The sequence below is a fragment of the Microbacterium sp. P5_B6 genome (genome assembly GCF_056400345.1).
The window spans coordinates 1-230,686 of the sequence record NZ_JBFULL010000002.1 but is presented as its reverse complement, the minus strand read 5'-3'; the positions used below and the strand labels follow the sequence as shown (position 1 = coordinate 230,686).

The window sequence follows — 230,686 nt, the reverse complement described above, 5'->3', positions numbered from 1 at the left end:
TGTCCTCCGGATGCCTCGCTGCCCTCGCCGTTCACCTCTACCCAGAAGTTGCCGATGACTCACCTGATCGCCCTCGCCCTCGCCCTCGCCGATGAGCGTGTACGGCTGACGCGCTCGGGTCCCGGCTGCCACCCGGAAAGCGGCGCCATGCGCCGGCATCCGGCCCCCGACATGAGCCGCGTGGGGCGGCTCAGATGAAAGGAACAGCATGAAGCACACATGGAGGGCGCTCACCGGCGTCGCGGTCGCCGCGGCGCTGCTGACAGCGCCACTCGTGGCAGCGCCGGCGGCATTCGGAGCGACGAACGCTCTGCATGCCGCTGCCGCAACGGCCGCGGTCGACGACAACAAGAAGGTGGTGGTCTGCAAGTACGTCGTCACCCCCGGTGACGATGAGCTGCTGCAGACGGGCAACAACCCGATCGTGGTGAGCAAGAACACGCTCGGAAAGGAGTTCGCGGGCGTCTTCCCGTTCGCCTTCGCCGACGGCCAGGGCACCTCGGTCGCGATCGGCTGGGATGGCGCGGGCCTCGATATCTCGAACTGCCCCGGCGCCCCCGAGGAAGTGGAGGTCGCTGCCCCTGACTACACGCCCCCGACCTGTGATGCTGCCGGCGTTCTTGTCTACCCCGTGACCGCGGCCTACAGCTGGACGGTCACCTCGAACGAGGGCATGACGTATCTCGATGCAGTAGCCAAGGATGACTTCACGCTGACCGGAACGACTCACTTCGGGCCCTACGCGCTGACGCAGCTCGCGCCAACCGATCCGCGCTGCCTCGAAGTCGTGCCGTTGCCGGCGCTCTTCGACACCGGTCCTGTCCTGGCGACGTGCGACGAAGACGGTGCACTGCCTGTGCTGCCTGAGCTGGAGAACGTGACTCTCGCCTGGAATCGCGTGTTCGACGGCCCGGGCACCTACGTGCTGACCGCGACCGCGGTGGAGGGCTACACGTTCCCCGACGGCACGATCCAGAAGCAGCGTGACTTCGTCGTCGCCCCGGCCACCGGCGTCTACCAGTCCGAGGACCCGGAGGCCGACTGCTACCTGGAGGCCGAACCGGTCGCCGTCGTCCTCGCCACCCCGGAGATCAACGACCCCTGTGGCGTCGAGAACGACTTCGCGGATCTGCCCGAGGACACCACCGGGGTGACCTACTTCTGGCTCGATGAAGAGGACGACACCGAACTCGACGTCATCGCCGAGATCGCTCCGGGCTACTTCGTGGACGGAGAGCCCGAGGGCTGGGTCGCTATCGGGGAAGGCGGGGCCTACCTGTACGAGCAGGCCGACTTCACCGACGTGGCGTGCCCGGTCGTTCCGACCGTTGACCAGCCCGCACCGCCGGCCACCACACCGACCGGGAGCCTCGCCGTCACCGGCGGCCTCGTCGGCTGGGGTCCGCTCGGGGCAGGCATCGCTCTGCTGCTCGCGGGCGTGCTCGCCCTGATCTGGCGTCGCGTTCGCGCCTGATAGAGCACCAGCGTGGGGGCGGGGCTTCGGCCTCGCCCCCACTGCTTTCGACACCTACCGGCGGGGCTGATCCAGCCCGATCCGGATGCGGGTGCGCTTGCGTTCGATGATGATGAAGGCCATCCCGATGAGCCAGAGCGGCACCTGCATCAGGAATGCGATCCGAAACGCCTCGAGTGAGTAGGTGGACGGCGTCCCCGCTCCCTGGAGGTCGAGTGCGACGCCGATGAGGTAGATGGCGATCAGACCCGCCAGGAACCCGCCGCTGTTCGTGATTCCCGTTGCCGTGCTGAGACGGTGGCTGGGATTGTGCGTGCGGGCGTGGTCGAAGGCGATCATGGATGCCGGGCCCCCCGTCGAAAGGGCGATGGCCAGCGCGTAGAGCAGCCAGAGCGGGGCGGGTCCCGGCCACGCGATCACGACGATCCACACCAGCATCTGGAGCGCCACGGTCGGCAGCACGAGTGCGCGCGAGCGCATGTGCGGCAGACGGGTCGACAGCGCGCCCACGACTGGGCCGATGGCGATGCCCGAGAGCACCAGCGTCGTGGTGATGGCCGCGGCTTGCGTCCGCGTGAGCCCTTCGCCTTCCGTGAGGAACGGTATTCCCCACAGCATGATGAACGCCGTACCGGCGAACGGCGTGGTGAAGTGCGACCAGAACGCCAGTCGCGTGCCCGGGTGCGACCACGCGGCCCGGATGCCGACCCGATTGTCGATCGCGGATGTGACCACCCTGATCGCACCGGTGTCCGTGTCGACGGATACGTCCGACGTGCGGTCGGGAGGATGGTTGCGGATCACGCCGAACACCAGGACCGTGAACAGCAGACCCAGCCCTGCGAGACTTCCGAATGCGATCGACCACGTCGTCGCGTGCAGGAGCGCGGCGAGCGGAATGATCGCGATGATCTGACCCAGCTGCCCGAAGATCCCCGTGAGCTGAACCATCACGGGTGCCCGCTGGGCGGGGAACCAGGTCGAGATCAGGCGGAGCACGCCCGGGAACACCGCCGCGTCTCCCGCTCCCAGCAGCATGCGGGCGACGATCGCGATGCCCACGTTCGGCGAGAAGGCCATCACCAGCTGGCCGATCGCCATGAGCAGCATCCCGACCGCCATGATGGGTCGCGACCCGAACCGGTCGAGCAGCACTCCCACGGGAATCTGCATGAACCCGTAGACGCCGAGCTGCATCACCGCGAACAGCGACAGGGTCGAGGCATCGACCTGGAATCGGTCGGCGGTATCCACTCCCACCGCCGCCAGCGACGTGCGGTTGGTGACCGCGAGCACATACCCGGCGACGCCGACTCCCCAGATCAGCCATGCACGCCATGACGGCATGGCGCGCAGGGGAAGTGTCACGGTGATCCGACGTCGAGGGGCGGGGCTGCGTCCAGGCTATCCGTCCTGGAGAGGACCGTCTTGACCATGTGCCCGGAGAGCGGCCCGCGCGGATGCGGACCATCTGTCGCCCGGTATCAGCGCCTGGCTTCCCGCACCGCCTCGGCCACGAGGTTCGCGCTCGTGACGTCGTGGCCGCTCGCACCGCCGCCTGGGCCGGACGGAGCATCTGCTCCTGAGCGTTCACGCGCGGAGAGATGCACGGCGTCCACGCCGGCGGCGAAGAGGGCCGGGATATCCGCGGCGGTCACGCCTCCCCCTGCCATGACCTCGATTCGTCCGGCCGAAGCCGCGGCGAACTCCGAAAGGAGAGCGATGCCGTCGATGCTGCGGGGGGCGCCCCCCGACGTGAGCACGCGATCCACCCCCTCCTCGATCAGAGCGTCGAACACCGCTCGCGGATCGGCGCTCGCGTCGATCGCGCGATGGAAGACGATGGTCGCGCCGCCGGCGGCATCCCTCCAGCGGCGCATCGTGTCGCGATCGAGCAGACCGTCGTGGGTGAGTGCACCGACCACAACCCCCCCGGCGGCGCGCTCCACGCAGGCGCGGATATCCGCCTCGACGACAGCGACCTCCTCGGGGGAGTACACGAAGCCACCGGCGCGAGGACGGACGAGGACGTTCACGAGCAGCGGGTCCACCGCGGCGAGTGCCGACTCGAGGATGCCGAGCGATGGAGTGAGCCCTCCGGCTTCCAGCGCCTGGCACAGTTCGAGCCTGGCGGCCCCGGCGTCGAGCGCAGCACGCGCACCTGCGGCATCCTGAACCGCGATCTCGACGGCGGGGCCTCCCACGGTCACTTCGAGAATTCGATCTGCGCGTTCTCGTTGTTGAGCACGATCACCGGCGTGATCGCCGGATGTCCGGCCGCGGTGATCTTCTGGAGGTCGAACTCCACCAGTCGGGTTCCCGCGGTGACGCGGTCTCCCTTTGCCACCAGTGTGCGGAACCCGTCACCCTTCATCTGGACCGTATCGATACCGACGTGGATGAGCAGTTCCGTCCCGTCGTCGAGCACCAGCGCGATGGCATGGCTCGTTTCGAAGATGGCACCCACGGTGCAGTCGGCGGGCGCCACGATGGTGTTGCCGGTGGGTTCGATGGCGACACCAGGCCCCATGATCTGCTCTGCGAAGGTGGGGTCCGGAACGGAGCTCAGCGGCACCACTCTGCCCTCGACGGGCTGACGGAGCATGAGCGTGGTCCGAGTCATCGTCGCGGTGGCCGTCTCTGTGACCTGCGCGCGCTCTGGTTCGACGGTGTCCATGACGACCTCGCCCGACATCACGCGCTCCATCGCATCCTTCACGAACTGCACGTTCGTGCCGTAGATCACCTGCACGGAGTGGCCGCCTGTCTTCATCGTGCCCGCCGCGCCTGCGCGCTTGAGGGCGACGTCGTCGACCTGCGACACATCGGCGATCTCCATGCGCAGCCGTGTCGCGCAGTTGTCGAGGTCGGTGATGTTCGCCTTGCCGCCCAGCGCATCGATGAAGCGCACCGCGGTCATGTTGTAGGCGTCGTCCTTCGAGTGCGTGTCGTACTCCGTACCCTCACCGAGGATGTCGTCGTCCTCGCGACCAGGGGTCTTGAGGTTGAACCGCTTGATGAAGAAGTAGAAGACGCCGAAGTAGACGAAGAACCAGAAGACGCCCATGATCGGGATGATCCAGGGGTTCTGCGCCATCGGATTCTGCCAGTTGAGGACGAGGTCGACGAAGCCGGCCGAGAATCCGAAGCCCATCCTCACCGGGAGTATCTGACTGATCGCCATCGAGATGCCCGTGAACAGCGCGTGCACGAGGTACAGCACCGGTGCGAGGAACATGAACGAGAACTCGAGCGGCTCAGTCACGCCGACGAAGAACGACGAGACGGCGCCGGCGAAGAGGATGCCGTACGCGAGCTTCTTCCGCGTGGTCTTCGCGGTGAGATACATCGCGAGCGCAGCGCCCGGGAGACCGAACATCATGATCGGGAAGTAGCCGGTCATGTACTGACCCGTCACGCCGTACGTGCCTTCGCCCGAGAGGAAGTTGTTGAGGTCGTTGATGCCGGCGACATCGAACCAGAACACCGAGTTGAGCGCGTGGTGCAGGCCAACCGGGATCAGCAGCCGGTTCAGGAAGCCGTAGATGCCGGTGCCGAAGGGGCCGAGTGTGACGATGAACTCGCCGAAGGTGACCAGTCCGCCGTACACCCACGGCCAGATGAAGTAGAGCCCGATGGCGACGACGAGCGAGATACCGGCCGTGACGATCGCCACAGAGCGCTTGCCCGAGAAGAACGACAGCGCATCCGGCAGCTTGGTGTCCTTGAAGCGGTTGTAGCAGAACGCGCCGATCAGACCGCAGATGATGCCGATGAAGACGTTCTGCACCTTGAGGAAGGCCGGGTCGACCTCGTTCACGTCGGCGATTCCGGTGTAGAGGGCGACGGTCTCGGGCTTCAGCAGCGTGGTCACCACGAGCCACGACACGAGGCCCGCCAAGGCCGAGGTGCCATCGGACTTTCGCGCCATTCCGATCGCGATGCCGACGGCGAACAGCAGTGCCATGTTGTCGAGCAGCGCTCCGCCGGCGGCGCCGAGGAACGCCGAGAAGATGTTGGGGCTCGCGCCGCCGTCGCTGATCCACCAGCTGATGCCGGACAGGATCGCCGCGACCGGCAGCACGGCGACCGGAAGCATGATCGACTTGCCGAGTCGTTGAAGGAATTGCATGCTGTTTCTCCTCCTTGAGAAAGCGGGCGTCAGAGCCCTTGCCAGGCCGGCTTGTTGTCGTAGGCGTATCGGTAGTAGTCCAGGTGCTGCAACCTCGATGCCGCGGCCTCGTCGACGACCACGGTCACGTGCGGATGCAGCTGGATCGCGGAGCCGGGAAGCGATGAGGTGACGGGACCCTCGACGGCGCCGGCGACGGCATCCGCCTTCCCCTCACCGAACGCGAGCAGCACGAGGTGCCGGGCACGCAGGATGGTGCCCAGGCCCTGGGTGACGCAGTGCATCGGGACTTGGTCGATCGAATCGAAGAAGCGCGCGTTATCGCTCCGGGTCTGGGCGGTCAGGGTCTTCACGCGGGTCTGAGATGCGAAGGACGAGCCCGGCTCGTTGAATCCGATGTGGCCGCCGGTGCCGATGCCGAGGATCTGCAGCTCCACCCCGCCGGCATCGCGGATCGCGGCTTCGTAATCGTCACCGGCGTGTTCGATCCCCTCAGGAGAGCCGTTCGGGGTGTGGATCAGCTCGGGGGTGAGGCCGAGGGGCTCCACCACCTCACGCGTGATCACGTTGCGGTAGGTCTCCGGATGCCGAGGGTCGAGGCCCACATACTCGTCCAGCGCGAATCCCCGCACCCGCGAGACATCGACCCCTTGCAGGCGCGATGGGAGCGCCTCGTACACGGGGGTGGGTGTCGAGCCTGTCGCGAGCCCGAGTACCACGTCGGGCTGACGACGGATGAGGGCGGCGATCTCGTCGGCGACCAGGGCGCCGGCAGCCGCCTTGGAGTCCACGACCACGATCTCAGCCAACGAGCACCTCGTCTCTGCGGCGTCAGAGCCGCGATCGGCCCCCACGTTAGTGGCTTCCTCGCTCGCGCACCACCACCTGATCCGGGTGGGTCGCGTCAGCGCACGCGACGGCCTTGCGCGAGCTCGACGAGCGGCGACATCACGTCGCCGGCGCGCAGGCCGTTGTGCTCGTGCTCGCCGGTGATCCAGGGCCTCACTCCGGGCAGGAGAGCCGCCGTCTCCATGGCGAACTCGAAGGGCACGAAGACGTCGTTGACGTAGACGGCGCTCGCGCCGCGCGCACCGGATGCCGCGATCGCCGCTTCGTCACAGCGCCGCGGTGACTCGTCGTCAGCCAGCGAGCGCGACACTCGCCCGGGCGACAGCCCCGGCACGGCGCCTTCAGTCATCGATGGGCGACAGCAGCGCGGCAGCGAGCTCCGGGCTGAGTCCAGGGACGTCCTCCACGGGCACGGCAAGCGCCTGGAGCGTTCGACTGAAGTAGTTCCGGATGCCCGCGGCGAGCGCGATGTCGACGATCTGCCGGTCGGTGAAGCCGTTGTCGCGCAGTGACTGAGAGTCGCTGTCGGTCATCGCCGCGGCATCCGTCGACAGCTTCTCGGCGAAGCGCATGACGGCGACATCCGCTTCACTCAAGTCCGCCGTCTCGTAGTCCCTCGCAACCCGTTCGAGCTGCTCTTCGGTGAGGGCGTTCGCGCGAAGCGTCTTGCGCCCATGTGCGAGCAGGCAGTGCGGTGAGGGGATCACACGTGCGGCAGCGAGGGTGGCGAGCTCGAAGGTGCGCACGCCGATCGAAGGCACGATCGCGCGGACGAGGGCTTCGAACGCCTGATGCGCCTCCGGATTCATCGCCATCATCTGGGTGTGGCTGAAGACGAATCCGTTGTCGCGCAGATCGCTCTCGTACATCACGGCGGCGTGACCTTCCGCTTCATCGAGGGTGGGCGGGATGACGATCATGATGGCCCCCTTAGCCGGCCGGCAGATGGAGTCGGCCTCTTGATGTCCAGCGTGGCACGCGTCCCGTCGTCTATTCCTCCCGCAGCAGCGCGGCACTCATCATCCGCGTCGTCATCACGACGTACGCCTCCACGTCCCAACCGGCGTACGACACCAGGCGTTCGTAGAACTCCGCCGAGAAGATGAGCAGCACATCCCGAGCCTGCTCGACGGGCAGATCGGGTCGCAGATGGCCCCCGGCCTCCAGGGCCCGGGCATTGTGCAGCATCCGCTCGCCCCGGCCCTTCTCGATCTCGGCCAGAAGACCCGCCGCCTCGGGATCGACCTGGGCCGCCGACCGAACGAGTGCCAGTACCCGGCTGCCACGGGGAGCAACCTCCAGACCGAGGCGCAGCCAGCCCTCGATGATGGCGCGTCCGCTGTGCGCGGTTGTCGACAGGACATCGGCCCGCTCTTCAGCGTGGTCTGGTCCCGTGCCCGCGAGTGCGTCATGCCAGATCGCTCGGACGAGTCCGGCCTTGCCGCCGAAGGACTTGTAGATCATCTCCGACGACACCCCGGCCTGGGTGGCGACGGCGTCCACCGTGGTCCGCGCGAACCCCTGTGCCTGGAACAGCGCGGCCGCCTCTTCCACGACGCGCGCCCGGCGTTCGCCCGCCTGCCTTCGGCGGTCGGTCGTGTCGTAGGTCCTCCTCTTGACAGGCCGGTCGGACACGAGGATTCTCCTTATCAGATACAGCTCACTGTATCGAATAACTGAGGTTACGGCATCCGATCGGAAAGGCACGGACGATGGTCACCGAAGCTGCACCGGAGCGCTCCCCGGCTGAGGTCGTGCAGAGCCTGCACCGCGCCACCAACCGCCACGATCTCGACGGGATCGTCGCCCACTTCGCGCGCGATTATGCGCTCGAGGATCCGACGCGGCCGGATCGCAGCTTCCGCGGCTCGGATCAGGTGCGCCGCAACTGGACGGGCATCCTCGCAGGCATGCCTGATCTCGTGCTCGAGGAACGAGGGCTGGTGGTGGATGGGCCCATGGCGTGGACCGAGATCGCGCTCCGCGGGCACGGAGCCGACGGGTCTGAGCGGGTGCTGCGGGGCGTGATGATCTTCCGTGTCGTCGCCGGCCTCATCGAAAGGGGCACGTTCTACCTCGCACCGGTCGTCCGAGACGGCATCGACGCCGATGCGGCCGTCCGGACCGTCGGTTCGCCACCCCGCTCATGATCCTCGTCGTCGGCGGAACCGGTCGCCTCGGGCGACTCGTGGTCGGGCAACTCGCCGCGCGGCACACGGTGCGCGTGCTCGCACGACACGCGATGGCCTCCGCTCACCTCCTGCCGGCAACGGTGGAGCTCGTCGATGGCGACATCCGGGATCCCGCCACGGTCATCGCGGCTGCGCAGGGCGCCTCATGCATCGTGATCGCCTCTCACGGTGTCGAGAGCCGTGAGCCCAAGGGCCTGAGGACGGTCGACGAGCTCGGCAGCCGGGCCGTCGCCGCTGCCGCTCGACAAGCAGGCTGCGCCGTCGTGCTGGTGTCGATCGTCGGCGCCGCGTCGGATGCCGCCCTGCCGCTTGCTCGCTCGAAGTGGGGGGCCGAGAACGTGATCCGGGAGTCTGGAGCTCGGTACACGATCGTGCGGGCCTCTGCGTTCGCGCAGACCTGGGCGATGATCCTCACACAATCCGCCGGCCGTTCGGGTCGGCCGGCCATCATCGGCTCCGGTGCTGCGCTTCATCGGTTCGTCGATGTGAGGGATGTCGCGGCCGTCGTCGCGCGAGCTGCCACCGACGAGTCGCTTCGAGGGCGGATGCTTGAGGTGCGGGGACCGGCAGAGCTGAGCATCTCCCACCTCGCCGCGATGGTCCAGCAGGCCAATTCATGGAGCGGACCGCCGCGCCACGTTCCGCTGCCGTTGGCCCGGATGGTCGCGCTGTGCCTCTCGCCGTTCCGCGCCGACCTCGCCCGGATGGCCTCGATTGCCATCTCGATGAACCATCCGGAGCCCGTCGACGCCCGCGGCGGGGATGTGCCGTCGTGGCTCGTGGCGCGAGCGATCAGCTCCGAGACGATAGGCGGGGGATCAGCGGTACTTCCCTCGCACGCGCGCACGGCGGCACCGACTCACCGGTCGGCAGACCGGCGGGCCTAGACGTACGCTGCCCCGCGTCTCAAACGGCGCGAAACCCCGTCAGTGCCCGCGGAGGTCTCAACCACCATGGAGAATGCGGGTCAGACGTTGAACCTGAACTCGACGACATCCCCGTCCTGCATGACGTACTCCTTGCCCTCGAGACGCGCCTTGCCGCGGTGACGCGCTTCGAGGACGGAGCCGGCATCCACCAGGTCGTGGAACGAGATGACCTCGGCCTTGATGAAGCCCTTCTCGAAGTCCGTGTGGATCACGCCGGCCGCCTGCGGGGCCTTCCAGCCCTTGCCGATCGTCCACGCGCGCGCCTCTTTCGGGCCGGCCGTCAGGTAGGTCTGAAGCCCGAGCGTGTCGAAGCCGATGCGGGCGAGCTGGTTGAGGCCTGACTCCTCCTGTCCGGTTGACGCGAGCAGCTCCGCGGCGTCCTCCGGATCCAGGTCGATGAGCTCCGACTCGATCTTGGCGTCGAGGAACACGGCGTGAGCCGGAGCGACGAGAGCCTCGAGAGCATCCTTGGCAGCAGCATCCGTCAACACCGCCTCATCCACGTTGAAGACGTAGATGTAGGGCTTCGCGGTCAGGAGGCCGAGCTCCTTGATCGCCGCCAGATCGATACCGGAGTGCGACAGCAGGATGCCGCGCTCCAGCGCGTCCTTCGCGGCGACCGCCGCATCGAGCACCGAGGCATCCGATCGCTTGGTCTTGACTTCCTTCTCGATGCGCGGGATCGCCTTCTCGAGGGTCTGGAGGTCGGCGAGCTGCAGTTCGGCGTTGATCGTCTCGAGGTCGTTCTTCGGGTTCACGCCGCCCTCGACGTGGACGACGTCGTCGTCGGTGAACCCACGCACGACCTGCGCAATGGCGTCCGCCTCACGGATGTTGGCGAGGAACTGGTTGCCGAGACCCTCCCCTTCGGAGGCGCCGCGCACGATGCCGGCGATGTCGACGAACGACACGGTCGCGGGCAGAATGCGCTCCGAGTGGAAGACCTCCGCGAGCTTCTCGAGACGCGGATCCGGAAGGCTCACGACCCCGACGTTCGGCTCGATCGTCGCGAACGGGTAGTTCGCCGCGAGGACGTCGTTCTTGGTCAGCGCATTGAACAGGGTGGACTTGCCGACGTTGGGCAGGCCGACGATGCCGATAGTGAGAGCCACGGGCATCCATCCTAGTTCGGGACGGATGCCGCTCCCGGGCGGCGAGCACTCTCAGGGCGCTCCGGGTCGACAGCTCGCCGATGGAGCGGATGCCCGGGGCCATCGCGATCGTCGGCCCCGGGGCGCTGTGACCCCGGGGCCGAATCCTCACGCGAGCCGCGTCATCCGCCGACAGCCGTCAACGCGTTCACCTGCCCGCGTCCGTTGAACCCGTTCGAACCGAGCCCACCCTGGCACACCTGGGGTGCATCATTGTCGAGCGCCGGGAAGAGGTCGTACACCGACATGTCGGTGGGGCAGCCGATGGGGTCGGCCTGCTGCTGCAGCAGGGCCGCCACCTTCTGCGGGCTGGTGACGCCGGTGCTCGCAATGAGAGCGGCGACACCCGCGGCATGCGGCGAGGCCATCGAGGTGCCCTGCGCCCAGCAGTATCCCGGCTCACCGGCGAGCGGCACGGCACACGGCAGGGTCACCGGCCAGGTCGAGAGCACACGGCCGTTGCCGGTCGCCGCCGGGATCTGGAAGCGTCGGTCGCCACCCGGAGCGACGACGTCGGTCACCCCGACGCCGTAGCTCGAGTAGTAGGACTTGAAGCCCAGGCTGCCGTTCGCGCTGACACCGATGACACCGGGGACCTCGACCGGGACGACAGCGCACGCGTTGGAGATCTCACGCGTCACGGCGGTCGTGTTGTCGGGGCTGGTGATGTCCTGGGTCGGGTGCGCGAGGTCATCGGACTGGTTGCCCATGGCGGCCACGACGACGACGCCCTGCTTCTGCGCGAACGCGATGGCTCGGCGCTCGGCCTCCCAGATCGACCGCTGCTCGGGGTCGTTCTTGCAGTTGAAGAGCCACGGATCCGCGAAATAGCTGTTGTTCGTCACCTGGATGCCGTGCGTTGCCGCCCACATGAAGGAGCAGACAACGGCCTCGGGGTAGAAGAACCCGTCCGCGTCGCCCGCCTTGATTCCGGCGACCTTCACGCCAGGTGCCACGCCCACAATGCCTGCGCCCGTGTCGGCCGCGGCGATCGAGCCGGCGGTGTGCGTGCCGTGGCCGTTGTCATCCATCCAGGCGGCCGGGTCGGGGTTGGGCACGCCGCCCACGCACGACGCGCTGCGACTGAAGTCGACGTTCGGCGCGAGGTTGGGGTGGGACCAGTCCAGGCCGGTGTCGATGTCGCCGACGACGACGCTCGCGCTGCCGGGGTTGATCGCGTGCGCCTCGGGCGCGCCGATCTGATCCATGTCCCACTGCAGGCCGGTGAGGTCGTTGGTCGTGTAGGCGTCGATGGCGCTGATGGAAGCTGCGGCATCCGTCTCTTCATCCAACTGCACGCCGAGACCGGCGGTGGCGGCGGCACCCGAGACGCTGCTGTCGAGCGCCCGCAGAGCCGACCCGAAGCCGGCGCGGTCGGAGCGGACGACCGCGACCCCGATCTGCGGGAATGTGCTGACGACCGTGCCGCCGGCAGTCGCGACGGCGCCGAGCGACGACGACGAGATGCTCGTGCCCTTGTAGAGCACGAGATAGGTCTGCTGACCGGTCGACACCGCTGTCGGCGCTGCTGCGACCGCTGCCGTCTGCGCGGCCATGGCGGGCGGCCCCGCCAGACACAGTCCCGCGACGAGCAATGCGCCGAGCGGCGCGATAAGTCTCTTCAGAGTTGGCATGAGTGGATGCTCCATCCTGACTTCGGCGCAGCCTCGCACGATCGCGCAGCACCACGCCGTGTTCCTGCCTCGGCATCATCGCCGAGGCGCGACCGACCCGGGGTCGCCGGTTCGGGTCCGCGCTGATGACGCTAGTCCCGGGCCCTATCCACAACAAGAGGGTGCGGGACGGACGTCCGGACACGAGCTCGGCGAGACAGGACGACGCCGTGCGTGACGGATGCCTCGTCGCCTCGGCGCGCCTTCGATCAGGTCGGCGGAGGCCGGGTGAGGCTGGCGAAGTGCCCCTCGACTTCACCGCGATCGACTTCGAGACCGCGAACTCGAGCAGCGCATCGGCCTGTGCCGTCGGTCTCGCCCGGGTCCGCGACGGGGTCGTCGTTCAGACCGCGGGATGGCTCATTCAGCCGCCCGCCGGCCACGATCGATTCTTCGATGTCAACACCCGCATCCACGGCATCCGGCAAGAGGATGTCCGCGACGCCAAAGGGTGGAGCGCGCAGTTCGATGAGCTCGCGGCCTTCATCGGAGACGACGTGCTCGTCGCGCACAATGCCGGCTTCGACGTCAGCGTGCTGCGCCGCGCGTGCGAAGCAACCGACGACATCTGTCCGTCGTACCGCTACGTGTGCAGCCTCCAGGTGGCACGCCGCGTCTACCAGCTCGACTCCTACCGGCTTCCCTCGGTGGCTGCGGTCGCCGGCTTCATGGACTTCGCGCACCACGACGCCGCCGCGGATGCGCTCGCGTGCGCCCACATCATGATCGACGTGGGCATGCGCACGGGAGCGAGAGACATCTACGGGGTCATGCACTCTGTCGGCCTCCGCATCTCTCAGATCCCCGCGCCTGTGCAGGCGCCCGCACCCATGCTCGATCTCGCGGAGTTCTCGGCCGCGTTCTAACGTTCCGCGCACGAGGCATCCTGGCCCCCATCGATAACACGCGCGTGGGATGCCGCGCCCCGGCAATGTCGGAGGTTCGCGAGATGCTTCTCACATGGATGCACTGCTCGCGCCGACGCTCGTTCTCATCGGCCTCGCCGTCGGTGTCCTCGCGGGCTGGTTCGCGGGGCTCGCGCGCGGCGCCAATCGCACGAACGAGGAGCGCGGAGAGCTCCGCTCCCGCGTCGCCGCGGCGGAGGCGGCACGTGCCGGTGCGCAGGCTCAGCTCGACCATCAGCAGCTGCTCTATCGCGAGCTGGCCGCCCAGACGCGGCACGATCAAGCGACCCGAGAAGAGCGAGAGCGCCGCGAGCAGGCCGTGCTGCGCGCCCTCGCACCGGTGAGCGAATCCCTGCAGGCCATGCAGCTCAAGGTCGACACCCTCGAGCGCGACCGGCAGGAGCAGTTCGGCACCCTCGCCGAGCAGCTCAGGCACTCACACGAGGCCGGTGAATCGCTGCGTGCCACGACCGAATCCCTCGCCAGCGCCTTGCGCTCCGGGAGCACCCGCGGCGTCTGGGGCGAGACCCAGCTGCGCCGCGTCGTCGAGGCTGCGGGACTGACCCGCTACGTGGACTTCGAGACGCAGACCTCCATCACGACGGATGCCGGAGCCGGCCGCCCCGACATGGTCATCCGACTTCCCGGCGACAAAGCTCTCGCCGTTGACGCGAAGGTGCCGCTCGACGCCTACCTCGAGGCGAGTGCGATCCCGTTGACGGCCCAGGGCAGCGAAGGGGCCCGACGAAAGACCCTGCTCGAGAAGCATGTGAAGGCTGTGCGGTCCCACATCGATGCCCTCGCGAAGAAGACGTACTGGGCGGGGCTCTCGTCGAGTCCCGAGTTCGTCGTCTGCTTCGTGCCGAGCGAATCGCTTCTCGCCGCTGCGCTCGAAGAGGATCCGTCACTCCTCGACTACGCCTTCGGCAAGCGTGTCGCTCTGGCCTCCCCCGTCAACCTGTGGGCAGTCCTCAAGACCGTGGCCTACACCTGGACGCAGCAGGACGTCTCGCAAGAAGCACGTGCGCTCTTCGAACTCGGCAACCAGCTCTACGAGCGACTCGGCAGCCTCGCCGGGCACGCAGACGACCTGCGCCGAGCCATCGAACGCACGGTCGACAGCTACAACAAGTTCGCCGGTTCGCTCGAGTCCCGGGTGCTCGTCAGCGCGCGCAAGTTCCCGGGCATCGATGCGACCAAGCTGGACTCCCTGACGACGCCGCCCGTCATCGAGCGTGCGCCTCGCCGACTGACGGCGCCCGAACTGCTGGATGGCGTCAGCACAGACCGGGCCCCGGCCGTTCCCGCGGGAGCGCTGCCGTCGACCGGCTCGGCCGCGCTCGCAGCCTCGGGAGCGGAGGCCATGGCCGAACAAGCGACCGCCCGCATCGACGCGGAACCGGCTTTGATTGCCGACCTCGGCGAGCTGCGGGGACGCATCGCGCCGCGCGAATGACTCACGCCAGAGCGGTACGACGGAGAATCAAGCCCCGCCGGGAACCAGGCTCATGAGAGCGATCACACCGGCGGAGACGAGCACGAAAGCGCCGATCATCCACCACGCCGAGATCTGGTGACCCTCGTCGCGACGTACGCGGAAGAAGACGTCGGGACGCCGGGCCGGATCCGCGGCATGCGCCATCGCGGTCTGTCGGGCGGCATTGTGGATCGCCGCATTCTGCAGAACGGCCTGTGCGCCGGTCTGAGGACCCGTGCTCTGCGCGGTCATCCGCATCCCCTCGGCTCCGGTTCCGCGCCCGACTGGACGCATCGCCATTCTGCCAGAGACCGGCCCTCTGCGCCCGAAGGACAACCGCCCGCCGCCAAACCGGTACAATACGGCCCGACGACCGCCGACCACCCGATGGCCGGTCGGGCGAGCCGTTCGGACGCGGTCAGAAGATCAGAGCCACTTCGACGTCAAGTGCTCCGAGGTGATCCTGCGCAGCGTGCCCGACGCGCCGCGGAGAACGACGCTTTCGGTGTAGACGAAGTCGCCTTCGCGACGCACGCCGGCGACGAGCTCGCCGTTGGTGACGCCCGTCGCGACGAAGATCGTGTTCTTGCCCTTCACCAGCTCATCGGCCTCGTAGACATAGCCGTCGAGCTTGAGGCCTGCGTCGATCCCGCGCTGCTTCTCGTCGTCATCCCGCGGCCAGAGGCGGCCCTGGATGTGTCCGCCGAGGGCCTTGATGGCGCACGCCGTCACGATCCCCTCCGGGCTGCCGCCGACCCCGACGCACATGTCGGTGCGGGCGTTGTGACGTGCGGCGTTGATGCCGCCGGCGACATCGCCGTCCGACATCAGCCGCGTGCCGGCGCCCGCGTCGCGGATGTCCTGGATGAGCTGCGCGTGGCGCGGGCGGTTCAGCACCGAGACGACGAGTTCATCGACACGCTTGCCGAGCGCCTTCGCGAGGCGGTTGATGTTCTCGGCGATCGGCAGCTCGATGTCGACGACGCCGACGCCGGCCGGTCCGGTCACGATCTTGTCCATGTAGAACACGGAGGAGGCGTCGAGCATCGTCCCGCGATCCGACACCGCGATGACCGACAGCGCGTTGTTGCGCCCTTCGGCGGTCAGGGTGGTGCCGTCGATCGGGTCGACGGCGATATCGCACTGCGGGCCTCGGCCGTTGCCGACCGACTCGCCGTTGAAGAGCATGGGGGCGTCGTCCTTCTCGCCCTCGCCGATCACGATCACCCCGTCGAAGTTCACCGTGGTGAGGAACGCGCGCATCGCGTCGACCGCTGCGCCGTCGGCGAGCTCCTTCTGACCCCGACCGATGAACGGCACGGCGCGAATCGAGGCCGCCTCCGTCGCCCGCACGAGTTCGAGCGCGAGGTTGCGATCGGGATGCAGAGGGCTCATGTCTTCCGTAAGGCTCACCATGTCGTCAGCCTAGCCGCGGCCTTGGCGGAGTCCGGGGTATTTCTGTGACGCCGGCCTGAAGGATTCACGATTCTTTCACCAGCGCGAAGAGTCGCGAGGCCCGCCCCGGAGACGAGCTGAGGCATCCCCCGTCAGACACCCCTTCGCTAGAGTGGCCCTGAACGTCCCCGAACAAGGAGCTCGAAATGCCCGTCGCAACCCCAGAGCAGTACGCCGACATGCTGGACCGCGCGAAGGCGGGCGGATTCGCCTACCCCGCGATCAACGCCGCGAGCTCGCAGTCGGTGAACGCCGTCCTGCAGGGTCTCACCGAGGCCGGTTCGGACGGCATCATCCAGGTCACCACGGGCGGTGCCGACTACTTCGCCGGCCACACGGTCAAGGCCCGCGCGACGGGCGCGCTCGCGTTCGCGAAGTACGTGACGGAGGTCGCGAAGAGCTACCCGATCACGGTCGCCCTGCACACCGACCACTGCCCCAAGCCGGCGCTCGAGGACTTCGTCCTCCCCCTCATCGCCGCCTCGGAGGAAGAGGTCAAGGCGGGCCGCAACCCGATCTTCCAGTCCCACATGTGGGACGGCTCCGCCGTGCCCCTCGACGAGAACATCGAGATCGCCCAACAACTGCTCCCCCGCCTCAAGGCGATCAACGCGATCCTCGAGGTCGAGATCGGCGTCGTCGGCGGCGAGGAGGACGGCGTCAAGCACGAAGGCTCGAACGAGGCCCTGTACACGACCGTGGCGGACGTCACGAAGGCCGTGGAAGGCCTGGGGCTGGGCGACAACGGCCGCTGGATCGCGGCCCTCACCTTCGGCAATGTGCACGGCGTCTACAAGCCCGGCAACGTGAAGCTGCGCCCCGAGCTGCTCGGCGAGATCCAGGAGGGCATCGCAGCGAAGTTCGGCACCGGCGAGAAGCCCCTCGACCTGGTCTTCCACGGCGGCAGCGGCTCCACCGACGAAGAGATCGCGACAGCCGTCTCGAACGGCGTCATCAAGATGAACATCGACACCGACACCCAGTACGCGTTCACGCGCTCGGTCGCGGGCTTCATGTTCCAGAACTACGACGGCGTCCTCAAGGTCGACGGCGAGGTCGGCAACAAGAAGGCCTACGACCCGCGCGCCTGGGGCAAGGTCGCCGAGTCGGCGATGGCGGCGCGTGTCGCCGAAGCCACGCGGCAGCTCGGCTCCGCGGGCAAATCGCAGAGCTGACGAACCCGCAGGACGCAGAGCAGAGCACGACGACACCGGATGCCCCGGCCCACCGCGGGCCGGGGCATCCGCTGTCTCATCGCATCAGCGCTCGTCCAGGTCGTAGCTCATCAGCACGGTCCCGCTCATCGATCGGATCTCGACACTGCTGATGTCGTCGACGGCCAGGGCGGTCCCGGCCGACAGCCGGGCCGCCGACCCGGGTCCTGCGCGCCAGGTTGACACCGTCGATGTCTCCCCCGCCGCGTCCACCACCGCGAGGGCGTACGTCCAGCTGACATCCGGATCGGCGTCCGGTGCGGCGGGGTACCGGCAGTCGAGCTCTATGCGCGTCCCCCAGTCCACCGACGTGAGCCGCACGCTCGCCTCCAGCGGGATCTCGACGACGCTCTGGAGCGCGAACGACTCCGCGGCGGGACGCACGAACGACGACACCGCGAACGGCACGGCCACCGCCGCGATGATGAGCACGGCAGCGGCGACGAACGCGACGACACGCCTGCGGCGACGGCGCAGCGCCCGCTCCCTCGCGAACGAGAGGATCTCGACCGGACGGCTCACGTCGTCCTCCGCGCCCCCTGCTTCAGCGACCTCCGCGTCGATGCGCTCGGCATCCTCGGGAGTCAGTCGCGAGAGCAGGCCGACGGCCGGCGAGAGCTCGGCGACGGCCCGCCGGCATTCGGCGCAGTCAGCCAGGTGCTCCTCGAACTCACGGCGCTCCGCCGGTGGCAGAGCACCGACGACATACGCGGCATCCCACTGGGCGAAGCGGGGGTGTTCGGGGTTCATCGGGTGACCCCCCTTTCCTGAAGCGCGAGGCGCAGCGCGCGCAGTCCGTAGTGCAGCCGGGACTTGACGGTGCCGTCCGGGATGCCGAGTTCAGCCGCCGTCTGGGCGATGCTGAGTCCGCGGTAGTACGCCTTGACGATGACCGCTCGATGCTCTGCAGTGAGCGAGGCGAGGGCTTCCCGGATGATGATGGCGTCGAAGAGCGCATCCGTGTCGTCTCCCGTCGCCCGTTCCGGAAGCTCGTCGACCGTCCGCTCGTGACGGCGGCGCGCGCTGCGCGCCTCGTCGATGACGATGTGCCGGGCCACGGTGAACATCCAGGCTCGCGTGGTCGACGGCTCCTGCTCGAGGATTCTCGGCGAGCGCCAGGCGCGCAGGAGTGTCTCCTGCACGACGTCGTCTGCACCGGCGCGATCGCCGGTGAGACGCACGACGTAGCGCCAGATGGGCGCCGCGTGCGCGTCATAGAGCGCCACGAGACGCGCTTCCTGGTCGATCGACACCGCAGACCTCCTCGCAGAGAGCACGATCCGGCGCGCGGAATGGTTCAGACCTGTCGGCCGCGCGGAGCAGAAGACAGCTCCGGTGCCTCGAGTATCCCCCGCGCGGGTCAGGAGAGCGTGGTGGAGTACTCCATGAAGGCAGGATCACCGAGAAGCGGGATGGCGAGGCAAACGTACACGACGATGTACGTGAGGATGGCGCCGACCACCGGGATCCACCATGAGATGCGACCGGCGCGCAGACTGCGCCACGCGAGGAGCGCCGTCAGCACGAAGCCCGTGATGAGTGCGACCGCGGCGATCGGCCCCCACAGCTGCGCGGATTCGACATTGGTGAATTCACCCGGGACGCCGAGCAGGGAGAACGCCTGATTCGCGAGCCCCACGAGATCGAAGTACGTCACGGCGGTGATGATCACGTTGAGTGCGCCGAGGGCCAGGAGGGCGAGCGTCACGGCCCGGTCGACCCCCCGCCCCGGAGTCATCCCCGAGACCGGCGCAGCGACCGGTGCTCCCCCCGAAGGCGCCGGGTGGGCCTGACCACCCTCGGCGGCCTGTCCGGTCTCGAGCGCCCAGGTCACATCAGGCTGCTGAATGCGAGCGCGCTGCTCCTCGGGCGTGGCGTACTCGCCGTACTGCGGGCGGGGGCGCTCCTCGGGTGCACTGGGGGTGCTCACGAGCGGCTCCGTCCGCCGAGCGCACGGTCGTCGCGTCGGCCCTCGACATCCTGCCGCAGCTCCTTGGGGAGCGAGAACATGAGGTCCTCCTCAGCCGTCCGCACCTCGTGCACGTTGCGGTAACCGGCGCCGGCGAGCTCTTCGAGCACCTCCTGCACGAGCACATCGGGCACCGAGGCGCCGCTCGTCACGCCGATGGTGGAGATGCCGTCGAGCCACTCCTGCTTGACCTCGTCGGCGTAGTCGACCCGGTACGCGGCCTTCGCGCCGTACTCGAGCGCCACTTCGACCAGACGCACGCTGTTCGACGAGTTGGCGGAGCCGACGACGATGACGAGCTCGGCATCCTTCGCGACCTTCTTGATGGCCACCTGACGGTTCTGGGTGGCGTAGCAGATGTCGTCCGAAGGCGGATCCTGCAGCTGCGGGAAACGCAGGCGCAGCCGCCGCACCGTCTCCATCGTCTCGTCGACCGACAGGGTCGTCTGCGACAGCCAGACGACCTTCGACGGGTCGCGCACCACGACCGTGTCGGCCTCTTCGGGCGAGCCGACGATGGTGACGTGCTCGGGCGCCTCACCTGCAGTGCCCTCGACCTCTTCGTGCCCCACGTGGCCGATGAGCAGGATCTCGTAGTCGTCGCGCGCGAAGCGCACCGCCTCGCGGTGCACCTTGGTCACGAGCGGGCAGGTCGCGTCGATCGCCTGCAGACCTCGATCGGATGCCGCAGCCACCACGGCAGGAGAGACCCCGTGCGCGCTGAAGACGACGTTGGCGCCCTCGGGAACCTCGTCGACCTCCTCCACGAAGATCGCGCCGGCCGCCTCGAGCTCGGTCACCACGTGGATGTTGTGCACGATCTGCTTGCGCACGTACACCGGAGCGCCGAAGCGCTCGAGCGCCTTCTCGACGGCAACGACCGCGCGGTCGACACCGGCGCAGTACCCGCGCGGCGAGGCCAGCAGCACCTGCTTCTGTCCGTCCACCGGGATATCCTTGAGGCGCTCACGCCGTCGCGGAACCCGCGGCATAGGCATGCGGACCGCGGGTGCTGCAGAAGCCGAACTCACCCCTCGAGTCTACGGCGGCGCACAACAGCCACAGGGCGTCCGCCCGAGGGAAGGACCCCATGAGTTATTTCCAGGCCGAGGTCGTGCCCGGGGAGCCACCGCCCGCGGAGTCCGTCCACCCCCGCGAGTCCAGTCCTCAGGCGCCGACATCCGTGGCGCGGCTCAATGAGACGATCCGCGGCTTCATCGAGAAGTGGGGCTCGGTCTGGGTCGAGGGCGAGATCACCTCATGGGACAGGCGCGGCGGCAACGTCTACGGCAAGCTCAAGGACCTCGGCTCCGAGGCGCTGATCTCCTTCCGCCTGTGGTCCACCGCCCTGCAGCGGGTGCCCGCCGATCTCAAGGTGGGCGACCACGTGATCGCCTGCGTCAAGGCCGACTACTTCGTCAAGCAGGGAGCGTTCAGCTTCTCCGTGTCATCGATGCGCCACGTCGGCCTCGGCGATCAGCTCGAGCGGATGGAGCGCCTGCGCGCCCAGCTTCGTGCCGAGGGGCTGTTCGACCCGGCGCGCAAGAAGCCGCTGCCCTTCCTCCCGCACGTCGTCGGACTGATCACCGGAGAGAACTCGGATGCCGAGAAGGACGTGCACCGCAACGCCGAGCTGCGGTGGCCGCGGGTGCGCTTCCACACGAAGCACGTCGCGGTGCAGGGCGACCGCTGCGTGCCGGAGGTGATCGCGGCTCTCAAGGCCCTCGACGCCGACCCGGACGTCGACGTCATCGTCGTCGCGCGCGGCGGCGGAGACCCGCAGACGCTCCTCGGGTTCAGCGACGAACGGCTCGTCCGTGCGGTCGCGGCGGCGTCCACTCCCGTCGTCAGTGCGATCGGGCACGAGAACGACCACCCGATCCTCGACGATGTCGCGGATCTCCGCGCATCGACCCCCACGGACGCGGCCAAGCGCGTCGTGCCGGACGTCGCCGAGCAGCGCGCCACCGTCGCACAGCTGCGCTCCCGCCTGACGACGCGCCTCACCCATCGGCTGCAGAACGACATCGCGCACCTCGAGCAGGTCCGCTCGCGCCCCGCGCTGCGCTCCCCCGAGACCATGATCGAGTCGCGCAGCCATCACCTCTGGCTGCAGGTCGCCCGAGGACGCGAGGTGATCGAGCGCCGGCTCGAGACCCAGGGCCGGGCGATGGCCGAACTGCGCGCGTCGCTTCGCGCGCTGTCGCCGGCCTCGACCCTGGCGCGCGGCTACGCCATCGCCCACCTGCCCGACGGAGTGATCGTGCGGGATGCCGAGCAGGCGCCGCCTGGAGCGGGAGTCGTCGTCACCGTCGCCAGAGGATCGTTCGGCGCGCGTTCCGAAGGCGAGATCGCCGAGTCCCCCCAGTCCCTCGAGGTCGAGGCACCGGCCACGACGCCCGACCCCGCCGAATTAGGATGGAAGGCATGACCGTGTCGAGCGAAGACCGCCCCGACGTCGCGTCTCTGTCGTTCGAGCAGGCCCGGGACGAGCTCATGCGCGTCGTCGCCGAGCTGGAGCAGGGGTCGCCGACTCTCGAGCACTCGCTCACGCTGTGGGAGCGAGGCGAGGCGCTGGCCGAGCGCTGCGAGGAGTGGCTGCTGGGGGCCAAGCGCCGACTCGAGGAGGCTCGTCCGGCGTCGGAGAGCACGGACGGCGGAGCCGCGTGATGGCGAGAGGCCCGCGGGTGGTCGCCGAACTCGGCCGTCCCGAGACCGCCCAGGAGACGGCGGATCGCAAGGCCGAGTTCTCGCGCGCCTATCGCGCCAGCCAGAACACCCGCAATCTCGTGGCGGCGCTGCTGGTCACCCTCGCCGTCGTCATCGTCATCGTCTTCGCCGTTCCCCGCGGATCGCTCCCCGAGCGCGAGCCCATCGACGTCTCGGCGGTCGCGGCGGACGTCTCGGCATCCGAGGGCAGAACCGTGATCGACCCGGCCGTCCCCGAGGAGTGGCTCGCGAACTCTGCAGGCATCGAAGGCGACTCGGTGCGGGCGTGGACGATCGTCTACCTGCCGGACGAGGCATCCGGCTTCCTGCGCGTCGCGCAGGGGTTCGACGCGGATCCCGCCTGGGCGACGCGCGCGCTCAACGGTGCCGATTCGGACGGCACCGTCACCATCGACGGGATCGTGTGGGATGTGTACGACATTCCCGATCCTTCGCGCGCCGGCAACGTCTCGTTCGCCATGAGCACGCAGGCCGGCAGTGACACCGTGATGGTCTACGGCTCTGCGGATGAGAAGACCGCGAAGGTCGCGGCGGCGGCTCTGGCCGACCAGCTGCGTGAGATCGCCGAGGAGGAACGATGACCGACGGTCCCACCCCTGGGAAGGTCTGGAACGAGATGATGCGCGGCAATGACCGCTTCGTCTCGGGTGAGCCCATTCATCCTCGCCAGGATGTCGAGCGGCGTCATGAGCTCGCGGGCGGGCAGAAGCCCCGTGCCGCGCTCTTCGGCTGCTCGGACTCACGCCTCGCAGCCGAGATCATCTTCGACAAGGGTCTCGGCGACCTGTTCGTGGTGCGCAACGCCGGGCAGGTGACCTCCGCCTCGGTCATCGGCAGTCTTGAATACGCGGTGGCCGTGCTCGAAGTGCCGCTCATCGTGGTGCTCGCCCACGACGAGTGCGGGGCCGTGCGCGCCGCGATCGACAGCACCCAGCCGGAGGCGCCTCTCCTGCCGCCCAACATCTGGCTTCAGATCGCGCCGATCGTCACCGCGGTGCGCCGCGTGATCGGGGTGGAGGGCCCCCTCGACATCGACCCGGAGTCGGTCGGACGGGAGCACCTGAACAACACCGTGGCGGACCTGCTGCAGGCATCGGAGCTCATCAGCGATGCCGTCGCCGAGGGCCGCGTCGCCCTGGTCGGCGCGAACTACCGCCTTGACGAGGGCACCGTCGTGCCCTCGATCACGGTCGGCGTCATCGATGACGCGGCCTGAACCTACCCTGACCCTTCGGAGGACGAAGAAGTGACCGAGACCGATTACCGCATCGAGCACGACACCATGGGCGAGGTGCGCGTTCCGAGGAACGCTCTGTATGCCGCCCAGACACAGCGCGCGGTCGAGAACTTCCCCATTTCGGGGGACCCGCTCGACCCGGCGCAGATCGTCGCGCTCGCACGGATCAAGAAGGCCGCGGCGCTGGCGAACAAGGAACTCGGCACGCTCGACGGCACGATCGCCGACGCCATCGCCCGTGCGGCCGACCAGGTCATCGCCGGCGGCCATGTCGACCAGTTCCCGATCGACGTCTATCAGACCGGCAGCGGCACCTCCTCGAACATGAACATGAATGAGGTGCTTGCGACGCTCGCGACGCAGGATCTCGGCCAGACGGTGCACCCCAACGATCACGTCAATGCGTCGCAGTCCTCGAACGACGTCTTCCCGACCTCCGTGCACATCGCCGTGACGCAGGATCTGATCGACGGGCTCATCCCGGCACTCGACCACCTCGCCGTCGCCCTCGAGACCAAGTCCGAGGAGTGGAAGTCCGTCGTCAAGTCGGGGCGCACGCACCTCATGGACGCGACCCCGGTGACCCTCGGGCAGGAGTTCGGCGGCTATGCCCGCCAGGTGCGTCTGGGGATCGAGCGCGTCCAGGCGGTGATCCCCCGCGTCGCCGAGGTCCCGCTCGGCGGCACGGCCGTCGGCACGGGCATCAACACGCCGCTCGGCTTCCCGCAGAAGGTCATCGAACTCATCGTGGCCGACACCGAGCTCCCGATCACCGAGGCGAAGGACCACTTCGAGGCCCAGGCCAACCGCGACGGCCTGGTGGAGGCATCCGGAGCCCTGCGCACGATCGCGGTCTCGCTCACGAAGATCAACAACGACCTGCGCTGGATGGGTTCGGGGCCGAACACGGGTCTCGGCGAGCTGCACATCCCCGATCTGCAGCCGGGTTCATCGATCATGCCCGGCAAGGTCAACCCCGTGATCCCCGAGGCGACCCTGATGGTGTGCGCGCGGGTCATCGGCAACGACGCGACGATCGCCTGGGCAGGCGCCTCCGGATCCTTCGAGCTGAACGTCGCCATCCCGGTCATGGGAACGGCGCTGCTCGAGTCGATCCGGCTGCTCGCGAACGCCTCGCGCCTGCTCGCCGACAAGACGATCGAGGGCTTGGAAGCCGACGTCGACCGCGCCGCGGCGTACGCCGGCATGTCGCCCTCGATCGTGACACCGCTCAACAAGCTCATCGGGTACGAAGCGGCCGCGAAGATCGCAAAGCACTCGGTGGCCAAGGGCATCACCGTCCGCGAGGCGGTGCTCGACCTCGGCTATGTCGAGCGCGGAGAGCTGACCGTCGAACAGCTGGACGAGAAGCTCGATCTGCTCTCGATGACGCACCCTGGCTGATCAGGCGCCCGAACGCGTATCGCGGCGGTCGGCGCGGGGCGATAATCGGGGCATGACGCGTTCGCCCCGACCGATCTCGGCGCGCGCCCGCATCTTGGGAGCAATCCTGGCGGTCGCGTGCATCGGTCTGGCGATCGTGGGAAGCGTGACCTTCCTCGTGCAGCGAGAACGCGTCATCCATGATGTGGACGATCGGCTGCGCGCGCAGGTGCGGATGCTGCAGTCGGTGGCCGGCACGGCAGCCGAGGACCCGGATGCCGACACCAGCACAACTCCGACCGCCGTCGAGGGACTCGACCGGAAGGACTTCTCGACAGTCCAGGAGTACCTCCACGCCGCGGTGGCGCTGCTCGTCACGGGCCGCAACGAGTCATCGCTGGCGGTGATCGACGGGACGCCGCGCTACCGTCCCGAGACGCTGTCGGGCTTCGACATATCGCGGGAGTCGGCGCTGATCGAACGCGCGGTCGCTGAGGCCGAGGCGAAGGATGGAACCGTCATCGGCACCGCGGCGACCGAGCGCGGCGCGCTGCGGTACATCGCGATCCCGGTCGAGGTGGAGGGCGACCCGCACGCCGGCCTGTACATCAGGGCGGTGGATCTGCAGTCCGAACTCGCGCCCGTGACGGCCGCCGTCGCGACGTACTGGATCGCCGCGGTCGCCATGGTCGTCGCAATCGCGATCGTGGGCTGGTTCGTGGCCGGTCGCCTGCTCTCGCCCATCCGGGACATCCGCGATGCCGCGGACTCGATCACGATCACGGATCTTTCGCCCCGGCTCCCGGAGCAGGGAAACAACGACATCTCCGACCTCACCCGCACCGTGAACTCCATGCTCGATCGACTGGAAGGCTCGGTGGACGTGCAGCGTCAGCTGCTCGATGACGTGCGCCACGAGCTCAAGACGCCCATCACGATCATCCGCGGCCACCTCGAGATGATGGACCCGTCGGATGTGGAAGACGTCGAGAGCACACGCGAGATCGGCATCGCCGAGCTCGACCGGATGACTCGCCTCGTCGACGACATCGACCTGCTCGCCACCGTCGAGGGCGAGCAGTTCGCCGTGGGCGACGTCGAGCTGTCGAGCCTCACGGCCCGGGTCGGCGAGCTGGTCACAGCCATCCCCGGTCACGAGTGGAGCGTGCAGGCGCAGGCGATCGGCGTCATCCGCGCGGACCATGACCGGCTGCTGCAGGCCTGGCTGCAGCTCGCCGACAACGCCGCGAAGTACACGCCGGAGGGCTCCCCCATCGAGATCGGAAGCGCGCTGGACGACGAGGATGCTCGACTCTGGGTGCTCGACCATGGGCCTGGCATTCCGCCCGCGGCCCGGCACCGGATCTTCCGGCGGTTCGACCGTGCGCAGGGCAAGCGGACGGTCGGCGGCTCAGGGCTCGGTCTGGCCATCGTCGATGCCATCACCAAAGCTCACGGGGGCCGCTGCGTGGTCACCGACACCCCGGGTGGCGGAGCCACCTTCACGATCCACCTTCCCCTTCCATCGTCGGCACTCCCCCAGCCCGTCCGGGCGGGCGATGTCGTACTCCAACGAGAGGCGGCCGGATGACCCGCATCCTGATCGCAGAGGACGAGCCGCGAATCGCCGCATTCGTGCGCCGGGGCCTCGAGGCCGCGGGTTACGTGACGACGATCTCAGAAGACGGCGCCGAAGCGCTCGATCGAGCTCTGCGACCCGATGTCGACCTCGTGCTGCTGGACGTCGGACTTCCAACCATCGACGGCTTCGAGGTGCTGCGGGAACTCCGCGACCGGGGCAGCGTCGTGCCGGTCATCATGCTCACCGCGCGCTCCAGCACCCGAGACACCGTCGAGGGACTGGATGCCGGAGCCAACGACTACATGTCGAAGCCGTTCACCTTCGACGAGCTGCTCGCGCGGGTCCGATCGCGTCTGCGCGAGAGCCCTCAACCCGCGTCGACGTCGCTCGTTCATGGCGACGTGGTGCTCGACATCCTCGGGCGGCGCGCCACTGTCGCGGATCGAGAAGTGGAGCTCTCGGCGCGGGAGTTCGCGCTCGCGGAGCAGTTCTTGCGCAATCCGGGCCACGTGCTCAGCCGCGAGCAGCTGCTCAGCCGCGTGTGGGGACTCGACTTCGACCCCGGCTCGAACGTCGTCGACGTCTATGTCAGGTACCTGCGCGGCAAGCTCGGGCAGCACCACATCGCGACCGTACGGGGCTCGGGCTACCGCTGGGAGTGATCCGGGCAGCGACTTCCTGACAGCGCTTCGGGCAGAGAGAAGCCCCCGGCGCTGGGGGACGCCGGGGGCTGGGAAGGGGTCGGAGCTGGGGGACTCCGGCCCGCGTCAATCGCCTCGTGGGGGCTTCGGCGATTGCGTCTTATTCACGCCGGACCAATATCGTCCGCTCTCGTGGCCCGCGTTCGCGGGAGTCTTGTTCTGGGCGGAACCGATGAGCGATTCCGTTCCCGAGCCTGCCACTGCCTTGCCCTGCAGCATCTCGATCCAGTGTTCGATGCGCTGCTCGGCCCAGCCCTGCGCGACGGCCCAGGCGCGCAGCCGATCCCATGAACCGCTGCGGACCGCCTCGTCCTGGATCTGCTCCTTCGAGAAACCCAGATAGTCGGGGGCGGCCGGTGCCGGGGCGACAGGGGCACCGGGAACCTCGGCCGCGGGAGCAGCCGGCGCCGAGACGTCACGCGGCTCAGGGGCGGGCACGACCTCTGCCGATGTCGACGGCGCGGGCACCGAGTTCTCTGCTGCGCCGGCCCCGGGCGCAGACGCGCGTGGGGTGGGGGTCGTGCCGGCCGACGATGGGCTCACGCGGATGGTGGCGAGACCGGCGGCGACGCCGGGCGCATCGGCGAGGGCGGCGCTGTTGCTCAAGGTGACGGCACACGCGACGGCGACGAAGGTCGCGCCGACGATGAATCCGCCTGCGGCGAATCCCGTGCGTGCGTCCATTCGTCACTCCCGTATCGAATGCCCCCAGTGGCAGACGCAGAGCATTCGGCCCTGCATCCCTTCAATGGTGGCATCCGAGAGTGAGAGGACGGCGAGAAAGGCATGAGACTCTTCTCATCTTGACACTCGTCCGGGGCTCACACCGAGGGTGCAGAGGGGCCGGGATGCGGCATCCCGGCCCCTCTGATCAGCATCAGGTCAGGCGAGCTCGCTGGCCTCCAGCAGGTCGGTCACCAGCGCCGCGATGGCCGAGCGCTCGGAGCGCACGAGGGTCACGTGGCCGAAGAGCGAGTGGTCCTTGAGCGTCTCGATCACCGAGGCGATGCCGTCGTGACGACCCACGCGCAGGTTGTCGCGCTGACCGACATCGTGCGTGAGGACGACCCTCGAGTTCTGGCCGATCCGGCTCAGGACCGTGAGGAGCACGTTGCGCTCGAGCGACTGCGCCTCGTCGACGATCACGAACGCGTCGTGCAGCGAGCGTCCCCGGATGTGCGTGAGCGGTAGGACCTCGAGCAGCCCTCGCTCGATCACCTCTTCGATGACATTGCCTGAGACGACCGAGCCGAGCGTGTCGAATACGGCCTGTCCCCAGGGGTTCATCTTCTCCTGCGCGTCGCCGGGAAGGTATCCGAGCTCCTGACCGCCGACGGCGAAGAGCGGGCGAAAGACGATGATCCGCTTCTGCTGCTGACGCTCCAAGACGGCCTCGAGGCCCGCGCACAGCGCCAGGGCGGACTTTCCGGTGCCGGCGCGCCCTCCGAGCGAGACGATCCCGACATCCGGGTCCATGAGGAGGTCGATCGCGATGCGCTGCTCGGCGGAGCGGCCGTGGAGGCCGAAGACGTCCCGGTCGCCGCGGACAAGGCGGTACGACTCCTCACCGGTGACGCGTCCGAGGGCCGACCCGCGCTCCGAGTGGATGATGAGGCCCGTGTTGATCGGCAGGCCGATCACGCCTTCGCTGAGCGCGACCTCGCTCTCGTAGAGGTCGCTCAGCTCGTCGCCCGACACGTCGAGCGTGGCGATGCCGGTCCACCCGGAGTCGATAGCCTGCTCGGCGAGGTACTCCTCGGCAGTGATGCCGAGAGACGCCGCCTTGACGCGCATCGGCAGGTCCTTGGAGACGACCACCACTTCCTGCTCATCATGCGCCAGGTGCAGCGCGACGGCGAGGATGCGGCTGTCGTTGTCGCCGAGGCGCATGCCGGAGGGCAGCACCGTGGGGTCGGTGTTGTTCAGTTCGACGCGCAGAGTGCCGCCCTCGCCGACGGGGACGGGGAAGTCCAGGCGTCCGTGCTCGATGCGCAGCTCATCGAGGTGACGCAGTGCCTGACGGGCGAAGTACCCGATCTCGGGGTCATGCCGCTTCCCCTCGAGCTCGGTGATCACGACGACCGGGATCACGACGTTGTGCTCGGCGAAGCGGAAGAAGGCCCGCGGATCGCTCAGCAGCACCGAGGTGTCCAGCACGTATGTGCAGAGCACCTCCCCCACTGCATCGGCCTCGAGAGCCGTCTCGCGGTGCTGCCTGTGTGGTGCTCGTGTGGTCACAACCCACTCCCGCCCCGGGCTGTTCGCCCGGCAGTCAGCGAGTCGACCAGGGTCACGAGTCGCAATCCGAAAGGCCGACTCGAACAGGCTCCTTGCCCGTTGGCTCGACGCTACGTCCGTCGTGTTACGCAGCCGCGGCAGACACGCTGGATTGCTGTTACAGGTTGGTGAACAACGGAACGCGGAGATGACGGATGCTGTCCCGATCCGCACACGGTCAGTGAACCTGAGCTGTCACCACACCCGGGTCGATGAGAATGCCGCGAGCGCATCGCCGAACAGACGCAGGGAATCCGCTCCCGTGCCCACGTGCGGCGCCACCCGCACCAGGTCGGACCGCACCGTGACCGTGAGGCCGTGATTGGCCAGTGATGCGGCGAGGGGTGCGGCATCCGGCGGCGCCGGAGCCAGCGCGACGATCCCTGCACGCCTTTCAGGGTCGCGCGGAGTCACCACCGGGATGTCATAGCGGTCGGCGAAGAACATGACGTCACCGGACCGTGCCACCAATTCGCTCTCGATCGACTCGATTCCCGCCTCGAGGACATCGCGCACCCCCGTTGCGAGGCGCGCGAACGCGAGATGATCCGGGCCCGACACGCTGAACGCCTGCGCCGACGGCGCCGGTGGGGGCACGGCATCCACCGGCAGATCCCCTTCCACCCCCGCGAAGCCCGACAGCACGGGGGCGATCCGCTCGAGCGCGCGCTCGCTGAACCACGAGAACCCCGTACCGCGGCCGGCGCGCAGCCACTTGTAGCCGTTGCCGCAGACGACGTCGGCGGCGGACCAGTCGGCATCCACCGCGCCGATCCCCTGGACTCCGTCGACGATGAGGAGCCGATCGCCGATGACGTCGCGAAGGGCGCCGAGGTCTGCCCGGTACCCGGTACGGAAGTCGACGAAGCTCAGCGCGACCGCCTCGGTGTCGTCCGTGAGCGCTTCACGGACCGCCTCGGGGGTCACGAAGCCTCCGGGCGCCTCGAGCCATTGGACCCGAAGGCGGTCGGATGCGGTCTCAGCGCGGGAGGCCGCGACGGTGATGCTGGGGAACTCGGCGCGCGAGACCATCAGGCCACCGGAGAGGCCGTAGATCGCCTGCATGAGCCCGTACGTCGTCGACGGCTGCAGCACCACCTGCTCGGCATCGGTCCGGAGCAGCTGAGCCAGCAGATCGCGAGCCTCACGTGCGTGATCGGCGACGAGGTCGAGGCTCGACGGCCTGCCGGAGCCGAGCAGCTCGGCGTCGGCGTGGACCTCTGCCCGCACATTCGGCGACAGGGGGCCGAAGGCCGCCCAGTCGAGATACCCGGGTTCGCCGTCGAATGAGGTGAGGAAGGACTCCCAATCGGTCACATCGCCATTCTGGCATGCAGGCGATCACGCCGTGGCGCGGCGGATTCCAGGCGTGATCAGCCGCCGAAGCGCCGTTCCCGGGTGGTGAAGTCCCGGATCGCGCGGAGGAAGTCGACCTCGCGCAGGTCGGGACCGAGCGCCTCGACGAAGTAGAACTCGCTGTGCGCGCTCTGCCACAGCAGGAAGTCGCTCAGGCGCTGCTCGCCTGAGGTGCGGATCACGAGGTCGGGGTCGGGAAGGCCGCCCGTGTAGAGGTGCTCGCCGATCTGCTCCGGCGTCAGGCTGGCCGCGAGCTCCTCGAGCGAGCCACCCTCCTCGTCGTGCTTCATGATGATGCTCCGCACGGCATCCACGATCTCGCCACGGCCTCCGTAGCCGACCGCGAGGTTGACGTGGAGCCCGGACTTCTCGCGGGTGCGCGCTTCGGCATCCGCCAGCACGCGCGCGAGCTCCGGCGGCAGGATGTCGGCACGGCCCACGTGCTGCACGCGCCAGTCCTTCTCGTGCGAGAGCTCGTCGGCGAGCTCGGCGATGATCTCGATGAGATCGGCCAGCTCTCGCGAATCGCGCTTGCGGAGGTTGTCGTTGGAGAGCAGGTAGAGCGAGACGACACGGACTCCGATGTCGTCGCACCAGCGGAGGAACTCGCGCATCTTGGCTGCGCCGGCACGGTGCCCGTGTGCCGCGGTGTCGTATCCCAGCTGCCGGGCCCATCGGCGGTTGCCGTCGATCATCATGGCGATGTGGTGTGGGGCGGCGTCACGATCGATGCGACGACGGAGCCGGTTGATGTAGAGCCGATAGAGGGGCCCTCTGCCCTCGTTCGACGCCGTCACACGCCTACCGTACAACGCCGTCTCCCCGTGCACCGATGTCCCCGGTCGAAGCGGGGCTCGCGGCCGGTCGCGTGCGTGCCGCTCCGGGTATGCGCCGAGTCGTAGGCTTCTCGAGTGAACCGCAAACCCGAGGATTCCGCCATGGACGACGTGGACGACGTCGAGGACGACGGCGCCGAGATGCCGCAGCTCCCGCTCCTCGAAGCGGGAGAGGCCAGTGCCGCCGTCGAGCTCAAGCCATCGTGGCGCGGCTGGATCCACGCCGGGACGTTCCCTGTCGCTCTCGTGGCCGGCATCGTCCTCATCGCCGTCGCTCAGGGACCTGCGGCGAAATGGTCCTGCGCGGTGTTCGTGGCGACGTCGCTGCTGCTCTTCGGCAACTCAGCGCTCTATCACCTCTTCAACTGGAAGCCGAAGACCAAGGCCGTCTTCAAGCGGATCGACCACGCGAACATCCTGCTCCTGATCGCCGGCACCTACACGCCGATCTCGGTGCTCGGCCTTCCGCCGCAGCAGGCGGTGACGATCCTCTCGATCGTCTGGGGCGGCGCCATCCTCGGCATCCTGTTCCGCGTCTTCTGGATCGACGCCCCGCGCTGGCTCTACGTCGCCCTCTACCTCGCACTCGGCTGGGCGGCGGTCATGTACATGCCCGCACTGATCGAGGCCAATTGGGTCATGGTGATCCTCGTGGCGATCGGCGGCATCCTGTACACGATCGGCGCCGTGATCTACGCGATGAAGCGGCCCAACCCGTGGCCCGGCCACTTCGGGTTCCACGAGATCTTCCACGTCTGCACGGTGCTCGCCTTCCTCTGCCACTGGACGGCGTGCCTGCTGATCGCGATCGACCCGATCTACCCCTGATCGCGCGGGGTCTCCCCCGGAGCGGTGGGAGCGTCGTCAGGCCCCTCGCCTCGGGCCGCGGCCTCTTCTGCGTCGAGCATCTCGTCGATCTCGGACCGGATGCGCGCACGGCGGATGCGGCGCATCATGTCCCACACCAGGAGGATCACGGCGACCGCGAGGAAGGCGATCGCGACGAATCCCCACGGACCCGGGGTCACCAGATTCGGGTCGACCGCCGGGGTCGGAGTGGGAGTCGCGGTGGATGCCGCGCGGGAGAGTGCCGCGAGCGCAGCGTGCATCGGGATTCCTCGTTCCGGGAACGTCTAGCCTGGAGGTCCAGCCTAATTCGCCCGACGGGACCCGCATGACGACGCAGCAGATGCTCGACGAGCGCTACGGCCGCGTGCGTCGGCGCGGCACCCGATGGGCAGTCGTCATCGCCTCCCTCATCGGCGCGCTGGCGATCGGCGCATTCGCATGGATGATCGTGGCGAACTCGCTCAACACGGTGGAGGCGGACGCGACCGGCTTCCACGTGGTCGATGCGCGCACCGTGGTCGTCGAATTCCAGCTGAGCGCCCCTCCCGGATCGGCAGTCGCCTGCGCGCTCGAGGCGCAGGATGTCCAGCACGGCGTCGTCGGCTGGAAGGTCGTCGAGATCGCCGCCGGCGAGACGCACGCGCGGGCATTCCGAGAGACTGTGCCGACGGTCGGCGAAGCCACGACCGGTTTTGTCAACTCCTGCTGGGTGACGTAGTCTGGCACGCACTGAATCGCAGACGCCCTGGCGGGAGCCGGGGCGTCTCGGCTTATCGCCACTCTCTGCATCACCACTCGCAGTATCAGCACTCGCCATACCAGCACTTTTTCAGCACTTTGAAGAGGAGAACGACGTGTCCAGCGACGCCCCCGTCACGTTCCTGACGCAGGATGCCTACGACCGTCTCACCGCGGAGCTCGAGCACCTCTCGACCACGGGCCGGGAGGAGATCGCGAAGCGCATCGAGGCCGCCCGCGAAGAGGGCGACCTCAAGGAGAACGGCGGCTATCACGCCGCCAAGGATGAGCAGGGCAAGCAGGAGGCCCGCATCCGCACGCTCAAGGGTCTGCTGAAGGATGCCAAGGTCGGAGTGGCGCCGGAGAGCACGGGCGTCGTCGAGCCCGGTGTCGTCGTCACGGCGCTCGTCGCCGGCGGCGAAGAGGTCTTCCTTCTCGGCAGCCGCGAGATCGCGGCCAACTCCGAGCTCGACGTCTACAGCGAAGCGTCGCCCCTCGGCAGCTCCATCATCGGCCTGCGCGAAGGCGAGAAGACGTCCTACACCGCACCCAACGGACGCTCGATCACGGTCGAGATCGTGAAGGTCGAGACGTACGCGGGGCAGTGAGCTCTCGCGCCGTGCTCCTCTAGTCCGCCACCACCGTCGGCAGGAAGCCCGCCTCCTCCAGCGTCGCGATGACGTGGGCGCGGTGCTCCTCGCCGCGCGTCTCGACGCTGAGCTGCAGGATCACCTCGCTGATCTGCAGGCCCTGGCCGTGACGGGTGTGGAGCACCTCGGTGACGTTGGCGCCCGCCTGTGCGAGCAGGTCTGACACCCGGGCGAGCTGGCCGGGGCGGTCTGGCAGCGGAATCCGCAGCGTCATGTACCGACCGGATGCCGCAAGCCCGTGCGCCACGACCCGCTGAAGCAGCAGCGGGTCGATGTTGCCGCCCGAGAGGACCGAGATCACGGGCCCGCTCGCCCGCACCTTGCCCGCCAGGATCGCGGCGACCCCCACGGCGCCCGCAGGCTCGACCACCTGCTTGGCGCGCTCGAGGAGCACGAGCAGAGCGCGCGCCATGTCGTCCTCGGTGACGGTCACGACCTCGTCGACGAGTTCCCGGATGATCTCGAACGGGATAGCCCCGGGCCGCGCGACCGCGATGCCGTCGGCGATCGTCGGACGGGTGAGGACGTCGACGGGATGCCCGACCTCGAGAGAACTCGGATAGGCGGCCGAATTCTCTGCCTGCACGCCGATGATGCGCACCGTGCGGCCATCGAGCGCCGCACGTGCCTTGATCGCGGCTGCGACGCCGGCGATGAGCCCTCCGCCGCCGATGCCGAGGACGACGGTGTCGACCTCGGGCAGATCGCGGTAGAGCTCGAGTCCGAGCGTCCCCTGGCCCACGATCACGTCGCGGTGGTCGAAGGGATGGATGAAGACGGCGCCCGTACGCTCCGCGAACTCCGCTGCCAGTCGCAGCGGCGTTTCGACGGTCGCCCCTTCGAGCACGACATCCGCTCCGTATCCGCGCGTCGCGAGGAGCTTGGGCACCGGAACGCCGAGCGGCATGAAGATGGTCGCCGGGATCCCGAGCGCCTGCGCCGCGAGCGCGACGCCCTGCGCGTGGTTGCCGGCGGAGGCCGCCACCACTCCGCGGGCGCGCTCCTCGGCGGTGAGCCGCGACAGCCGATAGGCCGCGCCGCGGATCTTGAACGATCCCGTCCGCTGCAGGTTCTCGAGCTTCAGGTACACCGGCACGTCGAGCAGCTCCGAGAGGAAGAGCGACTTGTCGAGCGGCGTCGTCGAGATGACGCCGTTCAGAACGGCTGCGGCATCCTCGAATTCGGCGAGTCCCGGCACAGTGGCGGACAGTGTCATGCACGACTCCTTCTGGGGCGCGGGACCGTGTCCCAGATCAGGTCACCGTGCGGGCTCTGTCCCGTCTCCCATGACCGCGAGCTGAGATACACCGCGACGACATTGATGAACGCGGCGATGGGCACCGCGAAGAGGGCTCCGGGGATGCCGGCGATCATGGCGCCACCCGCGACGACGAGGACGACCGCGAGCGGGTGCACCTTGACGGCGGATCCCATCAGCAGCGGCTGGAGGACGTGTCCTTCGAGCTGCTGGACGCCGAGGACCACGATGAGCATCCAGAACGCCGTCCACGGCCCGTTGTACACCAGGGCGAGGAAGACCGCGAGGGTGCCCGAGATCACGGCGCCGACGATGGGGATGAAGGCGCCGAGGAAGACGAGCACCGCGACCGGGATCGCGAGCGGCACGCCGAGCAGAAAGGCGCCGAGCCCGATCCCGGTCGCGTCGATCGTCGCGACGAGCAGCTGCGTCCGCGCGTAGTCGACGACCGTCACCCAGCCGGCGCGGCCGGCGCCGTCCACCGCGAGACGTGAGCGCTTGGGGAACAGGCGCGTCGTCCAGCGCCAGATGCCGGCGCCGTCCGCCAGGAGGCAGAGCAGGATGAAGAACGCGAGCACCGCACCCGTGGCGACGTGGCCGACGGTCGTGCCGATCGCGAGGGCGCCGGACAGCAGAAGCTCGGCCTGCTGCTGGATGAAGGTCCAACCCTGCGACAGGAGGTCGTCGATCTGGGCGGCGGTGAGATCGAGGGGCCCGTCCATGAGGTACTGGCGGAACTGCTGTGCCGCCGCCACAGAGCGCTCCTGGACGTCAGACCACTCGCGGCTCACCTGCCACACGACAAGCCACACGAGGCCGGCGATGATGGCGATCGCGCCGACCGCGCTGGCGACGGTGGCCAGCCACCTCGGCACGCGGTGATTCACCATCCATCGGAAGGCCGGCCACAGGAGCGCGGTGATGAGAGTCGCGACGAGAAGGGGGATGACGAGGAGCTTGAGCTGAATCACGAGCCAGACGCCGACGCCGAGAGCAGCCGCGATCACGAGCAGGCGCCACGCGTACGCGGTGGCAACGCGGAGTCCTCGTGGCAGCCCGTCGGTCACGTCGTTGACGACGATTCTCCGGCGATCCCTGAGCGCGTCGAACACGGAGCCAGGGGGCTTTTCGTCGGAGCCGCTCATCCGGCCAGTCTAGGGCTCGGGCCCTCCGGGCCCGGCCCGCGGGGGTGTCGCACCCCGTCGTTAGGCTGGCCCGGTGAAGCAGACCTTGAGCCGTGCCGAGGCGCGCCGGATCGCACTGGCCGCCCAGGGTTTCGGCAGACCGCGTCCCTCGTCGGCGGGGACGCGTCAGCTCAATTCCGCCATCGCCCGCATGGGGACGCTGCAGATCGACTCGGTCAACGTGTTCGCCCGCTCGCACTACATGCCGCTGTTCTCACGCGTCGGCGCCTACGACACCGCCGCCCTGGATCGGCTGCTCTTCGCCCGTCGCGCGCCCTACGTCGAGTACTGGGCCCACGTCGCCTCATTCATCGCCGCCGAGGACTGGGCACTGTTCCGCTTCCGCATGGACGACATGCGTGCTCGCTACAGCGAGAGGGCAGACAGCTGGTACGCCTCGAACCGCGAGATCGTCGAATGGGTGCGGGCCGAGCTCGCCGCACGCGGTCCACTGCGCCCCGCTGAGATCGAGCACGACGCGAAGCAGGATCGCCGCGGGCCCTGGTGGGATTGGGACGTCGTCAAGAATGCGCTCGAGTACCTCTGGCTCTTCGGCGAGGTGGCCATCGCAGGACGCCGCGGGTTCGAGCGACGCTATGGGCTGGCCGAGCAGGTGATTCCTGCGGAGGTGCTGGCCGCACCTGTCGATCGAGACGACGCCGTGCGCGAGCTGGTGCGCCGGGCTGCCGTCGCATACGGCGTCGCGACGGCCGCCGACCTCGCCGATTACTGGCGCATCCGGGATCGGCCCCGCATCATGGCCGCGATCGCCGACCTCGAAGCCGGTGGCGAGCTGGAGGCCGTCGAGGTGAAGGGCTGGACGAGCGCCGGACGGCCGGCACGGGCCTGGGTGCACCGCGATGCGGCGCTCCCCCGCCGCGTCGACGCCGCCGCGATCCTCACGCCGTTCGATCCGGTCGTCTGGTTCCGCGATCGCGCGGAGCGGCTCTTCGATTTCGAGTACCGCATCGAGATCTACACTCCCGCGCCCAAGCGCCGCTTCGGGTACTACTCCCTGCCTGTCCTCGTCGGCGACGACCTGGTCGGGCGGGTCGACCTCAAGGCCGACCGGGCGGCATCGACCCTCTTCGTGCAGTCGGCGTGGTGGGAGCACGGGAGGCCGGAGGATGCCGCTCCCCGCCTCGCCGACGAACTTCGCCTCGCGGCCCGCTGGCAGGGCCTCGGCGACATCTCGATCTCCCAGTGGGGTGATGCGACCGACGATCTCGCCGCTGTGATGCCCGCGGCCCGTCGACATGCGGCCGGCCCCGGTGAGCCTGTTTCGCTCAGCGCCGATGAACCCGACGAGCCTGATGATCTTGTCGCGGCCGGGTGAGGGCCCGTCAGCTCAGAACTGAACGCGCGGGGGCTCCGAGATCGCGGCGCCGTCGACCACTTCGAAGAACTCGCTCTCGCTGAACCCGAGGTTGCGTGCGAAGAGGTTGTTGGGGAAGACCTTGATCTTGGTGTTGAGTTCGCGGACGCCGCCGTTGTAGAACCGGCGAGATGCCTGCACCTTGTCTTCGGTGTCGACGATCGACTGCTGCAGCTGGAGGAAGTTCTGGCTCGCCTGCAGGGCGGGATACGCCTCAGCAACCGCGAACAGCGATTTCAGCGCCTGCTGCATGTGGCCTTCTGCAACCCCCGCTTCCGCGGGACCTGTCGCCGAGAGCGTCTCGGCACGAGCGCGCGTGACGTTCTCGAACACCGCCTTCTCATGGGCGGCATAGCCCTTGACGGTCTCTATGAGGTTCGGAAGCAGATCGGCTCTGCGCTTGAGCTGCACGGTGATGTCGCTCCACGCCTCGTCTACGCGGACGTTCAGCGCCACGAGCGAGTTGTACGTCGCCCACAGGTAGATGCCCACGACGAGGACCAGTGCCACGACGATGATGACAGGGATCAGCCACTCCCACATAGGCGCAATCCTAACCGTCCCGGCGCTCACTTCCCTGATCGCCCGGTCTACTCCCAGCGCTACGACCCCAGCACCCGCGCGAGATAGTCGTTCTGGAACCGGCGATCGGGGTCGAGCCTGTCGCGCAGCGCGACGAAATCGTCGAAACGCGCGTAGCGCTCGCGCAGGATCGAGGCATCCAGTGTGTGCATCTTGCCCCAGTGCGGACGCCCGCCGAACGAGAGCATGATCTGCTCGACCGCCTCGAAGTACTCGGCGGGGTTCTCGCGCCAATAGCGATGCACGGCGATGTACCCGGATGCCCGGCCGTACGCGGTCGACATCCACAGGTCGTCCGCCGCGGCGAAGCGCACCTCGACCGGGAACGAGATCTTCCAGCCGCGCTCGTCGATGAGCGCCCGCATCGCCTCGAAGGCCGGACGGACGTTCTCAGCCGGAAGCGCGTACTCCATCTCCTTGAACCGCACGTCTCGGTTCTGGGTGAAGACGCCCGTGGAGATGTCGGTGTACTCACGATTTCCGGTGAGCTGGACGGCCAACCGGTTGACGGCGGGGACGATGCCGGGGAGCGCCTTGCCCGTCGCGCACACGGCACGGTACACACCATTGGCAAGCAGCTCCTCATCGATCCACCTGCCGACCCGAGGCAGCGGGTGTCGCGGGGCGTCGCCGGGCAGGCGAGTGTTCGTCTTGGTGAGGGCGAGGTCCGTGTGCGGGAACCAGTAGAACTCGAAGTGGTCGGCGCTCGTCGAGCGTTCATCGAGGTCGTCCAGCACGTCCGTGAGCTTCTCCGCGCGGTCGACGGCGTGCATCACGAAGGCGGGCACGCACTGCAGGGTGACATCCACGAGGACGCCGAGCGCCCCGAGACCCGGTGCGACAGCGGGGAGGAGCGCGGTGTTCTGCGTCTCGTCGATGGTCAGGAGGTCACCGGATGCTGTCACCAGCGTCGCGCCCACGACCTGGGTGGCGATGCCGCCGAATCGGGCCCCCGTGCCGTGCGTGCCGGTGGAGATGGCGCCCGAGATCGACTGGCGGTCGATGTCGCCGAGGTTCTGCATCGCCAGCCCGTACGGGGCGAGCATCTTCGGCACCTCGTGCAGACGTGTACCCGCGAGCAGTCGCACCCTCCTGCGTTCACGGTCGACCTCGACGAGGCCGCTCAGGTCGTCGAGCTCGAGCAGCACGTCGGGGGCCACGGCGATGCCGCTGAAGCTGTGTCCGGCCCCGATCGGCTTCACGCGCATGCCCGAGCGCCCCGCCGCCTCGAGGGAGCGCTGAACCGCCTCGACTGACGCAGGCCTCTCGACGAGGCGAGGACGTACGGCTTCGGAACGTCCCCAGTTCTGCCACGTGCCGCCCATGCGTGTCACAGGAACGTCTTCCCTTCGCCTCGATACGTCGGCGTCTCGCCGACCAGCCGGTCGCCCTCGACCAGCAGGAACCTGTCGACGCGCTCTGAGAGCTCCCCGCTCTTGGAATGCCGGAACCAGACACGGTCCCCCACGCGCAGCGCCCGTGCGGCGTCACCGCGCAGCGGGGTCTGCACCTCCCCCGCGCCTTCGCGCGGCATGGTCGAAAGGCCCTGGGGCCAGACAGGCGCCGGCTGCCGCGAGGCGAGCGGCGGGCCCGAGGCGATCCAGCCTCCACCGAGGACGGTGGCGATATCGCGCGTCGGCCGCCGAACGACCTCAAGCGAGAAGGCCGCCGCGGGGGCCGGATCGAATGCGCGGTAGCCGTCGAACAGGTGACCGGCCAGCAGCCCGCTTCCCGCGGTGAGCTCGGTGACGGAGCGATCGGATCCTGTCAGCTCCAGCGATCCCGTCCCACCGCCATTGACGAACTCGAGCGGCGCGATCCGCGTGACAGCGTCGACGATGGCGCCGCGCCGCTGGAGCAGCTCGTCGCCGGAGCGGCGCTGCATCCAGCGGATGAGAGCATCTCCCGAACCCGTTGCGTCGCCCTGCCCGGCGATCTGCGCCTCGTACATCATCAGCCCGACGAGGCGGAAGCCGGGCCGATCGGCGATGAGGCGCGCGAGATTCGCGACCTCTGCCGGCTCATGGACGGGCGACCGGAAGACCCCGATGTGTCCGAGGCCCGGCGCACGCCAGGACGCGTCGGCGTCGATCGCGACGCGCAGCTCAGCGCGCCGTGTGGGCGGAACGAGGGCGTCCACGAGGTCGAGCTGCGCGATGTCGTCGACCATGAGGGTCACCCGAGTGGCGGCAGCCTCGTCGCCTGCAAGCCGACGGAGTGCGGCGCGGTCGGCGCTGGGGTAGCCGACGACCACATCGTCGTGCGTCTCGGCGAGCCAGAGGGCCTCGGGAAGCGTGAATGCCAGGATGCCGCTGTAGCCGGGAAGCGCCAGCGTCGCATCGATGATCTCGCGGATGCGGACCGACTTGCTCGCGACGCGGATCGGCACGCCACCGGAACGGACGGCCATGTCGAGGGCGTTGTAGCGCAGCGCTGCCAGGTTCACGGCGGCGACGGGTCCGGAGACGTCGGCGACGGCGGTGGTCATGGCCGGCCAGTATGCGGCGGGCCTGGTCCATGGCAGGGCCTGGGACGGTTCGGGTGCCGCCAGCAGGTCGAGGGTCATCGGGGCTTCCTCTCACGCGCATCTTCGGCACGCACGCCGTACAGCCTAGAACCCAGGCCGCCGTGAATCCGCCCGGAATGGGTGGAGGAACGGGCCTTCGTCACGCGTCCTCACCCGGTGAGTACGAGGAACGCAGTCGCACGGATGATGACACTGCGTGTCGCCGGGGCCGACGGCCATCGAATGTGTACCCCCGCCGGGACTCGAACCCGGACTGAAGCGATTTTAAGTCGCCTGCCTCTGCCATTGGGCTACGGGGGCGGCGTCGCCTCGGGGGCGACCGCCAAACGAACCGATCAGCGGGCGGCGACGACCTTCTCGGTTGACTCGCTCGCGGGGGCAGGCTTGGTGTCGACGGCCGGCGTCGCCGGCTGCTGCGGGCGCGGACGCGCGGCGAACTCCTCGAACACGTAGCGGGGGTTCTGCACGGTCTGCAGGTTCACGAGGTCGCGGCCGAGCCAGAAGTTGTTCCACCAGCCCCACAGCACGCGGAACTTGCGCTCGAAGGAAGGCATGGCCATGCCGTGATAGCCCCGGTGAGCGAACCAGGCGATGAGGCCCTTGAGCGCGATGTTGCCGGACTGGAAGGCGCCCGTGTAAAGGCCGATGCTCGCCACGGCGCCGAGGTTCTTGTGGTTGTACTCGCGCGGCAGCTCGCCACGCAGCACGGCCACCAGGTTCTTTGCGAGCAGCTTGGCCTGACGGACAGCGTGCTGAGCGTTCGGAACGCAGTAGCCGCCGACGCCGCCGCCCGACAGGTCGGGGACGGCCGAGACGTCGCCGGCCGCCCAGGCGCCCTCGACGATCTCTTCTGCACTGCCGACGCGCAGGTCGGCGCGGGTGCGGATGCGCCCGCGCTCCTCGACGGGAAGGTCGCCGCCGCGCACGACGGTGGGGTTCGCCATGACGCCCGCGGTCCAGATGATCAGATCGCTGGGTATCACCTCGCCGGTCGACAGCTCGATGTTGCCGTCGATCGCGCCCGTGACCTGGGTCTCGAGGTGGACGAACGCGCCGCGCTTGGCGAGGTTCGACAGCACCCACTCGCTGGTCTTGAGCGACACCTCGGGCATGATCCGGCCCATGGCCTCGATCAGGTGGAAGTGGGTGTCTTCGAAGGTGACCTCGGGGTAGCTCTTCACCAGCGACGAGGCGAGCGAGCGAAGCTCACCGAAGACCTCGATGCCCGCGAAGCCGCCGCCCACGACGACGACCGTCAGCAGGCGGTCCCGCTCCGGGCCGGGAGGAAGCGTGGCCGCGCGGTCGAAGTTCGACATGAGGCGGTCGCGGATGGCGACCGCTTCCTCGATCGTCTTCAGGCCGATCGCGTTGTCGGCGATGCCCGGGATGGGGAACGTGCGCGACACGGCTCCCGCCGTCACCACGATCTGGTCGTACTCGAACTCGTACGGGTCGCCGAGCTCAGGAGTGATCGTGGCGACCTTGCCGGCGTGGTTGATGCCGGTGACCTTCGCCGTCACCACCTTGGTGCGCTTGAGGTGGCGGCGGAGGGCCACCACGGAGTGCCGGGCCTCGATCGACCCGGCCGCAACCTCGGGGAGGAACGGCTGATACGTCATGTACGGAAGCGGGTCGACGATCGTGACCTCTGCCTCACCCTTGCGGAGATGCTTCTCGAGCTTCCACGCCGTGTAGAAGCCGGCGTAGCCGCCGCCGACGATCAGGATCTTGGGCACGGTGCTGTTGGCGGTGCTGGACACAGTCGGAGGAACTCCTCAAAAGTTCAACGGCTCGGCAAGCCGGACGAGCGGGCCGATCGGATGCGTCGGACAGCAGCAGTGACGCCGAGCGCCACCAGTATAGCCAACCCCGTGACCGCCCCGAGCGGCAGCGTCCCGTAAAGAAGGGTGTCGGTCGACGGCAGCAGCGCCGAGGAGGGCTGGGTCGCGGCATCCGCTCTCGGAAGCGGCTGGATGGCTACGGGTGCCACGGTCGGGGCGGGTGCGGCATCCGCGTCGGCCCTGCGGTAGAGGCGGATCCACTCCTCGAGGCTGCCCATCGGGTTCTCGGAGACCAGTGGCACGGACGAGGAGACGGCGGCGGCAGCATCCACCAGTCCGTAGCCGTAGAGCGGGTCGGGCGTGGCAGTGGCGGCCGCTGAGGGATGCGCCGTGCGGATGATGCGGTTGATGACGTTCTCGGCGTCGAGTTCGGGATGGGCCGAGCGCACGAGCGCCGCGATCCCCGCGACGATGGGTGCGGCGCCGCTCGTGCCGTTCCAGAGGACCAGCGCACCGTCAGCTGAGACGCCGACGAGGTCCTCGCTGGGCGCCGAGACCCCGATGGTGATCCCCTGGGTGGAGGCTTCGAGACTTGCGCGTCCCTGGGGGTCGACTCCCGCGACAGTGAGGACGCCCGGGATGGTGGCGGGAGCGCCGACGCGGGTCGTGCCGCTCCCCCGGTTGCCCGCGGCGACCACCACCACCACGTCATGATCGAAGGCGTAGAGGAAGGCGTCGTCCCAGCTCTCGTCCCAGTCGGGTGTGTTCGTCGTCAGCGACAGGTTGATGACGTCGGCGCCGTTGTCGACGGCCCACCGGATGGCGTCGGCGATCTGGTCGGTGAAGGGTCTGGCCGCGCCCGCCCCGAAGCCCACCGACACCGCGAGGAGATCGGCCTCCGGTGCCACTCCGATCATCCCGGCTCCTGGGCCGGTGCCGCGCGCCGCGGCGAGAGAGGCCACCCAGCTGCCGTGGTTCGCATCGACGGCGCCGACCGGGGTGCGTCCGTCGGGCGAGCCCTGGCCCGAGACGTCGGTTCCGGCGACGACCGCGCCCTTGAACTCGGTCGGCTCGCGTCCGATCCCCGTGTCGATGATGGCTATACGCACGCCGGAACCCCGGGTGGTCTGCCACGCGCTGCGGATGCCGTACTCGTCGAGCCAGTACTCCGCGGAGCGGACGGGATCCTCGGCCGACTGCTGGAGCACGGATGCCGAGACCGCCGCGACGGAGGGTTGCGCGTCGGTCCCCCTGCCGGCGGGCGCGCCTCCGGGAGCACCCGCGAGGATGCCCAGCAGAGCGACGACAAGCGACGCGCCGACGAGCCGCTTCACCTCGCGGTCCCCGGCTCCGCGCAGACGCACCGCTCGGGCGACCAGTTCGACATGGACAGCGCGCGATCGCCGATGGGATTCACGCCCGGGCCTGCCGCCAGAGCATGAGCGGCGAGGGCGTGCAGGCACTTGACCCGGGTGGGCATGCCGCCTGCGGAGATCCCCTCGATCTCGGGAACCTCGCCGAAGTGCGCCCGATCGCGGAGGTAGGCCTCATGAGCGGCGGCGTAGGCGGCGGCCACGTCTTCCTCGTCGGCGAGCGCGTCGCCGAGCTCGCGCATGACGTGGTCCGCCTCGAGAGTCGACATGGCGGCGGTCGCCGCCGGATGCGAGAGGTAGTAGAAGGTCGGGAAGGGCGTGCCGTCCGGAAGGCGCGGCAGCGTGGCCGCAACGGTCGGGTTGCCGCACACGCACCGCGCAGCGATGCCCACGACGCCTCGCGCCGGGCGTCCCAGCTGAGCGCGGAGTACCGCCAGATCGGCGTCGCTGACGGGCGGGAAGGGCGGCGTGGTCACCCGGAAAGGCTACCGCCGGTCGCTGGGACGGGGCTGGATCAGCCGGCCGCCGGCGACTCATCGGGTGACTGCCCGGGCGATCGGCTCGGAGACTCGTCCGGCACGCCGATCGACGGCGCCCGCACCATCTGGGCGAGGCCCGCCTCGGTGACCGAGCGCACCACTTGCGACATCCAGTCGGTGCGCGTCTCCTGGACGTCATCGCTCACCGGAGCCTCCTCCTGCGGCACCTGTGCCGCCGGAAGGTCGTCCACCACGAGGTACGGGACCTCGCCGGGCTTGACGTAGTACAGGCGCTCGCGCGCCTGCGTCATGATGTACGCCGGATCGTTCCAGCGCTCGCGCTGGGCCTCGAGGTCCTCGACCTGATCCTGGGTGACCTCGACGGCCGCGACCAGCGCTGCGATCTGCTGCCGCTGGTCGACGTAGGTGCCGATGGTCGGCACCAGCACGAAGGCCGCGAGCACGACGAGGCCGAGCATGATGACCATGAAGCCTGAGAGCCGGATGCCGCCCAGCCACGCACGCACGTCGACCTGTCCGGCGGCGCGGCGCGGAGGGCGTGGGGCGCGCTCGGCGCGGGGTGGTCGCACCGGCCGGCGCGCATGAGAAGGGGGAGCCGTTCCATCCGTCACGGCTCCCCCTCTCTTGCACGCTGCTACGCAGCGTGGTGGTCGAACATCTGATCAGCCCTTGAAGCGCGGGAAGGCCCGGCGGCCGATGAACTCAGCCGCGTCGCCCAGCTCTTCCTCGATGCGCAGAAGCTGATTGTATTTCGCGACGCGCTCGCTTCGAGCGGGCGCGCCGCTCTTGATCTGACCCGAGTTGACGGCGACGACCAGGTCGGCGATGGTCGTGTCTTCGGTCTCGCCGGAACGGTGCGAGAACATCGTGGTGTAGCCGGCACGGTGCGCGACATCGACAGCGTCCAGGGTCTCGGAGAGCGTGCCGATCTGGTTGACCTTCACCAGCAGAGAATTCCCGACACCCAACTCGATGCCCTTGCTCAGGCGCGCGGGGTTGGTGACGAAGAGATCGTCGCCGACGATCTGGATCTTGCCGCCGAGCTTCTCGGTGAGGTGCTTCCAGTCGTCCCACGAGTCCTCGTCGAGCGGGTCCTCGATCGTGACGATCGGGTACGCATCGACGAGCTCCACGTAGTAGTCCGTCAGCTGCTCCGCCGACCAGTCCTTGTTGTCGAACCGGTACACACCGTCGTTGTAGAACTCGGTCGCCGCGACGTCCATGCCCAGTGCGATGTCGGTGCCAACGGTGAAGCCGGCCTTCTCGATCGCCTTGACGAGGAAGTCGAGCCCCTCGCGGTTGCTCTTGAGGTCGGGTGCGAAACCGCCCTCGTCGCCCAGGCCGGTCGAGTAGCCCGCCGCCTTGAGCTCGCTGTGAAGCACGTGGTATGTCTGCGCGCCCCATCGAAGGGCCTCGGCGAAGCTCGACGCTCCGATCGGCGCGAGGAAGAACTCCTGGCAGTCGATGCCGTTGTCGGCATGCGATCCGCCGTTGATCACGTTGAAGAGCGGGATCGGCAGGATGTGGGCGTTGGGGCCGCCGAGGTAGCGGAACAGCGGCAGATCAGCCGAGTCGGCCGCCGCCTTCGCGACGGCGAGCGAGACGCCGAGGATGGCGTTCGCGCCCACGCGCGACTTGTTCTCGGTGCCGTCGGTCTCGATCAGGATCTCGTCGACGATGCGCTGCTCGCTCGCCTCGACACCCTCGATCGCCGGGCCGAGCTCGTCGATGACCGACGTGACGGCCTTGAGCACGCCCTTGCCGCCGTAGCGGGACTTGTCGCCGTCGCGGAGCTCGTACGCTTCGAACGCGCCGGTGGATGCGCCCGAAGGAACGGCAGCGCGCTGAACGGTTCCGTCGTCGAGGAGCACCTCCACTTCGACCGTCGGGTTGCCGCGCGAGTCGAGGATTTCGCGAGCGTTGACTGCCTCGATAAGTGCCACTGAGGACTCCTTGTTTCGTGGAGGGGGCGGATCACGGAGCGTCGTCGGTCCGTTTGCGAGTCTAGTGATGAGCGCTGTCACACAACCAGCGCGATGGCCACTCCGTCCCAGCCCTTCGCGTCGAGAGTCTGGATCGCGGTGGCGTCGAACCGGGGATCGCGGCCGAGGAGCTCGAGACCGCGCTGGGTCCCGATGACCTGCGGGTCGACCGTCGCAGGGTCGGCCACACGTCCTCCGCGACCGACGTTGTCGACCACCACGACCGTGCCGGGCCGGCCGAGCGTGGCCGCCCAGTCCAGGTAGATGGCATTGGACTCTTTGTCGGCATCGATGAAGACGAGGTCGAACGGCGGCTCGTCGACGAGCGTCGGCAGCACCTCCGCCGCCCGGCCGATGCGCACTTCGACCTTGTCGCCGACTCCGGCTCGATCGAGGTTCGCCCGAGCCACTTCGGCGTTCCGGGGCTCCGCTTCGATCGAGACGACCGTTCCGTCATCCGGGATGCCGCGCGCAAGCCAGATCGTCGAGTAGGCGCCGAGCGTCCCGATCTCGAGCACCCGGCGCGCACCGGACATCCGTGCGAGCAGGTGGAGCAGCTTGCCGTTGACCGGCGCCACCTCGATCGCCGGCAGCCCCGCCACCCGCTGCTCCGCGACGGCTGCGTCCAGCGTGGGATCGGGCTCGATGAGAGTCGCGGCGAAGTACGCGTCGACGCGTTTCCACGCATCGGGTGTCGGGTCGACCATGGCTTCAGCCAACCGGGGCTCGTTGCGCTCGTCAAGACCGGTCGCTCCCCGGCGCGTCGAAATGCGCGGGGCGGCGGAGTCAGCCCGCGCTGGCGCGCTGCCGTGCGCGCTCGGCGAGCGCCTCCAGCAGTGCGGCGCCCGTAGCGGCGTCGTCGACGGTCACCACGAAGCGCCGGCCGCTCTCTCGCCGCACCTCGATCGCCTGGCCGGTGCGCATCACGATGCCGAATCTGCCGGGGACGAGACGGATGCCCCAGCCGCCGAACTCGCCGACCGGGTTCACCTGCACCGCGGCGACGCCGGTGACCTGTGCGAGCGGCACACGGAAGCGGGGCAGCCCGAGGACGGACCGCGCCTCCAGTCCGGACTCATCGACCCGGACGTGGAACGCGAGGGTGGTCGCAGACAGGACGACCATCACGGCGGCGACACCCGCGAGGAGCCACACCGTGGCGGCGGGCGCCCCGGAGAGGTACCCCACGACCGCCGCCACGACGACGGCGAGGGTGGCGAGGACGATGCCGACGCCGGCACCTCGGCCGATCGAGGTCGTGCGCATCCACACCGCGCGCTCGCCGGGACGAAGCGAGAGCGGCTCGGCCCGAAGGGCAGTCGGCTCGGACTGAGCGACATGCGGCTGGATGAACCACCCGCCCACTCCCCCGATCGCGCCCGCCAGGAGCCCCGCGAGGAGTGCCGGCCACACGGTCGGCGCCGCCGCCGCGTCGCTCAGACCCGCCTGCATGAGAAGCGACCAGGTGAGCAGCACGGCAGTGAACGCACTCAGCCCGAGAGCCGTCGCGCCCATGAAGCGATAGGTCGGCCCGGCGTCGCCGCGGCGCAGCCCCGGAAGGCTCGCGAGAGAGAGCAGAAGGGGCAGAGCGCCTGCGGTGAGCAGCGTCATCAGCGGGTAGAGCCAGGGTGAGGCGAACCCGTCAGCGATCCCCTGAGCGTTCCAGTGCACGGCCACCGGATCGGGAGACTGCGGCAGGGCGACGAGCTGCAGGACGATGGCGATCAACGTGATGACGGCCGGCAAAACGACCGAGACGAGGACGAAACGACGAAGAGCGGGTGAACGATCAGCGGCCATCAGCGGTCTCCTTGACGAGTGAGGCGAGGGTTTCGGAGGACAGTCCCAGGCGATGAGCCTTCTCCGCGAGCGCGACGATGTCGTCGTGCAAGTCGGCGAGAGGGGACGCGGCATCCGTCACCGTCGCCCCCCTTCCGCGGCGCATGTCGACGAGACCCTCATCGCGCAGCTCCTGATAGGCGCGCAGGACGGTGTGCAGGTTGACGCCCAGTGCCGCTGCCACACCGCGCGCGGCGGGGAGGCGATCGCCGGGGCGGAGCCGGCGGGCCGCCAGGTCGGCGCGGACCGACGCTGCGATCTGCGCGAAGATCGCAGAATCGCTCTGCGGGTCGAGTCGGATGAGCACGGAATGATTCTATAACAAGTAGAACACTTTCGGCGGTCCACTCCGGGCGAGGCATCGCGGCAACGGTCGCTAGGTTCGAAGGGTGACACTCGCACGCCGGCTCGGCCTCGGTGACGCCGTCTTCATCGGGCTGGGCTCCATGATCGGTGCCGGCGTCTTCTCGGTGTGGGGCCCCGCGGCAGCCGCGGCCGGGACGGGACTGCTCGTCGGGCTGGTCATCGCGGCGATCGTCGCCTTCGGCAATGCGACGTCATCGGCGCAGCTCGCCGCCGTGCACCCCACCTCGGGCGGCACCTACGCGTACGGACGCGCAGAGCTCGGACCCTGGTGGGGATTCGTCGCCGGATGGGGCTTCGTGATCGGGAAGACCGCGAGCTGCGCCGCGATGGCCCTCACCTTCGCGGCCTACGCGGCTCCGGCGGGCTGGGAGCGCGCGGTCGCGATTGCCGCGGTCGCGGCGCTCGTGGCGGTGAACTGGTTCGGAGTCACCCGCACCGCACAGCTCACGCGAATCGTCGTCGTCGTCGTACTGCTGACGCTCGCCATCGCGGTGGCTGCGGCCGGTGCGGCTCCGGACGCGGTGGGGTGGCTGGCGCCGGCACACCTGTCGTCCGGCGGGTGGTACGGCATCCTGCAGTCGGCGGGGCTGCTGTTCTTCGCGTTCGCCGGCTACGCGCGGATCGCCACGATGGGCGAGGAGGTCCGGGATCCGGCTCGGACGATCCCCCGTGCGATCCTCCTCGCCTTCCTCGGCGCACTGCTCGTCTACGCCGCGGTCTCGTTCGCGGTGCTCTCGACGCTCGGCCCCGAGGCGACGGCCGGCTCCGCCGAGCCGGTCGCCGACGTGGTGGCGGCATCCGGGTGGGCCTGGGCGGAGCCCGTCGTGCGCATCGGCGCCGCGGCGGCCTCGCTGGGGGCGCTTCTCGCCCTCATCGCCGGCGTCGGACGCACGTCCTTCGCGATGGCCCGGGAGGGGGATCTGCCGCGCTTCCTGGCCGCGGTGCATCCGCGCTGGCATGTCCCGCATCGCGCCGAGGTGACGCTGGGCATCGTGGTGATCGTCCTCGTCGCGCTGATCGACCTGCGGGGCGCGATCGGCTTCTCCTCGTTCGGGGTGCTGGTCTATTACCTGATCGCGAATGCGGCGGCGTTGCGCCAGCGCGCCGAGGTTCGGCGGTATCCGCGCGCGCTCCCGATCGTTGGCGGCGTCGGATGCGTCGTCCTGTGCGCGACCCTCCCCTGGTCGAGCGCTCTCGCGGGCGCCGGGATGCTGGCACTCGGAGTCATCTACCGGATCGTCGTGCTTCGCGTCAGGAGAGCTGCTTGAGCTCCAGGCCCTCGCGGGTGGCACCGGCGGAAACGGTCGCGAATGCGGTGTAGCCGTCGGCCGCCGCACGCTCCAGGAGCGCCTTGAGGTTCTTCGTGCGCTGCTCGAGGCGAACTCGTGATCCCTCGGCCAGCAGCCCGGACTTCAGGGCCAGCAGTTCGCTGACCGGCACATCGCGGTCGTGCACGAGGACCACGGATGCCGCGCTCCCGCGCTCTTCCGCCTCGACGAGGTCGACGATCCGCTCGAAGCCGATCGAGAATCCCACGGCCGGAACCTCCTGGCCGAGGAAGCGGCCGATCATGCCGTCGTAGCGGCCTCCCCCGCCGAGCGAATACGCGACGGAGGGGTGAGCGAGCTCGAAGATCGTGCCGGTGTAGTAGCCCATGCCGCGCACGAGGAACGGGTCGAACAGCAGCGGCACATCGATCGCCCCGCGCGACGCGGCGACGGCCTCGCCGATGCCCACGAGGTGCGCGACGACTTCCTCGGGCGCCCCTTCCGGCAGCGCCTTGCGGATCTGACGCTCGCCGAACGGGTTGTACTCGAGCGTGACCGGGCGGACGAGGAACGCCGCGAAGGCGTCGACCGCGGTGGGAGTCGCTCCTCTGTCGCGCAGCTCGGCCGCCACCCCGTCGGGGCCGATCTTGTCGAGCTTGTCGATCGTGATGAGGACGCTCGGACGCTCATCGGCGGTGAATCCGAAGCTGTCCAGCATCCAGTCCAGCGCCCGACGGTCGTTGATGCGCACGGCGCCGCCCTCGAGGCCGAGCGCGTCCACGGTGTCGAGCGTCGCGGCGATGAGCTCCGCCTCCGCGCGGGCGGAAGCATCCCCGATGATGTCGATGTCGCACTGCACGAACTGGCGGTAGCGGCCCTTCTGCGGGCGCTCCGCACGCCACACGGGCGCGATCTGAATCGAGCGGAAGACGCTCGGCAGCTCGGCGCGGTGCGTCGCGTAGAACCGGGCCAGCGGAACCGTCAGGTCGTAGCGCAGTCCCAGGTCGGTCAGCGCCGACTGATCCTCGGCCGCCCCACGGACCGCGTCGGCGTCGAGCCCGCGCTTGAGGATGTTGAAGGCGAGCTTCTCGTTGTCGCCGCCGATGCCGGCGTGCAGCCGCTCGTACTCCTCGACGACCGGAGTCTCGATCTCGTCGAAGCCGTGGGCGCGGTAGCGCTCGCGGATGACGGAGAGCACCCGCTCGCGGCGGGCTTTGTCGGCGGGGAGGAAGTCGCGCATGCCGCGCGGCGGATTGACGGAGGGCACGCTCCATTCTTTCAGGTCGCCGAGGACCCGCCCTCAGCCGTCCGGATGCCGCGCTCGAGCAGGCGCAGGCGCTCCCGGAGCGCGCGCTCGGCGTCCCAGCCGTTGGTGCGCGCGAGCGCGACGAGGGCGAGAAGCGCGTCGCCGAGTGCCGCCTCGGTCGTAGGGACCGTCTCCGCACCGCCGGCTTCGGAGCGGGTGACCGGCTCGACGCCGACGGCTCCCGCCTTGCCGACGAGCTTCTGGGCGAGCGCGAGTGACGGCATCCGGTGCGACACCCCGTCGAGCACGCTCGTCCGGGCCTGCTTCTCGGCGGCCTTCGCCGCGTTCCAGTGCACCAGCACCTCTTCGGGGGTGGTCGCGACAGCGCCGGCGAAGACGTGCGGATGCCGTCGCACCATCTTGTCGGTGAGTCCGCGGGCGACATCGTCGATGTCGAACGGGTCGTCCGGGTCGCGCGAGGCGATCTCGGCGTGGAACAGGACCTGCCAGAGCAGGTCGCCGAGCTCTTCGCGCAGATCGTCTCGCGTGCCGTCCTCGACGGCATCCATCAGCTCTGCACTCTCTTCGACGAGATACGGGACGAGGGCCCGGTGATCGATCTGCTGCGTCCAGACGCAGCGATCACGCACGGTCCGCATCGTGTCAGCGGCGTCCCGGAGCGGATCGGTCATGACGACACGCCCTCCTCGACCGCAGTGCCGGCCCGGCGATGGTGGCGCACCCGGACGGCGACGAGGACCACGGCGAGCGCGGCCGAGATGAGCGATCCCGACAGCACGCCGAGGATCGCCTCGTCGCGGACGAGCGGCTGCGTCGCGAAGGCGAGGTTGGCCAGCAGGAGCGAGACCGTGAATCCGATGCCGCCGAGCGCACCGATCGCCGTCAGGTCGCCCAATGCCAGGGTGGGCTGGCCACCGGACCGTGCGAAGATCCGCTGGCCGAGCCACCCCGCACCGGTGATGCCGATCAGCTTCCCGACCGGGAGCGCCAGCAGGATGCCCCAGAAGACCGGGGAGAGACCGTCGCCGGCGGAGGGGATCACCACGAGCGCCGCGGTGAACGCGAACAGCGGAAGGATGACGGCGTTCACCCAGGGCTCCATCGCGTGACGCGTGACGAGCGCGGGCGTCTGAGCCATCGCGAGACCGAGGAGGACACCGGCGATCGTCGCGTGCACGCCCGACAGCAGGATGAACGCCCACGTGGCGACGGCCAGCACGACCAGCGCGGCGATGATCCAGGGCCGAGCTCGGAAGTGGAGGAGCCTGCTCAGGATGCCGAACACCGCCGTCGTCACGAGGCCCGCCGCCAGCATCCCGTAGTCGAGGTCCGTGGCGAACAGCACCGCGATGAAGACGATTCCGACGACATCGTCGATGATCGCGAGCGCCAGCAGGAAGATGCGGATGCCGGAAGGAAGACCGCGGCCGAACACGGCGAGGACGCCGAGCGCGAAGGCGATGTCGGTCGCGGTGGGGATGGGCCAGCCCTCCTGCAACCCGCTCCCCGCGGTGATCAGCAGGTAGACGGCGATGGGCACGACCACACCGCCTGCGGCGGCGAGGGCAGGGACCGCCGCCGTGCGCGCGCTTCGCAGTTCTCCCCGGGTGAGCTCGAACTGCAGTTCCACCGAGACGATGAAGAAGAACAGCACGAGCAGTCCGTCAGACACCCAGTGCGTGAGCGACAGGTCGATCCCGGTGCCCGGGACGACGACGTGGGTGTGCGCGAACTCGATCACCTCATGCCCCGCGGGTGAGTTGGCGACGATCAGACCCGCCGCCGCAGCGATGAGCAGAAGGAGCGCCGGGAACCGGGCAGAGCGCAGCAGCTTCACAGAACCTCCGAGGGCATCGCACTCCATCCTGCCGTGTCACACGACACGAGGGGGAAACACCGCGGCGTTACCGTTGAACCCATGCCCGAACTCACCAGGACCGAGGCCATCGATCTCGTCGGACGCTTCGAAGCCGGCCAGGAGATCCCCGAGAGGATGCGCGGCGACGTGCGCCGCTTGGGAGGTCTCCTCGGACGCGTGCTTCGCGAGAGCGGCTCCCCCGGCCTCTTCGACGACGTCGAGGCGCTCCGCGCCGCTACCATCCAGGCCTACACCGACGAGACGCCGGAGGCGTTCGAGCGGGCCGCTCGCATCGCCGACTCCTTCACCGTGGAGCGCGCGGACGAAGTCGCCCGAGCGTTCACGGTGTACTTCCACCTGATCAACCTCATCGAGGAGCACCAGCGCGTGCGGGTGCTCCGCGAGCGCGACGGCCGCCCCGAGAAGGAGAGCGCCGCCGACTCGGTCGCTGCCGCCTTCGTCATGCTCGCGACCGAGGTCGGGGACGACACGGCGCTCAAGCGCCTGCAGGCGCTGCGCTTCCATCCGGTCTTCACCGCGCACCCCACCGAGGCCCGCCGCAGTGCGGTCTCGCGCAGCATCCGTCGCCTGGCGAACCTTCTCGACGAGTACGACACCGCCCTGCGCAACGGAGCCGACGAGCGCCGCACCGAGCGCCGCATGGTCGAGGAGATCGACACCCTGTGGCGCACGGCGCCCCTGCGGGCCGAGAAGCCGTCCCCCACCGATGAGGTCCGCTCGATCATGGAGGTGTTCGACGAGACCCTGTACACCGCGATCCCGCACGTGTACCGGCGCCTGGACGACGCGCTGCAGGGTCCTGCGGCAGGCTCCCGCGCGCCGATCGTGCGCCCGTTCGTGCGGGTCGGATCCTGGGTGGGCGGCGACCGCGACGGCAACCCGTTCGTCACGGCCTCCACTACGCGCAAGGCTGCCGCGATCGCGAGCGAGCACATCCTCATCGGTCTCGAGCGCACCGCGAGCCGCATCGGGCGCACGCTCACGCTGGATGCCGCCACCACTCCCCCGAGCCCGGCGCTCCTCGCGCTGCTCGACGCGCTCGTGCACCCCGACCAGGCCGCGGCGGCCGAGATCGCGAAGCGGTCTCCGAACGAGCCGCACCGCCGCGCGATGCTGCTCATCACGCGCAAGATCGCCGCGACGCGCTCCGCAGACCCCTCGATCCCGTACGCGCGCGCCGAGGACCTGCTCGCCGACCTCCGGACCGTGCAGGAATCGCTCGCCCAGGCGCCGGCGCCTCGCCAGGCGTACGGGCACCTCCAGCAGCTGATCTGGCAGGTGGAGACGTTCGGCTTCCACCTCACCGAACTCGAAGTGCGGCAGCACTCGGCCGTGCACGCGAAGGCGCTCGCCGACCTCGAAGCCGGTGGGCCGCGCAACGAGCAGACCCTCGAGGTCCTCGAGGTGTTCCGCAGCATCGTCGCGATCCAGCAGAAGCTGGGGCCGCGCGCGGCCGGCCGCTACATCGTGTCGTTCACGCGATCCGCCGACGACCTGGTCGCCGTCCACCGTCTCGCCGCGTACGCCGCCGAGGGCGGCGCACCCGCCCCTGTGCTGGATGTCATCCCGCTCTTCGAGACGTTCGCCGACCTGCAGGCCGCGCCGAGGATCCTCGCGGAGGCGATCGAGCACCCGGAGTTCCGTCAGCGCCTCGAGCAGACCGGGCGACGGTTCGAGGTGATGCTCGGCTACTCCGACTCGTCCAAGGACGTGGGCCCCGTGGCCGCCACCCTGGCCCTCTATGAGGCGCAAGCCGCCATCGCGGCATGGGCCACCGAGAACGAGATCGAGCTCACGCTGTTCCACGGTCGAGGCGGAGCGCTCGGTCGAGGCGGCGGTCCCGCCAACACGGCCGTGCTCGCCCAAGCCCCGCAGTCGGTCGACGGACGCTTCAAGCTGACCGAGCAGGGCGAGGTGATCTTCGCCCGCTACGGCGACCCCGCGATCGCGATGCGCCACATCGACCAGGTCGCCGCGGCGGTGCTGCTGGCATCCGCGCCTTCGAACGAGCGGCGCAATCACGACGCGGCGTCCCGATACGCGGAGGCGGCGGCGGTGATGGATGCGGCATCCCGCGAGCGGTTCTTCTCGCTGGTGAAGGCCCCCGGATTCGCACCCTGGTTCGCGCAGGTCACGCCCATGGAGGAGATCGGCCTGCTCGCGCTCGGATCGCGACCCGCGCGCCGCGGGCTGTCGGTCGAGTCACTCGAGGACCTCCGGGCGATCCCGTGGGTGTTCGCGTGGAGCCAGGCGCGCATCAACCTCGCGGGCTGGTTCGGTCTCGGCTCGGCCCTCGAGGCCGTGGGCGACGAAGAGCTCGCCCGCCGCGCGTACGACGAGTGGCCGCTGTTCCGCACCATGATCGACAACGTCGCGATGAGCCTCGCGAAGGCGGACGCCCGCATTGCGCGCCGCTACCTCGATCTCGGCGACCGCGAGGACCTCGCGGCCATCGTGATGGACGAGCTCGCCCTGACCCACTCCTGGGTGACCCGCGTGGCAGGCGGCGGCGAGCTGCTCGAGAACCGTCCGGTCCTGCAGCGTGCGGTGAAGCTCCGCAGCCCGTACGTCGACGCGCTCTCGTTCTTGCAGCTGCGCGCACTGCGCGGACTCCGAGATGCGGCGGCGAGCGGTGCACCGGCGGATCCCGACCTGCAGCGGCTTCTGCTCCTGTCCGTCAGCGGGGTCGCGGCCGGCCTGCAGAACACCGGGTGACACGCGAGTCGCTCCGCGTCCTGTCGTGACCCCGGCGTACCGTGGGCCGCATGGTCAGGACGTGGAGTGATGGCGCCGCCGGTGCGGTGGCCGTGGAGACGTGTCCCGTCTGCGCCTCGCTGCAGGTGCGGACGGTCGAGCCGGACTGGTTCGTCGTGGAGCTTGATCGCGGCGACGAGCTGCGCGGGGCCGAGGTCGCCTTCGAGGTGGAATTCCGCTGTCAGGACTGCGGTTCGCGCTGGAACTGACGGATGCCGTCACTCCAGGCGGCGGTCCTGGGCATGACGTGAGAGTCCCCTGCCGTAGCGCTCGGTGAGCTGCACCATGAGGTCTGGCGTGTCGCGGTCGAGCCCGAACACGTAGCCCGGGAAGTCGAGCTCGTGCTGCGCGGCCCAGATCTCTTCGTGCCGGTCGGGTGAGAGCAGCTGCACCGGGTCGCCGACCGCCACCCATCCGATCGGGACGACCGTCTCGGGCGCGAGGACCGTCCGGAGATGGACGACCGCGTTGATGCGCACTTCGCTGCGCCGGCCGATCTTCGCACCGTTGAACACGCGGGTTCCGGTGGCGAGGAAGACCTCGTCGGAGACCGTCGCGCCGCTCACACTCGCCATGGGGCCGACCAGGACGTGGTCGCCGATATGCACCGGGTTCGCGCTCGTCGCGCGGATGAGCGCGTTCTCCATGACGATCACGTTCTCGCCGAGCGTGATGACTCCACCCTCGGCGGTGATGACGGCGCCGTGCAGGATCTGGCACCCTGGCCCGATCACGACATCGCCGCTGATGACGGCGGTCGGCGCGACGACGGCTTGGGGATGGACGCGGGGACTGGCCCCGAGGTGCTCGAATCTCACGGCTGCTCCCTCGAATCAGCGCCAGCGTAGCGCGGGGAGGGCTCGCCGGCACGAGCCCTCACGCTGCGGGCTGCGGGGCCTGCTCCTTGATCGGCCACAGCTGATCGAGCAGCTGGGCCACCCACTCGACGAGGCCGGCATCCGGGATCCGCTCACCGTCGGCCGTCGGGAGCGGGACGACCACCGCCTCGCCGCCCGACATGAGCTTGGCTTTCGGGTAGAGGCGCTGGAGGCGCACGCGCATCGAATCGGGCAGGTTGGCGGGCGCGATCCGAAGATTCGGTCCCATCGCCACCACGTCGGACAGCCCCGCCTGGGCGGCGCGGCGGCGCAGCCGGGCCACGGCGAGGAGCCCTTCGACGTCGGCGGGCGGCTCGCCGTACCGATCCTGAAGCTCCTCGGTCACCAGATCCAGCGCATCGTCCTTCGCGGTTGCGGAAGCTGCCGCAGAGAGCTTCTGGTAGGCCTCGAGGCGCAGCCGTTCGCTGTCGATGTAATGCTCGGGGATGCGCGCCTGCACAGGCAGCTCGAGCCGCAGCTCGGTCTGGTCCTCGACCTCGTCGCCGCGGAACGCCGACACCGCCTCGCCGATCATGCGCAGGTAGAGGTCGAACCCGACACCGGCGATATGACCCGCCTGCTCCGCGCCGAGCAGGTTTCCCGCGCCGCGCAGCTCGAGGTCCTTCAGCGCGACCTGCATGCCGCTGCCGAGGTCGTTGTTGACCGCGATGGTCTCGAGCCGGTCCGCCGCCGTCTCGGAGAGGGGCTTCTGCTCGTCGTAGAGGAAGTAGGCATAGGCGCGCTCGCGCGCACGCCCGACGCGCCCGCGCAGCTGATGCAGCTGGGACAGTCCGTACTTGTCGGCCCGGTCGATGATGATCGTGTTCGCATTGGAGATGTCGAGGCCGGTCTCGACGATCGTCGTGCACACCAGCACGTCCGAGCGACGCTCCCAGAACGCGTCCACGACCTCTTCCAGCGCGTGCTCGCCCATCTGGCCGTGCGCGACCGCGATGCGCGCCTCGGGCACGAGCTCGGCGAGGTCGGCCGCCACCCGCTGGATCGACTGGACCCGATTGTGGACGAAGAACACCTGGCCCTCGCGGAGCAGCTCCCGGCGGATCGCCGCGGCGATCTGCTTGTCGTTGCGAGGCCCCACGTACGACAGGATCGGGTGCCGATCCTCGGGCGGCGTCTGCAGCGTCGACATCTCGCGGATGCCGGTCACCGCCATCTCGAGCGTGCGCGGGATCGGGGTGGCGCTCATCGCCAGGATGTCGACGTTGGTCTTGAGCTTCTTCAGCTGGTCCTTGTGCTCGACGCCGAACCGCTGCTCCTCGTCGATGATCATGAGCCCGAGGTCTTTGAACAGGACCTTCTCGGTGAGGATGCGGTGCGTCCCGATCACCATGTCGACCGTGCCGTCGGTGATGCCGGCCAGCACTTCGCGCGCCTGCTTGTCGGTCTGGAAGCGCGACAGCGCCTTGACCTTCACGGGGAAGCCCGCGAAGCGCTCGGTGAACGTCTCGAGATGCTGCTTGACGAGGAGGGTCGTCGGGACCAGCATCGCCACCTGCTTGCCGTCCTGGATCGCCTTGAACGCGGCGCGTACGGCGACCTCGGTCTTGCCGAATCCGACGTCGCCCGACAGGAGCCGGTCCATCGGGATCGGCTTCTCCATGTCGGCCTTGATCTCGTCGATGGTCTGAAGCTGGTCAGGCGTCTCGGCGAACGGGAACGCCTCTTCGAGCTCGCGCTGCCAGGGCGTGTCGGGGCCGAAGGCGTAGCCCTTCGCCGCCATGCGCGCCGAGTAGAGCTTCACGAGCTCGACCGCGATGTCACGTACCGCCCTGCGGGCCTTCCCCTTGGCCTGAGCCCAGTCGCTGCCGCCCATCTTCGAGAGAGTCGGCGCCTCGCCGCCGACGTACTTCGACAGCAGGTCGAGCTGATCGGTCGGGACGTAGAGCTTGTCGCCGGGGTATCCCCGCTTGGACGGCGCGTACTCGAGGACCAGGTACTCCCGGATGCTCTTCACGGCGTTGCGCCCGCCGCTGGACACCTCGCGCTGAGTCAGCTCGATGAACCGGCCGATGCCGTGCGTGGCGTGGACGACGAGATCGCCCGTCTTCAGCTGGAGGGGGTCGACGACGTTCTTGCGACGAGACGCGAGCTTCTTGACGACCCGCTGGTCGCCGCCGATGGTCCGTCCGTAGAACTCGGACTCGGTGAGCACGGCGAGCTTGGCGTCGGGAACCTCGAAGCCACGCTCGAGCAGGGCGGCGACGACGTGTGCCACGCCGGCTTCGGGAGCCTCGGGCACGGCGTCGACCCGGCGCGCCGCGATCCCCCGCTCGGCCAGCACGTCACGCGACCGCTCCACGAGCCCCGCTCCGGATGCGGCGATCACCACGCGCCAGCCGTCGGCGAGGAGCTGAGCGACGTGGGCGGTCGCGCCGTCGACGTTGCCCTGGAAGGCGGGCACCGCTGTTCCCGGCACGCGGATGGCCGCCGACCGCTGGAGGGCGACATCGATGTCGTCGAGAAGCCCCTCGGCCGCGGCATCCGCTGCTCCGGAATCGAAGCCCGAGAGGGTCCACCAGACGGCGCCACGCTCGGCGGCCACTTCACGGAGGCGGGGCAGCGTCAGGAAGTCCCCGGCCCCGAGGTCGATGGGTGCGCTGGCACCGGAGGTCGCCGCGCTCCATGCGGCCTCGAGGAACTCCCGGTTCGTGTCGCCCAGCGTGATGGCGCGCGTCACCGAGCGCTCCGGATCGGCGAGAGCGACCGCCGAGCCCTCGGGAAGGTAGTCCACGATCGTGACGAGCTCGTCGACCAGCGCGGGAAGGAGCGATTCCATGCCTTCGACCGGGATGCCCTCGGCCATCTTCTCGAGCATGCCGCGAAGACCGGGGAACTCGTCCTTGAGCTGCCGGGCGCGACCGCGCACGGCGTCCGTGAGAAGGAGCTCGCGACTGGGCGCGAGGACCACGTCTGCGACGTCGCCCGGCAGAGACCGCTGATCGGCCACCGAGAAGGCACGGATCTGGTCGACCTCGTCGCCGAAGAATTCGACGCGGAACGGGTGATCGGCGACCGGCGGGAAGACATCGAGGATGCCGCCGCGGAGCGCGAACTCTCCGCGACGCGAGACCATGTCGACACGGTGGTAGGCAAGCTCGACGAGCCTCATGGCCACCTCGGCGAGGTCGAATCCTCGGGCGCCCACGGACAGATCGATGGGGGCGACGTCGGCGAGGCCCGCGGCGAGGGGCTGCAGGGCGCCGCGCACCGACGACGTCACGATGAGCGGCGTCGCACCCGACCAGGCGGCGATGCGACGCAGGACCTCGAGTCGGCGGCCTACCGTCTCGGGGCTCGGGCTCAATCGCTCGTGCGGCAGCGTCTCCCACGCAGGGAAGTGCATGATCTCCGCATCCGGCACCAGCGCCTGCAGCGCCGTGCCCAGGGACTCGGCGCGGCGCCCGGTCGGGGCGATCGCGAAGATCGCCGGCGGCCGGCTCGCGGCACGCCGTCGGTCGAGCAAGGCGGCGAGAAGCGGGGCGTCGAGCCCGTCGGAGAGCGAGAAGTCTGCATCGACGGATGCCGCGGCCACGGCATCCCGGAACGATTCAGCCTGCTCGAGGGCGCGCACGATCCCGGGAACTGTCACCGGAAGAGTCTACGGTCGGTGGCCGACACCGGATGGGTGGGGGCCGCTCCTAGGATGAGTCCGTGAGCGACCTTGTCCCGCCGGGCTCTCCGGTGCCGCCCCCCGAAGGGCAGGTGCCCGCATCCGATCCCCCGCCGCTGCCCCCGTACTCGGCCGCGGAGGCTGCCGCGCGTGCCGAGGGGATTCCCGCCGCACAGCCCTCGGCGTATCCGCCTGCCGGCCCCTACCCGTCCCCCAGCGCGTACCCGTCACCCAGCGCGTACCCGTCACCCAGCGCGTACCCGTCACCCAGCGCGTATCCGGGCTATCCGGTCTCCCCCGCACAGGCGCATCCCGGACCCTACGCCGCTCCCTATTCCGCGCCCGCCGGATCACCGACCAGCGTCGCGCAGCCCGCGTACGGAGGTCCGCTGGCGGCTCCCGGGAAGGGCAAGGCGCTCGGCGTGGTGGCGCTGGTGGCGGGCATCGTCGCTCTCGTCGTGCCGACCATCGCGGTCGCGATCGCCGCGTACCAGATCGGGCTCGGCGCGGCGAGGAGGATCGCGGCGGCACCGATGAGCACCGACTTCGACTGGAGCGTGCTCTCGCCGGTGCGCGACTGGGTCCTGCTCGGCGAGACGGCGTTCTGGGTGGGCACGGTCCTGGGGCTGTGGGCGCTCGCCCAGGGGATCGTCGCGCTCGTGACCAACCGCGGTCGCGGCGCGGGCATCGGCGCCGTCGTCCTCGCGGGGACCGCGCCGATCGCCTTCGCGATCGCCGTCAGCGTCTTCCTCGCGATGGGCATCGCCGCGGGCGCCGGCCTGGCCGGCTGAACCGCCCCCAGGGGTCCACGCTCAGCGCGGCGCGTGGTGCTTCTGCTGCGCCGCGACGAGACCTTCGCCGATGAGCTGCTCGACCGCGTCGGCGGCGTCGGAGATCAGGATGCCGAGGTTCGGCCGCTCTGCCGCACCGAACGGGTCGAGCACCCAGTCCGCCGGATCCTGGCGCCCGACCGGCCGGCCGATGCCCACCCGCACTCGCGGGAAGTCCGCCGTGCCGAGAGCCTTCGCGACGTCGCGGACGCCGTTGTGGCCGCCGTGTCCGCCGCCGACCTTGAGCTTGATCGTGTCGAACGGGATGTCGAGCTCATCGTGGACGACGACGACCCGATCGGGCTCGATGCCATAGAACTTCGCGAGCCCCGCCACCGGTCCTCCCGAGACGTTCATGAACGAGTTCGGCTTGGCGAGGATCATCTTGGCGCCGCCCGGGCGCAGCCACGTCTCCACGGTGCGGGCGTTCGCCTTGTGCTGCTTGAACGACTCGCGACGCCGGGCCGCGAGTTCGTCGACGACGAGCTGTCCGACGTTGTGCCGCGTCAGCTCGTAGCGGGGCCCCGGATTTCCGAGCCCCACGACCAGCCACGTGTCCGCCATGCGATCCATCCTCCCCAACCCAGGTGCGAGCCTGCGCACCCCGCACCGAAAGCGACGAGGGGGCGCGGCATCCGCACCCCCTCGTCGTCTGAACAGCTGTTACTCGGACGCCTCAGCGGTGTCGGAGTCGGCGGACTGCTCCGACGCGGCGGCGCCATCGGCAGCCTCGATCTCGTCGGCGGCGGCGCTGGAGGGCACCGCGATCGCGACGATGAGCAGGTCGCCTTCGGCGGCAAGGGTCGCGCCCGCGGGCAGCTTCAGGTCGGCGGCGGTGATGTGCGTGCCGTCCTCGAGGCCCTCGACGTCGAGCTCGATGTTCTGCGGGATGTGGGTCGCCTCGACCTCGAGCGAAACGCTCGTCGCGTCGAGGTTCGCGATGGCGTCACCGGCGGGCTCGCCCACGATGAGGATCGGGACGTCGACCTGGATCTTCTCGCCCTTCTTGACCACGAGCAGATCGATGTGCTCGATGATCTGGTGCACGGGGTCCTTCTGGACGTCCTTGACCAGCGTCAGCTGCTGCTTGCCGTCGAGCTCGAGCTCGAGCACCGCGTTGGCGCGGCGGATGAGCAGCGAGACCTGGTGGCCCGGCAGTGCGACGTGGACGGGGGTCGTGCCGTGGCCGTAGATGACGGCGGGGATCTTGCCGGCGGCGCGCAGGCGACGGGCGAAGCCCTTGCCGAAGTTCTCGCGGGGTTCGGCGTGGACCTTGGTGTCGGTCTCGGTGACCATGTTGTTCTCCTTGCGGGCTCGCGGGCCCGTTCGTCTGCAGGCGCGGGGCCTGGCGTATGGGGTCTGGATTCGACTCGAACGCGAGCGCGTGAGGAAAGCCGTGAGCCTTGATCACCGCGTCGATCACGGATGCCGCAGCCGGTGTCAGCCGGCGCGAGGCATCCCTCGCCGAAGTTCAACTGTTGAGTCTACCAGGGGGGCGGCGCAGCCGCTGACGAGCGTCAGCGAGTCCTCGCGGGGATCTCCCCGCGATCAAAACAGGGAGGGGGCGGCGCAGCCGCTGACTGGGGGCGCGAGGAGTAACCCCGCTACGATGAAGACCTCACCCATCCCGCACGGAGGACTCCATGGATTACGGCTTCGCTTCCCACATCGTGCTGTGGCTCATCGGCGCCATGGCCGCAATCGGGGCCGTCGCAACTGTGCTGGCGATGTGGTCGATGGGGCGTGCGGCGTACCGCAAGCAGTAGGCCCCGGGGCCGGATGTTCCGACCTCTTCGCGTCCTCACATCTCCGCGTCTCGCTCGGTGAAGGCCCGGCCCCTCGCACGTAACACCGGTGCGCCAGACTCTAGGCTGGAATTCAACCCCTGCGAGATCCATCCAAGGAGCACGTGTGTCCCAGACGCCCTCGAACGCCGACCCCGCCGCCCAGACCAAGGTCTCCACGGACCGCGACGACGCACCGGCCGGAGCGACTGTCGCGCACGAAGGCGCACCTGCTCCCGAAGAGGTCGAGCGCCCCGCTCCCACTCCGACCGGGCCCGACGGCGTCCCGCAGCCGACGGCGAACATCGGAGTCGTCGGCCTCGCGGTGATGGGCTCGAACCTCGCTCGCAACCTCGCGAGCCGCGAGGGCAACTCGGTCGCCGTGTTCAACCGCAGCCGCGCCAAGACGGACGAGCTCCTGGCCGAGCATCCTGAGGCCGAGTTCGTGCCCGCGTTCTCGTACGAGGAGTTCGCCGAGCGTCTCAGCAAGCCGCGGACGGCCGTGATCATGGTCAAGGCGGGTGGACCGACGGATGCCGTCATCGACTCGCTCCTGGAGGTGTTCGAGCCGGGCGACATCATCGTCGACGGCGGCAACGCGCTGTTCACCGACACGATCCGTCGCGAGAAGGCTGTCCGCGAGACGGGCGTGAACTTCGTCGGCATGGGCGTCTCGGGCGGCGAGGAGGGCGCGCTGAACGGCCCCTCCCTCATGCCGGGCGGCCCTGACGAGTCGTGGGTGACCCTCGGCCCGATCCTGCGCTCGATCGCCGCGGTCGCCGAGGGCGAGCCGTGCGTCACCCACATCGGACACGATGGCGCCGGCCACTTCGTCAAGATGGTGCACAACGGCATCGAGTACGCCGACATGCAGCTCATCGCCGAGGCGTACGACCTGATCCGCCGGGGCACGGGGAAGACCCCCGCCGAGATCGCCGACGTGTTCACCGAGTGGAACAGCGGCGAGCTCGAGTCCTACCTCATCGAGATCACCGCCGAGGTCCTGCGCCAGATCGACGCCGAGACCGGAAAGCCGCTCGTCGACGTCATCCTCGACCAGGCCGGCGCCAAGGGCACCGGCGCATGGACGGTGCAGACCGCCCTCGATCTGGGCGTTCCCGTGTCGGGCATCGCCGAGGCGACCTTCGCCCGCTCGCTGTCGAGCCACCCCGAGCAGCGCGAGATCTCGGGCGGCCTTCCGGGGCCGGCCGAAGGCCTCTCGGTCGATGACGCCGACGCGTTCATCGAGGACGTCCGCCTCGCCCTGTTCGCGTCGAAGATCGTCGCCTATTCGCAGGGCTTCGACGAGATCCGCGCAGGCGCCGCACAGTACGACTGGACGATCGACCTCGGAGCGGTATCGAAGATCTGGCGCGCGGGCTGCATCATCCGCGCCCAGTTCCTCAACCGCATCGCCGACGCCTACGCCGCCGAGGCCGACCTCGCGGTGATGCTCACCGCCCCGTACTTCGTCGAGGCGCTCGAGCGCGCTCAGGGTGCGTGGCGCAGGATCGTGTCGTCGGCCGCCGGTGCCGGCATCCCGGCCCCCGCGTTCTCGTCTTCACTCGCGTACTACGACGGACTGCGTGCCGAACGCCTGCCCGCGGCTCTCATCCAGGGGCAGCGCGACTTCTTCGGCGCGCACACCTACAAGCGCATCGACAAGGCCGGCACCTTCCACACGCTGTGGTCGGGCGACCGCACCGAGATCGAAGCCGAAGACACGCACTGACACGGGTTCGCCGCCCGACGGGCCGCTCACCGCGACCCGTCAGGCGGGAACCACATTGTGGTTGCGCGAGAACAGGTTGTGCGGGTCCCACCGCGCCTTCACGGCCGCGAGCCGCGCCATCGTCTCGGGGGTGTACATCTTGCTCGCGAGCGCGGGGTCGGTCGTCGTCGTGAAGTTGCCGTAGACCCCGGCGCCCCGCGCCTCGATCGCATCCCACGATGTCTGAAGGCGCTGCCGCTCGCTGTCATCGATGAGACCGGGAATGTCGAACCCGCCGGCCATGACGAACCAGGTCGCCCCGCGGGCGGGGAACGGGCTCGCGTCCGCTGCCACGTCGCCATAGGCACCGCCCAGTGAGCGCAGGAAGAGGACGGATGCCTCGCTCGCCTCGCGGAACGCCGCCAGGGCGTCGATGAAGCCGTCGTCGAGGACCTCGACGAGCGTGTTGCCGCCGATGAACCCCGGGAGCACCTGGCCCGGCTCTGGAGCGGGGGCATCGAGAAGGATGTCGGGGTACTCGCGCACGCCGAGCTCGCGCTCCGTGACGCCGTCGAGAGCGAGGAGAGGTGCGAGCGCGGCCCGCAGAGCGGCCGCGTCGTCGCCGGCCCAGCACGCGCCGATCGTCGCGCCGGCCGGGGCGCTCGGATCCATCGCGGGCACGTCGAGGTAGGTCACCGTGAGCTCACGCGGGGCGACGGCCAGGACATCACGCAGCACGCTCAGCACGGGACGGGCGTCACCCGTGACGCCGAGCTCGGCGAACACGACGCCGGGGAGGGGGTGGGCCCGGAAGTCGAAGCGCGTCACGACGCCGAAGTTGCCGCCTCCGCCGCGAAGCGCCCAGAACAGCTCAGGGTGCGACGACGGAGACACCTCGATCACTTCGCTCGCGGCGGTGACGAGCTGCGCTCCGATCAGCTGGTCGGCGGCCAGGCCCCAGGCCCGGACCATCCAGCCGATCCCGCCGCCGAGGGTCAGCCCTCCGACGCCGACGGATGCCGTATCGCCCGAGCTGATGCCGAGGCCTGCCTCGGCGAGGACGTGCGCGACATCACCCCACACCGCACCCCCGCCGACGCGGACGAGGGCGCCGCCATCCGGATCGGCGATGATCTCGACGGCGTCGAGGGCCGAGAGGTCGAGCAGGACCCCGTCATCGAGCGTGCACCACGCGCTGTGTCCTCCGCCGCGCACGACGAGGTCGCGCCGGGCCGCGGCCGAGAACCGGACCGCCTCGGAGACATCGTCGACATTCGACACTCTGACGATCACTTCGGGGCGGCCGGTGCCGGCGTGCGACGTGCGCGCGGCATCCCACCCCTCGTCTTGGGCCGCGAGGACCGCGCCGGACACAGCCGTTCGAAGGGGTGCGAGTTCCATACCGGCACGCTAGCGACCGGCACCGACATCCTGAAGGCCCGGACGCTCAGAGCCAGCCGCGGCCCTTGAACACGAAGAAGAGGCTCACGCTCGTCGCCACCATGAGGCCGAGAGCCATCGGATATCCGAAACGCCAGTCGAGCTCAGGCATATATGTGAAGTTCATGCCGTAGATCGTTCCGACCAGGGTCGGCGCGAAGAGGATCGCCGCCCATGACGACACCTTCTTGACCTGGTCGTTCTGCGTGATGCTGAACTCCGTCATCCGGCGCATGGCCTCGTTGTTGGCCTGCTCCACGAGCGTCGAGTGCACTTCGAGCGCCGAAGCGAGCGTCTGACGGAAGGCACCCACCCGGTCCGTCACCTGCCGCGCCGAGTCCTCCACTTCGTGGAAGGGCAGAGTCGTCGAGGCGTCCCCCGCGTGGACGAGCTCCGCCTGGACGCGCGCGAGCATCTCGGGCAGCGGTGAGGTCGCGTGCTGCAGGTCGATGACCTCGCGCTCGAGCTTGAAGATGCGCCGTGTGACGCCCTCGTCGTGCGAGAAGATCTCGTCCTCGATCTCGTCGATGTCGTTCTCGACGCCGGCGAGCACCGGCCGGTACTCGAGCAGGACGTGCTCGAGCATCGCCCACAGCACCGCCAGCGTGCCCTTCGCGAGGATCTCGGGGTGGTGCTCGAGCTTCGCCCGGACCACCTCGTCATCGATGTGATCGTCGCTGTCCACAGTCAGCACGTAGTCGGGTCCGACGAAGAGATCGACTTCGGCGCACTCGACCGTCTCCCGATCGTCGAAGTAGCGCGCCGGCTGCAGGACCACGAACAGGAGGTCCTCGTAGCGCTCGAGCTTGCTGCGCTGGTGTCCCTTCAGGCTGTCCCGGACCGCGAGCGGGTGCAGCTTCAGGAGCGCGGCGAGGCTCTGCAGCTCTTCCGGCTTCGGGCGGCTGAGCGAGATCCAGGCGATGCCGCCCTGTGCCCGTGCCTCTCGGACGGCGTCGACCGGCTCCAGGCGTCCTCCCACCCGCGTGCCGCCGACGTACACACCCGAGTCGATCACCGCCATGGAGCCCACCCTACGGCCGGGGCCGCGGCCATCCGCGCACGGGCGCGCCTCTGCGGACGCCCGTGCGCGGATGGGCCGTCAGCCGTGGGTGATGTCGCTCACGGAGCCCTGGTCGAGCCGCAGTCGGCGCCGCGCACGGCGGGCCACGGCTGAGTCGTGGGTCACGACGATCAGCGTCAGCCCCTCCGCATTCAGCGCCTCGAGCAGCGAGAGGATCTCATCGCGCATGCTCTCGTCGAGGTTTCCGGTGGGCTCGTCGGCAAGCAGCACGCGGGGTCGCTTGACGATCGCCCGAGCGATCGCGACGCGCTGCTGCTGACCGCCCGACAGCTCGCCCGGACGATGGTCGGCACGATCGGCGAGCCCCACGTGGGTCAGCGCCTCGGTGACGCGCAGCGTCCGCTCTGGCTTCGAGAGGCCGAGCGGCTCGAGCGCCATGTCGACGTTCTCATGCGCGGTGAGGGTGGGAATCAGGTTGAAGCCCTGGAAGACGAATCCGATCTCCTCCGCGCGCAGCCGCCCGAGCTCGGCGTTCGAGGCGGTCGCGGCATCCGTCTCGCCCAGCACGACCGAACCCGTCGAGGGCCGGTCGAGCGCTCCGAGCAGCTGGAGCAGGGTCGACTTGCCACCCCCGGTCGGCCCCTGGATCGTGACGAAGTCGCCCGTCGCGATCTCGAGGTCGACGCCGGCCAGAGCCCTCACGACGCGCTCCTTCTGGTGGTAGGTGCGCGTCACTCCGGAAAGCCGGTAGAGCGGCGGGATGCTGGGCTGCTCCGCGTTTTCCGCGGAGGTGTCGATCATGGTCATCTCTTCGTCTCCTGTCGTTGCGATGCGCGTGTCCTGCGTGTGGTCCATGGCTGCCTCATCCCACCGACCGCAGTGCTTCGGCGGGGCTCAGCCGGGCGGCGCGCCAGCCGCCGAACGCGCCGGCGATCAGCCCGCCGGCGATGGCGAGGCCCACCGCTGCGACGATCACCCACGCCGTGAGGGGCGCGGTCAGGACGATGTCGGTCGTCGTCGACGAGAGCTCCTGCATGAAGCCGGGGCCTCCTCCGCCCGGTCCGCCGCCGAACGACTCCTGCGCGGACGGCGCTGCCGAGATCGTGGGCTGGATGATGTTGATCGCCCACACCCCGGCGAGCCCGACGACGAGGCCGATCGCGCCGCCGATCAGGCCCTGCACCACCGACTCGCCTGCGACCTGCCCGACGACCCGGCCGTTCGACCAGCCGATCGCCTTGAGGGTGCCGAACTCCCGGGTGCGCCGGGAGACGCCCGAGATCGTGAAGAGCACCGCGAGCGCGACCGCGACGGCGAGCACGATGATCGAAAGCCATGTGCCGAGGTTGGTGATCAGGGCCGTCGAGCTGGAGAGCGAACCGGAGACAGTGGAGGCGAGCTCGGACTGCGAGCTGACCGTGGCGTCGGGAAGCTCCTGCTGGATGGCCGATTGAACGGCGCCGATCTGGTCGGCGGACTCGGCCTGCACGTACACCGTTGAGACGACATCGCCGGCGCCGGAGAGGTCCTGTGCCACATCGAGCGGGATGTAGACGTTGGACGCGGTGTCGGCCGAGCTTCCGGTCGACGAGACGACGCCGACGACCTCCATGTCGGTGCCTCCGACGTCGATGGTGCCGCCGACGGAGAGGCTCGCCGTCGCGGCGTAGGTGGCATCGACCACGGCGACGGCCTGACCGGCGTCGTCGCTGCTGAGGGCGCGCCCGTCGGTCACCTCCACCGAGGCGAGCGGTCCTACCGATGCCTGGTCGGGATCCACGCCCAGCACGGTGAAGGAGTCGACATCGAACGATCCGCCGCCGAAGCCGCCGCGAGCCCCGTCTTGCGGCGCCTCCCCCTGCGCGGTGCCGCCCTGCTGCTCGGCGGCGGGCGGCTGCGGCAGCTCACCGGAGAAGGTGGAGTTGGTGAGGCTGAGGGCACCGGATGCCGCGGCCACGCCGTCCACACCTGCGACCGTGTCGACGGTGGAGGTCTCGAGGGTGCCGCGGCGGAAGTCGGCCATCAGGCGCGACTGGCTGAGCGCAGTGGTGCCGTCGTCGGCGGTCTGGCCGGCATCCTGATCGAAGTCGAACTGCGGGCCTCCGCCCTGGCCCGGCTCGACGGCGGCTCCGGTCACCGTGAGGTCGGTGCCGACGCCGTAGACGGACTCGAGGGCCTGCGCCTGCGCGTCGCGAACGCCGGCCGACAGGGCGTTGACGATGATCACGAGGGCGATGGCGATCGCGAGCCCGGTCGCGACGATGATCGTCTGCTTCTTGCGGCCGGACAGCTCCCGCCGCAGATAGGTCCAGTACATGGGTCTCCTCTCGACCGGGCAAGGGAGCCGGTCGTCGGGGATCAAGCTAGGGACCCCGTTCATGCGCGCGTTCTGGGAAGGCTATGGAAGACATATGGGCGGCAGCCCGCCCAAGCGGACGGCCCACGAGACGGGTTAACAGCCGACGCATAGGATGGCGCATAGGAGTCGCATAGGAAAGCGGCTCAGGATGGCGGCATGACCGTGACAGCCCCTTCTCCTGCTCTGCACCGACCCGACGGTGCGCCGCTGCGTGTGCTCGTCGTCGATGACGAGCAGATGCTCACCGATCTGCTCTCGATGGCCCTGCGCATGGAGGGCTGGGAGGTCCGCGCCGCCGCGTCCGGCTTCCAGGCGCTGCAGGCCGCGCGGGAGTTCGATCCGGACGCCGTCGTGCTCGATGTCATGATGCCCGACCTCGACGGCATGGCCGTGCTCCAGCGACTGCGGCACTCGGGCAACGACGTGCCCGTGCTCTTCCTCACCGCGAAGGACGGGGTGAGCGATCGGGTCGCGGGTCTCACCGCCGGCGGCGACGACTACGTCACCAAGCCGTTCAGCCTCGAAGAGGTCGTCGCCCGCCTGCGCGGGCTGATGCGGCGCGCAGGCACCGCCATGGCGAACGACGCCGAGCCGATCCTGCGCGTCGCCGACCTCTCGCTCAACGAGGACAGCCACGAGGTCGAGCGTGCCGGCCAGCAGATCGAGCTGACCGCGACCGAGTTCGAACTGCTGCGGTACCTGATGCGCAACCAGCGCCGGGTCGTATCGAAGGCGCAGATCCTCGACCGCGTGTGGAACTACGACTTCGGCGGTCGCTCCTCGGTGGTGGAGCTCTACATCTCGTACCTGCGCAAGAAGATCGACCAGGGCAGGGAGCCGCTCATCCACACCGTGCGCGGGGTCGGGTACATGATCAAAGCCCCGCAGTGATGACACCGGATGCCGTGACCCCGCCTGTGGACGAGGGCGAGGCTCCTCGCACCCCACGGCGGCGCCGCACCTGGAGCCTGCAGACGCGGCTCATGGTGACGATCACCGCGATCGTCGGACTCATCCTCATCGGCATCGCCGTCGCGATCAGCGCGTTCCTCGGGCAGATCCTGCAGGAGAACCTCAACGCGAGGGTCCGTGAGACCGCGAACGTGACAGCATCCGCTCTCCTTCGCATGCAGGGTCCCCCCGGCGCGACGCAGGAGGTGACGGCGCAGGACGTGCTGGCGGAGGGGCGTCAGCAGGAGGGCGTGCTGCTCGTGCTGAGCCCTGCGTCGGGACCCGCCACCGGCGCCGTGGTCGCCTCCGAGAACGAGGTCGAGGAGCTCACTGAGGCGCAGGTGGACGACGTCGCCGATGCGGTCACTCATGCCGGCTACGCCTCCGTCACCGTCGAGAGTCTGGGCGAGTACCGCGTGTACGCGTACCAGATGCAGAACTACGTCGTCGTGGTCGGCCTGCCGCTCAGCGAGGTGCAGCAGACGATCACCCAGATCATCACGGCGGTGCTGCTGGTGACCGCCGCCGGACTGGTGCTGCTGGGTGTGGCGATCGCGCTCGTGGTGCGCGCCGGACTCGCCCCGCTGAGGGCTGTCGCCGACACGGCCACGCGCGTCGCCTCGCTGCCGATGTCGGAGGGCGCCGTCTCGATCGACGAGCGCGTTCCCGACGACCAGGCCGACGACCGCACCGAGATCGGGCGGGTGGGCCACGCCCTCAACACGCTGCTCGATCACGTCGACGCGTCACTGGACGAACGGCAGCGCAACGAGGAGCGGATGCGGCGCTTCGTCGCCGATGCCAGCCACGAGCTGCGCACTCCCCTGGCCTCCATCCGCGGCTATTCGGAGCTCTCCCTCAAGTCCCTGCGTCAGGCGGAGGCGTCCGGCATGCCGATGGAGGGAACCATCGACACGACGGGCGAATCGCTCCAGCGCATCCAGGCGCAGTCGCTGCGCATGACGACCCTCGTCGAGGATCTGCTGCTGCTCGCCCGCCTGGACGAGGGGCAGGAGCTCGTCTACAGCTCGGTCGACCTCACACGGCTCGCGATCGAGGCGGTCGCTGACGCCCGGCCGGCGGGCCCCGACCATGTCTGGAAGCTCGACGTCGGCGAAGATCCCGTGGTCATCGCGGGCGACGACAGCCGGCTGCACCAGGTCGCCGCGAACCTCCTCGCCAACGCCCGCACCCATACCCCGGCCGGGACGACGGTGACGGTCACCGTGTCACGCGAGGGCCGGGATGCCGTCCTGCGGGTGCACGACGACGGGCCGGGGGTGGATCCGGCCCTCCGGAACGAGCTGTTCGAGCGCTTCTCACGCGCGGATCGGTCACGCGCGCGCAAGACCGGCGGCACCGGACTCGGGCTCTCGATAGCGAAAGCCATCGTATCGGCGCACGGAGGGACGATCACGGCGGAGAGCGCACCCGGCGATACGACGTTCGAGGTCCGGCTGCCGGGGCGGCCCGCCGACCCGGCCTGAGACCGCGCCCTGGTCGATCCGTCGAGGCAGGGCGTTCTGCCGAGGCCGGGCGGCGCGAAGCCCCGTCTCGACAGGATCCCCTGCCTCGCCGACAGAGGGGCCTCAGTAGCCGGAGAACGCGTCCGTGGTGATCGAGCGGGCTTTCTCGAGCGCGGGGGCGAGCTCTGCGATGAGCCCGGCCGCACCCGAGATGTACGCGTGGCGCGCGGCGATGTCGGGGACGACCTGCAGCAGCCCCTCCGCGTCCAATCGCACCCCGCGCGCCCACTTCCAGTGCGACGGCAGGTCGCGGGGACGGTCACGCGTGAAGACCACCACCCGCACCCCCGTCGCTTCGAGCTCGTCGCGGTAGACGAGCTCGGACGCCTCGGACGCCACGTACACGAGCACCACATCACGGTCCACTGCCGCGAGCCGCTCATGGCGCAGCTGCGAGACGAACGGCGTGATGCCGATGCCGGCCGCCACCATCAGCACGGGGCTGGAGGTGCGCTTCGGGAGGAGGAAGTCTCCCCAGACACCCGTCACGGCGAGGACGGCACCCGGGGACACCTCCGCAAGCGCCTTCTTGTATGAGGACTGCGGCTTGGCGCCGGAAGCCCCGGTTTCGCGGAACGCGACGGTGAGTTCGGGCAGATCCTCGGGCGCGGAGGCGATGCTGAATTCGCGTCGCGTGCCGCGGGCATCCGGATGCCGGTGGGGCACCTCGAGCTCGAGGTACTGGCCGGGGAGGAAGGCGAGACGGCTGTGCGTGCGGAAGGTGAGCTGCCGGACCGTCGGAGTCAGGTCGATGCGTGAGACGAGCGACAGCCGCACGGCCGAGCGCAGCGAGAAGGCGAAGACGAACGCGACCGCGTTGCCGACGAGCAGGGCACGCTCCTGGCCCAGAGTGATGTCGCCGACCGGGATCGGCCAGCCCGCCAGGACGCCGACGATCGCCGCGATCGTCAGCTGCTGCCAGCGGCGAGGCGGCATGGTGAGCGGCTCGGACAGCATGAAGGCGCCGAGGAAGAGGAAGGGTGAGGACCACAGCACCTGCCAGAAGACCTCGGAGACCGGGAAGTCGGTTCCGAGTGCCTGGTACTGGGCCGAGACTCGGAGGACGGCGACGGTGACCGAGACCACGAGGAACACCGCGACGATCCGCACCTTCTCGGTGCGCAGCAGCACGAGCAGTCCGAGCACCACGACCGGAGCGGCCAGCACCGGAGTCCCGATCCACCAGGACGACGAGCCGAGCTCTGGCCACCAGACGCTCAGCACGGTGAGCACCGTGGCGCCCACGGCCGCCGGGTTGAAGATATGGCGGCCGCGCCACGCGAGCAGGTACTTCGAGAGGGAGGCCACGATCCCGGCGATCGCGATTCCGGCCAGTGCCGCCAGGTCGAGGGTCGGGCGCAGGACGAAGAGCAGGATGTGCGCGGTGATGAGCGATGACTCGATCCGCCATGGGAGTCCGACGATCCGCTGAGCGGCGGCATCCGTCACGGAGCAGACCGCCGAGAGCACCACGAGCGTCACCACGAGCTCGAGCGCCGTCGGCGCGATCATGCCGGTGAACGAGACGAGGAGCGCGATGACCGCGAGCGCGGCGAGGCACAGGTAGACGAGGCGATACATCGAGACACGCCCGAGCACCGCGAAGACACGGTTCCAGAGCGACGTGAGGGGTCCGATCACCCGAACAACTCTGCCCTACTGCCGGGCGACCACTCGACCCGGCCGTCCGTGGTCATCCGCACCCACTCGACACCGCGCTCGTGGGCGAGGCGCGGTCCGCCGTCGAAGAAGAGCGCGGTCGCGAGCGCATCGGCCACCATCGCGGTCGGGGCCACCGCCCACGTGGCTGCGATGGTGCAGACCGGCTCCCCGGTGCGGGCGTCCAGCACGTGGTGCAGGCCGTCGCCCCATGCACGCCGGTTGGTCGCCGACGCGCAGAGCGCGGCATCCGCCACCTCGATGACCCCGATCGCACGGCGGGAGTCGTACGGATGCTCGAGGCCGACGCGCTGCGGCTCGCCTCTGGCGGCGAGATCGCCCCCGGCATCGACGACGACGTCGTCGGGGGCCCAGGGCGAGAGCGCCTCGATGACGAGGTCGACCAGGCGCCCCTTGCCGAGCGCGCCCACATCGATCACCGCGGCCTCGGCGAGGGTCAGTCGGGTGGCGGACCACGTGAGGATGTCGCGCCAGCCTGCGGGTGCGGCTGACGCGCCGTGATCGACGAGCGAGTAGCGCGCGTCGTACCCGCGGCGGGCGAGGGCCGCGCCGACGAGCGGATTGACCGCGCCGTCGGTGGCCGCGGAGAGCTCTGCGTACAGGCCGAGCATGTCGGCGGCGTCCGGCGGAGCGGGGACCGAGCCCCCTGCACGGGCGAGCCCCGACACGACCGAGTCGTCCCGGAACCGAGACCACTCCCGGTCGAACGCGTCGATGCGCGCGGCCGCCGATGCTCGTGCCGCCGCGGGGAGCGCCTGCGGCGTCTCGATCTCCCACGCCGTCCCGATGGCCTCGAATCGCCAGGACGAGCGTGAGCCGTCGCTCACGGCATTCAGCCCGCGGCCTGGGACTTGATGTCTTCGATCGCCTTGTTGAAGCCGCCGCTTGTGAGCGAGGAGCCCGCGACGCGGCTCACCGAGATGTCGTCGATGTCCTGGCCGACGACGGCGTCGGAGATGCCGCCGATGAACTTGCCCTGATACTCCTCGGACTCCCGTGCCTGCGGGTCGCCCGATACCTCGACAGCGGTGATGACATCGCTCTCGAGCGTGACGGTGACCGAGATCGTCTCCACCGACTCCGGCGTCGCATACGACCCCTCGGCCGTGTAGGTGCCATCCGTGTAGCTCGGCGCCTGGTCGGCGCCTCCGCCGGCGGCATCAGCACCGGATGCCGCGCAGCCGGAGAGCGCGACCGCCCCGATGACGCCCGCTGCTGCGGCTCCGACACGAACGGTGCGGGGTACGGCGGTGCTGCGGATCATTCAGGCTCCTTCGGCGGCGCTTCTCGGCGGGGTCTCCTGCCACGCTAGAGGACACGAGCCAGGTGCCCGTCCGGTTCACGCTATGAAGACCCTTTGAATGCGCGTGAATGCACGTGGATTGCGTTCGTCGCGGACCGAATGGCTCAGCGACGGCGGAATACTCCCTTCAGGATCTCCACGGCGAAGAAGATCACGACGGACAGGACGATCGGGAGGATCCACGACTGCGCGGCGAGCGGCTGCGACTCGAAGAGCGTGTTCATGACCGGGACATACGTGAAGAGCAGCTGAAGCACCACGAGCGCCGCCGCCGAGATCCAGATCATGCGATTGCCGCGGAAGACGTCGATTGTGACGCTCGAGCGTGACATGAAGCGGCAGTTCAGGAGGTACGCGAGCTGCCCGAGGGCCAGCATGAGCACAGCCTCGGTGCGTGCGTAGCTGACGTCGACCCCGGTGGCAGCGACCCCGTAGAAGACGCCCATGGCGGCGCCGCCGATGAGGAACGAGACGATGAGCACGAACAGGAGCTCGCGTCCGTTGATGATCGGACCGCCGCTCGGCCGAGGAGGCCGCTTCATGATGCCGCGCTCCGCGGGTTCGTACGCGAGCGCGAGAGACAGCGTGACCGCCGTGACCATGTTGACCCACAGCACCTGCACCGAAGTCAGGGGCAGCGTGAGGCCGAACACCACCGCGATGAGGATGATGAGCGACTGACCGCCGTTGGTCGGAAGCAGGAAGACGACCGACTTCCGCAGGTTGTCGTAGATGCGGCGACCCTCGGCGATGGCGCTGCGGATCGTGGCGAAGTTGTCGTCGGCGAGCACGACCTCCGCGGCTTCCTTGGTCGCCTCGGTGCCTTTGATGCCCATCGCGATGCCGACGTTCGCCCGCGTCAGCGCGGGGGCGTCGTTGACCCCGTCACCGGTCATGGCCACCACTTCGTCGTGCGACTGAAGCGCGCGGACGATCCGGATCTTGTGCTCTGGGCTCGTCCGGGCGTAGATGTCGACATCCCGCACCACTTCTTTGAGCTGCTCCTGGCTGAGTGCCTCGAGCTCGGCTCCCGTCAGGATGCGCACCTCCTCGCCGGCCACGAGCCCCATCTCGCGGCCGATCGCGAGCGCTGTGCCGGCGTGGTCGCCGGTGATCATCTTGACCTTGATGCCGGCGGTGTGGCAGTCGGCGATCGCGTCGATCGCCTCGGGACGCGGCGGGTCGACGATCCCCCAGACCCCAAGGAACTCGAGGTCGCGGAGGTCTTCGACGGCGACCTCGTCGGTGCTCGAGCGCACCGGCTTGCGGGCGGCGGCGAGGACGCGGAGGCCCTGCGAGCTCAGCTCATCGATGACCGCCTCCCAGCGGACGATATCGAGCGGCTCGGCCCCGGAAGCACCGCGCTGGACACGCGACCGCTCGAGCAGCCGGTCGGGGGCGCCCTTGACGAGGATCGCCCGGGACCCGTCGGCGCCCTCGTCGAGGGTCGCCATGAACTTGTTCGCCGAGTCGAAGGGGACGACGCCGACGCGACGCGAACCGCCCGAGTCCAGACGTCCCTTCAGGGCGACGACCTTGAGAGCGCCTTCTGTCGGCTCGCCGACGAGCGACCACCGACCGCCTTCGTCCTGCACGATGTGCGCATCGTTGCAGAGCATGGCGACGGCGAGGATCGCGGTCAGATCACCGCCGGGGGTGGCGCCTCCCTCGGGGACGATCTCGCCCTTCGGGTCGTAGCCGAGCCCCGTCACGTCGTAGGTGGAGAGCGGCGTCACGATCCGGCGGACGGTCATCTCATTCTTCGTCAGCGTGCCGGTCTTGTCGGAGCACACGGTCGTCACCGAGCCGAGCGCCTCGACGGCGGGGAGCTTGCGTGTGATGGCGTTCTGCCGGGCCATCTGCTGCACGCCGAGGGCCAGCGTGATCGTCACGAGGGCCGGCAGCCCTTCCGGGATGGCGGCGACCGCGAACCCGATGGCGGCCGAGATCAGCTCGTCGAACGGCATCTGGTGCAGGAACCTGCCGATGAGCATCATCGCGGCGGCCATCGCCAGGATGACGATCGTGAGCACCCGGCCGAAGTCGTCGAGCTGCCGAGTGAGGGGGGTGGCGAGCTCGCCCGCCTCGTCGGCGAGCGTCTGGATCTTGCCGATCTCGGTCGTGGAGCCGGTCGAGGTCACGATGCCCCGACCCTGCCCCGCCGAGACAAACGTTCCCGAGAAGGCCATCGAGGTGCGGTCGCCCACACCGGCGTCGGCGGCGACGGGATCGGTCACCTTCGACGAAGGCACCGACTCGCCCGTCAGGGCGGACTCGTCCACCCGAAGCTGGAACGCCTGCAGCAGGCGCACGTCCGCCGGCACCTTGTCGCCGGGCATGAGCCGGATGACATCGCCCGGCACGAGCTCGGCCGCCGGCACCGTTGCCCAGGCTCCGTCGCGGCGCACGCTCGCATCGGCCGACAGCATCCCGCGGATTCCGGCGAGAGCCTTCTCGGCCCGGCCCTCCTGGATGTAGCCGATCGTGGAGTTGATGATCGCCACGGCCATGATGACCCAGAAGTCCAGCCAGTCGCCCATGAGCGCCTTGATGACCGCGGCGGCGATGAGGATGTAGATCAGGGTGTCGTTGAAGTGCGCCAGGAAGCGCAGGATCGCGGGCTTCCGCTGCGGCTCGGGCAGTTCGTTGCGCCCCACCAGCGCGAGGCGGGCGCCGGCGTCGTCGGATGTCAGTCCCTTGCGGTCAGCGCCGAGCTCGCGGACGACCTCATCGACGTCGAGCGCGAACGGCCGGGCGACGACCAGCTGCGCCTCGGTGATCTCAGATGCCATGGCGATCCCTTCGACAGGGTCAGGCTATGGCACCTCGACACGTTCCCCGGCGATGATCCCGGCTCGTCACGCGAGTCGGGCGGCGGGCTCGCTCAGGCCGCCCCGTCGAACATGCTCGTGACCGATCCGTCTTCGAAGACCTCGTGGATCGCGCGGGCGAGGAGTGGTGCGATCGGAAGGATCGTCAGCTTCTCGAACCGCTTCTCGGGCGGAAGCGGGATCGTGTCGGTCACCACCACCTCGTCGATCGCGTCGCTCTGGAGGCGAGCCGCGGCCGGGTCGCTGAAGATCGGGTGGGTCGCGGCGACGATGACCTTGACGGCACCGTTCGCCTTGAGGGCCTCGGCTGCCTTCACGATCGTTCCGCCGGTGTCGATCATGTCGTCGACGAGCAGGCACACGCGGCCTTCGACCTGGCCGACGATCTCGTTGACCGTCACCTGATTCGCCACGTTCGGGTCGCGGCGCTTGTGGATGATCGCCAGCGGCGCACCCAGGCTGTCCGACCAGGTGTCTGCGACGCGGACCCGGCCGGTGTCGGGCGAGACCACGGTGAGGAGCGCGCGATCCTCTTGGCTCAGCGTGCGCTCGAAGTACTCCAGCAGCACCGGCTTGGCGAAGAGGTGGTCGACGGGGCCATCGAAGAAGCCCTGGATCTGCGCGGCGTGAAGGTCGACGCTCATCACCCGGTCCGCTCCGGCGGTCTTCAGGAGATCGGCGACCAGGCGGGCGCTGATCGGCTCTCGGCCGCGGCCCTTCTTGTCCTGCCGGGAGTACGGGTAGTACGGGGCCACGACGGTGATGCGCTTCGCGGACGCGCGCTTCGCCGCATCCAGCATGATCAGCGTCTCCATCAGCCACTCGTTGACCGGAGGGCCGAAGGTCTGGATCAGGAAGAAGTCGCAGCCGCGGATCGACACCTCGAAGCGGGTGAGGATCTCGCCGGACGCGAAGGTGCGGTACTCGGTGGGGACGAGTTCGGTGCCGAGCGCTTCTACGACTTCTTCCGAGAGGCCCGGATGAGATCGGCCGGTGGCGACGACCAGGCGCTTCTTGGTCTTGGCGACGAGTCCCGGCGCGATGTCATTGCCGCGGTCGAGCTCAATCGTCTTCGTCTTGCGACCCATCGTCCGCCTTCTGTGCGGACCGGACGCGGGCGGCAGCCTCGGCCGCTCCCGTTCCCGGTCGGTTCTTCTCGACCCACCCCTCGACAATGCGCTGAGGAGCGACGCTCAATGCCAGCGCACCGGCCGGGACGTCGTCTCGGATGACCGCCCCGGCGCCGGTCTTGGCACCGTCTCCGATCCTAACGGGCGCGACGAAGACGTTGTGCGAGCCCGAGTGCACCTCATCGCCGATCTCGGTGCGGTGCTTGGCGATGTCGTCGTAGTTGGCGGTGATCGCGCCGGCGCCGAGATTGACGCGCCGACCGATGGTCGTATCGCCGATGTACGACAGGTGGGGAACCTTGCTGCCCTCGCCGATCGTCGAGTTCTTGGTCTCGACGAAGGTGCCGATCTTGCCCCTCGCGGCCAGAACCGTGCCGGGACGCAGGTAGGCGAACGGCCCGACGCTCGCGTGGGCCCCGATGACGGCCAGCGTGGCATCGGCGCGGGTGACGACAGCACCCTCCCCCACCTCGCAGTCCACCAGGCTCGTGTCGGGCCCGACGGTGGCGCCGGAGTCGACGACGGTGGCGCGAAGGATGTGCGTGTTCGGCAGGACGGTGACGTCGGGGGCGAGCGTCGCGGTGACGTCGATCCACGTCGTCGCCGGGTCGAGGATCGTCGCACCCTCGAGCTGCCAGCGCCGCACGGTGCGGGCGTTCAGGATCCGGGCGGCCTCGGCCAGCTGCACCCTGTCGTTGACGCCCAGTGCGGCTGCGGCATCCGGAGCCGTCGAGACGGCCATCGGCAGGCTCGCCGCGTGAAGGAGCCCCACGACGTCGGTGAGGTACTTCTCGCCCTGCGCGTTGGCCGTGCCGACCCGGGCAAGATGGGTGCGCAGCGACGCGGCTCGGAAGACATAGACCCCGACGTTGATCTCGGAGACGGATGCCTCGTCCTCGGTCGCATCCTTCTGCTCGACGATGCGCTCAAGGTCTCCCGCGGAGCCGCGGATGATGCGGCCGTAGCCGGTCGCGTCGTCCACCCTGGCACTCATGACGGTCACGGCGGCACCGGAGCCCCGATGCCGCGAGACGAGCGTCGAGAGGGCGTCGTGGTCGAGCAGAGGCACATCGCCGCTGAGCACCAGCACGTCGCCGTCGAACGACTCGAGCTGGGCGAGCGCGATCTCGACCGCGCGCCCGGTGCCGGGGATCTCGTCCTGGTCGATCACATCCGCTTCGGGGGCATCCGCGAGAACGGCGTCGGCGACGAGATCGCGCTCGTGCCGCACGACGACGAGGATCCGGGCCGGCGCGAGGCCCTGGGCCGTGGCCAGCACATGGCCGACGAGCGACCGCCCGCCGATGCGATGCAGCACCTTGGGCAGCGACGACTTCATGCGCGTGCCCTGCCCGGCGGCGAGGACGATGACGGCGAGCGACGGATCCGCGACGGTGTCTGACATGCTCCGCCGCCAGGACTCGAACCTAGACCTAACAGCTCCAAAGGCTGTCGTGCTGCCATTACACCACGGCGGACCGGCCGAGCCCTGCGGGACGACCCCGTCCAGTCTGCCATGGAGGACGGCCACCCGTTCGGGCCCTCCCTCGCTTCCGGACCGTCGCCGTGAGCGTGGAGAAGCGCGCCCGAGGTCGGCGGCGCCGGGGCGCGCCCTCGATAATGGAGGGATGGCTCAAGAGGCGGACGAGGTCGATCGCATCGTCGAGGCGTGGACCGCACAGCGCCCCGACCTCGACTTCTCACCCCTCGGCGTGCTCTCCCGGGTCGACCGCCTCTCGCGGCATCTCGACCGCGCGCGGCGGGATGCGTTCCGGCGCAGCGAGCTCGAGCCCTGGGAGTGGGATGTCCTCTCGGCCCTCCGGCGCGCCGGCGAGCCGTTCCAGCTCAGCCCCAAGCAGCTCCTGCAGCAGACGCTGGTCTCGAGCGGCACGATGACCAACCGCATCGACCGGCTGGTCGGCCGGCGGCTGGTGCGACGTGAGAACGACCCGGACGACGGGCGCAGCATCCTGGTCACCCTCACCGAAGACGGGCGGGTGCGAGTGGATGCCGCCATCACGCGTCTGGTGGACGCCGAGGCGGTCCTGCTCGCAGCACTCCCCCGGGGCGACCGGGAACGGCTCGCTTCGCTCCTGCGCAAGCTGAGCCTCGGCTTCGATGTGAGCGAGGACGCCTGATGGCCCATCTTCTCGGTGCAGAGGCCCTGCACCTCGAGTTCCCCACGAAGGTCGTCTTCGACTCCGTGTCTCTCGGCGTCGACGAAGGCGACCGCATCGGGATCGTCGGACGCAACGGCGACGGCAAGTCGAGCCTGCTCGCCATGCTCGCCGGACGTCTCGAGCCCAATGCCGGACGCGTCACGCTGCGCGGAGGCGTCCGCGTCGGCGTCCTCGACCAGGGCGACACGCTCGATGACAGCCTGACCATTCGCGAGGCCGTCGTCAGAGACACCCCCGACCACGAGTGGGCGGGCGATGCGCGGGTGCGCGATGTCATCGCCGGGCTCCTCACGGATCTCGACTGGGACGGGTCGGTGGCCCCGCTGTCGGGAGGCCAGCGCCGCCGCGTGGCCCTCGCCCGCCTGCTGACCGGCGACTGGGACGTCCTCGCGCTCGACGAGCCGACCAACCACCTCGACGTCGAAGGCATCGCCTGGCTCGCCGAGCACCTGAAGCGGCGCTGGTCGCGGTCCTCCGGCGCTCTGCTCGTCGTCACGCACGACCGGTGGTTCCTCGACGAGGTCTGCACGGCGACGTGGGAGGTCCACGACGGCCTGGTCGAGCCCTTCGAGGGCGGATACGCCGCGTACATCCTGCAGCGGGTCGAACGCGACAGGCAGTCGGCCACGATCGAGGCCCGGCGCCAGAACCTCGCGCGCAAGGAGCTGGCCTGGCTGAGGCGCGGCGCCCCCGCGCGGACCTCCAAGCCGAAGTTCCGCATCGACGCCGCCAACGAGCTCATCGCCGATGTGCCCGAGATCCGCGACCGGATCGCGCTGCAGTCACTCGCGGTCTCGCGCCTCGGCAAGGACGTCGTGGATCTGCTCGACGTCTCGGTGACCTACGACCCCGCCGATCCGCCCGTGCTCCGCGACATCGAGTGGCGCCTCGCACCCGGCGAGCGCACCGGCATCCTGGGCGTGAACGGCGCCGGCAAGTCGACCCTCCTGGGGCTGATCTCGGGCACGATCGAGCCCACGTCCGGGCGCGTCAAGCGCGGAAAGACCGTCCAGGTGGCGACGCTCACGCAGCGCATCGACAACCTGGAGCCGCACCTCGCAGACCCGGTGCGCGTCGTGATCGCGGGGCTGCGCACGAGCTACGTCTTCGGGGCGGGCTCGAAGTCCCAGGAGCTCACGCCGGGCCAGCTGCTCGAACGGCTGGGCTTCGAGAGCGCGCAGCTCTCGACCCCGGTGAAGGACCTCTCGGGCGGTCAGCAGCGCCGCCTGCAGCTGCTGCTCATCCTCCTCGAGCAGCCGAACGTGCTGATCCTCGACGAGCCGACGAACGACCTCGACACCGACATGCTGGCGGCGCTCGAAGACCTGCTCGACTCCTGGCCGGGAACGCTCATCGTCGTCTCGCACGACCGGTACTTCATCGAGCGCGTCACCGACCAGCAGTACGCGATCTTCGACGGGCACCTGCGGCACCTGCCGGGAGGTCTGGAGGAGTACCTCCGGCTCCGCACTGCGCAGCAGTCGAAAGCGGATGCCGCTCCCCCACGCGCTTCATCCTCGAAGGGGCCGGCATCCGGCTCCGCAGCCCCGGCGCTGTCGGGAGCCGAGCGCCGCACCGCCGAGAAGGAGCTGTCGGCCATCGACCGGAGGCTCGGGCGGCTGCAGTCCGAACTGGACGCCGTCGATGTCAAGCTGGCCGACAGTCACGACGACTACTCCGAGCTGCTCGCCCTGCAGGAGCGCCGCAGGACGGCGAGCGCCGAGGTCGCCGGGCTCGAGGAGCGCTGGCTCGAGCTGAGCGAGACGCTGGAGAGCTGACCCGCGGGCTTTCCGCGGGGTTCCTCAGTCCCTCAGTACCAGAAGCTCAGTCGCGCCGGCTCGAACCAGGAGAAGATCCGCGCGGCGGCTGCGGCATCCGTCGACTGCACGCGCCCTGCTGCGGCGAGAGCCGTGAGCGACACGGAACCGAGATAGACCGCAGAGAGATCCGCGACGCCGAGGCGGACGGCGGGGACGCCGTCGGGAACCACCTCGCCCTGCCACGTCTCGACCGACCCCGCACCACTCTCGCCCACCGTGAGGATCCAGCGGCCGGCAGCGAACCCGAGATCATCGGTCACCTCGAGCGCCACGGCGCCGGGTGACGCATAACGGCGCGCCTGCAGCGCGGCGGGCACGTCGAGGATGCGCACCCACTGGTGGTCGCCCACCCACAGCCTTGCGGCGCGTCGATCCGCGATCATCCACAGCACCGGCTCCTGCACCGACATGACCGGTGCCTCGAGCTCGCCGACGAGGTCGAGCTCGAGGAGGTACCGCCACAGTGCGGCATAGGCATCGGGCGTCTCGGCGATGAGCCTGTCGATCCGCACCTTCGACCTCGCGAAGTCGTCATGGTTCTCGCGGTACGAGTACAGCGCGACGCCCCGCTCTGCCCCGGAGGCATCGGCGTACCGGACTGCCCGCAGCCGCTCGGGGTGCTCTGCATCCGGCCGCGTGCCCGCGAGCCGATCCCAGTGCCCTTCCGGCATCTCGATCTCGCCGGGCGAGGCGAGACGGACCCGCTCGTACAGCTCAGGGGCGAGCTGGCGAAAGCGCTCGCGCGAGATGAAGTCCACGCGCCCATCGGGACGCGGGCCTGTCCACTGCGCCCTCGGGACGTCGATCGTGAGGTTTCCGCTCATGGCGGCAGCCGCGAATCCGAACCGGCCATAGATCGTGGACTCGCTGACAGTGAGCACGGCGACCGGCACTCCCAGGGCGTCGGCGCGGCGGAGCTCGCCTTCCATCATCGACCGCAGGATGCCCCGCCGGTGGTGCGTAGCCGCCACAGTGACGGCACTGATCGCCACCGACGGGATGCCGCGGCCGCCCGGGATCGAGAGTTCTGCGACCCACGAGGCGAACGTCGCGACCGGCAGCTCCGGCTCCGGTCCCCTGGGATCGAGGACGCCGACGGTCCGGCGCCGAGAAGACCGCTCGAACGACGCCTCGAGCTGGGTCGCGGTCGGCTCGCCATCCAGGAAGCCCCGTGCGACGGCGCGATTCCACTGCGTGAAGCCCGGCAGATCGGTGCTCGAGAACAGGCGAAGGTCGAGGCCCTGCTCGGCAAGCGCACGCGACGAGGCCGGGTCGAGCGGTCCCTGGTGCTGCGCGCTCGCGATGTCGTCCGACATGAGGGTCCTTCCTCGAGTGACGGTGCTTCAGAGAGGTCGTGCGCCGGGGACCGGGCCGTGGACGTGGACTGCGTTGAGGCCGGCGGACGCGAGTGTGACCTGCAGTTCGAGTGCGGGCTCGGGTCCGGCTGCGAGGAACGCGAGCGTAGGGCCGGAGCCCGAGACGAGCCCCGCCAGAGCGCCGGCCTGCTCGCCGATCTCGAGCGCCTGCCGCAGATCGGCGCGCAGTGACAGCGCCGCCGCCTGGAGGTCGTTGCGGACGTGCTCTGCGAGCGCCGTCGCATCACCGGCGCGAAGCGCCTGGAGCACCCCGGCGTCCACCACCGGCACCCGGCGGGGAGGAGCGATGTCCACCGCGCGCTCGGCCCTCAGCACGTCGAGGTGCTGGTAGACCACCGGCGTCGAGAGGCCGTCGCCGTCGCTGGTCACGATGATCCAGTCGAAGCGTCCCTTCGCCAGCGCAGGGCTCAGCTGGTCGCCCCGGCCTGTGCCGATCGCGGTGCCGCCGAGCAGCGAGAACGGCACGTCGGCGCCGAGCCGGGCGGCGAGGCGCTGCAGCTCCTGGCCGCCGAGGTCGGTGCCCCACAGCAGATCGCATGCGACGAGGGCAGCCGCGGCATCCGCTGATCCTCCGCCCATGCCGCCGGCCACCGGAACGTGCTTGACGATGTCGAGGTGCACGCCCCCCTCGTAGCCTGCGCGCTGCGCGACCAGGCGCGCGGCGCGGAGTGCGAGGTTGCGGTCGTCGGCCGGGACCTCGGACACATCCACGGTGCCGCTGATCGAGATCGAGAAGTCGTCGGCGCGCTCGGCCCAGACGTCCTCGTACAGCGACACCGCCTGATACGCCGAGGCCACATCGTGATAGCCGTCGTCCTGCACGTCGCCGACCTCGAAGAAGACGTTGATCTTCCCCGGGGCCCGCACGTGGATGCGGTCGGCGACGGCGGCTTCGGTCACGGCTGGGCCGACTCCACCCAGGGGTTCGGGTCCATCGCGTCGGCGAGGGCATCGATCTGCTCGAGCTCTTCGGTGGTGAACCCGGGACCGGCGAGGGCGGCGACGTTCTCGTCGATCTGGGCGGTTGAGGAGGCGCCGATGAGCGCCGAGGCCACCACCGGATCGCGCAGCACCCACTGGATCGCGAACTGCGCGAGCGTCTGCCCGCGCTCCTGGGCGATGACGTCCAGGCCCCGCAGCGTCGCGAGCGCCTTGTCGGTCAGGCGGCGGCCGCCCAGCGACGACCGCTGTTGCGAGCGCTCGGCGCTGCCGTCGCCGAGGTACTTGTTCGTCAGCAGTCCCTGGGCGAGCGGGGTGAACGCGATCGCGCCCAGCCCGTCCTTCTCCAGGACCCGCGTGAGACCGTCCTCGACCCAGCGGTTGAGGATCGAGTACGAGGGCTGGTGGATCACGAGCGGCGTCCCGAGGCTCCGCGCGACGGCCGCGGCCACGACGGTCTGCTCCGCGCTGTACGACGAGATGCCGACGTACAGGGCCTTGCCCTGTCGCACGAGGGTGTCGAGGGCGCCGATCGTCTCCTCGATGGGCACGTCCGGGTCGTATCGGTGCGAGTAGAAGATGTCGACGTAGTCGACGCTCATGCGCGTGAGCGACTGCTCGGCGCTCGCGAGCAGGTATTTTCGCGAGCCCCCGTTCGCGTACGGTCCGTCCCACATGTCGTAGCCGGCCTTCGACGAGATGATCAGCTCGTCCCGATACGGCGCGAAGTCCTCACGCATCATCCGGCCGAAGTTCGTCTCGGCCGAGCCGTACGGCGGACCGTAGTTGTTGGCCAGGTCGAAGTGCGTGATGCCCTTGTCGAAGGCGTGGCGCAGCACCTCGCGCTGGCGGTCGAAGGGGATGTTGTCGCCGAAGTTCCACCACAGTCCGAGCGAGATGGGCGGAAGGGTCAGACCCGAGGTGCCGACCTTGCGGTAGTCGAGGGTTTCGTAGCGGTCATCCGCCGCAGAATAGGGCCGGTGGAGGTCTCCGCCACGGGAGCGGTAGCGCGATGGATCGGTCACTGTTCGAGGCTAGCGTGCCGGGATGCCGCGCCGCCTGCCCGCGCCGGAAAGGCCACCCCGCATCCGCCCGATGATCTGTCAAGGGGGGCCCGAGAGAAACGAGGTCGAAACAAGGTGTGCGTAGGGTTGCCGGACACCCTCGTCTTCTCTCGCCCTCTGGAGGCCCCATGCCGGCACTTTCCGTGTTGCCCGTCGAGACCCACACGTGGTCGGCGCTCCTCACCCGCACCGATGTCACGCTGGATCGCGGCATCCTGCATCTGCAGCACGATTCGGTGACGGCGGCGGATGCCGAGACCGAGGATCTTCTGCTCGTCGCGGCGACGCTCGAAACTGCCGGCATCGCGACGACACTCATCCGCCACGAGGATCGCGCCCCGGCGATCGTGGTGGACCTGGCAGATCGCGATGCCGCGTTCGACGCCCTGCGTTCCCTGGGACGCCACGAGCCGCTGTACCTCAAGCCCCGCCGAGGCACGGCCACCCTCGCCGCCGAAGTGGATGACGCGCCCGAGCAGCCCTCGTCCTGGCGGGCCTACCGTCCGCGGATCACCCGCCTGAGCGGTCTGCGCTATGGAGCGTCGACCGGCGCACGCCTGGAGTTCTGGCGCTTCGGCGAGGTCATCGAGGCTCCGGTCGCCAACGCGCTTCTTCGCGCCTCGACCGACGCCGACGACGTCCATTACTCGACGGTCGAGCGCTACGGCCGCCAGTGGCGCACGATCGACGGCATGTTCGACCCGCAGCCGGACGAGTTCACCGAGCCCATCGACATCGTCTTCTCGTGGGTCGACGGGTCCTCGAACGAGTTCCAGCGACAGCGCGCAGCCCAGATGGCCGGCTACGTCGTCGGCGACGGCGACGACGGGCCCGCCCGCTACCGCCAGGTCGACGAGCTGCGCTACGCGCTGCGCAGCGTCCACATGCACGCGCCCTGGGTGCGGCGGATCTTCATCGCCACCGACTCCCCCGCCCCCGCCTGGCTGATCGACCACCCCAAGGTCACGATCGTCCGCAGCGAGGACTTCTTCGCCGACACCTCGGCCCTCCCGATCCACAATTCGCACGCCGTCGAGGCGCAGCTGCACCGCATCGACGGGCTGGCGGAGCACTTCCTGTACTCCAACGACGACATGTTCTTCGCACGTCGCGTCGAGCCCGACCTCTTCTTCACCTCCGCCGGCGTCACAAAGTTCGTCGAGTGCGAGGTCCGCATCGGCGCGGGAGATCCCGCGGCCGAGCGCAGCGGTCACGACAACGCTCTGCGGGTCAACCGGGCCCTCCTCCGCGAGCGATTCGGACGCACGATCGTGCGAGACCTCGAGCACTGCGCGACACCGCTGCGCCGCAGCATCCTGTCGGAGATGGAGCGTTCGTTCCCCGACGACTTCACGCGCACGGCGTCTTCGCGCTTCCGCTCCGCGACCGACATCTCGGTGACGAACTGCCTCTATCACTACTACGCACTCATGACCGGGCGGGCGGTGGTCACCCGGCGTCCCCGCGTGCGCTACGTCCAGACGACGATGGCCCGTTCGCTGCGTCGCATGGAGGCCCTCGCCGACCGTCGGGACGTCGACATGTTCTGCCTCAACGACGGCGGGACGCCCGAGATCCCCGAGGACGTGCGGGTCAACGCCCTGCACACGACGCTCGAGCGGATGTTCCCCGTGCGAGCCCCGTGGGAACGAGCCGAGCTCAGCGCAGAACAGTCAGCGGCTCGGTCGGCGCATCCTTCCGCACGACGCTGAGGCTGCCGTGACCGTGAGCCGGGGCGGCCACGATGCCCGCCGCCGTGAGCCGGCGCTGCGCCTCGGCGGCATCGATGTGCTCGAGCGGGATCATGACGTCGACCGGCACGACGGAGTGCACGACGGTCTCGTCGTAAACGTGGATCAGATTGAACGACTGCGCGCCGTCCTGCGGCCGCGTGCCGCCGACCGGCACCGTGAGGTCCTGCGTGTAGCAGGTGGCTGAGGCGACCGAGACGGGGATGCCGGCGAAGGTCGCGAAGGTCGAGTAGTGCAGGTGCCCGGCGATGATCGCCCGGACGTCCGTGCCGCGCAGGACGCTCGCGAGTCGCGATTGATCGCGCAGCTCGACGCTCGCGGCCAGAGGCAGCACGGCCGGCACAGGCGGGTGATGCATCGCGAGGATGGTGCCGAGCGGTGCGGGAGTCGCCAGAACCTCGCGAAGCCACTCGAGCTGCGTGTCCCGCAGCTCACCCCAGTGCTCACCAGGCACCGACGAATCCAGCGTGACGACTCGCAGGCCGTCGAGCTCGTCGACACGATCGACAGGCCGGAGCGGATCGACGCCCCGCTCGCCGAGCAGGTGCTCGCGGAAGCCCGAGCGATCGTCGTGGTTGCCCATCACCCAGAGGACGGGGGCGCCCAGGCGTACGGCGAAGGGCTCGACGAGTTCGCGGATCGCCGCGTACGCGTCGGTCTCACCCCAATCGGCCAGGTCACCGGTGAACACGAGTGCATCGGGACGGATGCCGGATGCCTCGATCGAGCGCAGCGCGCGAGCGAGCCGCTCCGTCGAGTCGATGCGGTCGAAGAGGCGCGAGTCACCGCCGCGCAGATGGGTGTCGCTCAGGTGCAGCAGCACGCGCTCGGGCGCCGGGTATTCTGCGGTGCGCATGGTCGTCATCCCCCTGGCGGGATGCGGACCCGCTCACTCCCCGGCTCTCGAGGCGCGGGTCAATGTTACGGGCATGTTTCGTGACCGGGCGGCAACACGACGTGAACTCTGGCCGAACATCCACGTATCGCTCAGGCGCGGGCGATGCGGACGAAGTCCTCGATCGACAGCTCCTCGCCACGCGCGGTCGCGGCGACTCCTGCTCTGTGGAGGACAGCGGTCGCCTCTGCGGATGTGCCCCCGAGCACCTGTGACAGCGCCTGCCTGAGCATCTTCCGGCGCTGCTGGAAGGCGGCATCCACGATCGCGAAGGTGCGGCGCCGCTCGTCCTCGCTCCCCCGCACCTCGGCATCGCGCTCGAACCCCACCAGGACGCTGTCGACGTTCGGCACGGGCCAGAAGACCTGACGTGAGACGACGCCGGCGAGCCGCCACGGCCCGTACCACGCGGCTTTCACACTCGGTGCGCCGTAGATCTTCGAGCCCGGCGGAGCGGCGAGACGCTCGCCGACCTCGGCCTGAACCATGACCACCCCGCGCTGCAGGTTCGGGAACGTCTCGAGGAAGTGCAGGAGAACCGGGACGCTGACGTTGTACGGAAGGTTGGCGACCAGCACCGTTGGGTCGCCCGGAAGCTCGGTCACCCGCAGCGCGTCGGCGTCGAGCACCGTCAGCGCGCCGTTCCCCACGCCGTGCGCCGCGGCAGTCTCGGGCAGCCGCTCGGCGAGCCGGTGGTCGATCTCGACCGCGGTGACCGAGGCTCCGGTCTCGAGGATCGCGAGCGTCAGGGAGCCGAGTCCGGGGCCGACCTCCACGACGCGATCGGTCGCCTTGACGCCGGCGACGTGCACGATCTTGCGCACCGTGTTGGCATCGACGACGAAGTTCTGCCCCAGCTTCTTCGTGGGCGTGACGTCGAGTTCGGCGGCCAGTGCGCGGATCTCGGCGGCACGGAGAAGGGACACGGGCATGCCACCACAGTAGCGATCCCGCCTTCAAACGATTTTCATACACCCTTTACCTGGGTGAAATCTGGCCTCGCGCAGGCACTTTAGCCTGGAATTGCGAGCTGCTCGTCCCAGCGCTTTCGCGGCCCCACTGCCCCGAACCTGGCCGATGAGACGGAGCCTCCTTTGACACGCCCACCCGCCCGACAGACCGCCCCACCCACTCTTCCCCCACCGACGCGCAACGAGCCGTCGCCCGTGATGATCCTTCTCGTCATCGTGGCAACCATCGGCGTCCTCGCGTACGGAGCATTCCTGCTCGACCCGCGGAATCGCGGTGACCTCCTCCCCTACGCGATGGTGATCGTCGCCGAGACGATTCTCGTCGCGCACGCGCTGCTCTCGATGTGGACGATCCTCTCGAGCGGCCACAATCCCCGCGACTTCGCCTATCACGACGCGGCGACCAAGCTCTTGCCCCCGCTCGCTGAGGGGGATGACACGCCGCACCTGAATGGCGAGCCGGTGCTCGTCGACGTCTTCGTCACGGTCTACGGAGAGGACATCGGCACGATCCGCAGAACCGTCGAGGCAGCCCTGGCGATCCGCGGCAGGCACCGCACCTGGATCCTCGACGACGGCCGCTCGGACGAGGTGCGCGATCTCGCCGCCGAGCTCGGCGCCTGGTATGTCCGCCGACTGAGCTCCAACGGGGCGAAGGCCGGCAACATCAACCACGCGCTCACGCTGGCGAAGGGCGCCTATTTCGCCGTGTTCGATGCGGACTTCGCCCCCAGGCCCGACTTCCTGAACGAGACGCTTCCCTTCTTCGCGAACGACTCGATCGCGTTCGTCCAGACCCCGCAGGCGTATGGGAACCTCCACACGGTGATCGCGCGGGGTGCCGCATACATGCAGACGGTCTTCTACCGTTTCATCCAGCCCGGCCGCAACCGCTTCAACGCAGCCTTCTGCGTCGGCACGAACGTGGTGTTCCGGCGGAGGGCGATCGATGAGATCGGGGGGATCTACACGGACTCCAAGTCCGAGGACGTGTGGACGGCGCTGACCCTGCACGAACGCGGCTGGCGATCCGTCTTCATCCCCGATGTCCTCGCGGTCGGCGATGCTCCCGAGACCGTCGAGGCCTACAGCAAGCAGCAGCTGCGATGGGCGACCGGCGGCTTCGAGATCCTGCTGAGGCACAACCCCCTCGGCCCGAAGCGCAGGCTCACGGCGGACCAGCGGATCCAGTACCTCGTCACGGCATCCTTCTATCTGACAGGGATCTGTCCGCTGCTGCTCCTTCTGGTTCCGCCCCTCGAGATCTACCTCGAGCTGCGGCCGATGAATCTCGACCTGACCGTGTGGACGTGGGCGCTGTACTACGCCGGGTTCTATCTGATGCAGATCCTGCTCGCGTGGTTCGCCGTGGGCTCATTCCGCTGGGAGACGCTCACCCTGGCGACCGTCTCGTTCCCCATCTATGTCAAAGCGCTGTCGAATGTGGTGACCGGCAAAGACGTGGGATGGCATGTGACGGGCTCTGCGTCGACGAAGTCGCCATTCAACTACGCGATCCCGCAGATCCTGTTCTTCGTCTTCCTGGCCCTTACGACTGTCGTGGGAGTGTGGCGGGATGCCGAGAACGGCGTGTTCACGCTCGCCACGGCGTGGAACGCCACGAACACCGTCATCATGGGCGCCTTCCTCGTCGCCGTCATGCGGGAGTCCCGCCATCTGCGCCAGCTGCGCGAGCGCGTGCCGGTCGTCGAGGCGCCGGCCGAGGTCGAGCCCATCACCGTCGTCGCGCGTCCGCTCCCTCTCGAGGCGGCCGTCGCTGGGCAGGACGCGACGCGGCCGGCCCCCGCACAGCGGGACTCAGCGCGGCCCGACTCAACGCAGCCCGACGCACAGCAGTCCAGCACCTCGCACTCGCGCCGCCGGCGCCGAGAGCTCAACCCGACAGGAGGTCGATCATCATGACGTGGGGCAACCGCTTCAGACTTGCATCAGGTCTCATCCTCGTCCTCGCCATCGTCGCCGCCGGAACCCTGCTCTTCACGCAGCGGCAGAACCGCGCTCTCAGCACGACGGCGATGCTCGTCGCCGAGAGCTACCCGGTCGGCACCGACTACGGCGGCATCGTCACGCATCAGTACGTGGAGGCCGGGGACGAGGTCCACGCCGGAGATCCGCTCTTCGACGTGCACAGCCTCCAGCTGCGCCGGGACATCGCTTCCGGCTATGTCGCCGACCCCGCTGTCATCGCCGGAATCGATGAGGAGGGCACGTCGACCGTCATCGCGACGGTGGACGGGACGATCGAGTCGATCGGAGTGCCGCAGGGCGGATTCGCCGCAGCAGGAGGCGTGATCGCGAGCATCGACAAGGCTCAGTCGCTGTACGTCGAAGCCGAGATCGTTCTGAGCGCGCGCGACTACGCCCGCATCGCGGACAACGCCGAAGCCGAGGTGCTGCTGCCCAGCCAGGAGACCTTGATCGGAAAAGTGGCAGGCATCGATGTCGACACGGTCGACGGGCAGGCACTGTCGACCGTGAGGATCGAAAGCGCCCCGCTCGACCAGGCGCGGGCGAGCGGACTCTTCCAGCCGGGCACCCCGGTCTCGGTGAGCATCCACCTGCGCGACGACGGCCCCTTCGCCGGCGTGTCGGACGCGCTCCATGACCTCCTTCGAAAGGTCGGCCTATGACCCGTCGCCACGCGGCCCCCTCCATCGCGGTGCTGGCTGTCATCGCCGCACTCGCCGGCTGCACCGCCCCCACCACGGAATCGGCAGGGGATGCCGTGACCGACGGGGAGTGGAAGACACTGACACCCGCTGCGTCGACCAGCATCGAGGATCTTCCTGTCCAGCAGATCGCGGACCTCGAGATGCCGCGCCTGGCGGACGGCCTCGCCCCGCCGACCAACCGGTGGTTCTCCGGTCTCGTGTTCGGCGACGAGCCCCAGCCGGTCTTCCCGTTCCCTCTCGCGTTCGCAGCGCGTGGGGACGGGTTCACCGTAGATCTCCCGGAGGTGGCGGCCTCAGCCAACACGATCGCCACTCCCTTCGCTGGTGGACTCTCCGTCGAGATCGGATCGACCTCGTTCGACGTCGTGCGCTACGACCCGGTATCCGTGACGCTGGAGTACTCCGACGACGACGGGGCTCTCGGCAGGCTGACGATCGCGGAGGGCTCGCCGGTCGTGTCGTTCCTCGCCACGCGCGACACCGTGCTCCGTCCGTCCGATGCCCTGAAAAGCGCCGGCGACGGCGTGTGGGAGACGCGGGTGGACGGCACGGTGTACGGCGTGCGCGCCCCGGAGGCACGTGACGAGGACGGCGCGCTGCTCGTTCCGAGCGGCGGCACCGCGCAGTGGTTCGCCGTGCCGGAGGACTCGAGCGTCGAAGCGTGGGCCGAGTCGCTCACCACCCCGGTGTCCGAGGTCGAAGTGAGTTATTCGGTCGGCGGCGACTCCGCCGCGACGCGGCTGGTCTACGCCGGCGAGGGAGACACCATCGTGGTGCCGTTCCCCGGTCGCGACACCGATGCCACCTGCGAGCTGGGCACGTTCGACACCGCGTACGGCAGAGCAGAGGCGTGCGCCGCGGGAACCCTCGAGTGGTCGGTGCCTCGGCTGAAGGCGAGCCGCTCATACGACCTGGACGGACTCGAGACTTCGGAACGAGAGGCCCTCGTCTCGCAGCTCGCGGCGGACATCGACGCCGCCGAGCCCGCGCCCGCCGACACCTACTTCGGCGGCAAGAGCCTCGCGCGCATGGCGGGGTTCCTCTCCCTCGCGCGTGATCTCGACGAGCCCGAGATCGCGGATCGGGCAGCAGACCTGCTGTGGAAAGACCTGGAGCCGTGGCTGGACCCGCAGGGCTGCCAGACCAAAGACGCACGTTGCTTCGTGTACGACGACCAGCTCCGGACGGTGGTGGGGTTGACACCGTCGTTCGGTTCCGAGGAGGCCAACGACCACCACTTCCACTACGGCTACTTCCTCTCCGCAGGCGCCGCGCTGGCCGACTATCGACCCGAAACCCTGAAGGAGCTCGCTCCCGTGCTCGACGTGCTCGCGGCCGACGTCGCGAGTGGGGCAGAGGGCGACATGCTGCCGGTGCTCCGGGTGTTCGATCCGTATCGCGGCCACTCCTGGGCGTCGGGGCCCTCCCCCTTCGCGGACGGCAACAACCAGGAGTCCAGCTCCGAAGCCGTCGGCGCGTGGAACGGTCTCGCACTGTGGGCCCGGGCGCGTGGGGATGAGGACCTCACCGAGCGCGCGGACTGGATGCTCTCGGCCGAGGCATCCGCGGCCCGTTCGCTGTGGCTCGAGCCCGACGTCGATGAACTGCCGGACGCGTACGAGCACGGCATCGTCTCGCTCACGTGGGGCGGCAAGCGGGACTACGCGACCTGGTTCAGCCCGGAGCCGTCGGCGATCCTCGGGATCCAGATCCTCCCCGTGGGCCCGATCTCGCTGGACTACCTCGCCGGCTCACAGGATCGCGTGGCGGCCAACGTCGCGGAAGCGGGCGGTGAGAAGGCGTACTCCGGTCCGCTGGGCGATTACGTTTTGATGTATTCGGCGCTGGGCGGGCCTGACGCGCTCGACGCCGCGACGGAAGCCGCTTCACAGCTCCCGGATGACGAGCTCGACGACGGCAATTCGCGGTCGGCGATGCTCGCCTGGCTGGCGGCCGTGCGGTTGTCGCAGGAGCAGTAGCAGTAGCGACACGCCACGCGTCGCCTGTCGGCTCCCAGGCCGGCAGGCGACGCGTCCGCCCGTCCGCTTCTAGGATGGGCGGATGCCTTCGCTCGGCGACCTGATCGCACCTCGCCGCCTGGGCACGGACTTCCGGTGGCTGCTCGCGTCGTCCTGGACGAGCAATCTGGGCGACGGCATCGCCCTGTCAGCGGCGCCGCTGCTCATCGCGTCGATGACCTCATCGCCGATCCTCGTCGCATCCGGGGCCATGATGCAGTTCCTGCCGTGGCTGCTGTTCGGACTGCTCGCCGGTTCCGTTGCCGACCATCACGACCGCCGCCGGCTGGTGATGCTCGCCGATGGGCTCCGCGCGGTCGTCGTGCTGGCACTGGTGGTCTTCCTGGTGACGGGGACCGCGACGGTCTGGATCGTCCTGGCCACGGCGTTCCTGTACGGCACCGCCGAGGTCTTCGCCGATTCCGCAGGCAGCACCCTGCTGCCGATGCTGGTGCGTCCGGTGGACCTCGGGATCGGCAACGCCCGCATGCAGTCGGGGTACCTGGTGGCGAATCAGCTCGCCGGACCGCCGCTCGGCGCCTTCCTCTTCGCGCTCGGATCGGCCTGGCCGTTCCTCGTTCAGATCCTCTGCGTCACGCTCGCGGTCGTCCTCATCTCGAGGATCTCGCGCACGCCGATACCCGACCGGGAGCCCACTCCTTCGGGGACGAAGCGGCAGCCGATCCGCGAGGGCCTGCGGTGGCTGCGCGCCAACGCGCCGGTGCGCACCCTCGTCCTCATCATCTTCGTCTTCAACGTGACGTGGGCGGCACCGTGGGGCGTCCTGGTCCTGTACGCCACCGAGCATCTCGGCATGAGTGCGGTCGGCTACGGCGCGCTGATGGGCGCGAGTGCACTGGGCGGGCTCGTCGGCATCTTCAGCTTCGGCTGGCTGGAGCGCCACATCTCCTTCGCCACGCTGATGCGGGTCTGCCTGTCGCTCGAGGTCGTGATGCACCTCTCGTTCGCACTGACCACGTCAGCGGCGGTCGCGTTCGCCATCATGTTCGGGTTCGGGGCATACGCGTTCGTGTGGGGCACCATATCGACGACGGTGCGCCAGCGTCTGGTTCCGATGGAGCTGCAGGGGCGCATCGCCTCGGTGAACATGGTGGGCGTCTTCGGCGGCCTCGTCGTCGGACAGTTCCTCGGCGGAGTCATCGCGCAGGCGTGGGGGCTGACCGCGCCGTGGTGGTTCGCCTTCGCAGGCTCGGCCGTCACCCTGGCGCTCGTGTGGCGCTCGATCTCGCACATCGCCGCAGCGCCGCCGGCAATCGCCGCGGCGACCGGTTGACCTGCCCTGAACCGACTCAGAACGCGCCGTAGACCTCGACCGTGTTGGCCGCGACCTGCCCGCACAGCTCATCGAGCTCCGCTCCCAGCTCAGCGGCCATGAACCGCAGCGTGACGGGAATCAGGTACGGCGCGTTCGGACGACCCCGGTGCGGAGTCGGCGTGAGGAAAGGGGCATCCGTCTCGACCAGGATCCGCTCCCGGGGAATGATCGCCAGCGCATCGCGCAGGTTCTGCGCGTTCTTGAAGGTGATATTGCCCGCGAACGACAGGTAATAGCCGCGGTCGGCGGCGATCCGCGCCATGTCAGCATCGCCCGAGAAGCAGTGGAAAACAGTCCGGTCCGGTGCCCCGACGCGCTCGAGCGTCTCGAGCACGGCGTCATGGGCCTCGCGGTCGTGGATCTGCATCGCGATGCCGTGCTTCTTGGCCAGTGCGATGTGCGCCTCGAAGCTCTCGAACTGCGCGGGCAGACCCGCCTCCTCGGTGCGGAAGAAGTCGAGTCCCGTCTCGCCGATCGCCCGCACGCGCGGCTGCGCCGCGAGCCCGTCGATCACATCGATCGCCGCGCCGAGCTTGCCGGCCTCGGCATATGCCGGCGCCTCGTTCGGGTGGATCGCCACCGCGGCGAGAACACGAGAGTGGGATGCCGCGGCCTCGGCCGACCACACGCTCGACTCGATGTCGCCGCCCGCCTGCACGACGCCGATGACGCCGACCGCCGCGGCCCGCTCGAGCTGATCGGCCACCGTGAGCGGCTCGTCGCCGTCGGCGATCTCGAGGTGCGCATGGTTGTCGTAGACGGGCACGGCGAGCGGCTCGGGAGCCTCGGGCCAGCGCACGTCGCGCTTCCCGTCGTTGTGCCGCGTGCGGACGTAGTTGCTCGGGTCGGTCATCGGCACAACTCCGTCGATTCGAGCTGATCGGCTGCGTCAGCGGGTCGCAGGGCCCGGCGGAGCGCGCCGGTGAAGGAGTTCTGCAGTTCCATTCGGCTAGACGGTCTGCTCGACGCGGGGGAAGAGCGGCGCGAGCGCGCTCGCCGCCGCGCCGGGGGGCAGGATGCCCCACGCGCCCGCCTCACGGATGGGCTGATCCTGCAGGCTGCCGAGCGTCTCGGCGGCACCGAGCGCCACCCAGAGCTTCTCCGTCGCCACCGGGGTGACCGGCGAGAGCAGCACGGCGAGGGCGCGCAGGCCCTCGGCGGCGGTGTAGAGCACCGTGCCGAGGCGGTCGCGCTTCGCCTCGTCCTTCGCGAGCGCCCACGGCTCGTTCTCGGTGATGTAGAGGTTCAGGGCATCGACGATCGTCCAGATCGCGGCGATCGCCTCGTCGATGCGGAAGCGCTCGATCGCCGCGTCGGCGGCGGCTGCGGCATCCGCCACCGTCTTCTGCACGCCGAGATCGACCTCGGAGTAGTCGCCAGGCGCAGGCACGACACCGTCGAAGTAGCGCTCGATCATCGCCGTGGTGCGCGAGGCGAGGTTGCCGAAGCCGTTGGCGAGCTCGGCCTGGTAGCGGGCCGAGAGGTCTTCCCACGAGAACGACCCGTCCTGCCCGAAGGCGATGGCCGAGAGGAAGTAGAAGCGGTACGCATCCGAGCCGAAGACGTCGGTGATCTCCGTCGGAGCGATGCCCGTGAGCTTCGACTTCGACATCTTCTCGCCGCCGACGAGCAGCCAGCCGTGGGCGAAGACACCGCGAGGCACCTCGACGCCCGCCGCCATGAGCATCGCCGGCCAGATGACGGCGTGGAAGCGCAGGATGTCCTTGCCCACCACGTGATAGGCCGGCCAGCGGCGCGCGAACTCCTCAGGATCGCTGCCGTAGCCGACGGCCGTCGCATAGTTCAGCAGGGCATCGACCCACACGTAGATGACGTGGGACTCGTCCCACGGGACCGTGATGCCCCAGTCGAAGGTCGACCGGGAGATCGACAGGTCCTTCAGCCCCTGCTTGACGAAGGAGATGACCTCGTTGCGCGCCGACTCTGGACGGATGAAGTCTGGAACGCTCGAGTAGAGCTCGAGCAGCCGGTCCTGGAATTCGCTCAGCTTGAAGAAGTAGTTCTTCTCCTGGAGGAGCTCGAGCGGCTTCGAGTGGATCGCGCAGACCTTGAGCCCCTCGAACGGGCCCTCGCCGTCGACGATCTCGGCCTCGGTCTTGAACTCCTCGCAGCCGACGCAGTACAGCGCCTCGAACTCGCCCGCGTAGATGTAGCCGCGATCGTGGATCGCCTGCACGAACTGCTTCACGCGCTCCTCGTGGCGAGGCTGCGTCGTGCGGATGAAGTCGTCGTTGGCCACGTCGAGGGTCGTGAGCAGCGGGAACCAGGACTCGCTCACGAGCTTGTCGACCCATTCCTGCGGCGTCGAGCCGTTGGCGGCGGCCGCGCGCATCATCTTCTGGCCGTGCTCGTCGGTGCCCGTCAGCATCCAGGTGTCATCGCCCGCCTGGCGGTGCCAGCGCGCCAGCGTGTCGACGGCCACCGTCGTGTACCCGTGGCCGATGTGAGGCACATCGCTCGGGTAGTAGATGGGCGTGGTGATGTAGAAGGAACTGCCGGAAGTCACCACAGGATTCTAGTTTGGACGGATGCCCGGCCCGGCCGGTGTGACGTCGCACCCCCCTCGGCGGCCTCCGCCGACCTGTGCGGCGATCGGGCTCAGCCCTTGCGGGCCTCGAGCGCCGCGCCGTAGAGCTCCCGCGACGAGTGACCCGTCACTCCGGCGACCTCGGCCGCCGCATCCTTCAGCCTCGTGCCCTCGGCCACCAGGCCGAGAACCTGTGCGACCGCCTCGGGGAACGCCACATCGGCGCGCTGCGCGCCCGACACGACGACGACGATCTCGCCGCGCACGCCGGGCTCGGCCCACGACACCAGCTCGGCCAGTGAGCCGCGGGCGACCTCCTCGTAGAGCTTGGTGAGCTCGCGGCAGACCGCCGCGCGCCGGTCGGCACCGAACGCGACGGCCATGTCGGCGAGAGATGCCCCGATGCGAGCGGGCGACTCGAAGAAGACCATCGTGCGCGGCTCACGCGCGAGGGTGGCGAGCGCCCCGCGCCTCTCGCCCGGCTTGCGCGGCAGGAAGCCCTCGAAGCAGAACCGGTCGGTCGGAAGGCCCGACACGGCCAGCGCCGTCAGCACCGCACTCGGCCCCGGAATGGCGGTCACGACGACGCCCGCCTCTGCCGCGGCGGCGACCACGCCGTATCCCGGATCGCTCACGGTCGGCATTCCGGCATCCGAGAGAAGCAGGACATCCTGCTCCCGGGCGAGCTCGACGAGCTCGGCAGCACGCTGCTTCTCGTTGTGGTCGTGCAGCGCCATCAGGCGGGGCCGATTGGCGACGCCGAGTGCCGAGAGGAGGCGCACGGTGGTGCGGGTGTCCTCGGCGGCGATGACGGTGGCCGACTCGAGCGCCTCCACGAGGCGGCGCGACGCATCGCCGAGATTGCCGATGGGGGTCGCGGCGAGGATGATCACGACGCCCAGCCTAGGCTTGACACCGTGACCGCCACCTCCGAGCCGCTGCTGCCGCCGCTCGTCCGCGAGGCGCGGCCCAGCTTCTACGAGCGATGGCGCCTGAGGCTCGACACCGACCCGCGCGTGCATCGCGTGTGGAGCGTCCTCGCACCCCTGCTCGTGACCCTGCTCGCCGGAATCCTGCGCTTCTGGAACCTCGCGCATCCGCACGCGATCGTGTTCGACGAGACCTACTACGTCAAGGATGCCTGGAGCCAGTGGCATCTGGGCTATCCGTCGTCATGGCCGGAGGACGCCGACACTCGGTTCCTCGCGGGCGAGACCGGCATCTTCACGTCGAACCCGAGCTACGTGGTGCACCCACCGCTCGGCAAATGGATCATCGGCGCAGGCATGGCACTGTTCGGCGCGGACTCCGGTTTCGGCTGGCGGTTCTCGGTCGCCCTGTTCGGCACGGCGACCGTGCTCGTGCTCTACTTCGTGGCGCGGGCGCTCGGCGGCTCGATCGTCAACGCCTCGGTGGCGGCGCTGTTCCTCGCGGTGGACGGGCTCGGCATCGTCCTCAGCCGCGTGTCGATCCTCGACGGCATCCTGACCTTCTTCGTCGTCCTCGGCTTCCTCTTCGTGCTGCTCGACCGGCGAAGGCATCGCGAGCGGCTCCAGGCCGCGATCGAGGCTCGCACGGTCGACGGCCTCGCCCCGATGTGGGGTCCGGTGTTCTGGAACCGCCCGTGGATCCTCGCCGCGGGTGTCGCCCTGGGCGCGGCAACGGCCGTCAAGTGGTCGGGCGTCTACGTGATGGCGGCGCTCGGCGTGTACCTCGTCGTCGATGACGCGCTGAATCGCCGCAAGGCCGGCATCGGGATGTGGCCGACGGATGCCGCCCTCCGCCAGGGAGTCGCGACCTTCCTGGTTTTCGTCCCGATCGCCGTCGTCGTCTATGTGGCCTCCTGGGCAGGATGGCTGCTGACCGACGGCGGCTACGATCGGCACTCGGCCGACGCCTCGCCCGCGACCGGCATCTGGTCGTGGGTGCCGCTGCCGCTGCAGAGCCTCTGGATCTACCACCAGGCCATCTACAACTCGAACATCAGCCTGTCGTCGCCGCACAGCTACGCCAGCCCGGCATGGCAGTGGCCTCTCATGCTCAGGCCCACCTCGATGTTCTATCTCGGCTCGGCGACGGGCGAGAACGGCTGCACCTCCGGCGGCAACGGCTGCTCCGAGGGAATCACGAGCATCGCCAACCCGCTCCTGTGGTGGGCGGCGGTCATCGCCGTGATCTACCTCGTGTGGCGCTGCATCGCGAAGCGCGACGGAGGCGACTGGCTCATCCTGACCGGGGTCGTCGCGACGTACGTGCCGTGGCTCATGTACCCCGACCGCACGATCTTCCAGTTCTACACGATCGTCATCCTGCCGTTCATGATCCTCGCGCTCACCACCCTGCTGCGAGACCTCGCGCAGTTGCGCACCCGTGGTGGGCTCGCCCTAGGCCGGTGGGCATCGGGCCTCTTCATCGTGGCCGTCGTCGTCGTGTCGGCGTGGTTCTATCCCGTGTGGACGGCCATGCCCGTCTCGTACGAATTCTGGTTCTGGCACTTCAAGAGGGACGGCTGGGTGTAGTCCTCCCCGACTCGACGGGACGGGCGTGGTCTTGCTTGTGGTCTGACCACATGTGATAATCGGGGAATGCGCACGATCGAGCAGGCTCTGGACCTTCAGGCCGACGCCGCTGCACACAAGGTCCACGGACTGCAGAACCCCGCACGATTCACGGTCTCGGGGATGCTGGGCGGGGCGTACGTCGGCATCGCCGTGGTGCTCATGCTGAACGTCGCAGCGCCCCTCATCGCCGCGGAGACGGGCATGGGCAAGCTCGTGAGCGGGCTGGTCTTCGGGGTGGCGCTCACGCTCGTCGTGTTCGCGGGAGCCGAACTGGTGACCTCGTCGATGATGACACTCACCCAGGGCACGCTCATGGGCGCGATCAGGCCGTGGCGCGCGGCCGGCGCCCTCTCTTTCACCTTCATCGCCAACCTGCTGGGAGCAGCGGTGTTCGGCGTGCTCGTCGCCGTGTCGGGTGTGCTGCACGCCAATCCCGCCGCCGGCGCGATGCTCGAAGACATGCTCGCCGCGAAGGCCGGCGAGGGTCCGCTCGAGATGTTCGTGCGCGGCATCCTGTGCAACACCCTCGTCTGCCTGGGCATCTGGATGTGCGCCCGCCTGACGAGCGACGGCGCGAAGCTCGCGGTGCTCTTCTGGGCTCTGCTGGCCTTCGTCGCGTCGGGGTACGAGCACGTCGTGGCGAACATGACCACCTACACGCTGGGCCTCATGACGGGCGATCCGAACGCCACCTGGGCCCTCTTCGGCACCAACATCCTGTGGGTGGGCCTCGGCAACCTCGTCGGCGGGGCGATCGTCGTGGGCATGGCGTACTGGGTCGTCGGCGGTTCACCGCGGATGGAGACCGCTCAGCTTCCGAATGCCGAGCCCGTCGTGATCGGGACGCTCACTGGGGTCCAGCCCGTCGTCGCCGACTGACGCGCCACTGTTTCACTCTGCGACGCAGATCGGGAATGTCCGAGCGCGGCATCCGTTGGCCCTCATCATGACAACGATCGGAATCATCGGAGCAGGACACATCGGCAGCCAGGTCGCACGAGCGGCGGTGGCGCACGGGTACGAGGTGGTCATCTCGAACTCGCGTGGCCCCGAGACCCTTGCCGGGCTCATCGACGAACTGGGCCCCCATGCGCGCGCCGCCTCACCGCAGGAGGCTGCCGAGGCCGCGGACATCGCGGTCGTGACCGTGCCCTTCAAGGCCTACACCTCAGTGCCCGTCGAGCCGCTCGCCGGCAAGGTCGTCATCGACACGAACAACTACTACTGGGAGCGCGACGGCCGCGTGCCCGCCCTCGACGAGGGCCGCGCCACCACCTCGGGCCTGCTCCAGGAGCACCTGCCCACGAGCCGGGTCGCCAAGGGCTTCAATCACATCCTCGCCGCCGACATCACCACCGCCGGCGCACCCGCAGGCACGCCCGGCCGACGGGCTCTCGCCACGGCGAGCGACCACGCGGATGCCGCGCAGATCGTCACCGACCTGTACGACCAGTTCGGCTTCGACACCGTCAACATCGGGCCGCTGGCCGACAGCTGGAGGATCGAGCGCGATCAGCCTGCCTATGGCGTCCCCGTGAACCGCGACGAGCTCGTCGACGGCCTGGACAAGGCGGTGCGCGCCGGCGTCGCAGCCTGACTCCATCCACCGCGGGCGGAGGTGCCGAGCGAGAGCTGCGCACCTCCGCCCGTGGTGCGGGCGCCCGTTTCGTGCTCAGTTCAGGGGCGCGAGGCGGAGGCCGCGGCGCGCGCGGCCGCGGGCAGCGCATCCAGCACGCGGTCCAGGGCGGCCTCATCATGCGCGGCCGTGAGGAACCACGCCTCGAAGACGCTCGGAGGCAGCGAGACACCGGCATCCAGCATCGCGTGGAAGAACGCCGGGTAGCGCCAGGCCTCCTGATCGCGCGCGTCGGCGTAGTCGCGCACCTCCCCGTCGCGGAATGCGACGGAGAAGAGGCTGCCGGCGTGCGAGACGACGTGCGCGACGCCGGCTTCGGAGAGCGCCTCATCGAGCGCTGTCGAGACGACCGATGCCGCAGCATCCACTCGTGCGTAGACGTCCGCGTCCGCGAGCCGCATCGTGGCGATCCCCGCAGCCACGGCCAGCGGATTGCCGCTCAGCGTGCCCGCCTGGTAGACGGGACCGAGCGGCGCGAGGAGGTCGAGCAGCTCGGCGCGACCGCCGATGCCGGCGAGCGGCATCCCTCCCCCGATGACCTTGCCGAACGTCACGAGGTCGGGCACCCAGGACCCGCCGGCCGCCCGCTCGAGGCCCAACCAGCCGGCGGGACCGACGCGGAAGCCCGTCAGCACCTCGTCGAGGATGAGGAGGGCGCCGTGCTGGTGAGCGGTGCGGAGGAGGAAGTCGTTGAAGCCCGGCTCGGGCGCGAGGACGCCCGCGTTGGCGCCCGCCGCCTCGGTGATGATCGCCGCGATGCGCCCGGGGTGCGCCTGGAAGGCCGCGTGCACCGCGTCGCGGTCGTTGTAAGGCAGGACGAGGGTCAGCGCCGCGATGTCGGCGGGGACGCCCGCCGAGCCGGGAAGGCCGAGCGTCGCGATGCCCGAGCCGGACTCGGCCAGGAGCCCGTCGGAGTGCCCGTGATAGTGGCCCGCGAACTTCACGATGACATCGCGCCCGGTCGCCCCGCGGGCGACGCGGATGGCCGTCATCGTCGCCTCGGTGCCGGTCGAGACCAGGCGGAGCTTCTCGATCCCCTGTGATCCGTCGATCTTCAGTCGGTCGATGACGAGCTCGGCCAGTTCCGTCTCGCCAGGGGTGGATGCGCCGAAGGACAGTCCGCGGGATGCCGCCTCCTGAACCGCCGCCACCACCGCGGGGTGGGCATGGCCGAGGAGCGCAGGCCCCCACGACGCCACGAGGTCGATGTACTCGCGGCCGGTGACGTCGGTGACCGTCGCACCGCGCGCGGCGACGATCGACAGCGGCGTTCCCCCGACTGAGCCGAAGGCGCGCACGGGCGAGTTGACTCCGCCGGGGATGACCGCCCGCGCGCGGGCTGCGGCATCCGCGTTCGTCATCGCGTTCATGCGCGCGCCCACCGTTCTGCGGCCTCGACAGCCCAGTAGGTGAGGACGGCATCGGCGCCCGCACGGACGATGCTCGTGAGCGACTCGTCGATCGCCCGCTCCCGGTCGATCCAGCCGTGCGCGGCCGCCGCCTCGACCATCGCGTACTCGCCGCTCACCTGGTAGGCCCACACGGGCACGGGCGAGACGGCGGCCGCGTCGGCGAGCACGTCGAGGTACGACATCGCGGGCTTCACCATCACGATGTCGGCGCCCTCGGCCACGTCGAGGGCGATCTCGCGGCCTCCCTCGCGTCGGTTGGCGGGATCCAGCTGATAGGAGCGGCGGTCGCCCTCCAGCGATGACTGCACGGCGTCGCGGAACGGGCCGTAGAACGCCGACGCGTACTTGGCGGCGTAGCCGAGCAGAGCGACGTCCTGCCTGGCCCCCGCATCGAGCGTCTCGCGCACCGCGGCCACCTGGCCGTCCATCATGCCGGAGAGGCCGAGCAGGGCCGAGCCCGCGTCGGCCTGTGCCAGCGCCATCTCGCGGTAGCGCTCGAGGCTCGCGTCGTTGTCGACCCTCCCCTGGGCGTCCAGGACCCCGCAGTGGCCGTGATCGGTGAACTCGTCGAGGCAGAGGTCGGTCTGCACGACCAGGGCATCGCCGACCTCGGCTGCGGCGATGCGAGTGGCGACGTTGAGGATGCCCTCCGGGTCGGTGGCACCCGAGCCGGTCGGGTCCTTGTGCTCGGGCACCCCGAACAGCATCACTCCCCCGATGCCGGCCGCCGCCGCGCGGCCGAGCGCGGCCCGCAGTGACTCTGTCGAGTGCTGGACGACGCCGGGCATCGACGCGATGGGCTGCGGATCCGACACGCCTTCAGCCACGAAGAGCGGCAGCACGAGCTGGGACGCGTGCAGGCGCGTCTCGGTCGTGAGGCGTCGCCAGGCCGGGGTCGCACGCAGGCGCCGCAGACGGGCCGCAGGGAACGCCGCATCGTGGATGCGGTGGGCACCGTGGAGTGACATGGATGCTCCGGTCAGTCGTGGAGGGGAGCCAGGCGCGCGGCGCCCAGCGAGAGCAGCTCGTCGGCGACGCGGGCCGCGAGCTCGGCGGGCGCGTCGTCGTCTGGAGGCATGGCGTGGGAACTGATGACACGCTCGCCGCCGTCGGGACGGTACACGCGGGCCGTCAGGAACATGAGCTCGTCCTCGATGAAGGCGTGGGCGGCGATCGGTGCCGCACAGCCGGCCTCCAGTCGGGCGAGCACCCCCCGCTCGGCTTCGGCGGCGTAGCGGGTCGCCCGGTGATCGAGCGCCGCGGCGAGGTGCTCGTCACCCCTCCGGGTCTCGACGGCGAGGGCGCCCTGGGCGGGTGCGGTCGGCCACGTGTCGAGCGAGAGGAACTCGGTCACGGCGTCAAGACGACCGATCCGCTCGAGTCCCGCTGCGGCGAGGATGACCGCGTCGAGCGCGCGCTCCGGGTCGTCCGTGGTGAGGCGGTCCAACCGCGAGTCGACGTTCCCGCGGATGTCGACGAGCACGAGATCGGGGCGCTTCGCGGCGAGCTGGGCCCGCCGGCGCGGTGACCCCGTGCCGACGCGGGCACCCTCGGGCAGCCCCGCGAGGTCAAGCCCGTCGCGGGCGCAGACAACATCGCGGGCATCCGCCCGCTTCGGAACGGCGGCGATGGCAAGGCCGTCGGCCGGGGTCGTCGGGAGGTCCTTGAAGGAGTGGACGACAGCATCCACTTCTCCCGCGCGCAGCGCCTCGCGAAGCGCGGTGGCGAAGACGCCCGTCCCGCCGAGCGAGGCCAGCGACTCGGTCGAGCGGTCGCCTTCCGAGACGATGAGCACCAGTTCGGCGCCGAGCGCGTCCGCGACCGTGCCGGCCTGGGAGCGGGCAAGGGTGCTCGCCCGTGTTCCGATGCGGAGGGTCATGAGCGCGGCGTCCCCGTGCTCACGAGAACAGCGTTCGTCGGACCAGCGCTCGTCAGCCCCCTGCTCACGAGAGCACCTCGGCGAGCTCGGACGCGTCGATGCGGCGGCCGGTGAAGAACGGCACCTCTTCGCGCACGTGGCGGCGGGCCTCGGTCGCGCGCAGGTGGCGCATGAGGTCGACGAGATCGGTGACGTCATCGGCTTCGAGCGCAAGGATCCACTCGTAGTCGCCGAGCGCGAAGCTGGCGACGGTGTTGGACTGCACCTGCGGGTACTCGCGGCCCTTGCGCCCGTGGTCGGCGAGCATCTCGCCCCGCTCGGCGGCCGGCAGCACGTACCACTCGTAGCTCCGCACGAAGGGGTAGACCGTGACCCACTCCAGTGGCGCCAGGCCGCGCGCGAACGCCGGAGCGTGGTCGCGGCTGAACTCCGCGTCGCGGTGGACGCCGAGGCTGTTCCACGTCGGCAGCAGTGAGCTGAGCTCGCGCGAGCGCCGCAGGGCACGCAGCGCGGACTGCAGGCCTTCGGCGGAGTCTCCGGTGAGCCACACGAGCACGTCGGCGTCGGCGCGGAGTCCCGAGACGTCGTACAGCGCGCGAACCGTGGAACCCAGTTCGGCGACGACGTCGGCCGCGGCAGGCGCACCCTCGGCGACCGGGGCGGGGTGGGGATCGCGGCGGAACACCGCCCACAGCGTGAAATGGCGAGACTCGGGCGGGACGGGTGCACTCTCGGCGGGGCGCTGGTCGATCGGATCGCTCACTCTTCCATCCTCACCCCTCCCTCGGGTCGGCGGCGAATCCACGAGGCCGCCTGCTCGCGCGCCGTGCGGTCGGCGTGCGCGATCACGGAGGCGAGTCCGGTGCCCGCGGCGGATTCGCCCACCGACCCCTCCTGGGGAGCGGCCACGGCGCTCCGTCGCACCCAGGTACGCAGACTCGAGTCGATCACGCGATCGATCTTCCTGCCGAGGAGGATGCCGGCATCCGCCACCGCGACCGCGACCGCGTCGTCGGGCACGCCGTCGTACGACAGGCGCAGGGCATGCCGCCCGGGCAGCGCCTCCGCCACCCACGACCACTTGGCGCTCAGGTGGGTGAGCGCCCGCGCACGCACACCGGGCGCCCCCTGGGCGACCAGCACGCCCGTGCCCCGCGGAGCGTCGTCGAGCGCGGGCGCCTCGACGACCAGCGTCACGAGAGTCGCCTCGCGCGTGGCAGCGGGATCGGCGGCGGGCTGCGCAGGAACGACGAGCCCAGTGCGCCGGCGACCGCCCACCGTCACGGCGTCCGGACCGACGATCTGGGCGTCGACGCCGAGTTCGATCTCGACGCCACGTCGCAGGCAGTCAGCCACCAGCGCGTCGACGAGGCGGAACATGCCACCCCGGATGCCGGCGACCTGCGATCCGGCGGGGGCCGACGCGCGAAGGGCGAGGACGGCCGCGGCGAGCGAACCGCGCTGGCGGAGCTCCTCCCGGAGCCGAGGGTGGGCACGTTCGACCGGGAGCGCGTCGACGTCTGTCGAGTGGACTCCCCGCACGACCGGCGCCACGAGTCCGTCGGCGACCGCGCTCCCCATGCGCACGCGCACGAGCTCGCCGAGGGACGCGGCATCCGCTCCCCTGCCCGCGGGAAGAAGCAGATCGAGCTGGGCTCGCCAGGCACCCCGGCGGCCGATCGCCCGGATGACATCGGGGGCGAGCGGATTGCCCGGGATGCCCATGACGCTCGTGGCGGGAAGCGGCACGGCGGTGCCGTCGATCCGGTGCAGCCAGGCGGGCGAGGGGCGAGGTGTGACGATGTCGTCGCCGAGCCCGAGCTCGTGCAGCAGCGCGACCACCGCACCTCCCCGCGTGGCGAAGGACTCGGCCGCCGCATCCAGGTCGGCACCGCCGACGTGCTGCCGCGCGACCTGGCCCCCCAGAGTGCCGGACCGCTCGAACAGCGTCACCGACAGCCCCTCGAGCGCGAGCCGGCGCGCCGCGACGAGACCGCCGATCCCCCCGCCGACGACGAGTGCGTCAGAGGGCATGCACGAGTTCGACGATGCGCGTGAGCACCGCCGGGTCGGTGTCCGGCGGGACGCCGTGGCCCAGGTTGACGATGTGCGCGGGTGCCGCCTTGCCTCGCTCGGCGACATCGCGGACGTGCGCGTCGAGGATGGGCCACGGCGCGGTGAGGAGTGCCGGGTCGATGTTGCCCTGCAGCGGAAGACGTCCGCCGAGACGCTGATTCGCGTCGTCGAGCGGCAGTCGCCAGTCGATGCCCACCACGTCGGCACCCAGGCCCGGCAGCAGGTCGAGCATCTCGGTCATGCCGAGGCCGAAGTGGATGCGCGGCACGTCGAGGCCGCGGAGCGCATCAAACGCGCGCCGCGAGTGCGGTGCCACCCGACGCTGGTAGTCGCTGCGCGAGAGGGACCCCGCCCACGAGTCGAAGAGCTGCACCACGCTCGCGCCGGCCTCGGCCTGGGCCCGGATGAAGGCGCCCGTGACGTCGGCGCACCAGTTCAGCAGCGCGGCCCAGGTGTGCGGGTCGGTGCGCATGAGGGCGCGGGTGCGCAGCTGCTCCTTGGAGGGCCCGCCCTCGACGAGGTAGCTCGCCAGCGTGTAGGGCGCCCCGCCGAATCCGACGAGGGGGGTCGCGCCGAGCTCCGCCACGACGATGCGCACCGCCTCCGAGATGGGCGCGAGCGCTTCCGGCTCGATGGGGCGGAGCTTCAGAACGTCGGATGCCGTCCGGATGGGCTCGTCGAGCACGGGGCCACGGCCGGCGACGATGCGCACTCCCACGCCCGCGAGCAGGACGGGCACGACGATGTCGCTGAAGAACACGGCGGCATCCACGCCATGCCGGCGCACGGGCTGCAGCGTGATCTCCGCGGCGAGCGCGGGGTCGAGACACGAGTCGAGCATCTCGGTGCCGGCGCGGATCGCGCGGTACTCCGGCAGCGACCGGCCCGCCTGGCGCATGAACCACACCGGGAGGGTCTCGGGGCGGTCGCCGCGCGCCGCGCGCACGAGCGGCGCATGCGTCGTGCGGCCGTCGGCGAGCGGATGGGACGCCGGCAAGGCGCTCAAGAGGGAGGTCACGCATCCAGGCTAAACTCGTCGGGTGCTGTTCTGCCTCACGGCGAACCACCGGAACACCGGGTTCGACGTCCTCGATCGCATCTCGAGGGCGGCGGGCTCGACCGGCGCCGACGTGCTCGCCGCTCACGACTTCGTGCGCGGTGCCGTTGTCGTCGCCACGTGCAACCGATTCGAGACCTACCTCGAGCTCGACGAGCCCCTCACGGGTGCAACGGTGCTCGCCCGCGAAGCGGTGCTCGAGGCCCTCGCCGATTCCACCGGGACGGATGCCGAGGCCCTCCGCGCGTCCGCCCTCGTGCTGAGCGGCGACGACGTCGTCCGTCACCTCTTCGCGGTGAGCTCGGGCCTGGAGTCCATGGTCGTCGGCGAAGAGGAGATCAGCGGCCAGGTGCAGCGTGCTCTCCGATCGGCCCGGGATGCCGGCACCTCGAGCCCCGAGCTCGAGCAGGCCTTCCAGCGCGCCGCCCGGGCCACCCGCGAGGTGCGGGCCAAGGCCGACCTCGCCGCGGCGGGCCGTTCTCTCGCTCGCCTGGCCCTCGACCTCGCCGACTCCCGCGTCACGGACTGGGCCGACGTCCCCGTCCTCCTCGTCGGCACCGGACGCTACGCGGCCACCACGATCGCCGCGCTGCACGCCCGAGGCGCCGACGACGTCCGGGTCTACTCGGCGACCGGACGCGCCGACGCATTCGCCACGCGCTACGGGATCCGTGCCGAGCACGACCTCCGCACCGCGATCGGCGCCGCGCAGATCGTCATCACGTCCACCGCCCGCTACACCGTCGGCCCGGACGACATCCCCGACTCCCGCCCGCGTCTCATCATCGACCTGGGGCTCCCTCGGAACGTCGAGCCCGCTGTCGGCGACCTCCCCGGCGTCGATCTGCTCGACCTGGAGTTGATCGGCCGGCACGCGTCGATGGCAGAACTCGGCGCGGGAGCGCACGACGTGGTGGGCACGGCCGCTGCGTCTTTCAAGGCCGAGCGCGCAGCCGCTCCCGCGATCGTCGCCTGGCGCACGCACGTGCAGTCGATCCTGGATGCCGAGCTCGCACGCCTGCGCGACGACGACGACCGCGCGGCCACGGCGCTGCGGCATCTGGCCGGCGTCCTCTCGCACGGTCCCACCGCCCGCGCGCGCGAATTCGCGGCGTCCGGGCGCCTCGACGAGTACGAGCGGGCCCTCGAGACGGTGTTCGGGCTGACCATCGCGTCGGGTCTCACCGCCGTCGACGACGAGGAACGCGCCGCAGGCTGAGCCCGCTCCCCGCCCGGGACTCGCGAACCCATGTGTTTCTGCCGAACCCATGAGGTGTTTCACATGGGTTCGGCAACAATTCATGGGTTCGCGAGTCCTCGTCGGGGGCTGGGCGCGGTCAGGGGCGGTATGCCGGCTGCATGCAGGCTGAGCCCGCAGATCGCGCGGCCTTCAGACCAGGTCGGCGATGTCCGTCGTCGGCAGCCGGCACGCGAAGTCGCGGCAGTCGTAGGCAGTGGCCCGGCCATCGCGCTGCCGCTTGTCGGCGAAGAGCTCGAAGCCGGCCTCGGCCCACGCGGCGGCCTGCACCGGCGTGACCACGGCGACGACGTCTGCGACCAGCCCCCGGGCAGCGCGGGCGAGGGGATCGTCCGGGTCGCGGGCGACGACCACGACCTGCCGCGGCGGCACCGCCAGCGTGGCGGCCGACCGCAGCAGCGCGGCGTGCGCGAGCGGCTGCTCGAGCGCACCGGCAGCGTGCTCGCCGATCAGTCGCTCAGCGAGCACCCGCGTCTCGCCACGGCCGAGCAGCCACAGCGCGATCGCCGCACCGGCGATCGCGGCGACGCCTGAGGGCTCGTCTCCGTCGGAGGCGGCATCCGGAGCGATGACTCCGCCGGCCGCGAGCACCGGATCGATGCCGGCGGGCGCCGTGAGCGCACCGTCGTCACCGACGCACGCCGCCACGAGCTCCTGCGCGCGCAACGCGAAATGCGGTTCTCCGAGCGCGACGGCGAGTGCCACCAGCCCATCGGCGAGCTGTCCGTGGTCGGCGACCGTCGCCGGAGCACGTGACGCCACCCCGTCGAGGGATGCGCGCACGAGCAGGCCATCGGGGGCGACGTTCGTCGCCAGCACCGCGTCGGCCGCCCGGTGCGCCGCCTCGAGCCACTCGGGCTCGCCGAGCCGCACGCCGGCGCGGGCCAGGGCGCCGATCGCGAGGCCGTTCCAGCCGGTCACCACCTTTCCGTCGACGGCGGGAGGCTCCAGATCACGGCGGGCTGCGGCATCCCGCTGGTAGTACCCGCCCTCGCTGCGCCGGCCGTCGATCCACGACTCCGAGTCCTGCGCCGCCGCGAACCCGCCCCCCGCGCGCTGCAGCACGTTCAGGAGGAACGACGCGATGCCGCGTGCGGTCGCCTCGTCGCCGGCATCCACCGCGACGTCGAGCAGCTGCGCGTTGTCGGTCAGCATCCGCTCGTAGTGCGGCACCGTCCAGTCGCGGCGCGTCGCGTAGCGGAAGAACCCGCCTTCGACGGGATCGCGCAACTCGGATGCCGCCATCACCGCGAGCGCGCGGTCGGCGACGGCGGATGCCTCGGGCGCATGCTCGCGGACCAGCCGGCCCTGCAGCAGCCGCAGCGCGGTCGCCACCGGGAACTTCGGCGCGGCAGGGTCGCCGCCCCAGAACCCGCCGAACTGCGGGTCCTCGCGGGCAGCGAGCGCGCGAGCCGCCTCGACGATCGCTTTGGCCGTGGGAGGCCCACCGCCCTCGGCCGCCGCCGAAGCCCGGACATCGCGGAGCGCCTCGGCGATCGCGGCGGCGGTTCCCTCTGCGTGCTCGCGGCGCTGTGCCCACGCCTCCTGCACGGCGTCGAGCACCTGGCCGAACGACGGCAGCCCGCCGCGAGCAGACGGCGGGAAGTAGGTGCCGGCGTAGAACGGCCCGCCCTCGGGCGTCGCGAACACGCTCAGGGGCCAGCCGAGGTTCTGGGTGAAGGCTCCGGCCGCCGCCATGTACGCCGAGTCCACCTCGGGATGCTCCTCGCGGTCGACCTTGATCGCCACGAACTGCGCGTTGAGGCGCTCGGCGAGCGCGGCATCCTCGAACGACTCCCGCGCCATCACGTGGCACCAGTGGCACGTGGAGTATCCGATCGAGATGAAGACGGGGACGTCCCGCCGCCTCGCGTCGGCGAACGCCTCCTCGCCCCACACGTGCCAGTCGACCGGGTTTCCCGCGTGGGAGCGCAGGTACGGACTCACCGATGCGGACAGGCGCGGGTTCACAGCATCCTCCCTCAGCTCACCTCGTCCGGGTGCGCGCTGACGCGACCCGAACCGTCGCCCGGATCCATCGCGTCGATCGCCGCCACCTCGTCGTCGCTCAGCTCGAAGTCCAGCACGTCGAGGTTCTCCTCGAGACGCTCGCGGCGCACCGACTTCGGGAAGACGATGAAGCCGCGCTGCAGGTGCCAGCGCAGCACGACCTGCGCGGGCGTCTTGCCGTGCGCCGAGGCGGCGTCCGCGACCGCGGACGCGCCGAACAGGTCGTACTTGCCCTGACCCAGTGGACCCCATGCCTCGATCCGGATGTCGTTCGCGGCGGCCCAGTCGGTGACATCGCGCTGCTGGTAGGCGGGGTGCAGCTCGATCTGATCGACGACCGGCACGACACCCGTCGCCGAGACGATCCTCTCGAGGTGCGGAACGAGGAAGTTCGAGACTCCGATCGAGGTCGTGAGACCGGCATCCCGCAGCTCGATCATCTTCTCCCACGCGTGCAGGTAGTTGCCGGCCGCAGGCGTCGGCCAGTGCACGAGGTAGAGGTCGACGCGATCGAGCCCCAGCTTCTCGAGGCTCTCCCCGATCGCCGCGCGCGGCTCGTCGCCGTCGTGACGGTCGTTCCAGAGCTTCGTCGTGATGAACAGCTCGTCGCGCGGGATGCCGCTCCCCGCGATTGCGGCTCCCACCCCCTCCTCATTGCCGTAGATGGCCGCTGTGTCGATGTGGCGGTAGCCGACCTCGAGCGCCTCGCTGACGGCACGCTCCGTGTCGGCCGGAGGCACGCGAAAGACTCCGTAGCCGAGCTGGGGGATGTCCGTGCCGTCATTGAGCTTCACCGTGGGAATCGTCATCCGCCCAGCCTAGAAGCGCTGTCGCGCGGCGGATCGGGGGGTGCGAAAACAGGAGATCTGGCGTATGCACCGTGTGCGGCTCGCGCGCCCGGCCGGAAACAGCCGATCTGCCCCAGCCAGGCAGTTTGCGGCGGGATCAGCCTGTGTCCGGCAGAACACCTGTCTCGGGATGCCGCGGTCGGCGCCGCACTCAAGCCCGAGGCGGATCTACGATGGAAGGCTATGTCCGCGCCCGAACCCGTCATCGTCTATCCGCCGGAGCTGCCGGTCAGCGCCGCACGGGACGAGATCGCGCGTGCGATCCGGGACCACCAGGTCGTGATCGTCGCCGGCGCCACCGGATCCGGCAAGACGACGCAGCTGCCCAAGATCTGCCTCGAGCTGGGCCGGACGAGCATCGCGCACACCCAGCCCCGCCGGATCGCCGCGCGCACGATCGCCGAGCGCGTGGCGGAAGAGCTTCAGGTGCCGCTCGGGTCGACGGTGGGCTACAAGGTCCGCTTCACCGACAAGGTGTCGGCCGACACCCGCGTCGCCCTCATGACCGACGGCATCCTGCTCAACGAGATCCATCGCGACCGGATGCTGCGCCGCTACGACACGATCATCGTCGACGAGGCGCACGAGAGGTCGCTCAACGTCGACTTCCTGCTCGGCTACCTCACGCGGATCCTTCCCAAGCGCCCAGATCTCAAGGTCATCATCACCTCGGCGACGATCGACCCCGAGAGCTTCGCGAAGCACTTCGGGCGCCCGTCCGCGGGTGCCGGGTCGGAGATCATCCCCGCGCCGATCATCGAGGTGTCCGGTCGGACGTACCCCGTGGAGATCAGGCATCGCCCGACCGTCTCTGAGGGAACGGAGGGAGCGGATGCCGCGCCCCGCGCCGGAGAGCCGGACGATGTCGACGGCATCGTCGCCGCCCTGCGGGAGCTCGACCGCGAGCCGGCCGGCGATGTACTCGTCTTCCTGCCCGGGGAGGCCGAGATCCGCGATGCGACGGATGCCGTCAGAGGCATGTATGCAAAGGATGCCGCTCCCACCGAGGTGCTCCCCCTCTACGGCCGCCTGAGCTCCGCGGAGCAGCACCGGGTGTTCGAGCGGTCGGCCGTCGCCGGGGTCAGGCGCCGGGTCGTCCTGGCCACCAACGTCGCGGAGACGAGCCTGACCGTGCCCGGCATCCGGTACGTCATCGACACCGGCACGGCGCGCATCTCGCGCTACAGCAACCGCAGCAAGATCCAGCGGCTGCCGATCGAGGCGGTCTCGCAGGCCTCTGCACAGCAGCGGTCGGGGCGCGCGGGGCGCACCTCTCCGGGCATCGCGATCCGGCTGTACTCCGAAGAGGACTTCACGCGGCGCGAAGAGTTCACCGAGCCCGAGATCCTGCGCACGAGCCTCGCGTCGGTCATCCTGCAGATGCTGTCGCTCGGCTTCGGCGACATCTCCGCGTTCCCGTTCCTCACTCCCCCCGACTCGCGGGGTGTCAAGGCGGCGTTCGATCTGCTCGTCGAGCTCGGCGCGGTGCGCGAGCAGCGGGGCGAGAGTCCACGCCTGACCGACCTCGGCCGGGAGATCTCGCGGCTTCCGATCGACCCGCGCTTCGCCCGCATGCTCATCGAAGCGCGGCGCACCGGGGTGCTCCGCGACGTGCTCGCGATCGTCGCAGGGATGTCGATCCAGGATGTCCGCGAGCGGCCTGAGGAGCGCCGCGAGGAGGCCGACCGCCTGCACGCGCGCTTCACGGATCCGACCAGCGACTTCCTGAGCCTGCTGAACCTGTGGAATCACCTGCAGGAGCAGCAGCGCCTCCTCGGGTCGAGCGCCTTCCGCCGGCTCTGCCGCGCCGAGCACCTGAACTACGTCCGCGTCCGGGAGTGGGCGGACGTCCACCGCCAGCTCGGCGCGCTGCTCGGTCGCCCGAAGACGAAGGATGGCGAGGCCGACCCCGAAGCGATCCACAAGGCGATCCTCTCCGGGCTGCTCTCGCACCTCGGCATCCTCGACGAGCGCAAGCCCGCGGGGCCGGCGCAGCGCGGCCGGGGCGATGCGCCCCCGAAGGGGCGCCAGCCCGCCCGCGAGTACGTCGGCGCGCGGGGCACGCGCTTCGCGATCTTCCCCGGGTCGGGACTGCGCAAGCAGGCCCCCGCCGCGGTGATGGCCGCCGAGCTGGTCGAGACCTCGCGCCTGTTCGCTCGCACGGTCGCCGCCGTTGACCCCGCGTGGGCCGAGGAGCTCGCGGGCGACCTCGCGAAGCGCTCGCTGAGCGAGCCGCACTGGTCGAAGACGGCGGGAGCGGCATCCGCCTACGAGAAGGTCACCCTCTTCGGCGTCGAGATCATCCCCCGGCGTCGTGTGCAGCTGTCGCGCTTCGACCGGCCGCTCGCACGCGAGCTGTTCCTCCGCCATGCGCTCGTCGAGGGCGAGTGGGACGCCGCCGCGCTCGACAAGCGACTCGCCGCCTTCGAGCGCCGCAATCTCGAGCTGCGCCGCCGGCTCGAGAAGATCGAGGAGCGCGAGCGCCGACGCGACATCCTCGCAGGCGACGAGGCGGTCTTCCGCTTCTACGACACCCGGATCCCGCGGGACGTGTTCGACGTCCGCTCCTTCGAGGCCTGGTGGCGGGATGCCTCGACCCGCACCCCGCGGCTGCTCGACATGTCCGAAGCGGACCTCGCCGGCGACGTGCAGCGCAGCGACGAGCGCGACTTCCCTGCGCGGTGGCGCCAAGGCGATCAGGTGCTCTCGCTCGCCTACCGCTTCGAGCCCGGCGCGCCCGACGACGGGGTGACCGCGATCGTGCCGCTGGCGCTGCTCGCCCAGCTGCGCCCGGACGGTTTCGACTGGCAGGTGGCGGGCATGCGGGACGAGCTCATCGCCGGCCTCATCCGGTCGCTGCCGAAGGCGATCCGCCGCCACGTCGTCCCCGCCGCCGACTGGGCTGCGCGCTTCGCCGAGGAGCTCGACGGCCAGGGACCGGAATCGCACGACGGCCTGCCCCCTGCGAGCCTTCGCGGAGCGCTCGCTGTGCGCATCCAGCGCATCGCGAGCCAGCCGGTCACCGAGGCCGACTTCGATCTCGAGCGCGTCCCCGGTCACCTGCAGGTGTCCTTCCGCGCCGTCGACGAGCGGGGCCGCCCTGTCGGCTCCAGCCGGGATCTCACGGACCTGCAGGCACAGCTCGCAGGCCGGGCACGGGCATCCGTCAGCCGTTCTCTCAGCCAGACACAGCCCGAACGCCGTCGCGGACCGCTTCCGCAGCCTGCCGCAGCACCGGCCGTCACATTCGCCGAGCAGGCGGGCCTCACCGACTGGACGTTCGGCGACCTGCCACAGGTCGTCGACACGAGGGTGGCCGGCGGCGTCGTGCGCGGCTATCCGGCGGTCGTCGACGAGACGACGAGCGTCTCACTGCGGATCGAGACCACCCCCGAGGCCGCCGCTCGCGCGACTCGGGCGGGGGTCCGCCGCCTGGCCCTGCTCGCCGTGCCCTCACCGGCCTCGTACGTGCTCGAGCACTTGACGTCCGCCGAGAAGCTGGCCCTCGCGGCGTCTCCGTACCCCTCCGCCAAGGCACTCATCGAGGACGCGCGCGTAGCGGTCGCGGACGCCGTCATCGCCCGCACGGCACAAGACATCGTGCAGACGCGCGCGGAGTTCGAGGCGGTCCGCGACGCGTTCTCGGCGGCTGTCGTGGAGGAGACGTTTCAGACCGTGTCGCTCGCGGCGCGCATCCTGACGGCGTCCCGAGAGGTGGAGCGGGCGGTGCGCGATCAGAACTCGCTCACCCTGCTCGGCGCCCTCAACGACGTGAAGACCCAGCTCGCAGGGCTCGTCTACCCCGGATTCGTCGCCCGGACGGGAACGACCCGGCTCGCCCATCTCCCGCGCTACCTCCGTGGCGCACTCGACCGCATCCGGGGCCTCGCCGAGAACCCGGGCCGCGATCGCCAGCGGATGACGGAGTTCGAGCGAGCGGCGGCCCTCTACGCCGAAGCGGGCGGGGTGATCCCGGCGCCGCCCGAGGCTCCCGCCTCCATCGCGCACGCCCGCTGGCTGCTCGAGGAGTATCGCGTGAGTCTGTTCGCCCAGTCGCTCGGGACCGCCGAGCCGGTTTCGCTCCAGCGACTGCAGAAGACCCTCCGCGAGGCGTGACCGGGGCACGCGCGTCACGCGCCGGGCTGGCTGCCGCGCCGAAAACAGGCGCTCTGCCGTGTGCAGGCCCTGTGCGAGCAGATCAGCCTGCGTCCGGCAGAACGCCTGTGCCGGGATGCTGGGGGGTGGCACTCCGCGAGGGCTGAGGTCCACACGCACGTCGCGCCGTAACTTCCCCGCAGTCCGCCGGAATACTCACCCGACCCGGAAAGGTTGCCCCTGACATGGCACACGCGATCACGTACACAGAGTTCGGCGGACCCGAGGTCCTCACCCTGACCGAGACACCCGACCCTCAGCCCGGACCGGGCGAGATCGCCGTCCGCGTCGAGGCGGCCGGTGTGAACCCGATCGACTGGAAGATCCGCTCCGGCGCCCGTCCGACCGGCGCGATCACCGAACCTCGCACCGTGGGCTCCGACCTCGGAGGCGTCGTCACGGCCGTCGGCGCCGACGTCGACGGGTTCCGCGTCGGCGACCCCGTGGCCGCCTTCGGGGCGCGGGCCGCGTACGCGACCGACACGGTGATCCCCGCGGCGAACGCCTTCCTCCGCCCGCCGACCGTCTCGGCCGCCGAAGCCGCCGCACTCGGCGTCCCGGTCGGCACCGCGTACCAGACCCTCCGCTCGCTGGGCGTCCGCGCCGACGACACACTCCTCGTCCACGGAGGGTCGGGTTCGGTCGGGCAGGCCATCATCCAGTTCGCCGGCATCTGGGGGGCGACCGTGATCGCGACCGCCTCCGAGGCTCGCTTCGACCGCGTTCGCGAACTCGGCGCGACCCCTGTCGCCTACGGCGAAGGTCTGGCGGACCGGGTACGCGGTGCGGCGCCTCAGGGCGTGACCGTGATCGTCGACGCCGCAGGCACCGACGAAGCACTCGAGAGCTCCGTAGAGCTGCTGGACGACAAGAGCCGCATCGCGACGATCGTCCGGGGACGGGATGCCGCGGGCTACGGCATCCGCGCGTTCAGCGGCGGCAGCCCCGAGCCGCTGACGGCCCAGCAGCTCGCGTGGCGTGCCGAAGCGGTGCCGGTCGTGCTGGCGCTGCTCGGCGCGGGCGCCTTCTCGATCGAACTCGGACCTGCCTTCGCCCTCGCCGACGCGGCGCATGCCCATCAGGCGGTGCAGGACGGCGTCTCGGGGAAGGTGGTCCTGGTTCCCTAAGCGGAGACCTCACCGCGAGGCGTCGGCCCCGTCGCCACGGGACGGCCCGGAGTGTTGGACCACTGGCTCCACGACCCGGGGAAGACGGCGACCTCGACCCCGGCGACCGCCCCGGCCAGTGCGAGATGCGCGGCGGTCAGCCCGGAACCGCAGTATGCGGCCACGGGCGACTCGTCCGTCACCCCGGCACCGGCGAGGGCTTGGCGGATCGCCTCGCGGTCCGCGAAGCCCTCGCCGTCCAGGTACGCGCCCGCGGGCAGATTCACCGCCCCCGGGATGTGGCCCGCGATCGGGTCGTACGGCTCGGTCTCGCCGCGATACCGCTCGGGTGCGCGCACATCGACCAGCACCCCGCGAGCGGGCCACGCCTCGGCCTCGTCGATCGTCGCGACTCCCCCGGTCAGCGCGCCCAGCTCGACCGAGCCTGGCGCGGGCGTCACCTCGCCCGTCTCGAGCGGAAGTCCCGCCGCCTTCCACGCCGCCAGCCCGCCGTCGAGCACCCGCACGTCCTCCATCCCGGATCGGGCCAGGAGCCACCAGGCCCGCGCGGCGGACACCGACCGATAGTCGTCGTAGACCACCACGGAATCTCCGGAATCCAGCCCCCAGCGGCGCGCGGCGTCCTGCAGCACGTCGCGGGACGGGAGCGGATGCCGGCCCTCCGACGGGTCGCCGTGCGTGGCGAGCTCGGTGTCCATGTCGACGAAGACGGCTCCCGGGAGATGGCCTGCGACATACTCCGAACGACCGTCCGGCTGCTCGAGGCGGTACCGGACATCCAGCAGCCGAATGACGTCGCCTGCCTCCAGGCGCGTGTGGAGCTCGTGGACGGAGATGAGGGGAAAGGTCGCCATACCGGCATCCTCACACGGCAGGCAGAGGCGAGCGGCCGCGATTCGCGCTGAAACAGTGCGAAACAGCATTCCGCCGCGGGGCATCGCGCGTGTGACGATATGCGGATGACCGACACGCCCTCCTCGCGCCCCGACACCGGCGGCCAGGCATCTGCGCCTTCCGGTTTCGCGACGCTGCAGGTGCAGGCCGGGTACCGGCCGGGCGTCGCGCAGAACACCGCGATCCCGCCGATCTACCAGTCGAACGCCTACGAGTTCGCGTCGCTCGCCGACGCCCGCGACGTCTTCGCGCTCACCAAGCTCGGCAATGTGTACAGCCGCAACGCCAACCCCACGCAGCTGGTGCTCGAAGAGCGCATCGCGAAGCTCGAGGGCGGCCGCGCCGCCGTCGCCGTCGCCTCCGGGCAGGCGGCCACCGCAGCGGCGATCCTCGCCCTCGCCTCCCGCGGCCATCACGTCGTGGCCGCCAAGCAGCTCTACGGCGGCACGATCGATCTGCTCGATGACTCGCTCGCCGATTTCGGCATCGACGTCACGTTCGTCGACCAGGACGACTTCGACGGCTGGCGGGCCGCCGCCCGCCCCGAGACGCGCCTGTTCTTCGCCGAGTCGATCACGAATCCCCTCGCGACCGTCCTCGACGTCCGCCGCATCGCCGACATCGCCCACGAGGTCGGCGTGCCCCTGGTGGTCGACAACACCGTCGCGACCCCGTACCTGCTGCGTCCGGGCGACTTCGGCGCCGACTTCGTGGTGCACTCCGCCACGAAGTACATCGGGGGCCACGGCATCGCCCTCGGCGGGCTCGTCGTCGACATCGGATCTTTCGACTTCGGCGCCGACCCCGAGCGCTGGCCGCAGTACACGAAGCCGTATCCCCGTTTCGGCGACCTGGTGCTCTGGGATCGCTTCGGCCCCGAGGGACTCGCCGTCGCGGTGTACATCAAGACGAAGTTCGTGCACGACTTCGGCCCGACCCTGTCGGCGTGGGGCTCGTTCCAGTTCCTCCAGGGACTCGAGACGCTCGACCTGCGCATGCACCGGCACAGCATGTCGGCGCTCGCCGTCGCCGAGTTCCTCGAGGCGCATCCGGCCGTCGCCCGCGTGCATCACCCCGGACTCCCCTCGAGCCCGTGGCACGCGGCAGCCGAGCGCTACCTGCCGCGCGGCACATCGGCGGTCTTCTCGTTCGATCTCGCCTCCTCGGGAGATGCCGACCTGGATTGGGCGCGCATCCAGCAGGTCGTCGACGGCCTCGAGATCGTGAAGCTCGTCGCCAACATCGGCGACGCACGAAGCCTGGTGAACCACCCCGCGTCGATGACCCACAGCCATCTGACACCGGAGCAGGCCGCTGAGAGCGGCATCTCGCCGACGACGCTCCGGCTCTCCATCGGCCTGGAGGACCCGGCGGATGTCATCGCCGATCTCGCGCGCTCGCTCGATGCGGCTTTCACCGCCCACCCCGAGGCTGCGCTGGGCCGCAACCTCCGCGAGCCCGAGCACCGGTAGCAGCGCAGGGTGTCGCTACGCTCGACACCATGACTTCACCTGATTCGACCGGTCTCCGCTGGGGAATCCTCGCGACAGGCGGCATCGCGCACGCCTTCACGCGGGATCTGCGCACGGCGGGCCTCCACGTCGCCGCCGTCGGCTCCCGCCGTGCCGAGGCATCCCGTGCCTTCGCAGACGAGTACGGCATCCCGAACGCGCATGATTCCTACGAGGCGCTCGTGCAGGACCCCGACGTCGACATCGTCTACATCGCGACCCCGCATCCGGCCCACGCCGACAACGCCATCCTCGCCCTCGAGCACGGAAAGCACGTGCTCGTCGAGAAGCCGTTCACGCTGACGGCGGCAGAGGCCGCGCGCGTCCGCGACGTCGCGCGAGCGAAGGGCCTCCTCGCGATGGAGGCGATGTGGACGCGGTACCTGCCGCACATGATCCGCATCCGCGAGATCGTCGCCTCGGGCGACCTCGGCGAGGTGCGCGCGCTCTTCGCGGACCACACCCAGAGCATCACGACCGACCCGACCCACCGCCTGAACGCGATCGAGCTCGGCGGCGGTGCACTGCTCGACCTCGGCATCTACCCGGTGTCCTTCGCCTGGGACATCCTCGGCGCACCGACGTCGATCACGGCGTCCGCCCAGCTGATCGAGACCGGCGTCGACAGCGAGGTCGCGACGACCTTCACCCACGCGGGCGGAGCGGTCTCGACGACGATCTCCGCCGCGCGGTCGGCGGGCCCCAACACGGCGCACATCCTCGGCACGAAGGCCCGCATCGACATCGACCGCACCTGGTACAACCCGACGACGTTCCGCGTCGTCGCGCCCGACGGGACCGTCCTCGAGGAGTACGTATCACAGAACGAGGGGCGCGGCATGCAGTTCCAGGCGATCGCGGCCGAGCGCTTCATCGCCGAGGGCAGGACCGACAGCGACCTGCTCGGAATCGACGAGACCGTCGCGATCATGCAGACGCTCGACGACATCCGGGCCCTCATCGGCGTCCGCTACCCCCAAGAAGGCTGACGTGCCCGATCCGACGACTCCCCGCGTGGCGGTCTACCTCGACTTCGACAACATCGTGATGTCGTGGTACGACCGGGTCCACGGCCGCAACTCGTACTCCCGCGATCGTCAGCGGATCAGCGAGGGCGGCGCCGCCGACTCGGAGATCGCCCAGCGCCTGAGCGCGGCGACCATCGACGTCGGCGCGATCATCGACTACGCGGCATCCTTCGGCACCCTCGTCCTGACGCGCGCGTACGCCGACTGGTCGGCACCGGTCAATGCGGTGTACCGCAGCCAGCTCGTCGCACGTGCCATCGATCTGGTGCAGCTGTTTCCGGCGGCGGCGTACGCGAAGAACGGCGCCGACATCCGGCTCGCAGTGGACGCGGTCGAAGACATGTTCCGCCTCCCCGACCTCACGCACGTCGTGGTGGTCGCGGGTGACAGCGACTACGTGCCGCTGGCGCAGCGGTGCAAGCGCCTCGGCCGGTTCGTCGTCGGGGTCGGGGTCGCGGGGTCCACCGCCAAGTCGCTCGCGGCGGCATGCGACCAGTTCGACTCGTACGACTCGCTCCCGGGTGTTTCTGTGCCGGTGACTGCCAAGACGACGGATGCCGCTGCTCCCGTTCGGGCAAAGCGGACAAAGAAGACCGAGCCCGATCCCTCCGGCGAACTGCTCTCGCGCGCCCTGCGCCTCGAGCATGAGCGGACCGACGAGGACTGGGTCCATCTCTCGGCCGTGAAGAACCTGCTGAAGCGCATGGACCCGTCCTTCACCGAGAAGGGCCTGGGCCACAAATCGTTCTCGGACTTCGTGAAGGCGCATCCGACCGTCGCCGAACTCGACGAATCGACGAACATCGTGCGGGTTCGTCTCGTCGGACGCTGACACCACCCCCCGCCTCCCCACCGCCCGCGTCACACCGCGGATGGGGCGGCTTCACCCTCCGGTGATCTGCCGAAACAGGGGCTTGCGCCGAGACCGGGTCGCAAGCAGCCCTGTCTCGGCGATACCCCCCGTCTCGGCGCCGGTGGGCGCGGGGGCGCCCACACACGACGAAGCTCCCCGGATCGATCGATCCGGGGAGCTTCGTCTTCGCGGGTGTGTGTGCCGCGGTCGGCCTGAGCCGGTTCCGGCGGCGCGGCCTCAGGCGGCGAACGGGATGGAGCCCACCAGCACGCCGACGGCGAGCATCACCAGCGAGACGATCGCCGCGCGCCACAGGACCTTCTTGTGGTGGTCGCCGAGGTTCACGCTCGCCAGCGAGACGAGCAGCAGGATCGCCGGGACGAGCGGGCTCTGCAGGTGGACGGGCTGGCCCGTGATCGACGCACGCGCCATCTCCACCGGTGCGATCCCGTACGCCGAGGCGCTCTCGGCGAGGATCGGGAGGATGCCGAAGTAGAACGCGTCGTTCGACATGAAGAACGTGAACGGGATCGAGAGGATGCCGGTGATCACGGCCAGGTACGGGCCCAGCGACGCGGGGATCACGGTGGTGATCCAGTTCGCCATCGCGTCGACCATGCCGGTGCCGTTGAGCACGCCGACCAGCACGCCCGCCGCGAGCACCATCGAGACGACGCCCACGATGCTCGGCGCGTGGGCGACGATCTCGTCGGCCTGGCTCTTGATCTTCGGGAAGTTCACCACGAGTGCGACCGCGGCGCCGACCATGAACACGTACGGCAGCGGGAACAGGTCGAGCACGAGGAGCACCATCACCGCGACCGTGAGGATGAGGTTGAACCAGATGAGCTTCGGCCGCAGGGTCGGACGGTTGGGGTCGAGCATGGTGTCCGCCATCGCCGTGTCGGCGGCGTCGGGGAGGTCCGAAGCCAGCACCGCGGTGCGCGCGCCGGCGACGGTCACGAGGTTGCCGGTCCGCAGCGTCGCACGGGCGCCCGGCTTTCCGTCGCTCCCGCGGAAGATCTTCGGCGCCTGCAGCCCCTTCGAGAAGCCGTCGCCGTCCAGACGCGACGTGTCGATCGTGCCGATCCGGCGGCGCTCGCCGAGTCCCAGCATCCACGCGAAAGTCAGCGAGACGGCGAGACCGGCGGCGAGCGAGGGAAGCATCGGCACGAAGATGTCGGTCGTCTCGAGCCCGAGCGCTGTAGCCGCGCGGACCGTCGGCCCGCCCCACGGCACGATGTTCAGCGTGCCGTTCATGAGTCCCGCGACACAGGTGAGGACGACGGGGCTCATGCCGAGGCGCAGGTAGATCGGCAGCATCGCCGAGGTCGTGATGATGAACGTCGTCGAGCCGTCGCCGTCGAGCGAGACCGCCCCCGCGAGCAGGGCCGTGCCGAGAACCACCTTGGCGGGGTCATCGCCGAGCAGGCGCGTGATGAAGCGGATGAGCGGGTCGAACAGACCCACGTCGATCATGATGCCGAAGTACATGATCGCGAACATGAGCAGCGCGGCCGTCGGGGCCATCGTGCCGATCGAGTCGATGATCATGTCGCCCAGTCCGAGGCCGGCTCCGGCGAACAGGCCGAAGATCGTCGGCACCAGGATGAGCGCCACCATCGGCGTCAGGCGCCTGGTCATGATGAGCGCCATGAACGTGAGGATCATCGTGAATCCGAGGATCACGAGGATCGCCTCGGAGGGCGCGAACGCCAGGTTGTACCCCTCGTCGGCCGCGGCCGCCCAAGGGAGTGCTATCGGTTGCATCTCGACTCCTTCGTCTTCCACACCCGCGTGGTGTGCGATCCAGCGATGCTTTCAGGCATCCGCGCACGGCGCGCGCTATGTCGCATTGCCGCGGGTTCTGCGCGTACGGTTGGTTCAGCGCATTGTGCTCACGGAGTTTCGGAGGGGCACGGCGCTGAACGACGCTGACGAGGTGAGGAGGCCCCGTGCGGTTCGCGACCAGGGTTCTCGTCCTTCAGCTCGCCACCGTCGTCGCGGTCGTGGCTGTGTGCACAGCGGTCTTCGCGTTCCTCGCCATCCAGCAGCTGCGCGCCGAAGCCGGGGCATCCGCTCTCAACATCGCCCGGACGGTCGCCGAGGACGATGACGTCCGCAGACTGGTCGCGCAGTACTCCGCCGATCCCGGGACCCCGGATGCCGGGAGGCTCCGCGACGGCGAGCTGCAGACCCTGGCCACCGCAGTCATGGCGCGCACAGATGCCCTGTTCGTCGTCATCACCGACGATCACGGCATCCGATTGGCGCACCCCGATCCGCAGCGGCTCGGCGAGGTCGTCAGCACGAGCTTCGCCGAGGCGCTCGCGGGCGACGAGGTCGTGGAGTGGGAGACCGGGACGCTCGGCGAGTCGGCGCGAGCCAAGGTGCCGGTGAATCCCACGGGCGGCGGCTCCCCCGTCGGCGAGGTGAGCGTCGGCTTCGCGCGGGCCAGCGTCTTCGACGATCTGCCCGCCGTCGTCGTCGGCATCGTGGTGGCGGCCGCAGCCGCACTCGCCATCGGAGCGCTGGCCGCGCTGCTTCTCCGGCGCCGCTGGGAGCGGCTGACCCTGGGCCTGCAGCCCGAAGAGCTCGTCGGGCTCGTGCAGAATCAGGCGGCGGTGCTGGACGGCGTGGGCGATGGTGTGATCGCCCTCGACGATGCCGGGGTCGTCCGGGTCTGCAATGAGCGGGCCGAGCGGATGCTGGGCCTCGACGCTCCGGTCGGCCGGCGGCTCGACCAGCTCGGGGTGCCCCCGGAGGTCCTCCACGCCGTCGCGGAGCGCACGGCTCAAGACGGAATCGTCGTGGGTGACCGGGTGCTGTATCTGGACTCCCACGCGGTCGTGCACGACGGACGCACGTTGGGGGACGTCCTCATCCTCCGCGACCGCACGGACCTCATCGCCCTCGCCGAGCGCCTTGAGACCGTGCGCGCGATGACCAGCGCGCTCCGCGTGCAGCGGCACGAGTTCGCCAACCGGCTGCACGTCGCCACAGGCCTCATCGACGCGGAGCGTCCGGACGAGGCGCGGGCGTTCCTCGCCGAGCAGCTCGGCCGGGGGCCGGTGGACTTTCCGGTCGACGGGCTCGAGCGCGTGGAGGATCCTCTCCTCCAGTCGTTCCTGGGGGCGAAGGCGATGGAAGCCGGCGAGCGCGGGGTGGCCCTGCACATCGCGGACGACACGCTGCTGCACGGCACGCTCGTCGGGGCGGAGGACGTCGCAGCCGTGGTGGGGAATCTGCTCGACAACGCGTTCACAGCGGCCGTGCGCGGAGACCAGCCCCGTGAGGTCGAGGTGGCGCTGCTCGACGACGGCGACGCGCTGGTCGTGACGGTCGCCGACTCCGGCCCCGGCATCGAGGACGGGCGGGACGTGTTCGCGGCCGCCGCCGGCGCCGAACCGCCTCCGGATGCCGTGCACGGTCGCGGACTGGGTCTGCGCCTCGCGCGCGAGCTCGCCCGCCGCCGCGGCGGCGATGTGTGGGTCATCGAGATGAAGCGCGACGACGGCGGCGCCGTCTTCGGCGCGCGGCTTCCGGGGGTCATGTCCCCCCTCGCAGAAGGGACAGAACCGTGAGCGCAGGCATCCGGGTTCTCGTGGTCGACGACGACTTCCGCGTCGCCGGGCTCCACCGCGACATCGTCGCGAGCCGCCCCGGCTTCACCGCGCTCGAGCCGGTGGGCTCGCTCGGCCGCGCGCGAGCCGCCATCCGCGAGGGCGACCCCGACCTCCTCCTCGTCGATGCCTATCTGCCCGATGGCGACGGGGTGGGTCTGATCCGCGAGAGCGAGCGGGATGCCGTCATGCTCTCGGCCGCGGGCGACTCGCCCACGATCCGCCGGGCGCTCCGGGCCGGCGCCTTCGGCTACCTCATCAAGCCCTTCGAAGCGCGGGCCCTCGGCGATCTCCTCGACCGGTACGCCAGGTTCCGCAATCTGGTCTCGGGCGATAAGACGCTCAGCCAGGCGGAGCTCGACCGGGCGCTGTCGATCCTGCACGGCGGCGAGGCCCCCTCGCTCTCGCGGTCGGCCACCGAGCAGCTGATCCTGGAGTCGCTCGGCGACGAGGACGCCTCCGCGAGCGACGTCGCCGACCGGGCGGGCGTCTCGCGCGCGACGGCGCAGCGACATCTCGCTGCCCTTGCGGCGCGCGGCATGATCGAGGTGAAGCTGCGCTACGGCAGCACCGGGCGCCCGGAGCACCGCTACCGGCAGAAGTAGAGTCTTCGGCCGCGGGCTCAGCGGGCGGCCGGAGCGACCTCGGCGAGGAAGCCGAGCATCGCCGCATTGAAGGCCTTCGGCTGCTCCATGTTCGCCCCGTGTCCGTCCTTCGGGATGACGACGGCGCGACCCTGGGGCGCGAGAGCCGCGGCGGCCTCGGCATGGCTCGACGGCCACAGCTCGCTGTCGCCTCCGGCCACGAAGAGCACCGGCACCTCGGCGCCCCGGATGACGGCTCGCCAATCGGCCTTCGCGTGGTCGTTCAGCAGTGCCAGCTCGCCGGGTGTCATCTTCGGGTCGACACCCTTCATCGCACGCAGGAACCGCACGAGCCGCATACCGCGCTTCGCGATGGGCGTGCCCTTGCCCGTCTCGGGGATCGCGGACGCGAAGTAGGTGTCGATATTGGAGGCGTCGTACCCGTAGAAGCCGTGGGACCAGTCGTCGGTGTTGAGCATCTTCGGCGTCTGATCGACGATCACGATGGCGCCGATCCGCGAGGAGCCGAACTGCCGGACGTACGACCAGATCGTGTTGCCGCCCATCGAACCGCCGACGAGGACGGCGTCGCGCAGGTCGAGCGCCTCGAGCACTTCGTTCACGTCCTTCCCGCGCACCTCCATGTCGACGCCCGACGCCGGCCGATCGCTCGCCCCATGCCCGCGCAGATCGACCACGATCACGCGGTATCCGGCGGCCGCGAGCGGCTTCACCTGGTACAGCCAGCTGCTCGCGAGGGCCTTGAATCCCGCCAGGAGCACCACGGGCCGCCCCATGGGATCGCCGTACTCGGTGTAGTCGAGGCGGACGCCGTCGTGGGCGGTGAGAGAGGCCATCATGCTCCGTTCGGGAAGGCTTTGCCGGGGTTCAGGATGCCGCGCGGGTCGAGCGCCTGCTTGATCGACGAATGCAGGTCGAGAACCACCGGGCTCAGCTCTTCGGCGGCACCGGGGAGCTTGAGCAGTCCCACGCCGTGCTCGCCGGTGACGGTTCCTCCGAGTGCCCGGCAGTCGTCGACGATGCGGTCGAAGGCCCGCTTGGCGCGGCCTTTGGCATCGTCGTCGCCCTCGGGCGCGATGATCAGCGGATGCAGGTTGCCGTCGCCGGCGTGGGCGATGTTGGCGATCACGATGCCTTCGTCGGCCGCGGCCCGCTCGATGCGGGCGAGCATCTCGGGCACGGCGCTGCGGGGCACGCAGACATCTTCGGTCAGCACGGGCCCCAGTCGCTCCAGCGCCGGGTAGGCGAGGCGGCGGGCGGCGAAGAGGCGCGCGACCTCGGCGGGATCGGTCGCATGCTCCACCTCGGCCCCGCCGGCGGCGAGGAAGTGCTCGGCCATGCGGCCCGCGAGCTCCTCACCCCTCGCCCCCGGCTCGTCGACCTTGGCCAGCAGCAGCGCCTGGGCTCCCTCGGGGAGATCCCAGCCCTGCCACTCCGCCACTGCATGGAGACAGGTGCGGTCGATGAGCTCGAGGGCGGACGGGATGATGCCGGCGCCTGAGACGGCGGCCACCGCGCGACCGGCATCCGTCAGCGAAGCGAAATAGCCGACGATCGCACGCTCTTCGCGCCCGCCGAGCGGAAGGAGCTTCACCGTCACCTCGACGACGATGCCGAGGGTCCCCTCGGAGCCGACGAACAGCGACGTGAGGTCGTACCCGGTCACACCCTTCGCCGTCGTACGTCCGACACGCGCGATGCGTCCGTCGGCGAGGACGACAGTGAGCGCCAGGACGTAATCCCGCGTGACGCCGTACTTGACGCAGCAGATCCCGCCCGCGTTCGTTGCGACATTGCCGCCGATCGTCGAGATGGCCTGGCTCGCCGGGTCGGGCGGGTACCAGAGGCCGACCTCGGCGACGTGACGGCGCAGGTCGTCATTGAGCACGCCGGCCTGCACGACCGCATACCGCTCATCGACGTCGACGCGCAGCACCGCCGTCATCCGCTCGAGCGAGAGCACGACGCAGCCCTCGCTGGCGTTCGCACCGCCCGAGAGGCCCGTGCCGGCTCCCCGCGGAACCACGGGGACGCCGTGCTCGGCGGCGATGCGAACGGTCGCGGCGACATCCTCAGTCGATGTCGCGAACACGACAGCCGAGGGGATGCCGAACTCGGCCCACTCCGCGTCATCATGGCTGCAGCGCTCCCGCGTCGCGAGATCGAGGTCGACCGTCCCCTCGGGAAGCGCGGAGAGGAGTTCGGCGACGGCGGCGGCGGCGTTCATGGCGCTCTGATGCTACGACACGGGGCCCGTCGTGCTTCCCTCCGGATCGCCGGTGCGCGTCGTGCTTCGCGGCCTGCACCAGGCTCGCACTGCCGCAGGCATGATGCCGCATCGCTTCGCGACCATCAATGGGTTGAAACCTGAATCCTCCGTCAGGTATTGTCGGCAGACGGCATCCCCCGGCCGCGTCCGCGCTTTACAAGGAGGTATCCAGCGCATGGCATCCACCAAGACCACCGAGCCACCGGTGCAGCAGTCCAGCCTGAGACGAGTCGTCGCCGCATCGATGGCGGGCACCGTCGTCGAATGGTACGAGTTCTTCCTCTACGCGACGGCGGCAACCCTCGTCTTCAACAAGATCATGTTCCCGCCGTCGGAAGACCCGTACGCCCCGATCATCGCGGCGTTCGTCACGTACGCCGTCGGATTCATCGCGCGCCCGCTCGGCGGCATCGTCTTCGGTCACTTCGGCGACAAATACGGACGCAAGCGGCTGCTTCAGCTGGCGATCATCCTCGTCGGTGTCGCGACCTTCCTGATGGGATGCCTGCCCACCTTCGACGCGATCGGCTACTGGGCGCCCGCGCTGCTCGTTGCTCTGCGCTTCGCGCAGGGATTCGCGGTCGGCGGCGAGTGGGGCGGCGCGATCCTCCTCGTCTCGGAGCACTCCCCCGAGAAGACCAGGGGATTCTGGGCATCCTGGCCGCAGGCGGCCGTTCCGCTCGGCAACCTGACAGCGACCGTCGTGCTCCTCATTCTCAGCCGCACGCTCACCGAGGAGCAGTTCCTCGCGTGGGGGTGGCGCATCGGATTCTGGCTGTCGGTCGTGATCGTCGCCATCGGCTACTACGTCCGCACCCGCGTCACCGACGCGCCGATCTTCCTCCAGGTGCAGAAGGAGGTCGAGGAGTCGAAGCGGCTTCGCTACGGCGTCTTCGAGGTCGTCCGCCGCTACCCCCGCGGCGTGCTCACCGCGATGGGTCTGCGCTTCGCCGAGAACATCATGTACTACCTCGTCGTGACGTTCTCGATCACGTATCTCGCCGTCAAGCTCGAGGTGAACACGGCAGAGATCCTGGGGCTCGTCGCCATCGCGCACATCGTCCACGCGATCGTCATCCCGCTCATCGGAGGCCTGACCGACCGGATCGGCCGCAAGCCCGTCTACGCGATCGGCACCGTGCTCGCCGCCGGCTGGGGCTTCGTCGCCTTCCCGATGTTCGATACGAAGAACCCGCTGACCATCGTCGCCGCCATCTCGCTCGGCCTGTTCATCCACGCATTCATGTATGCGCCGCAGCCGGCCATCATGTCCGAGATGTTCCCGACCCGCATGCGCTACTCGGGGGTCTCCCTGGGCTACCAGGTGACGTCGATCGTCGCAGGGTCGCTCGCGCCCATCATCGCCACGGCGCTGCTGGCGACCTACGGCTCGTACATCCCGGTCGCGATCTACCTCGCCATCGCAGCGGGCATCACCCTCATCGCGGTCATCTCGCTGCGCGAGACGAAGGGCTCGTCGCTGCACGACCTCGACCGGCTCGATGAAGAGAAGCTCGCTGCTGACGAGGTCGCCGCCCGGGCCTGATCCTCGCGTCTCACGGGCCGCCTCGTCCTTCCGGGCCGGGCGGCCCTGTGCTGTCAGCCGGTGAGGATCTCGTCGACCCAGGCAGGCACGATCTCGGTGGCGCGGCCGGCGCGCACCTCATCGAACGGCACGATCCCCTCGCTCGGCACGAGGTTGAGCTCGACGGTGCGCGCCCCGAAGGCCGCCGCGAGCGCCACATAGCCGGCGGCTGGGTACACGGCCCCGGACGTTCCGATCGAGACGAACACGTCGCACGCGACGACCGCCTGCTCTATGCGGTCGAGGTCGTAGGGAAGCTCGCCGAACCACACGACGTCGGGGCGCAGCATCCGCTCTCCGCACGAAGGACAGGGTGGGCGGTCGATGAGGCCGCCGGTCCACGCCGGCCGCGCGCCGCACGCGGTGCACAGCGCCCGCCGCAGCTCGCCGTGCATGTGGATGAGGTGGCGGCTGCCCGCGCGCTCGTGCAGGTCGTCGACGTTCTGCGTCACGACCAGGAGCTCGCCGCCGACCGCGCCCTCCAGCCGGGCCAGCGCGCGGTGCGCCGCATTCGGCTCGACGGATGCCGCGGCCCGTCGCCGCTCGTCGTAGAAGCGCAGCACCAGGTCAGGGTCCGCCTCGAAGCCCTCCGGGGTCGCGACGTCCTCGACGCGATGTCCTTCCCAGAGGCCCCCCGCGTCACGGAATGTGGGCACGCCGCTCTCCGCCGAGATGCCGGCTCCCGTGAGCACCACGATGCGCATGGCACCATTGTGACGTGAGCGACGCCGCGTCCGGGAAGACACCACTGACCCGCCTGCCGGACGGGACCGTCAAGCAGATCGGTCCCCTGACCGGCACGAGGGTGTGGACGGTGCCCGGACGGGCGAATCGGCCGCTCGCCGCCCCACGCGACGAAGTGCGGGTGCTCGTGCCCGGCGATGAGAAGCGCCTCTGCGCCTTCTGCGAGGGCCGCTATCTCGAGGCCACGCCCGAGAAGGCGCGGCTCGTCGGCCCGGACTTCATGGAGCTCCGCCGGGTCCCGGCCTCGGAGCTGTTCGATACGACAGCCCAGTTCCGCCGCTTCGGCAATCTCTTCGAGATCGTGTCGGCCGAGTACTGGCGTGAGAACCACGGCTTCCGCCAGCCCGGCACGGTCGTCGCGTGGGCCCGGGACTACCTCCAGGATCCGGCGGGGCGCGAGCACATCGAACGGCTCGCAGAGATCCGGATGACGGCATCCGGAGTCCGTCAGAGCGTGGAAGAGGCGGCGCTGGACCTGGTCGGCGGCTCGCACGACGTGGTGGTCGCGCGCCGGCACGTCATCGACGGCGCCGAGACGGACGATCAGCTCGTGTCGTCCGGGGTCCTGACGCCCCGCGAGCATGCCGAGTACTTCGCGTTCACGGTGCGTTCCCTCGAAGAGATCGCGAAGGCGCAGCCGCACGCCGCCTACGTCGCGGTCTTCCAGAACTGGCTCCGCGCCGCCGGCGCGTCATTCGAGCACCTGCACAAGCAGCTCGTCGCCGTCGATGAGCACGGCCCGCAGGTCGACCACGAGCTGCGCCTCCTCGCGTCCGACCGTCATCTGTACCAGCATGCGATCGCCGACCTCGCCGTGGAGAAGGGCCTCATCGTCGCCGCGAACGAAGGCGCCGTCGCCTTCGCGGGGGTGGGGCACCGCTACCCGGCCTTCGAGGTGTACTCGAGGTCGGGGGCGAACCTTCCCCAGGAGCATTCCGCCGCCGAGGTTCGGGCGGTCTCGGATCTCGTGCACGCGCTGCACGCCGCCACGGGGGTGCACGTTCCCACCAACGAGGAGTGGCACTACCGGCCGCCTGGAGCGCCCTGGCCGATGCCCTGGAGGATCGTGCTCAAGTGGCGGATCTCCAACCCTGCGGGATTCGAGGGTGGCACCAAGATTCACGTCAACACGATCGACCCGTGGGAGCTGCGGCGCCGCGCGGTGGACGATCTTGGGCGACTCCGCAGCGACGGCATCCTCGCGGAGGGCATCCGGATCGGTGATGAGTGCCGCCCGGAGGACGCGCAGCTGGGCTACGCCGACTGACCCGACGGGTGCCGCCGCCGTTCAGTCGCGCGTCGACCAGAGCGCCGCGGCCACGAGGGCGGGCTGGAAGAACAGCCGAACCAGTCGCTTGGCGTCGGTGTCGAGCCCGAATCCATTTCGGCGCGCCAGCCACTGATCGATGTTGCCGGGGAACACCGCGACGAAGAACGCGGCGAGGATCGCGCCGACGCGCCGACGCTCCTTCGGAAGCGCTACGAGGGCCGCGCCGAGCATGACCTCCACCACCCCCGACGCCACGACGATGCCGTCCCTGTCGATCGGAACGACCTCGGTCGCCCAGCCGGGCACCTGCTTCTGGAACTCGCGGCGACCCCAGAACAGGTGGCTGACTCCGGCGAAGACCATCGCCCCGGCGAGAAGCCATCGCAGTGTTGTGCGCATGCTCCTCATCAAACCGGACGATCGCGTCCCGATGAAGTCGTTGCCGCCCGACCTGGTCAGTGATACCGGCCGCTGTAGGCGTTGATCGCCGGCTGACCGCCGAGGTGCGCGTAGAGCACGGTGGACTCCTTCGCGATGTCGCCCGAGGCCACAAGGTCGATGAGTCCCGCCATCGACTTGCCCTCGTAGACGGGGTCGAGGATGACGCCCTCGAGGCGGCCGGTGAGGTAGATCGCCTCGTCAGTCGATTGCACCGGGATGCCGTACTCGTCGCCCGCCCAGCCCTCGAGCACGGTGATCTCGTCGTCGCGAAGGTCGCGGCCGACGCCGATGAGGTCGGCGGTGCGGCGGGCGATGCGGGCGACCTGGTCACGGGTGGTGTCGATGGTCGCTGAGGCGTCGATCCCGATCACGCGGCGGGGGCGGTCGCCGAAGTTCTCGAGGAGGTCGGCGAAGCCTGCGATCATGCCCGCGTGGGTCGAGCCCGTGACCGTGCAGACGACGATCGTGTCGAAGAAGACTCCGAGCTGCTCCTCCTGCGCCTTCACCTCGTGCGCCCAGTTGGCGAAGCCGAGTCCGCCGAGGCGGTGATCGCTCGCGCCGGCCGGGATGGCATAGGGGCGGCCGCCGGATGCCTCGACCTCGGCGATGGCGTCCTTCCAGGAGTCTTTGAATCCGATGCCGAAGCCTGCCGGTGACAGCCTGACGTCGGCGCCCATGACCCTCGAGAGCAGGATGTTGCCGACGCGGTCGTTCACGGCGTCCGGCCAGTTCACCCAGTGCTCCTGCACGAGCACGGCCTTGAGGCCGAGGTGCGCCGCGACCGCGGCGACCTGGCGGGTGTGGTTGGACTGCACGCCGCCGATCGATACCAGCGTGTCGGCGCCCTCGGCCAGCGCCTCGGGGACGAGGTACTCGAGCTTGCGCACCTTGTTGCCGCCGAAGGCGAGGCCGCTCGAGACGTCCTCGCGCTTGGCCCAGATGCGCGCGCCGCCGAGGTGTGCGGTCAGGCGATCGAGGGGGTGGATCGGGCTCGGACCGAAGGTCAGCGGATGACGGGGGAAGTCGGCGAGGGTCATGCGGGCTCCTGGTTCGAGTGGTCGTGCGCGGTCAGGACGGTTCCGGATGCTGTCAGCATGTGTGGCAGATCGACGCGCAGGTCGCCGACATGCCCGAAGCCCCTGACTTTCCTCACCTGCTCGCCGGCGGCCCTCACCCCTTGCCACTGTGGTTGGCTGGTCGAGTCGGTGGGGGTCGAGTCCCGGGCGAGGTGAGCGGATGGCGGACGGCGTAGGGCTGCGCTCGGAGCGCGGACCGATCCTCCTCGCCCTGATGCTGTCGACATTCCTCATCGCGATCGATGCGACCGTCCTCGCCACTGCGGTGCCGACGATCGTCGAGGAGTTCGGCGGGTTCGAATCGTTCCCGTGGCTCTTCTCGGTGTACACGCTCGCGCAGGCCGCGTCCGTGCCGGTGTTCGCGAAACTCAGCGACACGATCGGGCGGCGCCCGGTCCTGTACGCCGGCATCGTGCTGTTCCTCGTGGGCTCGGTGCTGTGCGCATCCGCGTGGAGCATGGGTGCGCTCATCGCGTTCCGTGCGGTGCAGGGCCTCGGCGCCGGTGCCATCATGCCGACGACCATGACCGTCGCCGGCGACATCTACACCGTGCGCGAGCGGGCGAAGACGCAGGGCTACCTCGCGAGCGTCTGGGCGATCGCGTCCGTCGCAGGGCCCACCATCGGCGGTCTCTTCTCGCAGTTCCTCTCGTGGCGGTGGATCTTCTGGATCAACGTCCCGCTGTGCCTGCTCGCCCTGTGGATGCTGTGGCGCAACTACCGCCAGCCGTTCGAGCGCCACCGCCGCCGCATCGACTACGCGGGCGCCGTCCTGCTGACGGCGGCACTGGTGCTCCTCGTCCTCGCACTCCTCGAGGGCGGGAACGCGTGGGCATGGGGCTCGTGGCAGAGCGTCACGGCGTTCGGCCTCGGCGCCGTGCTTCTCGTCGTCTTCGCCCTCGTCGAGCGCCGCGCCGAAGACCCGATCCTCGCGCCGTGGGTCTTCTCGACCCGCATCGTGGTGACGACCTCGGTCGTCGGACTGCTCGTGGGTGTCGTGCTCATCGGCCTCGTCTCTTTCGTGCCGACCTTCCTGCAGTCCACAACGGGTGCCGTTCCGCTCGCCGCGGGCTTGGCCGTCGCCGCCCTGACGCTCGGCTGGCCCATCTCAGCCGCCGTCGCCGGCCGCTTCTACCTGCGGATCGGCTTCCGGGCGACGACCCTGATCGGCAGCGTGCTGGCGATCGTCGGCGCCGGCATGCTCGTCGTGTTCGCCCTGTCTCCGTCGATTCCCCTCACGGCGCTCGGATGCTTCGTCGTCGGCCTCGGGCTCGGGCTCGTCGCCGCTCCCGCCCTCATCGCCGCCCAATCCTCGGTGGAGATGCGCCGCCGGGGGGTCGTCTCGGGCACGAACATGCTCGCGCGGTCGATCGGCAGTGCGGTGGGCGTCGCCCTCTTCGGCGCGATCGCGAACACCCTCATCGCCGCCAACGGCGGCCCCGCGGTGCCGGATGCCATCCAGTCCGGAACGATCGCCGTCTTCGTCGGGGTCGTGGGTGCGGCGCTGCTCATGCTCGTCGCCTGCGCCTTCATTCCGCCCGTCCAGATCGCCGAGCGTGAGGCGGAGCCGACCGAGGCGCGCAGCGACGCGGGATAGCGGAGCGCGGACTCACCCCCGCAGCATCGCGCGGAGCGTCTGAATGGTGTCGGCTTCGGCAGGCCGTTTGTCGTCGCGATACCGCTTGACCCGTGCGAACCGCAGGGCAAGACCGCCCGGATAGCGCGTCGACCGCTGCACGCCGTCGATCCCGATCTCGACCACGATCTCGGGGGGCAGCCAGACGGTGCCGGGCGTCTCGCGCACGGCCAGCTCTCGGAAGCGCTCGGTCTGCCAGGTGAGGAGGGCGTCGGTGAGGCCCTTGAAGGTCTTGCCGACCATGACCCACCCGCCGCCGAACTCGCCCGTCTCGTCGCGAGCGCCGAGATGCAGGTTCGACAGCCAGCCCTGCCGACGCCCATAGCCCCACTCCGCGGCGAGCACGACGAGGTCGAAGGTGTGCACCGGCTTGACCTTGATCCAGCTCGCCCCCCGTCGCCCGGCGGCGTAGAGCGACTCGATCCCCTTCACCACCACTCCCTCCTGGCCCGCGGCGAGGGCGTCGGACGCCACGCGCTCGGCCACGGCCGGATCGGAGGTCACCTCGCCCGGAATGCGGTAGGCCGGAGCGATTCGTCCGAGCTCGTCCCGCCGCACCCGCAGCGGCTCATCGATGAGATCGCGTCCGTCGACGTGCAGCACGTCGAAGAACCACGGGTGCAGGACGGTCTCGCGCTCCCCTTCCGCACCGAAGCGCGCCATCGTGTCTTGAAACGGTCGGGGCGCGTCGTTCTCGTCGAGCGCCAGCGTCTCGCCGTCGAGGATGACCGCGGTCACCGGCATGCTCCGGACCACCTCGACGACCTCGGGCAGCCGATGCGTGATCTCAGCGAGGCTGCGGGTGAAGATCCGCACGTCGTCGCCCTGCCGGTGCACCTGGATGCGGGCGCCGTCGAGCTTGTATTCGACAGATGCCTCGCCCAGCGCCGCGACCGCTTCAGCCGCCGACGGCGCCGTGGACGCCAGCATCGGCATGACCCCCCGTCCGACGACGAGGCCCACCTCTTCGAGTTCGGCAGCGCTTCCCGTGAGCGCGAGCAGCGCGGTCTCGCCCAGGTCGCCCGAGAGCATCGCCGCGCGACGGACCGAGTCCGGCGGCCGGTCGGCGGCCCGTGCGATCGCGTCCAGGAGGACGCCCTCCAGCGCGCCGGTGCGCAGCTCTCCGAGGATCACGCGGCGCACGAAGTCCCATTCCGCGGCGGTGGCGCGTTGGGCCAGGCCGGTAAGGACCGTGGTCCGCGCGTCGACGGAACCCGCACCGGATGCGGCGGCGATGACCGCGAGCGCCTGGTCGAGGTCGCCCACCGTAAGTGTCGGCTGGTCGGCGTGCCGGGCATCCAGCGCGCCCAAGGTGCGCCATCCGACACCGATCCTTCCCTGCCGGGGACTGGCCGTCAGGAATCCGACCGCCGGAGTGATCTCATGGGCTTCGAGTCGCGCGAGCGCACGGGCGAGGGCATCGACCTTCGCGAGCCTCGAACGGGTGGCCGCAACCGCGTCGACGGTCTCGACCAGTTCGGCGAGCAGCATCCTGGAATTCTCCCACTCTCCTCGGACAGTCACACCGGCACACCGATAGCCGGAATACGAAGGGAAGGACGCGTGAGCGCCGATTTCCCGGTCATTTTGAGAATCCGCTCGGCAAACGGGGAGTGTGCCAGTTAGCGTGTGCTCGCCGAGGCCGCAGTGTGGGGTTGGCCTCGGCACCTCTACCCGAGCGTCCCTGGGGAAACAATGAAGCTTCGTCCTGCTCTGCTGTCTTTCGTCGCCGTCATCGCCACGGCCCTACTTGTCGGCGTGGGCGGTTCGGCTTACGCGGCGGACACCATCGAAGTCCGAGGCGATGTCGTGGTCGTCGCCAACAACCCGACGATCGACTTCAACCTCGTACCCTGCGGAACAACCGCGACACGGGAGCTTCAGGTCCAGATCCGGCATGCCGGCAACGGCAACGTCTTCCAGGCCGGAAGCACCATCACGATCAGCGGTTCACCCGCCACCGGCGTGCTCAACGCCTCACGGGTAAGTGCGGCGATAACCCTTCCCGGCAACTGGAACACCGTCCCGAACAACACGCGATCGCCGTCCGTGGACGTTCTCGTCACGCTGACGCCGGTAGCCGCAAGCCCCGTGGGTGGTCAGGTGACCCTGACCGCCGTCGAGACGAAGGCCAACGGGACGGCAGGCCTGACGCAGTCCATCACTCTGCCGGTGTCCTGGAGTGTCGGCAGCTGCGCGCCCGTCAAGACCGACACCGCCACGACGGTAACGTGCACCTCGTCGGTGGTCTTCACCGGAGCCGCACGGACACCGTGCACGGCGAGCGTCCAGGGGGCGAACCTCTCGCAATCGCTTCCCGTCACGTACTCGGACAACATCGACGCGGGCACCGTGACGGCCTCGGCGTCGTACCCCGGCGACGCGACCCATAACGCCTCGAGCAACAGTGCCAGCTTCTCCATCACCAGGGCGCCGTCATCGACGACCGTCACCTGCCCCGGGTCCGTGCCGTACACGGGTTCGGCGCAGACACCCTGCACGGCTCAGACGATCGGGGTGGGCGGGCTGTCCCAGGCCGTCGCCGTGACGCACACCGAGAACACGAATGCCGGAACGGCGACCGCGATCGCGACCTTCGCGGGTGACGCCAACCACGTCGGCTCGACCGGCCAGGCGGGTTTCGCCATCTCTCCGGCGACCGCCCAGTGCTCTGTCAGGGGCTTCGCGGGTGAATACGACGGCGTCGCCCATGGAGCAGGCGGTGTGTGCACCGGTCTCGGCGGTGCCGACCTCAGCGCGGGACTGGACCTCGGAGCCGCTTTCACCGCCGTTCCGGGCGGCCAGGCCGCATGGGCTTTCCAGTACCAGAACTACGCCTCGCAATCGGGGACAGCCCAGATCGCCATCGGCCAGGCTGCGTCGTCGATCTCGCTTCAGTGCGCGTCCGCTGTCTATGACGGCGAGCCGCACCAGACGTGCACGGCGACGGTCGCAGGCGTCGGAGGACTCTCGCAAGAGCTGGAAGTCACGTACAGCGACAACACCAACGCCGGAACGGCGCATGCGTCGGCCTCCTACCCCGGTGACGGCGACCACAAGCCCAGCGAGGCGTCCACGCCCTTCGAGATCACGAAGGCGCCGTCCACGACGAAGCTGGTCTGCCCCGCGTCCGTCCCCTACAGCGGATCCGCCCAGACGCCGTGCACCGCCACGACGACCGGTGCCGGCGCTCTGTCGGCGAACCCCACCCCCGCCTACACCGGCAACCTGAACGCGGGAACGGCCCACGTGGCGGCGAGCTACCCAGGTGACGCCAACCATGAGTCCAGCAGTGCCGAAGGCACGTTCGTGGTGGAGAAGGCCTCGTCGTCGATCAGGCTCGAGTGTCCGACGAGGGTCGTCTACACAGGCCTGGCGCACACCCCGTGCACCGCGACCGTCTCGACCGTCGGGCTCCCCGACTTCCCGCTCGACGCGTCCTACAGCGACAACACGGACGCCGGCGACGCGGCGGCGTCGGCCACGTGGACCGGCGACGACAACCACGTCGGAAGCACCGCGAACGGCGGCTTCCACATCGACCAGGCGTCGTCCTCCCTCCTCGTGAAGTGCGACTCTCCCGTCGTCTACACCGGCCGGCCACTGACACCGTGCACCGCGACAGTCTCGTCACCGGGCCTTGACGACTTCACTGTCGATGTCGCGTACGAGAACAACACGGATGCGGGCGACGCGACTTCCTCGGCCTCGTGGGATGGGGACGCGAACCACGTCGGAAGCAGCGGGATCGGCGGCTTCCACATCGACAGGGCTGCAACGTCCGTCCTGCTCGAGTGCGCCGCGGTGACCTATACGGGCAACCCGCTGGCGGCGTGCACCGCGACAGCGTCCGGAGCGGGCCTCGACGACCTGCCTGTCGAGGTGACGTACTCGAACAACACGGACGCCGGGATCGCACACGCGGCTGCCGGCTACCCCGGCGACGCCAACCACGAGGGCAGCACGGCGGCCCGCACCTTCACCATCGACAAGGCGCCGTCCACCGTCACAGTGACCTGCCCGGCCTCGGTCGTGTTCACAGGTTTCGCCCTCGAGCCGTGCACGGCCCGCGTGACGGGCCCGATGCTCGACCGGTCGGTCGCGCCTCTCGCCTACGCGGACAACGTCGCCGTGGGTCCGGCGACCGCCACGGCCACCTTCCCCGGTGATGCGAACCACGCACCGAACGAGGGATCGGCTGCCTTCCAGATCGCGAAGTGGTCGCTCCAGGGCTTCTACAAGCCGGTCGACATGATCGTGAACGGCAACGAGGTCCAGAACATCGTGAAGGGCGGCTCGACCGTTCCGCTGAAGTTCAACGCGTTCGCAGGCGCGACCGAGATCACGAGCACCACGATGCTGAAGGCGAAGTTCGTCGCGAGCACCATCACATGCGCGTCGGGTGCGATGGCGAGCGACGACCTGTTCCTGACGACCGGCGGCACATCGCTCCGGTACGACGACACGGGCAAGCAGTGGGTCCAGAACTGGCAGACGCCCAAGACCGCGGGCCAGTGCTACCGCGTGACGCTGACCACGGCTGACGGATCGCAGCTGACGGCGCTCTTCAAGACGAAGTGACGAACGGCCGCAGAGCGCCGGCCGCTCCCGTTCCGCCTGGAGCAGGCCGGGGCTTCGGCCCGGACGTCTGCGGTCGCCCTCCGGTGGGCGGATCCGGCAGCTAGCCCCACTCGGGCGCCCAGGCAAGCCCTTACGACCGCGCGACCGGCGCCCGCACGATAGCGGCATGGTCCGCATCGGAACGTCCGGCTGGAGCTACACGCACTGGCGGGGCACGCTCTACGCGAGCGCACCCCAAGGCCAGTGGCTCGACATCTATCAGCGCGAGTTCGACACCGTCGAGCTCAACGCGAGCTTCTACCGATGGCCACCCGATTCGCGCTTCGCCTCATGGCGGCAGCGCCTGCCCGAGGGCTTCGAGATGACCGTCAAGGCGCCGCGCGGCCTCACCCATGCCCGCAAGCTGCACCAGCCCGAGGAGTGGATCGAACGCATGACGCGAGGACTCCATGCCCTGCGCGAGCGCCGCGGCCCGCTCATCGTGCAGCTTCCCCCGTCGATGGAGCGGGACGACGACCGCCTGGACTGGTTCCTCGGCGCCCTGCCGGGCTGGACACGTCCGGTCGTGGAGTTCCGGCATCCGTCGTGGACACACGACGAGGTCTTCGCACTCCTCGAGCGTCACGGGGCGGCGTACTGCGTCATGAGCGGGGCGAAGCTGCCGTGCATCCTGCGGGCGACGGCCGACCTCGTTTACGTGCGGCTGCACGGGCCCGACGCGGACCACCTCTACGGCGGCTCGTACTCCGACGCCGACATGGCGTGGTGGGCTGAGCGGATCCGGGAATGGGAGCGCTCAGGCCACCACGCCTACGCGTACTTCAACAACGACGGAGGCGGCAATGCCGTGCGCAACGCCCGCACTCTGAAGCGGATGCTGCACGCCTGACCCCCGTCCGAACCCTACGATCGCGAGCCGATACGAATGACGCGAGCCGATACGGATGCTCCGTATCGGCTCGCGCCGGATGTATCGGCTCGCGTCCGAGGCGGCGGGGTTACGCGGCGGTTGCGAACGCCTCGGACCGGACGAGCAGCTCGTCGCCGGCGGCATCCACCGTGACGACTCCCCCGTCGGCCAGGCGGCCGTCGACGAAGAGCTCGGCGATGCGGTCGTCGACCTCCCGCTGCACCAGGCGGCGCAGCGGCCGCGCTCCGTACTCGGGCTCGTACCCGTGCTCGGCGAGCCAGTCCGTCGCGGCATCCGTCACGTCGATCGAGACCTCGCGCTTCGCCAGCCGCGCGGCCGTCTGGTCGAGAACGAGGCGAACGATCTCGCGCAGCTGCGCCTTCTCCAGCTTGCGGAAGAGCACGATCTCGTCGATCCGGTTGAGGAACTCGGGACGCATCGCCTCGCGCAGCTTGCCGAACACGCGGTCTCGAAGGTCCTTCTCGCTGCCGAAGCCCGTCGCCCCGCCGCCGTCGGCGAGGAAGCCGATGGCACCCGAACGCGACGCGAGGAACTCGCTTCCGAGGTTCGAGGTCATGATGATGACCGTGTTGCGGAAGTCCACCGTCCGACCCTGGCCATCCGTGAGGCGCCCGTCGTCCAGCACCTGCAGCAGCAGGTTGAAGACGTCGGGGTGGGCCTTCTCGATCTCGTCGAAGAGCACCACGGCGTAGGGGTTCCGGCGGACGCGCTCGGTCAGCTGTCCCGCTTCGTCGTACCCGACGTATCCGGGAGGAGCACCGACGAGACGTGACACGGTGTGCCGCTCGCCGAACTCGCTCATGTCGAACCGGATGACGTCGCCGTCATCGAACAGCGACTGGGCCAGGGCCTTGGCGAGCTCGGTCTTGCCGACGCCCGTGGGGCCGAGGAACAGGAACGATCCGACGGGCCGGTGGGCGTCGCCCATGCCGGTGCGGTTGCGGCGCACGGCTTTCGCGACAGCGGTCACCGCGTCGTCCTGTCCGATGACCCGGGCATGCAGCTCGTCCTCCAGCGAGGCGAGGCGCTCGCGCTCGGTCTCGGTGAGGCGGTTGACAGGGATGCCGGTGGCACGGCTGATCACGGCGGCGATCTCGGCTTCGTCCACGATCGGGGACGGGCCGGCGGTTCCGCCGCGCGTCGCCTCATCGAGCTTCGCCTGCACCTCCGCGATCTGATCGCGGATCCGCGAGGCCTCCTCGTAGTGCTCGGCCGAGACGGCGGCGTTCTTGTCGGCTTCGAGGGTCGCCAGCCGCTCGACGAGCGCCGTGACGTCCACGAGTGCGCCGAGCTTGAGCCGCAGCCGCGCGCCCGCCTGGTCGATGAGGTCGATCGCCTTGTCGGGCAGCACCCGCTCCGTCAGGTACCGGTCGCTGAGCTCCACCGCGGCGCGAAGCGCGGCATCCGTGTATTCCAGTCCGTGGTGCTCCTCGTAGGCGGACTTGAGCCCGTGCAGGATCAGGACGGAGTCCTCGATCGAGGGCTCGCCCACCTTGACCGGCTGGAAGCGGCGCTCGAGCGCCGGGTCCTTCTCGATCGTGCGGTACTCCTTGAGCGTGGTCGCACCCACCAGGTGCAGATCGCCGCGCGCCAGGCGGGGCTTCAGGATGTTTCCGGCATCCATCGCGCCCTCGCCGCCTCCGCCGGCGCCGACGACGGTGTGCACCTCGTCGATGAAGAGGATCATGCTGCCCTCGAGCGCGGCGACCTCGTCGATCGTCTTGGTGAGGCGCTCTTCGAAGTCGCCGCGATACCGGGTGCCCGCGAGCATGGCCGCGAGGTCGAGCGACACGACGCGCTTGCCGAGCAGCTGCTCGGGGACGGCACCGGCGGCGATCGCCTGGGCGAGCCCCTCGACGATCGCGGTCTTGCCGACACCCGCCTCGCCGACCAGCACAGGGTTGTTCTTGGTGCGGCGACTCAGGATCTCGATCGTCTGCTCGATCTCGTCACTGCGGCCGATGACCGGGTCGAGCCGTCCGTCCGCGGCAAGAGCGGTGAGGTCGGTGCCGAAGGTGTCGAGCATCGGGGTCTGCGCCTCGGCCTGCCCGTCGTCGGAGGTCGGTGCGGCGCCGGGGGTCACCGTTTCGCGCACGGCACCGGTGAGGGCCTCCGCCGTCACGCCGGCGTCGGCGAGGATCTTGCCCGCCGGAGTGTCCTGCGACAGCACGATCGCGAAGAACAGGTGCTCGGGGTCGATGTAGGTCGAGCCCGATGAGCGGGCGACCTGGAAGGAGTGGAAGAGCGCGCGGGTGACGGATGCCGTCACCACAGCGCCTTCAGCCTCGGCCGCGGCCGACGCGGACGGAAGCCGCTGCTCCGCTGCCTGAGCGATCGCGCCGGGGTCCGCGCCGATGCGGCGCACAGCATCGCGCACCGGCTCCTGCTCGACCAGCACGTGCAGCAGATGCAGGGCATCCAGCTCGTGCTGCCCGCGTCCGAGGGCGAAGCGCCCGGCGCGCTGCAGCACGTCCTGCGTTCGCGCGCTCAGGAACCGGGTGAGGTCTATCGACCGCTCCGCGCGAGCGCGCTCACCGGCGAGGTACCGTGCGATGAACTCGTCGAACGAGCCGGCGGCGTCTCCGTCACCGGTGAAAGGGGTGAAGTCTTCGGGCATTCCCGTGGTCTCCGTGATTCTCGATCAGTGTCCCGACAAAGTTGAGTCGAGCCGTATCAAGGTCAACGGATCCGCCGAAACGGATATTCCCGGGCGACGGGTGGTCTTCTACGAGAGCCCCTCGCGGGCGGATGCTGTCTTCTCGAGCGCCCGGATGAGGCTGGCGGAGTCGTACGGTCCGACGTGCCGCCTTCCGTTGACGAAGAAGGTCGGGGTGCTGGCGAGGTCCATGAGCTCGGCATCCAGGCGATCGTCGTGGATGCGGCGCAGCACGCGAGGGGATTGGAAGTCCTCCATGAACCGCTCAGGGTCGAGCCCCAGGTCGGCCGCGTACATGCAGAGGTCCGCTGCCTCGAGCCGATCCTGGTTGGCGAAGAGCACCTGCGCCATGTCGATGAACCGGCCCTGCAGCGCGGCCGCCTCCGCCGCCTGGGCCGCCTCCTGCGCGTGGGGGTGCGGCCCGTCGAGCGGCAGATGCCGCCACACCCACCGCACCGTCGATTCTCCGAAGTGCTCGAGCACCGCATCGATCGAGCCGGTCGCACGGCTGCAGAACGGGCACTCGAAGTCGCCGTACTCCACGATCTCGTGAGGGGCCGCCGCACTCCCCCGGAAATGGTCGCGGGGAGCGTCGAACGGACGCGCGAGCATCGCACCGACCGGGCGCGGCGGCCACACCCGGTCGCCGACGACGAGCATGCCCCAGCCTGCGAAGAACGCGAGGACGGATGCTGTCAGCACCGCGACACGCGCGATGTTCTGCGTCTCGGGGTCCGAGATCGCGATGGGCACGAGGAAGAGCGAGATGGTGAACCCGATGCCCGAGAGCGCACCGCCGCCCGCGATGCGGTTGAGCCCGAGCCCGGGCGCCAGCTGCCCTCGGCCCAGCGCGCGCACGAGAGCCGTCGCTCCGGTGATGCCGACGAACTTGCCCACCATCAGCGCCACGACGATGCCCCACGCGACCGGGGAGGTGACGGCATCCCGGACCGTCTCGGCATCGAGGCGCACGCCGGCGTTGGCGAAGGCGAAGATCGGGAGCACGCCGAACGAGATGTACGGCCGCCAGGCGGCATCCACTCGTTCATTGATCGACAGCGAATCGCGGAGGCTCCGGGTGACGGCGGCGGCGTACGCCGGGTTGGGCGACTCTCGGAAGGCCTGCGTGAGCGTGGCGGTGCGCTCGACATCGCCTCTCCGCGGCGGGAACACGGGGATGAGAAGGGCGACGGCGACACCCGCGAGGGTGGGATGGATGCCCGACAGCAGCACCGCCACCCACAGCGCGGCGCCGAGACCGACGTAGGCGATGCCCCGCCCGGCGGGCAGGAAGCGCACCGCCGCGAGCAGGGCCATGATCACGATCGCCGCGATGAACGGCACCGGGTCGATCCCGGCGTTGTAGAAGACGCCGATGGCGAGGAGGGCGCCGATGTCGTCGACGACGGCGAGCGTCAGCAGGAAGATCCGCAGGCGGGACGGGTACTTCGGGCCGATGAGGGCGAGGGCGCCGAGCAGGAAGGCGGTGTCGGTCGAGATGACGACGCCCCACGCATCCGCTTCGCCGCTCGTGAGGTTGAAGAGCACGAAGATGAGCGCAGGGATGATGAGGCCTGCCAGCGCGGCCGCCATGGGGACGACCGCGCGCGAGCGGTCGGTCAGCTCGCCGATCGTGAGCTCGCGCTTGACCTCGAGCCCCACGAGGAAGAAGAACAGGGTCATGAGGCCCTCGTTCACGACAGCGTGAAGCGGGAACGAGACGCTGAGGTCGCCGGCCGAGAAGGCGATCGGAAGCGACCAGAACTCCTCGTACCCGGTGCCCCACGGGGAATTGGCCCAGACCATCGCGATGGCGGCGCCGACCAGCATGAGGGTCGCGGCGAGCCGGTCACGGTCGAGTGGCCGTCTCGGCCGCGGACTCGGCCGGGTCGCCCGCAGGCGGGTTTCGCTCACGCCTGCTCGCCGAACGGCTCTTCGTGCAGGCCCTGGAGCGCCGCGGTCAGGGCGGGTGCGCCCCCTGCGAACCCCGAGTCGAGCTCGGCGAGCCGGGCGTCCGCCTCGACAAGCGCGGCCTGTCCTTTCTCGGTCGCGCGAAGATCGGATGCCGCGCCGGCCTGGGCGGTGGCGTCTTCGACCAGCCCATCGTCCTGCAGTGCCCGCACGGCGGTGTGGGCCGTCTGGACGGTGATCTGCGAGCGGCGCGCGAGCTCGGAGAACGAGATGCCCGGCGTCGCCCGGATGTGCGCGAGCAGACCGTACTTGCGGGTGGTCAGGCCGAGATCCTTCAGGCCCGCGGTCAGCTTCGCGTCCCACACGCTCGAGACGGTGAGCAGCGCGATGACGGGGCTGAAGGGCGGACGCTCGGGCATGACCCCTCATCGTACTCACGCGGTCGGGGCTAGGGGCTCGGCGCCCGTTCGTAGTGGTCGGGCTCGATCGTCAGCTGTGCCTGGCCTCCGGTCAGTGCGCGGAGGTCGAGTACGTACCGCTCGAGCTCCGCATCGGGGACGCTCGCGATCACACGGGTCAGGCCGTCCGCGGCGGATTCGCTGGCGTGCACGTGGCCGCGCCGCCCCGAGAGGTCTGAGAGGACCGGCCCCTGAAGGTCCACGGGCACGGTGACGGTGACCGTGGAGACCGGCTCGAGGAGCAGCGTGCCGGCTTCGGCGAGCGCTGCCTTGACGCCGAGCGAAGCCGCCGTGCGGAACGCCATCTCGGACGAGTCGACCGAGTGGGCCTTCCCGTCGAGCAGCTCGACCTGCACGTCGACGACCGGATGCCCCAGCGGTCCTCCGGAGGCGAGGGACTCGCGGGCGCCGCGCTCGACGGCGGGGATGTACGCCCGTGGCACTGACCCGCCGACCACGGAGTCCACGAACGCGAACCCTCCCCCGGGCGGTAGCGGCGAGACGCGCAGCCGCACGATCGCGAACTGGCCGTGCCCGCCCGACTGCTTCTTGAGCCGGCCCTCTGCTTCGGCGGGGCGCGCGATCGTCTCGCGGTAGGCCACCGGTGCGCTGCCCGTGGTGACGTGCACTCCCAGGACGCGCGCCAGACGCTCGACCGCGACCGCCACGTGCGTGTCGCCCTGGCCGCGCAGAATGGTGGCGCTTCCGGTGCGGTCGACGACGAGGGTCGGATCCTCCGCCGCGAGCCGGGCGAGGGCCGTGGTCAGCTTCGCATCGTCGGATTGCGACACAGGCTCGAGGGCGGTGGCATAGACGGGCGCGCGGACGGGAAGCGGAACAGGTCGTGCTCTGCCCTGGCCTCGCGACCAGAGCAGCGAGCCGGCGGGAGTGCCGGTGAGCTTCGCGACAGCGCCCACCTCGCCCGCGCGGAAGGCGTCGGCGTGCAGGTGCTCGCCTCCGCGGAGGCGGAACAGCGCCGGGATCCGCTCCTCGACGCCGGTGGTGGTGTTCCGCAGCCGGTCCCCCGGCCGGACGATGCCCGAGAGCACCTTGAACATGGCGACCTGGCCGACGAACGGATCCGCGACGGTGCGGAAGACGTGGACGAGAGTCTCACCGGCGGGGTCCGGCGAGACGCTGTGCGCGGATCCCCCTCGCCCGTCGTCGCCGGCGCCGAGGACGATCCGGCCGTCGTGCGCACCGGCGGCCGGGCTGAGCTCGCAGACCAGATCCGCGACGTGGGCGACGCCGGTCCCGGTGACCGCCGAGCACACGACGATGGGCACGGCATCGCCGGCGGCGACAGCATGCCCCAGAGTGTGCTCCAGCTCGCTCGCGGACGGTTCCGTCCCATCGAGGTAGGCCTCCAGCTGGGCATCGTCGTGCGAGACGATCTCCTCGGTGACCTCCTGATGCAGGCGGTGCTCCTCGTCCGCCAGCTCCGACGGCAGCTCCTCGTCATGGCTGCGGCCCGCGTCGTCGTAGACCAGCGCCCGTTCGCTCAGGATGTCGGCGACCCCGTGGAACTGGTGCTCCTCGCCGATCGGCAGCTCGATGGGCCAGAGCGTCGCCCCGAAGGCCTCCCGCAGCTGCTGCACCGTGCGCCGGAAGTCCGCGCGGGCACGGTCCTCCTGGGTCACCACGATGATGCGGGGGACGCCCGCGGCGCCCGCGTTCGCCCACGCCGTGCGCGTTCCCCCGGTCACGCCGTCGACCGCGCTGACGACGATGAGGGCGACATCCGCCACGGCGAGGGCGGCGTCCACGGCTCCCACGAAGTCCGGGTGGCCGGGCGTGTCGATGAGGGTGACGGCGTACTCGGCGTCGCCGACGGTCCAGCTCAGCCAGGCGAGGGCGAGCCCGAGCGTTGCACCGCGGGCGATCTCCTCGGGCTCGTGGTCGCAGACGGTCGTTCCCTGCTCGACACTGCCCATTCGGGGTATCGCACCGGCCCGGTGCAGCAGCGCCTCGGCGAGCGTCGTCTTGCCGCATCCCATCGCACCCAGCAGGGCGACGGTGCGATGGGTGGGGGCATCCGATGTGGCGGCCAATGAGTCCTCCCGCGTCGTCGCGGATCGATTGCGACCATCGTGCTCCCGACCGCGCGACGGCGCCAGTGCTCCGCGGGAAAGCCGGAGAGGGCGGCCGATGTCAGGAGTTCACCGGCGCCCACTCTCCCGCGGTGCACTGGTAGAACTCGCGGGCGTCGATATCGACGTAGATGTCCCCGTCAGGCTCACAGGTGACAGGGTCCGGCTCACCGGTCCCCAGGAGCACCTGCGTCCCAGCGGCTCCTGGTTCTCCCGGTCCTCCTGTCTCGCCCTGCTGACCTTGCGCTCCCTCCTGACCCTGTTCGCCCTGCGACCCTTGCTCGCCGGTCAAGTTCTCGGCGGCGGACTCGCGGATGTTGCCCGCGATCACCCAGGCCCCATCACGGAAGACGTAGACGTCAGCCGTCTCGACGTCGATGTAGAGGTCTCCCTCGTATCCCTTTCCTTCCGCGGGAACGCCCGTTCCCGCACGGACCGCCGATCCCGCGGGCAGGATCTCGGCAATGATGTCGGCGACCTCGTCCGAGGACCGGGGTGTGGGAACGGGCGCCGGCGTTTCCGCGACCGTGGTCGCCTCCGGCGGCGCATCGTTCGCGCCCGCCAGCGACGCGCCGAGGAACGCGGCGACGAACGAGAGGAGCACGACGCCGATGCCGACCCCGATCAGCGCGCCGAGCCCGACTCCTGACCTGGGCGGCACAGGGGCGGCAGCCCCGCTCGGTGGCGCCGACCGTGTGATCGGCGGGGTGGTCGGCTCGGGCGTGCGCGACGTGCCGGGGTCGGTGGGGTCGGTCATGACGAGGTTCTCCTGCCAGGCGAGGGCGGCAATGCAGATGTGCCGCCAGCGTAGGGCATCGCCTGCGGAGGAACGCGTCCGGCACTGCCCGATCCCGCCGCGGGAGGCGCTGTGTGTGTCAAGAGGTATGCCCTATCCGGATACCCCTCGTAGTCTCGACGGGATGCGAGAGTTCTTCCGCGGTGCTGGAATCCTGCTGGGCGGGTTCGGCTGGTGGCGCACCCGGCCGGCCACGATGCTGCTGGGCCTGGTTCCGGCCGCGCTCGTGGGGCTGGTCCTCACCGCGGGGCTGATCGCGCTGGGCCTCTCGCTGCCTGGGCTGACGGCCGCCGTCACCCCGTTCGCCGAAGGGTGGATTCCCGCCTGGCGCGACTTCCTCCGTCTCGGCGTCGGCACCGCGCTCTTCGGCGGCGCGCTGATCATCGCCGTCGTGTCGTTCACCGCGCTGACGCTGGTCGTGGGCGACCCGTTCTACGAGCGCGTATGGCGTCGGGTCGAGACCGATCTGGGCGGCGCCGTTCCGGATGGAGAGTCCCCTTTCTGGGGCTCCGTCGTGGATGGGCTGGCACTCGTCGGCAAGGGCATCCTCGTCGCGATCCTCGCGGGCCTCGTCGGCCTGATCCCCGCTGTGGGAGGCATCGCGGCGTTCCTCACGGGGGTCCTGTGCACGGGCTGGCTGCTCGCCGACGAGCTGTCGTCGCGGGCGTTCGCCGCACGGGGCATGTCCCGCAGCGAGCGCCGCACGGTGCTGAGGGCGCATCGCGCCCGCACTCTCGGCTTCGGGGTCGCGACCCAGCTGTTCTTCCTCGTCCCGCTCGGCGCCGTCGCGGTGATGCCATCGGCTGTGGCGGGCTCGACGGTTCTCGCCCGATCGCTTCTCGCGGGCGCCGAGAGGGGCGACCGCAATCGCTGAGACCGGGATGCTGCAGCATCCCGCTCGTGGCAGGCACTTTGCCACTGATCGACGGACAAGACGCCCCTCTCCGCGCGCGACTGACCGCGACTGGCCTCCGAGGCTGTTGGGCATAATGACGGGATGCTCCAGTTGCTCTCGCTGCCGGTGGACCTGCAGGTTCGCGACGGGTTCATCACGGTCCGGCGCGCCGGCATGACGGATCTCGACGACATCATCCGCCTCCTGGGCGATGGCTCAGATCCTCGGCGATCCGGCGAATGAGCTGCTGGTCGCCGTCGATCGCCACCGACGGGTGGTCGGGACGCTGCAGCTCACGGCGATCCCGGGGATGGCCCGCCGCGGGAGTATGCGGCTCCTCGTTGAAGCCGTCCGGGTGGCGGGCGTCCACCGCTCGTCGGGGATCGGGGGCGCGATGATGAGCTGGGTTACCCGCATCGCGGCGCCCGCCATCGGCGCAGACCTCGTCCAGCTCACTTCGGATGCGGCGCGTTCCGACGCCCACCGGTTCTACGAGCGACTCGGCTTCGCTGCCTCGCATGTCGGTTTCAAGTACCGCGTTCCCCAGAGGCCTGCACCGCCGGCCTGACCATCGGGATGGGGCGCAGCACGTGGAGTGGTTCACTGGGCTTGTGATGGCTGAGGCGGTGACGGATGCCGATGTCGCGATGCGGGCGGCACTCAGTGGTTCGGCAGTCGCTCGATCGCGATACGGGACGAAACCGCTGCGCGTCGCGCAGACGGGCGTCGATTTCACGACAGAAGCGGATGTCGAGACCGAGAGGGCGATCCGGGCTGTCCTTTCGGAGCTCCGTCACGACGATGCGATCGTGGGCGAGGAACTGGGCGCGACCAGTGAATCGGCGCGGCGCTGGCTGGTGGATCCCATCTGCGGCACCATGAACTTCGCCGCGGGACTGCCGGTGTTCGCAGTGAACGTCGCCCTGGAAGTGGACGGCAGGACGCGAGTCGCCGCCGTCGTGGATCCCATCGCCGGCCATGCGTTCTGGACAGATGGAGTCACCGCATACGGACGGGCGGACGGTGTCGAGAGCGTGCTCACGCCGACGTCGCGGTCAGGGCTGGTGTCGGTGAATCTGGAAAGCGAGTATCCGAACGGGGTCGGTGCTGGGCTGCTGTGGGACGAAGCGGTGCGATCCCGCTTCAGCCCGCGATGCCTGTCGAGCACTCTGGCGCTTGCGTGGGTGGCATCCGGTCAGCAGGCGGCATATGTGACCGGCGGGGACCTTCGTGGAAGCGTGCACTGGACTGCGGGCATTCTGCTCTGCCAGGTCGCCGGCGCTGTGGTCACGAACCTCGCCGGCGGCGAGCTGCACACCGGAGACCACGGCATGCTCGCCGCCGCCGACGCGGAAACGCACGCCTTCCTCCTCGACGCGATGAGGTAAGGCTCCTGTGATGCGGTGGGTCCGAGAGAACGGGGTTTCCGCGGGCGACGCGGGCGGTCAGCTGAGGTGTCTCCTGAAGAAGCCGTTCGGTCCTTCGCCGGCATGTCGAGGGACGCCGGTGTGACCGCCCATATTGGCGCTCAAGCTCTTCTCCTCGGACGCGAACGCATCGAACAGGTCCAGAGCCATCTGGCGGTCATTTCCCTTGTCGTCCCACTGCAGCAGGACATGCAGCGGGATGGTCACGCGGCGCGCCTCTTCCAGGATGGCGCGGGGGACGAAGCTGCCGGCGAACAGTCCCGCCGCCACGATCCGCGGCTCCACCACCGCGAGCCGCACACCTATGGAGATGATCCCTCCCGAGTACGCGACCGGCCCGCCGATCTCGGGCAGCGACAGGAGGGCGTCCAGCGTGGCCCGCCATTCCGGAACGGCCGCGTCGACCAGCGGCAGGACGAGGCGGTCGATGATGTCGGCGCTCACCGGCTCGCCTGCCTGGAGCGCTCTCCGCAGGTCGGCGCGGGCCTCTTCGATGCCGGCCAGGCGTGGTCGGTCGCCGCCACCGGGGAGTTCGATGCTTGCGGATGCGAAGCCGTCCGCGGCGGCATGCCGGGCCCGCGCGGACAGCCGCGGGTGCATCTGTGCGAGACCACCGGGATGACCCAGCAGGATCAGCGGGACGGGGGCGGGGATGGACTCGGGAGTCCAGAGGATGCCCGGAATCTCACCGAGCGCGAAGTCGCGTTCGACGACTCCGTCATCCAGTCGGGGTTCAGAGATGAAGTGCATGGTCGTGCCTTTCGGGAAGCGCTTTGAGCGGCGCTCCCGGACGGCCTATCGTCCGACCGTGACTCCAGAAGGGAGCACCCACGTCGATTCATTCACAGGTACCACCTCCTCGATCACTTCCACACGGACGCGGCCAGGGTATCAGGCGCCGAGGTGGCCGGAGAGTCTGCGATGGAACCGCGTGCTGCGGGGATCGAGGCCTTCGATGACCGCCTCGATGTCGTGGCGCTGATACTTGGTCACCACCGCATCGAGGGCGGCGACGCTCGAGGCGTCCCAGATCTGCGAGTCGCTGAAGTCGATCACGACTTTCGGCGGGTCGATGCCGTATGAGAACGTCTCGACCAGGTCGTTGCTGCTGCCGAAGAACAGCGGTCCATGGACCGTGTACCGCGCGACGGAGCCGTCCACGACGCGGTCGACGGTGATGACGTGCGCGACCCGACGAGCGAAGAGCACCATGGCCAGCACGACGCCGACGAGCACGCCGATCGCGAGGTTGCCGGTGACGACCACGACGACGATCGTGACGAGCATCACCAGCGTCTCCGGAACCGGCATCCGCCGCAGAGTCGACGGGCGGATGCTGTGCCAGTCGATGGTCGTGAGGGCGACGATCATCATCACCGCCGCGAGCGCCGCCATCGGGATCTGCGCCATGAGATCGCTCATCAGGGTGACGAGCAGGAGAAGCGCGATTCCCGCGGCGAACGTCGAGATGCGCGTGCGTGCGCGAGCCATCTTCACATTGACGATCGTCTGGCCGATCATGGCGCAGCCGGCGATGCCGCCGTAGAACCCGGCGAGGATGTTCGCGACGCCCAGCGCCCACGACTCGCGGTTCTTGTGCGACCGGGTGTCGGTGATGTCGTCGACGAGCTTGGCGGTGAGGAGCGTCTCCATCAGCCCGACGAACGCGATGCTGAGCGCGGTGGGCCAGATCAGCTGCAGGGTGGCGAGGTTCAGCGGGACGAGCAGCGGCGTGATGCCCGGGAGGGCACCGCCGATCTCGCCTTCGTCGCCGACATTCGGCACGCTGAGCCCGGCGATCATGACGAGGGCGGTCACCACGACGATTGCCACGAGGGGTGAGGGCACCGCCTTGGTGAAGCGCGGAAGCACCAGCACGATCACGACCGTGAGCGCGAAAAGGGGGTAGACGACCCAGGGAACGTCGATCAGGTGCGGCACCTGCGCGACGAAGATCAGGATGCCGAGGGAGTTGACGAAGCCGAGCATGACGCTCCGCGGGATGAACCTCGCGAGTCGGGCGAGCCCGAGCGCTCCGAAGGCGATCTGCACGATGCCGGCGAGGATCACGGCGGGCAGGAGGTACTGCACCCCATGGTCCTTCACCAGCGGCGCGACGACCAGCGCGACGGAGCCTGCCGCCGCAGTGACCATGGCGGGCCGTCCGCCCAGTACCGACATGCTGAGGGCCAGCACGACCGATGCGATGAGGCTCACCTTCGGGTCGACGCCCGCGATCACCGAGAACGAGATCACCTCGGGGATGAGCGCGAGAGTGGTGACGATCCCGGCGAGCACCTCGCGGCTGAGCAGAGCGGGGCTGCGGAGAGCGGTCAGAGTGTCGATGAGTCCAGGCTACCCAGCACCGGAAGGGCCGCCGCACGGGATCGGCAGCGCAGCCGCCGATGCTGGTCCCGTGATGGCGGAGCGGCAGGTCAACTCGTCAGGACGACCTTGCCGATATTCCTGCGCTGCTCGATGTAGCCGTGGGCCGCCGCGACCTCCGCGAGGGGAAAGGTGCGGTCGACGTGCGGACGCACCCATCCTTCCTCCACGCCATTGAGGATGGTCCGCATCCATCCCGCTGTCATCTCAGCCTCGCCCCAGAGATGACCGAGGTTCACGCCGAAGACGCCCTTGTTCGCATTCATCAGCGGCACCGGGTGGAAGAACGGCATTCCGGCGGCGGCCCCGCCGAGGCGGAGCGGCCCAGCCAGCTTGGACGACGTCGCGGTCGACACCCCGAACATCCCGAGCCGGCCGGTGGAGCGCAGCGCCCGGTAGCTCTTCTTCCAGTGCGTGCCGCCGAGCGGATCGGTGATGAGCGAGACGCCCTTCCCCCCGGTAAGGCGGTCGACCTCTTTCGTCCAGTCAGTCTCGCGATAGTCGATGACCTCGTGGACGCCGCGCTCGAGAAGGAAGGGGTGCTTCCCCTTGCTGGCGGTTCCGTAGATCGTCGCGCCGACGTGCCGCGCGATGTCGATGGCGGCGAGCCCGACGCCGCCGCCGGCGTTGTGGATGAGCACCGTCTCGTCGGCCTTGAGTGAGCCCATCACCACGAGCAGCTGCCATGCGGTGAGGTACGCCACAGGAAGAGAGACGCCGGCCTCGTGCGAGAGGCCTGTCGGCTTCGCGAAGACCTGCCCCGCGGGAACGGTGACGACGTCCGCGTAGCCGCCGAATCGCGTCAGAGCGATGACCTCGGTGCCGACCAGGCCAGGGTCGACGCCCCTGCCGACGGCGTCTACCGTGCCCGACACCTCGTAGCCGACGACGACCGGCGGTCGCGGGGCGTCGGGATACAAACCCCGCCGTGCGAGGATGTCGGCGAAGTTTATGCCGCTCGCTTTCACCCGGATGCGCGCCTCTCCGGGGGCCGGCTCGGGGTCAGCGCCCTCTCGAAGCTGCAGCTTCTCGGGACCCCCGTGACCGACGATGACTGCGTGCAGCATGGGACGCTCCCTCCGTCGACCGATCTTCCATGGCGCCGGCACTCGCGCGCCGACGACATCGGGGCGAGCCTACGCCGACGGCAATCGCCGCTACAGAACACGCCCGGGAGGCGTGCCTCCGCTGCGCCACCCATGTGCCGACACGGGCGAAGTACTGCTCCCCGGGCGTGATCGCGCATCGCGATCGTCCCACTCGTGCGGGGTGTGCGCGAGCGCGGCTCCTGTGCATCGGAAGCAACTTCTCCGGCACTCGCCAGCATCGCGATCACGGCGGTGATCGCTGAATGTCCGGGGGGCTTGTTACCGTCACCTCCGTGGCAATATCCGATGCACTCGCCGGGCTGGATCCGGCACAGCTTGCGGCCGTTGAGCACGGCGAGGGGCCGCTTGTGGTCGCCGCGGGCGCCGGCACCGGGAAGACGCGGGTGCTCACCGCCCGTGTCGCGCGGCTGCTCGAGGCGGGGGTCTTGCCTGAACGGATGCTGCTGCTGACATTCACGCGGCGCGCGGCGTCCGCGATGCTCTCCCGCGCTGCCGTCATGTGCGGCGACGCTCAGGCTGCACAGCGCATCGCCGGCGGCACATTCCATGCCGTCGCGCACCGCATCGTCGCCGAGCACGCACAGCATTTGGGGCTGGAGGACGTCACGGTCATCGATCCCGACGATGTCATCGACCTGATCGACCTGCTGCGCGCAGAGCACGGGCTCGACGGGACCGAGGTACGACTGCCCACGACACGCGCCATCGCCGACATCGCCTCCCGGGCGATCAATACCGCAACCCCGGCCCGCGCGGTCATCGAAGCGCAGTTTCCCTGGGCGCTCGAGCAGGCCGACGCGATCGCCGGCCTGCTGCGGCATTACCGCGACCGCAAGCGCGAGCGTGGGCTGCTCGACCTGGATGATCTGCTCATCGCCTGGCGCGCGCTGGTCGCTGATCCCGATGTCGGAGCACGGCTGCGGGCGCGCTGGGACTGGGTGCTCGTCGACGAGTACCAGGACGTCAATCAGCTTCAGGTAGACATCGTGCGCGGGCTCAGTCGCGACGGTCGCGGGCTCACGGTCGTCGGCGACGACGCACAGGCGATCTACGCTTTCCGGGGCGCGAGCGCGGGCCACCTGCTCGATCTCGTCGAGGCGTACCCCGACGCCACCCTCGTCCGTCTCGAACGCAACTTCCGTTCCACGCAGCCGATCCTCGACCTTGCGAATCAGGTGCGCCCCGGCGAACTGAGGCTGCGGCTCGTGGCCGACCGGACGCAGCCGGGCGCCCGGCCCACGCTGGTGACCTGCCGCAACGCCGACGACGAGGCTCGTACGATCGCCGACCGCATCCTCGCCGCGCACGTCGACGGCACGCCCCTGCGTTCGCAGGCCGTGCTGATGCGCACCGGATCCCACAGTGCCCAACTCGAAGTCGAGCTCAAGGTGCGGCGGATCCCGTTCCACAAGTTCGGCGGGATCGGCTACCTCGAGACGTCGCATGTGCGCGACCTGCTCGCGAGCTTCCGAGTGGTTCTCAATCCCGCAGACGAGGTGTCCTGGTACCGACTGCTCACCCGGCACCGCGCTATCGGCAAAGCGAGTGCGCGCGGACTCGCCGGAATCCTCGCTGACGGGGGCGTCGATCGCATGGCCGACGCGGTCGCCGCGGCGCCGGCGAAGGCGCGCACCGGGCTCGCGTCGACCCTGTCGCTGCTCGGCGCCATCGACTCCACGACTGCGGTCCCCGAGCTCGTCGAAGCATGCCGAGGCGCGGTGGATCCATTGCTGCGCGCGCACTACCCGGATTGGCACCGCCGGGTGACCGAAGTCGACGGCATCGCGCAGGCCGCCGCTCAACAGAGCGATCTGCGCGCCTTCGTGAGCGAGCAGGCGATCGACCCGGTGAACGTCGCCGGCGACTGGGCGAAGCAGCCGCATCTCGACGAGGACTGGCTGACACTGTCTACGATCCACTCTGCGAAGGGTCTGGAATGGGACGCCGTGCACCTCATGCGGACGAATGACGGCGCGATGCCTTCCGACATGGCTCTCACCTCGCACGCGGGCCTTGCCGAGGAGGAGCGGCTCTTCTACGTCGCGCTCACCCGCGCCCGGGACGCCCTCGACGTGTACGTGCCGTCGCAGCTGCCCACGCACCCCACCGCGTTCCTGGCCAAGCACGTCGCGGCGAAGCCCAGCAGGTTCTTGACCGAGTCCGCACGCGCTCTGATGGAGTCGGTCAGCACCGCCGCCATGACCCCCGAAGCCGCGGTCAAGCGGGCCGTCGGGCCGCCTCGCGTGCGCACGGACGCTTTCGACGAACTGTTCGCCTGATCAGCGGGTTGGGCAGGGTAGATGCTGCACGTCAGGGTTGGCTCATCAGCATCCACTGACACCCCATACGGTATGCGGGAGTTCGCACTAGTGGACAAGAGCGGAAATCTGCTTCGCATTGGAGCACCCCTCGCCGCTAGCGCGTAGAGCGACCCGCTGGCGACAGACTTGGCCTTTGCCGCCGCGGGCGCTGCCATCCGCGTTGCGCACGGAAGATCTCATCGATCGCTTGGAATTTCTGCGGCAGTGAGATTGCTTCACCAGGTGTGAACAACGACGTCAGCGAGGCCCTGCACCGAAGTCAGCTCATCGACCTGACGACGACCGGTCGCCGTAGCGGGCTACCGCGCCGCATTGAGATCTTCCTGCACGACGAGGACGGCGTGCTGTTCATCACCGGGATGCCTCGAAGAGACCGCACAAGGGACTGGATACACAACATCACCGCAGACCCCAACGTCATTGTGCACTTGAAGAAGGGCATCGAGGCCGACGTTCCTGCCACGGCGCGGGTAGTCACCGATCCCCGCGAAGCGCGGCCGCTCATCGAGGCCGCCGCACGTCGATGGCGCAGAGACGATGTCGACGACATGATCGCGCACAGCCCGCTCATCGTGCTGACTGCGGCTACCTCGCCCGCCTGACGGCATCCCGAGTCACTGGCCACGCGAGGAGGCCTCAACTGTCAGAAAGGCCCTTCGAGGTCATGACCTGCAGGTGGATCGCGGTCGACAAGGCAAGCGAGATCGCGCCGGTGAGATTAGTCGCTCTGATGCATCCAAGCAAGGGACGTGCCCCCGCGGAGCTGCCGGAGTTGACTCCCCGGCGTGAGCGGTCTACCTCGCTATGTTCTGTTCGAGACTCGTGACCACGGTGAGATGGACGAGTCCATCCGCCGCGTGTACGGCGCGGGGGTCCGACTGGAGAATCCGGGCTCAGGAGTTGTCTTCCGGCAAGAGGTTCTTGTCGACGAACAGCTTTCCTATGGGCGGATGCAGATCGACGCGACCCTGATCGCCACGCAAGAGGGCTTCACCGACTTCGTCGTTGGACGGCTTCGGGGAGGCGGCTACTCACGCTTGGTGTTACTGCGCGCCGCGGCAGTGCCTGGAAATCTGCCGCCTCGCGAAGGTATCTCAACCTAAGTGCCGCTCCGCCTGCCGATCATTTGCGGCGGGCCGGCCCCGACCACCCGGTCATCAATCCTTGGTGGCCGTGGTTCATCCGTCCTGCGTCGTGGAGGGCGGCTTCGTGGCCCGCCAACTCCTGCACCCACAGCGGCTGCTGGTCGATCGTCACCGACCCAACGCCCGCCGTGAAGTAGGCGACGATCGGGGGGCTCGATACGAACTCGGCGGCGAAGGTACCGACCCCGCTGACGCGCACCAGAGCGTCGCGCGAACGCAGATCCCGCATGAGCAGAGCGAACGCTTCGGGATCGTCGGACGCCGGTGCCTGCGGTCCCACCGGGAACTGCGAGCGCAGCTGGCCTAGGATCTCTCGGCGCTGCGTCTCTGAAAGCCGAGCGAAGGCTGCCGCGTAGGCGTCGTCGGCGACTTTGGTGGGAACGTTTCCCAAGACATACGCATATCGCCCGATCTGCTCGTCTTCGCTGATCGGGTGCTGAGCCCGTCGCATCTTCACGGCTCCTCCTGCCTGATGAGGCTGAGCGTACGCCGACTGAAGCGGCCAGTCGATGGGCGCACTGATCGCTGACCAGGCGTTCGCCGACGCCAGCCCTCGTGCAGAGAGGACTCTCGCGGTGCCTGTGGCGGATTCCGAGCGAGGGACTGGGAAAGTACCGTGGCGACTGAGAACGTGACGCATCCTGCTCCGCTGGGGGACGGGCTTCCGGGCGTGCCCGAAGTCTACGCAGGCTCATTCACCGTTCGGCAGAACTGTTGGCGAGGTGGCGACAGGGCTGAGCGGGCCGGGTTGACGGGTGGCTGTTAGACGACGACGCGGATGAGGTTGGCGAGGAGGAACCCGGCAACGAGGATGCCGATGATGGCGCCCGCCCAGCCGACGGGAGCACCGGCGAGCTTGGCTCGCCTGGCGTCTAGGCCGCCGAGCACGCCGAGCACGGTCGCGACGACGGCAAGGCCGAGGACTGTGGCCAAGAGGCCGACGGTGAAGAAGACGGGGGCGAGCAGGAGATCCGCCGTGAGGTCCATGATTCCCGCGGCCGCCGTGGTGTAAAAGGTCATCACGGCGGCGGCGAGGGCGAGGGCGAGGGACACGGCGGAGAGCGTGCTCATCCGGCGCGGCGCGCTTCCAGCGACGGTGGTGGGACCGGTATCGGTTCGGTCGCTCGGGATGGGCTCGCTTGTCGTCATGGCGCTCACTCTAGGGCCAGCGAGACATGCCTCATGGGGATGTTCGAGAGGCCGAGTTCTATTTCCTCCCCCCAGTCGGCGATGGCCCCTCCGCGCGGGCCGCGGGCGCGGATGCACGCAGTGCCCCGGCGATCGCACGGACTCGAAGCGAGGTAGCCCGGCCCAGGAGCTCGCCGCGGAGCTCCCCGGAGAGCCGATCCTGCTCGAGCGCCCGCGGTGGTCCGCATCTGGGCACCGCCCGCTGCGGTGTCCTCGCGAATACGTGAGCGCACGAGCACGAGCGCTTACGTGCATCGCGGGGATAGGGATCGCGACCGCGCGCGTCGGCCGGGTTTCTGCACCTTACCCGGATAGTGATTCCCCCGCGGTCCGACCGACCCGCGGTGATGACAGGGGTGACCGCTCAGCCGCGGTCCGATGAGCGGTCGTTCCGAGCGCCGTCGTGGTCGTCGCCACCCCGGAGCAGGGCGGGCCGCTGGTCGATCCCGTGGCTTGTGAACGCATAGAAGATGGGCAGGACTAAGAAGATCACCGAACCCACGAGGGGGTGGATGAGGACACCGGCCAATCCCGCCACCAGGTAGAGCACGACCCCGATCAGTGCGCGCGGGCGCTCCCGCGCGAAGTACGAATCCTCCACCTCGTCCCTGGTGAGGTCGGGATGCCCGGCCAAGTACGAGAAGAACACCAGCCACGACAGGCAGAGCAGGGCCCCGATCAGCGCGTAGAGGCCGACCGCGACGCGCTCGTCCTGCAGGTTCCCTGTCCTGGCCGTCTCGGCGATCACAGCAGTGGGCCACGGCACCAGCGCGAGCGTCGCGAGGAGACCGAGGTTCGCCCACTGCAGACCGATGTCCATCTCCTTTATCCGGGTGAAAGCGGCCTTGTGGTTCATCCAGATCACCGCCAGATAGGTGTACGAGGCGGCGTACGCCAGGTACGTCGGCCACTCGCCCAGCAGGCCCGCCAGCAGCTCCCCCTCCTCGGACTTCGGCGGCCTCAGATCCAGGACGAGGAGGGTGATCACGATCGCGATGATCGCGTCGCTGAAGGCGATAGCTCGCCCCGGATCCGATCGGGTACGCTTCGTCTCTTGCTTTCCGTGGCTGTCAGCTCGTTCCCTTCCGACCACTTCCACTGCCTCCCTAGGGCGCAAAGACGGCGCGGACGCAGCCGTCCTGCTTCTCCTTGAACATCTCGTAGCCCTTGGGAGCGTCATCCAGCGGCATCACGTGCGTCGCGAGGTGCTCGGTGACGAGTTCGTTGCGTGCCATGCGCTCGAGCAGCATCGGGATGTAGCGGTGGCCGTGCTGCTGCGCGGAGCGAAGCGTGAGGCCCTTGTTCATGATCGGGCCGAGCGGGAACTTGTCCACGAACCCGCCGAAGACGCCGAGCACGAAGACATTCCCGCCCTTGCGTGCCGCGAAGATCGCCTCCCGCACGGCTGTCGGCCGGTCGGTCTGCAGCCGCAGCTGCTGCTTGAGCTGGTCGTAGGCGAAGTCGATGCCGTCGTGGTGCGCCTCCATCCCGACGGCCTCGATGCACACATCCGGTCCACGGCCGCCGGTGAGTTCGCGCAGCTCGGGGAGCACCTCGCTGGTCTCGTAGTTCATCGTCTCCGCGCCGATCACGTTCTCGACCTGGGCGAGGCGCTCCTGGAAGCGGTCGATGACGATCACCCGTTCGGCCCCGAGCAGGAGCGCGCCGCGCGCAGCCATCTGCCCGACGCCGCCGGCCCCCCACACGGCCACCGTGTCGCCCGGCTTCACCCCGCCGAGGTCCGCACCCATCCAGCCGGTCGGCGCGGCATCCGAAGCGAACAGCGCCCGCTCGTTGCTGACACCATCCGGGACCGGGAACGCGCCCTGGTCGGCGTACGGCACCCGGATGTACTCGGCATGACTGCCCGCCCATCCGCCGAGGGCATGAGAGTAGCCGTAGCAGCCGCCGGGCGCCTGACCCCACAGAGCCTCCGGGATGCCGGCATTGGGGTTGCCGTTGTCGCACAGCGAGTACAGCTCGTTGCGGCAGTACCAGCACTTCCCGCAGCTGATGAACGAGCACACGACCACCCGGTCGCCGACCTGATGCTTCGTCACCGCGGACCCGGTCTCCACGACCTCGCCGATGAACTCGTGCCCGAGCACATCCCCGGCGCGCATCGTGGGTACGTAGCCGCCCAGCAGGTGCAGATCCGACCCGCACGATGTGGTCAGGATCACCCGGACGATGATGTCCTGGGCGTTCAGGATCTGGGGGTCATCGACGTTCTCGACCTCGAGCTTGTTCACTCCGGTCCAGCACACAGCCTTCACAGCACACCTGCGCCCTTCGCCTCGTCCTCTGCCTTGTCGACGGCGGCGCCGAGCAGAGTGGCCGGCCGATGGCCGTGAGGGCGGGGCGTCGCGCGAAGGATCTCTCCCGTCTCGAACAGCTGCTTCGCGTCGCGCAGGGCCGCACGCAGGGCCTGTTCCGGGTCGTCGTCGCCCAGAACGCTCGAGGTGTCGGCTCCGTCGCGCACGCGCGCGTGCACCTCGAATCCTTTGTCGGCCGGCGCAGGATCCAGGCGGATCTCCAGCACGTTCGCGATCCGCTGCAACGGCTCGGGGTAGCCGTCCTGGGTGAAGGCGGCAGCATCCCCGAGGACAGTCACCGCCTTCCATCCCTCCGGATGACGGCCGTCACCATCGGTGTCCTGCTTGCTGCGGACCAGCGATCTGGTCACCAGTCCCACGGCCACGCCGGCTGCCCCAACGGCAACCGCTGTCTTCACGCCCATCTTTCCTCCTGCCGATAAGAGGGCGACGGCCTCCCAAAGACGCCCTCGGATTGAATCCGGACATCGTCGTCATACCCCTTCGATTGATGGAGGGGGGTTCACGAAATGGAAGGACCGGAGGACAATGCCTCCCGGGGAAGCCGCGTGACTGGCCTGGACAGTTGACGCGCGCTAGCCTGCGCGAGTCTTCCCAACGCAGATGTACACCAACTCCCTTTGGGATCGAACGCCGGCCGAGGGTCGCGCTCCAGGCTCCGCTTCCTGGCGCAGGATCGGTAGCCGGATCCCTGCCGCAGGATCTCTCGTTCCGGCAATTGGGACGCGCGCTCAGGGATGGTCAGCGACGAGACCCTCCACCGGCACCAACCGCCGCGAAGGTGCAGCTGCTTCGGCCGATCCCCAGCGTTCGCGCGAGAGGATGAACTGTGTCCTCTTCCGGCAACCCATCGGGGGTGCGCCGCCGCGGCGTGCTGACTCTGGCCTTCGTCGGCTATCTCGTGCTGCTGGCCTGGGTTGTGCTGTGGAAGCTTGAGGTGCCGTGGATCGGCGAGGCCGCCGCGCTGGCTCGGCCACTCAAGTTCGTGCCGTTCGTCGCAAGCGGCGACGCGGGCGCCAGCGCACCAGCCGAGGTCATCATCAACCTCGTGATCTTCGTCCCGTACGGGCTCTTTATGGGTGCCCTGGCGCCGACATGGGCATGGTGGAAGGCGGCCGGGATCTTCCTCGGCACGAGCATCGTGCTCGAGACCACCCAACACCTGATCTCGACCGGGAGCTTCGATACCACCGACCTCATCGTCAACACCGCGGGCGGCCTCATCGGGTACTCGGTCTTCGCCGCCCTGCGCCGCCGCCTCGGCGCTCGCGCCCCGGTCATCGTCGAGCGGGTCTGTGTGATCGTCACCGCGCTCGCACTCCTGGCCGTCGTGGCGTTCATCGCGTCACCGTTGCACTACGGCCCGCAGCGCGACGTCATCGTGCAGCACCGAACGTCACAGGGATAGTCGCCCCACCCGGGCAAATCGGCTCGACCCATGCCCGTCGACGACTCAATCAGTCGCCCTGACTCAACGGGCGATCCCGGATCGAGATCTACGAGCATGCCCGCTCAGGGATTCGAATCGCCCGCACGCGGCCGTCCCTGATTCGGGCGCTGCCCGCAAGAGGATCGGTTTGTGTCCCCGGCATTGTGCAGGCAGCGCCCGGACGCCGCGAGCGTAAGCGGGGCGTAGAAGTGTCGCATTGGCAAGGGGTCGCAGGTCATGCGCGGTCCGCGGGGCGTGCCGTCAGGGATGCGGTGTGCCGAGCGCATCAGGCAGCCTCTCGAAGAGGCGACCACGGGCAAGGCGCGCCTGACGCGTCATATAGCCCAGGAGAGGTCGCGGGGCCGAGGCGGTGACGGTCTCGGTGACGTGCGAGCCGCCGGCAATCTCGATCGAGCGGGCGCTGATGTGCAGTCGGCATCCGGGGGCCGGGCGGACGACACTCGTCATCTCGGCCTCGGATGTCCGTATCGTTCGCGTCGTGAACTGGAGAGGGTACGAGAAGGGGCCAAGCCGCGACGTCTCGGTGACCTTCCAATCCGTCCAGGGACCCGTGTCACTCGATCCCTTGGCGACGATCTCGGCGTGCGTGAAGTAGGGATGCACTCCCGGATGCCGATCGAGCCGGACCAGGAAGTCGATGGCGTCCTCCGGCGCGACTCCGACGGACGCCTTTAGGTCGAAGGTTCGTGTGGCCATAGCACGATGATCCTCGATCACCCTCTGCCGGGGCTTCGGCGCGCGTGCGCCGCTCAGCTGTGGAAACCCCGGGAAGCCGGCCAGCGAAGACCGGCCTCCGCACATCGATCATGTGGACAGCTGTCGTATCTCTCGCGGCTTGTGCTCTCTGTGGGATTGGCGTGTCGGAGATCCGCCATGGGCAGGGGCACTGCCGTGGGCCTTTCAATTCGGACCCGACATCACTGCAATCGAATGAGTGATTGACTACTCACTCCCAGTGAGTGTACAGTCACTCTCATGACCACTCGAAGCTCCGTCCTCTCCACGGCCGATGTTCGCCGGCCGTCCGTTGCCGCCGCAGCCCTCACCGAGTTCGCGCGCGGAGGGTTCCACGGCGCGACCGTCGCGGACGTGGCCAGGGCGGCGAAGATCTCTCCGGCTTACGTCTTCAAGCTCTACCCGCGCAAGGAGGCGCTCTTCGTCGCCGCACTCGACGCCTGCTTCGACCAGATCCTCGCCGCCCTCGAGGCAGGAGCCGACGCGGCAGCCGACCACTCGCCGCGCGCGGTGCTCGACGCGATGGGAGACGCCTACGCCCACCTCATCCGAGACCGCGCCCTGCTGATGCTCCAGGTGCACGCGCAGTCCGTCGCCGACATCCCGGAGGTCGGCGACGCGCTCCGCGCCGGGCTGGCGAGGATCACGGACTTCGCCAAGCAGCGCTCGGCGGGAACCGATGAAGACGTGCAGCTCTTCATGGCCTACGGCCAGCTCTGCCACCTGCTCGTGACCGCGCGCATCGACGAGATCCCTGCTGAATGGGCGCGGATCCTCTCGGCTGGCATCAGCCACCCGGAGTAGCCCGCAACCCATCGGCTCGCACTTTCGCATGCCCATAAGAGTGAGTGACTGCTCACTCGCTGCGATTGAAAGGAGGAGACATGAAGAACGAAATCACCATGCGCTGGGTCGCACTCGCCCCCCTCGCACTCATCGTCCTCGCGCTGTTCAGCGCCTGGAGCTGACGATCGCCGCAGCGGCATCCCTCGACTCATCCCCACAGAAACGGACGACCAATGACCAGCAGCATCCTGCCCCCCACGACCCCGACACCTCCCGCAACCGTCAACGACAAGGCAAGGAGAGGTGAGGGGATCGCCTGGTGGGTCACCTTCGGAGTCCTCACCTTCGCCCTCGTCGCCATGATCAGCCTCTGGAACTGACCCGCACCACAGGGAGCGGCCGAGACCGTCGGCCGGTCCCCCACCCTCACGAAAGGAGCACCACCATGACCACCTTCACTGCCCCGACTCCCACGTCCGCCCCCACCGCTCGCAGCAGTCGACGCTGGCTCGCCCTGAGCATCCTCGCGCTCGCGCAGTTCCTCGTCGTCCTGGACGCATCGATCGTCAACATCGCACTCCCCGTGCTCGGCCAGCAGCTGCACATGGACACGACAGCTCTGGCCTGGGTCATCACCGCATACGTGCTCGCGTTCGGCGGGCTCCTCCTGCTCGGCGGACGCCTCGCCGACCGCTACGGCCACCGCCGCGTCTTCCTCATCGGCACCGCCGGCTTCGTCGCCTCCTCCGCACTCGCCGGACTCTCGTTCTCCAGCGAGATGCTCCTGACCGCCCGGGCCCTGCAAGGCGCGTCCGCCGCGCTGCTCGCTCCCGCAGCCCTCGCGCTCCTCACGCATTTGTTCCCCGACACCAAGGACCGCACCAAGGCTCTCGGCGTGTGGGGCGGCGTTGCCGGTATCGGCGCGGCCGCGGGCGTCCTTCTCGGCGGAGTCCTCACCGCCGCCTTCGGATGGCAGTCGGTCTTCTTCGTCAACGTCCCGATCGGTGCGATCGTACTGATCCTCATTCCCCGGCTCATTACCCGCGACGTCCCCTCCGTGCGCGGCAAGCTGGACCTGCCCGGAGCGGTGACCATCACCGCATCTCTCGTCTCCGCCGTCGGCGCGCTCAGTGCCATCGAGCAGGTCGGCTTCGTGCACCCCCTGACGATCGGCCTCGCCCTCGCAGCGGTCCTCCTCGGCGTCGCCTTCGTGGTCATCGAGCGCCGCACCGCCGAGCCGCTCGTGCCGGTCGAAGTCTTCCGCAACCGCAACCTCTCGGTCGGAAACATCGTCATGCTCCTCGTCGGCGCCGCGATGGTCGCGTTGTTCTTCGCCCTGTCCGTCTACATGCAGGCCGTCCTCGGCTATGACGCGCTCACGGCCGGCCTCACCCAGCTGCCGCTCGCCGCGGCACTGGTGATCGTCGCCGGCCTCGCCCCGGCGATCGTCGGCCGCATCGGGGTCAAGACCACCCTGATCGCGTCGCTCCTCATCCTCGCGAGCGGCCTGGTGTGGCTCTCCTTCGCCCCCGCCGACGCACAGTTCATCACGCCGCTCCTCGGCCCCACCCTGCTCATCGGAATCGGCATGGGCGGCGCATTCGTCACCACCACGCAGCTCTCGGTCGACGGCGTCGAAGGCGGAGAATCCGGCCTCGCCGGCGGCCTGGTCAACACCAGCCAGCAGATCGGCGGCGCCCTCGGCCTCGCCGTGCTGGCCACCTTCGCCACCCTCCGCACCGACGCGCTCCTCGACGCCGGAACGCCCGCGCCGGAAGCCCTCACCGGCGGCTTCTCCCTCCTGTTCCTCGGAGCGGCGGCCGTCTCAGTGATCGCCGCGATCGCCGCCGGCTTCGCCCGGAAAGAGTAGGTCTGCACTCGCCGTTCTGCAGCACACTGACCAACGGCCGACGAATCCGCCCCATGGACGCCATGGGGCGGATTCGTGGGTCGACACGACCACGGAATGACGGGCACGAGTCGCGCCACGAGTGCATTCGACTCCCTCTGCAGGGGACGCCGAACGCCCGACCCTTCTCACGACTCGGCGCGACGCTAGCTAGTGGCTGGGATCACGCCTCCACCAGCTGGAGCGAACGCCCGCTCAGGGATCCGAATCGTTGGCGTCGTTGGGATAGGGCGACGCTAGCCCGATTTCGAACGGCCCACCCGGCACGGCCGCGGCCCGCTGAGGGATCGGGAGGGATCATCGTCTCCGCCAGAAATGGCGCGGAACATGACGGCGATTTCACGGTGCGGGTACTTGCAAAACCTGGCGTACCTCTTCACCTTCCGGGTCGAGTACGCATTGGACGACGACGTTTGCGGGCCCCGACAGGGTGAACCTCGATACCAGCACGAATTCGAGCGCCTGCCCCGGCTCCAGAACCGTCGCCTCTGACGAAGTAGCGGTCAGTCGTTGCCTGTCGAGCGTCGTGAGGCCTTCGATTCGAACGTCTCGTACAGTTTCGAGACCCTCGTTGATCAGCAGCCAGCTCTCCCCAGCGCCGTGTCGGATGGTGAAGTTGACGGCGTTGGCGGGGCTCGTCGGAAGAATGCCGGCGCGGTGGCCAGCCTCATCCTGGCTGGCAGCGGCGAGAGAGGCGCGCTCCTGGTTGTCCCGCGAACGCCTGTTGTTGGCGTAGGTGAGGTATCCGAACAGCGCCGCCACAAGAACCGCCAACGCGGCCGAGATCGAACCGACCCACTGCGCCCACAGCGATGCAGCCTCGTAAGGTGTCACGATCGCGAGCGTACCGGGACGACAGGCCAAGGGGCCCGACAACCGTCCACCGCCCTGCCCGCTGAGGGATCCCGTGTGGTGCTCGGCGTCACACCACCTCGTGAAGGATCTTGTCGATCACCGCACGAGAAGCCTTTGCCTCGTCTTGTGGGTTGTGTGAACCAGCTGCGGCGGTCAGGAGGAGCATCGCCTTCCACAGTGCCCACGCCCGCCCGCGCACCCACACGTCCTCCTCCCATGGCAGTCCGCGGCGGAACACCTCGCGGGCAGAGTCGTCGAACATCGTCCATGCGATCGCCAGGTCGCATGCTGGATCACCGACGCCGGAGGTGCCGAAGTCGATCACGGCCGTCAGCCGCCCGCTCTGGACCAGCAGGTTGCCGGGAGCGACGTCGCCATGAAACCAGACGGCAGGTGCGGTGATATCCGTCTCGAGTGCAGCGTCCCACAGCTCGCGCGCCTTGTTTGTGTCGATCTCGCCGTCGAGCTGCTGGAGCGAGCGCCGCACTTCCTGGTCGTAGACCCGCGGGTGTGCGCCGCGCCAGAAGCTGTGCGGGCCCGCTGCTGGAGCGTCTTCTGTCCCGACGACGGCAAGAGCAACAAGAAATCGGGCCACGTCGCCGGCGAATTCATCGAGGTCTGCGATCATCGCTCTTCCCGCCGGCACGCCTTCGATCCATCGGTACACCGACCAGGGCCGCTCGAAGTCCGGCGTCGGTGCCCCGAGCGCAACCGGCTGGGGCACCGTGAACGGCACACGACGCCCGATCACAGGCAGCCAGCGCTGCTCCTTCGCGACGGCGGGTGCATAGCCATCAGCGCTCGGGAGGCGCACGAGCAATTCATCACCCAGCCGGAAGCTGCGGTTGTCCCATCCCCCCGGCACCACTTGACGCACGGTCATCCCACTCCACTGGGGAAACTGCGTCGCCACCAACCGCCGAACGAGCGCCTCGTCGATCACCACTCGCCCAGTCTGTCTCACCTGTCCTGTTCCACCCCTGCGCGCGAATAGGCATGCCCACTGAGGGATCAGTGTCGAGACGTCCTCCGCCGCCGGCGTTCAGGGTGTGAACAGCGCGTAAATAGTGTCAGCCTGTGGGTGATCGACGCGAAACGGTACAAGGGTAAACGGCCCGCGTTGCACGTCGAGGGCGGAATCCTCCGTCCGCGCGTCGAGTCCCTCCGCATTGGCGGACGAGACGGCACCAAACTCGTCGACGGCGTCCGAGCACAAGCCAATCTGGTCACCGCAGCCCTAGACGGCACCGGGACTCCCGTCATCGGAGTGCTCTGTTTTCTCGAGGCAGACTGGCCACTCATCGGCGGCTCATTTGCCGTCAGCCGGATCCGAGTCGTCTGGCCTCGCCTACTCATCAAGCAGATGGCAGTCGAGACCGCGGAGACCCGCGACATCGACGCCATCCATGCACGCCTAGCCGCCGCCTTCCCGCGGGCCTAGAGTTCCTCCACACTTTGGACGAACCCCTTGACCGGCCGCCGGCCCCGTCACCGATCTGCGGCAGGAGATATCGGTGCGCGCTGGAGAGCGGGAAATAGGGCTCGACCGCAAATCGGGCGATCCGACCCTGCCCATTCACCGATCGGTTCGCGTCCGGCGAGCGCTAAGTATGTTCTACCTGTCTCGCGCAATGGAGGTCGGATCCGGCGACCGTATCCGAGGGCAGCCTGCGCCTGACTATGGTGCGATCGGCTCCCAAATCAACTCGGCCACATCCAGCACGACTTGGGGGCCTGCCTCGCGTGCGGCATCCGGGAATCGCACCTCGCCGACGCATACACACACCGCATGGTTCAGTCGTCGGTGGCTCGGATGGTCGCTCACGTGCAGCACCGAACCGACAATCTGTCGCGCCCCCGCAGGGTAGGCCCGACCGAAGCCGTGAATCTCGAACAGTAGAGTTGCGCCGTCGTCCGTTTCGATCGCGCCACGCATATCAGGACAGAACGGCCCAGCCTCGGTTCTCCGCATGGGGAAGTTCGCCCCACGCAGCCGACCGCTCACTCCCCCCTCGCACGAGCCGTCGGCGAGGTAGAAGTGCTGCTGCCAGCCACCCTCGAGACCAACCTCCCATCCCGCTGGGTACGAAAAGCGCATCCGATAAAGGTGCTCGAGCCGCATGGCGCCAGTCTTCCACCACTGATTCAAGATTCCCTCGCGCAGACGAATAGTCCGCGTCCACCAGCACCAGTTCTGCATAAAACTGAGCGCGGGCAGGGACGGCCAGGTGATGTCTCCCGCGATGCAGCGCCGCCGACGGCCGCAGACCGATGACGCGCGACCGCGCGAAGCTGGCCTGAGCCCGATCATCGACCAGCATTCGAGCTGAGCGCCGCGTCCCCCGAACCTGCTCGCCGACGACCGCTGTCATGTCTGATCACGAGACGCATCGCGACGAAGCCCAGCTCGAGCATGGTGCAACCGCTGCGGGCGGTGAGAAATTGTCGTACCCCCTTCGCGCCGGCCATTGCTCCTCACTTCTTACGGGCGCATGGCCGGCCGTGTGTCAGTGCGAGCCTTCTCCGGACTGATCGATCGCCGCTGCGGGGCTCGGAACCTTCACCCAGATCGGCGGGTGCGGTTTGCGTCGCTCCCGATAAAGCACAAACGCAAATGGGGCCCAGATGATCACCGCAAGACCGACGCCGACGAGCATCCCACCGACCGTGTCGGAGATCCAATGCGCCCCGAGGTAGGTGCGGCTCAGCATCATCAGCAGTGTGTACGCGGCTCCCACCACCCACACCCACGTGCGCCAGAAGATGATTCCCAGCGTCGTGGCGATGAGCGCTGCATTCGCGCTGTGGCCCGACGGGAAAGAGCCGACGTCGGCCGTGACGAGGATATCGGTCGGACGCGGACGACCAATGAGGTTCTTCATGACCAGGACCACCAGCGCGCTCGCGATCGTGGCACAGACGAAATAGAGCGCCGCCCACGGTCTTCGCCAGATGAGCAAGCCGGCGATGATGACGAGCGGAACAATCGCGATCCCACTGATTCCGCCGCCGACCCAGTTCAACACGAGCGCGAGGAACGTGAACACCGGGAGACGAGCCTCGACCAGTTCTCCCATCCACTCCACCTCGAAACCGAACGGCTTGTCCGCCTGGCGATAGAAGATCACCGCGCCGAGCAGCACGACCAGCAGCAGCGCCGCCGCCGCTGAGACCACCCACCACAGCCGGGCGATCTTCACCGGTGCGGGCGCGGGGCCCTCGACCAGATCCGAGACGTCTTCGTCATCCATCTGCCGATAGTACGTTCAACAGTCGCGGGGAGGGCCCACGAACACCGACGACGGTCCAACGCACGACGTCCCCGTTCCGCGACGCAGTCAGGGCCCATCGTCCCGCAGGCAAGAAGATGTCCTCTTTCGCGGATCAGTGCGGAGCGATCCATCCCGCGTGAACGGGACACGATTGCTGGTCGTCAACCCCTTTGGCGCAACACCATCTCTGAGGGACGCTCGGACGATCCAGAAGGGGCAGTCGAGACGATCCGGGAGAAGGAGAGGCCATGTCGACCAACTCACCCGAAGAGGCGCACGAAGAGACCGAGATCCCGTGGCCCGCGCAGGTGCAAGAGCCCAGCTCTGACAAGGATCCCGGCGAGCAACCGAAGAAGGATGCCACGGCCGAACCCGATCCGAACGGCGAAGCGATCGGCGTGTGAGCGAAGCGCTGAACCCCTCACCATCCGACTGCTCCCAACCGGACAGCTCCCTCCCCCGCCACCGTGAGGACCTTTACCCGGCAACCGGGGATGGCGCTGGCGATCCAGGGAGAGTTGTCTCGATCGGGTCGAGCGACGGCCGGCGTGCGACCCAGCCGCGCGGGGGCCGCTCCGGACAATACCCAACAGGGCGGAACGAAGTGCTCGAGTGGTGATCAGGCCGACTTGTCGTTCGTTTCCTCCGCGGCGGTCGTCAACTCGAGAATGCGCGCTTCGAGCGCACGCAGGAGTGGTTCGCGTCTGGCCGTCTTCAGCACTTCGCTGATGTAGGACTGCGCGAGTCCTGTGGCGACAAGGCCGGCGTAGCGGCTGTCTTCGATTTCGACGACGAGATGACTGACGGCGTCGACGTCGTCGGCGACCATCGCGCGGAGAAGTCGCGCTGCGAGAAGATCTGGTCCATCCATGTCGGATCGCTCCCTTCGCTGCGTGATTCTAGAAATCCATCGGGCGCTTCTCAAGGCCGGCGAGAGCCGCGCACCAAATGTTTCGCCCCTGGGATGGCATCATGCTTCCGCTGCCGCCCCCGCCCACATCGGCAAGCAACGGCCCAGTCACGGGGTCATCCCGAGAGTCTCGGATAGCGGAGGGGGTTGTGTCCGGCGGTGAGGCTCGAGGATCCCGGAGGCTGGCGAAGCCGGTCGCTCGCCCACGGGTCCTGATCGAATGCCCATGATGGTTCCCGATTCGGGCATTGCCGGCAGCGGGATCGGTTCCGAAAGAGCTGCGGAGTATTCTCCCGACCATGGTCGAGGAAGATCCGGTGACAACCAACCCGGCGCACTACCGCACGCTTTTTGAGAACGAGTTCGTTCGTGTCTTGGAGTACAGCGACGAGCCCGGTGAAAGCACAACCCCTCATGTGCATCCGAACAGCGTGATGGTGACGCTCACGGGCTTCCAGCGGCGACTGCGTACCGATGCTGGAGAACGCCAAGTAGACATCGCCGCGAATCAGGCGATGTGGCTCCCGGCTCAACGCCACGCGGGCGAGAACATTGGCCGGTCGACGACGCATACGATCTTCGTCGAACTGAAGGGAGACGCCGCGGGCATCGTCGACGGCAACGTCTTGGGGCCCAGCACCTGACCAGGCCCTGCCCACAGAGGGATCCGAATCATGTGGCGTAGTTGCGGTAGGGCGACGCGAGGCCCATGGATGATTTCAGCACTCCCCCAACGCAAGCCGACACTCGAACGGGGAAGCAACCGAGCCTCGGAATGCCCGCAAACGAGTCCCCTCCGCGCAATACCTGTTTGCGGATCCACCGCGAGCGCGCCCGCCTCGAGAGAGCTCTTCAGTCTGCTGGTGGGCGCCGGTCGGCTATCGCCTGGCGGATCCGCCAGACCGGGAAGCCGCTGAGCTGGGCTATCAAGTCGACATCGAATTGGTGCACGACGTAGGCTTCCCGCACCGCGCGGATGCGGGTGGGATTGTCGGCGAACGCAAGAGCGAATTCGGTGGCGTACCGCTCCCAGACGCTGACTTCATACCCTGGTACGGTCACGCTGCTCCACCTCTTCACAGGTCTGCACGCTCACAGAGCGGTCGTGTCTTCGCTGTGATGCTACGACACCACTGTTAAGGGTGTGAGACGCGCAGATGACAAGGCCAATCCCCGTGAGGGAGGCGCCGCTGCCTCAGCGGACGAGCTGCTTCAGCGGACGAGCTGCTTCAGTTGGTTCCTGGCCTGCTTCTCCACGAGGACTTCAACGAAGTCGCGCACACGCACACCATCGAATTCGGTGTAGCTCTGCGCGACGACTTCGCGGATCTTCGGTGTCGGATAGTCCGCAAACTGGGCGGCGAGGCGTTCAACGATCTCAGAGATGATCAGTTCGGCGTCGGGTGATTCGTGGGACATGTTCGGGTCTTTCAGGCGGGGGTTTGAGCAAGGTTATCGCTTTCCCAGGCCCCACCGCGGGCTGCCCGCGGCCTAGGCGGGAGCGGCCTCAGAAGTGAGTTCTTGATGGTGGCTCGTGCGCTCTCCACCTCCGACAAGTGGCGACATGGAAACCCGTTTCATCGCCACCAGTACGCTCCTTTCGCACCGCTGCATGCGGCGACGTTCCTTCCCGGGGTCAGCGTCACGGCCGGATGGTCTGGAGCCCCTCGTACAACTTCATGACCGGCTTCGCGACCATTCCCTCCGCGTTCAACTACGCGCCACTCAGCGCTGGTGCAATCGGGAAGCCGACACCTGGTCGGCGTCGGGTCGATGAGAGGCCGCCATGATGTCACCTCTGCACAGGTTCACCGTCGTCGCCGCGCTGGCGGCGCTTATGCTCGCTGGCGCATCGGGGGCGCACGCCGCAGGCCGCGAGAACGCCGGGGACAACTCAGCGAACCCCGTGACCGTCGCCGTGATAGGTGATGTCCCGTACGGCCTCGAGCAGGAAGCATCCGTCGGTCAACTGGTTGAAGCGATCAACTCGGACCCCCATGTGCGGCTTGCCATTCACCTGGGCGACATCAAGAGCGGCAGCACGACGTGCACCGACGAGCGCTTCGCCGCCGCGTTGGCCACCTTCGAGTCGTTCAAGGACCCCGTGGTCTACACGCCGGGCGACAACGAGTGGACGGACTGTCACCGCGTGAACAATGGCGGCTACAACCCACTGGAGCGCCTTGCCGCGGTGCGGGCGACGTTCTTCGCTGCCCCCGGTTCTTTGCTCGGCGGCCGGCCGGCGACGGTGGACTATCAGTCCGAGATGATCGAGAACGTCCGGTGGATCGAGTCGCGAGTGGCATTCGCCACGCTTCACGTCATCGGCAGCAACAACGGCCTGAGCGCGTGGACCGGCATCGGGAACACCGTCCCAACGGTGGAACAGACGCGGGAGGTGGACGCGCGGATCGCTGCCGCGATCCACTGGGTCGATGAGACGTTCGACGCGGCGGAGCAGCGGGGCCTTCGCGGGGTGGTGCTCGCGATGCAGGCTGACACCTGGTCCCCCCTCCCGAGCAGCGCACAACAGGCCATCGTCGACCGGATCAGGACTCGCACAGCCGTTTTCGACGGAGAAGTCCTCCTGCTGCAGGGTGACTCGCACACCTTTCTCGCCGACAATCCGCTGGCACTGGACAACTTCACGCGCATCGTCGTGCACGGAGAGACGTTGCCCTTCGAGTACTTGCGTCTCACGATCAACCCGGTTCAGGGCGAGCTCTTCACTTGGGAGCGCGTGCCCGTCATCGAATGATGCGACGATTCGCCTGCTGTCATCAGCGTCCAACCGGTGATCTCGAATACCCGCCTCCATCGATGGCCGTCGTGGAGGAGCGAGGGCGTAGGTGACCGCGGCGAGCTTCGTGTACTGGCGCCCACCCACAGGCGGTCAGTCGCATCGGGCGGCCGGCTGGCGATGACGTAGAGTGCGTGACGTGGACAACGGTGTCGGCGAGTGGTTCCTGAACCGTGCCGAATGGGCGAATCCGCACACTGCGGTGCATGGGGGTGGTGCGGGTGCCGCGCCGTGGTCGGAGGGCAATCTGGTGCGCCCGCTCGTGCACGGGGCTGCCTATTTTGAGCGGCTTCACAACGAGCTGTCGGACCTGGGGCCGGGAGACCGCGTGTGGTTCACCGACTGGCGCGGCGATGCCGATGAGCGGCTTCTGCCAGACGGGCCGTCGATCGGCGAACTCCTCGCCGGGCTGGCTCGTGCCGGCGTAGAGATCCGTGGTCTGATCTGGCGATCCCATGGTGAGCGGGTGTCTGCGCCGATCAGTGGCCGTTCGAATGTCCTCCTCGGCCGCCTCGTGAACGATGCGGGAGGGGAGGTCCTGCTGGATCAGCGGGTGCGTCTGTTCGGATCGCATCACCAGAAGTTCTTCGTCATCCGCCGCCGCGATGACCCCTCGCGGGACGTTGCGTTCGTCGGCGGGATCGACCTCTCGCACAGCCGCCGCGACGACGCACATCATGCGGGAGACCCGCAGGCGCTGTCGATGAACCGGCGCTACGGCACTCAGCCGCCGTGGCACGACGCCACCCTTGAACTGCGGGGCCCCGTGGTCGCCGAACTTCTCGAGGTGTTCGCCGAGCGCTGGAACGACCCCCATCCACTGGATCACCGCACTCCCTATCGCATGCTTCTGCAACGACTCGCGGACATGCCTCGTCACCCCAAACCGCTTCCCGAAGCCGCACCGCCACCGCCTCCCACGGGTCCCCACGCAGTTCAGCTGCTGCGAACCTACGGGCCCAAACGGCCGCCATTCCCCTTCGCCCCCACGGGCGAGCGCACCGTCGCGCGGGCCTACGCAAAAGCGTTCGCCAAGGCCCGCTCGTTCATCTACATCGAGGACCAGTACCTGTGGTCCACCGAGGTCGCCGCCGGAATCGCCGACGCCCTCATCGCCAACCCTCGGCTGCAGGTGATCGTGGTGCTGCCGCGATACCCGGACGCGGACGGGCCCCTCACCGGACCGCCGATGCGGCTGGGTCAGCTGCGGGCCGTATCGATGCTGCGGCGCGCCGCACCCGACCGAGTCGGCGTGTTCGACCTGGAGAACGCCGTCGGCACTCCGATCTACGTCCATGCCAAGGTCTGCATCGTGGACGACACCTGGTTCACCTGCGGGTCGGACAACTTCAACCGGCGCTCATGGACGTCGGACAGCGAGCTCACCTGCGCCGTGCTCGACACCACCGCCGAAAGCACCGGCGCGCACGAAGCCGGAACCGACGAGGGGCCGAGGCGTGGAGTCGCCCACGACCTGCGCCTGCAACTCTGGTCTGAGCACCTGGGCCTCGCGGCGGACGACCCTCGGCTGCTCGACACCCGCTCGGGGCTCGCGCTCTGGAACTCCACTGCGGACGGGCTCGATCGATGGCACGCCGGCGACCGCCGCTCCGCGAGACCCATCGGACAAGTGCGGCGTCACAGCATCCAACCGGTTTCGCGAGCTCAACGACTATGGGCGGCGCCGCTCAATCGCCTGATCATAGATCCGGATGCCCGGCCCCGTCGTTCGAGAGGCACCCCGGTGTTCTGAACCGGCGACGATTACTCGCAGCCCGCTTCTGGTCTGAGAGCGCCCGTCAGCGCAGCGCCACTACGATGCGGGCATGCCCTTGCTCCGAACCGTGGTCCTGCCGGGGCTCGCTGTGATCGCCGTGTTCGCCTCGGCAGGGCGGGCGATGCGGCTCCTCGGCGGCGACGACCCGCCCGAGGACCGGGCCGTGCGTGCGCTCCAGGATGCGTTCGGCCACCGGCCGGACGACGGCGATGCCGCCGTCGCGTCTGACCGCGCCGACGCCACTGTGCCTCGCGAGCCGATCGACCGGGTCACCGAGCCGCTCTCGTGGTACTCCGGAGTGCCGCAGACCATCGCGAACGGGGCGATCTGGTGCGGCATCACCTGGGTGCTGACACGCGACCGGCGCTCGGCGGTCGCCCCTGCGGCGGTGCTCGCCCTCGAGACCGCGTGCTTCGTCGCATCCGCCGCGTTCGTGGGACGGCCACGACCCGAGGGGGTGTGGCGCCCGGAGCAGCCGCACGCGACGTCATCGTTCCCCTCCGGGCACACGGCGGCAGCCTTCGCGCTCCACGGCACGCTCGCGGACCTGCTCGACAGCCACGGCGCCGGTGGCACGAGACTCCTCGGCCCCCTCCTTCGGTACGGGATACCTGGAGCGATCGCGTTCTCGCGGATATACCGGGGCCAGCACCACATCTCAGACACCGTCGCAGGCGCCATCCTGGGACGGTGGAGCGCCGCTGTCGTGCGGCGGGAACTGATCTCGTCATAGGCGGGCATGAGGCGCCCACCCCACGGTCTCGCAGGTCTCGCAGGTCTAGCGATCGGGTCCGATCGCGACCCTCGGCCTAGTACCGTCGAATGACATCCGCCTGCTCGCGCAGGCCTCATCCGGAGGTGGCCCGTGCACGGTGTCAAGGAAGAGTCGGGCTGGACCAGGTTCTGGAATCGGGCGCGTTGGTGGAAAGCACTGATCCTTGCTGCCGCCTACCTGGTCCTCTACAACCTCGCATCATTTCTCATGCTGCCGTTCATCTCCGCGGCCAGCGACCCGGACTCGGCGTCCTACGTCTTCGTGCTTTATGTCGTGCCGATCTTCCTCGGTGGGGTGATCCTGGTCGCGTTCGGAGCATCAGTGGGGTGGCTGAGAGACCTGTTCCGACCGCAGCCGATCGGCGGTCGGGGGTGGATGTGGATCGCCGTTGCGGTGGTGCTCGTCTTCAACCTCCTGCGGTTCGTGACGATCGACTACCCCGCAGCGGGCATCGAGTATGTGCTGACCTGGCTCCTCGCCGGCCTGTTCATCGGATTCGCCGAAGAGGTCCTCACCCGCGGCTACGTCGTTCGCATCATGAGGAAGGCGGGACATCCTGAGATCGTCGTGGCACTCGTCTCGGCCGCGCTGTTCGCCCTGCTGCACGCGAGCAATCTGCTCACCGGGCAGGCCATCCTGCCGACCCTGCTGCAGTTGGTCTACACCTTCTTCTTCGGCATCTGCATGTATCTCGCGCTCCGCGTCACTCGAACACTGATCGCGCCGATCCTGCTTCACGCGAGCACCGACCCGAGCATCTTCCTGCAGTCCACCTTCCCCACTGCCGGCCCCCTCGCCGCCGTCGCCGGACTCGGCAACATCGCCGTCATCTTCGCTGGCCTCGTGCTGGTCTTCTTCATTCGCGGCCGAGTCCAGCCGAGCCCCTACCCGGATTGACCGGAACGCAAGCGACTCTGTTCGTTCATGGGCGGACGCGAAATACTCGAGGGATGCGTGAAGCAACCAGTCCGAAGCGACGCTATGAGCCGATCTACTCCCTGGCGATCGGTGTCGGGCGATTCTTCTTCGGCGGGATCCTCCGCCTGCGGCCCACGATGTCGGGCGTGGAGTCGATCCCCGCATCGGGTCCGGCCGTGCTGGCGATCACACACTTCGGCTACATGGATTTCGCCTTAGCCGAGTGGATCACCTGGTTGCGAACCCGACGCCGGATCCGGTTTCTGGTGACCAGACGGGCCGCCGACAAACCCGTGGTCGGCTGGCTTCTGCGTCAGATGCGGCACATCCCCGTGGATATGAGGGCCGGTTACGACGCCTACACCCAGGCGGTTCGGGCGCTGCAGGAAGGGGAACTCGTCGGAGTCTTCCCTGAAGCAGGCGTCAGCGCCTCATTCACTGTGCGCGACCTCAAGACAGGGGCGGCGCGCATGGCTGGCGCCGCGGGCGTACCCCTGATCCCCGTCGTGGTCTGGGGTGGCCAGTTCCTGCGAACCAAGAATCATCGACCCCGGCTCCGCGAGGCCTTCCAAGCTCCGATCCGCGTTGCGATAGGCGTCCCGATGGAAGTGAGTTCGTCCAAGGAATCCGCAGCGAAGACAGCTGTGCTGCGATCGGAGCTGCAAGCACTCCTGGACGAAGCACAGGCAAACTACCCCAGATCCGGGGAGGGTCAGTGGTGGCAACCAGCCCATCTCGGCGGCGCGGCACCGAGTCCCGCCGAGGCAGCCGTCGCAGAGGCGGAGCGCCAGCGGCGAAGGTCGGCCGAACGGGGTGGGCCAGAGAACGCATGAAGCGAGCCCTGCAGCCCCTGTCGGGGCGTAGCGTGACAGCGTGCGAGCTCACAGACGGGCAGACCCGGGCGCGGGCGCGGGCAGGATCGGCTGACGATGGATGCCTCTGCCCTGGCCGAACTGGTCGAACTGCGTCGGCGCGCGTACAGCCGGGACGCCGACATCACCGGCGACTGGGTTGCGCTGGAGCGTCTCGCCGAGCTCGAGCAGCTCGCCCTCGCAGGCCGGCTTGAGGCCGCGCTCGCGCCGTCGCAGACGGCGGGCGCCCCACGGGCCGAGGCCCCGGCATCCGATCGCCTCACTCAGCCGGGGCTGCCATCCGATCCCGTCACTCACCCAGGTGTGACATCCGATCCCGTCACGCCTGCAGGCCCGCCGGCCGACGGGCCGAACCCGGGACGACCCTCGTCCCGCCGCCGTCTGATCGTCGGCCTCCTCACCTCGGTCGCGGTGCTCGCGGCGGCCCTCGGCGCCGCGCGCGGGTTGCAGACGGCGTGGGACCCGACCGGCACGGGTGCCACGACCGCATCTCCGACGGCACGGCATGCCGCGGCCGATCTCACCGCGAGCGATCCCGTGACCATCCGCCTGATCATCGACAGCGTGACCGGCGAGTTCATCGACGTCCCCTCGCAGCCCGATGCACCCGTGTTCCTCGCCAATGGCGTGACGACCTGGCGGCAGCCGCTCGGCATCTACTACGGATGGGCGCTCTGGGTCGGCGGGGCATGGAATGGGCAAGGACAGAAGAACTGCCTGCTGTTGACCAACGGCGCCGCGACCGAAGCGCAGTGCATTCCTCTCGAGACCACCGCCGACCGGCGGCTCAGGGTGTCGCTCGCCTACGACACGCTCACCGAACATCAGCGGCCCCCGGACATGACACGCGCTCAGCAGGTGACTTTCGGTTGGGGCGGCGGGGCCTACATGACCATGGAGATCACCGACAGCGGATGAGCCCCTCTCCCCCGCCCTCCTCTGCGGTTCGGCGTTAGGCAGGACGGCGAACGAGTAGGCGCGACTCATTCAGGGGCGTCAGCCCCTGAACGCTGTTACGGGATCACTTGGATGGCGGACTTCGCGGCCAGCAGTTCCAGTGCGTTCAACGGATCACCGGTCGAGCAGGTGACGGTGATCGCCAATCCGAGAAGTGGACCAGTGAACGCCCGAGCGGCCGTGACCGATCTACCTCCGGACGCTGACCCTTCGATGAGTCGCATGGCGACCAGGTCGTTGCCGGGCACACCGAGCGCGAACCCCTGGTCGACCGCATCCTCGGGAGCAAAGCCGTCGGGGTCTTCGGACCACAGCGCAACGAGCGCGTCGCTGGCCTCCCGATCACCGGGGGTCGCGCTGTCTTCCTCCAGCCGCGACTGCTGGAAATCGGCCGTGCAGTCACCGTCACCGGATGCATAGGACCAGCTGCCATCGTCAGGCTCGCCATCGTCGAGCAGGCTCGGCTGCAGGCGTGGCCTCGGGCACCGCACTGCCGGTACACCCGGCTAGTACTACGGCCGCAGTGATGATCAGACACGCCCCAACCCCGTGCCTGCCGCCCATCCTGATCTTCATTGTCTTCCTTTCGGGACGGGACCACGAAGACTCATCAGCGAGGCTCGCCGGCAATCACAGCGCACACGACAAGGTCCCAATGTGTGCGTATGACCGATCCCCAAAACCAGCACCCCGCGACGCGACACGTTGCGCGCCTGGCGCCAGTATGGAGTGGGAGCGTCACCGCAACAAGGGGGGCCGCGAGCAACCCCAATAGTCTGCGAGATGGACCGGACGGACGGCGAAAGGGGGCGCCCCGCAGTGCGGAGACGCCCCCTCGTGGAGAAACCGGCCGCTCAGCCCTTCTTGGCGGAGGGATCGCGGGTGATGACCACAGAGTCCTGCACAGTGCCGATGGTGTCCACGCCGGTGGAGGTGACGAACTTGTCGGCGGTGGCGTTGGTCGGCTGCGCGGGCGCACCCGAAGCCGGCTGGTTCGCGTTGTAGACACCGTTGCCGTCCGTGTCGACGAGCGTGCTGGCCCCCTGCTGGGCGCCGCACCACGTTTCGCGGCCCTGGGTGGTCGCCTTGTTCGGGTAGTCGCAGACACCCGCGACCACGTTCGACACCGTCAGCGACTTCGACGTGACTTCCACCTTCAGGTACGTTCGCACGTTGTCCTGGTTCTCCACGGAGTTCGCCCAGTGAAGCGCGTGCGTGCCAGCCGGGGTGCCGTTTGCCGGGTTTGCGCCTGCGGCGGCATACGGCATGGTTTCGAGGTCGTACCGACCGTTCAGGGTGGCGTCGCTGGTGGTGCCGACGCGCGGCTCCGTGAGGCCGTAGTACTTCGAACCCGATGCGGAGTTCGTGGTCACGTAGACGACGCCGCCCGGGCCCTCGAACACCGAGTCCGCGCCAGCCTGCTCGGCTTCGTTCTGCCGCTCGGCTCCCGCGCCGCCATTGCGCAGCACGTACGAGCGCGAGTACGAGTGGTCGTGACCCTGCAGCACCAAGTTGATGCCGAGGTCGGAGAAGCCCTGAGTGAACGATGGGCGGCGTCCGACGGCGTCAGCGTCATTGGCGTGCGATGCCGGCGAGTAGATCGAGTGGTGGTACGAGACAACCTTCCACATGGCGTTCGGGTTGGCCTCGACTGCCTTGCGGACGAAGTCGATGTGCGCCGGGTTCTTGGTTGTCGACTGCGCGTTGGAGTTGATCACGACGAAGAGCACGCCCTTGTAGGTGTACCAGTAGTCGCCTCCCGCGGCCGTCTGCAGGTCGGGAGTGGTCACGTCGTTGTTCGGCGGCGTGAAGTGATACCGGTAGCCGAGGTCGGACGAGTCGTGATTTCCGATGGCGGCGGCGTACGGGATGCTGCGCAGCTGTTCCGGCTGGAACCACGCGTCCCACTGCGACTCGACGTTGGCCGTCTCGATCTGGTCGCCGGTGGACGTGAGCAGTTCGAGCGGCAGGCCGTCGTTGGCGGCATCCTTCTGGAGGACGTTCAGGGTGTCCACCCAGCCGGCGGCGTCTTCCTTCATGTCGGCGGAGACCGACTCGCGGTTGTTGCTCGACTCTGCACCGATCTGCGGGTCCCCGAAGGCGGCGAAGGTGAATCCCCTGCCCACTCCGAACGAGCTGGTCTTGAAGGTGTAAGTCGGGGAGGCGGTGCCGTCGGAGGCCAGCACGCGGTAGGAGTACTCCGAGTTCGCGTCGAAGTCCTGGAGCAGGGCGCTGCCGCGGAAGGGCGAGCGGGCGACGTCGCCGGACGAGGTGCCGGTGGTGGCGATGATGTCGGCGGGGACGCTCACGGCGTCCTCGTCGAACGCACCGCCGTTCAACTCCTTCGTCTTCTCCAGCTGGACGACCGAGGGCGTATTCCGGTCCGCGTACCAGGTGACGTATCGCGAGTGGTCGTCGGCGCCGACGCCGAGGACGATGGTCTTGATCGTGACGGGCGTGTCGGCAGCAATCGCCGACTGAGTCGCGAAGACGCCGCCGGAGACGGCGCTGACGCAGAGGGCGATCAGCGCGACACGGGCGACCGCTTTGCTGCGCGAGATATTCTTCTTCATCTGTTCGGATCCTTTTAGGGGTCGAGTGAATAGGCGAACACGTCGAAGCTCGCAGGACCGGGCAACGGCCGAGTGAACTCTTGGCCCTGTGCAGGTGTCCGACGGGCGATGTTTCCGGCTCTCCGCTTTCCCGCCGCGTAGCTTGGACTCCGGGGCGCCCATGGCGGCGCCCCTGTATACCCTGCGAACCGCATCCCCTGACGAATGGATCTGCTCAGTGCCCGTGCTGACCCCCCGAGGCGCCCGCCGCCCCGCCGTGATGTTCATGCTCGCGCTCGTAGGAGCGGCAGTGGTCACGGGCGCATGGCTCCTTCTGTCTACCGAGAACGACGACGCGGAGGCGGTGTCGGCTCTCCCGGGGTCGCACGCGACAGGCGGTCTGGCGGAGGGTTTCCATGCTCCGGACGTCGACACGTACTACAGCGGCCAGGTGGTCGAGCCGGATCCTGAGACGTGGTCCGACGTGCGCCCGCCAGCCGGCTACCGGGTGCTGGTGCTTGCAGAGGGCGGAGATGAGAGCACTGCTCGCGACCCGCAGGTGAAGATCCTCGTGGATGCGGCGCAGCGATGGGCCCGCGAGGAGGACCGTGTCGACCTCACCGTGCGATACCTGGACGACCCGCACACGCACATCGACGAAATCGATCGCGCGGCGATGTCGGGGAGCGCCGACATCATCGTGACGGCGGGCAACGGGCTGGTCGACCCGGTCGCGGTCGTGTCCGCAAACTACGCCGGTGAGAACCCTCAGCAGTTCCTCGTGCTGGGGGCAGAGGTGGCAGAGCCCACAAGCAACATCGCAGCCACCGACTGGGAGGGTTCGGTCTACCTGGGCGAGGGAGTCCCCGAGGCGGACTACTACGACCCGGCCGCGGTGACCGCGCCGCGTGCATACGCGGCGCTGCGAGCCGGGGCCGCCGCCGTACTCAGTGGCTACACCTCGCTGATTGTGCGCATCCCCGCGGATCGCTACTGACCGGCCCCTCGTGGCGGGGGCCGGTCGCACCGGCCTTCCTCGAGCATGGGCTGGAATGCCGTGATCCACCAGTTCCGAGGGTTCGACCCGGCATCCGCGGCTCGTCTCAGCGACCAGCCTGACGCCTCACCCGAGCCCGAACAACCGCTGCGCGAACCAGATCAGTCCCATCAGCGCAACGCCGGCAGCCGTGACGACGCCGACGAGCAACCCCGCACGCGGCGTGCGACCTCGCAGCAGCATCAGCAGCGGGAAGACGACCAGGATGATCGAGAGCTGCACCGCCTCGATGCCGAGGTTGAAGACCAGCAGCGACCCGAGCAGGGGCCAGGAAAACTGCTCGTCGATGCCGAGCGCACTGGCGAAGCCGAGCCCGTGCAGGAGTCCGAAGCCGAACACAACGCCTAGTCGCGCCAGGTCCAAACGGTCCAGGCCTTTTCGGTTCGGGGGTGCGAGCAGCGCGGACGGATTGCTGCGCTCGAGCCAGACGCGCCACAGGTACCACACGGCGACGACCGCGATCGACGCGGCGATGAGCGGCTCGACGATCCTGGCGGGGACCGTCACGAAGCCGAGCGCGGCGAAGATGAACGTCACGGAGTGCGCGACGGTGAAGGCCGTCGCCGCAAGCACGATGTCGCGCAGACGACGGGAGCCGACGATCAGGGCGAGCAGGAACAGGATGTGGTCGATGCCGAACAGCAGGTGTTCGGCGCCGAGTACGAAGAAGTGCCCGAAGCGCTCGAGCACAGGCTCCTCGGTGCTGAACACGGGGGTCTCGGCGTTGAGCGTGGCGCTGCCGGCCTGCCCGTCGAGGTCGTACTCGAGGATCGTGACGGTGCCCTGAACATACGCTTCCTCATCGGGGAAGAGCGAGCTGCGGAACGTGTGCGCGGAGACCGGGTCGCACGTGAAGTCGAGCGTCACTATCGCGTAGGGGACGTCATTCCGCAGGGTCGCATCAAGGTTCCCCTTGCGGTCGGAGGTGCATGCCCTGTCACCGGCCGTCACCTCGAAGCGCTGTGACACGTAGGCCGTGATGTCGTCGGCGTACGCGTTCAGGGCGGATGCCTCGTCGCCCGTCTGAAACACGTCCATGCCGTCGTCGAAGAACTGCGGGACATCCTCGAAGTCGGCGACGGAGACGACGAGAAGGTCGTACTCAAGTTCGATCGTGGCGCGCACCGCGCCCTTCGGCGCGCCCGCCGGCTTCGAGGCATCCACGTACACGACGCTGGAGAACCCGTGTGCGTCGGCCGATGCGACGGGGACGAGCACGGCGAGCAGTGCGACCGCGAGGGCGACGATCGCGAGCCCGAACGTGACGACGCCAGTGGAGGCGGAACGGCGGCCGCGGTGAACGGTGATCATCTGGCTCCTTCAGGGCACGCCGATGGTCGCCGAACCAGTTGAACGGGAATCGGACGCCAGACGAACACCGGGCGAACCGCATCTCAGGCGCGCCGTCGTGCCCCCCACCGTCCGCCCTGGCAGAAGATTGCGACGACGGCGGACCACCGCGTCCCGTGCGATTCCGAACCTGCAGTTCTCTGCAGTCCGGCGGTACGGTCAGCCATCAGGGCCGGGTGAGGCGAAGAACTCCTAGAAGTTCCAGTCGTCGTGCTCGGTCGCGACGGCCTTGCCGATCAGGGACGACGAGCCCGGCCCCGAGAACAAGTCGTGGTTCTCGTCGGCGTTGGAGAGCGCCGACAGGATGGCGGCGCGATGGGGGTCTACTTCTTGCCCTTGCCCGGCTGAGTGGAGGGCGATGTCGGCGTCGGGGTGGTCGGCTCTGTCGGCGCCTCCGGTGTCGGTGTGGGCGCCGTCGCCGTCGGGTCCGTCGCTGTCGTGGGCGCCAGGGGCGGCGCGTCGATCACGCTCGCGTCATAGCTCTGCGCCGTGGCCGAGCCGCTGGTCCCGGTGCCGGTCGTCCCCGTTCCGGTCGTACCCGTTCCGGTCGGCCCGGCGAGGGTCGTCGCGCCGGCCGGGGCCGCGAGGGTCGTCGTGCCGGCCGGGGCCGCGAGGGCCGTCGTGCCGGTTGAGGCCCCGAGGGTGGTCGTGCCGGCCGGGGCTGCGAGGGTCGTCGTGCCGGCCGGGGCCGCGAGGGTCGTCGTGCCGGTTGGGGCTGGACCCGGCGGGGCGTAGCCGTCGGTGCGCACCCTCAGCCAGTCGAACGTCGCCGAGCCCGCGGTGACGACGAGGCCGATCCTGCCGTCGGCAAGGGCGGCGTAGTAGGCCCTGGACCTGACGAACGCGCCGTTGACAGTGACCGAGACGGACGCGCCCTTGATCGTGACGAGCAGCGCGTACTTCGTCGCCGGCGCGAGTGCCCAGGCGATCGACTCATCGAGGATGGTCTGGGTTCCGGCCACATGTCCGAACAGGACGGCCTTCGCGGTGAGGTCGAGCACCACGAATTTGTAGTCGGTCAGCGAGTAGAAGTCGTAGACGATGCCGGCGCGTCCCCCCGCCGTCAGCGAGACGACGGTCGAGATCTCGAGGAAGGCGTTGGCGGCGAGCGTCGCGCCGATCCCGACGAGCGAGACGGCCGGCGCGGCGGTGGCCGTCGTGCCCGTCAGGGCTCCGGATGCCGCCGCCCACGTGCCGCGCACTCCCCCGACCGTGCCGGTGCTCGAGGCGAACTCCTCCGTCACGTCGAGGGTGATCGCCGGTGGGAGCACCTGCACCGAGATGTTGTCGAACTTGCCGCGCGCCTGATCGGAGCCGACGCCGACGAAGCCCTTGTTCAGTCCGTACGCGACGCCGCCGATGACCCGCGGCGCGAAGGTGTACGTGAAGGCGGTCTTGCCGTCGAGCATCACGGTGACGGTCGTGCCGTTGACGGCGACGAGCATCGTGTACCACTTGTCCGACTTGACGCCGCCGGTGACCACCGACTGCACGTCGACGATCCAGCCCGCCGCCGTCCGACGGCCCATGACGAGCTTGCTCGTCGACTGGTCCACGCCCGCGAACTTGAAGTCGGTCGGCGTGAAGTAGTCGAAGATGACGTATGCGTTGGCCTTCCATCCGGCCGTCGGCTTCGTCAGATAGACCTGCGCGCTCAGCTCGTAGTAGATCGGCAGGTACTGATCGATGTAGTAGACGGCCGCGGCATCGCCGCTCGACGACGCCGCCGTGACATTCAGGGTGCCGCCGGCGGCCGTGAAGGCTCCGGAATCCGCGAAGAACGCGTCGGCGCTCGTGTCGAAGCCCGCTGTCCGCAGGACGTCGCGCTTGCCACCGGGCACGTTTCCGGGCTGGGGGTCGCGCGGGCCGCCCGTCTGGTCCTGCCAGGCGTCGTCCTTCTGGATGACGAGGCCGATCTCGCCGTACGGCTCGCCGTTGCGCGGCACCGAGATGGCCCCGACCGTCTGTGCGATGGTGAAGTCGGCGCCCTGCGCCGCAGACAGCTGGTAGAGGAACTCGTACAGTCCCGGCGCGACCTGGCGGCTGACGGTGCCGAGGCCGAAGGGCGCGAACGGCACGATGAAGCTGTTGAATTCTCCGACCCAGTCGATCAGGCGGTCGCCGCCCGTGTTGCCGATGAGGATGTCGAGCCCGGCGCCGCCGTACGCGCGGTCCTCGTACGACACGTTCGTGTCGGGCTGGTTGTTGAGCCCGCCGTTCGTCGTCAGGACGTCATCGACGTTCAGGAGGTCGTTGCCCCAGCCGCCCCACAGCGTGTCGCGGCCGGTGCCGCCGACGAGCCAGTCACTGCCGTGGTCGCCGAAGAGGACGTCGTCTCCGTCGGTCAGCACCCCGCTGTCGGCGCGGCCCTCGGTGCTCAGGAAGTTCAGCAGCCACTCGTGCCCGCCGTCGAGGACGACCTTCGTCATCGGGTTGTACTCGTCGTAGTTCGCGAACTCGCCGGCGGCGTCGCTGTACCCGAGGAGCGTCCCATTGTTGAAGGGCTTGGTGAAGTCGCTTCGGATACCGCGCGGGTCTGTGCTGCTGTAGCCGTAGGCCTCGACGAGGGCTTCGCCGCCCGAGATGCCGTCCTCGCCCGAGCCTCCGTGGATGAAGTCGTCGTCCCAGCCGCCGTAGAGCAGATCGCTGGCGTGCTGTGCGTCGAAGAGGGTATCGGTGAAGACGCCGTTGACGGCGAAGGGCGTGAGGTCGACGCGCTTGTTGAGCTTGCCTGTGGGGAAGAGGACGGCGACCTGCACGCGGCCGGGTGTCGTGATCTCGATCTGCACGGTGGCGGCGATTGCGTTCAGCGCCTCGGCGGTGCCGTTGCGGCTGGTGAAGATGCGTCCGTCGTCGCCGAGGATGCCGTCGATGCCCGTGCCGCCCGAGATCCAGTCGGAACCCCAGCCGCCGATCAGGTCGTCGTCGCCGGCGTCCCCGAAGACCACGTCGTTGCCCCGGCCGGCGTAGACGGTGTCGTCGCCGCTCTCACCGTGGATCTCGTCGTCGGCGCCGATATCGGCACCGGCGGCAGGCGTACGGTCGAGCCCGCCCGGCGTGTAGTCCAAGAGCGTGACCGCACGCGGCACGAGGCGGACCTCGCCGGGTCCGCTGTAGTTGTCGTACGCGAACCGCTGGTATCCGAAGACCCCGTTCACGGTACCGACGAGCCGGACGATGTCTCCGTTGTCGCCCACGATGTTGTCGGAGTCGACCCCGTGCAGGGCGTCGGTCAGGTTGCGCGCAACCGAGGATCCCGCGCCGCCGAGGATGAGGTCGGCGCCATCGGGGCGCTCGTTCGCCGAGGTCAGCGAGAAGAGGCTCGAGCTGCCGCCGATGATGTCGTCGCGGCCGAGGTTGCCGAAGATGACGTCGGCTCCGCCGCCGCCCTCGATGTAGTCGTCGCCGTCGGTCTCTGCGATCGCCGCCGAGGCGATGATGGTGAGCAGCCCCGTGAGCGGGTCGCGCTGGGCGCCGACGAGCTCTCCGTTCGGACCGCGGAGGTCGATCGAGCCGTCGCCCTGGATCGTGTCGACGCCGAGCTGGCCGAAGATCATGTCGTTGCCCGCGCCGCCCGCGATGCGGTCGTCGCCGTAGCGCGAGGTCTCGGTGCCGAGCTCGTGATCCAGGATGTCGATCCCGAAGTCGCTCCACGTCGCGGTGCCGGTCGGGTCGAGCTGGTTCGCTCCCGCGAGCTGCGCGAGGCCCTCGGCGCCCAGCGCGGTCGCGTAGATCTGGGTGCCGCCGAGGAGGCGGAACCGCGGGCTCGTGAAGAGCCCGAAGGTGCCCTGAGTCGCGGGGACGTTCGTGCGACCGGTGCCCGCGGTGCGGTCGAGCGTGACGTTGTCGCCGAAGATCAGGTCGCGGCCCGTGCCGCCGTCGATCGTGTCGTTCTCGGTTCCGCCGATGAGGACGTCTTCGCCGCCCTCGCCGCGGATGACGTCGCGACCACCCACCGCCCTGGCGATGACCTCGATGCGGAGCACGCTCAGGCCGCTGGCAGGAGAGGGCACCGGCACGGCGAGCGTCAGCGTCGCGTGGTCGCCGACGACGATGTCGCCGCTGTCGCCGGCCCGGACGTCGTCGTTCCCGGCGCCGCCGAGCACGAGGTCGATGCCGGATCCGGTCGTGACGGTGTCGTCGCCGCCGATCAAGGAGTCGGTCGTCTCCAGGACGCCCGCCGTGAGCGGCAAGGCGGCCCATGCGGGCGAGCCGGTGAGGGGGCTCGTCGCGACGAACCGCCCGTTGTCGCCGAGGACGACGTTGCGTCCGTCGGCGGCGGCGATGATATCGGCGCCCGCGCCGCCGATCACCAGGTCGTCGCCGCGACCGGTCGTGATGCGATCGTCGCCGCCGTGGAGGGGATCGATCGACGTCACGATGTCGAAGTCGGCGGGCGCGGCATCCTGGCTCACCCAGTCGATGAGACCGTGATCGCCGAAGACGAGGTCACTCGTGTCGAAGAGCGTCCCGGTCTCGTCCCGGTTCGTCGTGATCGTGTCGCCGGCGGCGCCGCCGAGCACGATGTCGGCGCCCACGCCGGTTGTGATGATGTCGGCCCCGCCGATCGTCGGATCGATCGTGCGCACGAACCCGAGCGGCCGCATGGCACCATCGGTGCGGTCGCCCGGGCCGCCATGGCCGGACTCGGCCACGACCAGGCCCGCCGCGTTCACCCACTGCACGATGCCGCGGTCGCCGAGGATGATGTCGCCGCCCGTTCCGCCGTGCAGCGTGTCGTTGCCGATGCCGCCGAAGATCACGAGCGGGAGGGTCGAGGTGTGGCCGAGGACCGTGTCGTTGTCGGTCGTCCCCCCGGGAAGGAGGGCGCCCGTCGTCGGCATCAGGATCGGCGCGAGGGTGACCGTCCGCGTGACCTCGACGAGGACGTGGGCGGGGTCGCCGTTGCGCTGCGGCGGGGTCGCGAAGACGAGGTGGGTGCCGACGAGAGTCACCTCCTCGGGGTTCAGGAGCCTGCCGTTCACCCAGACCCGGTAGCCGTGAACGGCGCCCGTGCCCAGCTCGGCCGAGGATGACCAGCTGGTCAGGTGGAGGGTGATGCTCACGACGTCGCCGGGTGAGAGCGAGTCGAAGAGCCCCACGAGATCGAGGCGCGACGACACGACATAGCGGGATGCCGGGACGACGACGCCGTTGACGCGCACGCTGTCGACGACGTCGGCGCTGAGCGGCTCGTCCCCGTCGTCGAGGTCGGCGCCGAGCCCGAGCACGTTGTCGTTCGGGCCCTGCGTGTTGAGGACGAAGAATCCGTCGGTGCCCGCCTTGAGGTCCACCGTGACCCTGTCGTCGCCCAGGCCGGTGTTGAGCCACGTCGTCGTGCGGATGGGTGCGGGGCGGTTGTGCGTGCCGTCGATCACGATCGTGTCGGCGAAACCACTCGTCCAGATGCGGATGCCGTCGGCGAAGGTGCCGTCCGCGGCGGCCCGCCACGAGATCGCCCGGGGCGCGAGGCCGACCACGAAGATCTCGCCGTTCGCCGCGAGTGCCGCATCGCGCTGCCGGGCGGCGGCGGCGACATCGGTGATGAGCACGCTGGTGTCGCCGGCAACGGCGTCCTCGTCGCTCAGGAGCAGCGTGTGGCGGCCCGCGCCGAGATCCAGGTTGAGGGTCCCCCGGATCGCGTCGAGGTCGCCCGCGAGGAACTCCGGCTTCTGCCCGAGGCCGACATCGGCCTTCGACGAGATGTAGACCCGATCGTCGCCCGCGCCGAACGAGACGTTCGTGACCGGGAGCGTTCCGCGGACGTTCAGGACGTCCGCCCCGGATCCGAGCGCGATGTTGAGCGTCTCGAGGCCGTGGTAGCGGATGCCCGATCCGCTCGCGACGTCCGTCGCGACCGACGTCGCGCCGACGGCGGCGAGCTGGATGCTGACGGGGTGCGCCGGGTCTTCGTTGACTTCGCCGCGGAAGCCGATGAGGTAGGTGCCGTCGACGAGCCAGACGTACACGCTCGCGGCGCACCTGGTCCGGTCGCTCGTTCCGCAGCGCGCCGCGTCAGGGAAGAGCAGCGCCTGGAGGGCGGCCCGCACGCTCTCGGCGCTCGCGCCGGTCGAGAACGTGACGGCGCCGATGCCGGTCTCCACGGTTACGGGGCCCTGCACCTGCCGCTGCGAGAGGAGGATCGTGAACGCGCCGCCCCGGGGAGTGACGGCGAAGAGGCGGTCGAGCGGACGCTGCAGTTCGTCGAGGCCGGGACGCGGCAGCAGGTCGTTCGCGGTGAACGAGTCCTGCGTGAGCCAGCCGAGGAGCGCGTCGGCGTCGCCGTCGTCGCGCAGGTTCGCCGTGTCGGCGCCGACGCCGCCCTCGAGCACGAGGAGCGCCCGGAGGAGGTCGAGCAGGCCCGTTGCGGTGCCGATCGTGAACGTGTCGTCGTCCGAGCTGCCGAGGAGCGGGGAGCCGCTCCCCGGGCCGCCGACGATGCGGGTGTGGCCGTCGATGGTGCGAACGGTGATCTTGTCGTCGCCCGGCCCGGCATCGATCGTCGTCGTGCCGGCGTGCGTCGACTCGACCGTGAACGTGTCGTTGCCGTAGCCGAGCAGGATGGTCAGGTCCTCGAACTGCGTGTAGCCGATGCCGCCGAGGACGGGGCGCCCCGCCAGCGAGTAGTCGCTCGCCATGCCCAGGCCCGTGATCCGCCCGTTCGTGAGGGTTCCGACGTCCTTCGCGGGACTGTCCTCGTTGTGGACGACGAGGACGTCGACCTGCGCCGCCTCGATCGCCTGCGCCGAGGTCGCCGTGACGGGAAGCGGGTGACCTGACGTCTCTCCGGGCAGCGTGATCGGGAGGTAGCCGTCGAGTCCCAGTGCGACGGGCGGGTTCGGGTCGGCGCCACCCGAGACGAAGAGCGGTCCCTGGATGAGGTGCAGGCGGCGGGCCGCATCGGCGAACTCCTGGATGTCGCCGCCGTCGATGACGGCGTCGTCGATCGCGCGGATCGTGACGATGCGCTCGGTGGCCCAGTTCGCGTTCGTGAAGCTCAGCTCGAGGGAGTCCTGCCAGGTGGAGCCGACCAGGATCTCGAGTTGCCGGCCCGCCGGGACCCCGTAGCCCGTGAAGGACGAGATCGCATCGATGGTGACGGTCACGGTCTCGCCGGCCGCCGGTGCGCGGGTCAGGCGGACGGTGTACGTCGCCGTCGAGCCGAACTGGCCGGCCGTCGCGCCCTCGACGAGCCGGATGTCGCCGCCGGCGGGCGTGATGACGACTCCCGCGCTGTCCTCGTCGTGTACGAGCGCCGTGACCGGCGCGATCGCAACCCCGGGGATCTCGGCGACGTAGAGCTTCGTGACGCCGGCGACGAGCGCGCCGGCACCCCACGCGTCGGTCACGGTGATCGAATTGCCGACATTGAAGGCGATCGTGCGATAGGTCGCGGTGCCGTTCGCCCCCACGACCCGCAGGAGCGCGCCGCTCAGCGAGCCGTCGGCCGGCGTCACGGGGAGCCCCGTGAGTGTCACGGTACGGCCGTCGCCGGAAATGGTGCCGACCGTGCCGACGACCTCGGTCAGGACTGCCGGCGCCGTGTACCCGATCACGATGAAGGCGTCGCCGAGCTGCGGCGCGGCATCCCACTCCCCCTCGATCTCGATCGTCGAGGCGGTGTTGTTCCAGATGCGCACGATCTGACCGGCAGCGGCTCCGCTCGTGAAGCGGAGGAGCTGGCCCTTGAGCGAGCCCGCCGGGATGGGTGTGCCCGGGATGCTGAACGCGAACTCCCTCGCGAACCCGCCGGTGCCCGTCATCGTGCCGGTGCGCGCGTCGCTCGAGACCACCTGCGCCGAGATCGCCAGCACATGCTGGCCCTCGACGTCGGTGTCAGCGGTCGCTCGGACCAGTACCGTCTTGACGCGGACTCCGGCCGCGAAGACGAGATCGAGCGACGAGCCCCACACGCCGCCCTCCGACAGCTGCAGGCCGGCGGCCGCCACGAGACGCACCGTGACCGTCGCCCCCGCGGCGGGCGCCGACGAGATCCGCACCTCGTACTGCGCCGGCGCTCCCGTTGCGCCGTTGCCGGGCTCGAGGACCCGGATGCCGCCGTCGGGCAGGACGACCGACACCTCCGGCGCCTCGTCATCGAGCACGCGGACGAACGTCGTGGCGACGAGCGCGCCCTGGTAGTCGCCGCCCGTCACGATCGCGTCGATCGGCGAGAACCACTCACCTTCGGCGGCATCGTCATCGATGGCCCGCACGAAGACCTGGCGCTGCCCCGTGTCGCCCGCCGCGAAGTCGAGCCGCACCGACGTCTGCCAGTCGACGCCGTCGAGCGAGAGTTGGATGTAGCGCGCCCGGGTCGGCGCCGTGGGGTCGATCGCGGGCCCGGTGAGGACGACGCGCACAGCGCTCGCCGGTGCCTTCGTGAGCCGCACCGTCACGAGGCGGGACGGACCGCCTTCGGTCACGACGAGCGATCCTCCGACCGGGGCGACGACGACCGTCGGCTCATCGTTGTCCATGATCTCGGTCGCGATGCCGTCGACCGGGATCAGCGCCCACAGCGAGTTGGTCACCGAGCTCTCCACCGAGTGGCGGATGAGGCCCGTGTGGCCCAGCAGGTCGTCCGCCTGCACCCAGGGCGCCTGGCTGCCGACCTCGACGCGGTCCGAGCCCAGCCCGCCGAAGATCGACAGCTCGACGGCCGGGTTCGTGGAGAGGACGTGGAAGACGTCGTCGCCCTCCATGCCGTAGATCGACACCTTCTCGACGTTGATGTAGCGGATGACGCGTCCGGCGCCGTAGACGCCGTTCGCCGTGATGACGAAGACGTCGTCCGCCTCGGTTCCGATGATGACGACGAGGTCGAAGCCGGATCCGCCGTCGATGTTGACCGGAGCGTTCGACGCGTACTGGATGAAGTTTCGCCCCTCACCGGCGTTGAGATCGGTCGCCTTGGACTCGCCGATGAACGACCGGATGACGAAGGTGTCGTCGCCGGCGTCGCCGTACAGGTTGAGCGTCGCGACGTTGCGGAACACCTCGAAGACGTCGTCACCGGTACCGCCGCGGACGGTCGCCGTGTACGAGACGCCGCGGGTCAGGAGTCCCCGCGAGGAGGCGAAGAAGTCCGTCGCCTGGATGCCGAACTCCGCGTCGCCCGTGTAGCCGGTGTAGAGCTGGCCGAAGCGGAAGACGTCGTTGCCCGAATCGCCGTTGACAGTCAGGACCGAGGAGGTGTCGTCGAACGCGAACGCGTCGTCGCCGCCGAGCCCGTTGACGATGACGCCACCGGTCATCTCCTCGTCGTACGTGACCTTCTCGGCCGAAGTGAATGCTCCGCCGGCGGTCGTCCGCGTGAGCAGCGCGACGAGGGCGCGCTGGTCGTTCCGGCGGAAGAGAAAGGTGTCGCCGGACGCCGATCCGTTCAGGACGAGGACATTCGTGCCGCCGTCGGACGCGTCGTCGATCGCGTTGATGCGGCTGCCGCCCACGCCGAAGAGGTCGATCAGGAAGTAGTCCGAATCGGCACCGCCGTCGAGATCCAGGGTCTGGCCCTGCATGGGGTTGACCGAGACGGGATCGTGCACGGCGTTCACGACGAGCCAGTCGTCCCCCGCCTCGCCCTTGATGGTCGCCCTGCCCGAAACGCTCTCGATGAAGATGCGGTCGTCGCCGTTCCCGGCTCGGACGGTCGTGGCGCCGGAATGGGTCGAGTCGAGGTTCAGGATGTCGGAGCCCGACCCCAGCGTGACGTCGAGAGTCTCGAAGGCGGCGTAGTCGACGCGGCCGTCGGTCATCCCGAGCACGCGGGTCGTGACGATGCCGCCGCCCGCCGCGACGAGCGGGTGGTCTGCGACGGTCGCGATCGTGAGCACGAGGCCGCGGCCTGCGGCGCCTGCGAGGGAGCCCGTCCACGCGACGACCCAGCTCTCTCCTGCCTTCGTCACGACCACGTTCGCGGATCCCACGAGTGCTCCGAGCGCAGCCTGCACCTGCGCAGCCGTTGCATCGAACGCGAGCTGGCCGGTCGTCTGCCCGCCCACCTTCAGGGTGAAGCGCCCGTCGACGGCCCCCGGGACCCTCACCACCTGGACGAGGCTCGGACTCGGCATCCCGCCCGTCATCCCGAGTCCCGAGATCGACGCGCCCGTCACGACGCCGATGCGGTCCAGGATCGTGGATGCGTCGTCGAGGTACAGCGTGTCGGCGCCCGATCCGCCCGTCAGGGCGAGGGGCGCCCTGACGCCGACGACGTTCCCGCCGATGCCCGTGAGCGTCGAGCTGATCCGCACCGTGTCGTCGTCCGCTCCCGTGTCGACAGTCGTCGCACCCGAGACGGACCGGACGATCACGAGGTCTGCGCCGACGCGGGTCGTGAGCGCTGTCGTGCCGGCGTGGGTCGAGCTGATCGTGAAGGTGTCGCCGCCCGATCCGAGGTTGATCGTGAGCTGCTCGAACGCCGCGTACGTGATGCCGGCGGGGGCCATGTCGAGGCCGGTGATGGTGGTCGCCGTGAGCTCGCCGGTGTTCGCGAACGGGTCGCCGGTGTCGTCGATCGAGAGCAGGTCGTCGCCTGTCGCGGCGGCCGGACCCGAGCCGCCGTCGATCGTCAGCGCCGCATCGATCGCGTTGACGTCGCCCCCCGTGTTGGTCCAGACGGAGTTGGTCGTGCCCTGACCGGCGGCCTGCGTGCCGACCGCGACGCGGTCGATGTGCTCGCCCGTGTAGATCTTGTGCTCGACCTGGATCGCTCGCACCGCGACCCGGTCGCCGCCGAGGAGCGTGCGGATCTCGACGAGTTCGATCCCCGTGTGCGTCACGGTTGCACGGACGTTGGCCGGCGCGGGAGTCGAGCCGAACGAGACCCGCTGGATGCGGTTCGCGTACCCGCCACCGGTCGGCGACCCGTCGACGTCGACGATCAGGTCGTCGGGTGCCGATGTGCCCCACACCTGCAGAGTGTCGCCACCGGCCGAGCCGGCTACGTGGACGGCCATGCCGGCCGAGTCCCTGAGTTCGATGCGGACGAGATCGCTGCCCGGACCGGCATCGACGAACGCCGTGCCCGTCCACGAGTCAGCGGCGCGGGCGCTCCCGGCCACGAGCACCGAGCCGTCGGCGTCGCCGATGAGGATCGTCGTGGCGTTCGGACCGGTCGAGGTGAGACGCGCGATCTCGAAGAGGCCGCCCAGGTCTTCCGCGATGGAGCCGACGCCGAAGTTCACGCCGACCGCGAGACCGACCACCAGGAGGTTGTCGTAGAGGCCGAAGTCGCCCGCCGCGAACGACTCGACGAGCGTATCGGTGCCGCCGGCGTCGATGAACACATCCTTGCCGAGGCCGCCCGTCACGGTGTCGTCGCCCTCGCCGGAGTCCAGCACATCGTTGTAGCGCGAGCCGATGAGGGTGTCGTTGCCCGTCCCGCCGATGAGGGTCAGTGCGAGCTGGTCGGCGGCGAGGGCCGCGGCATCCAGCCTGTCGTTACCGCCCTGGCCGTCGATGACGAGCGAATCGCCTTCGCCGCGAACGCCGCCTTCGATCCATACGGTGTAGGCCATGGCAGTCGAGCGGACGACCTTGGTGCGGACCGGGGTCGTGCCCTCGGTCGAGACCGTGAAGTCATCCGCGATGCTGTCGGAGCCGCGGATCGTGACGAAGTCGGTGCTGCCCGTGCCGACCAGGATGCGGATCGTCTGGATGCCGGGGTTCTGCGCGGTGTCGAAGCGGGTGATGTCGGTGAGCGTGATCGCGTCCGCACCCGTGCCGGCGTCGATCACGAGGTGCTCGAGGCCCGTGGTCGTGCGGGTCTCGCCGGCGAACGTGTGGCTGAGGATCCCGGCCGAGGTGTTCGTGATCGAGAGGATGTCGGAGCTGCCGGTGAGAAGGAGCGTCAGCGTATCGGTGCCGGCGCCGCCGTCGACCACGAGGTTCACGAGCGACGAGAAGACCGCGCTGGTCGCCGTGATCGTGTCGTCGCCTGCGCCGCCGTTGTACTGCTTGGCGGGACCGGAGAGCGTGTCGGCGCCGCCCTCGCCGTTGAGGGTGTCGGTCGCGTTGCCTCCCGAGAGCCGGTCGGCGCCGTCGCCGCCGTTCAGGGTGACTGTTCCGGTGCCGACATGGCTCAGGATGTCGGCGCCGTCGTTGCCGTTGACCGTGGCGCTGCCGGCTCCTTCGACCGTGATCCTGTCGTTCTCGGTGCCGCCACTGAGTGTCGATCCCGCGGCAGATCCCTTGAGGAGGATGACGTCATCGCCCGATCCGCCGTCGATCGTGACGGGGATCTGGACGCTCGGGTCGATGAGGATGTAGTCGGCGTCGTCGTCGAAGAGCGCGGAGATCCGCTCGACGTGCGCGTAGGTGCGCGAGTAGCCGAACGCCGTGATCCGGATCGTCGCGCGATGGTTGGAATCGAGGTCGCCGATCTGCTCGATGAAGACGGACTCGTTCCTCTGGGTCGTCGAGACCGTACGGGCGGTCCTGTGATCGAGATCGCCGACGTTCAAGACGAGGTGGGTATCGAGTGGGCGCCATTCCTTCAGGTTGTTGAAGTGGCCCGCCGAGTAATCGCTGCGTCCGTTGCTCGCGAGATAGGGCGTGGGCGGGAACTGAACGGTCCCGAGAGTGATCGACGCGCTGCGCGAGTACCACGAGCCGAGCACTTTGAACCGCACCGTGACATCGAACACGAGCGGCGTCTTGCCCTCAGCGTCGGCGTTGCGCGAGTCGGCGGTGACGGACAGATCCAGGCCCACGCCGAGGCTGATCTCGAACAGCTTGAAGTCGAAGTAGACCTCGACGCTCGCGCCCCCGCCGACGTGCAGAAGGTAGTAGACGATCCCGTTCTCATCGAATTTGCCGAACGCGATGTCGAGGTGGAAGTCGCCGCGAATCCCCATGAAGTCGGTGCCGAGCTGCATGTGGCCTGCGAGATGGAGCTCGAAGGTGCCGTCGGAGTTGAGGAACACCGTGCCGGAGAGCTTGAAGATGAACAGGTCGAGGTTCGCGTAGGCGTCGAGGTACCAGTCACCGGCGGAGTAGTCGTCGTCGTCCGGCCCGGTCTTGCCCACTTCGATCGTGAAGCCGGCGTTGAAGCTGATGATCTTGAGCAGCGTCACCGAGCCCGTGAGCTGAAGCTTGAAGCCAGGGTCGACGCCATCGCGGGCCTGGCCGATCGTGTTGATCCGCAGCGTGCCGCTCGCCGCGAGGCTGAAGATGAACGCGTCGGCGGACGCGCTCACCCCCACCTCCATCACGAAGCCGTCGTCGTAGATGCCGGCGATGCCGCTGGCCTTGAACTTGAGTCCCGCGAGATCGAAGTCGACGCCGAACTTCATGACGAACGCACCGGACGAGATCCGGATCTCGGCGAAGCCCGTGCCGCGGGCGAAGGTCAGGAAGTCGATCGAGCCGTCGAGCCGGAGGAGGAATCCGGGGGCGACCTGGCTCGATCCGAACGTCGCGGTGGCACCGGTGGTGTTGAGGGCGAGGACCGCACTGGCTGAGAATCCGATGCCGATGCCGCCGCCGAAGCCCGCGTCGAGCGAGAGGTCGAGCCGCGCGACAAGCCCCTTGCCATTGATGCGGAAGCCGCTGTCGCGGATGACCAGGTTGCCGAAGAAGTCGAGGGAGGCCGTGCCGTTGACGATGAGGCTGATCTCGCTGGCGCCGATGGTGAGGACGACGTGGCCCGTGATGTCGAGCACGTCCATGACGCCCAGCGTCCCGGACATCTCGAGCCGGAAGCCCGCGACGACGTTGATCACCGTGTTCTCGACCACGAGCTTCTGGTTCGCGTCGCGCTTGAAGCGGCCGAACACGGTGACCCCGTTGACCTGCGTCGTTTCGATCGCGAAGGTCTGGACCGTCCGGGTCGTCGAGAAGGTGTTGATCTCGAGGAGGAACTGGCCCGCGAGCGTGAGTCCCGGGATCGCGTTGACGCCGAGCGTCAGCTGAACGCGCCCGACGACACCCGTCTGGGCTCCGACGTAGATCGCAAGGTTGACGGCGCCCGTGAGGGATCCGAGGTACGGGATGGTCGTGCCGACCAGGCCCGTCACCTCGAGCACGCTCGTCTGACCGACCGCAGCCTTGATGCGCAGGAAGCCCGTGAGGGTGAAGGCGCCGCCGATCGTCAGCTCGGCTTCGATGGCCGCGACGACGTAGGCGCCGACCGTGGCGTTGGGATCGGGCTCGCCGTCGATGCCGGGGGGCGCGGCCGGGATGTAGAACACCGGCGACTGGCCCGGCAGAAGCAGAGGCAGGAACGCCTTCGGCACGACGAAGGTCTGGTCTGCGAACGTCGTGTTGAAGATGACGCTGACGGATCCCGTCGCCGAGAAGAGCGAGCCGATGTTCGGCAGCCCGATGCCGACGCCCGCCGAGACGCGGATGCTTCCCGCAACGCCGGGGATCCCGCCGTTCCCTCCGGTCGAGATCATGAGCACGCCCGTGACCGAGCCGTACTCAAGCTGCGCCGCCCCCGAACCGAACGAGAGGCGACCGGTCAGGAACACGTCCATCGAGGGGTTCGGCGGGTTCAGCGAGATGTTCAGGTACAGGCCGCCCTGAATGCGCATGATCTCATTGCCGCTCGGCGCGACGATCGCCTGGCCGAGGATCTGGAAGCCGAAGCTGAAGGGCTGCAGGACGAACGTCTCGGTGAGGTCGCTGCCGCCGGCGCCGACACCCTTGAGGGTCAGCGTCTCGGTCTTGACCTCGTTCGTCAGGTTGATCCGCAGCTGCGCCGAACCGCTCAGGTGGAGGCCATACTTCTCGAGCTTCTCGAAGTTGGTCTCGATCGTGGCGACGCCCCAGAACTGCGGGACCGGGTGCATCGGATTGGTGGACTCGTCGCCGATCAGGAGGACGAATCGACCGGATGTCGCGCCCAGCGTTCCGAGCTCGATCACGTCGATCTGCCCCGCGAAGGTGAGGATGAAGAGCTTGCGGTTCGCGTCGATCTCGAGCACGACCTCGGCACGGATGTGCATCAGCGGCTCTTTGGTGAGGCCGGCCGCCTGCAGGAGGATGCCGCCGGAGAGCTCGATGTAGAACGACTGACCCTGCTCGATCAGCCGGAAGCTCTGGCTGCCGCCTGCCGAGAGGTTGCCGGCGGTGTCGGCCCACGCCGCGGCGACGAAGGTCACGGTCACAGTGCCCGAGGTGAACGAGGAAGTCGTCGGCAGCGTGTACATGTAGCGCGCGATGCCGTCGGCGAAGAGGACTTTGACGAACGACAGCGCCTCGGTGCCGCCCCCTGTGAGGGTCAGGTCGTCGCCGCCGAGCGAACCAGCCTCGACCTTCGTGCCCGACGTCGGGGTGAGGCGCACGCCGATCCACGTGCGCGGAAGGGTCGTCCCTGCCGACAGGTCGAGCTCGGGCGTCGCGGCCGCGGTGCCGTGCGTCGCGTTGGAGAACGGTGTGCCGTCCGCGTTCAGCCAGCTGCCGTCGATGCGCGTGATGACAAGAGCGCCGCTGAAGTGTCCCGAGAAGAAGAACCGGTATGTCGTGCCGCTGACGAGCATGCCCGAGCCGATGACGATGAGGTCGACGCCGTCGGCCTTGATCGAGATCTCGGCATCCGCGTCGGTGATGGACGCGCCGTCCACGGCCGCGCCGCCGAACGTGTTGAATGTGATGTCGACCCACCCGCGTCCCGCGAGATCCTTGACGTCGAGCACCGAACCGGGCGTCGGGTCCGAGAGGGACGACGTCGGCGCCGTAAGGGTGAGCGTCTCGGTCTCGGCCGAGTTCAGGCGGCCGCCGACGTCGGCGAACCGGCCGGCGAGGAACGTGATCGTGTAGGCGCCGGCGGCGAGGTTGGCGGTGAACGCGTAGCGATACGTGTCGCTCGTGCCGATGCGGACCGGTGCCCCGAGGGCGATCAGCTCGCCCGCGGCATTGCGGAACTCGATCTCGTCGCCGTTGATCGTGGAGTGGTCGAGTGCGAAGCCCGCCGAGCCGCGGAAGCGGATCTCGAGGTACTTCAGCGCGTTGAGGAGGTCACGGCCGAGGCTCGAGCCTGAGACGGCGACGATGCCGGCCTCGTTGACCAGGGGTGTCGCGGGGTCGTCCTCGACTGGGCGGACGACGTCCGCGGTCGAGCCGACGACCTGGAAGGACTGGGTCACGGCGACGATGACGCCGGCCGGAGGCCCGCGCGGCGGCAGCACCCCGATTTTGGCGAGGTCGAAGACGACGTCGACGCGGCCGGGAGAGAACGTGCCCCCGAGCAGGTAGCGCCATGTGTTGCCGCCGACGTTGACCCAACCGAGGATGTTGACGCCGCCGGCGCCGGGGCCCCCGAGTGTGAACTCGTCGCCGTTGATCGTGCTCGCGTCGAGCGTGTAGCTCTGCCCGATGATCGCCGCCGGCGGGGTGAACGTCACATCGAGGTAGGTCATCGCCCGCTCGACGGCGGTGAGCGGCACGTCGATGACTTCACCACCCGAGCGGCCCGCGATGGGCTGGGGTCCGGTGTACGCCGTCGAACCGCCGGGGAGCGTGTAGGTCCACCGGCCGGCGATGAACGTGACCGACACCACGTCGCCGGGCAGCAGTTCGAAGCCGTCCGCGAAGGAGTAGCGCACCCACAGCGTGCCGTCCGCCGTGGGCAGGATCTCCACCACGCCGAGGGTCACGCTCAGGGTGACGCCGTTGCGCGTGACCGACAGCGTGAACTCGGCATCCGGATCCGTGATGGATCCCTGGTTGATGAGCAGCCCGGTCGGCGCGACGAAGGGGATGTCGATGTAGGTGCGGCCGGGTGCCTGAGCGTAGTGCTCTGTGGATGCCTGGGGTCCAGCATCCGTGAATCCGACCGCCAGGGCACCGAGCGTGATGGCCGAGCTCGCGTCGTCCAGGTCGGCCCGCTCGACGATGATCGGCACGATGAACTGGAGCGGGGTGCCGCCCTGCCTGATCGCCTTGGACGTGTCGCGGACCACCGACCAGTCCGCGACCGTCGGCGTGAACGTCAGAGCCTCCAGACGGGCGGTGGCCGAGGCCGCGTCCAGCTTGTAGCCGGCGGCAAACCCCATCGAGGCACCGCTCGGCAGCGTCACGACGAGATCCTGCTTCCACAGCTTGCCGGTCTGCTGGGTCACGGTGGGCGCCGTGGGCGTCACGGACTTGAGGTACGACCATGAGCCGGGCACGAGCGTCAGGGTGACCGCGCGACCGGTCTCGTACTGCCCCGTGAGCCAGAACCGGAAGCCCTGGCTGCCCTGGGGCGCGCCCGCGACCGCGACGGGTGCACGTGTCGCGTCGAGCGCGATGGTGCCCAGCCCTTCGCCGTACAGCTCGAACTCCGCGGCGAGATCGAGGATCGACTCCACGTCGAGCGTCCCTCCGTTCACTGACGTCAGGAATTCGAGGTAGATGTATGCGGTCGGCGCGACGGCGATCGTCTGCATGGGCTGCGTGCCCGCCGTGACGGTGCCTCTGAAGCCCAGGACGCTGGAGGTGAGCCCTGCGGTGAGCGCCGCTGCCGAGCCCGCCTTCGCGACGACGACGGGGATGCGGAACTCCCCGGCCGCGCCGGTTGCCGTGATCGGGGCACTCGTGTCGACCGTGAGCTGCCACGTGCCGCCGCTGAAGGCCAGCCCGGCGAGCCGCTTGATGACGGAATCGGTGTCGATCGTGAAGCCCTCAGGAACGCCGATGTAGCCGCCTGTCCCACCGGCGAGGAAGCGAACGCCGACCGAGGTGCGCGCTTGACCGGGAAGGGGGACATTGTTCGCGTCCACCGGGACCTGGGGGGCGTCGGTGATCGTGACGGATCCCGTGACTGTGAAGAGGTACGCCCAGCTGCCGGTGAGGAACGTGAGCTTGACGTCGCCCGTCGTCGCGAACCGCCCGGTCAGCCAGTAGCGGTAGGCGAGCTCGGTGTCGGTCTCGCTGAGCAGTTGCGGGGCCTGCGTGCCGTCGAGCTGGATCGTCCCGAGTCCGGGTCCTGAGAGCTGGAACTCTGCGCCGAGGTCGGTGATGGAGGCCTGGTCGAGCGTGAAGAGCGTCGGCTTCGGGAATCGGACCGTGATCCAGGCGCGCCCGTTCATGACGTTGACGTCGACCGAGGCGCCAGGCGTCGGGTTGGTGACGCTCGCGGTCACGCCGGTCACGGTGAACGAGAGCTTCGTTTCCGCGCTGCTCGCTCCCGTCGTGGTGCCGGCGTCCGTGGTCAGGTCGGCGTTCTTGACCGCTCCAGGTGCGAAGCGCACCTCCCAGCGCCCGATCTCGAGATCCGTGCTGCCGATCGCGTACCGGAACCTCGTCGTGCCCGCGGTGCGCACGGCGGCCTCGAACAGCGCGTCTGCACTGCCCGTGAAGCCCTCGGAGCGCAGGACGTAGACCTTCTCGACGACGGGCTGTTGGTTCGGCGCGACGAGGTCACCCTCCCTGAGGTCGTAATACACGCCGATGTCGTCGACGAGCAGCCGGACGAACTTCATGCCCGTCGGCGTCGTCACGGCCACGATCGGGACGGGCCTGTCCGTGGTGGTCGCGCGAGCGGTGGTCTCGTTGCCGTACCAGAGGGTGAATGTCGCCCGGTTCGGCCCGAGGATGCTCGACAGGTCGAGGCTCGCGCCGGCCGGCGACGTGTAGGTGACGTCGATGTGCTTCGTCGAGCCGGACGCTCCGTTGACGACGCTGACGTCGACGGTGCCGCCGTTCGACGTCGGCGCGCCGAGATCGATCACGGGAGCGGTTCCCGTTGCGATGGGGTCGAGCCCCTCGACGACGTCGAAGGTGACTTCGTTGCCCGACGAGTTGCGGAAGCCCATCTTGAGCTTGCCGTAGAGGGTCAGCAGGCGCGCCTGGTCGGGGATGTCCGCCAGGAACAGGATGACGACATTGCCCGTCGAGACCTTCGACAGGTCGGCGTAGAGACTTCCGCTGAGCGAGATGTTGTTGTCGGCGAAGTTGAGCGTGCCCACGATGAGGATCTTGCCGTCTGTCGAGATCTTGAAGATCACCTGGCCGTTGAAGACTGCCTGCGACGTGTAGATGGAGTAGATCCGCGCGGAACCCGTGATGACCATGGGCGCGGTGAAGGCCGCCTCGAAGCCGCCAAGGCCGGGGTTCTTCGAAATCGTCTGGGCCTGCAAGGCGACCTGCTGCTGGAGCTGGAGAAGCCACTGGTCGGCGGCGACGGCGGTTGGCAGCTGCCGCGCCGTTGACCTCAGCGCGAACGGGTCGTCCATCGAGGGCAGGGTCTTGAAGAACTCGACGCCGCCGGCGAAGTCGTTGATCGTGAGACCGGAGGTGGGTTCGAGCAGGATCCCGCCCGGGACGTTGACGCTCAGGAAGACCTGCAGCGGTCCGAGCTCGGACAGGCCGAGACGGATGCCGAACCCGGCCAGGCCCGCGATCGAGATCGTGCCTTGGAGCCCGAGGTAGAAGACCCGCTGGTGGACGACCGTCGTGGTGTCGAACACCCCGATCACGCCGTAGTCGGAATTGAGCTTCAGGATGCCGCCGACGAGGCCCGCCGACACCTCGCCGCCGAACATCTTGCCCTTGACGGTGACGCCGATCGCATCGATGCCGATGATGGGGAACTTGCCCTCGATGAGGAGCGACGGCTTGATGCGGATGCCCTCGATCGAACCGGTGATCTGCAGGCCCGAGAGCCCCTTGATGCCGGTGACGCTCGCCGACAGGATCAGCTCGAAGTCCTCGGGCGCATCCTCGATGTCGTCCCACCGGATGCCGATGGCGTCGAGGCGGACCGGCAGGAACGAGGGCCACTTGAAGGAGTCGCCGGTTGCCGAGCCGACGGAGAGGAAGACGCCGAAACCGTCCAGCGCCTTGAAGTCACCGTCGCCCGTGATGGCGAAGAAGCGACCTTCGCCGGCGATCACGAGACCCCCGACCACGACCTTCGCGCCCACGGATTGGAACTGCACCATGTAGTTTGAGCCGGTCGCACCGGTGTCGAGGCGGAAGTCGCGCGCTGTCAGCGTCACGAACGTGCCGAGCCTGATCTCCAGCGTGTCGACCGTCAGCTGGAAGGCCTGGACCTTGCCCTTGACGAACGTCAGGGCGATGCGGAACGCCTCGTCGTCGAGAGTCCCGTCCGGCCGCCGGTCGTCGACCGTCAGACGATCGGTGAGGGTCGCCCCGTACGCCTTGCCGGGGAAGAGCTTCGCGCCGCCCGTCGCGATGTAGATCGATCCCGTGAAGTCGACGTCGGCCTCATCGTCTGACCCGGCAGGGGGGAAGCGCACGGCGAGTCCGGAGACGCCGACGCGGATGTCGTCGAGCTCGAGGATGCCGCCCAGCGTGATCTTCTTGTCGACGGCCGTCGGAGCCAGCGCATTGCCGGCGTCCGCAGTGCCGGCTGTCGGCGGGAGTCCGTATGCGAGCTCGGCGGTGCCCAGCTTGAAACCGTTGCCGTACACGGTCATGCCGGGGACGAGACCCGGCGTCAGCGCCTCATCGTTGTTGAACGAGATGTTGGACTTCGCCGTCGGATTGTAGGGGCGCAGCGACCCGGTGATGCCGAACTTCGGGACGGTGATCGTCGCGGTGTTGATGCGCACCAGCTCCTGGTCGAACGGCGCCTTGGGGTCGTAGGTGACCCTGATGCCCGTCGCCTGGAGCCGCGCGACATCCGGGATCTGCGCGTCGAGGGCCGCCACATTCAGGCCCCACTTGCCCGTGAGTCGGATGTCGACGTTGCCGCCGAGGAGGCCGAAGACGTCGACGGCGAGTTCGAACGAGCCGCTGAGCCCGATGAGATCGACGGTGATCCCGGAGCGCGACTGCGCCCCCGACGGCGTTCCCGTCGCGGGGGCGCCCCCCAGGGTGAGCGACGCACGCTGCACCCCGAGGATCACCGAGACGACGACTTTGCCCTCGACGAAGCCGAAGCCGCCGAGGCCGACGGTGGGTCCCTGCAGCGTGAGGGGTCCGAGCGCCATCGGACCGCCTTCGACGATCTCACCGGGCACGGGCGCGGTGAGACCGAAGCTCAGGGTCTGGGGCGTGTTGTAGGCAGGCTGCGCGATCGTGCCACTGGCGACGCTGTTCGCCGCCAGGGTGATCGTCACCGTCCCGTTGCCGCTGAAGAGCCCGAGCGTGTTGTTGGGGTTCTTGTCCTTCAGGAAGTAGCGGTACGTGACGATCGTCGCGTTCGGGTCGGCCCCTGCGATGAGCAGGGTGCCGATGATCGCCGGAACACCATTGACGAGAAGGAGGTCGCCGATCGGACCCGAGATCGTGAAGGGCGCGATCGGGTTGTTCTCGATGAGGTTCTTGAGGATGGGTGCCGGTGGCGTGTTGAGGGCCGCCGGGAGCGAGGTGTAGGTGATGTCGATGTAGCCCTGCGCGTTCAGCTGCGTCTGGCTGACCGTCGCGAGCACGAGGGACGCCACCGGCCCCGGCTTGGGGTCCGGATTGTTCGCCGTGGGGACCGGCCGGAAGACGTAGAACGTCTCCTGTTCGGCCACGAGCGGCACCGGGTTTCCTCCGGCCGTGCGGACTCCCCCTCCGACGAACGAGACGGTGACCACTCCGGTGGAGGGGAGCGCGCCCTGCCCGCTCGCAGTCAGCGCGTAGCGCCAGGTGTTGGGCTTGCCGTCGACCTTGACCGCGGCACCGGGCATCCACGTCTCGCTCGAACCGGCGACCGAGATCGTGAACTCGGCCTCCGTGTCGGTGATCGACCCGGGATCGATCGTGCCGTCGGTCGTCGTGAACGTCACGTCGATCGTTGTGAGTGTGGAACCGCGGTAGACCGATCCGCGCAGGGGTGCGGCGAGATCGGCCGTCACGATGACGGGAAGCGTCTCGGTCGCGGGAGCATTGACGACATCGGTCGGCGGGAAGAGGGCGAAGTCCGTGACGCGGAACGATCCGAGCTGGAAGCCCGTGATCGGCGAAATGGAGAACGTCGCGAAGCCCGCAAGACTCACGATCCTCTCGCCCCCGCTCTTGACGAGCGCCGTGGCGTTCCACAGTGAGATGTCGAGCGTTCCGTTCGGCTGACGTGTGAGGCGCATCGTGCCGCCGAGCCTGACGACGCCGCCGGCGTCGATGACGACGTTCTGGGCCATGAAGCTGAACGCGCCGGGCGCCATCGCGCCCGTCATCGTGCCCAGGTTGTCGAGGGTGAAGGTCTGCGAATCCGAAGCGTTGATCTGGAACGAGACCGTGCCCGAGATCTCCAGACCGTCAAGGCCCAGCAGCGCGAGCTCGCCCATCGCGCGCATCGCCCAGCCGCCTCCGGCAGCGGTCGCCTTCTCGAAGTAGATCTCGGCATTGCGGATCAGGACGCCCATCGCCTTCGGGTTGGGGATGCCGTCGAGCTTCAAGGGACCCGAGCCGACGAAGATCTCGAGGCCGCTGCCGTGGAACGTGTTGCCGCTGAGGGCGAACAGTCCTGCGCGGATCTCGACGAAGTCGCCGAACTCGAAGTCGAGGTCCTGGACGATGAAGAGGAAGGGGTCGTCCGTCAGGTCGAGGACCAGGTCGGTCTCGCCCATGTCGATCGTCTGCTTGACGCGCACGCCCGTCGTGTTGATGGCGAAGCCGACGCTCGCGTTGAGGGCGAACTTCGACGATCCCGCCGAGGCCTTGCCGGTCAGCATCCCGGCGATGCCCCCCGTCGTCGTGGAGGTGGGCAGCGGGGTCGTGGTGGCGTCGGTCACGGTGCTCGGCGGGAACACCACGAGGATGCCGGAGGCCTCCCTGAGCCCGGGATTGTTGGAGCCGATGTTCTGGCCCGAGGCGACGCTGGCACCGGTGAACGCGATGCGTGTGATCGCCGTCGGCGCCGTTCCGAACCGGTCGAACGCGATCGCGTCGACGTGGATCGTGACGGCCTCGATCACGATGTTGATGTTGTTCGCGACGACTCGGACGAAGGGGCCTTTGGGAAGCGACAGGACGCGCACGTTGGGCTGCAGCGCCACCTGGTTGCCGTTCGCCTTCCACGTGACGGTGTAGACGCCGGATGCCAGGGTGACATCGACCAGGTCGGTCGCGGCATCCGAGTCGATCAGAGCCTCGATTGTCGAGTCGACGACCGATTCGGCCGCCTCGACGTCGACGACCGTTTCCGCCGCCCCGACCACGATCGGAGCGCTGATCTCCCCCGGTTCCAGCGTGCCGTTGCGGTTCGCGTCGAAGGCAAGCGTGAACGACCCGGCCGCGGTCACCGCGATCGTCTGCTTCTCGACGCGCCCGGCATTTCCGTCCTGGGTCGTCGCGACGGACACGCCCGCGAACTGGAAGATCTCGTTGACCGCGACGCCCTGCGTGCCGGCCTTCAGCGTGTTGAGCTGGAGCGTGACCTGAGCGGTGAAGTCGAACGGGAGCCCCACGAGCGCGATGGCGCCGGTCACCTCGCCGGCCATGCCGGCGGGCGTGATGATGAAGGCGCCGTTGCCGTCCGAGAGATGCAGCCCCACATCGTCGACACGCGCGCCGATCGGATCGACAACGGCGTTGGCGCCGATGTCTCCGAGGAAGAGCGTCACACTCGTGAAGGCGAACCGGACGATCTTGGCGCCGGCCGCCGTCTTCTTCTGTTCGAGGTAGGCGACGCCCTTGAGCGTCTGCCCCATGATGCTGATCGTCGCCACGTCGCCGATGCGGCCGACCTGCACCATCAGCGTGTTCTTCGGCACCGAGAGCGTGACCTCGGTCCCGCCGAGCACGACCTTGCGCGATGCGTCGGCCGTCGTCGTGTTGACCTGCACGATGACCTTGACGCCGATGGCGAAGAGGTCGGACGGCAGGACCGCGGTGTTCACCTCGACGCCGGCCGCGAGCGCTGCGACGATGCCGGTGCGCGTCACGAGGATCGTGCCATCGTCGACGGTCGCGGTGACGTACGTCGTCGTGCCGTCGCCGAGGGCGAGCGAGACGTCCCAGAGCCTGATGATCGTCTCTTGCGTCGTAGCGTCCTTCGCGAAGGCGAAGTTGCCCTTGAGCCGCTGCCCGGCGACCTCGAGGGTGACATTCAGGCCCGCCACGGTGAAGCCGCGGGCGACATCGACGCTGTCGACCTGGACGGTCGCACCCGTCGTGTTGATCTCGACGAGCAGCTGGCCCGAGAAGGTCACGCCCGGAATCAGCACCTCGACGGTCGCCTTCATCCGGCCCGCGATGCCGCCCTTGAGGCTCCCGTCCGTCTTGATGATGTCGAATGCGCCCGAGCCGCCCCGGACGATGACGATGTCGCGATCCGGGGTCCCGATCCGGAGGCCGACGTTGGCGAAGCGGATCTTGGTCACCGGCAGATCGGTAGCAGTGAGCTCCCCGTCGTCGCCGACCGGCGTGGACTTCTCGAACGAGACATCCGCCGTCAGGACCTGGCCCGCGACATCGAGGACGAGTCCCGTGACGCTCACCTTCAGGAACGGCCCTGCAGGCAGATCGAGCGAGTAGGTCACGCCGTCGACGATGAACTCCTCGTCGACGGCGACCGGGACCACCTTGTTGCTGACGGTGCGGCGGATGTCGCTGATCTCGACCGTGACGGTCGCCTTGGCCTGGAGACCGTCGCCGAGCCGGATGGATGCGGTCGCCGAGATGGAGCCGGCAAAGCCCTCGCCCGTGAGCAGAAGCAGGGCCGTTCCGTCGCTCAGCCGCATGCCGACGTCATCGGTCTGCTCCGCGGTCCCGGCATCCTCGCCGACGAAGAGCCGCACCTCCGTGGCCGCGATCTTCAGGATCTTGATGTCATCGGTCGTGCCGGCGCGACGGTCAGGTCCTGCACCCTGCACCTGCTCGAACATGAAGGTGCCCGAGAGCTTCTGGCCGAACACCGTGATGTCGCCGCCGACGGTGACGCGGACGAACCGGCCCGCGGGAAGCTTGAGGGCCAGACCTCCGACGCTGGTGTCGATCGCGACCGGGGCCGTGTTGATCTGCAAGGCGACGTCGAGGCCCGTGCCCAGGTCGAAGTCGAGGTCGTCGAGTCCGACCAGGTCGATGGTCGCCTCGATGTCGACGGCCATGCCTGCCGAGGTCAGCAGGAACGCGCCGTGTCCGTCCTTCAGCAGGAGGCCCACGTCGTCAGCCTCGCCCGCTTCCTTGGCATCGCCGAGGAACATGCGCACCTTCTGGGCCGAGACCTTGACGACGCGAGCCGTGCCGCTCCCCGCCTGCTCGAAGGTGAAGTCGCCGCTGAGACTCTGACCGGCGACGGTGAGCGCGAGACCCGTCGCCCTCAGCGCGAAGAGCTGCGCGCCGCCCACCTGGATGTCCTCGCCCCCGACCGTCACGGTGACCGGCGTCGGGAAGGCCGTCGTGTTGATCTTCAGTGCCATCGTGGCCTGGAACCCGACACCGGGAACGTGGAGAGTGACCTTGCCGCTGAGGCTGCCCGCCATGCCCTTGAGCGGCGTGCTGCCTCCCGAGGAAGCGAGGGCGAAGCGCCCCGTACCCTCGGTGAGGGTGAGGATGTCGGTGCTGCCGTCGCCGATCCGCAGAGCGACGTTCGACAGTGCGATCGTCGTCGTCGTGCCGGACTGCTCGAAGGCGATGTCGCCGGTGAGGCTCTGGCCGGCGATGGCGAGGGTGATCCCGGTTCCGCCGACGCGGATCGCGAGGTTGCCCGCGAGGTCGAGGCTCACGGTGCGCCCGCCGAGCGTCACCGTCTCGGTCACTCGGGACGCGGTCTTGTTCATCGCGACGGCGAACGATCCGCCGATCGTCACGCCCGCCGGCAGCAGCGAGCCGAGGCTCAGAGTGCCACCGAGCGACATCGCCATCCCGGCGGGCAGGAGCACGATGAGCCCCTCGACGCCCTCGAGGATCGCGCTGCCGCCGAGAGAGACGCGGCCCCCCGCCACGGCGATGACCGTCCGCGTCTGGCCCGCCGTGTTGGTCGTCTGCTGGACGAGCAGCGAGGCCGCGATCTCGACCGTGCCGACGGTGATCTTGGTGCCCTCGCCGACGATCCGCAGGTAGGGCCCGGCCTCGAGCCTGCGCCCACCGGACAGGACGACAGCCTGAGTGGACCGATTGATCTCGAGCCGAAGCTCCGTCGCCGAGAGGGATGCCCCCGCGCCCAGGGCGATGCTCGTCTTGACGATGCTCAGCGCACCGGCGAGACCGGCCGGACCGATCTGGAGGGCTCCGGAGAACTCGACCTCACCGATCGGGGCGCCGAAGTCGGCCTTCGCGCTGATCGACACGTTGACGATCTTCGGGAGGCCCGCGCCGCCCGTCTGGCTGAAGGCCACCACTCCATCCGTCAGCTCGAAGCCGCCGATGGCGATCTTGATGTGGGTGCCTGTGATCTGCAGCGACGAGGATGCGGTCGAGATCCCGACGTTGAAGTCCCCCGTGACGAGGATGCCCGGCAGCGTCACCGTCACCTTGCCGCCGATCGAGCCCGTGAGCGTTGCCGTAGGGCCGCTGCCACTCATCAGGATCGTGCCGGTGCCACCCACCAGTGTGACGAAGTCCGTCGTACCGTCGCCGAACGCGGCCCGCGCGTTCGCGACCGTGATCGTGGTGGTCGCGCCCGACTGCTCGAAGCTGAAGTCGCCGGAGAGGCTCTGATCGCCGACGACGATCTTGACGTTCGTGCCCTCGACCTTGAGGTACCCACCGGTCGGCGGCGCGGCGGGCAGCTTGAGCACGATCGTCGTGCCGTCGAGCTGGAAGTTCTCATCCACCGCGGCGCCGGAGTTGATCGAGATGGCGAAGGTGCCGCTGAACTCGACGCTCTCGCCGGGCACGAGGATCTCGACAGTCCCGCTGACGCGGCCGGCCAGCCCTGCGGCCTTCATGACGAACACGGCCTCACCGTTGGTCAGTCTCACGCCGGCGGTGCTGCTGCCGAGCAGGAGCGTCAGACCGGACGCGATGACGACCGTCGTGCTGGGCGCCGGCGTGCCGGCGGGAGCGCCCGGGGCGAGAGCGCCACGCACCTGCGAGAAGACGAACACACCGCTCAGGGTCTGCCCTGCGACCGTGAGCCCCGCCGGTGCGCCGAGCGTCCCCACCTGTACCAGCACCGAGCTCGGCGGCAGAACGATCCCGCCGACGGTCCGCGCGGAAGTGGCGGTGTTGATCTGCAGGCGGATGGAGCCGTCCGACAGGATGAAGTCATCGCCCGCGTTGAGCATGAGCTCCGCTTCGAGGACCGTCGCGACGCCCGCGGGTGTGATCTCGAGCTCTCCCGTCGCGACGGTCGCCACCACGACGCCGTCGCCCAGACTCAGCGTGAGTGGGGTGCCCCCGCTTATCGCGGCCGCCCCGAACTTGAGCCGCAGCCCGCCGCCTGGAAGCGTCTCGAAGGCGAAGGTGCCCGTGAGCTGCTGGCCGGCGATGCCGAGCGTCAGGTCGCCGATCACGAGGATGTGCGGTGCTCCGGCGGCGCCTGCCGCGACCGTTACGGACTCGTCCTCACCACCGCCGCCGAGCGTCTCCTCGATCGTCGTCTCGTTGTAGTAGATCGTGGCCGTGCCCGCCACGGTGACACCCGGGATGCCGACGAGCTCGACGCTGCCAGAGATCGCGACGACACGGCTGCCCTTGATCCCCTTGGCGAACCCGTTGACGTTGGTGAGGTACAGGCCCTTCGCGAACGGGTTGAGTGCGTCCCCGTCGACGAAGCCCGGGCCCTGCCCCACGAAGACGCGTACGTTCTTGACTTCGATCTCGTCGCCATCGACGCTCAGTCCACCGACCACCTCCACGAAGTCCCCGAGCTTGATCGAGCCTGAGATCGAGAGGGCGATGTAGGGTCCGGCATCATCGGCGACCTGCTGATCGCTGAACAGCAGAGGCACCGACACGCCGCCGACGACGATCGTCTGATCGATCTGGCTCCTCGTGCCGTTGTAGCGCACGGCCACGGTGGCACCGGCAGCAAGGTCTCCTGCCGCCAGGGCGACGGCCCCCGAGAACGTGCCGACGATGCCGTCGGCCCTCAGCAGGAAGGCACCGACGCCCTCAGTGATCTTGAGCGGCGACTTGCCCTCCGGCGTCAGCGAGACCGTCACCTGGCTGAAGGCGATCGTCGTGACGGGCGTCGTGCCGGTGGTCCGGCTCAGGAGGAAATTGCCCGAGAACGATGGTCCGCCCGTCACGACGAGGACGCCGCGCGTGATCGCGATGTGGAGGAACGGCCCCGCGGGGACGTCGATGCCGAGGTCGGGACGCCGGACCGCTGCCGTGCCCGTGTTGATCGCGAAGGCGACGTCGCCGCCGATCTCGAGCTGGTCACCGAGGTCGAAGACGCCGTCCGTGCTGCCCGAGAAGGTCGCCGCGATCCCGGCGCCCGCGACGAGCAGGGCCCCCGACCAATGGTTGTCGGAGGTGACGGTCACGACGCCGCCGAGATCGAGGGTGATGTCGGTGATGCGGAAGGCCACGTCGCCGGCGAGCGTGCGGCTGATGGATACGAGGGATGCTCCGAACGACTGCCCGACGATTTCCAGCGACGGGTGGTCGATCTCGATCCGCAGGCCCGGCTCGATCGTCTTGCCGCCCACGACGACGCCGGCCGTTCCCGAATTGACGCGCACTGACACGTCGCCCGTCACCTCGACGTCGGGAATGGTGACCTCGAGCTTCGCCGAGACCGCGCCCGCCATGCGCGCGGCCGTGATGACGAACGTGCCCTCGATCTCGGTGACGCTCACGAGCGGCGAGGCCTCGGTCCCGAACCGGATGACCCCGTTCGCGATCGTGACGGTGAGGGTCGGCGTGACGCCGCTGCTGTCCTTGACGACCTCGATGTCGCCCGAGATCGTCTGTCCGCCGACCGTGATCTCGACATCCGTCCCCGTCACCCGGAGGTAGCCGCCGAGGCCGCCCTGCGGCAGGAGGATCGAGACGGACCCGGCACCGACTTTGAGCGTCTCATCGACCTCGGCGTCGGTCGTGTTGAGCTCGAGTGCGAGGGTGCCGGTGAGAGTCACACCGGGAACACCCGTGAGGGCGACCGTTCCGGTGACGCGGCCCGCGACCCCGGTGGTGCCGACCAGGACGAAGAGCGCCTCGCCGTTCGTCAGCGAGAGCTTCGCCGAGCCGGCCGCGATCGTGATGCGGACGTTCGCAAGCCCGACCCGCACGACGGTCGCGTCGTCGCCGCCGCCCGGTGCGCCGTCGGCGCCGTATGTCGTCGCCTGCTCGAAGGCGATGTCGGCCCGGATCTCCTGCCCCATCACCGTCAGCAGGATGTCGGTGCCCGCGACTCGCAGGTAGGGGCCGGCGGGCACCAGGAGCGAGACGGTTCCGGTGCCGACCTGCAGCGTCTCGGACACCTCGGCATCCGTGGTGTTGATCTCCAGCTCGAGCGTGCCCTCGAGGTCGAACGGCGGCTCGGTCTCGCCGGAGGGGATGTCGATGTCGACGTGGACGGACAGACTGCCGGCGACGCCCCCCGCCGTGACGACGAAGAGGCCGGTGCCCTGGGTAGCCTGGAGTGGACCCAGCGTGAGCGTGGCATCGGCGACGCCGATACGCACGACTGTCGCACCGTCGGTCGTCGTCACCTGCTCGAACGTCAGGTCCGCCTCGAGCGACTGCCCGAGAACGCTGATGGCGAGATCGCTACCGCTGACCCGGATCAGTCCGGGCACGAGTCCCACGCCGAGCACCGTCTTGGGCGTGGCGGTGGTGTTGAAGGCGATCGCGATCGAGCCTTCCACGGCGATGTCGTCGATGCCGAATTCCAGCCCGACCGTGATGCTGCCGTAAGTCCCGTCGGGTGCGAGCGTGAACTGTGCGACGTCGCCCGTCTCGCCCTCGGCGGGCTGCGAGAGCGTGAGGAGCGGTGTCGTTCCGCCCAGCACGAGCCTCGTGTTGCGCAGCGTGACGCTCAGACCGTTGACAGTCTGGACGAGCTCGACATCGGTGGTCAGGGTCTGACCGGCGATCTCGAGTGCGACATCCGTCCCCGCGACCCGCACGTAGCCGTTCTGACCACCCTCCGGCAGCTGCAGGGTCAGGGTCTGCCCGTTGATCGTGAACGACTCGTCGGTCGCGGCGACGGCCGTCGAGAACTCCACCGCGAGGTCGCCCGAGAACGCGACGCCCGGCACGTCGAGGGCGAGCGTGCCCGTGATGCTGCCCGCGACGGCGGATGCCGAGCCCCCCGTCAGGACGATGAGCGCCGTTCCATGGGTCACGGTGAGAGTGCCGCCGGCGAGGCTCAGCGAGACGTCGGTCGCAGCGATCCGCACGAGCGTGCGCGACTGGTCGGGGAGGCCGGCATCCGTCAACGGCGTGACGCTCTCGATGGCGACGTTGCCGCTGATCTTCTGACCGAGCACGGTGAGGAGGATCCCGGCGCCCTCGAAGCGGAGGTACGGGCCGCCCGCAACGTCGATCGACTGCAGGGCCGTCCCGACGACGATGGAGGCCTCGACATCCGTCGCTCCCGTGTTGAGCACGAGACTGAGATCGCCGTCGAGCTGCGCGTCGTCACCGAGCAGGACCGAGATCGTACCGTCGATGCGACCCGCGATCGCCGAGGCCGTGAGGACGAGGATGCCCGTGCCGTTCGTCAGCCGGACTCCTCGGTCGTCGCCCGCGCCTGCAATGCCCTCGTCACCGAGGAAGAGCTCGACGCCGGAGAGGCCGATGATGGTCGTGGCGACGCCGGCGGACACCAGCCGCTCGATCGCGAGGTCGGCCTCGATCTGCTGCCCGAGGAACTCGAGCGCGACGTCGACGAGCGATACGCGCAGGTAGGGGCCGGCCGGCAGCGTCTTCCCACCGACGGTGACCTCGGACGCCGTCGTGTTGACCGCGACGGACGCGACCGACGCAGCGGCGGGGGCGACGCCGATGCCCAGCGCCTGGATCCTCACGGCCGTGCTCAGCGCGCCCGCGATGCCGCCGGGACGGATGACGAGGTCGCCCGTGATCGCTGTGAGCTGCACCGCGCTGCCGAAGGCGAGTGCGCCGCCTGCGACCGTGATGGTGAGGTCTGTCAACTTGCGGTCGAAGCTGAAATCGCCGGTCAGCGACTGGTCGCCGAAGGCGAGGGTCGCGGCGGTGACCGCGAAGGACTTCTCGGCTCCCGTGAACTTCACGAGGACGCCGGGGTCCGTGCTGACCGGCATCTCGACGATCTGGTCGACCGCAATCCCCGTGTCGTTCACCCGCACGCTCGTCGTGCCGCTGATCGTCACTCCGGGGACGCCGATGAGGCTCACCGTGCCGGACGCGACGAGGGCGTGGCCCGTGCCGATCTCGACGAGCCCGATGGTCGCGCCCGTCAGGAGCACGCCGACGGCGAGCGGGTTGAGGGCGCCCGAGCCGAGGAAGGCAGGGCCCCGGCCCAGGAAGATCGTGACGCCGGTTGCCGCGACGACGCGTGCCGGCTGGCCGCCGATGACCGTGTCGCTGAAGGTCAGGTTGCCCTCGATCGTGACGAAATCGCCGATCGTGATCGAGAGGTCCGAGACCGTGAGGCGGAAGATCTGTCCGCCGGAGGGCGGCTCAGGAAGCGTGAACGGCAGGGTCTGGCCGCCGACCGTCACAGTCGTGTCGATGGCATCGTCGGTCGTGTTGATCTCGAGCAGCACGGATCCCGAGGCCGAGACGCCGCTGCCGCCGACGGTGCCCGTGCCCGAGAGGAAGCCCGCGATGCCCGAGTCGCGGATGATCAGGACGCCCGACCCGGAGTGCAACTTACCCGGCGGCGTCACGATGTCGGCTTCGACGCCCGACATCGCCACGACGATCTCGACCGCGCCGTCAGCTGCCACGGAGCGCGTGAAGGCGAACGAACCGGCGATCGTGCCGATGCCGCCGAACTCCCACTGGAGCCCTGTCGCCTCGACCCTCAGGTACGAACCCGCGGCAAGATCGACGCCGCCGACTTCGATCGGGCTCGGGGTCGTGTTGACCGCGACGCTCACCTGGGTGGGTGCGATCGCCGTGACATCCGGGATGACGATCGCCGCTGTCGCGTTGATGGTTCCGGCGACGCCGGTCGGCGTGATGAGGAACTCCCCGTCGATCTCGGTGATCTCGACGTAGGGGGTCAGCTCGGGCCCGAAGGCGGCCTCGCCGCCTTCGATCGAGACGAGGTAGGTGACGATGTCGTCCGTGACGGACCGCTGGAACCAGATGGTCCCGGCGATCTGGACGTGGGCGACCTCGATGGTGAGGTTCTCGGCGCCGATGCGGAACGTCGACGCGTCGAGCAGACCGTGGTCCTCGTCATCCGTGTTGATCTCGATGCCGAGCAATGGCACATCGACAGTCACGCCCGAAAGCGCAAGCGTCGGCTTGCCCGAAAGTGTGCCCCAGACTCCGCCTTCACCGACCGTCAGGCTCGCGTCGATGCCCGCGATCGACACGGCACCGTCCGCGAAGACCAGCGCCCCGTTGTCGATATCGATGGATGTCGTGCCAGCCGTGTTCTCGACCGTGATGGTTCCGGTCAGCCGCTGACCCGCGACGACGAGTTCGACATCCGCGCCCGTGAGCTGCAGGTAGTCCCCGCCGCCATCCGGCACCACGAGCGAGACGTCTACTCCGCCGACTGCGACCGTCGTATCGACATCGGCGCCCGTGGTGTTGAGCCGAATGACGAGGCCGCCGGTGAACGAGATGCCGGGCAGGGCGACGGACACGGTTCCGGTGAGCGAAGCGGCCACGCCGTCGGAGGTCACGAAGAGCGCGCCGACGGCATCCGTCACCGAGAGCACGTCGGTCGTTCCCGCAGTGAAGACGAGCGACCCGTTCGCCAGGCCGGCGCGGATGACGGTCTTACCTGCCGCATCGACACCGCGCTCGAACGTGACATCGGCCCTCAGGTCCTGCCCGTTCACCGTGATGGTCGTGCCGATGGCCTCGATCCGCAGGTAGGGGCCGGCCGGGATGACACCGACGGACGCCGAGCCGGTGTTCACCGTGACCGTCACGCTGGAGCCGAAGGTGAAGCCGGTGAGGTCGGTCAGGAGCGTGGCCGAGAGGCGCCCGGCAAGGCCTGCCGCCGTGATCGTGAGGTCGCCCTCGACGATGGTCACGTCGAGCAGGTCGGTCGAGTCGCCCGTGATGGCGAACTGACCGTCCTCGACGTGGATTCGCGTCTGCGTCACTCCGCCGGTCGTCGTGCGCGCGACCTCGAAGGATGCGAACCTGATCAGCTGATCCCCGAGCGTGACGTCGACGTCCACGCCCGAGACGCTGACGTGCTTCTGGCCTTCGACAGTGCTGATGTCGAGGGTCAGCCCACTCGAGAAGGCGAGTCCCGGCACCGCGATCGTCAGGGTGCCGGCGAGCGCCGCGGTCACGCCGTCTGCGTCCTTCGTGATCGTGCCGCCCCCGGCGAAGGTTGCGACGTCGGTCACGCCGTCGCCGAACCGCAGCGCCAGGTTCGTCACCGTCATGTCGTAGCCGTCTGTCGATTCGACGAAGACGAAGTCTGCGGTCATCGACTGACCGAGCACGACGAGGGTGAGTCCTGTTCCGCTGAGCGAGCCGTCCTCGTCCGCGGCGAAGGTCACCGCGACATCACCCGAGCCGTTGCCGAACGCGATCGTCTGCTCCACCTTGACGGTGAAGTCGTTGACCCGGGCGCGGAAGGCACCGCTGAGGCTCACGCCGTCCCAGTTCGTCGCCGAGATCCTGCCGGTCGCGTCCAGAGCCACCTGGGTCGCGCCGTTCCGGGACTCGATGTAGAGACCGACGACGGCGTCCGTGACGCTGAGACCGTCGGCGAGTTCGAGGGTCAGGCTCCGTGCGGCGACCGCGACGGCCGTCGTGCCGGCCACGGTGTCGATGTCGACCCGCCCTGCGAGCGTCGCGGTCACGAAGCCGGTGGCGACGATGGTCGCGGCAAGCGATCCCCTCACACCCGAGTCGTCGAGCGTGAGCGCGCCGGACCCGTCGGCGATCGCAACCGACTGGCCGCCCGGGGAAGCGAGGTCGGCGTGCAGACCCTCGATGGTGATCGTCGTCGTCCCGGTCACGTGCGTGATGCGGGCGGTCGCCTCGAGCGTCGTCCCCTCCACGTCGAGGACGAGATCGGCCGCGAGCGCGACGCCGTCGGCGCCGTTGTACGACACGGCGACATTCGTGAGCTCGAGGCTGGAACCGACAGCCGCGACCACGGCCGACGCGGCCGTCAGAGCGAAGTCGACGTCGCCCGTATCGTGGCGGGCGAACAGGTGGAGTGTTCCGCCGGTGATCTCGACCCGTCCACCGAGGCTGGCGTGGACCCCCGACGCATCGATCGTCAGGTCGCTGCCGGATTGGCTCAGAGTCGCACTCTGCGCCTCCAGGACGAGGATCTCCTCTGTCCCAGACGTGACCGTGATGCCGAACTCTGTCTCACCCGGGAGCGGGGTGATCGTGATGACGAGCTTTCCGGCGTCGAGGGTCGCGGCATCCGTCAGCGTATAAGTGGCCGTCACGCCCGCCGTCGTCGAGATCGTCAGCGCGCCGACCGCGAGGTCGAGAGCGAGGCTCGCCGTGAAGCCTGCGGAGCCCGAGTACTTGGCGTTCGTCAGCGACACGGCGTTGATCGTGAGCAGGATGCCGGTCAGCGCCAGCGCGTTCCCCAGGTTCTGGTCGGGGATCGCCTGGTTGTACGTCTGGTTGGTCAGCTTCGACTGCAGCTGCGCGACGATCAGGCCGAGCAGTCCGTCCAGCGGCGAGCCCGAGACGTAGTCCGAGAAGTGCGGTAGGGCCGCCGTCACCGTCCCGGCGCCCGAATCGACCGACGTCCCGATCGCCTGCAGCGACCCGTCGGGCGCGATGTACCAGATGCGGGAACCGGATGCCGCCGCTCCGACCGAGATCGTCAGCACGGGGTCGACGAGGAACTGCGTGATCTCGGCGCCCGTCCGCGCGTCGATCGCGCGCAGCTCGTACACGGCGGATGTCGTCACGAGTCCCGGAACGCGTGCGTCACGGGAGGCGATGACGACCCACGTGTCGGAGGCGACAGCGCCGGAGGCGAACACGAGGGTCGCACGATCGAGGGCGACCGTCCCGCCGTTGGCGGCGGAGATGAGAACCGCACCTGCAGGCGGCGTGATCGCCGGCGTCTGCGCGGGGTTCGAGACAGTGAGTGTCGCGCTCGGGTCGAGGAGGGTGACGGGAGCGCTCTGGCGGATGGTGCTGGTCGAGTCGCCTGCGGGTGCCGGAGGCCCGCGGCCCGCCTGGATCAGCACGTCGTCCCCCGCGAAGATCGGGCTGTTGACGTCGACGGTCGCCGAGCGGTGGACCAGCGGCAGGGCGTAGATGCCGTCGACGGCGATGTCCTTGCCGCCCGCCGAGCCGCCACCGGTCGAGACGGCCGTCAGCGTCACTGCACCGGCAGCCCGAAGCGGCAGCGATGCGCCGCCGAGGCTTGTCGTCGCAGCCGCGAGCACGATCGTCGCGGCGAATCCGAGCCGAGGGGCGTCAGAGATGGCAACGGCCGCTGCCGCCGCAGCGCCGGGCGCTCCGCCGAGGCTCGCGAGCACCGCCACAGCGGCGGCACCCGCCGTGGCCGGAACTGAGATCGGAGTGACGGTCGCGCCCGTGTCGGACCGGCCGTTCGACGCGATGGTCACGGCGCCGCCCGACGTCACGGCTCGGTCCACGGTCGCTGTCACGTCGTGCACGGCCAGGACGAGGGCAGCGCCCGTCCCGGTCGCGCGGGCGGACACCTGCTGCGTCGCGATGATGCTGAGGTCGCCCGTCACCGAGAGGGGCGCTCCCGATCCGGCGCCCGCCGATGTCTGGGCGATCGATGAGACGAGCGCCCATCCCGATCCGCCGTCGGCGCTCGTGCGATGCCGGCTCGACGCTTCGAGCGCGAGGTCGTGGGCGCCCGTGATGGCCGAGCCCGCTGCGACCGCACTGTCAGAGACGTCCCGCACGACGAACGCTGCGATGCCACCGTCAGGTCCTGCCGCAGTTGCCGAGGCGTCGACAGCCGAATCCGCGTCGATCCTCACGTCGGTCGCGTCGACGACGAGCTGGGCTGCCGGCGCGATGCGTGCGATCGTCTCGAGGAAGGCTCGCCCGATGGCGATGGAGCCGGCACCCGGTGCCGCACTCAGCGCGATCGCGCCGAGGCCCGACGCTCCCTGTGCGGGACCGCGCACCCCGGATGCCGAGACGCTGAGCGCACCATCGGCTGTCGCGGCGAGCAGAAGCTGCCCCGCGGCGATGCGGTGCCGCCCGTCGATCACGGCATGCGTGAGGCGCGTGACGTCGAGCTCGGCGAGAGCCACGCCGGACTCGTTGGTCGAGACGGCGGCACCGGTCGCGGAGTTGCGCGCTTCAACGCGGACGGCGCCCGTCGCCGTGATGGTCGACTGGCCGGTCACCCGCGTGATCGCCGCCGAGGAGACCCGTGCGGAGGCCACGGGACCCGAGGCCGAGGCATGCGCTGCGGAGTCGCTGGAGAGGACGACGTCGCCGCTTGCGAGGATCGTCGCGTCGGTCACCGTGACCGTCGCTGCCGACGTCGATCCCCGGCCCCCGGCAGCGGCGGAGCCGGCTGTCGCCGTCACGTCGCCCCCCGCGAGGGTGGCGCCGACGACGGTGACGGATGCCGCGGCATCCGTGAGGCCTTCCGCCGTGTCGCGGGCTGTCAGCGAGATGTCCCCTGCTGTCCCGCCTCCGCGCGTGTCGATGACGGCGCCGGTCTCGACGGCGATCGTGCGAGCGGACACGCTGAGGTCCGCGCCCGGGAGAGCCAGCGGTCCGGAGATGGCGAGCGATCCGCTGGCCTCGATGAGCGCCGCGATTCGCGGCGCGAGGAACGACAGGCTCGCGACCAGCGAATCGAGTCGCAGAAGTCCGCCGGCGCCGCTCAGCCGCGCATCGCCCAGGCCGATGACCCGCAGGAAGTCCGTTGCTCCCCTGATGGCGAGCGCGATACCCACGATCCCGGCGAGGTCGACGGTGAACGAGGCGGATCCGTCCGCACCGCGGACGACGACGGTCGAGAGCCCAGAAGCATCGACGCTCGCGGTCGCCCCGTCTTGGGCGACGAACTCGATACGCCCGCCCCGCAGGCGGAGCGTTCCGGTTGCGGCGTCGGCGGAGGTCAGCGCCAGCGTCGCGGTGCCATCCGCCACGGCCCATCCGCCGACGCCGTCCGCCGCGCCGGCCGCGGCTGCGTCGACAGCGGCCGATTCCTCTGAAGGCTGGCTGGAGTTCGCCGGCTCGCCGGCGCCCCCCACGGGCTGTGCGGGAGCGGCTGCGGGCTCGTCCGGAGTCGGCTCGCTGGGCGCGGACGCGGGATCCCCCGTCGCCGGAGCGGGTTCGGTGGGAGCGGGAGCGGATTCGACGGGAGCCGGCGCCGGAGCGGGCTCGACGGGAGCAGGCTCAGCGGGAGCAGGCTCAACAGGAGCGGGCTCGACCGGAGGGGGCTCGACCGGAGCCGGTGCAGGGAGCGCGGAGGCGTCGACGCCCCACGCCTCACCGGGCGAGAGGGTCTCGTCCATGAGACCCGAGCCGTGGCCTGCGCCGAGCGCGTGCCCGATCTCGTGGCGGACGACCGTCACGAGGTTCATCCGCGACCAGCCCCAGCCCGCCGCGTCGTCGTCGATCGCGATCGACCGGCCGGACGCCTCGCCGAGCGTCGCGCCGGAGAGCGCGGCGACGTGGGCCGAGATGCCGGAGACGTCGGCGCCCGCGGCGGCCCATTCGCCGATGGCCTGTGCGACGGCCCCCGACAGCGCGCCCTCGCTGAGAGCCTGGTCGGGGCCGACGGGGTCGCCCGGCAGCCCGCTGGCCGTCAGCGCTTCGACCTCCGGCGTTGGGGTCGGGGTCGGGGTCGGGGTCGGGGTCGGGGTCGGGGTCGGAGTGGGCGTCGGAGTCGGGGTAGGCGTCGGAGTCGGGGTGGGAGTCGGAGTCGGAGTCGGGGTGGGCGTCGACGTCGTGTCGCTGTCTTCCATGGGGCACGAGATCGACGCCGCCTGGCCGTTCGTGCCGCCGATGGTCGTGCACTGGCTCGTCGACAGCGCCTTGGCAAGGGCCTGAAGCGCCTCCTGCAGCCTCGCGTTGGCTTCGGCCTCAGCCTGCGCCGGCGCCTGCGCCTGCGCCGCTTGCTCGGCGACGAGCACCTGCTCGAGGTATGCCTCCTGCTGCGCGCGCCGGGACTGCACGCTCTGCTGGACCGCGGCCTGTCGTTCCTGCTCCGCCTCGAACAGTGCGTCCAGCGCGGCCCTGGCCTCGTCGTGCGGCAGGCTCTGCACGATCAGCACGCGTGCGTCCCTGAGCGGGATGACCGTCGGAGACGCGGGCGGGGCGGGTGACTCCGCAACCGTCCGATGCTCGCCCGGGGCGGGCGCCGTCTGGGGCGCGGCGTGAGCCGACACGCTTCCCAGCGTGATGACGAGCGTCGTCGCGAGGAGGCTTGCGATGGCCGAGGCCACGCTGCGGTGGAGCGACACGATGCCGGAGCGCGCGCCGGAGCGGCGGGGCGATGCCCCCGCGACCGAATCACTCAATGACACCCTGATCCCCCCGGGCCAGGTCATGCGCGGCCTTCCGAGCTCCCCCGGAACTCGTCCTCACCCATACCGCAATCGACGGGCCTGAGTATGACACTGAACGAATGCTGTGTATAGATCATTTCCCCACACAGCGACACATTTCCGGGGTCCGGCCACCACATTCCCGATCGCACGACACTTCGGAGTGCGGATTGGTTTAACCCCAGGTCAGCGGGAATATTCCGCACACTGCATGCGTGTGATGAGCAGGATGGCCTCAGGATGCGCCGCGCGCGACAGGGCAGGTGTTGTCTCGGAGTGTCGGCGCGGCGGTGTCGGAGACCACGATGCCGTAGGGCACGCCGTCGCAGACCGTCCCGGTGAGCGAGCCCCCCGACGCTCCTCCGAAGATGACAGCGGCGGCGCTCGACCCCGCAATGCGCACCCCGTCGATCGTCGGCGTCGCCGAACCGTCGACCTGCACTCCGACCGATCCGCCCGACACGGTGCTCGACAGCAGCGTCGGTGTGGCCGAGCCGGACGCGGCGAGCCCGATGGTGTTGCCGTCGAACGTGCTGCCGCTCACCGAGCCGCTCGAGGCGTCCAGGAAGAGGACGCCGACCTGTCCGTTGGCCGAGAAGGTCGAGGACTCGATGCTGACTCGGTGCCCGCCGGCGACAGCGACCCCCACCCACTCGTTGCGCTCGAAGACCGAGTCGGTGATCTCCAGGGTCGTTCCGCGTCCCGCGGCATCGACCCCCTGGGCCGACAGGTACACGCCGGCCCCGCCCACTCCCTCTCCGCCGGACGGCGCTCCCGCGACCCGCACTCCGCTGAGCGAGATGGACGCCGAGGGCCCTGCGACCACACCGGAGGAAGGGTGATCCCCGGCCAGTTCGATCGTCAGTCCCTCGAGGCGCACGAGGCTGCCGGTCGCCACGATGATCGCCGCCTCCGTCGAATCGGACCGGATGGTCGTGGCATCCCGTCCCGCGCCGCGCAGCGTCACTCCTTGGAGGAGAACGAGAGTGCCCTCGACATCGACGGTGCCTGCGGGGAGGAGGAGTGTCGTTCCCTCGGGCGCCTGGGCGAGGGCGACGTGGAGGTCTTCCCCCTCCTGCAGCCTGCGCTCGGCAGCATCCTGCCCCACTCGACCAAGGAGCGACGCCTCGACCCGGCGCCAGACGGCCAGCGCAATGGCGGACTCGGGCCGGATTCCCGACAGTCCTTCTTCAAGTCCCCCGGTGAACTCGTCCTCGTCGCAGTCGAGCCGGTCCCTCGTCTCGCGCGCCGCCGCCACGGCGTCCGCGAGTGCGTCGCCTGTCTCGGCTCCCACGGTCGCGCGCGGGGAGGGCGACGAAGCGTCCGACGGCGACGGGCCGGGCGTCGGCACGGTAAGCGGCTCCTCATAGCCCGCGACGAGCTCATCAACGGCAGCGACGATGCCCTCGACCGCCGCTTCGCACTCGGCCAGGGCGGCCACGGTGGTGTCAGGCGTGGGCGCGGCCTCCGGCGATGCCGTGCATCCCGCGAGCAGACCCACGAGGACGAGGGCCACGGCGGCGCGCGCGACGATCACACGCGGAGCCTAGCGCGCGGGGAGGCGCGCGGGTGCGAAGCACCGCACGGCGCGGATCCCGTCGCTCAGACGCTCGGTGACGAAGAGGAGCCCCGAACCTGCAGTTCTCTGCAGATCCGGGGCTCCTCTCAACCCGTCGGGCAAAACGCGACGTCAATGCAGAATCTCACCGAGCGCAGCCTCGAGGGTGGGCACCTTGAGGGTCCACCTCGCTCCCCGGTAGGCGTACCTCATCTCGGCATGTCAGTAGCTGTAGCAGTACCACGTATAGGGGTTGTTGTAGTCGCGATACCCAGCATGGACCCGCCCGTTGTATTGCCGGTACTGCTCTAGGCAAGCCTGCTCCGCATAGAACGGTTTGTCCCCTGCCGTACCCGTGCACCACCACCCATACACGGTGTTGTATCTGACGACAGCGTTCGACGTCGACCCGTAATGCCCCCGGCAATATGTCTGGACACTGATTCCCCCCACGACCGAGCTGGCTTGGGCTGGCGGAGTGACCAAAGCGACGCTGCCGAGCGCGAGCAGCGCACCGAGGATGGCACTCGCGGCGCGGGCCTTTCCGAATCGACGGCGACGTGCCCTGATGCTTCTTGAACCCATGATTGGCTTCCTTTTGATCGTGCCCGCTGGATGACGAGCAGATTCCGAGCTACGTCGCACAATCCCTCTCGATAACGTCCGATCGTGCGTTTCCGGCGGATCCGGATGTGGCTGGGACGTCACGCCCACGGAGTGCAGGTCGTTCCCCAACTGCCCCAAATGCAACCTTGGACGTGTCGCACGGGCGAGTAGATCATCTTCGACCAGGAGTACGCACCGTTGTTGCCGCTGTATCCCTGGGTGTAGCCCGTGTCTTGAACGGCTCTGATGTTCGTGCGGACTCCATTGGTGCGGGCCCAGTTGGTCTGACACTTATCGGACCAGCGGATCTGCACCCATGACGAGCCGCCAGTGCCGTAGACGTACGAAAGATAGATTGTTCGCGCGTCGGCCGCGCACCCGCTGGACTCGGGGTCCTGTCCGGAGCAGTAGTCGCCGTAGCAGCTGACCGCGCTGGCGCTGGGCGCCGATATCGGCGCGACCGCGAGGAGTGCCCCGGCCGCAAGTGCGGCCGTCACTGACGCGATGCGGACAATGTGAGCATTCATGAGGCTCCAACCTCGGGGGGCATGTCGCTGCCCGGTCGAAAGTGTTGTCCCAGGGCGGGACGACAGCATCAGGATGTCGCTCGGGGACCTTGGACGACGCACCGGAAGTGTCTGAATCGGACGCTTCCGGAGTCTCCGGATGCCCACCGTGCAACCCGCATGGGACGGTCACCGTCAGCAGCCGGCTTGTGTCGGCACCGACCTGCCTATGTCAGCTTGAGCGAGTTTCGAGGCGACGGAGCCTTGCACACTCCGCTCACGCGGGGGCCCTCCTTCACGCACCTTCTGAGAGGCCCCGACCTCGTATCAGGAACAGATCGGGTCTCCAAGGCTGATCTCCTCGCCATCGACGGTGATGCTTCCGACCGCACACAGACGCGTAGCCGGCGAGGAACGCACGACCAGCATGGTGTAGGCGCCCTGAACGCCCGGCTCGGTGGCATCTTGACGATCCGGGCCCGTCGGGGCGGTTTCCGGATAGATGGAGACCTTGACCGAATTGCTTTCTGCTTTGCCGTCATAACGGGCTATGCGGGCCCAGCCTGCGTAGCATTTGTTTGACCAGATGATCTGAAGGCGCGTGTTGTTGGCACGATCCTCAGATGCAGCCACTTTCGCATCGTTGACACAAGGGGTCATGGCCGGATCAATCCCGGTGCGCACCACGATCTGGGCATGCGGGTTGACGGGGCCCGCGGCTTTCAGTTCCTTCTGAAGTGCGTTGATCTTCGTGTCGTCGACCCCGCTGGTGACCAGCGTGCCGCCGGCAGCTCCCAGCACAAAAGCGACCACCCCAACCGCGATCGCGATCGACAGGCGAACGGATCGCGGTCGTCGATCGTTCGCGGTGGTCACCACTCTGGCTGATGGTGGCTTTCGCAACAGCGCCTCGCGGCGCCCGAGCCACTGCGTTGCATCGGCGTTGCAAGCTCGGACCAACCCGTCAACGGTGCGGGCAGACGGGAGGGTCTTGCCTGCAAATGCATCGGAGATGACAGTGCGTGACAATCCCGTTGCGTGCTGTAGCCAGCCGAGCGTCGGGCTTCCCGCTGCAACGCGCAGCATTCGGAGGTCGCTCGCGAAGAGGGCAACGGAGTCTGCGTCGTCTCCGGAAGGTCCAGTCATCGTGCATCCCCGAACATGCGATAGCTGATACGACCGGAGCAGATGCACCGGTCCGACATGCATATCAGTACAGGCGTTTCCCGCGTGTGCGAATCGCCTCCCGGCCTACTTAGCGGCACCGCGTTCCTTGGCCTCCGCGGACAGCGAGATGAAGGTCGGGCGTCGTGTTTCGACATGGCGAGAACAACCTGCGCGGCGACGTCCTCCTCTGTCTCTTCGTGAGGCACGAAAAGGAGCCCCGAACCTGCAGTTCTCTGCAGATCCGGGGCTCCACTCAGCCCGTCAGGGCTGTGTCAGGTCGAGAACTCCTAGAAGTTCCAGTCGTCGTCCTCGGTCGCGACGGCCTTGCCGATCACGTACGACGAGCCCGACCCCGAGAAGAAGTCGTGGTTCTCGTCGGCGTTGGGCGAGAGCGCCGACAGGATGGCCGGGTTCACGTTCGTGACGGTCGACGGGAACATCGCCTCGTAGCCGAGATTCATGAGCGCCTTATTGGCGTTGTAGTGCAGGAACTTCTTGACGTCCTCGGTGAGGCCGATCTCGTCGTAGAGGTCCTGCGTGTACTGCACCTCGTTGTCGTAGAGCTCGTACAGCAGCGAGAACGTGTAGTCCTTGAGCTCATCGCGCTGGGCCTGATCGAGCTTCTCGAGTCCCTTCTGGAACTTGTAGCCGATGTAGTAGCCGTGCACGGCCTCGTCGCGGATGATCAGGCGGATGATGTCGGCCGTGTTCGTCAGCTTGGCCTTCGACGACCAGTACAGCGGCAGGTAGAAGCCCGAGTAGAAGAGGAACGACTCGAGCAGTGTCGAGGCGACCTTGCGCTTGAGCGGGTCGTCGCCACGGTAGTAGTCCATGACGATGTGCGCCTTGCGCTGCAGGTTCTCGTTCTCGACCGACCAGCGGAAGGCATCGTCGATCTCGGTCGTGGAGCACAGCGTCGAGAAGATCGACGAGTAGCTCTTGGCATGCACCGACTCCATGAACGCGATGTTCGTGTACACCGCCTCTTCGTGCGGCGTGATGGCGTCCGGGATGAGCGACACGGCGCCCACGGTGCCCTGGATCGTGTCGAGGAGCGTGAGCCCCGTGAACACGCGCATCGTCGTCTGCTGCTCCTGGGGAGTCAGCGTCGCCCACGACTGGACGTCGTTGGAGAGCGGAACCTTCTCGGGGAGCCAGAAGTTGTTGACGAGACGGTTCCAGACCTCGAGGTCCTTGTCGTCCTGGATTCGATTCCAGTTGATCGCCTGGACACTGTCCAGCAGCTGGAGCTTGGGTACGTTCATGTCAGTCCTTTGAGAATCCGGGTCAGGGCATCAGAGCATGCAGCTGACGCAGCCGTCCTGCTCGGTCCCCTCGAGGGCGAGCTGGCGGAGGCGGATGTAATAGATCGTCTTGATGCCCTTGCGCCACGCGTAGATCTGCGCCTTGTTGATGTCGCGCGTGGTGGCGGTGTCCTTGAAGAACAGCGTCAGCGACAGCCCCTGGTCGACGTGCTGGGTCGCGGCCGCGTAGGTGTCGATGATCTTCTCGTAGCCGATCTCGTACGCGTCTTCGTAGTACTCGAGGTTCTCGTTCGACATGAACGGTGCCGGATAGTAGACGCGGCCGATCTTGCCTTCCTTGCGGATCTCGATCTTCGACGCGATCGGGTGGATCGACGACGTCGAGTTGTTGATGTACGAGATCGAGCCCGTCGGGGGCACGGCCTGCAGGTTCTGGTTGTAGATGCCGTGCTCCTGGATCGACGCCTTGAGTGCGCGCCAGTCCTCCTGAGTGGGGATGGGCGTAGCGCCGAACAGCTCCTTGGCGCGGTCCGTCTGCGGCTCCCACACCTGTTCGAGGTACTTGTCGAAGAACTCGCCCGACGCATAGCTCGAGTCCGCGAAGCCGTCGAAGCTCTGCCCGCGCTCGATCGCGATCAGGTTGGAGGCCCGCAGCGCGTGGAAGAGCACCGTGTAGAAGTAGATGTTCGTGAAGTCGACGCCTGCCTCGGAGCCGTAGTGCACGTGCTCGCGCGCCAGGTAGCCGTGCAGGTTCATCTGCCCCAGACCGATCGCGTGCGAGCGGTCGTTGCCGTCCTCGATGGAGCGCACCGAGCGGATGTGGCTCTGATCGCTCACGGCGCTGAGCGCGCGGATCGCCGTCTCGACGGTTCGGCCGAGGTCGCCCCCGTCCATCGCCAGAGCGATGTTCATCGAGCCGAGGTTGCACGAGATGTCCTTGCCGATCTCGGCGTAGGAGAGGTCTTCGTTGTACGTCGTCGGCGTGTTGACCTGCAGGATCTCACTGCAGAGGTTCGACATGTTGATGCGGCCCTTGATCGGGTTGGCCTTGTTCACCGTGTCCTCGAACATGATGTACGGGTAGCCCGACTCGAACTGGATCTCCGCGAGGGTCTGGAAGAACTCCCGTGCGTTGATCTTCGTCTTCTTGATCCGCGCGTCATCGACCATCTCGCGGTACTTCTCGGTGACCGAGATGTCTCCGAACGGCACACCGTAGACGCGCTCGACGTCGTAGGGCGAGAAGAGGTACATGTCTTCGTCGTTCTTGGCGAGCTCGAACGTGATGTCGGGGATGACGACACCCAGCGAGAGCGTCTTGATGCGGATCTTCTCGTCGGCGTTCTCGCGCTTGGTGTCGAGGAACCGCAGGATGTCGGGGTGGTGGGCCGAGAGGTACACCGCGCCTGCGCCCTGGCGCGCCCCGAGCTGGTTGGCGTAGCTGAAGCTGTCTTCGAGAAGCTTCATCACCGGGATGATGCCGCTCGACTGGTTCTCGATCTGCTTGATCGGAGCACCCGACTCGCGGATGTTCGAGAGCAGCAGGGCAACGCCGCCGCCGCGCTTGGAGAGCTGGAGCGCCGAGTTGATGCCGCGGGCGATGGACTCCATGTTGTCTTCGATGCGCAGGAGGAAGCACGAGACGAGCTCACCGCGCTGCGCCTTGCCGGTGTTGAGGAATGTGGGAGTCGCGGGCTGGAAGCGGCCGGCGATGATCTCCTCGACCAGGTCGACCGCGAGCTTCTGGTCGCCGTCTGCAAGGCCCAGCGCCGTCATCACGACACGGTCTTCGAAGCGCTCGAGGTACCGCTTGCCGTCGAAGGTCTTCAGCGTGTAGCTCGTGTAGTACTTGAAGGCGCCGAGGAAGGTCTCGAACCGGAACTTGCGTCCGTAGGCCAGGTCGTTGAGCTCCTGGATGAACTCGAGCGGGTACTTCGCCAGCACCTCGGGCTCGTAGTACTGCTTCTCGACGAGGTAGTCCAGGCGCTCCTTGAGCGAGTGGAAGAACACCGTGTTCTGGTTGACGTGCTGCATGATGTATTCGCGGGCGGCCCGATTGTCTGCGTCGAACTGGATCTTGCCGTCCGGACC

The 230,686-nt window shown here is 69.1% G+C and carries 174 protein-coding genes, 2 tRNA genes and 1 pseudogene; 70 read left to right on the top strand and 107 right to left on the bottom strand.

Features of this window, described 5'->3' with window-relative positions; genetic code table 11:
• The first annotated feature begins 54 nt into the window (after positions 1 to 54).
• Complete coding sequence (locus AC1DP3_RS02785) at positions 55 to 198, top strand: hypothetical protein (protein WP_477291061.1); 144 nt, start codon at positions 55 to 57, stop codon at positions 196 to 198.
• A gap of 10 nt (positions 199 to 208) precedes the next feature.
• The gene (locus AC1DP3_RS02780) at positions 209 to 1,474 is read left to right on the top strand and encodes a hypothetical protein (RefSeq protein ID WP_477291059.1); all 1,266 of its coding nucleotides are present in this window, start codon (positions 209 to 211) and stop codon (positions 1,472 to 1,474) included.
• Positions 1,475 to 1,528: 54 nt separating this feature from the next.
• Here the strand turns inward: AC1DP3_RS02780 and AC1DP3_RS02775 are convergent, their stop codons facing one another.
• From AC1DP3_RS02775 to AC1DP3_RS02745, 7 genes are all read right to left on the bottom strand, one after another.
• Complete coding sequence (locus AC1DP3_RS02775) at positions 1,529 to 2,821, bottom strand: MFS transporter (protein WP_477291861.1); 1,293 nt, start codon at positions 2,819 to 2,821, stop codon at positions 1,529 to 1,531.
• Positions 2,822 to 2,958: 137 nt separating this feature from the next.
• Positions 2,959 to 3,684, bottom strand: coding sequence for a copper homeostasis protein CutC (locus tag AC1DP3_RS02770; protein ID WP_477291057.1), 726 nt, complete (start codon positions 3,682 to 3,684; stop codon positions 2,959 to 2,961).
• Entirely contained in the window at positions 3,681 to 5,606 is a 1,926-nt protein-coding gene (gene nagE, locus AC1DP3_RS02765) for an N-acetylglucosamine-specific PTS transporter subunit IIBC (RefSeq protein WP_477291055.1), read from the bottom strand. Before nagE ends, AC1DP3_RS02770 begins: the two co-directional genes overlap by 4 nt.
• Positions 5,607 to 5,635: 29 nt before the next feature.
• Positions 5,636 to 6,415: a glucosamine-6-phosphate deaminase gene (locus AC1DP3_RS02760; protein WP_477291053.1), complete on the bottom strand. Its 780-nt coding sequence runs from the start codon at positions 6,413 to 6,415 to the stop codon at positions 5,636 to 5,638.
• Between the two features lie 95 nt (positions 6,416 to 6,510).
• Positions 6,511 to 6,804, bottom strand: a complete 294-nt coding sequence (locus AC1DP3_RS02755) for a hypothetical protein (protein WP_477291051.1) — start codon at positions 6,802 to 6,804, stop codon at positions 6,511 to 6,513.
• The gene (locus AC1DP3_RS02750) at positions 6,797 to 7,375 is read right to left on the bottom strand and encodes a carboxymuconolactone decarboxylase family protein (protein ID WP_477291049.1); all 579 of its coding nucleotides are present in this window, start codon (positions 7,373 to 7,375) and stop codon (positions 6,797 to 6,799) included. Before AC1DP3_RS02750 ends, AC1DP3_RS02755 begins: the two co-directional genes overlap by 8 nt.
• A gap of 70 nt (positions 7,376 to 7,445) precedes the next feature.
• Positions 7,446 to 8,090, bottom strand: coding sequence for a TetR/AcrR family transcriptional regulator (locus AC1DP3_RS02745; RefSeq protein ID WP_477291047.1), 645 nt, complete (start codon positions 8,088 to 8,090; stop codon positions 7,446 to 7,448).
• A 77-nt stretch (positions 8,091 to 8,167) separates the two neighbouring features.
• Between AC1DP3_RS02745 and AC1DP3_RS02740 the strand changes: the two genes are divergently transcribed.
• Together AC1DP3_RS02740 and AC1DP3_RS02735 are read left to right on the top strand one after the other, a co-directional pair.
• Positions 8,168 to 8,605, top strand: a complete 438-nt coding sequence (locus tag AC1DP3_RS02740; RefSeq protein ID WP_477291045.1) for a nuclear transport factor 2 family protein — start codon at positions 8,168 to 8,170, stop codon at positions 8,603 to 8,605.
• Entirely contained in the window at positions 8,602 to 9,534 is a 933-nt protein-coding gene (locus AC1DP3_RS02735) for an SDR family oxidoreductase (RefSeq protein WP_477291043.1), read from the top strand. Before AC1DP3_RS02740 ends, AC1DP3_RS02735 begins: the two co-directional genes overlap by 4 nt.
• An 80-nt stretch (positions 9,535 to 9,614) precedes the next feature.
• On the opposite strand, the gene ychF is transcribed toward AC1DP3_RS02735, so the two are convergent.
• Together ychF and AC1DP3_RS02725 are read right to left on the bottom strand one after the other, a co-directional pair.
• Positions 9,615 to 10,688: a redox-regulated ATPase YchF gene (gene ychF, locus AC1DP3_RS02730; protein WP_477291041.1), complete on the bottom strand. Its 1,074-nt coding sequence runs from the start codon at positions 10,686 to 10,688 to the stop codon at positions 9,615 to 9,617.
• A gap of 161 nt (positions 10,689 to 10,849) precedes the next feature.
• Positions 10,850 to 12,361 (bottom strand): S8 family serine peptidase, encoded by a 1,512-nt coding sequence (locus AC1DP3_RS02725; RefSeq protein WP_477291039.1) that lies wholly within the window; start codon positions 12,359 to 12,361, stop codon positions 10,850 to 10,852.
• 281 nt (positions 12,362 to 12,642) lie between these two features.
• Between AC1DP3_RS02725 and AC1DP3_RS02720 the strand changes: the two genes are divergently transcribed.
• Together AC1DP3_RS02720 and AC1DP3_RS02715 are read left to right on the top strand one after the other, a co-directional pair.
• On the top strand, positions 12,643 to 13,266 hold the full coding sequence (locus AC1DP3_RS02720; protein WP_477291038.1) for an exonuclease domain-containing protein: 624 nt from the start codon (positions 12,643 to 12,645) through the stop codon (positions 13,264 to 13,266).
• Between the two features lie 94 nt (positions 13,267 to 13,360).
• A complete protein-coding gene (locus tag AC1DP3_RS02715) occupies positions 13,361 to 14,761 on the top strand; it encodes a DNA recombination protein RmuC (RefSeq protein WP_477291036.1) in 1,401 nt (466 codons plus the stop codon).
• A gap of 27 nt (positions 14,762 to 14,788) precedes the next feature.
• On the opposite strand, the gene AC1DP3_RS02710 is transcribed toward AC1DP3_RS02715, so the two are convergent.
• Positions 14,789 to 15,034 (bottom strand): UDP-N-acetylmuramyl pentapeptide phosphotransferase, encoded by a 246-nt coding sequence (locus tag AC1DP3_RS02710; RefSeq protein WP_477291034.1) that lies wholly within the window; start codon positions 15,032 to 15,034, stop codon positions 14,789 to 14,791.
• Positions 15,035 to 15,208: 174 nt separating this feature from the next.
• A complete protein-coding gene (glpX, locus tag AC1DP3_RS02705) occupies positions 15,209 to 16,198 on the bottom strand; it encodes a class II fructose-bisphosphatase (RefSeq protein ID WP_477291032.1) in 990 nt (329 codons plus the stop codon).
• 185 nt (positions 16,199 to 16,383) lie between these two features.
• Between glpX and fbaA the strand changes: the two genes are divergently transcribed.
• Positions 16,384 to 17,412, top strand: a complete 1,029-nt coding sequence (fbaA, locus tag AC1DP3_RS02700) for a class II fructose-bisphosphate aldolase (RefSeq protein ID WP_477291030.1) — start codon at positions 16,384 to 16,386, stop codon at positions 17,410 to 17,412.
• Positions 17,413 to 17,496: 84 nt separating this feature from the next.
• On the opposite strand, the gene AC1DP3_RS02695 is transcribed toward fbaA, so the two are convergent.
• The 4 genes from AC1DP3_RS02695 to AC1DP3_RS02680 form a co-directional block, all read right to left on the bottom strand.
• Entirely contained in the window at positions 17,497 to 18,201 is a 705-nt protein-coding gene (locus AC1DP3_RS02695; protein WP_477291028.1) for a zf-HC2 domain-containing protein, read from the bottom strand.
• Entirely contained in the window at positions 18,198 to 18,704 is a 507-nt protein-coding gene (locus tag AC1DP3_RS02690) for a sigma-70 family RNA polymerase sigma factor (protein ID WP_477291027.1), read from the bottom strand. The genes AC1DP3_RS02695 and AC1DP3_RS02690 overlap by 4 nt, the downstream gene beginning before the upstream one ends.
• A gap of 107 nt (positions 18,705 to 18,811) precedes the next feature.
• On the bottom strand, positions 18,812 to 19,381 hold the full coding sequence (locus tag AC1DP3_RS02685) for a DUF6264 family protein (protein WP_477291025.1): 570 nt from the start codon (positions 19,379 to 19,381) through the stop codon (positions 18,812 to 18,814).
• On the bottom strand, positions 19,378 to 20,412 hold the full coding sequence (locus AC1DP3_RS02680; protein ID WP_477291859.1) for a 4-hydroxy-3-methylbut-2-enyl diphosphate reductase: 1,035 nt from the start codon (positions 20,410 to 20,412) through the stop codon (positions 19,378 to 19,380). The genes AC1DP3_RS02685 and AC1DP3_RS02680 overlap by 4 nt, the downstream gene beginning before the upstream one ends.
• A 98-nt stretch (positions 20,413 to 20,510) precedes the next feature.
• Here AC1DP3_RS02680 and xseA point away from each other — a divergent pair, with 98 nt between their 5' ends.
• Genes xseA through AC1DP3_RS02645 form a run of 7 tightly spaced genes read left to right on the top strand, consistent with a single transcriptional unit; the run spans position 20,511 to position 27,014 of the window.
• The gene (gene xseA, locus AC1DP3_RS02675; protein WP_477291023.1) at positions 20,511 to 21,851 is read left to right on the top strand and encodes an exodeoxyribonuclease VII large subunit; all 1,341 of its coding nucleotides are present in this window, start codon (positions 20,511 to 20,513) and stop codon (positions 21,849 to 21,851) included.
• Complete coding sequence (locus tag AC1DP3_RS02670; RefSeq protein WP_477291021.1) at positions 21,848 to 22,090, top strand: exodeoxyribonuclease VII small subunit; 243 nt, start codon at positions 21,848 to 21,850, stop codon at positions 22,088 to 22,090. Before xseA ends, AC1DP3_RS02670 begins: the two co-directional genes overlap by 4 nt.
• The gene (locus AC1DP3_RS02665; RefSeq protein WP_477291019.1) at positions 22,090 to 22,731 is read left to right on the top strand and encodes a DUF4245 family protein; all 642 of its coding nucleotides are present in this window, start codon (positions 22,090 to 22,092) and stop codon (positions 22,729 to 22,731) included. The genes AC1DP3_RS02670 and AC1DP3_RS02665 overlap by 1 nt, the downstream gene beginning before the upstream one ends.
• Positions 22,728 to 23,366, top strand: coding sequence for a carbonic anhydrase (locus tag AC1DP3_RS02660; RefSeq protein WP_477291017.1), 639 nt, complete (start codon positions 22,728 to 22,730; stop codon positions 23,364 to 23,366). The genes AC1DP3_RS02665 and AC1DP3_RS02660 overlap by 4 nt, the downstream gene beginning before the upstream one ends.
• Positions 23,367 to 23,396: 30 nt before the next feature.
• The gene (locus tag AC1DP3_RS02655; RefSeq protein ID WP_477291015.1) at positions 23,397 to 24,791 is read left to right on the top strand and encodes a class II fumarate hydratase; all 1,395 of its coding nucleotides are present in this window, start codon (positions 23,397 to 23,399) and stop codon (positions 24,789 to 24,791) included.
• 52 nt (positions 24,792 to 24,843) lie between these two features.
• Entirely contained in the window at positions 24,844 to 26,361 is a 1,518-nt protein-coding gene (locus tag AC1DP3_RS02650; protein ID WP_477291013.1) for a sensor histidine kinase, read from the top strand.
• Complete coding sequence (locus AC1DP3_RS02645; protein WP_477291011.1) at positions 26,358 to 27,014, top strand: response regulator transcription factor; 657 nt, start codon at positions 26,358 to 26,360, stop codon at positions 27,012 to 27,014. The genes AC1DP3_RS02650 and AC1DP3_RS02645 overlap by 4 nt, the downstream gene beginning before the upstream one ends.
• 105 nt (positions 27,015 to 27,119) lie before the next feature.
• Here the strand turns inward: AC1DP3_RS02645 and AC1DP3_RS02640 are convergent, their stop codons facing one another.
• The 4 genes from AC1DP3_RS02640 to AC1DP3_RS02625 all read right to left on the bottom strand — a co-directional run bounded on the left by AC1DP3_RS02640 (position 27,120) and on the right by AC1DP3_RS02625 (position 31,483).
• A complete protein-coding gene (locus AC1DP3_RS02640) occupies positions 27,120 to 27,737 on the bottom strand; it encodes a hypothetical protein (protein WP_477291009.1) in 618 nt (205 codons plus the stop codon).
• Positions 27,738 to 27,935: 198 nt separating this feature from the next.
• Positions 27,936 to 29,234: a PhoH family protein gene (locus AC1DP3_RS02635; RefSeq protein WP_477291857.1), complete on the bottom strand. Its 1,299-nt coding sequence runs from the start codon at positions 29,232 to 29,234 to the stop codon at positions 27,936 to 27,938.
• Positions 29,235 to 29,525: 291 nt separating this feature from the next.
• A complete protein-coding gene (locus AC1DP3_RS02630) occupies positions 29,526 to 30,647 on the bottom strand; it encodes an aminotransferase class V-fold PLP-dependent enzyme (RefSeq protein WP_477291007.1) in 1,122 nt (373 codons plus the stop codon).
• Positions 30,648 to 30,703: 56 nt separating this feature from the next.
• Positions 30,704 to 31,483, bottom strand: a complete 780-nt coding sequence (locus tag AC1DP3_RS02625; protein ID WP_477291005.1) for an isoprenyl transferase — start codon at positions 31,481 to 31,483, stop codon at positions 30,704 to 30,706.
• Positions 31,484 to 31,663: 180 nt separating this feature from the next.
• Between AC1DP3_RS02625 and trhA the strand changes: the two genes are divergently transcribed.
• Positions 31,664 to 32,350 (top strand): PAQR family membrane homeostasis protein TrhA, encoded by a 687-nt coding sequence (gene trhA, locus AC1DP3_RS02620; RefSeq protein ID WP_477291855.1) that lies wholly within the window; start codon positions 31,664 to 31,666, stop codon positions 32,348 to 32,350.
• Here trhA and AC1DP3_RS02615 read toward each other — a convergent pair.
• Positions 32,341 to 32,631 carry a hypothetical protein gene (locus AC1DP3_RS02615; RefSeq protein WP_477291004.1) on the bottom strand — a complete coding sequence of 97 codons (291 nt, stop codon included), beginning with the start codon at positions 32,629 to 32,631 and terminating at the stop codon, positions 32,341 to 32,343. The two genes, trhA and AC1DP3_RS02615, sit on opposite strands and share 10 nt — an antisense overlap.
• Before the next feature lie 65 nt (positions 32,632 to 32,696).
• Between AC1DP3_RS02615 and AC1DP3_RS02610 the strand changes: the two genes are divergently transcribed.
• Positions 32,697 to 33,089 (top strand): DUF4307 domain-containing protein, encoded by a 393-nt coding sequence (locus tag AC1DP3_RS02610; protein WP_477291002.1) that lies wholly within the window; start codon positions 32,697 to 32,699, stop codon positions 33,087 to 33,089.
• Positions 33,090 to 33,225: 136 nt separating this feature from the next.
• On the top strand, positions 33,226 to 33,717 hold the full coding sequence (gene greA, locus AC1DP3_RS02605; RefSeq protein ID WP_477291000.1) for a transcription elongation factor GreA: 492 nt from the start codon (positions 33,226 to 33,228) through the stop codon (positions 33,715 to 33,717).
• A 19-nt stretch (positions 33,718 to 33,736) separates the two neighbouring features.
• Here greA and ilvA read toward each other — a convergent pair whose 3' ends face one another.
• Positions 33,737 to 34,975: a threonine ammonia-lyase gene (ilvA, locus tag AC1DP3_RS02600; RefSeq protein ID WP_477290998.1), complete on the bottom strand. Its 1,239-nt coding sequence runs from the start codon at positions 34,973 to 34,975 to the stop codon at positions 33,737 to 33,739.
• Entirely contained in the window at positions 34,972 to 36,162 is a 1,191-nt protein-coding gene (locus AC1DP3_RS02595; RefSeq protein WP_477290996.1) for an AI-2E family transporter, read from the bottom strand. The genes ilvA and AC1DP3_RS02595 overlap by 4 nt, the downstream gene beginning before the upstream one ends.
• Positions 36,163 to 36,235: 73 nt before the next feature.
• Here AC1DP3_RS02595 and AC1DP3_RS02590 point away from each other — a divergent pair, with 73 nt between their 5' ends.
• On the top strand, positions 36,236 to 37,537 hold the full coding sequence (locus AC1DP3_RS02590; RefSeq protein ID WP_477290994.1) for a winged helix-turn-helix domain-containing protein: 1,302 nt from the start codon (positions 36,236 to 36,238) through the stop codon (positions 37,535 to 37,537).
• Positions 37,538 to 37,549: 12 nt separating this feature from the next.
• On the opposite strand, the gene AC1DP3_RS02585 is transcribed toward AC1DP3_RS02590, so the two are convergent.
• From AC1DP3_RS02585 to AC1DP3_RS02530, 12 genes are all read right to left on the bottom strand, one after another.
• Positions 37,550 to 38,119 carry a LemA family protein gene (locus AC1DP3_RS02585; RefSeq protein WP_477290992.1) on the bottom strand — a complete coding sequence of 190 codons (570 nt, stop codon included), beginning with the start codon at positions 38,117 to 38,119 and terminating at the stop codon, positions 37,550 to 37,552.
• Positions 38,120 to 38,178: 59 nt separating this feature from the next.
• A complete protein-coding gene (locus tag AC1DP3_RS02580) occupies positions 38,179 to 39,492 on the bottom strand; it encodes a D-arabinono-1,4-lactone oxidase (protein WP_477290990.1) in 1,314 nt (437 codons plus the stop codon).
• Positions 39,489 to 40,724, bottom strand: coding sequence for a type III PLP-dependent enzyme domain-containing protein (locus tag AC1DP3_RS02575; RefSeq protein WP_477290988.1), 1,236 nt, complete (start codon positions 40,722 to 40,724; stop codon positions 39,489 to 39,491). The genes AC1DP3_RS02580 and AC1DP3_RS02575 overlap by 4 nt, the downstream gene beginning before the upstream one ends.
• A gap of 188 nt (positions 40,725 to 40,912) precedes the next feature.
• A tRNA-Leu gene (locus AC1DP3_RS02570) sits at positions 40,913 to 40,985 on the bottom strand.
• A gap of 35 nt (positions 40,986 to 41,020) precedes the next feature.
• Positions 41,021 to 42,421 carry an NAD(P)/FAD-dependent oxidoreductase gene (locus AC1DP3_RS02565; RefSeq protein WP_477291853.1) on the bottom strand — a complete coding sequence of 467 codons (1,401 nt, stop codon included), beginning with the start codon at positions 42,419 to 42,421 and terminating at the stop codon, positions 41,021 to 41,023.
• Between the two features lie 47 nt (positions 42,422 to 42,468).
• Positions 42,469 to 43,800 carry a S8 family serine peptidase gene (locus tag AC1DP3_RS02560; protein WP_477290986.1) on the bottom strand — a complete coding sequence of 444 codons (1,332 nt, stop codon included), beginning with the start codon at positions 43,798 to 43,800 and terminating at the stop codon, positions 42,469 to 42,471.
• On the bottom strand, positions 43,797 to 44,315 hold the full coding sequence (locus tag AC1DP3_RS02555; RefSeq protein WP_477290984.1) for a DUF501 domain-containing protein: 519 nt from the start codon (positions 44,313 to 44,315) through the stop codon (positions 43,797 to 43,799). Before AC1DP3_RS02555 ends, AC1DP3_RS02560 begins: the two co-directional genes overlap by 4 nt.
• 38 nt (positions 44,316 to 44,353) lie before the next feature.
• On the bottom strand, positions 44,354 to 44,845 hold the full coding sequence (locus tag AC1DP3_RS02550; RefSeq protein ID WP_477290982.1) for an FtsB family cell division protein: 492 nt from the start codon (positions 44,843 to 44,845) through the stop codon (positions 44,354 to 44,356).
• A 156-nt stretch (positions 44,846 to 45,001) separates the two neighbouring features.
• Positions 45,002 to 46,282 (bottom strand): phosphopyruvate hydratase, encoded by a 1,281-nt coding sequence (eno, locus tag AC1DP3_RS02545; protein ID WP_477290980.1) that lies wholly within the window; start codon positions 46,280 to 46,282, stop codon positions 45,002 to 45,004.
• 77 nt (positions 46,283 to 46,359) lie between these two features.
• Entirely contained in the window at positions 46,360 to 47,028 is a 669-nt protein-coding gene (locus tag AC1DP3_RS02540; protein WP_477291851.1) for an O-methyltransferase, read from the bottom strand.
• Between the two features lie 79 nt (positions 47,029 to 47,107).
• Positions 47,108 to 48,121, bottom strand: a complete 1,014-nt coding sequence (locus tag AC1DP3_RS02535; protein WP_477290978.1) for a DUF1648 domain-containing protein — start codon at positions 48,119 to 48,121, stop codon at positions 47,108 to 47,110.
• Positions 48,111 to 48,467 (bottom strand): GntR family transcriptional regulator, encoded by a 357-nt coding sequence (locus AC1DP3_RS02530; RefSeq protein WP_477290976.1) that lies wholly within the window; start codon positions 48,465 to 48,467, stop codon positions 48,111 to 48,113. Before AC1DP3_RS02530 ends, AC1DP3_RS02535 begins: the two co-directional genes overlap by 11 nt.
• An 82-nt stretch (positions 48,468 to 48,549) precedes the next feature.
• On the opposite strand from AC1DP3_RS02530, the gene AC1DP3_RS02525 reads away from it, so the two are divergent.
• Positions 48,550 to 49,794 (top strand): APC family permease, encoded by a 1,245-nt coding sequence (locus AC1DP3_RS02525; RefSeq protein ID WP_477290974.1) that lies wholly within the window; start codon positions 48,550 to 48,552, stop codon positions 49,792 to 49,794.
• Here AC1DP3_RS02525 and hisS read toward each other — a convergent pair.
• Genes hisS through AC1DP3_RS02510 form a run of 3 tightly spaced genes read right to left on the bottom strand, consistent with a single transcriptional unit; the run spans position 49,778 to position 52,898 of the window.
• The gene (hisS, locus tag AC1DP3_RS02520) at positions 49,778 to 51,034 is read right to left on the bottom strand and encodes a histidine--tRNA ligase (RefSeq protein WP_477291849.1); all 1,257 of its coding nucleotides are present in this window, start codon (positions 51,032 to 51,034) and stop codon (positions 49,778 to 49,780) included. The genes AC1DP3_RS02525 and hisS overlap by 17 nt on opposite strands.
• A gap of 38 nt (positions 51,035 to 51,072) precedes the next feature.
• The gene (locus tag AC1DP3_RS02515) at positions 51,073 to 51,732 is read right to left on the bottom strand and encodes a MazG nucleotide pyrophosphohydrolase domain-containing protein (RefSeq protein WP_477290972.1); all 660 of its coding nucleotides are present in this window, start codon (positions 51,730 to 51,732) and stop codon (positions 51,073 to 51,075) included.
• Positions 51,729 to 52,898, bottom strand: coding sequence for a Na+/H+ antiporter NhaA (locus tag AC1DP3_RS02510; RefSeq protein WP_477290971.1), 1,170 nt, complete (start codon positions 52,896 to 52,898; stop codon positions 51,729 to 51,731). Before AC1DP3_RS02510 ends, AC1DP3_RS02515 begins: the two co-directional genes overlap by 4 nt.
• An 81-nt stretch (positions 52,899 to 52,979) precedes the next feature.
• Between AC1DP3_RS02510 and AC1DP3_RS02505 the strand changes: the two genes are divergently transcribed.
• Positions 52,980 to 55,655: a phosphoenolpyruvate carboxylase gene (locus AC1DP3_RS02505; protein ID WP_477290969.1), complete on the top strand. Its 2,676-nt coding sequence runs from the start codon at positions 52,980 to 52,982 to the stop codon at positions 55,653 to 55,655.
• Positions 55,656 to 55,705: 50 nt separating this feature from the next.
• Positions 55,706 to 55,903, top strand: a complete 198-nt coding sequence (locus AC1DP3_RS02500) for a hypothetical protein (protein ID WP_477290967.1) — start codon at positions 55,706 to 55,708, stop codon at positions 55,901 to 55,903.
• A gap of 9 nt (positions 55,904 to 55,912) precedes the next feature.
• On the opposite strand, the gene AC1DP3_RS02495 is transcribed toward AC1DP3_RS02500, so the two are convergent.
• On the bottom strand, positions 55,913 to 56,512 hold the full coding sequence (locus tag AC1DP3_RS02495; RefSeq protein WP_477290965.1) for a gamma carbonic anhydrase family protein: 600 nt from the start codon (positions 56,510 to 56,512) through the stop codon (positions 55,913 to 55,915).
• A 58-nt stretch (positions 56,513 to 56,570) separates the two neighbouring features.
• A complete protein-coding gene (gene mfd / locus AC1DP3_RS02490) occupies positions 56,571 to 60,182 on the bottom strand; it encodes a transcription-repair coupling factor (protein WP_477290963.1) in 3,612 nt (1,203 codons plus the stop codon).
• 62 nt (positions 60,183 to 60,244) lie between these two features.
• On the opposite strand from mfd, the gene AC1DP3_RS02485 reads away from it, so the two are divergent.
• Entirely contained in the window at positions 60,245 to 60,994 is a 750-nt protein-coding gene (locus AC1DP3_RS02485) for a hypothetical protein (RefSeq protein ID WP_477290961.1), read from the top strand.
• A 21-nt stretch (positions 60,995 to 61,015) separates the two neighbouring features.
• On the opposite strand, the gene pth is transcribed toward AC1DP3_RS02485, so the two are convergent.
• Both pth and AC1DP3_RS02475 read right to left on the bottom strand, forming a co-directional pair.
• Positions 61,016 to 61,597 (bottom strand): aminoacyl-tRNA hydrolase, encoded by a 582-nt coding sequence (gene pth / locus AC1DP3_RS02480; RefSeq protein ID WP_477290959.1) that lies wholly within the window; start codon positions 61,595 to 61,597, stop codon positions 61,016 to 61,018.
• A 99-nt stretch (positions 61,598 to 61,696) separates the two neighbouring features.
• Entirely contained in the window at positions 61,697 to 62,329 is a 633-nt protein-coding gene (locus tag AC1DP3_RS02475) for a 50S ribosomal protein L25/general stress protein Ctc (protein WP_477290957.1), read from the bottom strand.
• Between the two features lie 347 nt (positions 62,330 to 62,676).
• On the opposite strand from AC1DP3_RS02475, the gene AC1DP3_RS02470 reads away from it, so the two are divergent.
• Both AC1DP3_RS02470 and gndA read left to right on the top strand, forming a co-directional pair.
• The gene (locus AC1DP3_RS02470; RefSeq protein ID WP_477290955.1) at positions 62,677 to 62,799 is read left to right on the top strand and encodes a hypothetical protein; all 123 of its coding nucleotides are present in this window, start codon (positions 62,677 to 62,679) and stop codon (positions 62,797 to 62,799) included.
• Positions 62,800 to 62,944: 145 nt separating this feature from the next.
• Positions 62,945 to 64,549 (top strand): NADP-dependent phosphogluconate dehydrogenase, encoded by a 1,605-nt coding sequence (gndA, locus tag AC1DP3_RS02465; protein ID WP_477290953.1) that lies wholly within the window; start codon positions 62,945 to 62,947, stop codon positions 64,547 to 64,549.
• A 39-nt stretch (positions 64,550 to 64,588) separates the two neighbouring features.
• On the opposite strand, the gene AC1DP3_RS02460 is transcribed toward gndA, so the two are convergent.
• From AC1DP3_RS02460 to AC1DP3_RS02445, 4 genes are all read right to left on the bottom strand, one after another.
• Positions 64,589 to 65,929 carry an FAD-binding oxidoreductase gene (locus AC1DP3_RS02460; protein ID WP_477290951.1) on the bottom strand — a complete coding sequence of 447 codons (1,341 nt, stop codon included), beginning with the start codon at positions 65,927 to 65,929 and terminating at the stop codon, positions 64,589 to 64,591.
• Between the two features lie 46 nt (positions 65,930 to 65,975).
• Positions 65,976 to 66,989: a magnesium and cobalt transport protein CorA gene (locus AC1DP3_RS02455; RefSeq protein ID WP_477290949.1), complete on the bottom strand. Its 1,014-nt coding sequence runs from the start codon at positions 66,987 to 66,989 to the stop codon at positions 65,976 to 65,978.
• Positions 66,990 to 67,067: 78 nt separating this feature from the next.
• Positions 67,068 to 67,796, bottom strand: coding sequence for an ABC transporter ATP-binding protein (locus AC1DP3_RS02450; RefSeq protein ID WP_477291847.1), 729 nt, complete (start codon positions 67,794 to 67,796; stop codon positions 67,068 to 67,070).
• A gap of 55 nt (positions 67,797 to 67,851) precedes the next feature.
• Positions 67,852 to 69,306: an ABC transporter permease gene (locus AC1DP3_RS02445; RefSeq protein WP_477290947.1), complete on the bottom strand. Its 1,455-nt coding sequence runs from the start codon at positions 69,304 to 69,306 to the stop codon at positions 67,852 to 67,854.
• Positions 69,307 to 69,504: 198 nt separating this feature from the next.
• On the opposite strand from AC1DP3_RS02445, the gene AC1DP3_RS02440 reads away from it, so the two are divergent.
• Together AC1DP3_RS02440 and AC1DP3_RS02435 are read left to right on the top strand one after the other, a co-directional pair.
• On the top strand, positions 69,505 to 70,239 hold the full coding sequence (locus AC1DP3_RS02440) for a response regulator transcription factor (protein ID WP_477290945.1): 735 nt from the start codon (positions 69,505 to 69,507) through the stop codon (positions 70,237 to 70,239).
• Between the two features lie 14 nt (positions 70,240 to 70,253).
• The gene (locus AC1DP3_RS02435; RefSeq protein ID WP_477290943.1) at positions 70,254 to 71,786 is read left to right on the top strand and encodes a sensor histidine kinase; all 1,533 of its coding nucleotides are present in this window, start codon (positions 70,254 to 70,256) and stop codon (positions 71,784 to 71,786) included.
• Positions 71,787 to 71,888: 102 nt separating this feature from the next.
• Here AC1DP3_RS02435 and AC1DP3_RS02430 read toward each other — a convergent pair whose 3' ends face one another.
• The 7 genes from AC1DP3_RS02430 to AC1DP3_RS02400 form a co-directional block, all read right to left on the bottom strand.
• Positions 71,889 to 73,466 (bottom strand): FAD-dependent oxidoreductase, encoded by a 1,578-nt coding sequence (locus AC1DP3_RS02430; RefSeq protein WP_477290941.1) that lies wholly within the window; start codon positions 73,464 to 73,466, stop codon positions 71,889 to 71,891.
• Positions 73,463 to 74,332 (bottom strand): FAD:protein FMN transferase, encoded by an 870-nt coding sequence (locus tag AC1DP3_RS02425; RefSeq protein WP_477290939.1) that lies wholly within the window; start codon positions 74,330 to 74,332, stop codon positions 73,463 to 73,465. Before AC1DP3_RS02425 ends, AC1DP3_RS02430 begins: the two co-directional genes overlap by 4 nt.
• Before the next feature lie 5 nt (positions 74,333 to 74,337).
• Complete coding sequence (locus tag AC1DP3_RS02420; protein ID WP_477290937.1) at positions 74,338 to 74,769, bottom strand: FMN-binding protein; 432 nt, start codon at positions 74,767 to 74,769, stop codon at positions 74,338 to 74,340.
• A 143-nt stretch (positions 74,770 to 74,912) separates the two neighbouring features.
• Positions 74,913 to 77,600: a cation-translocating P-type ATPase gene (locus tag AC1DP3_RS02415; protein WP_477290935.1), complete on the bottom strand. Its 2,688-nt coding sequence runs from the start codon at positions 77,598 to 77,600 to the stop codon at positions 74,913 to 74,915.
• 92 nt (positions 77,601 to 77,692) lie between these two features.
• Positions 77,693 to 78,727: a ribose-phosphate diphosphokinase gene (locus AC1DP3_RS02410; RefSeq protein ID WP_477290933.1), complete on the bottom strand. Its 1,035-nt coding sequence runs from the start codon at positions 78,725 to 78,727 to the stop codon at positions 77,693 to 77,695.
• Positions 78,702 to 80,174, bottom strand: a complete 1,473-nt coding sequence (glmU, locus tag AC1DP3_RS02405) for a bifunctional UDP-N-acetylglucosamine diphosphorylase/glucosamine-1-phosphate N-acetyltransferase GlmU (protein WP_477290931.1) — start codon at positions 80,172 to 80,174, stop codon at positions 78,702 to 78,704. The genes AC1DP3_RS02410 and glmU overlap by 26 nt, the downstream gene beginning before the upstream one ends.
• Position 80,175: 1 nt before the next feature.
• Positions 80,176 to 80,247 (bottom strand) — tRNA-Gln (locus tag AC1DP3_RS02400).
• A gap of 150 nt (positions 80,248 to 80,397) precedes the next feature.
• Here AC1DP3_RS02400 and AC1DP3_RS02395 point away from each other — a divergent pair.
• Both AC1DP3_RS02395 and AC1DP3_RS02390 read left to right on the top strand, forming a co-directional pair.
• Entirely contained in the window at positions 80,398 to 80,907 is a 510-nt protein-coding gene (locus AC1DP3_RS02395; protein ID WP_477290929.1) for a MarR family winged helix-turn-helix transcriptional regulator, read from the top strand.
• Positions 80,907 to 82,727 (top strand): ABC-F family ATP-binding cassette domain-containing protein, encoded by a 1,821-nt coding sequence (locus AC1DP3_RS02390; protein ID WP_477290927.1) that lies wholly within the window; start codon positions 80,907 to 80,909, stop codon positions 82,725 to 82,727. Before AC1DP3_RS02395 ends, AC1DP3_RS02390 begins: the two co-directional genes overlap by 1 nt.
• A 32-nt stretch (positions 82,728 to 82,759) precedes the next feature.
• Here AC1DP3_RS02390 and AC1DP3_RS02385 read toward each other — a convergent pair whose 3' ends face one another.
• Genes AC1DP3_RS02385 through AC1DP3_RS02375 form a run of 3 tightly spaced genes read right to left on the bottom strand, consistent with a single transcriptional unit; the run spans position 82,760 to position 86,109 of the window.
• Entirely contained in the window at positions 82,760 to 84,085 is a 1,326-nt protein-coding gene (locus tag AC1DP3_RS02385) for a GNAT family N-acetyltransferase (RefSeq protein ID WP_477290926.1), read from the bottom strand.
• A 27-nt stretch (positions 84,086 to 84,112) separates the two neighbouring features.
• Complete coding sequence (locus AC1DP3_RS02380) at positions 84,113 to 85,045, bottom strand: 4-(cytidine 5'-diphospho)-2-C-methyl-D-erythritol kinase (protein ID WP_477290924.1); 933 nt, start codon at positions 85,043 to 85,045, stop codon at positions 84,113 to 84,115.
• Positions 85,042 to 86,109 (bottom strand): aldo/keto reductase, encoded by a 1,068-nt coding sequence (locus AC1DP3_RS02375; protein WP_477290922.1) that lies wholly within the window; start codon positions 86,107 to 86,109, stop codon positions 85,042 to 85,044. The genes AC1DP3_RS02380 and AC1DP3_RS02375 overlap by 4 nt, the downstream gene beginning before the upstream one ends.
• Positions 86,110 to 86,276: 167 nt before the next feature.
• Between AC1DP3_RS02375 and AC1DP3_RS02370 the strand changes: the two genes are divergently transcribed.
• Positions 86,277 to 87,860, top strand: a complete 1,584-nt coding sequence (locus AC1DP3_RS02370) for a stealth family protein (protein WP_477290920.1) — start codon at positions 86,277 to 86,279, stop codon at positions 87,858 to 87,860.
• Here AC1DP3_RS02370 and AC1DP3_RS02365 read toward each other — a convergent pair.
• Both AC1DP3_RS02365 and rsmA read right to left on the bottom strand, forming a co-directional pair.
• A complete protein-coding gene (locus tag AC1DP3_RS02365) occupies positions 87,808 to 88,755 on the bottom strand; it encodes a phosphodiesterase (protein WP_477290918.1) in 948 nt (315 codons plus the stop codon). The genes AC1DP3_RS02370 and AC1DP3_RS02365 overlap by 53 nt on opposite strands.
• Positions 88,756 to 88,886: 131 nt before the next feature.
• On the bottom strand, positions 88,887 to 89,726 hold the full coding sequence (rsmA, locus tag AC1DP3_RS02360; RefSeq protein WP_477290916.1) for a 16S rRNA (adenine(1518)-N(6)/adenine(1519)-N(6))-dimethyltransferase RsmA: 840 nt from the start codon (positions 89,724 to 89,726) through the stop codon (positions 88,887 to 88,889).
• A gap of 237 nt (positions 89,727 to 89,963) precedes the next feature.
• Between rsmA and AC1DP3_RS02355 the strand changes: the two genes are divergently transcribed.
• The 4 genes from AC1DP3_RS02355 to AC1DP3_RS02340 all read left to right on the top strand — a co-directional run bounded on the left by AC1DP3_RS02355 (position 89,964) and on the right by AC1DP3_RS02340 (position 95,770).
• The gene (locus AC1DP3_RS02355; RefSeq protein ID WP_477291845.1) at positions 89,964 to 91,688 is read left to right on the top strand and encodes a glycosyltransferase family 2 protein; all 1,725 of its coding nucleotides are present in this window, start codon (positions 89,964 to 89,966) and stop codon (positions 91,686 to 91,688) included.
• Positions 91,685 to 92,416: an HlyD family secretion protein gene (locus tag AC1DP3_RS02350; RefSeq protein ID WP_477290914.1), complete on the top strand. Its 732-nt coding sequence runs from the start codon at positions 91,685 to 91,687 to the stop codon at positions 92,414 to 92,416. Before AC1DP3_RS02355 ends, AC1DP3_RS02350 begins: the two co-directional genes overlap by 4 nt.
• Positions 92,413 to 94,437, top strand: coding sequence for a glycosyl hydrolase (locus tag AC1DP3_RS02345; RefSeq protein WP_477290912.1), 2,025 nt, complete (start codon positions 92,413 to 92,415; stop codon positions 94,435 to 94,437). The genes AC1DP3_RS02350 and AC1DP3_RS02345 overlap by 4 nt, the downstream gene beginning before the upstream one ends.
• 82 nt (positions 94,438 to 94,519) lie before the next feature.
• Positions 94,520 to 95,770: an MFS transporter gene (locus tag AC1DP3_RS02340; protein ID WP_477290910.1), complete on the top strand. Its 1,251-nt coding sequence runs from the start codon at positions 94,520 to 94,522 to the stop codon at positions 95,768 to 95,770.
• A gap of 16 nt (positions 95,771 to 95,786) precedes the next feature.
• Here AC1DP3_RS02340 and AC1DP3_RS02335 read toward each other — a convergent pair whose 3' ends face one another.
• The 3 genes from AC1DP3_RS02335 to rsmI form a co-directional block, all read right to left on the bottom strand.
• The gene (locus tag AC1DP3_RS02335) at positions 95,787 to 96,665 is read right to left on the bottom strand and encodes a TatD family hydrolase (RefSeq protein ID WP_477290908.1); all 879 of its coding nucleotides are present in this window, start codon (positions 96,663 to 96,665) and stop codon (positions 95,787 to 95,789) included.
• Between the two features lie 96 nt (positions 96,666 to 96,761).
• The gene (gene metG / locus AC1DP3_RS02330; RefSeq protein ID WP_477290906.1) at positions 96,762 to 98,339 is read right to left on the bottom strand and encodes a methionine--tRNA ligase; all 1,578 of its coding nucleotides are present in this window, start codon (positions 98,337 to 98,339) and stop codon (positions 96,762 to 96,764) included.
• Positions 98,340 to 98,431: 92 nt separating this feature from the next.
• Positions 98,432 to 99,253, bottom strand: coding sequence for a 16S rRNA (cytidine(1402)-2'-O)-methyltransferase (gene rsmI / locus AC1DP3_RS02325; RefSeq protein WP_477290904.1), 822 nt, complete (start codon positions 99,251 to 99,253; stop codon positions 98,432 to 98,434).
• Between the two features lie 24 nt (positions 99,254 to 99,277).
• On the opposite strand from rsmI, the gene AC1DP3_RS02320 reads away from it, so the two are divergent.
• The 3 genes from AC1DP3_RS02320 to AC1DP3_RS02310 all read left to right on the top strand — a co-directional run bounded on the left by AC1DP3_RS02320 (position 99,278) and on the right by AC1DP3_RS02310 (position 102,518).
• Positions 99,278 to 100,879, top strand: coding sequence for a dolichyl-phosphate-mannose--protein mannosyltransferase (locus tag AC1DP3_RS02320; protein WP_477290902.1), 1,602 nt, complete (start codon positions 99,278 to 99,280; stop codon positions 100,877 to 100,879).
• Between the two features lie 66 nt (positions 100,880 to 100,945).
• Positions 100,946 to 101,800 (top strand): formate/nitrite transporter family protein, encoded by an 855-nt coding sequence (locus AC1DP3_RS02315; protein WP_477290900.1) that lies wholly within the window; start codon positions 100,946 to 100,948, stop codon positions 101,798 to 101,800.
• 67 nt (positions 101,801 to 101,867) lie between these two features.
• Entirely contained in the window at positions 101,868 to 102,518 is a 651-nt protein-coding gene (locus AC1DP3_RS02310; RefSeq protein ID WP_477290898.1) for an NADPH-dependent F420 reductase, read from the top strand.
• An 80-nt stretch (positions 102,519 to 102,598) separates the two neighbouring features.
• Here AC1DP3_RS02310 and hemL read toward each other — a convergent pair whose 3' ends face one another.
• The 6 genes from hemL to hemE form a co-directional block, all read right to left on the bottom strand.
• Positions 102,599 to 103,918 (bottom strand): glutamate-1-semialdehyde 2,1-aminomutase, encoded by a 1,320-nt coding sequence (gene hemL, locus AC1DP3_RS02305; RefSeq protein WP_477291843.1) that lies wholly within the window; start codon positions 103,916 to 103,918, stop codon positions 102,599 to 102,601.
• Positions 103,919 to 103,923: 5 nt separating this feature from the next.
• Positions 103,924 to 104,937: a porphobilinogen synthase gene (gene hemB / locus AC1DP3_RS02300; protein ID WP_477290896.1), complete on the bottom strand. Its 1,014-nt coding sequence runs from the start codon at positions 104,935 to 104,937 to the stop codon at positions 103,924 to 103,926.
• An 11-nt stretch (positions 104,938 to 104,948) separates the two neighbouring features.
• Positions 104,949 to 105,848 carry a hydroxymethylbilane synthase gene (gene hemC, locus AC1DP3_RS02295; protein WP_477290894.1) on the bottom strand — a complete coding sequence of 300 codons (900 nt, stop codon included), beginning with the start codon at positions 105,846 to 105,848 and terminating at the stop codon, positions 104,949 to 104,951.
• A 64-nt stretch (positions 105,849 to 105,912) separates the two neighbouring features.
• Complete coding sequence (gene hemQ, locus AC1DP3_RS02290; protein ID WP_477291841.1) at positions 105,913 to 106,599, bottom strand: hydrogen peroxide-dependent heme synthase; 687 nt, start codon at positions 106,597 to 106,599, stop codon at positions 105,913 to 105,915.
• 8 nt (positions 106,600 to 106,607) lie between these two features.
• Positions 106,608 to 107,882 (bottom strand): protoporphyrinogen/coproporphyrinogen oxidase, encoded by a 1,275-nt coding sequence (locus tag AC1DP3_RS02285; protein WP_477290892.1) that lies wholly within the window; start codon positions 107,880 to 107,882, stop codon positions 106,608 to 106,610.
• On the bottom strand, positions 107,872 to 108,942 hold the full coding sequence (hemE, locus tag AC1DP3_RS02280; protein ID WP_477290890.1) for a uroporphyrinogen decarboxylase: 1,071 nt from the start codon (positions 108,940 to 108,942) through the stop codon (positions 107,872 to 107,874). Before hemE ends, AC1DP3_RS02285 begins: the two co-directional genes overlap by 11 nt.
• A gap of 22 nt (positions 108,943 to 108,964) precedes the next feature.
• Here hemE and AC1DP3_RS02275 point away from each other — a divergent pair, with 22 nt between their 5' ends.
• Positions 108,965 to 110,200 (top strand): glutamyl-tRNA reductase, encoded by a 1,236-nt coding sequence (locus AC1DP3_RS02275; protein WP_477290888.1) that lies wholly within the window; start codon positions 108,965 to 108,967, stop codon positions 110,198 to 110,200.
• Positions 110,201 to 110,371: 171 nt separating this feature from the next.
• Here AC1DP3_RS02275 and AC1DP3_RS02270 read toward each other — a convergent pair whose 3' ends face one another.
• The gene (locus AC1DP3_RS02270) at positions 110,372 to 112,210 is read right to left on the bottom strand and encodes a thioredoxin domain-containing protein (RefSeq protein ID WP_477290886.1); all 1,839 of its coding nucleotides are present in this window, start codon (positions 112,208 to 112,210) and stop codon (positions 110,372 to 110,374) included.
• Between the two features lie 11 nt (positions 112,211 to 112,221).
• Complete coding sequence (locus tag AC1DP3_RS02265) at positions 112,222 to 113,058, bottom strand: aldo/keto reductase (RefSeq protein ID WP_477290884.1); 837 nt, start codon at positions 113,056 to 113,058, stop codon at positions 112,222 to 112,224.
• Between the two features lie 222 nt (positions 113,059 to 113,280).
• On the opposite strand from AC1DP3_RS02265, the gene hrpA reads away from it, so the two are divergent.
• Both hrpA and AC1DP3_RS02255 read left to right on the top strand, forming a co-directional pair.
• Entirely contained in the window at positions 113,281 to 117,213 is a 3,933-nt protein-coding gene (gene hrpA / locus AC1DP3_RS02260; RefSeq protein ID WP_477290882.1) for an ATP-dependent RNA helicase HrpA, read from the top strand.
• Between the two features lie 224 nt (positions 117,214 to 117,437).
• On the top strand, positions 117,438 to 118,379 hold the full coding sequence (locus AC1DP3_RS02255; protein WP_477290880.1) for an NADP-dependent oxidoreductase: 942 nt from the start codon (positions 117,438 to 117,440) through the stop codon (positions 118,377 to 118,379).
• Here the strand turns inward: AC1DP3_RS02255 and AC1DP3_RS02250 are convergent.
• Entirely contained in the window at positions 118,376 to 119,233 is an 858-nt protein-coding gene (locus AC1DP3_RS02250) for a sulfurtransferase (protein WP_477290878.1), read from the bottom strand. The two genes, AC1DP3_RS02255 and AC1DP3_RS02250, sit on opposite strands and share 4 nt — an antisense overlap.
• A 105-nt stretch (positions 119,234 to 119,338) precedes the next feature.
• Here AC1DP3_RS02250 and AC1DP3_RS02245 point away from each other — a divergent pair, with 105 nt between their 5' ends.
• Genes AC1DP3_RS02245 through AC1DP3_RS02235 form a run of 3 tightly spaced genes read left to right on the top strand, consistent with a single transcriptional unit; the run spans position 119,339 to position 122,644 of the window.
• Positions 119,339 to 120,745: an O-acetylhomoserine aminocarboxypropyltransferase/cysteine synthase family protein gene (locus tag AC1DP3_RS02245; RefSeq protein WP_477290876.1), complete on the top strand. Its 1,407-nt coding sequence runs from the start codon at positions 119,339 to 119,341 to the stop codon at positions 120,743 to 120,745.
• Between the two features lie 29 nt (positions 120,746 to 120,774).
• Positions 120,775 to 121,773 carry a Gfo/Idh/MocA family protein gene (locus AC1DP3_RS02240; RefSeq protein ID WP_477290874.1) on the top strand — a complete coding sequence of 333 codons (999 nt, stop codon included), beginning with the start codon at positions 120,775 to 120,777 and terminating at the stop codon, positions 121,771 to 121,773.
• Position 121,774: 1 nt separating this feature from the next.
• Entirely contained in the window at positions 121,775 to 122,644 is an 870-nt protein-coding gene (locus AC1DP3_RS02235) for an NYN domain-containing protein (protein WP_477290872.1), read from the top strand.
• A gap of 258 nt (positions 122,645 to 122,902) precedes the next feature.
• Here AC1DP3_RS02235 and AC1DP3_RS02230 read toward each other — a convergent pair whose 3' ends face one another.
• A complete protein-coding gene (locus AC1DP3_RS02230) occupies positions 122,903 to 124,435 on the bottom strand; it encodes a CitMHS family transporter (RefSeq protein ID WP_477290870.1) in 1,533 nt (510 codons plus the stop codon).
• Between the two features lie 185 nt (positions 124,436 to 124,620).
• Here AC1DP3_RS02230 and AC1DP3_RS02225 point away from each other — a divergent pair, with 185 nt between their 5' ends.
• On the top strand, positions 124,621 to 126,249 hold the full coding sequence (locus tag AC1DP3_RS02225; protein ID WP_477290868.1) for a sensor histidine kinase: 1,629 nt from the start codon (positions 124,621 to 124,623) through the stop codon (positions 126,247 to 126,249).
• The gene (locus AC1DP3_RS02220) at positions 126,246 to 126,893 is read left to right on the top strand and encodes a response regulator (protein WP_477290866.1); all 648 of its coding nucleotides are present in this window, start codon (positions 126,246 to 126,248) and stop codon (positions 126,891 to 126,893) included. The genes AC1DP3_RS02225 and AC1DP3_RS02220 overlap by 4 nt, the downstream gene beginning before the upstream one ends.
• Positions 126,894 to 126,910: 17 nt before the next feature.
• Here AC1DP3_RS02220 and AC1DP3_RS02215 read toward each other — a convergent pair whose 3' ends face one another.
• Together AC1DP3_RS02215 and AC1DP3_RS02210 are read right to left on the bottom strand one after the other, a co-directional pair.
• On the bottom strand, positions 126,911 to 127,729 hold the full coding sequence (locus AC1DP3_RS02215; RefSeq protein ID WP_477290864.1) for an alpha/beta fold hydrolase: 819 nt from the start codon (positions 127,727 to 127,729) through the stop codon (positions 126,911 to 126,913).
• A complete protein-coding gene (locus tag AC1DP3_RS02210; protein WP_477290862.1) occupies positions 127,729 to 129,120 on the bottom strand; it encodes an FAD-binding oxidoreductase in 1,392 nt (463 codons plus the stop codon). Before AC1DP3_RS02210 ends, AC1DP3_RS02215 begins: the two co-directional genes overlap by 1 nt.
• A gap of 217 nt (positions 129,121 to 129,337) precedes the next feature.
• Here AC1DP3_RS02210 and AC1DP3_RS02205 point away from each other — a divergent pair, with 217 nt between their 5' ends.
• Positions 129,338 to 130,708 (top strand): MFS transporter, encoded by a 1,371-nt coding sequence (locus tag AC1DP3_RS02205; RefSeq protein ID WP_477290860.1) that lies wholly within the window; start codon positions 129,338 to 129,340, stop codon positions 130,706 to 130,708.
• 53 nt (positions 130,709 to 130,761) lie between these two features.
• Here the strand turns inward: AC1DP3_RS02205 and AC1DP3_RS02200 are convergent, their stop codons facing one another.
• A complete protein-coding gene (locus AC1DP3_RS02200) occupies positions 130,762 to 131,451 on the bottom strand; it encodes an NAD-dependent deacylase (RefSeq protein ID WP_477290858.1) in 690 nt (229 codons plus the stop codon).
• A gap of 14 nt (positions 131,452 to 131,465) precedes the next feature.
• On the opposite strand from AC1DP3_RS02200, the gene AC1DP3_RS02195 reads away from it, so the two are divergent.
• Positions 131,466 to 132,758 (top strand): DUF4921 family protein, encoded by a 1,293-nt coding sequence (locus AC1DP3_RS02195; RefSeq protein WP_477290856.1) that lies wholly within the window; start codon positions 131,466 to 131,468, stop codon positions 132,756 to 132,758.
• A gap of 21 nt (positions 132,759 to 132,779) precedes the next feature.
• Here AC1DP3_RS02195 and AC1DP3_RS02190 read toward each other — a convergent pair whose 3' ends face one another.
• Positions 132,780 to 133,160, bottom strand: a complete 381-nt coding sequence (locus AC1DP3_RS02190; RefSeq protein ID WP_477290854.1) for a DoxX family protein — start codon at positions 133,158 to 133,160, stop codon at positions 132,780 to 132,782.
• A 56-nt stretch (positions 133,161 to 133,216) separates the two neighbouring features.
• Positions 133,217 to 134,239, bottom strand: coding sequence for a 1-aminocyclopropane-1-carboxylate deaminase (locus AC1DP3_RS02185; RefSeq protein ID WP_477290852.1), 1,023 nt, complete (start codon positions 134,237 to 134,239; stop codon positions 133,217 to 133,219).
• A gap of 199 nt (positions 134,240 to 134,438) precedes the next feature.
• Between AC1DP3_RS02185 and AC1DP3_RS02180 the strand changes: the two genes are divergently transcribed.
• Positions 134,439 to 135,875, top strand: coding sequence for an MFS transporter (locus AC1DP3_RS02180; protein WP_477290850.1), 1,437 nt, complete (start codon positions 134,439 to 134,441; stop codon positions 135,873 to 135,875).
• A gap of 12 nt (positions 135,876 to 135,887) precedes the next feature.
• On the opposite strand, the gene AC1DP3_RS02175 is transcribed toward AC1DP3_RS02180, so the two are convergent.
• Positions 135,888 to 137,405, bottom strand: coding sequence for an ATP-dependent DNA ligase (locus tag AC1DP3_RS02175; RefSeq protein WP_477290848.1), 1,518 nt, complete (start codon positions 137,403 to 137,405; stop codon positions 135,888 to 135,890).
• 204 nt (positions 137,406 to 137,609) lie between these two features.
• Between AC1DP3_RS02175 and AC1DP3_RS02170 the strand changes: the two genes are divergently transcribed.
• Entirely contained in the window at positions 137,610 to 140,495 is a 2,886-nt protein-coding gene (locus AC1DP3_RS02170; protein ID WP_477290846.1) for a PxKF domain-containing protein, read from the top strand.
• A 166-nt stretch (positions 140,496 to 140,661) separates the two neighbouring features.
• Complete coding sequence (locus AC1DP3_RS02165; RefSeq protein ID WP_477290844.1) at positions 140,662 to 141,384, top strand: DUF72 domain-containing protein; 723 nt, start codon at positions 140,662 to 140,664, stop codon at positions 141,382 to 141,384.
• Positions 141,385 to 141,493: 109 nt separating this feature from the next.
• Here AC1DP3_RS02165 and AC1DP3_RS02160 read toward each other — a convergent pair whose 3' ends face one another.
• The 5 genes from AC1DP3_RS02160 to AC1DP3_RS02140 form a co-directional block, all read right to left on the bottom strand.
• Positions 141,494 to 144,043: an ATP-dependent Clp protease ATP-binding subunit gene (locus AC1DP3_RS02160; RefSeq protein ID WP_477290842.1), complete on the bottom strand. Its 2,550-nt coding sequence runs from the start codon at positions 144,041 to 144,043 to the stop codon at positions 141,494 to 141,496.
• A 108-nt stretch (positions 144,044 to 144,151) separates the two neighbouring features.
• A complete protein-coding gene (gene nhaA / locus AC1DP3_RS02155) occupies positions 144,152 to 145,996 on the bottom strand; it encodes a Na+/H+ antiporter NhaA (protein ID WP_477290840.1) in 1,845 nt (614 codons plus the stop codon).
• Entirely contained in the window at positions 145,993 to 146,412 is a 420-nt protein-coding gene (locus tag AC1DP3_RS02150; RefSeq protein WP_477290838.1) for a MarR family winged helix-turn-helix transcriptional regulator, read from the bottom strand. The genes nhaA and AC1DP3_RS02150 overlap by 4 nt, the downstream gene beginning before the upstream one ends.
• 29 nt (positions 146,413 to 146,441) lie before the next feature.
• A complete protein-coding gene (locus tag AC1DP3_RS02145) occupies positions 146,442 to 148,502 on the bottom strand; it encodes an elongation factor G (RefSeq protein ID WP_477290836.1) in 2,061 nt (686 codons plus the stop codon).
• Positions 148,503 to 148,602: 100 nt separating this feature from the next.
• Positions 148,603 to 149,298, bottom strand: a complete 696-nt coding sequence (locus AC1DP3_RS02140) for a hypothetical protein (protein WP_477290834.1) — start codon at positions 149,296 to 149,298, stop codon at positions 148,603 to 148,605.
• A gap of 163 nt (positions 149,299 to 149,461) precedes the next feature.
• On the opposite strand from AC1DP3_RS02140, the gene AC1DP3_RS02135 reads away from it, so the two are divergent.
• The 4 genes from AC1DP3_RS02135 to AC1DP3_RS02120 all read left to right on the top strand — a co-directional run bounded on the left by AC1DP3_RS02135 (position 149,462) and on the right by AC1DP3_RS02120 (position 151,620).
• Positions 149,462 to 150,211 carry an EI24 domain-containing protein gene (locus tag AC1DP3_RS02135; RefSeq protein WP_477290832.1) on the top strand — a complete coding sequence of 250 codons (750 nt, stop codon included), beginning with the start codon at positions 149,462 to 149,464 and terminating at the stop codon, positions 150,209 to 150,211.
• 123 nt (positions 150,212 to 150,334) lie between these two features.
• Positions 150,335 to 150,475: a hypothetical protein gene (locus tag AC1DP3_RS02130; protein ID WP_477290830.1), complete on the top strand. Its 141-nt coding sequence runs from the start codon at positions 150,335 to 150,337 to the stop codon at positions 150,473 to 150,475.
• The gene (locus tag AC1DP3_RS02125; RefSeq protein ID WP_477290828.1) at positions 150,444 to 150,800 is read left to right on the top strand and encodes a GNAT family N-acetyltransferase; all 357 of its coding nucleotides are present in this window, start codon (positions 150,444 to 150,446) and stop codon (positions 150,798 to 150,800) included. Before AC1DP3_RS02130 ends, AC1DP3_RS02125 begins: the two co-directional genes overlap by 32 nt.
• A 22-nt stretch (positions 150,801 to 150,822) precedes the next feature.
• Entirely contained in the window at positions 150,823 to 151,620 is a 798-nt protein-coding gene (locus AC1DP3_RS02120; protein ID WP_477290826.1) for an inositol monophosphatase family protein, read from the top strand.
• A 57-nt stretch (positions 151,621 to 151,677) separates the two neighbouring features.
• On the opposite strand, the gene AC1DP3_RS02115 is transcribed toward AC1DP3_RS02120, so the two are convergent.
• The 3 genes from AC1DP3_RS02115 to AC1DP3_RS02105 all read right to left on the bottom strand — a co-directional run bounded on the left by AC1DP3_RS02115 (position 151,678) and on the right by AC1DP3_RS02105 (position 155,111).
• Positions 151,678 to 152,409: an alpha/beta hydrolase gene (locus AC1DP3_RS02115; RefSeq protein ID WP_477290824.1), complete on the bottom strand. Its 732-nt coding sequence runs from the start codon at positions 152,407 to 152,409 to the stop codon at positions 151,678 to 151,680.
• Between the two features lie 141 nt (positions 152,410 to 152,550).
• The gene (locus AC1DP3_RS02110) at positions 152,551 to 154,005 is read right to left on the bottom strand and encodes a SulP family inorganic anion transporter (protein ID WP_477291839.1); all 1,455 of its coding nucleotides are present in this window, start codon (positions 154,003 to 154,005) and stop codon (positions 152,551 to 152,553) included.
• Between the two features lie 89 nt (positions 154,006 to 154,094).
• On the bottom strand, positions 154,095 to 155,111 hold the full coding sequence (locus AC1DP3_RS02105; protein ID WP_477290822.1) for a synaptic vesicle VAT-1 family membrane protein: 1,017 nt from the start codon (positions 155,109 to 155,111) through the stop codon (positions 154,095 to 154,097).
• 314 nt (positions 155,112 to 155,425) lie between these two features.
• On the opposite strand from AC1DP3_RS02105, the gene AC1DP3_RS02100 reads away from it, so the two are divergent.
• The 3 genes from AC1DP3_RS02100 (at position 155,426) to AC1DP3_RS02090 (ending at position 158,577) form a co-directional block, all read left to right on the top strand.
• A complete protein-coding gene (locus AC1DP3_RS02100) occupies positions 155,426 to 157,432 on the top strand; it encodes an ATP-dependent helicase (RefSeq protein ID WP_477290820.1) in 2,007 nt (668 codons plus the stop codon).
• A 266-nt stretch (positions 157,433 to 157,698) separates the two neighbouring features.
• Positions 157,699 to 158,076 (top strand): nitroreductase family deazaflavin-dependent oxidoreductase, encoded by a 378-nt coding sequence (locus AC1DP3_RS02095; RefSeq protein ID WP_477290818.1) that lies wholly within the window; start codon positions 157,699 to 157,701, stop codon positions 158,074 to 158,076.
• 234 nt (positions 158,077 to 158,310) lie between these two features.
• Complete coding sequence (locus AC1DP3_RS02090; RefSeq protein ID WP_477290816.1) at positions 158,311 to 158,577, top strand: hypothetical protein; 267 nt, start codon at positions 158,311 to 158,313, stop codon at positions 158,575 to 158,577.
• Positions 158,578 to 158,596: 19 nt separating this feature from the next.
• On the opposite strand, the gene AC1DP3_RS02085 is transcribed toward AC1DP3_RS02090, so the two are convergent.
• From AC1DP3_RS02085 to AC1DP3_RS02065, 5 genes are all read right to left on the bottom strand, one after another.
• Positions 158,597 to 159,076: a hypothetical protein gene (locus tag AC1DP3_RS02085; protein ID WP_477290814.1), complete on the bottom strand. Its 480-nt coding sequence runs from the start codon at positions 159,074 to 159,076 to the stop codon at positions 158,597 to 158,599.
• 305 nt (positions 159,077 to 159,381) lie between these two features.
• Positions 159,382 to 159,768 (bottom strand): hypothetical protein, encoded by a 387-nt coding sequence (locus AC1DP3_RS02080; protein WP_477290812.1) that lies wholly within the window; start codon positions 159,766 to 159,768, stop codon positions 159,382 to 159,384.
• A gap of 403 nt (positions 159,769 to 160,171) precedes the next feature.
• Positions 160,172 to 160,900: a TMEM175 family protein gene (locus AC1DP3_RS02075; RefSeq protein WP_477290810.1), complete on the bottom strand. Its 729-nt coding sequence runs from the start codon at positions 160,898 to 160,900 to the stop codon at positions 160,172 to 160,174.
• Between the two features lie 13 nt (positions 160,901 to 160,913).
• On the bottom strand, positions 160,914 to 162,083 hold the full coding sequence (locus tag AC1DP3_RS02070) for a zinc-dependent alcohol dehydrogenase (RefSeq protein WP_477290808.1): 1,170 nt from the start codon (positions 162,081 to 162,083) through the stop codon (positions 160,914 to 160,916).
• Positions 162,080 to 162,547, bottom strand: coding sequence for a hypothetical protein (locus tag AC1DP3_RS02065; RefSeq protein WP_477290806.1), 468 nt, complete (start codon positions 162,545 to 162,547; stop codon positions 162,080 to 162,082). The genes AC1DP3_RS02070 and AC1DP3_RS02065 overlap by 4 nt, the downstream gene beginning before the upstream one ends.
• 425 nt (positions 162,548 to 162,972) lie before the next feature.
• On the opposite strand from AC1DP3_RS02065, the gene AC1DP3_RS02060 reads away from it, so the two are divergent.
• Positions 162,973 to 163,551 carry a VanZ family protein gene (locus tag AC1DP3_RS02060; RefSeq protein WP_477290804.1) on the top strand — a complete coding sequence of 193 codons (579 nt, stop codon included), beginning with the start codon at positions 162,973 to 162,975 and terminating at the stop codon, positions 163,549 to 163,551.
• 282 nt (positions 163,552 to 163,833) lie between these two features.
• Here AC1DP3_RS02060 and AC1DP3_RS02055 read toward each other — a convergent pair whose 3' ends face one another.
• Positions 163,834 to 164,289, bottom strand: coding sequence for a hypothetical protein (locus tag AC1DP3_RS02055; protein WP_477290802.1), 456 nt, complete (start codon positions 164,287 to 164,289; stop codon positions 163,834 to 163,836).
• A gap of 279 nt (positions 164,290 to 164,568) precedes the next feature.
• On the opposite strand from AC1DP3_RS02055, the gene AC1DP3_RS02050 reads away from it, so the two are divergent.
• The 3 genes from AC1DP3_RS02050 (at position 164,569) to AC1DP3_RS02040 (ending at position 166,984) form a co-directional block, all read left to right on the top strand.
• Positions 164,569 to 165,132 (top strand): TetR/AcrR family transcriptional regulator, encoded by a 564-nt coding sequence (locus tag AC1DP3_RS02050; RefSeq protein ID WP_477290800.1) that lies wholly within the window; start codon positions 164,569 to 164,571, stop codon positions 165,130 to 165,132.
• Positions 165,133 to 165,347: 215 nt separating this feature from the next.
• A complete protein-coding gene (locus AC1DP3_RS02045) occupies positions 165,348 to 165,494 on the top strand; it encodes a hypothetical protein (protein WP_477290798.1) in 147 nt (48 codons plus the stop codon).
• 65 nt (positions 165,495 to 165,559) lie between these two features.
• Entirely contained in the window at positions 165,560 to 166,984 is a 1,425-nt protein-coding gene (locus AC1DP3_RS02040; protein WP_477290796.1) for a DHA2 family efflux MFS transporter permease subunit, read from the top strand.
• Between the two features lie 378 nt (positions 166,985 to 167,362).
• Here AC1DP3_RS02040 and AC1DP3_RS02035 read toward each other — a convergent pair whose 3' ends face one another.
• Together AC1DP3_RS02035 and AC1DP3_RS02030 are read right to left on the bottom strand one after the other, a co-directional pair.
• Positions 167,363 to 167,857: a hypothetical protein gene (locus AC1DP3_RS02035; RefSeq protein ID WP_477290794.1), complete on the bottom strand. Its 495-nt coding sequence runs from the start codon at positions 167,855 to 167,857 to the stop codon at positions 167,363 to 167,365.
• 88 nt (positions 167,858 to 167,945) lie between these two features.
• On the bottom strand, positions 167,946 to 168,824 hold the full coding sequence (locus tag AC1DP3_RS02030; RefSeq protein ID WP_477290792.1) for an aminoglycoside phosphotransferase family protein: 879 nt from the start codon (positions 168,822 to 168,824) through the stop codon (positions 167,946 to 167,948).
• 135 nt (positions 168,825 to 168,959) lie between these two features.
• Between AC1DP3_RS02030 and AC1DP3_RS02025 the strand changes: the two genes are divergently transcribed.
• A complete protein-coding gene (locus tag AC1DP3_RS02025; protein WP_477290790.1) occupies positions 168,960 to 169,319 on the top strand; it encodes a hypothetical protein in 360 nt (119 codons plus the stop codon).
• Positions 169,320 to 169,556: 237 nt separating this feature from the next.
• Here AC1DP3_RS02025 and AC1DP3_RS02020 read toward each other — a convergent pair whose 3' ends face one another.
• Both AC1DP3_RS02020 and AC1DP3_RS02015 read right to left on the bottom strand, forming a co-directional pair.
• A complete protein-coding gene (locus AC1DP3_RS02020) occupies positions 169,557 to 170,000 on the bottom strand; it encodes a DUF3237 domain-containing protein (RefSeq protein WP_477290788.1) in 444 nt (147 codons plus the stop codon).
• 385 nt (positions 170,001 to 170,385) lie between these two features.
• Positions 170,386 to 171,129, bottom strand: a complete 744-nt coding sequence (locus AC1DP3_RS02015; protein ID WP_477290786.1) for a phosphatase PAP2 family protein — start codon at positions 171,127 to 171,129, stop codon at positions 170,386 to 170,388.
• A 269-nt stretch (positions 171,130 to 171,398) separates the two neighbouring features.
• On the opposite strand from AC1DP3_RS02015, the gene AC1DP3_RS02010 reads away from it, so the two are divergent.
• Complete coding sequence (locus tag AC1DP3_RS02010; protein WP_477290784.1) at positions 171,399 to 171,554, top strand: hypothetical protein; 156 nt, start codon at positions 171,399 to 171,401, stop codon at positions 171,552 to 171,554.
• Positions 171,555 to 171,769: 215 nt separating this feature from the next.
• Here AC1DP3_RS02010 and AC1DP3_RS02005 read toward each other — a convergent pair whose 3' ends face one another.
• The gene (locus AC1DP3_RS02005) at positions 171,770 to 172,021 is read right to left on the bottom strand and encodes a hypothetical protein (RefSeq protein ID WP_477290782.1); all 252 of its coding nucleotides are present in this window, start codon (positions 172,019 to 172,021) and stop codon (positions 171,770 to 171,772) included.
• Positions 172,022 to 172,359: 338 nt separating this feature from the next.
• On the opposite strand from AC1DP3_RS02005, the gene AC1DP3_RS02000 reads away from it, so the two are divergent.
• Complete coding sequence (locus AC1DP3_RS02000; protein ID WP_477290780.1) at positions 172,360 to 172,704, top strand: cupin domain-containing protein; 345 nt, start codon at positions 172,360 to 172,362, stop codon at positions 172,702 to 172,704.
• A 208-nt stretch (positions 172,705 to 172,912) separates the two neighbouring features.
• Here AC1DP3_RS02000 and AC1DP3_RS01995 read toward each other — a convergent pair whose 3' ends face one another.
• Together AC1DP3_RS01995 and AC1DP3_RS01990 are read right to left on the bottom strand one after the other, a co-directional pair.
• Positions 172,913 to 173,122: a hypothetical protein gene (locus AC1DP3_RS01995; protein ID WP_477290778.1), complete on the bottom strand. Its 210-nt coding sequence runs from the start codon at positions 173,120 to 173,122 to the stop codon at positions 172,913 to 172,915.
• A gap of 150 nt (positions 173,123 to 173,272) precedes the next feature.
• On the bottom strand, positions 173,273 to 173,479 hold the full coding sequence (locus AC1DP3_RS01990; protein ID WP_477290776.1) for a three-helix bundle dimerization domain-containing protein: 207 nt from the start codon (positions 173,477 to 173,479) through the stop codon (positions 173,273 to 173,275).
• 370 nt (positions 173,480 to 173,849) lie between these two features.
• Between AC1DP3_RS01990 and AC1DP3_RS01985 the strand changes: the two genes are divergently transcribed.
• The 6 genes from AC1DP3_RS01985 (at position 173,850) to AC1DP3_RS01960 (ending at position 180,120) form a co-directional block, all read left to right on the top strand.
• Positions 173,850 to 174,818: a metallophosphoesterase gene (locus AC1DP3_RS01985; protein ID WP_477290774.1), complete on the top strand. Its 969-nt coding sequence runs from the start codon at positions 173,850 to 173,852 to the stop codon at positions 174,816 to 174,818.
• Between the two features lie 181 nt (positions 174,819 to 174,999).
• Positions 175,000 to 176,613: a phospholipase D family protein gene (locus AC1DP3_RS01980; RefSeq protein WP_477290772.1), complete on the top strand. Its 1,614-nt coding sequence runs from the start codon at positions 175,000 to 175,002 to the stop codon at positions 176,611 to 176,613.
• Between the two features lie 73 nt (positions 176,614 to 176,686).
• Entirely contained in the window at positions 176,687 to 177,370 is a 684-nt protein-coding gene (locus tag AC1DP3_RS01975; protein ID WP_477290770.1) for a phosphatase PAP2 family protein, read from the top strand.
• A gap of 132 nt (positions 177,371 to 177,502) precedes the next feature.
• Positions 177,503 to 178,309 carry a lysostaphin resistance A-like protein gene (locus AC1DP3_RS01970; protein WP_477290768.1) on the top strand — a complete coding sequence of 269 codons (807 nt, stop codon included), beginning with the start codon at positions 177,503 to 177,505 and terminating at the stop codon, positions 178,307 to 178,309.
• Positions 178,310 to 178,362: 53 nt separating this feature from the next.
• On the top strand, positions 178,363 to 179,163 hold the full coding sequence (locus AC1DP3_RS01965; protein ID WP_477290766.1) for a lysophospholipid acyltransferase family protein: 801 nt from the start codon (positions 178,363 to 178,365) through the stop codon (positions 179,161 to 179,163).
• A 96-nt stretch (positions 179,164 to 179,259) separates the two neighbouring features.
• Positions 179,260 to 180,120 (top strand): hypothetical protein, encoded by an 861-nt coding sequence (locus AC1DP3_RS01960; protein WP_477290764.1) that lies wholly within the window; start codon positions 179,260 to 179,262, stop codon positions 180,118 to 180,120.
• Between the two features lie 95 nt (positions 180,121 to 180,215).
• On the opposite strand, the gene AC1DP3_RS01955 is transcribed toward AC1DP3_RS01960, so the two are convergent.
• Together AC1DP3_RS01955 and AC1DP3_RS01950 are read right to left on the bottom strand one after the other, a co-directional pair.
• Positions 180,216 to 180,650 carry a hypothetical protein gene (locus tag AC1DP3_RS01955; RefSeq protein ID WP_477290762.1) on the bottom strand — a complete coding sequence of 145 codons (435 nt, stop codon included), beginning with the start codon at positions 180,648 to 180,650 and terminating at the stop codon, positions 180,216 to 180,218.
• Positions 180,651 to 181,013: 363 nt separating this feature from the next.
• Positions 181,014 to 182,732, bottom strand: a complete 1,719-nt coding sequence (locus tag AC1DP3_RS01950) for a purple acid phosphatase family protein (RefSeq protein ID WP_477290760.1) — start codon at positions 182,730 to 182,732, stop codon at positions 181,014 to 181,016.
• A gap of 217 nt (positions 182,733 to 182,949) precedes the next feature.
• Between AC1DP3_RS01950 and AC1DP3_RS01945 the strand changes: the two genes are divergently transcribed.
• Entirely contained in the window at positions 182,950 to 183,708 is a 759-nt protein-coding gene (locus tag AC1DP3_RS01945; protein WP_477290758.1) for a hypothetical protein, read from the top strand.
• A gap of 126 nt (positions 183,709 to 183,834) precedes the next feature.
• Here AC1DP3_RS01945 and AC1DP3_RS01940 read toward each other — a convergent pair whose 3' ends face one another.
• From AC1DP3_RS01940 to nrdE, 8 genes and pseudogenes are all read right to left on the bottom strand, one after another.
• Positions 183,835 to 185,079 (bottom strand): HupE/UreJ family protein, encoded by a 1,245-nt coding sequence (locus tag AC1DP3_RS01940; RefSeq protein ID WP_477290756.1) that lies wholly within the window; start codon positions 185,077 to 185,079, stop codon positions 183,835 to 183,837.
• 231 nt (positions 185,080 to 185,310) lie between these two features.
• Positions 185,311 to 185,427, bottom strand: a pseudogene (locus AC1DP3_RS01935) (class 1b ribonucleoside-diphosphate reductase subunit beta); the annotation flags it as partial.
• Positions 185,428 to 185,441: 14 nt separating this feature from the next.
• Positions 185,442 to 223,472, bottom strand: coding sequence for a hypothetical protein (locus AC1DP3_RS01930; RefSeq protein ID WP_477290754.1), 38,031 nt, complete (start codon positions 223,470 to 223,472; stop codon positions 185,442 to 185,444).
• A gap of 256 nt (positions 223,473 to 223,728) precedes the next feature.
• A complete protein-coding gene (locus AC1DP3_RS01925; RefSeq protein WP_477290752.1) occupies positions 223,729 to 225,030 on the bottom strand; it encodes a right-handed parallel beta-helix repeat-containing protein in 1,302 nt (433 codons plus the stop codon).
• 725 nt (positions 225,031 to 225,755) lie between these two features.
• Positions 225,756 to 226,184 (bottom strand): DUF2690 domain-containing protein, encoded by a 429-nt coding sequence (locus AC1DP3_RS01920; RefSeq protein WP_477290750.1) that lies wholly within the window; start codon positions 226,182 to 226,184, stop codon positions 225,756 to 225,758.
• A 306-nt stretch (positions 226,185 to 226,490) separates the two neighbouring features.
• Complete coding sequence (locus AC1DP3_RS01915) at positions 226,491 to 227,309, bottom strand: DUF2690 domain-containing protein (RefSeq protein WP_477290748.1); 819 nt, start codon at positions 227,307 to 227,309, stop codon at positions 226,491 to 226,493.
• 308 nt (positions 227,310 to 227,617) lie between these two features.
• A complete protein-coding gene (gene nrdF / locus AC1DP3_RS01910) occupies positions 227,618 to 228,595 on the bottom strand; it encodes a class 1b ribonucleoside-diphosphate reductase subunit beta (protein WP_477290746.1) in 978 nt (325 codons plus the stop codon).
• A gap of 30 nt (positions 228,596 to 228,625) precedes the next feature.
• A partial coding sequence (gene nrdE, locus AC1DP3_RS01905; RefSeq protein ID WP_477290744.1) for a class 1b ribonucleoside-diphosphate reductase subunit alpha occupies positions 228,626 to 230,686 on the bottom strand: 2,061 nt, incomplete at its 5' end.

Excerpts from the sequence above, each read along its gene's own strand:
- AC1DP3_RS02785 (WP_477291061.1), top strand. The coding sequence starts at position 55 with ATGACTCACCTGATCGCCCTCGCCCTCGCCCTCGCCGATGAGCGTGTA.
- AC1DP3_RS02780 (WP_477291059.1), top strand. The coding sequence starts at position 209 with ATGAAGCACACATGGAGGGCGCTCACCGGCGTCGCGGTCGCCGCGGCG.
- AC1DP3_RS02775 (WP_477291861.1), bottom strand. The coding sequence starts at position 2,821 with ATGCCGTCATGGCGTGCATGGCTGATCTGGGGAGTCGGCGTCGCCGGG.
- nagE (WP_477291055.1), bottom strand. The coding sequence starts at position 5,606 with ATGCAATTCCTTCAACGACTCGGCAAGTCGATCATGCTTCCGGTCGCC.
- AC1DP3_RS02755 (WP_477291051.1), bottom strand. The coding sequence starts at position 6,804 with ATGACTGAAGGCGCCGTGCCGGGGCTGTCGCCCGGGCGAGTGTCGCGC.
- AC1DP3_RS02750 (WP_477291049.1), bottom strand. The coding sequence starts at position 7,375 with ATGATCGTCATCCCGCCCACCCTCGATGAAGCGGAAGGTCACGCCGCC.
- AC1DP3_RS02740 (WP_477291045.1), top strand. The coding sequence starts at position 8,168 with ATGGTCACCGAAGCTGCACCGGAGCGCTCCCCGGCTGAGGTCGTGCAG.
- AC1DP3_RS02735 (WP_477291043.1), top strand. The coding sequence starts at position 8,602 with ATGATCCTCGTCGTCGGCGGAACCGGTCGCCTCGGGCGACTCGTGGTC.
- AC1DP3_RS02725 (WP_477291039.1), bottom strand. The coding sequence starts at position 12,361 with ATGCCAACTCTGAAGAGACTTATCGCGCCGCTCGGCGCATTGCTCGTC.
- AC1DP3_RS02715 (WP_477291036.1), top strand. The coding sequence starts at position 13,361 with ATGGATGCACTGCTCGCGCCGACGCTCGTTCTCATCGGCCTCGCCGTC.
- AC1DP3_RS02710 (WP_477291034.1), bottom strand. The coding sequence starts at position 15,034 with ATGACCGCGCAGAGCACGGGTCCTCAGACCGGCGCACAGGCCGTTCTG.
- glpX (WP_477291032.1), bottom strand. The coding sequence starts at position 16,198 with ATGGTGAGCCTTACGGAAGACATGAGCCCTCTGCATCCCGATCGCAAC.
- fbaA (WP_477291030.1), top strand. The coding sequence starts at position 16,384 with ATGCCCGTCGCAACCCCAGAGCAGTACGCCGACATGCTGGACCGCGCG.
- AC1DP3_RS02695 (WP_477291028.1), bottom strand. The coding sequence starts at position 18,201 with ATGAACCCCGAACACCCCCGCTTCGCCCAGTGGGATGCCGCGTATGTC.
- AC1DP3_RS02680 (WP_477291859.1), bottom strand. The coding sequence starts at position 20,412 with ATGCCGCGGGTTCCGCGACGGCGTGAGCGCCTCAAGGATATCCCGGTG.
- xseA (WP_477291023.1), top strand. The coding sequence starts at position 20,511 with ATGAGTTATTTCCAGGCCGAGGTCGTGCCCGGGGAGCCACCGCCCGCG.
- AC1DP3_RS02670 (WP_477291021.1), top strand. The coding sequence starts at position 21,848 with ATGACCGTGTCGAGCGAAGACCGCCCCGACGTCGCGTCTCTGTCGTTC.
- AC1DP3_RS02665 (WP_477291019.1), top strand. The coding sequence starts at position 22,090 with ATGGCGAGAGGCCCGCGGGTGGTCGCCGAACTCGGCCGTCCCGAGACC.
- AC1DP3_RS02660 (WP_477291017.1), top strand. The coding sequence starts at position 22,728 with ATGACCGACGGTCCCACCCCTGGGAAGGTCTGGAACGAGATGATGCGC.
- AC1DP3_RS02650 (WP_477291013.1), top strand. The coding sequence starts at position 24,844 with ATGACGCGTTCGCCCCGACCGATCTCGGCGCGCGCCCGCATCTTGGGA.
- AC1DP3_RS02645 (WP_477291011.1), top strand. The coding sequence starts at position 26,358 with ATGACCCGCATCCTGATCGCAGAGGACGAGCCGCGAATCGCCGCATTC.
- AC1DP3_RS02640 (WP_477291009.1), bottom strand. The coding sequence starts at position 27,737 with ATGGACGCACGCACGGGATTCGCCGCAGGCGGATTCATCGTCGGCGCG.
- trhA (WP_477291855.1), top strand. The coding sequence starts at position 31,664 with ATGCCGCAGCTCCCGCTCCTCGAAGCGGGAGAGGCCAGTGCCGCCGTC.
- AC1DP3_RS02615 (WP_477291004.1), bottom strand. The coding sequence starts at position 32,631 with ATGCACGCTGCGCTCGCGGCACTCTCCCGCGCGGCATCCACCGCGACT.
- AC1DP3_RS02610 (WP_477291002.1), top strand. The coding sequence starts at position 32,697 with ATGACGACGCAGCAGATGCTCGACGAGCGCTACGGCCGCGTGCGTCGG.
- ilvA (WP_477290998.1), bottom strand. The coding sequence starts at position 34,975 with ATGACACTGTCCGCCACTGTGCCGGGACTCGCCGAATTCGAGGATGCC.
- AC1DP3_RS02595 (WP_477290996.1), bottom strand. The coding sequence starts at position 36,162 with ATGAGCGGCTCCGACGAAAAGCCCCCTGGCTCCGTGTTCGACGCGCTC.
- AC1DP3_RS02585 (WP_477290992.1), bottom strand. The coding sequence starts at position 38,119 with ATGTGGGAGTGGCTGATCCCTGTCATCATCGTCGTGGCACTGGTCCTC.
- AC1DP3_RS02575 (WP_477290988.1), bottom strand. The coding sequence starts at position 40,724 with ATGACCCTCGACCTGCTGGCGGCACCCGAACCGTCCCAGGCCCTGCCA.
- AC1DP3_RS02540 (WP_477291851.1), bottom strand. The coding sequence starts at position 47,028 with ATGGTCGACCCGACACCCGATGCGTGGAAACGCGTCGACGCGTACTTC.
- AC1DP3_RS02535 (WP_477290978.1), bottom strand. The coding sequence starts at position 48,121 with ATGGCCGCTGATCGTTCACCCGCTCTTCGTCGTTTCGTCCTCGTCTCG.
- hisS (WP_477291849.1), bottom strand. The coding sequence starts at position 51,034 with ATGCGCGACTTCCTCCCCGCCGACAAAGCCCGCCGCGAGCGGGTGCTC.
- AC1DP3_RS02515 (WP_477290972.1), bottom strand. The coding sequence starts at position 51,732 with ATGACCGATCCGCTCCGGGACGCCGCTGACACGATGCGGACCGTGCGT.
- AC1DP3_RS02505 (WP_477290969.1), top strand. The coding sequence starts at position 52,980 with ATGCCCGAACTCACCAGGACCGAGGCCATCGATCTCGTCGGACGCTTC.
- AC1DP3_RS02500 (WP_477290967.1), top strand. The coding sequence starts at position 55,706 with ATGGTCAGGACGTGGAGTGATGGCGCCGCCGGTGCGGTGGCCGTGGAG.
- pth (WP_477290959.1), bottom strand. The coding sequence starts at position 61,597 with ATGGCGGACACGTGGCTGGTCGTGGGGCTCGGAAATCCGGGGCCCCGC.
- AC1DP3_RS02475 (WP_477290957.1), bottom strand. The coding sequence starts at position 62,329 with ATGGTCACCGAGACCGACACCAAGGTCCACGCCGAACCCCGCGAGAAC.
- AC1DP3_RS02470 (WP_477290955.1), top strand. The coding sequence starts at position 62,677 with ATGGATTACGGCTTCGCTTCCCACATCGTGCTGTGGCTCATCGGCGCC.
- AC1DP3_RS02460 (WP_477290951.1), bottom strand. The coding sequence starts at position 65,929 with ATGGAACTCGCACCCCTTCGAACGGCTGTGTCCGGCGCGGTCCTCGCG.
- AC1DP3_RS02455 (WP_477290949.1), bottom strand. The coding sequence starts at position 66,989 with ATGGCGGTGATCGACTCGGGTGTGTACGTCGGCGGCACGCGGGTGGGA.
- AC1DP3_RS02450 (WP_477291847.1), bottom strand. The coding sequence starts at position 67,796 with ATGACCATGATCGACACCTCCGCGGAAAACGCGGAGCAGCCCAGCATC.
- AC1DP3_RS02445 (WP_477290947.1), bottom strand. The coding sequence starts at position 69,306 with ATGTACTGGACCTATCTGCGGCGGGAGCTGTCCGGCCGCAAGAAGCAG.
- AC1DP3_RS02440 (WP_477290945.1), top strand. The coding sequence starts at position 69,505 with ATGACCGTGACAGCCCCTTCTCCTGCTCTGCACCGACCCGACGGTGCG.
- AC1DP3_RS02420 (WP_477290937.1), bottom strand. The coding sequence starts at position 74,769 with ATGATCCGCAGCACCGCCGTACCCCGCACCGTTCGTGTCGGAGCCGCA.
- AC1DP3_RS02415 (WP_477290935.1), bottom strand. The coding sequence starts at position 77,600 with ATGGCATCTGAGATCACCGAGGCGCAGCTGGTCGTCGCCCGGCCGTTC.
- AC1DP3_RS02410 (WP_477290933.1), bottom strand. The coding sequence starts at position 78,727 with ATGGGTCGCAAGACGAAGACGATTGAGCTCGACCGCGGCAATGACATC.
- glmU (WP_477290931.1), bottom strand. The coding sequence starts at position 80,174 with ATGTCAGACACCGTCGCGGATCCGTCGCTCGCCGTCATCGTCCTCGCC.
- AC1DP3_RS02395 (WP_477290929.1), top strand. The coding sequence starts at position 80,398 with ATGGCTCAAGAGGCGGACGAGGTCGATCGCATCGTCGAGGCGTGGACC.
- AC1DP3_RS02390 (WP_477290927.1), top strand. The coding sequence starts at position 80,907 with ATGGCCCATCTTCTCGGTGCAGAGGCCCTGCACCTCGAGTTCCCCACG.
- AC1DP3_RS02385 (WP_477290926.1), bottom strand. The coding sequence starts at position 84,085 with ATGTCGGACGACATCGCGAGCGCGCAGCACCAGGGACCGCTCGACCCG.
- AC1DP3_RS02370 (WP_477290920.1), top strand. The coding sequence starts at position 86,277 with ATGCCGGCACTTTCCGTGTTGCCCGTCGAGACCCACACGTGGTCGGCG.
- AC1DP3_RS02365 (WP_477290918.1), bottom strand. The coding sequence starts at position 88,755 with ATGCGCACCGCAGAATACCCGGCGCCCGAGCGCGTGCTGCTGCACCTG.
- rsmA (WP_477290916.1), bottom strand. The coding sequence starts at position 89,726 with ATGCCCGTGTCCCTTCTCCGTGCCGCCGAGATCCGCGCACTGGCCGCC.
- AC1DP3_RS02355 (WP_477291845.1), top strand. The coding sequence starts at position 89,964 with ATGATCCTTCTCGTCATCGTGGCAACCATCGGCGTCCTCGCGTACGGA.
- AC1DP3_RS02350 (WP_477290914.1), top strand. The coding sequence starts at position 91,685 with ATGACGTGGGGCAACCGCTTCAGACTTGCATCAGGTCTCATCCTCGTC.
- AC1DP3_RS02345 (WP_477290912.1), top strand. The coding sequence starts at position 92,413 with ATGACCCGTCGCCACGCGGCCCCCTCCATCGCGGTGCTGGCTGTCATC.
- AC1DP3_RS02340 (WP_477290910.1), top strand. The coding sequence starts at position 94,520 with ATGCCTTCGCTCGGCGACCTGATCGCACCTCGCCGCCTGGGCACGGAC.
- AC1DP3_RS02335 (WP_477290908.1), bottom strand. The coding sequence starts at position 96,665 with ATGACCGACCCGAGCAACTACGTCCGCACGCGGCACAACGACGGGAAG.
- AC1DP3_RS02315 (WP_477290900.1), top strand. The coding sequence starts at position 100,946 with ATGCGCACGATCGAGCAGGCTCTGGACCTTCAGGCCGACGCCGCTGCA.
- AC1DP3_RS02310 (WP_477290898.1), top strand. The coding sequence starts at position 101,868 with ATGACAACGATCGGAATCATCGGAGCAGGACACATCGGCAGCCAGGTC.
- hemL (WP_477291843.1), bottom strand. The coding sequence starts at position 103,918 with ATGACGAACGCGGATGCCGCAGCCCGCGCGCGGGCGGTCATCCCCGGC.
- hemB (WP_477290896.1), bottom strand. The coding sequence starts at position 104,937 with ATGTCACTCCACGGTGCCCACCGCATCCACGATGCGGCGTTCCCTGCG.
- hemC (WP_477290894.1), bottom strand. The coding sequence starts at position 105,848 with ATGACCCTCCGCATCGGAACACGGGCGAGCACCCTTGCCCGCTCCCAG.
- AC1DP3_RS02285 (WP_477290892.1), bottom strand. The coding sequence starts at position 107,882 with ATGCCCTCTGACGCACTCGTCGTCGGCGGGGGGATCGGCGGTCTCGTC.
- AC1DP3_RS02265 (WP_477290884.1), bottom strand. The coding sequence starts at position 113,058 with ATGACGATTCCCACGGTGAAGCTCAATGACGGCACGGACATCCCCCAG.
- hrpA (WP_477290882.1), top strand. The coding sequence starts at position 113,281 with ATGTCCGCGCCCGAACCCGTCATCGTCTATCCGCCGGAGCTGCCGGTC.
- AC1DP3_RS02255 (WP_477290880.1), top strand. The coding sequence starts at position 117,438 with ATGGCACACGCGATCACGTACACAGAGTTCGGCGGACCCGAGGTCCTC.
- AC1DP3_RS02250 (WP_477290878.1), bottom strand. The coding sequence starts at position 119,233 with ATGGCGACCTTTCCCCTCATCTCCGTCCACGAGCTCCACACGCGCCTG.
- AC1DP3_RS02245 (WP_477290876.1), top strand. The coding sequence starts at position 119,339 with ATGACCGACACGCCCTCCTCGCGCCCCGACACCGGCGGCCAGGCATCT.
- AC1DP3_RS02240 (WP_477290874.1), top strand. The coding sequence starts at position 120,775 with ATGACTTCACCTGATTCGACCGGTCTCCGCTGGGGAATCCTCGCGACA.
- AC1DP3_RS02230 (WP_477290870.1), bottom strand. The coding sequence starts at position 124,435 with ATGCAACCGATAGCACTCCCTTGGGCGGCCGCGGCCGACGAGGGGTAC.
- AC1DP3_RS02215 (WP_477290864.1), bottom strand. The coding sequence starts at position 127,729 with ATGGCCTCTCTCACCGCCCACGACGGCGTCCGCCTCGACTACACCGAG.
- AC1DP3_RS02210 (WP_477290862.1), bottom strand. The coding sequence starts at position 129,120 with ATGAACGCCGCCGCCGCCGTCGCCGAACTCCTCTCCGCGCTTCCCGAG.
- AC1DP3_RS02205 (WP_477290860.1), top strand. The coding sequence starts at position 129,338 with ATGGCATCCACCAAGACCACCGAGCCACCGGTGCAGCAGTCCAGCCTG.
- AC1DP3_RS02200 (WP_477290858.1), bottom strand. The coding sequence starts at position 131,451 with ATGCGCATCGTGGTGCTCACGGGAGCCGGCATCTCGGCGGAGAGCGGC.
- AC1DP3_RS02190 (WP_477290854.1), bottom strand. The coding sequence starts at position 133,160 with ATGCGCACAACACTGCGATGGCTTCTCGCCGGGGCGATGGTCTTCGCC.
- AC1DP3_RS02185 (WP_477290852.1), bottom strand. The coding sequence starts at position 134,239 with ATGACCCTCGCCGACTTCCCCCGTCATCCGCTGACCTTCGGTCCGAGC.
- AC1DP3_RS02180 (WP_477290850.1), top strand. The coding sequence starts at position 134,439 with ATGGCGGACGGCGTAGGGCTGCGCTCGGAGCGCGGACCGATCCTCCTC.
- AC1DP3_RS02175 (WP_477290848.1), bottom strand. The coding sequence starts at position 137,405 with ATGCTGCTCGCCGAACTGGTCGAGACCGTCGACGCGGTTGCGGCCACC.
- AC1DP3_RS02170 (WP_477290846.1), top strand. The coding sequence starts at position 137,610 with ATGAAGCTTCGTCCTGCTCTGCTGTCTTTCGTCGCCGTCATCGCCACG.
- AC1DP3_RS02165 (WP_477290844.1), top strand. The coding sequence starts at position 140,662 with ATGGTCCGCATCGGAACGTCCGGCTGGAGCTACACGCACTGGCGGGGC.
- AC1DP3_RS02160 (WP_477290842.1), bottom strand. The coding sequence starts at position 144,043 with ATGCCCGAAGACTTCACCCCTTTCACCGGTGACGGAGACGCCGCCGGC.
- AC1DP3_RS02150 (WP_477290838.1), bottom strand. The coding sequence starts at position 146,412 with ATGCCCGAGCGTCCGCCCTTCAGCCCCGTCATCGCGCTGCTCACCGTC.
- AC1DP3_RS02140 (WP_477290834.1), bottom strand. The coding sequence starts at position 149,298 with ATGACCGACCCCACCGACCCCGGCACGTCGCGCACGCCCGAGCCGACC.
- AC1DP3_RS02135 (WP_477290832.1), top strand. The coding sequence starts at position 149,462 with ATGCGAGAGTTCTTCCGCGGTGCTGGAATCCTGCTGGGCGGGTTCGGC.
- AC1DP3_RS02130 (WP_477290830.1), top strand. The coding sequence starts at position 150,335 with ATGCTCCAGTTGCTCTCGCTGCCGGTGGACCTGCAGGTTCGCGACGGG.
- AC1DP3_RS02125 (WP_477290828.1), top strand. The coding sequence starts at position 150,444 with ATGGCTCAGATCCTCGGCGATCCGGCGAATGAGCTGCTGGTCGCCGTC.
- AC1DP3_RS02115 (WP_477290824.1), bottom strand. The coding sequence starts at position 152,409 with ATGCACTTCATCTCTGAACCCCGACTGGATGACGGAGTCGTCGAACGC.
- AC1DP3_RS02105 (WP_477290822.1), bottom strand. The coding sequence starts at position 155,111 with ATGCTGCACGCAGTCATCGTCGGTCACGGGGGTCCCGAGAAGCTGCAG.
- AC1DP3_RS02090 (WP_477290816.1), top strand. The coding sequence starts at position 158,311 with ATGGACGAGTCCATCCGCCGCGTGTACGGCGCGGGGGTCCGACTGGAG.
- AC1DP3_RS02080 (WP_477290812.1), bottom strand. The coding sequence starts at position 159,768 with ATGACGACAAGCGAGCCCATCCCGAGCGACCGAACCGATACCGGTCCC.
- AC1DP3_RS02065 (WP_477290806.1), bottom strand. The coding sequence starts at position 162,547 with ATGGGCGTGAAGACAGCGGTTGCCGTTGGGGCAGCCGGCGTGGCCGTG.
- AC1DP3_RS02055 (WP_477290802.1), bottom strand. The coding sequence starts at position 164,289 with ATGGCCACACGAACCTTCGACCTAAAGGCGTCCGTCGGAGTCGCGCCG.
- AC1DP3_RS02050 (WP_477290800.1), top strand. The coding sequence starts at position 164,569 with ATGACCACTCGAAGCTCCGTCCTCTCCACGGCCGATGTTCGCCGGCCG.
- AC1DP3_RS02045 (WP_477290798.1), top strand. The coding sequence starts at position 165,348 with ATGACCAGCAGCATCCTGCCCCCCACGACCCCGACACCTCCCGCAACC.
- AC1DP3_RS02040 (WP_477290796.1), top strand. The coding sequence starts at position 165,560 with ATGACCACCTTCACTGCCCCGACTCCCACGTCCGCCCCCACCGCTCGC.
- AC1DP3_RS02020 (WP_477290788.1), bottom strand. The coding sequence starts at position 170,000 with ATGCGGCTCGAGCACCTTTATCGGATGCGCTTTTCGTACCCAGCGGGA.
- AC1DP3_RS02015 (WP_477290786.1), bottom strand. The coding sequence starts at position 171,129 with ATGGATGACGAAGACGTCTCGGATCTGGTCGAGGGCCCCGCGCCCGCA.
- AC1DP3_RS02010 (WP_477290784.1), top strand. The coding sequence starts at position 171,399 with ATGTCGACCAACTCACCCGAAGAGGCGCACGAAGAGACCGAGATCCCG.
- AC1DP3_RS02005 (WP_477290782.1), bottom strand. The coding sequence starts at position 172,021 with ATGGATGGACCAGATCTTCTCGCAGCGCGACTTCTCCGCGCGATGGTC.
- AC1DP3_RS02000 (WP_477290780.1), top strand. The coding sequence starts at position 172,360 with ATGGTCGAGGAAGATCCGGTGACAACCAACCCGGCGCACTACCGCACG.
- AC1DP3_RS01990 (WP_477290776.1), bottom strand. The coding sequence starts at position 173,479 with ATGTCCCACGAATCACCCGACGCCGAACTGATCATCTCTGAGATCGTT.
- AC1DP3_RS01985 (WP_477290774.1), top strand. The coding sequence starts at position 173,850 with ATGTCACCTCTGCACAGGTTCACCGTCGTCGCCGCGCTGGCGGCGCTT.
- AC1DP3_RS01975 (WP_477290770.1), top strand. The coding sequence starts at position 176,687 with ATGCCCTTGCTCCGAACCGTGGTCCTGCCGGGGCTCGCTGTGATCGCC.
- AC1DP3_RS01965 (WP_477290766.1), top strand. The coding sequence starts at position 178,363 with ATGCGTGAAGCAACCAGTCCGAAGCGACGCTATGAGCCGATCTACTCC.
- AC1DP3_RS01960 (WP_477290764.1), top strand. The coding sequence starts at position 179,260 with ATGGATGCCTCTGCCCTGGCCGAACTGGTCGAACTGCGTCGGCGCGCG.
- AC1DP3_RS01950 (WP_477290760.1), bottom strand. The coding sequence starts at position 182,732 with ATGAAGAAGAATATCTCGCGCAGCAAAGCGGTCGCCCGTGTCGCGCTG.
- AC1DP3_RS01940 (WP_477290756.1), bottom strand. The coding sequence starts at position 185,079 with ATGATCACCGTTCACCGCGGCCGCCGTTCCGCCTCCACTGGCGTCGTC.
- AC1DP3_RS01920 (WP_477290750.1), bottom strand. The coding sequence starts at position 226,184 with ATGAATGCTCACATTGTCCGCATCGCGTCAGTGACGGCCGCACTTGCG.
- AC1DP3_RS01915 (WP_477290748.1), bottom strand. The coding sequence starts at position 227,309 with ATGACTGGACCTTCCGGAGACGACGCAGACTCCGTTGCCCTCTTCGCG.
- nrdF (WP_477290746.1), bottom strand. The coding sequence starts at position 228,595 with ATGAACGTACCCAAGCTCCAGCTGCTGGACAGTGTCCAGGCGATCAAC.